Consider the following 225,258-nt stretch of genomic DNA (forward strand, 5'->3'; position numbering starts at 1 on the left):
CAGCACGAACACCCCGGCGGCCCGCGCCTCGCGCACCAGCTCCGCGTACGCGCCCACCGGCAGCCCCGGCGGCAGGCTGCCGCACAGCGCCACGGCCGTCGCGCGGCCGTCGGCGAGCAGCGCGCGGTAGCGCTCCAGGAACCCGCCCCACTCGCGCGGGGTGACCGTGGGCCCCGGTTCGTTGAACATCGTCGTGTCGCCGGTCGTGTCGTCCACGACGCCCACCGTGCGGCGGGTGGTGCCCGCGATGGGCACCAGCGCGTCGGTCAGCAGCCCGTCGTCGTACTCGGCGGCCCGCTCGGCGAGCCGTTCGCGCAGCTCGGCGCCGACCGGGCCGCCGACGAAGCCGGTGACGACGGCGGGGCGGCCGAGCGCGGCCAGCACGCGGGCGACGTTGAGTCCCTTGCCGCCGGGGCGTTCCGCGGTGTGGGTGACCCGGTGGGTGGAGTGCGGTCGGAGCGACGGGACCCGGTAGGTCACATCGAGGGCGGCGTTCAGCGTGACGGTGATGATCACCTGACGATGATGACAAAAGTACGGCGGTCGGCCCAGTGCGCGCCGACCGCCGTTACGCAGCTTTTAGCGAGAATCCGCGAAAATCGGGTGAACTCACCGCCCGGACGCCCCCGAACACGCCTGCCGGGCGCCCCCGCACACGCCTGCCGGACGCCCCCGAACGCGCCTGCCGGGCGCACCCTCCGGCGACGGCTAGTCGGGCCGGACGACCCACTCGCCCTTGCGCATGACGCCCACCAGGTCGTACGCCGCGTCCAGCACCACCAGGTCCGCGTCCTTGCCGGGCTCCAGCGTGCCGATGCGGTCGTCCAGGCCGAGCAGCCGCGCCGGGTTGGTGGAGATGGCGCGTACGGCGTCGGTCAGCGACAGCCCGTCCAGCGTGACGGCCCGCTTGAAGGCGGTGTCCAGGGTGAGCGTCGACCCGGCGATCGAGCCGCCCTCGACCAGCCGTGCGACCCCGTCGAGCACCTCGACCTTCATCGGGCCCAGGTCGTAGTGGCCGTCGCCGAAACCGGCCGCGTCCATCGCGTCGGTGATGAAGGCGACCCGCCCGGCGCCCGCGCTCCCGAAGGCCAGCTCCAGGACGGCCGGGTGCAGATGCGTACCGTCGTTGATCAGCTCGACGGTCACCCGCTCGTCCTCCAGCAGCGCCGCGATCGGGCCGGGCGCGCGGTGCTGGAGCGGCGGCATCGCGTTGAACAGGTGGGTGGCCACGGTCGCGCCCGCGTCGATGGCCTCCAGCGTCTGCTCGTACGTGGCGTCGGTGTGGCCGATCGCCGCGATCACGCCGAGGTCGGCCAGCAGCCGTACGGAATCGATTCCGCCGGGCAGTTCGGCCGCCAGGGTGACCATCCGGACGGCCCCGCGGCCCGCCTCGACCAGCTTGCGCACATCGGCCGGGTCGGGGTCGCGCAGCAGCGCCTCGTCGTGCGCGCCCTTGCGGCACGGCGAGATGAACGGGCCCTCGTAGTGGATTCCGGCGAGGTCGCCCTGCTCCACCAGCTCGGACAGCAGCCCGGCCTGCTTGGCCAGGACGTCCAGCGCGTTGGTGACGGTCGAGGCGACCACCGTGGTCGTGCCGTGCGCGCGGTGGGTGCGCACACCGGTGAGGATGTCGTCGGCGGTGCCCGAGGTGAAGGACGCGCCGCCGCCGCCGTGGTTGTGGATGTCCACGAAGCCGGGCACGACGGTGTGGCCCGCGAGGTCCACGGTGGCCGTCGAGACGTGCTCGTCGGCCTCGTTCGCCGCGATCCGGGTGCCCTCGACGGTCAGCCGGCCGCCTTCCACCACACCTGACGGCAGGACCACACGGGCACCCGCCAGCACCGTGCGCTGCGTTGTCGTTACGGGGGCCATCAGGCGGTTACCTCCACGGAGAGTAGATCCCAGGCGAGCAGGCCGGCGCCCAGGCATCCAGCGGTGTCCCCCAGCGCGGCGGGGACGATGAGGGGGAGTTTCTGGAAGGTGATACGTGCCTCCACGGCCGCGCGCAGCGGCCCGAAGAGGGTGTCCCCGGCCTCCGCGAGCCCGCCGCCGATGATCAGCACACGCGGGTCCAGAAGGGTGAGCCCGGTGACCAGGCCGTCGGCCAGCGCGCCGATCGCCTCGCCCCACACCGCGAGCGCCCGCGGGTCGCCGGTCTCGACGGCGCGCGCGCAGTCCGCGGCGTCCGCGTCCGGGTCGCCGCTCGCCTCGGCCCAGGCGCGCGAGACCGCGCCCGCCGAGGCCAGCGCCTCGAGACAGCCGCGCTGCCCGCAGCCGCACTCCGGGCCGCCGGGGCGGACCACGATGTGCCCGATCTCGCCCGCGTAGCCGTGCGCGCCCGCCTCGATCCGGCCCTCGATGCCGATGGCGCCCGCGATTCCGGTGCCCAGCGGGAGGAAGAGGAAGCGGTCGGCGCCGTTGCCCGCGCCGATCCGGCCCTCGGCGAGGCCGCCGGTGCGGACGTCGTGGCCGAGCGCGACCGGTACGCCGTCCAGCCGCTCGGACATCAACGCCCGCAGCGGGACGTCCTTCCAGCGCAGGTTCGCGGCGTAGACGGCGATCCCGTTGACGTCGTCGACGATGCCGGGCACCGCGACCCCGGCCGCGGCGGCGGGTTCGCCGTACTCGCGCACGCCGTGGTCGCGCAGTTCGGCCGCGAAGTCGAGGATCGCGGCGACCACGGCGTCGGGGCCGCGTTCTCTGCCGGTCGGACGGCGCGCCTGGTGCAGGAGCGTTCCGTCCGCGCCGACCAGCGCGGCCTTCATTCCGGTGCCGCCCACATCGAGAGCGATGACATGTCTCACGGGGACAGTGTCGCGGCTAACACCTAAAAAGGTCTAGTCCACTCGGCGAGGAAAGATCACGCGTCAGGCGGCGTTTGCGGAGCAACGGGACACTCGGGCGCGCCGCGACGGGACATCCGGGGGACACACGACGGACGCCCGCCGGACGTACGCCGGTTCCGTGCCGCTTTCCGTGCCGCTTTCCGGGCTGGTCCCGCGCAGGTCGCGTGCCGCTCGCGTGCCGCTCTCCCGCCGGTCCCGGAGCGCGCCCGTCGCCGGTCCGCGCGCGGACCCGTTGCGCAAGCGATACCACTCATGGTGTAGACCTTGGGCAAAGGTGTGGGGAAGACTCGACGCTTCCGTAGCGGTACGCGAGCAAGTGTGCAAGAAGGCGGTAGGAACGGTGCAGCGGCGACGACTTCACGGCTTGGCGGCGATCGGCATCACGTCGGCCCTGGCGATCACCACTCTTACGGCGTGCGGCAACAGTTCACCGCTGAACAGCGACGTCACCCTGCACTTCGTCGCCGCCGACTACGGCGACCCGAAGACGAACAACAGCTCCAAGACGTACTGGGACGACCTCGCGCGCTCCTTCGAGGCGCGCAACCCGCACATCAAGATCAACGTCGAGATCATCGACTGGGACCACGTGGACGACAAGGTCGCCCAGATGGTCAAGGCGAACAAGGCCCCCGACGTCGCGCAGATCGGTTCCTACGCGGCCTACGCCGCCGGCAAGCAGCTCTACAGCGCCGACGAGCTGTTCCCGATCAGCATGCAGTCGGACTTCATCCCCTCGATGGTCAACGCCGGTTCCGTGGACCGCACCCAGTACGGCATACCCTTCGTCTCCAGCTCGCGCATGTTCTTCTACAACAAGAAGCTCTTCAAGAGCGCGGGCATCAAGCACGCCCCCGAGACCTGGGACGAGCTCAAGGCCGACGCGGTCAAGCTCAAGGCCGACGGCGTGAAGGTGCCCTACGGACTGCCGCTGGCCCCCGAGGAGGCGCAGGCCGAGTCCCTGATGTGGATGCTCGGCGCGCAGGGCGGCTACACCGACACCGTCGGCAGCTACACCTTCGACTCCGCGCCCAACGTCGAGGCGTTCGCCTGGGTCAAGAAGAACCTCGTCCAGACCGGCCTGGTCGGCCCGACCGACCCCGCCAAGACCAACCGCCGCGACACCTTCGCCGCCTTCCTGGCCGGCAAGGCGGGCATGGTCATGGGCCACCCCACCCTGCTCACCCAGGCCAAGGCCGCCGGTATCGACGTCGGCGTCGTCCCGCTGCCCGGCCAGAGCGGCCCCAGCAGCGACACCCTCGGCGTCGCCGACTGGATGATGGCGTTCAAGCAGAACGGCAACCGGGACGCGGACGGCAAATTCCTCCAGTTCGTCTTCAACGAGCAGAATTCGCTGAAGTTCCTCAACCAGTACGGGCTGCTGCCGGTGACCATCACCGCGTCCCAGGCGATGCGGAAAAACCCGGCCAACAAGGACCTGGTCCAGTTCCTGAACCTGCTGCCCGACGCCGTGTTCTACCCGGTCAACAAGACCTCGTGGGGCCCGGTCAGCGACGAGGTCAAGAAGAACATCGGCCAGGCCGTGCACGGCGACCCGAAGACGGTCCTGTCCGACCTCCAGCGCTTCGCGCTCACGACGGACTCCGGCAAGTAGCGGCCCGCGGCGGTACGGTGACGGCCGTCGGGTACGCCGACGGCCCGACCGCACCGACAGGGGAGAGGGGCGCCATGACACGGGAAGAACCGCTCTCCGCGCGCGACATCGCCGTCCTGGCCATCGCCGCCCGCACCTGGACCGGACCGGGACCGCGCGAACGGGCCATACGCGAACGCCTCGGCATGTCCCCGACCGCGTACTTCCAGCTCCTCAACGCCCTGCTGGACGACCCCCGGGCCGTCGCCCACGACCCGGTGACGGTCAACCGGCTGCGCAAGGAGCGCGACGCCCGCCGCGACCTGCGCTGACGGCCCGCGCGGGGCGCGCGTGCCACCGTACGCCGGGCATGCGCCCGGGGGACGCGGGTAGGGTCGGCTGCATGGCCTCCGCCGACATCCCCGCCCCCACCACGCCCGAGGGAAAGGAAGGTCTCGCGGCGCTGCTCGCGCGGCCGGAACGCGCCGTCGTCGCCCTTGACTTCGACGGCACCCTCGCCCCGATCGTGCCCGACCCCGAGCAGGCCCGCGCCCACCCCGGCGCCGTCCCCGCCCTCGTCAGGCTCGCCCCGCACCTCGCCGCCGTCGCCGTCGTCACCGGCCGCCCGGCGGGCGTCGCCGTACGCTACGGCGGCTTCGCCGGGGTCGCGGGACTCGAACACCTCGTCGTGCTCGGCCACTACGGCGCCGAGCGCTGGGACGCGCCCACCGGCTCCGTCCACACCCCCGGCGACCACCCCGGCGTCACCTCGGTCCGCGCCGAGCTGCCCGGCTTCCTCGACCGCAACGGCGCCTGGCGCGGCACCTGGGTGGAGGACAAGGGCCGCGCGGTCGCCGTCCACACCCGCCGCGCCGAGGACCCCGACGCCGCCTTCGAGGCGCTGCGCGGTCCGCTGGCCGAACTCGCCGCCCGGCACGGCCTCATGGTCGAGCCCGGCCGCTTCGTCCTCGAACTGCGCCCGCCCGGCGTGGACAAGGGCGTCGCCCTGGCCGCCTACCTCCGCGAGGTCGGCGCCGGCTCGGTGCTCTACGCGGGCGACGACCTCGGCGACCTCGCCGCCTTCGCCGCCGTCCAGGCCCTGCGCGAGGACGGCCTGCCCGGCCTGCTCGTCGCCAGCGCCGCGCCCGAGACGCCCGAGGAAGTCCTCCGCGCCGCCGACCTCGCCGTCCCCGGCCCCGAGGGCGTCGTCTCCCTCCTCGACGCCCTCGCGGACGCCCTGGACTGAGCCCGGACCCGGTGCTCAGCCGTCCAGGGCGTGCAGCTGGTCCAGGAACCAGCGGGACGGGGGGAGCGCGGTGGCCGCGTCGGCGAGGCGCTTGGTGCGCTCGGCGCGGTCCGCCTCCGGGAGGGTGAGGGCCGTGTGCAGGGCGGCGGCGGTCTCGCGGATGTCGTACGGGTTGACGACGATCGCGTCGTCGCCCAGCTCGGCGAAGGCGCCCGCCTCGCGGGACAGCACCAGGGCCACCCCGTTGTCGGAGACGACGGGGACCTCCTTGGCGACGAGGTTCATGCCGTCCCTGATCGGGTTGACCAGGGCCACGTCGGCGAGCCGGTAGGCGGCCAGGGAGCGGGCGAAGTCGTCGTCGACCTTGAGCAGCACCGGCTGCCAGTCGGGCGTGCCGAATTCGGCGTTGATCTCCTCGGCCAGCCGGGCGACCCCCTCGGTGTACTCGCGGTAGACCGCGAGATCCTGCCGGGAGGGGTAGGCGAAGGCGACGTGGACGACCCGGCTGAGCCATTCGGGGTGCTCCTGGAGGAGCTGCCGGTAGGCGAGCAGGCCGCGCACGATGTTCTTGGACAGTTCCGTACGGTCCACGCGCACGATCAGCTTGCGGTCGGCACCCGTCTCCGACCGCAGCCGCGTGATGCGCTCGGCGACGTCCGGGCGGTGCGAGCGCTCGCGCAGGAAGTCGCCGTCGGCACCGAGGCCGTGCACGCCGAGCCGGGTCGTACGGCCGCGGTGGGTGACCGCCCGGCCGTCGTCGCCGAGCGTGGCGCCCAGCACGCTGACGCAGCACGCGGCGAAGGCGTCGGCCCAGCGGCGGGTCAGGAACGCGGCGCGGTCCGCGCCGAGGATGCCTTCGAGCAGTTCTGCGGCGATGTCGTCGGGCAGCAGCCGGAAGTAGTCCGGCGGCGCCCACGGGGTGTGCGTGAAGTGGCCGATCCGCAGGTCGGGGCGGCGGGCCCGGAGCAGCGCCGGGACCAGCGACAGGTGGTAGTCCTGCACCAGGACGTGCGCGCCGTCCGCCGCCTCCTCCGCCAGCGCCTCGGCGAACGCCTCGTTGTACGCCTGGTACGCCGCCCACTGGCCGCGGAAGTCCTCGTCGAAGAGCGGCTCGAACGGCGTCTGGTAGAGCAGGTGGTGGACGAACCACAGCACCGAGTTGGCGATGTCGTTGTACGCGGCCTCGAAGACGCTCTCCTCGACGGCGATCATCCGGGCGCCCGGCTCGCCGACCCCGCGCCGTACCGCCTCACGGTCGCCCTCGCCCAGGGCCGCGCACACCCACACCGCGTCCGCCTCGGGTCCGATCGCGCTCAGGCCCGACACCAGGCCGCCGCCGCCGCGTCTGCTGCTCAGCTCCCCGTCGTCCCCCAGCGCATACGAAACCGGCCCCCGATTCGAAGCGACCAGAATCCGTGCCGCACGCGTTTCGACCATGCCGCCAGCCTAGCCGCGCGGGCTCCGCCCCAAACGTCGTGGACCCTCCTGCTCCGTAGGAGACCGCGCCGGTCAGCCCCGCGGCCCCGGCGGCGCGGGAGCCTGGCGGGGGAGCCGTCAGGCGGCGCGGCGGGCGAGGTATTCGGGGAGGTGAGCCATGGGCGGGCGTTCGTCGACGTCGACGGGGTGGGTGAGCGGGGTGAACCCCCCGGAGGGGTCCCGGTGGAACTGGGTGAGGCGGGGGCGGACCAGGGGCGCCCGGGACAGCCGCAGGCTCGCCGTGCGATAGATGGCGGCCGACATCCGCCCGAGCGCCTGCCCGTCCTGATGCCGGTGGTGCCGGACGCCCACGTCCACCTGCCCGAGCGCGTCGAGCCCCGCCAGGGACAGGGCGTCGATGAGCATGCCCAGCTCCACGCCGTACCCGACGGGGAACGGCAGCCGCTCCAGCAGCGAGCGCCGCGCCGCGTACTCCCCGCCCAGCGGCTGGACGAAGCCCGCCAGCCGCGGCCAGTGCAGATTGAGCAGCGGCCGGGCGACCAGCTCGGTGACCCGCCCGCCGCCCGCCGGCACCACCGCGCCGCCGGTCTCCAGCGGCCGGTCGTACATCGCCTTGACCAGCTCCACGTCCGGCTCGGTGAGCAGCGGCCCGACGATCCCCGACACGAAGCGCGAGTCGAACGAGCGCAGGTCCGCGTCCACGAAACAGACGATCTCGCCGCGGGTGACCAGCAGCGACCGCCACAGCACCTCGCCCTTGCCGGGCAGCGCGGGCAGCCGCGGCAGGATCGCGTCGCGCTGCACCACCCGCGCCCCGGCCCGCGCCGCGACCTGCGCCGTACGGTCGCGGGAGCCGGAGTCGACCACGACCAGCTCGTCGACCAGCGGCACCTCGTCGGTCATCAGGTCGCGGCGGATCGCCGCGACGATCTCGCCGACCGTCGCCTCCTCGTCGAGCGCGGGCAGCACCACGCTGACCGTGCCCTGCCGCCCCGCGGCCCGCTTCGCGGCGAGCAGCAGGTCGAGCGGCCGGTCGGCGGCGGACCAGGACCGCCGCTCCAGCCACCGCTCCACCTCATCGAGCACGGTCCCGTCCCCTTTTCGTACGGTGGGAGCCCTCAGAAACCAGCCGGACGGCCGCCCCAGCGGCCATCTCGCCGTTCGGACGACTATCTCAACTGTCACGCTTGTCGGTTACAGTCTTGAACAACGCGTATGACCGCCGCATGCCGGGGGTCGTAGCGCGGGACAAACGCGTCGCCGCCGCACAGAAGGCGGGCAGGCGCCATACCGCTCATCCAGAGGGGCAGAGGGAACGGCCCGTTGAAGCCCCGGCAACCCTCCCGCCGACCGCGAGGTCACACGGTGGGGAAGGTGCCAATTCCGTCTTGTGGCGACGTACGTCACAAGGAAGATGAGGAGAAAGGGCCTCGCCATCATGGCTGTGCAGACCGTCGCCAGCACCCACGACAGCACCAGCACTCCCCCCTTCGGACCGGCCTCCGCGCTGTCCTGCCGGGAGTGCGGCACCCGCTTCCCGCTGAGCCCGATCTTCGCCTGCGAGGAGTGTTTCGGGCCCCTCGAAGTCGCGTACGACCTGCCGCTCGGCGACCCCGAGTCGCTGCGCAAGCGGATCGAGGCGGGACCCACCAGCATCTGGCGGTACGCGCCGCTGCTGCCGGTCCCCGCCGACGTCACCGACAAGCCCAACCTCCACCCGGGCTGGACCAAGCTCGTCAAGGCCGACAACCTCGCCCGTGAACTGGGCATCACCGGCGGCCTGCACATCAAGGACGACTCCGGCAATCCGACGCACTCCTTCAAGGACCGCGTCGTCGCCATCGCCCTGGAGGCCGCTCGCACCTTCGGCCTCACCACGCTCTCCTGCTCCTCCACCGGCAACCTCGCGGGCGCCGTCGGCGCCGCCGCCGCGCGCGCCGGTTTCCGCTCCTGCGTGTTCATCCCGCACGACCTGGAGGCGGGCAAGGTCGTCATGGCCGCGGTCTACGGCGGCGAACTGGTCGGCATCGAGGGCTCGTACGACGACGTGAACCGCTTCTGCTCCGAGCTGATCGGCGACCCGATCGGCGAGGGCTGGGGCTTCGTCAACGTCAATCTGCGGCCCTACTACGGCGAGGGCTCCAAGACCCTGGCGTACGAGATCTGCGAACAGCTCGGCTGGCGCATCCCCGACAACCTGGTGATCCCGATCGCGTCCGGCTCCCAGCTCACCAAGATCGACAAGGGCCTGCGCGAGCTGATCGCGCTCGGCCTGGTCGAGGACAAGCCGTACAAGATCTACGGCGCCCAGGCCGAGGGCTGCTCGCCGGTCTCGGCGGCGTTCAAGGCGGGGCACGACGTGGTGCGGCCGGTGAAGCCGGACACCATCGCCAAGTCGCTGGCGATCGGCAACCCGGCGGACGGCCCGTACGTGCTGGACATCGCCCGGCGGACCGGCGGCGCGGTCGACGACGTGAACGACGAGCAGGTCGTGGACGCGATCAAGCTGCTCGCGCGCACCGAGGGGATCTTCGCGGAGACCGCGGGCGGGGTGACCGTGGGGGTGCTGAAGAAGCTGATCGAGACCGGGCAGCTCGACCCGGCCGCCGAGACCGTCGTCCTCAACACCGGCGACGGACTGAAGACTTTGGACGCGGTGGCACCGACCACCGGCCCGACCGCCACCATCCGCCCGACCCTTGACGCGTTCCGAGAGGCTGGCCTCGCATGAGTGCTTCTGTTCGTATCCCCACCATTCTCCGCACCTACACCGGCGGCCAGGCCGAGGTTCCGGCCGAGGGCGGCACGCTGGCCGAGGTGATCGACTCGCTGGAGAAGAATCACGCGGGCATTTCGGCGCGCGTTCTCGACGACACCGGAAAACTCCGTCGTTTCGTGAACGTCTATGTCAACGACGACGATGTTCGCTTTTCCGACGGTCTCGCCACCGCTGTCCCCGACGGCGCGAGCGTTTCGATCATTCCGGCGGTAGCGGGCGGCTGATCAACTTCCCGTAACGGCCCGGCTACACCTGCTGTTTTGTGCCCCATTCACCCTTTTGCGGTGGATGGGGCACAGTGCTGTAGGGGGGCCGGACCGGGCCGAACGGCCGTGTCCGGGGCGGTAGTTGAAAGGTTGTACTGTTGCCACGGGCAAGTTGCCGCCGCGAACGGTCAGTGCGGCGATTTATCGCCAAATTCACGTGTGGATTGTCGCATAGGCGACGTATGTCCGGTCCGAGATGCCCCGCCATAGCGCCCTATTCTGGTGTATTTCCGATCGGTCGCTCCCCGAATTCTCGTCCGATTGACCTGTTGCAGAGGGCATCCGTGCAGATACATTCAGCCGCGGTCGACGCGTTCCGGCGCACACCACCAGGGATCCCCTGTCGCTCAGACAACGGCTTCCCCGGCGGTGAGGTCTGACCCGGACCCGCGGAGTGCGGGGCCGCGATAGGGCCAGTAATAGGGGAGTTAGGAATGGCTCAGGGCACCGTCAAGTGGTTCAACGCGGAGAAGGGCTACGGCTTCATCGCGGTCGACGGTGGTGCGGATGTCTTCGTCCACTACAGCGCGATTCAGATGGACGGTTACCGCACCCTCGAAGAAGGCCAGCGGGTCGAGTTCGAGATCTCGCAGGGTCAGAAGGGGCCGCAGGCGGACATGGTCCGGCTGGCCACCGCCTGACGGCCCGGCGCGCTCGGCGACCGACACGACGCACTCACGCACCAAGGGTCCGTACCTCTTAGGGGGGACGGGCCCTTCGTGCGTGGCCCGGAGTTGTCCACAGGCGCTTGCACTCGATGGGGTCGAGTGCTAATCATTGGCGTTAGCACTCTCCTAGTGAGAGTGCTGAAGGACCGGGTCGGTGAGGCCCGCCCGGCCGCCGGGAAGGAACCGGCGACCAGGTCGGCCGTCCGTCGCGGGCACCACACGGTCCGAGCCGTCGCCCCCTGCTCCGGTGGGGGAACCCCAGTCCGCGGAGGACACTTCACATGGCAAAGATCATCGCGTTCGACGAGGAGGCACGGCGCGGTCTCGAGCGCGGGATGAACCAGCTCGCCGACGCCGTCAAGGTCACCCTCGGCCCGAAGGGCCGCAACGTCGTCCTCGAGAAGAAGTGGGGCGCCCCCACGATCACCAACGATGGTGTGTCCATCGCCAAGGAGATCGAGCTCGAGGACCCGTACGAGAAGATCGGCGCCGAGCTGGTCAAGGAGGTCGCGAAGAAGACCGACGACGTCGCGGGTGACGGCACCACCACCGCGACCGTCCTGGCCCAGGCCCTGGTCAAGGAAGGTCTGCGCAACGTCGCGGCAGGCGCCAACCCGATGGCCCTCAAGCGCGGCATCGAGAAGGCCGTCGAGGCCGTCTCCGCCGCTCTGCTGGAGCAGGCCAAGGACGTGGAGACCAAGGAGCAGATCGCTTCGACCGCCTCCATCTCCGCCGCTGACACCCAGATCGGCGAGCTGATCGCCGAGGCCATGGACAAGGTCGGCAAGGAAGGCGTCATCACCGTCGAGGAGTCGCAGACCTTCGGGCTCGAGCTCGAGCTCACCGAGGGCATGCGCTTCGACAAGGGCTTCATCTCCGCCTACTTCGCGACCGACCTGGAGCGTATGGAGGCGTCGCTCGACGACCCGTACATCCTGATCGTCAACTCCAAGATCTCCTCGGTGAAGGACCTGCTCCCGCTGCTGGAGAAGGTCATGCAGTCCGGCAAGCCGCTGCTGATCATCGCCGAGGACGTCGAGGGCGAGGCCCTGTCGACCCTGGTGGTCAACAAGATCCGCGGCACCTTCAAGTCCGTCGCCGTCAAGGCGCCCGGCTTCGGTGACCGTCGCAAGGCCATGCTCGGCGACATCGCCATCCTCACCGGTGGCACCGTCATCTCCGAAGAGGTCGGCCTCAAGCTGGAGAACGCGGGCCTGGACCTGCTCGGCCGCGCCCGTACCGTCGTCATCACCAAGGACGAGACCACCATCGTCGACGGTGCCGGTGACAGCGACCAGGTCGCCGGGCGGGTCAACCAGATCCGCGCCGAGATCGACAACAGCGACTCGGACTACGACCGCGAGAAGCTCCAGGAGCGCCTGGCGAAGCTGGCCGGCGGCGTGGCCGTCATCAAGGCCGGTGCCGCCACCGAGGTCGAGCTCAAGGAGCGCAAGCACCGCATCGAGGACGCGGTGCGCAACGCGAAGGCCGCCGTGGAAGAGGGCATCGTCGCCGGTGGCGGCGTGGCCCTGCTCCAGGCGACCGCGGTCTTCGAGAAGCTGGAGCTCGAGGGCGACGAGGCGACCGGTGCCAACGCCGTGAAGCTCGCGCTGGAGGCCCCGCTGAAGCAGATCGCCGTCAACGGTGGTCTCGAAGGCGGCGTCATCGTCGAGAAGGTGCGCAACCTGCCCGTCGGCCACGGCCTCAACGCCGCGACCGGTGAGTACGTCGACATGATCGCCGAGGGCATCATCGACCCGGCGAAGGTCACGCGCTCCGCGCTCCAGAACGCGGCCTCCATCGCCGCGCTGTTCCTCACCACCGAGGCCGTCATCGCCGACAAGCCGGAGAAGGCCGCCCCCGGCGGCGCTCCGGGCGGCATGCCCGGCGGTGACATGGACTTCTGATCCACGGGGCGCGAGCCCGGATCAGCAGGACCGCACGACGGCACCCCCCGGTCACCCGGGGGGTGCCGTCTTTGTGTCCGGCGCATTGTTCGGAACAATTCACCAAGACTGTCCCAAAACGGGGCAATTTTGAATTACCGTCAGATGCCGGTAGCAGGACAAGTACGGGGGGTACCGGGGTCAAACCTGCTGCTAGGCTCTCATTGCTTGGCAAGTGTCATGCGCAAGTGTTCCGCATTTTTGTTCGGATTTGAAAGAGATTCCGCAAATGGCGGCCCCTCGCCTGAAGAGAGCCTCATGACGTCCTACTTACATGATCCAGCACTTTGGGGCCTGATCGCAGGTACTCCTGTCGCCGCGACCGCGATTGCGCTCAGCCGGAAAACTAATGCGAAGCTCCGTGCCGCGCTCGCCGAGCAGTCGGCGCGCCGCGCCTCCCTGGAAGTCGGCCGCGAGCAGATCGTGGATGAGGCCAGACGCCGGGCCGAGGAGGGCACCAAGAGCGTGCTCAAGGCCGCCATGCGCACCCTCCAGGGTCTGGCGGGCGAGCAGCAGGTCGCCATCGCGAAGCTCCAGCGGGAGAACGGCGAGCACGCGGCGCTCCAGGGCCTGTTGGACGTGGACCACGGCAACGCGCAGTTCACCCGGCGCGCCCAGTCCATAGCCGTGCTCTGCGACGGCTGGCTCGGCCGCCGCAAGAACGCGGCGTCGGTCTACGACGTGGTCCGCAGCGCCAAGGGCCGCATCCGGCATTTCACGCGCGTGGAAATCCGTTCGCAGAGCAATTTCGCGGTGGTGAGCCGCGCGGTCGAACCGGTCGCACTCGCCCTTTCCGAACTGCTCGACAACGCCACGAGTTATTCGGCCCCTGAAACGTCCATCGAAATCAATATCCAGCCCGTGCCCAAGGGCGTCTGCATCGTCGTCGACGACGCGGGTGTCGGCATGAGCGACGAAGAGAAGACGCTGGCGGGAGAACTCCTCACCGGCCAGCGCACTCCGGGTGTCTCCGGCCTCGGAAATCCGCCGCAATTCGGTTTCGCGGTGATCGGCGTACTCGCCAACCGTTACGGATTCAGCGTCTCGGTGGATTCCACCTCGCCGTACGGCGGAGTGCGCGCCGTGCTGCTGCTCCCCGACGAACTCCTCACCACCACCATCGAGCCCGAGGAGACTCCCGTCGTGGGTGAAGCGTCCGAGCCGGTGGAGCAGAGCGCGCCCGAGCCGGTGGTGCCCGCCACCACCTTCGGCGGCCTGCCCAAGCGGCGGCGCTTCCGGCACCCGATCTCGATAGTGCCCACGGCCGAGGAGCGCTCCGACGACAGAACCGGTGACAGAGCCGGGGACAGAGTCGAGCGGGCGCCCGAGCCGGTGCGCGACAGCCACGAAGTCGCCTCCCGCATGGGCGCGTTCCAGCGGGGCACTCAGTCCGGCCGCCGTTCCATCGGCGCGAGCAGCGAAGGGCAGGACGCCCAATGAGCCCAATGATCGGAAGAGATCTGTCGTGGATGCTCGACAGCGCCCTTGAGGTGCCCGAGGCCCGGCACGCGATCCTGGTGTCGGCCGACGGCCTGCTGATGGCCCGCTCCAACGAGGTCGGCAGGGACCACGCCGACACCGTCGCGGCGGCGATGAGCGGCATGCAGTCGCTGAGCCGTACGGTGTCCGACTTCGTCGGCGGCGACGACCGCCGCCAGGAGTGGCGGCAGACCCTGGTGGAGTTCGACCACGGCTGGGTCTTCCTCATCTCGGCAGGTGAAGGCGCCTATCTCGCGGTCTCCGCGTCCCCGGACGCGGACCTCGCGGAGATCACCTTCCGGATGCAGCAGCTCGTCGGCCAACTCGGCAAGGTGCTGACCACACCTCCTCGCGAGAACGCTGACGTCAATTGACGGGCGAACCGGAGCTGGAGTTAGAAGCCACAGAATTAGTACGCCCGTATGTGATCACCAACGGTCGCGAGCTTCCGGTCGACGGCGGCTTCACGATGATCACACTGGTCGCCGTATCCGAAAACGCGCCCCGGACAAGGGTTCTTGATCCCGAGAAGCTGCGGGTGATGGAACTGTGCTCGGGCGGTTATCTCGCGGTCGCGGAGATCGCCGCGCACACCGGGCTGCCGATGGGCGTGGTCAAGATCCTTCTGTCGGATCTGGTGGAGGACGGGTATCTGCTCGCGCGGGCACCCGTTCCCCGCGCGCAGTTGGTCGAGAGGGAACTGCTGGAGGAGGTGCTGCATGGGCTCCGGGCTCGCTTCGGATAGGGACAGTGCTCCCCAGACGCCGCGCGAGAACGTCTATCTGCCCAGTTCGGTACGGACGGTCGCCAAGATCCTCGTGGTCGGGCACTTCGCCGTGGGCAAGACGACGTTCATCGGCACCATGTCGGAGATCCCGCCGCTGCGCACCGAGGAAGTGATGACGCAGGCCAGCGCGGACATCGACGACCTCAGGGGCGCGCCCAACAAGACCACCACCACGGTCGCGATGGACTTCGGCCGGCTGACCCTCAGCGACGAACTGGTGCTGTACATGTTCGGTACGCCGGGCCAGCAGCGGTTCGTGCGGCTGTGGGAGGACCTGTCGCGCGGCGCGCTCGGCGCGCTCGTGCTGGTCGACCCGCTGCGGCTCCAGGAGTCCTTCCCCGTGATGGACCTCGTGGAGCGGCACGGTCTGCCGTACGCCATCGCCGTGAACCGCTTCGACGGTGCGCCCCCGCACTCGCTCGAAGAGGTGCGCGAGGCGCTGGATCTGCTTCCCGAGACCCCGGTGGTCTCGTGCGACGCACGCGACGAGCGGTCATCGGCGGGTTCACTGATCGCTCTGGTGCAGTATTTGCAGTCTCGCCTCAACTAGTAGGTCACCGCAGGTAGTTCAGGTAGCTCAGGTATTTCAACGAGGAGCACAGGCATGCAGACCCCTCCGGACTTCCAGGCCCCGCCGCCCGGCTGCCCCGCGCACGACAGCGGCCAGAGTGTGCCGCTGTACGGCCCGGAGTTCGCCGCCGCTCCGGAGGCGTTCTACTCCTACATGCGGCAGTTCGGCCCGAGCGCTCCGGTGGAGCTGGCGCCGGGTGTGGAGGCCGAACTCGTCACGGACTACACCGAGGCGCTGCGGGTCCTCCAGAACCCGGGCACCTTCGCCCGCGACTCGCGCCGCTGGCGCGCGATGAACGAGGGTCAGATACCGGCGGACAGCCCGGTGATGGGGATGATGGCCTACCGGCCGAATCTGCTGTTCTCCGACGGCGCCGAGCACATGCGGCTGCGGCAGGCGGCGACCGACAGCCTGGCCATGGTCGACTCGCACCGGCTGAGCCGGCACGTCGACCAGGTCGCCTCGTATCTGATCAGCCAGTTCAGCGCCAAGGGGCGGGCCGACCTGGTCGCCGACTACGCGCAGCAGGTGCCGCTGCTGGTCTTCAACGACCTCTTCGGCTGCACCGAGGACATCGGCAACCGGCTGGTGTTCGGGATCTCCGGCATCTTCGATGGCATCGATGTCGAGAAGTCGCTGGAGGTGCTGACCGGGGCGCTGGTCGAACTGGTCGAGCTGAAGCGGACCACGCCGGGCGAGGACATCACCTCCTGGATGATGCAGCACCGCTCCGCGCTGACCACCGAGGAGATGATCCACCAGCTCTTCCCGATGATCGCCGCGGGTACCGAGCCGGTGCAGAACATGATCTCCAGCGCGCTGCGGCTGCTGCTGTCCGACGACAAGTACGCCGACAGCCAGCACATGGCGGGCCTGCTGGTCGAGGACGCGCTCAACGACGTGCTGTGGAACTACCCGCCGATGGCCAACTACGGCGTGCACTACCCGGTGCACGACGTGGACCTCGCCGGGATCACGCTGCGCGCGGGCGACCCCGTGGTGATCAGTTACGCGGCGGCCAACACCGACCCGAGCCTGGGCGGCGGCGGCCAGACGATGAGCAAGCGGGCGCACCTGGGCTGGGGCGCGGGTCCCCATGTCTGCCCGGCCAAGGACCCGGCCACGCTGATCTCGCTGCGGGCCATCGAGAAGCTGCTCAACACGCTGCCGGACATCGACCTGGCGGTGCCGGTGGAGAGCCTGACCTGGCGTCCGGGCCCCTTCCACCGCGCGCTCACCTCGCTGCCCGCCCGGTTCACCCCGGCGCGGCAGCCGGTCCGCTCGCAGGAGAGCCAGTCGGCTCAGGCTCCGGCCGACCACACGCAGGGCAAGCCGAAGGCGGCCAGCCGCTGGAGCTCGTTCCTCAACTGGCTCAAGGCGTAACACGCGGCGACGCACAAGTCGAAAACCGGCCGACCGCGGCTTCGCGGTCGGCCGGTTTCGATAAAGAACGGACCTGGCCGGAAATCATCGCCGACGGTGTGACGCTTGCCACAATTACGAGCAGTGTCCGATCGGATACGCATCTCGCGCCCGGGGTATGCAGGACAGGTCAATCCGGCCTGGCATTGAGGACCAAGGAGAAATGCCGCCATGGTCACACCGTATTCGGTCGCCCCCACCGACCGGCGAAGAGTTGTATCACTTTTTTCCCGACTCCGTAAGCCCGGCGGACAGGAAAGTCCGCTGCCTCTTTACGACGAGCTTCGCTCGATGGGGGATGTCGTCCCAGCGCCCTGGGGCGGCCACCTGATCACGTCGTTCGGCCTCAGTGACCAGGTGCTGAGGGACCGGGCCTGGCGTGTGACCGACAACGAATGGGCCGCCAGGCAAGGCCAGGGAACGCGCTGGAGCGCGCCTTCCTCACGGCAGATCGGTCAGACTCTGGTCCGGCTCAATCCACCGCATCACACATTGATGCGCCGCTCGGTCGGAAATATGTTCGACCGGAGGGCGCTCGGTGACATTCGGATATCGGTGGAAAAGACAACGGACCGCCTGGTCGGCCGGCTCGCGGAACGCCTGCGCGACGGAGTGGCCGATTTTGTCTCACTGGTGAGCGAGGAGCTGCCGGTGCGCGCGATAGGGGAGTGGATGGGTTTGCCCTCCGCTGACTTCCCCCTTTTGCGGGACTTGACCCACGCCCAGGTGTTCACCCAGGAGCTGCTGCCCACCCCGAGCCAGCTCGCGATCTCCGACGAAGCCACCGTGACACTGCACCAGTACTTCGCCGCGCTGGTGCGCGAAAGGCGCAGGTCACCGGGGGACGACCCGGTCTCGCAGTGGCTGCGCACCTGGGACGGGCTGGAGCCGGACCGCGACCGCGCCGACGAGGCCGTCTACTACCTCGCGCTGCTGGTGGTGCTCGCCGCCCTGGAGACCACCTCCAATCTGCTGTCCACCATGACGTGGCTGATCGCCGAGCACCCCCGCCAGATGGGCTGGCTGCGCGCCCACCCGCAGGACATCCCCGGCGCCGTCGAGGAGGTGCTGCGCTACGACCCGCCGATACACGTCGTGACGCGGGTCGCGGGCGACGACATGACGCTCGCGGGCATCGAGGTGCCCAAGGACGAGACCGTCCACCTGATGCTCGCCGCCGCCAACCACGACCCCGCGCAGTACGCCGACCCGCACATCTTCGACATCCGCCGCAAGGTCAGCCACCTCAGCTTCGGCGGCGGCATCCACTACTGCGTCGGCGCCCCGCTGGCCAGGATGGAGGCCACCGCGCTGCTGACCGCGCTGCTCAGGAAGCTGCCGGGACTGAGCGTCCACCGCGACCCCGAGTGGGCGCCGCGGGTCGCCTTCCGGCGGATGACGACACTGACGGTGTCCGACTCCGCGTCCGCCCGCGTCCCCGAACAGGCGGGCCCCAGAGACCTGTAGGCCGCACACGGCACGACCGTACGAGAGAACCGGTGGCGAACGACAGCATGATGAACTACTTCAAGGTCCTGCGCGTCAGCCAGGAAGGAGCGCTGCTGCGCGTACGGCTGAACACCCCGGAGACCGGGAACGCCGTCACCGGCCCGGTCCTGGACGAACTGCTGGCCGTACTGCGCTCGGTGCAGGACCACCCCGGCATACGGGTGCTCGAACTCTCCGGCGCCGGCGAGCACTTCTGCCTCGGCGGCGACCGCAGGGAATTCGCCGAGTCGCTGGCCGCCGACCCCACGGGGTCCGGCCTGCGGACCATGGGCAACAAGGCGCGGCAGGTGTGCGAGGCGCTCGCCACGCTCGGCGCCGTCACCGTCGCGCGGGTGCACGGCGACGTGATCGGCGCGGGCGTGGCGCTCGCGATGTTCTGCGACCTGCGGGTCGGCGCCGACACCAGCCGGTTCCGGCTGCCCGAGCTGGCGTTGGGCCTGCCGCCCGCCTGGGGCGGCATCCTGCCCCGGCTGCTCAACGAGGTGGGAGCCGCCCGCATCCGCGAACTCGTCCTCACCGGCGAGGCGTTCGACGCGGCCAGGGCCGTCGAGCTGTCCGTCCTGCACAAGGCCGTGCCGGAGGCCGGGCTGGACGCCGCCGTCGACCAGTGGGCGCGGCCGATGCTCCGCCGCTCCCCGGCCGCGCTGCGCGCCGCCAAGACGATGCTCAACGCGTACGGCGGCGCCCACCGCCTGGCGGACGCCACCCTCTTCGACGGCGAATGGCTGGCCTCGGTGCTGATGGCGGCCGAGTCCGCCAAGCGCCAGTGAACTCCCGCTCCCGCGCGGCTACTTCGGCGCGGCCTCCAGCGCCTGCCGCAGGTGGCCGCCCGACTCCGTCAGCAGCCGGGCCGCCGTGGCCGCGTCCACATGGGCGAGCAGCGTCAAGATCGCGTGCTTGACCTCGCCGTCGGTGGCGGTCAGCGCGTCCTCGATCGCCTCCTCGTCCGCGCCGGTGGCCAGCGCGACGATCCGCCGCGAGCGCGCCCGCAGCTTCTCGTTGGAGGCCCGCACGTCGACCATGAGGTTCCCGTAGGTCTTGCCGAGCCGGATCATCGTGATGGTCGAGAGCATGTTGAGCACGAGCTTCTGCGCGGTGCCGGACTTCAACCGGGTGGAACCGGCGATCAGTTCGGGCCCGACGACGACCTCGATGCCGTGGTCGGCCGCCGCCGCGAGCGGCGAGTCCGCGTTGCAGGACAGGCCCACGGTGAGCGCCCCCGTGGCGCGCGCGTACTCCACCGCGCCGACCGCGTAGGGAGTGCGCCCGGAGGCGGAGACGCCGACGACGCTGTCGGCCGGGGTCAGTCCGAGCGCGGCGAGGTCGGCGGCGGCCAGCTCCTTGCTGTCCTCCGCGCCCTCGATGGAGGTGATCATCGCGGACGGGCCGCCCGCGATCAGTCCGAGCACCTCGCGTCCCGGCGTGGTGTTGAAGGTCGGCGGGCACTCGCTCGCGTCGAGCACGCCGAGCCTGCCCGCCGTACCGGCGCCCGCGTAGATCAGCCGTCCGCCGCGTTCCATCCGGGCGGCGATCCCGTCGATGGCGGCGGCGATCACGGGCAACTGCCCGGCGACCGCGGCCGGAACGGTGGCGTCCTCACCGTTCATGGTCCGCGCGATCTCCAGGGTGGGCATCCGGTCGATCTCGGCGAGCTCGGGCCGGAACGCCTCGGTGGTGAGGGTCTCCAGCTCGCGGCGCAGCTCGGTGTAGTGCGACATATGCGGCTCGTTCATCCTTCTGCTGTGGGGGTCGTGGAGTGGTGCGGACCGGCCGTCAGGCGCGGCCCGAGCGGGGACTGTGCCGGTGCGCGAGCGCTTCGTACGAGGCGGACAGCGCCGGGGCCGCGGTCTCGTAGGTGCGCTGCGCGACGCCGATGAACAGACAGTCGACGACGAGGAGCTGACTCGTACGACTGGACATCGCGGCGGGCCGCAGCTCGCTCTCGCGGGAGGTGGACGTGGTCAGCACCAGATCGGCGTACTGCGTGACCGCGCCGTCCGCCCGGCCGGTGATGGCGATGGTCGTCGCCCCCCGGTCGAACGCGGCCCGCAGCGGCTCGATGACGTCGTGCGTACTGCCCGAGTGCGTGATGGCCAGGGCCACGTCGCCCGGCTTGAGCTGTACGGCGTTGGTGACCGCCAGGTGCGGGTCGGCGTGCGCGTGCGCGATCAGGCCGATCCGCAGCAGCTTCTGCGCCAGGTCCTGGCCGACCAGCGCGGACGCGGCTATCCCGTAGATGTCGGTCCGCCGCGCGGCGGCCAACGCGGCGACGGCGGCCTCCAGTTGGCCCATGTCGAGCTGGGCGGCGGTGTCGGCGAGGGTCTGCTGCTCCTCCATGGCCAGCTTGGTGACCACGTCGGCGAGCGGGTCGTCGACGGCGATGTCGGCGGTGACGGCGGGCGGCGCCCCGGTGGCCTGCTGGGCGGCGAGCGCGGCCAGCGCCAGCCGCAGATCGCGGTAGCCGGGGTAGCCCAGCAGCCGGGCGGTGCGGACGACGGTCGCCTCGCTGGTGCCGGTACGCACCGCGAGCGCCGTGACGGTCAGATGGGCACAGCCCGCCGGATCACCCGCGACGGCTTCCGCGACCCGGTGCATGGACCGGGTCATCGACGGCGCGAGGGTGCGGACCTTGGCGGCGAGGGCCCCCGGGTCGGGGGGCGTGACGGGGAGGACGGGCGCGCCGGACACGCCGCGGAGGGCGCGGACGCTCGGGGAGAAAGTTTCCTTCACGCTATAGGTCACCTTCTGAAAGGTATTTTCAGAGACGGCCGTACGTCAAGGCACCCGACGATCACGGCGTCCGCGTCCGCCGGGCTTGCGACAATGGAGGGATGGAAGGTGAAACCGTGCTGCATGGTGCCCGCGCTCTCGTGCTGTCCGACCTCAGCGCCCGCGGTGTCGCGGAGGCCGATATCGTCTCGCTGGTCGAGGACGCCGTCAGCAAGCGCCGCTGGTGGCTGGAGCAGTGGCCGGACGGCGCGGAGTACATCCCCGGGCTGCTCGCCCAGGACGTCCAGGACGCCCTGCTCGAACGCTACGGGCGCTGGCCGCTGTGCCCCGACTGCGACGACCCGCACGCCCTGGCCGTCGAACCCGAACTCGGCCCCGACCCGCACTGGGTCTGCGAGGCCCGCGGCGCCGTCGTCGCCCCTGTCGGCGCCCTGACCCCGGTGAACCCGGTATGACCCACGACACCGAGTCGGACCCCTCATGACCCTCTACATCGACCCGCCGACCTGGCCCGGCCACGGCCGCCACTGGTCCCACCTGGTCAGCGACGTCTCCTACGCCGAACTGCACGCCTTCGCCGCCCGCCTCGGCGCCCCGTCCCGCGCCTTCGAACGCGACCACTACGACATCCCCTCCGAGCGGTACGCCGACGCGGTCGCCCTCGGCGCGGTCGAGACCGGCAGCAAGGAGATCGTCCGCCTGCTGACCGCCGCGGGCCTGCGGCGGCGCAAATACGTCAGGCCGTGAGCAGGTCCGGCTCCGTCAGGCCGTGAGCAGCTCCAGCTCCGTCGTCAGATTGCGGCGCGCCGTGCGCTCCCACTGGTCCTTGCCGTAAGGGGTGCGGAACAGGGCGGGGAGGGCGAGGAGTTGGCGCAGGACGGCGGCGCGGCCGGCGCGGAAGGCGTCGTCGGGGACGAAGCCGTACTCGGAGCGGACGGCGGCGGCGTAGGCCGCGTAGGCGGCGGGGTCGCCGGCCAGGACGGCGAGGTCGGCGTCGCAGAGGACCGCGCCGTTGTGGTCGCCCTCGGCCGGGTCGTGGGTGACCGTCAGACGCACCAGGCGGGCGACCTCGGCGGTGCGGTCGGCGGCCACGCCCGCCTCGGGCAGGGCGCGTTCGGCGAGGTGGGCGCTGCGCTCCTCGTTCTCCGAGCGGTCGGGGCGGTAGACCGCGTCGTGGAACCAGGCGGCGAGGGCCACCGCGTCCGGATCGGCGGCGTACGCGGTCAGTTCGGTGGCGTGGTCCAGGACCGCCTGGAGATGGTCCAGCGTGTGGTAACGCCGCTGCGGTTCGGCCCAGCGGCCGAGCAGATCGGCGCCGTACGGCGCGGGGTCGGGGGCGGGCGCGTCGTCCGCTGTCGGCTCCTGGCAGCGGCGCAGCAGGTCGCACCACTCGGCGAGCAGGGCGTCGTAGCGGGGGTGAGGGGCGGCGGGCGTGAAGGACATGCCGGTAATTGTGCGCTACACGTCTCGCGCGGGAGTGACGCATGTGGCACCCTTGCTCATATGTCTAGACCAATCTTCGAGGTGATCGCCCTCGGCGCGGACGATGCCGTAGCGGCCCGGGACGGCGGCGCGGACCGCCTCGAACTGGTCACCGACATGGCCGCGGACGGGCTCACCCCCTCCCGCGCCACCTTCGGGGCGATCAGGGCGGCCGTCGACATCCCGCTGCGCGTCATGCTGCGGCTGTCCGACGGATTCAGCGCCGGTGACGCGCGCGACCTCGACGCCCTGTGCGCCGCCGCGCAGTCCCTGCGGTCCGAGGGCGCCGACGAGTTCGTCCTCGGCTTCCTCGACGACGGCGGGCGCGCCGACCTCGACGCCGTGCACGCGCTGGTCGACGTCATCGACGGCTGCCGCTGGACCTTCCACCGGGCCATCGACCGCGCCGCCGACCGCGACGCGCTCCGCCTCCAGCTCGCCGGGCTGCCGGGCCTCGACACGTACCTCACCGCGGGCGCCGCGGACGGCGTGCCCGCCGGGCTCCCGGTGCTCTGCGACGAGGCCGCGCGCACCGGCGAGCCGGGGTACGAACCCCAGCTCCTCGTCGGCGGCGGCCTGCTCCTGGAGCATGTGCCGCACCTGCGCGGCGCCGGGCTCGACGGCTTCCACGTCGGCGGCGCCGTGCGCCCCGCGGGCTGGGCCTCCCCGGTCGACGTCCGCGCGGTCGCCCGCTGGCGCGCCGCCCTGGACACCCCGGTCCCGGTCTCCTGAGGCCGGGCGGTACGGCCGTCGCGCCGCCCCGGACGGTCCCGCCGGGCCGGGGCGCGTACCGGCGGTTGTCGTACCCCCGCGCCACAATGGAGCCATGAGCGTCATGGACCTGGACGAGCTGCGGCTCCTTCGGCGTGCCCGCGACCGTATGGACCGCGAGTACGCCCAGCCGCTCGACGTCCCGGCCCTGGCCCGGACCGCGCTGATGTCGACCGGCCACTTCAGCCGCCAGTTCCGCGCGGCGTACGGCGAGACCCCGTACTCCTACCTCATGACCCGCCGCATCGAGCGCGCCACCGCCCTCCTGCGGCGCGGCGACGTCAGCGTCACCGACGCCTGCTTCGCCGTCGGCTGCACCAGCCTCGGCTCCTTCTCCGCCCGCTTCACCCAGATCGTCGGCGAGACCCCCAGCGCCTACCGCGCCCGCGACCACAGCGACTTGGAGGTCGTCCCCGGCTGCCAGGTCATGCTGGTGACCCGCCCCCGCAAGACGGGAGGCGCCGCCGCGCGTTCGCCGCTGTGAGCCCGCGCCCGTCGCCTCCGATATCGGCCGGACAGCCCCTAGCATCGGCCGTATGACCGTTTCCATCAGTGCCGTGCACGTCTTCGTCGACGACCCCGACGCCGCCCTCGTCTTCTACCGGGACACCCTCGGTCTCACCGTGCGCAATGAGGTCGAGCACGACGGCTTCCGGTGGATCACGCTGACGACCAAGAGCCAGCCGGAGATCCAGATCGTGCTGTCGCAGCCGCACGCGGGGCGGTCGAAGGAGGACGGGGACACGCTGGCGGCGCTGCTGGCCAAGGGGGAACTGCGGCCGCTGCACTTCCGCAGCGACGACCTCGACGCGACGTTCGAGGCCGTCGCGGGGGCGGCGGGGGCCGAGGTGCTCCAGGAGCCCGCCAGCCAGCCGTGGGGGGTGCGGGACGGCGCCGTACGGGATCCGGCGGGCAACTTCTTCCGCATCGAGCAGGCGTAGCGCGCAGCGGCGCGCCCGCCAGACGAGACCTTGCGGACGCGGCCTAGGCCGGGGCCAGGGCCTCGGGGAGCGGCGCGGTGTGCAGCACCGCGAGGCCGGAGACGGCGCGGGTGAGGCAGACGTACAGGCGTCGCAGGCCGGTGCGGACGTCGGGCTCGGCGGCCACGATGTCCGCGGGCTCGTCGAGCACGACGTAGTCGTACTCCAGGCCCTTGGCCAGGGACGCGGGCACCAGCGTGACGCGGGCCTCGGCGGAGGTCTCCTCACCGGGCGAGACGTACTGGATTCCGGCGGCCTCAAGTGCCGTGGCCAGTACGGGAATCCGCGGGTCGGCGGCGATCAGGCCGACGGACCCCTCGTGCCGGAGCGCCGTGTCGCAGGCCGCGAGCACGGCCGCGTCCAGCGCGCCGGCGGCGACGGCCCGTACCGACATCGTGCCGGCCGCCTCACGGACGGACGTGGCGGGCGCGAGGCCCGGCGCGATCTGCGGCAGCAGCCGCGTGGCGTACGCGATCACTTCGCGCGGCACACGGAAACCGGCCGTCAACTCCTCGACGCGGGCGTCCGGCTTGCCGAGATGGCCCAGCGCCTCGGCCCACGAGCCGGTGGCCCAGGGCGTGGTGCCCTGCGCGAGGTCGCCGAGCACGGTCGCGGACCCGGTCGAGCAGCGCCGCCCCACCGCGCGGTACTGCATCGGCGACAGGTCCTGCGCCTCGTCCAGCACCACATGCCCGAGCGACGACGTCCGCTGCACGAGGTCGTACGCCTCGTCGATCAACACCGCGTCGGCGGCTGACCACTTGGCCGACGCGAGCCCCCGCGCGGGCTTCGCCCACAGGATCGTCCGCTGCTCCTCGGCGTCCAGCACCCCGTCCGCCGCCTCGGCCAGGAACTCCGGGTCCGACAGCAGCCGCAGCACCGTCTTGGCCGGATCGACCGCGGGCCAGCACGCCTTGACGGCCGCCTTCACGGCGGGAGTTCGCGCCACCGCGTCCTGCACGCGGTCGTCCGGCGCCTCGCCCGAGCGCTCCATCTGTACGAGGACGACGTGCGCGATCCGCTGCGGCAGCGCGTCGTGCGCGGCGCCGTACCGGATGTCGCGGGCCGCCAACTCCTTGACGATCTCTTCCAGTTCGTACGCCGGGACCCGCCAGCGCCGCGAGCCGCGCACCACCATCACCGGCTCGGTGGGCATCCGGATGCCGGACCGCACCGCCCGTCGCAGCACCTCCGCCATCCGCGCGTCGCCCTTGACCGTGGCCGCCGCCGCCGAGTCGGTGCCGCGCACCTCGACATGGGCCACCAGGTCGTCCACGGTGGCCTGCTTGACCTGCAACTCGCCCAGCGCGGGCAGCACTTGCTCGATGTACTGGAGGAAGGACCGGTTCGGCCCGATCACCAGCGTGCCGGTCCGCGCCAGCCGCTCGCGGTGCGCGTAGAGCAGATACGCGACCCGGTGCAGGCCGACGGCGGTCTTCCCGGTGCCGGGCGCGCCCTGCACGCAGACGCTCCCGGTGATGTCGGCGCGGACGATCTCGTCCTGCTCGGGCTGGATGGTGGCGACGATGTCGCGCATGGGGCCGACGCGGGGCCGTTCGATCTCGCTCTGGAGCAGCTTGCTCGACGTCCCCGGATCCGCCGCGCCCTCCGGCGGGTCGGTGAGGTACTCGTCCTCGTACGCGGTCAGGTCCCCGCCGGTGTAGCCGAACCTGCGGCGCAGCCGTACGTCCATCGGCTTGCGGCGCGACGCCTGGTAGAAGGGCTGCGAGACCGGCGCGCGCCAGTCGATCACCATCGGGTCGCCGTCCGCGTCGTGCACATGGCGGCGGCCGATGTAGAACTGCTCGCCGGTCGCGCCCTCGGCCAGTTCCGTGCCGGGCGCGTGCAGGTAGTCCAGGCGGCCGAAGAAGAGCGGGGTGTCGGCGAGGTCGGAGAGCGCCTTGATGCGGTCGTCGATCTCGGCGGCGAGGATCTTGGCGTTGACCCAGTTTCCCGTCACGTCCGCGATGTCGAGCGACTCCACGTCGTGCCGCATGGCGCGCAGCGCGGTACGGGACGAGGCGAGGTGGGAGCGTTCCCTGCCGAGCGGGTCGGGGGAGTGGTCGGTGCGGTCCTGCGGGCTGGGGCTGCTGCCCTGGGTCGGGACGTGCGAGGGCACGGCTTTGCCTCCGGCTGATACGAGTGCGTACGCGAGGGGTCGTCGGCGAGGCGACGAGCCGACCGGTTTCCGTCCGGCCGGCGGCACTCCCGTGGGGAGGCGGCAAGACCGGCGATCATACGCGTCCGCGCGGGGAGCCGCGAATGAATTTCACCCCCCGTTCGACCTGCGGTCGGACGGGGCGGGGGCGCGGCCCGGGCCGGGCGGGGACGCGGCGCGGGCGGGGCCTGGCGAGGTGCGGTCGGGGTGGGGACATGGCGCGGGCGGGTCCTGGTAGGGGCGCGGGCGGGGCTTTGGCGGGGCTCGGGCGGCGCGGCGGCGTGGGGGATCGGGGCCCGGGGGAGCCGCAGGTCGTAGGGCCTCAGGGGTGACCCTGATACCCGGGTCAGGGTCCGGTGTCAGACCAGAGCCGGACACGGAGCGTGCGAGTTAAGCCCTGAGCCCGACGTAGGCCGTATGCCTGATTTCGTACGGTGGATTCATGACCACCACCACCGTTGCCCCAGGTCCCACCGTCCACGGCGGCACCGCTCTCGGTGCCCGCCCCGATCACCCCCGCCACCTGCTGGGAAGCACGCTGCGCGCGGTCCGTGTCTTCGCCGTCACGGCCGTCGAAGTGGTGCTGCTCGGCAACGAGGGCAAGCGTCACTGAGCGGCGGCCCCGCGCCGCGTTGACGATCACCGGCGGGCAGGTCCACTACTGTCGCCGCGGTGACCGCTCCCGCGCTCGGCCCGGCGCCCCCCGCCGACCGTCCCGCCGACCGTCCCGCCGACCCTCGCCGTCCCCGTAGCGCCCGCTGTCCCGGCACCACCGCGCTGGCGCTCGCCGCGCTCGCGCTCTCCCTCGCCCTCTTCGCTGCCTGGTGGCTCCGCCGCCCGGTCCCGATGGCCGACCTTCAGGTCTACCGCGCCGAAGGCGCCGCCGTCCTGGGCGGCCGGGACCTGTACGGATTCCGCGTCACACGCTGGCGGCTGCCCGCCACGTACCCGCCCTTCGCGGCCCTGCTCTTCACCCCGGTCGCCCGGCTCCCGCTGTCGGCCGCCCGCGCGGCCTGCGTCGCCGCCAATCTGGCCCTGCTGGCCGCCCTCGTCCGCCTCTCCCTGCGGCTGGCCGCGGACACCGGGACCGCCGCCGCCGACGCCGTACGGTCCCGGCGGTACGCGGCGCCCGTCCTGCTCGGCACCGCGGGCGCGCTCTGGCTCGAACCCGTCTTCCAGACGGTGGTCTTCGGGCAGATCAACCTCGCCGTCGCCGTCCTCGTCCTGTGGGACCTCACCCGCCCCGAGGGCGCGCGCGGCAAGGGGTTCGCGCTGGGCCTCGCGGCGGGCGTCAAGATCACGCCCGCGCTGCTGGCCGTGCACCTCGCGCTCACCGGCCGCCGCCGGGAGGCGGCCCGCGCCGCCGCCGGATTCGCCGCGAGCGCGGCGCTCGGGCTCGCCGTCCTGCCCGGCGCCTCGCTGGACTTCTGGACCGCCCGGCTCTACGAGACCGACCGGGTCGGCGAGGTCTGGATCGTCGACAACCAGTCCCTCCAGGGTCTGCTCGCCCGCGTCCTGCACACCCCGGCCCCCGGCCTGCTCTGGGCCGCGTCCGCCCTGGTCACCGCCGCCGCGGGACTCGCCGTCGCCGCCCGCGCCCACCGCGGCGGCCGGCCCGCGCTCGGCCTGCTCTGCGCCGCCGTCACCGCGCTGCTGGTCTCGCCGGTGAGCTGGTCCCACCACTGGGTCTGGTGCGTGCCCCTCCTGGCGTTCCTGGCCACGCGCCTGTCCGCGGAGGACCCAGGCCCAGGTCCAGGCCCGGACAGCGGCCCCGGCCCCGGCTCCCGTACGGCACGGTCGCGCGGCCCGCGCGCCGCCGACCTGCTCGGCCGCCGCGCCGCGCTCCTCGGGTGCGCCGCCGTCTTCTACGGCCGCAGCATGTGGCTCGTGCCGCACCAGGGCGACCGCGACCTGCGCTTCTCCTGGTGGGAACAGCCCCTCGCCGCCCCCTACCCCCTGCTCGGCCTCGCCCTGCTGGCCGGCACCGCCCTGAGTACCCGCCCACGCCGACCTGAGTACGACGCCGGATCCGGCCCGGCCGCCCGGTCCGTTGAATGGATGACATGACCAACAGCCGCCCGTACGTCCCGCAGGACCCGTACGGCCCGCCGCAGCCGCACGAGTGGCAGCACGGCGCGGGCGCCCGTCCGCAGGTCCGGCAGAGCCCCGCCTACGGCCCCGCCCCCGTCATGCCTCCCTTCGTGCCCCGCTTCAGGCCGCCGGACCACGACAGCCACGCCTACGTCGCCCCGCTGATCGCCACCGTCCTCGGCGGCCCGGTCATCGCCTTCTGCGGCCTGATCGCGATGTTCTCCCCGATGGCGACGAACTCCTGCACGCCGAACGGCTGCCAGGCGCTGACCACCATGCTCCTGGTCGCCCCCGCCGTCCTCCTGCTCGCCGTCGTCGCGCTCGTCGTGTCCTGGGCCCTCCCCTGGCGCCTGCGCCACCGCACGACCCGCGCCGTCGCCTCCCTCGCCGCCCCGCTCCTCGCCGTCACCACCCTCCTGATCTACTTCCACCTCCCCGCCGCCGGCTGAGCCCCGTCGTCATGACGCCGGGCCCGCACGGCAGCGGTCAGCGGCGGCAGTCGCTGCCGCGGACTCCCGCCTCCGCCTGGATCTACGGCGGCGGCCACTGGACTCCGCTTGCCGCCAAGCGGTTCCGGTGCCGCGCGAGTCTGAGCCGCGCGATGCCGAGCCCGATCAGGTACACGGCGAAGAAAGCCAGCCATACGCCCGCGCCGACGAGGACGTGACGCACGGTGTATCCGGGAAAGAAGAGGACGACCGCTATGACGACGAGCAGCACCAGGATGTTCTTCAGTACCCGTCGGCCGTAGCGCAGGCACGCGTCGACGACCATCCGCGAATGGATCAGGCGCACGTCACCCGCCGCCGACCTCGCGGGCCGCAGTCCGCGTCCCTCGACCATCCCCGGCAGCGGACCGCCCCCGGCCGGGTCGGGATACCGGGCCGCGGTCCGCGCGGCGAGATCCCCCGACTCCGGGCTCCGCCGGAAGGTCATCAGCGGCTGGTTCATCGAGCGGCTGCCGGGCGCCGGGCCCGCGTACCGGTAGCCGAACTGCTCGGCCACATAGGCGTAGGCGGCGAGTTTCCTCAAGCCCGGAGAGGTGAGCCGCACCTCGTACTGGTCGCGTCCGGTGGCGACGGCGTCCCTCAGCGCGGTGAGCGCAGTCCCGTGTGGCATGAAGCGCTGCTCACCGCCCTCTCCCCGGCCGTCGGACGCCGTGCCCGCGTATTCGGAGATCCCCTTCGTGGCCTTGGAGATCGGAAACGGCCCAGGAGATCGGAAACGGTCTAGGCCGTCTCGCCTTCCAGGAGGCCGTCGGCGTCGATGATGCGATAGGCGTAGCCCTGTTCGGCGAGGAAGCGCTGGCGGTGGGCGGCGAAGTCCTGGTCGATGGTGTCGCGGGCGACGACGGAGTAGAAGCGGGCCTCGTGGCCGTCGGCCTTGGGGCGCAGGACGCGGCCGAGGCGCTGGGCCTCCTCCTGGCGGGAGCCGAAGGTGCCGGAGACCTGGATGGCGACGGTGGCCTCGGGGAGGTCGATGGAGAAGTTGGCGACCTTGGAGACGACCAGGACGGAGATCTCGCCGTTGCGGAAGGCGCCGAAGAGCTTCTCGCGCTGGGCGTTGGTGGTCTCGCCCTTGATGACGGGGGCGTTGAGGTGCTCGCCCAACTCGTCGAGCTGGTCGATGTACTGGCCGATGACGAGGGTCTGCTGCCCCTTGTGCTGGGCGACCAGGGCCTCGGTGACGCGCCGCTTGGTGGCGGTCGTGGCGCAGTAGCGGTACTTCTCCTCGGGCTCGGCGGTCGCGTAGGCGAGCCGCTCGGAGTCGGTGAGGTTGACGCGGACCTCGACGCAGTCGGCGGGCGCGATGTAGCCCTGCGCCTCGATCTCCTTCCAGGGCGCGTCGAACCGCTTCGGGCCGATGAGGGAGAAGACGTCGGACTCGCGGCCGTCCTCGCGCACCAGCGTCGCGGTCAGGCCGAGCCGCCGCCGGGCCTGGAGGTCGGCGGTGAACTTGAAGACCGGCGCGGGCAGCAGGTGCACCTCGTCGTAGAGGATCAGGCCCCAGTCGCGGGAGTCGAACAGCTCCAGGTGCGCGTAGACGCCCTTCCGCTTGGTCGTCAGCACCTGGTACGTGGCGATGGTGACCGGCCGGATCTCCTTGCGGGTGCCGCTGTACTCGCCGATCTCCTCCTCGGTCAGCGACGTCCGCTTGATCAGCTCGCTCTTCCACTGCCGCGCCGAGACGGTGTTCGTCACCAGGATCAGCGTGGTCGCCTTGGCCTCGGCCATCGCGCCCGCGCCGACCAGCGTCTTGCCCGCGCCGCAGGGCAGCACGACGACACCGGAGCCGCCGTGCCAGAAGTTCTCCACGGCCTGCCGCTGGTACGGCCGCAGCGCCCAGCCGGTCTCGTCCAGCTCGATCGGGTGCGCCTCGCCGTCCACGTAACCGGCGAAGTCCTCGGCGGGCCAGCCGAGCTTGAGCAGCACCTGCTTGATCTGGCCGCGCTCGGAGGGGTGCACCAGCACCGTGTCCGGGTCGATCCGGGCGCCCACCAGCGGCTGGATCTTCTTCGAGCGCAGGATCTCCTCGAGGACCGGGCGGTCGGTGCTGGTCAGCACCAGGCCGTGGGTGGGGTGCTTGCTCAGCCGCAGCCGCCCGTAGCGGTCCATCGTCTCGGCCACGTCGACCAGCAGCGCGTGCGGCACCGGATAGCGCGAGTACTCGACCAGCGCGTCCACCACCTGCTCGGCGTCGTGGCCCGCCGCCCGCGCGTTCCACAGGCCGAGCGGGGTCAGCCGGTAGGTGTGGATGTGCTCGGGGGCGCGCTCCAGCTCCGCGAAGGGCGCGATGGCCCGGCGGCAGGCGTCCGCCTGCTCGTGATCGACCTCCAGGAGGAGCGTTTTGTCGCTCTGCACGATGAGACAGGACACGCATTACCTCCGCTGACGGGACCGAACAGAGAATTGTACTGCGAATGGCGGTCAAGACCGCGTGTCGCGGTTCACCCCGATGGCGGCCAACCCTGCGCGCAACCGTTCGCCATCCGAGCGAAGCTGCGCCGATCGCGTACGTGGCGACCGGCGCGTCGCACCCGACCTGCTGTTATCTGCCCGCTATGGACAACCCACTGTCTCCTCCCCCCGCGCTTCCCCCCGCAGACCCGCGTGAGCGGGGGAAGCTGCGGGCCGTAGCGGCCTCCACAGCCGTCGTCGGCGCCGCGGTCATGGCCGCGGCCGGGCTGCTGCTCCCCGGTTCGGCGGCCGGCGCGGCCCCGAGCCCGGCGGACGGGCCCTCGTACAGCGATACGGGATGGTCGTCCGCCCCCGACACCGGGTGGCCGTCGCCCAGCGAGAGCACGTCGTGCCCGCCGACGACCCCGCCGTACTCGTCACCGCCCACGACGCCTCCCACGACGCCTCCGACCTCGCCTCCCACGTCCCCGCCCACCACGCCGCCGACGACGGGCTGGACGCCGCCGCCGACCACGCCGCCGACCACGCCGCCCACCTCGCCTCCGACCTCGCCTCCCACGTCCCCGCCCACCACGCCGCCGACGACGGGCTGGACGACGCCTCCGACGACGCCGCCGACCTCCCCGCCGACCACGCCCCCCACCTCACCTCCGACGACACCCCCCACGACGCCCCCCACCACGCCGCCGACGACGGGCTGGACGACGCCCCCGACCTCCCCGCCCACGTCCCCTCCGACCTCGCCCCCCGGACACCTCCCGCACACCGGTGCGGAGACCGAGTGGCTGGCCGTCGCAGCGGCCGGAGCGCTGGGAGCGGGCGGGCTGCTCGTCGCGGCGACGCGACGCAGGGGCCGCCACGGCTGAAGTCCCCTGCCGCCCAAGGAGATCGGCCGTCCGAGTCGTCGTGTGCGGACGGCGTACGGCGGCCGGTCGCGGGTATGCGCCGCCATGACGGTGCCTATCCGAGGGGGGCAAGGGTTCATGGCGGTGAGGATGGCGCTGTTCCGCACGGCGCCGAAGGAACCGAAGGACGGGCCGAAGGCGAAGGCGCCGAAGGCCACGGCGGACCCGGCCCCCACGGCGAGGTCCGCGGCCAAGCCCGCACGCACCCCCGTACGCAAGGCCGCTCAGCCGCGTACCAGCGCCCAGGCCAGGACCCGTCAGAAGGCACCGGCGAAAGCACCCGCGAAGACGGCAGCGACGGCACGGACGACGGCTCGGGACACGGCGCCCGCCCGGACCTGGCCCTGGACGAAGGCCGCGCCCCCGGCCGCCGAGGCCGGTCCGAAGGCGACCCCGCAGCCCGAGCCGAGGCCCACGCTGAAGTCCAGGTTCGGGCCGAAGCCCAAGGCCGCGCCCGTCGTCGAGCCCGAGCCGGTCGAGGAGCCGTACGTCCCCCTGCTGCAACGCCGTTCGTGGGGCGCGACGCTCGCCCGCGTGGTGGTGCTCGCGGCGGCGATCGTCGGGATGGTGGCCTTCGCGGTGGCGCTGGCGAAGGTCACGCTGGTGCCGTCACCGGCGTCCGTCTCACTGATCCACTCCAATCTGCATCCGGGCCACTCGATCAGGGCCTACCTCAACGGGCCGAGCACGCGCGACGCGGTGAAGCAGATCGGCGGGAACATCCTGCTCGGCGTGCCCTTCGGAATCCTGCTGCCGATGCTGTTCCCGAAGGCGCGCGGCCTGCTCAGGGTGGGCGTGCTGACCGGTCTGGTGATGCTGACGGTGGAGACCACCCAGGGCGTCATCATCGTGGGCCGGTCCTTCGACATCGACGACGTCATCCTCAACACCGCGGGCGCCCTCATCGGCTACCTGCTGCTGGGCCTGCGCCTCGGCCGCGCCCTCTACCCGCGCCGCCACCACTGGTGGCAGCGCAGGCGCCCGGACAGCGGACCGCGCCAGGACGGGCGCCGGGACGTCCGGCGGGGCCTGCGGCAGGAAGGGATCGCGCGGCCGGAAGGGACCGTGCGGCAGGAAGGGACCGTGCGGCCGGAAGGGACCGTGCGGGCGCGCGTCAGGCCGGGTCGTCGGCCAGCTCCGAAACGCCCGTGACCCGGTGCAGCGCGAAGGTGCGCACCTCGTCCACGGTGTGGTCGTACGCCGTCACATAGCCGCCCTCGACCCGTACCGGCGCGATCACCCGCTGACTCGCCGCGCCGTCCGCGTTGACGTAACCGATCCACAGCGACTCGCCGCTCAGCACCGCCGCCTGCATGGTGGCGAGCGTGTCGGCCGCTGGCGTACGGGGCAGGCCGCCGTCCGCGCTCCCGGCGGCGGCCGAGGACACCGCGGAGTCCGGCGAGCGGCGCACGGCGGTCGAGGCGCGGTCGCCCGCGCGGACCGCCTTCACCGCGGCCCCCAGCAGCGCCCCCGCGGGCACCGGCGGCCCGTCCGTGACGGGCGTGGGCGGCGTACGCGGCGGGGTGCGGCGGGCATCGGCGCGGGTGATCAGCACATCGCCGTCCGCGGACTCGGCGGCGGGCGCCAGGCCCATCGCGCGCAATTTGTCGAGCAGCACGGCCGGTTCGGACTGGGCCGCGAGCACCGTCGGCGCCAGGCGGCGCAGCCCGAGGCCCGACGCGCGCCGGTCGGCGAGCAGTTCGGTCAGCAGCGCGTCGTCGTCGCAGCGCAGATACGCCGACGCGGCCCCCACCCGCAGCGTGCCGTGCCTGCGCGCCACGTCGTCGATCAGGTAACTCAGCGGCTGCGGCACCGGCGTGCGCGAGTGCGAGGTCAGGAAGTCCTGGAGCTCCGCCGCCGTGCGCCCGGCGTCCAGGGCGCGCCGTACCGACTCCGGTGTGAAGCGGTAGACCGTCGCGCCGCCCTTGGACTCGATGTCGGCCAGCACCCCGAGCGTCTCGGCGAGCGGCGCCATCAGCGGCCCCGGCGCGACCGCCGTCAGGTCGGCCTGGAGCAGTACGTGGTCCAGCGGCTCGGGCAGCAGCGGCGCGAGCAGCCCGGCCGCGGCACCGGCCGCCGCGGCGGACTCCGCCGCCGTGCGGGTCCCCGCGCCGCCCAGCAGCGGCCTGGCGTGCGCGGCGAGCGCCCCGCGCCCGGTCAGGCCCAGATTCTCGGCGTCCTGGAGCGTCCAGCGCAGCAGGTCGGCGCGGAGCGCGTCCGCGCCGGGCCGCAGCGGCCGTTCCCAGCGCAGCCGGGCCAGCAATTCGTCGGGGGCCGCCGCCGAGCCCGGCGGCAGATCGGCGAGGACGCGCAGCGCGCGGCGGCGCACCCGGGGCGCGAGCGACCGGTCGAGGTCGGGGCCGAGCGCCGACAGCGCGCGGCCCTTGGCGTCCTTGCTGCCGACCACGCCCGGCGTCCGCGTCGCCGTCAGCCAGGCGGCGGCCAGCGTCGCCCACCGCTCCTGCGCGGGCAGCAGCAGCCACTCGTCGGCCGCGGGCGTCGGCGCGTACGCCTCGTCCAGCTCGCCGTCCGTCGCGATCAGCCCGGCCGCGTAGGCCAGCTCCAGCCAGAAGGCGGCCTGCGCCTCGGTCAGGTCGAGCGCGGTCGCGGTCCGCTTGAGGTCGCGGACGCTGATGCCGCCCGCGCGCAGGACCGAAGGACCGCCGGTCTGCCACTCCTTCAGCAGCTCGCCGACCGTGCTGACGGCCGTGAACGCCTGCCCCGCCGCCGTCATGTCCACGGTCCGCTCGGTACGCGGCACCGGCGCGACGGCGGGCGGCAGCGGCTCCGGGGTACGGTGCGCCCGGCCGCCGCGCAGGCTCAGCGCGGCCTCGCGCGGCAGCAGCACATTGTGCTGGCCCGCGGGCAGCAGCAGGCCGCGGGCGAGCAGCCACTGCACGGGCGTCACCGCGTCCGCGGCCCGCACCGGCACGGTCGCGTCCCGTACCTCGCCGTACGGCGGCCCCCACACCAGCCGGTCGAGCACCTTGCGCGCGTCCCCGTCCGGCGCGGTGTCCAGCAGCGCCGCCGTGCGGTCGCGGTCCGCGAAGAGTCCGGCCAGCGCGGTGACCGCGCTCATCGGGTCGTGCGTCGGATCGAGCCCGGCGTCCGCCAGGATCTCCTGGAGCCGGGAGGGCGACATGCCCGAGGTCGCCTCGCTCACCGAGGGCCCGAGGCCGGTCGCGGACGGCACGGTGGCGGCGGGCGCCAGCACGTCCCGCGCGGTGCGCACCAGCCGCAGCCGGTCGTCGGGGCCCCACAGCAGCGCCCGCGCCCGCAGGACGTCCACGGCGCGCGGCAGCGCGGCGGTCACCGCGGCCACCAGCTCCGCGTCCAGCGGCTCCGCGTGGCCGGTGCCCTCGGGGCCGCCCGTCATCAGCGTGAGCAGCGTCCCGTACGAGCACGGGTCCCGCGTCACCGACAGGGCCTCGGCGACCTGCTGCGTGAAGCGGTCCAGGTGCTCCAGCGCGCGGACCACCGATGTACGGGTGGAGGCGCGGGTCGCGAGCTGCGTCAGGTCGTTCGGTACGGGGCTCAGCAGGTCCGGCCGGGCGCGCAGCAGCCGCCCCAGCGCCTCGTCGTCACGTGCGCGCAGGTCCTCCGCGAGCGTGCGCGGGACAGATCCTTGCCCTCCGGTCGTCATCCGTTCCACATTAGCCCCCCTTGTCGCGGCGGCCATGGATGGCGGCCGCGGATGAGGACAGCGGTGACGGCGGGCGGGTACGGTCGGTGCAGGGTCGGACACGGGCGCGGACAAAGGGGCTTGGCGGTGGGTGTCGAGAGCGACCAGATGGTGTTCGACTACCTCAGCCGGATCGGCGACCTCGCGCAGACCGCGCTGCCCGCCTCCCAGCGCATGCGGCTGGTCGCGCAGCTCCGCACCGACATCGACCGGGAGCGCAAGGACAGCGACAACCCGGCGACCGTCCGCCGCATCCTGGGCCGGATCGGCAGCCCGGACGCCGTCGTGGAGGCCGCGGCAGGCGGCTCCGGCGACGCCTCGTCCGGCGCCGCCGCCCCCGAGGTCCCGGCCCCGCCCTCGTCCCCGTCCGCGCCCGCCGGGGGCCCCTACGGCCCGTACGGCGTGCCGTCGATGCGGAAGACGGCGGGCAGGGACGGTACGGAGAAGGCCGACGGCGGCAAGGGCGGCGGCGGCAGGGGCGGCGGCGGGGGCGCGGGAAAGAAGGACGACTGGTGGGACCGGGACGAGCGCCGCGACGGTCACCTCAGGGCCGGTGACGAACTCACGGGCCTGCCCGGTATGACCGGCGGCGTCTTCATCCCCTTCGACGACGAGGATCTGGACGACGACGGTGACACCCGGGCCAGGGTCAGGCCCGGGGCGCCGCGTGCGCCGGTCGAGGAAGAGGCCGAGGAGGAGGCCGCGTACGAGGAGGAGGTCGCCGCCCGGTCGCGCCGCCGCTGGCTGCCGCGCCGCCGCGCCGCCCGTACCGTCACCTGGGGCAGCCCGCTGCTCCTGCTCGCCGCCGCCCTTCTCGTCGCGGGCGCCGTCATCGGCTCCTGGATTCCCCTCGGCCTCGGCTGGCTCGCCGGCTACCTCTCCCGCCAACTCACCCGCCGCCAGGCCAAATTCGGCATCCTCGGGATTCCCGGGGCCGCCGCCCTCGGGCTCGTCGTCTGGGTCTGGGGGCGCGACACCGGCAAATGGGGCGATCCCATCGCCCAGGGGCAGATGGGCCACGCCTTCCAGGACGCCTATCCCTTCGCGGTCCGCGTCGCCGCCGTTGGCTCCGCCCTCTACCTGATCCTCCGCGCCCGCCGCCGCGCCTAGGGCTCCGCCCCGGTACGCCCCCCTCACGAAGGCGGGTTCTCCCCGGGGCGCGGCCCCGATCGGCCCCTTTGCGCCGGGCGGCGGGCCGATCTTTTAGGGGCGCGGGGAACTGCGCGCTCAGCCACGATGCTCCCGCAGGTCACCACCGGCCCCAGAGGGGCAATTCGGTGGTGTCCCGACCACCGGCCGGTGGGGGCGGGCCGCGCAGTTCCCCGCGCCCCCTACGGGGACGAAAATCGGGTTGACCCGGCAGGGGAGAATGGAGGGCGTGACCAGCGACCTCAGCCCCGTACCGCCCCGGCCCACCCTCACGGTGGGCTTCGACCTCGACATGACCCTCATCGACTCCCGCCCGGGGATCAAGGCCGTGTACGACCGGCTCTCGGCGGAAACCGGCGTGTGGATCGACTCGGAGCTGGCGGTCACGCGGCTGGGCCCGCCGCTGGACGACGAGCTGGCGAACTGGTTCCCCGCGGAGCGCGTGGCCGAGATCGGCGATCTGTACCGGGCGCTGTATCCGGACCACGCCATCGCGCCGACGCCCGCGATGCGCGGTGCGGCGGAGGCGGTCGCGGCGGTGCGGGCGGGGGGCGGGCGGCCGGTGGTGGTGACGGCGAAGTACGGGCCCAACGCGGAACTGCACCTGGCGCACGTCGGGATCGAGGCCGAGGTGCGCGGCTGGCTGTGGGCGGAGCAGAAGGCGCAGGCGCTGATCGAATACGGCGCGAGCGTGTACGTCGGCGACCACGTCGGGGACGTGCGCGGCGCGCGGAAGGCGGGCGCGCTGTCGGTGGCGGTGGCCACGGGCCCGTGCGACGCGGCGGAACTGCGGGCGGCCGGAGCCGATGTCGTCCTGGACGATCTCACCGAATTTCCGGCCTGGTTCGCGGCCCACACGTCCGCGGCTGCCTGAGCGCGCCGGGGACGGCGCAAGCCGCCGCCGGCTTCGGCGGGAGAGCCCGGCGGCCGGTTCAGGAACCGGCCGCGCCCCGCTCCCGTGAGGTCTGCCGCTGCGCGAGGGCGGACCGCAGCAGCCCGCACAGCGCCACCGCCATACCCACGCCCATCAGCATGGACACGAAATACGCGGGCGTCGGCAGCGTATGCGTGCCCAGCAACAGCGGCGCGACGGTGACGAGAGTGCCGACCGCGCCCACGAGGAAGACGATCGCGCCGACACGGACCAGGAGGTCACCGGCGCCCATGGTTTGTTTGCTCACCGGACAAGGGTAGATCCGTTCAGGGGGCGGTCGAACGGCCGGGGAACGGGACCTTGGCGTCTTGTCACACAGCACCAGGCCATTAGCCTTGGTGCCAGCGGGTCTCCGATGGACCCGCTGAAGTCTTATTCAGAGTCGTTTCGAGCAATGAGGACGAGGTCGGACGTGCCTACCGGCAAAGTCAAGTGGTTCAACAGCGAGAAGGGCTTCGGCTTTCTCTCCCGCGATGACGGCGGCGACGTCTTCGTGCACTCGTCGGTGCTGCCTGACGGAGTCGCTGCGCTCAAGCCCGGCCAGCGCGTGGAATTCGGCGTCGTCGCAGGACAGCGCGGTGATCAGGCGCTTTCGGTGACACTTCTGGATCCCGCTCCCTCGGTGGCGGCGGCACAGCGCCGTAAACCCGATGAGCTGCTGCCGATCGTCCAGGACCTCACCACGCTGCTCGAAGACGTCGCGCGTTCCCTCCAGCGCGGCCGGTATCCCGACAAGGCGCACGGACACAAGATCGCTTCCGTACTGCGCGTTGTCGCCGATCAGCTCGACGTATGAGTCCGCTATGACGTAGGGAAGTCGACCGTTTTTAGCGCCGCTTTGCCGGAAGCCCGCCTTCCGGTAAAGCGGCGAAGTGCCGAAGTACGCAAGTGCCGAAGTGCGCAAGTGCGCAACGGGCACGGTGAATTCCGGCCACCCGACGAAAATCTCGGTCAGAATGCGAGCGCGTCGGGGGCGAGCGGCGGCACCAGTCCCTCGGCGGCGGCCCGCGTCAACAGTCCGCGTACGGCGGCGTATCCGTCCTCGCCGAGATCGGCGGTGAACTCGTTGACGTACAGCCCGATGTGCTGGTCCGCGACCGCGGGGTCCATCTCCTGCGAGTTCTCCAGCACGTAGTCGCGTGACGGCTCCGGGTCGTCCCACGCCATCCGCACCGACGTACGGGCCGACTCGGCGAGCGCGTGCAGCCGCTCCTTGCCGAGCGAGCGCTTGGCGATGATCGCGCCCAGCGGGATCGGCAGCCCGGTCGTCGCCTCCCAGTGCTCGCCCATGTCCGCGAGCTTGTGCAGGCCGTAGTTCCGGTACGTGAAGCGCGCCTCGTGGATCACCAGACCGGCGTCCACCCGGCCGTCCCGTACCGCGGGCATGATCTCGTGGAACGGCAGCACCACGATCGCCCCGACCCCGCCCGGCACCTCGGTCGCCGCCCAGAGCCGGAACAGCAGATACGCCGTCGACCGCTCGCTGGGCACCGCGACCGTCTTGCCCGCCAGGTCCGCGCCAGGCTCCCGGGTCAGCACCAGCGGCCCGCAGCCGCGCCCCAGCGCCCCGCCGCACGGCAGCAGCGCGTACTCGTCCAGCACCCACGGCAGCACCGCGTACGACACCTTCAGCACGTCGAACTCGCCGCGCTCGGCCATCCCGTTGGTGATGTCGATGTCCGCGAAGGTCACGTCGAGCGGCGGCGCCTGCGGCACCAGGCCGTGCGCCCACGCGTGGAAGACGAAGGTGTCGTTGGGACAGGGGGAGTACGCGATCCGCAGCGCGGCGTCGTGCGGCGCCCCGGCCGGGCCCGTGTTCGCGGTGTCAGTCGTCATGTGTGGCTTCAACCTCCAAGGCGGCCGGGAGCTTCCCGAACGCCACCGTCAGGGCCGCCAGCGCGTCGCCGATCCGCCACGCCTCGCGGTCACGGGGGCCGACGGCGTTCGACACCGCGCGGATCTCCAGCATCGGCACGTCGTGCGCCGCGGCGGCCTCCGCCACCCCGAAGCCCTCCATCGCCTCCGCGACGGCGCCCGGGTGACGGCCGCTCAGCTCCGCGGCCCGCTCCCCGCTGCCGGTGACCGTGCTCACGGTCAGCAGCGGGCCGTACGCTGCGCCCAGCGCCCGCGCCACGCCCCGGCTCAGCCGCGCGGGCGGCCGGTGCTCAGAGGTGCCGAAACCCAGCTCCACGACCGGTACGAAGCCCTCGTCGGTCTGCGCGCCCAGGTCCGCCGCCACGACCGTCTCCGCGACCGTCACATGGCCCACGGGCGCGACCGGCGCGAAACCGCCCGCGATCCCGGCGCAGACCACCAGGCCGTACGGAGCGCCCGCCGCCTCGGCCAGCGCCAGCGCGGTGGCGGTGCCCGCCGCCGCTGCCGCCGGACCCACACCAGCGGCGATCACGTCCGCCGTCACGGCGGTGGGCGGTGGCGCCGCGCTCAGCCCGGCCTCGACGGCCGCGCGTTCGGCGTCCACCGCGGTCACGACGAGGAGCCTGCCATAAGGCGCGGGCGCGGGACCGGGTTCCGGGCCCGGCGCGGGACCGGCGGCGCGGTCGGGTGTCACTTGCCGCGGACGAGCTTGATCTTCCAGATGCCGTACGTCTTGCGGCCCGTCAGGTCGCCGGACTCCACGATGTTCAAGGTGACTTCCTTGACCTGCGTGGACTGGCCGGTCTGCTGGTCCTGCACGGTGAACAGGGTGCCGCTGTCGAGCGTCCAGTACGTCTGGTTCTTGAGCAGTTCCTGCGTGACGAGCTGGGTGCCGTTGGCGAGCAGCCAGCCCTTCTTCGCCAGCTTCGGGTCGACGCCGATGCGTACCTGGTCGCCCAGGCCGACCGTGAGGTGGTGCTTGGGGGCGGCCGTCAGACACGCCTCGAAGATCGCCTGGGGGAGCAGCTTGCCGTGGGCGTAGCACTTGTCCACGGCTTCCGCGGTCACGGACCGGGTGCCCACGGTCACGGTTGCCAGGGGGGTCGGCTTGTCGCAGGCGGTCAGGGCGACGAGCCCGAGGGAGACGGCACCGATGGTGGTGGCAGCGCGGCGAATGCTCATGGCAGGAGGCTACCGGGCTGTTGCCCCCAGGCTGCGCGGGGGTGGGACGTGTCCCGCGACGGCCCGGCGATCACCGCCGCCGTACACCCGTACCGGTTACGGCCGGACCCCCGCCGCGTACGCCAGGGCCCCTACCGCGTACGGCCGGTGTCCTTACGCCACCCGTGCCGACGCCGTGTTTCCGCCGCGCCGCGCCGAGCCGAACAGGCCGCGTACCGACACCACGAACGCCACCAGCACCAGACAGGCCGCGACCGACATGCCGAGCTGGCCGTTGAGCGGGAGCACTATGCCCAGGCCGCCGCCGACCACCCAGGAGAGCTGGAGGGCGGTCTCGGAGCGGGCGAAGGCGGAGGTGCGCACCAACTCCGGCACGTCGCGCTGGATCAGCGCGTCCAGGGACAGCTTCGCCAGGGCCTGCGAGATGCCCGCGACGGCCGCCGCGGCGGCGACGGTGACCAGCCCGTACCAGGTGGCCGCGGCGATCGTCGCCGTCAGCGAGCAGATCAGGACGCTGCCGATGATGATCTCGGGGCCGCGCGCCTTCAGCCACGCGCCGAGCGCCGTGCCCAGCGCGTTGCCCGCGCCGGCGGAGACGACCACGACGCCCAGGGAGGTCGCCGCGGTGAGGCCGCCCAGCGGATGCTCGCGCAGCATGAACGCCAGGAACATCGTCAGGAAGCCGGACAGCGAGCGCAGCCCCGCGTTGCCCTGGAGGGCGTGCAGCACCGAGGAGCCGACGCCCAGCAGGCTCGGCCGCTTGCCCGGAATCCCCGACGGCTCCGGCGGCGCCTCCTCGTCGGCCGACAGCCGGACCTTGCCCTCGCCGCGCGAGGAGTCGACCTTCGAGGGCAGCGACATCGACAGCAGCGCGCCGACGATGAAGATCACGAAGGCGCCGTAGAGCGGCCACTGCGGGCCGAAGGCGTGCAGCCCCGCGCCGACCGGCGCGGCGATGGCCGTCGCGAGCAGACCCGCCAGCGTCACCCGTGAATTGGCCTTCACGAGTGTCGTTCTGTCCGGCAGAAGCCGTGGCACCACCGCGCTTCGCACCACGCCGTACGCCTTCGACGCCACCAGGACGCCCAGCGCCATCGGATACAGGCCGAGGCCCGCGGTGCTGATCACCCCGGCCATCGTCCAGGCCAGCACGCCGCGCGCCATCATCGCCATCGCTATGGCCGCCCGGCGGCCGTGCTGGAGCCGGTCGAGCAGCGGACCGATCACCGGGGCCAGGAGCGCGAACGGCGCCATCGTCACGAGCAGGTAGAGCGCGACCCGGCCGCGGGCCTGTCCGGTCGGGACCGAGAAGAACACCGAACTCGCGAGCGCGATCGTGATCAACATGTCGCCCGCCGAGTTCACGGCGTGCAGTTCGATCAGCTTCGCCAGCCCCGACTCGCCCGCGCCGCCCGCGTGTGTCGTACGCCTGATACGACGGCGCAAGGCACCGCCGGACCGCCCCACGCCGTTAGCGAGGGCGCGTCCGGCCCTGCGCACGGGCCCTGGGCCCGCAGTCACCGTTCGTGCCACGACAGCAATCCTGCCCCAATCGGAAGACCACGCACCCCCTCCTTTGCGCACGTGGTGCGCACAGGTAGCGTGCGATCGCGCAGAATGGGTGACAACAGGTGCGCCCGAAGACGCTCGGGCAGGGCCACGAAGGCAGAAAACCAAGGCGTCGAAGCGGTCCGCAGGTCCGCTCCGCCCCGGTTTTCCGCGTCGGGTCCGTCGCGTCGCGGCGCACACGTGAGACGGCGTAGAGAGAGAAACGATTTCTGTGAGTGCTGCGATGCGAAGCCGTACCCCTGACCGCCTGTGCGCCGAGGCGGTCGATGTCGCGCTGGCTGTGACGGAGGAGGCGGCGGGGCCGCAGTCCGTCGGCGAGCACCTCGGCGTCGTCGCCGAGGGGGACCGCGTCGTCACCCACTACTTCGCCTGTAAAGAGCCCGCCTACCGCGGCTGGCGCTGGGCCACCACCCTCACGCGGGCCTCCCGCGCCAAGGTCGTGACCATCGACGAGACGGTGCTGCTGCCGGGCGACGACGCGATTCTCGCGCCCGAATGGGTGCCGTGGAGCGAGCGGCTGCGGCCCGGCGACATGGGCCCCGGTGACCTGCTGCCCACCGAGGCCGACGACCTGCGCCTGGAGCCGGGGTGGACCGGCGAGGACGACGAGCGCTTCCCGGGCTTCCCCGACGGGTCGGCCGACGCCCCGGACGGCTCCGCGGGTCCCGAGAGCGCCGCGGACTCCTCCGACGCCGACTTCGTGGTGCCCACGCCCGCGACGATCACCGCGGTCGCCGCCGAGATCGGCATGGGACGGCCGCGGGTGCTCTCCCGCTACGGTCTGCACGCCGCCGCCGACCGCTGGGAGGAGCAGTTCGGCGCCAAGACGCCCATGGCCCAGGCCGCGCCCGCCAACTGCGTGAGCTGCGGCTTCCTCGTCGCGATCAAGGGCTCCCTCAGCCAGGCGTTCGGGATCTGCGCCAACGAGTTCTCGCCCGCCGACGGCCGCCTGGTCTCCCTGTCCTACGGCTGCGGCGGCCACTCCGAGGCCGCCGTGATGCCCAAGACCCCCACCCCGCCGCCGATGGTCCTGGACGACATGGAGGAGACCGAGCAGGTCTCCCTGCACCCCGGCCGCGTGTCCCCGGCGGACGACGACGCCGCCGCGGCGGACGGGCCGGGCCGCTCGTAGCCGCGGTACCCCCGGCCGGTGGGCCGGGGGCGGCGGTGGACCCCGTGCGGGCGACCGCGCCGCGCGGGCGCGGCGCCATTGGCGGTACGGTCGCCCCGACAGGGGCCCGGCCGCGGGCCGCAGCAACAACCGGAGGGCCACGTGAGCCGCGCAGGGACCCGACCGACGGTCGTCACGGAAGCCACCAGCGACCCCTTCGGCACCGCCGCGCTCCGCGCGGGCGTGACCACCGCCTGGTCCGCGTCGGCCGCCCGCTTCCGTGAGGACGCGAACGCCGAGGAGGACCTGGCCCTCGGCGGCTACCGCGACCGCCTCGTCGTGGAACTGGCCCAGAACGCCGCCGACGCGGCGGTACGGGCCGGCGTCCCCGGCCGCCTGCGGCTGACCCTCCACGGGGCCGGTGAGGGCGATGACGACCCCGCCCTGCTGGCCGCCGCCAACACCGGCGCGCCGCTCGACGCCGCCGCCGTCGAGTCGCTGTCCACGCTCCGCGCCTCCGCCAAGCGCGACGACGGCCCGGCCGCAGTCGGCCGCTTCGGCGTCGGCTTCGCGGCGGTGCTGGCCGTCAGCGACGAACCGGCCGTGGTGGGCCGCACCGGCGGCGTCCGCTGGTCGCTGGCCGAGGCCCGCGCGCTGGCCGCCGAAGTCCCCGGCCTGACCGATGAGTTGCGACGCCGCGACGGCCATGTCCCGCTGCTGCGCCTGCCGTTCCCCGCGGAGGGCCGCGCGCCCGACACGTACGACACCGTCGTGCTGCTGCCGCTGCGCGACGGCGCCGCGGGCGACCTCGCGGCCCGGCTGCTGGCGGCCGTGGACGACGCGCTGCTGCTCGCGCTGCCGGGCCTGTCCGAGGTCGTGGTGGAAACCCCGGACGGGGTACGGACCCTGACCCGCCGTCAGACCGACGACGGCGACGTGGTCATCGAGGACAGCGACCGCGAAGGCGCCGCCCGCTGGCGGGTGTCGTCCGCCTCCGGCGCCCTCACCCCCGACCTGCTGGCCGACCGCCCCGTCGAGGAACGGCTGCGCCCCGTCTGGTCGGTGACCTGGGCGGTCCCCGTGGACGAGGAGGGCGCCCCGGCCGCGCCCCGCACCGCGCCCGTCGTCCACGCGCCCACGCCCACCGACGAACCGCTCGGCCTGCCCGCGCTGCTGCTCGCCTCCTTCCCGCTCGACCCGACCCGCCGCCACGCCGCCCTCGGCCCGCTCACCGACTTCCTGCTGGCCCGCGCCGCCGAGTCGTACGTGGCGCTGCTGGCCGGCTGGCGGCCGGTCGGCACCGGCGTGGTCGACCTGGTGCCGGGACCGCTGGGCAAGGGCGAACTCGACGCCGAGCTGCGCCGCAGAATCCTCGCCGAGCTGCCCCGTACCGCCTTCCTGCCGCGCGCCGCCGAGCCGCGCCCCGACGACGGCCCCGACGGCCCCGAGGCGGCGGAGAAGGCCGCGGACGACGGCTCCTGGGACGGCGGCGGCCCGCTGGCCGGTGAGGCGCCCGCGCTGCGCCCGGTCGAGGCCGAGGTCGTGGAGGGCGCCACCGCGCAAGCCGTACGCGTCCTGGCCGAGGTGCTGCCGACGCTGGTCCCCTCCACGCTCGAACGGCGGCCCGCGCTGCGCCAGTTGGGCGTCGCCCGGCTGACCCTCGCCGACGCCGTGGACCGCCTCGCGGGCACCGAACGCCCCGCGGGCTGGTGGTGGCGCCTGTACGACGCGCTGGCCGGAACCGACGCCGACGTCCTCAGCGGCCTCCCGGTGCCGCTCGCCGACGGCCGTACGGTCGTCGGCCCGCGCCAGGTGCTGCTGCCGGTGCCGGGGGAGGGGGACGACGGCGACACGGGCGCGGTGGACCCCGCCGCGCTGGCCCGCCTCGGCCTGCGCGTCGCCCACGCCGACGCCGTGCACCCGCTGCTCGAAAAGCTCGGCGCGTCCCCCGCCACCCCGCGCGCCGTCCTGACCACCCCTCAGGTCAGGGCCGCCGTGGCCGCCTCGCTGGACGACGAGGGCGCCGCCTGGGACGACGAGAACGCCCTGGACACCGAGGAGTTGGCCGACACCGTCCTCGCTCTGGCCCGCGCGGCGGGGCTCGCGCCCGGCGAGGAGCCGTGGCTCGCCGCCCTCGCGCTGCCCGACGAGGAGGGCGAACTCGCCCCGGCCGGCGAGCTGGTCTTCCCCGGCAGCGCCCTGGAATCCGTCCTGCGCGAGGGCGAACTGGCCGCCGTGGAAGCCGAGTTGGCCGAGCGCTGGGGCGAACAGCCGCTCGCCGCGGTCGGGGTGCTCGCCACCTTCGCGCTGGTCCGCGCCGCCGACGTCGTCCTCGACCCCGACGACCTCGAACCGCGCGACAGCGACTGGGCCGAGCCCGACGACATCGGCCTTCTCGACGCCGTCGACGTGTGGTGCGAGGACGTCCTGGACCGCCTCCCCGAGACCGACGTGCCGCCGGTCGCCACCGAGGTGATCGGCGTCCGCGACCTCGACCTGGTGGACGACGACGCCTGGCCGCAGGCGCTGGCGCTGCTCTCCCGCCCCCCGCTGCGCGACGCGATCACCGCGCCCGTACGCGTCCTGCTCCCCGACGGCACCACCGACTCCGTACGCCCCTACGCCGCCTGGTGGCTCCGCGACCACCCCGTGCTCGACGGCCGCCGCCCGGTCGGCCTGCGCGCGGCGGGCGGCGACCCGCTGCTCGCCGGGCTCTACGACGAGGCCGCCACCGGCACGGCCGTCGACGAGCAGGTGCTGCGGGCGCTGGGCGTCCGCACCTCCGTACGCGCGCTGCTGGACGAACCGGGCGGGGCCGCCGAACTCCTCGCGCGGCTGGCCGACCCCGAGCGGCGGGTCACCCCCGCCCAGCTCCACCACCTCTACGCGGCGCTGGCCGAACTCGACCCCGAGCAGGTCACGCTCCCCGACGACCTGCGGGCCGTCGTGGACGGCGTGCCCCGCGTGGTCGACGCCGCCGACGCGTTGGTCGCCGACGCCCCCGACCTGCTGCCGCTCGCCGCGGGCCGCGCCCTGCTGCCCGTGCCGCCGCGGCTGGCCGCGGACCTCGCCGACCTCTTCCAGGTCCGCCGCCTCAGCGACGCCGTCGAGGCCCGTGTCGTCTCCGAGGGCGAGATCCACGACGTGCTGCCCGCCGTCCACGACCTGCTCCCCGGCGCCCCCGCCACGTACATCGAGCACGAGGAACTGCTCGTCACCGGGGACGTCGAACTCTCCTGGCGCTACGTCGACGGCACCCTGCACGCCTCCACGGTCGAGGGCGTGGCCGCGGGCCTGGCGTGGGCCACGGCCCACTGGCACCGCCGCTTCGAACTGGCCGCACTCCTCGAAGACCCCACCCGTACCGAGGAGTTGGCCATGGACCGCTGGTTCGACTGACGGACCCTCAGGCGTGGGGGCTCACGCCGTGTCGCGCCTGCGCACCCACCCCCACACCACTTCGAGCACCAGTCCGCCCGCCACCGCGATACCGACGGCCGTCCACGGCATCTGCGCGCCCACCAGCTTCAGCGCGAAGAAGGACTGGAGCCACGGGACGACCAGCACGATCAGGAAGCCGACGCCCATCGCCAGCACCAGCGCGATCCGCCACCAGGTGTAGGGCCTGGCCACGATCGCCAGCACCCACACCTCCAGCAGGAACAGCGTGAGTGTGGCCGCGCTGGTCTCGGCGTCCAGCGCCCCGCTGCCGGAGTAGTGGTGCCGGGCCAGCAGGTACGACAGCATCGCCGCGAGCCCGCAGATGATCCCCGCGGGGGTCGAGTACCGCATGACCCGCCGGACGAAATGCGGCTTGGCCCGCTCCTTGTTGGGCGCGAGCGCCAGGAAGAAGGCGGGCACGCCGATGGTGAGCGTGGACAGCAGCGTGAGGTGCCGCGGCAGGAAGGGGTACGGCACCTGCCAGCACACCACGAGCACCGCGAGCAGCACGGAGTAGACCGTCTTGGTGAGGAACAGCGTGGCGACCCGGGTGATGTTGCCGATCACCCGCCGGCCCTCGGCGACCACCGAAGGCAGCGTCGCGAAGCTGTTGTTGAGCAGCACGATCTGCGCGACCGCGCGGGTGGCCTCGGAACCCGACCCCATGGACACGCCGATGTCGGCGTCCTTGAGGGCGAGTACGTCGTTGACGCCGTCGCCGGTCATCGCCACGTTGTGCCCGCGGGACTGGAGGGCGCCGACCATGTCCCGCTTCTGCTGCGGCGTGACCCGCCCGAAGACGGCGCCGTCCTCCAGCACTTGCGCCATCTCGTCCTGGTCGGTGGGCAGTTGGCGGGCGTCCACCGGGGCGTCCGCGCCCGGCAGCCCGAGCTTGCCGGCGACCGCGCCGACCGACACCGCGTTGTCGCCGGAGATGACCTTGGTCTGCACATTCTGCTCGGCGAAGTACCGCAGCGTGTCCCCGGCGTCGGGCCGCAGCCGCTGTTCGAGGACGACCAGCGCGTACGGGGTGACGGTCTCGGCCACCCGCGGGTCGTCGAGCGGGCGGTCGGTGCGGGCCAGCAGCAGCACCCGCAGGCCCTCGTTGTTGAGCTGGTCGATCTCGGCGAGCGAGCCGTGCCCGGTGGGCAGCAGCACGTCGGGCGCGCCGAGCAGCCACGTACTGCTGGTGCCGTCGGGCTCGTTGAAGGCGGCGCCGCTGTACTTGCGGGCCGAGCTGAAGGGCAGCGCCTCGGTGCAGCGCCAACCGCCGTCCGCGGCGGTGTCCTTGGCGGCGCTGTCGTCCTGGTGGCCGCCCTGGTCGCCGACCTGGGCGCCGTCCTGGTCGCTGTCCTCGGAGCCGCCGTTGGAGCCGTCCTTCGAAGCGCTGCCGCCCGGCCGGGGGTAGGCGTCGATGATGGCCTGGAGGCTGGCGTTGGGGCGCGGGTCGGAGGCGCCGAGCGCGGACAGGACGCGGGCGACGTAGTCGCGGTCAGCGCCGTCCAGCGGGCGCAGGTCCGAGACGTCCATGCCGCCCTCGGTGAGGGTGCCGGTCTTGTCCAGGCAGACGATGTCCACCCGGGCCAGGCCCTCGATCGCGGGCAGTTCCTGGACCAGGCACTGCTTGCGGCCCAGCCGGATCACGCCGATCGCGAAGGCCACCGAGGTCAGCAGCACCAGGCCCTCCGGCACCATCGGCACGATGCCGCCGACCGTACGGCGGACGGCCTCGCTGCCGTCGTGGCTCTCCACCGTGAACTGGCTGATGATCAGGCCGACCGCGGTCGGCACCATCATCCACATCACGTACTTGAGGATCTGGCTGATGCCGTTGCGCAGCTCGGAGTTGACCAGCGTGAAGCGGGACGCCTCGTCGGCGAGCTGCGCCGCGTACGCCTCCCGGCCGACCTTGGTGGCGGTGAAGGCGCCGCCGCCCGCCACCACGAAGCTGCCCGACATCGCCTGGTCCCCGGCGTGCTTGAGCACGGGGTCGGCCTCACCGGTCAGCAGCGACTCGTCGATCTCCAGGCCGTCGGCCTCCTCGATGACGCCGTCCACGACGACCTTGTCACCGGGGCCCAACTCGATGAGGTCGCCGAGGACGATCTCCGAGGTGTGGATCTCGGCCGACGCACCGTCACGGCGCACCGAGGGCTTGGACTCGCCGATCACGGCGAGGCTGTCCAGGGTCCGCTTGGCGCGCAGCTCCTGGATGATGCCGATCGCGGTGTTGGCGACGATCACGAAGCCGAAGAGGCCGTCCTGGATCGGACCGACCACCAAAATGATCAGAAAAAGGAAGCCGATGATCGCGTTGAACCGGGTGAAGACATTCGCCCGGACGATCTCGGAAGTTGAGCGGGAGGAGCGTACCGGTACGTCATTGACCTCGCCGCGCGCGACGCGTTCCGCGACCTCGCCGCCGGTCAGTCCCGGTTTCCGGGTGACGACCTCCGTGTCCGTGCGTTCCGTCATGGGTCCGACGGTACGTGGCGCCCGGCGCTTCTACCCGGCGGAGGTCCCTTCCTGACCGCGCGCCGCGGCGGCGCGACGGATCGCGGCCCGCCGCGCGGTGACGTATTTCAGGCCGATCAGCCCGAGCCCCGCACCCGCCAGACAGGTCCAGATCAGCCACGTATGGCCGTGATCCGCGTACCAGCCGTAGAAGGGGAGCTGCACGACGAACAGCACGGCCCAGATGATCGTGCCGACTGTGACAGTGGCCACATCGTTGGCCTCCAGCGGCTCTGGGGCCTCGCGCAGGGGGGTCCGGTTGCTGCTCATGCGCCCATCGTAAGGGGGCCGGTCGCGGTGCCCGCGAGGTGGTGGCGGCCCTGCGGTTCAAGGATCTACGCGCGCAGATGGCGTTTGACAAGTTGTTTATTCATACTGAAGCAGCCACGCGCTGGCCGAATTTGTTCGTATGATCATCCAAGCTGAGCACCTTGAGGACCCGTATGCCGCCCGCCGCCCCCGGCCTTGACCGCTATTTCCGGATCTCCGAGCGCGGGTCCAGCGTCCCGAGGGAGATTCGCGGCGGTCTCGCCACGTTCTTCGCGATGGCGTACATCATCGTGCTCAACCCGATCATCCTCGGCTCCGCCGTGGACAAGTACGGCCACCACCTGGTCGGCGGCCAGCTCGTCACCGCGACCGTGATCACCGCCGCCTTCACCACCCTGCTGATGGGCGTGGTCGGCAATGTGCCGATCGCGCTCGCCGCCGGGCTCGGCGTGAACACCGTCGTCGCCCTCCAGCTCGCGCCCAAGATGAGCTGGCCGGACGCGATGGGCATGGTCGTGCTCGCCGGTTTCGCGATCATGATCATGGTCGCCACCGGGCTGCGGGAGCGTGTGATGAGCGCGGTGCCGCTCGGCCTGCGCAAGGGCATCGCGATCGGCATCGGCCTGTTCATCATGCTGATCGGCCTGGTCGACTCCGGCTTCGTCACCCGTATCCCGGACGCCGCTCACACCACCGTGCCGCTCCAGCTCGGCTCCGACGGCCACCTCAACGGCTGGCCCGTGCTGATCTTCATCCTCGGCACGCTGCTCACCCTGGCGCTGATCATCCGCAAGGTCGCGGGCGCGATCCTGATCTCCATCGTCGCCATGACGGTCCTCGCGGTGATCGTGGACGCCGTCGCCGACATCCCCGCCGCCAACTGGGGCCTCACCGTTCCCAAGTGGCCCGGCAACCCGGTCGCCAGCCCCGACTTCGGCCTCATCGGCAAGGTCAGCCTCTTCGGCGGCTTCCACCAGGTCGGCATCCTGACCGGCGTGCTCTTCGTCTTCACCGTGCTGCTGTCCTGCTTCTTCGACGCGATGGGCACCATCCTCGGCGTCAGCGACGAGGCGGACCTGCTCGACGAGAAGGGCGACCTGCCCGGCATCAACAAGGTGCTGATGATCGACGGCATCGCCACCGCCGTCGGCGGCGCCTCCTCCTCGTCCGCCAACACCTGCTTCGTGGAGTCCACGGCGGGCGTCGGCGAGGGCGCCAGGACCGGTCTCTCCAGCATCGTGACCGGCCTGATGTTCGTGCTCGCGCTGTTCTTCACACCGCTGGCCACCATGGTCCCGGCCCAGGCGGCCACGCCCGCCCTGGTCGCGGTCGGCTTCCTGATCCTGGCGGGCTCGGTCCGGGAGATCGACTGGAGCGACTTCACCATCGCGGTGCCGGCGTTCCTGACCATGGTGATGATGCCGTTCACGTACTCGATCACCAACGGCATCGGCATCGGCTTCCTGAGCTTCTGCCTGCTGCGGCTGGCCGCCGGCCGCTGGCGCGAGGTGCCGGTCGCGCTCTACGCCGTGGCCGCGGTCTTCGCCTTCTACTACCTGATGCCCGCGCTCGGCCTGCTCTGAGCCGGTGCCTGAGGGGTGGGGGCGGGTCCGCTCAGCGGCCCGTCCTGCCCGTAGAACCGCTCCGTCTCGTCGACGGCCGTCTTGAACCGTTCGTCGAAGTCGTCACGGATGAGCGCCTGGACCACATAGTCCTGGGCGCTCATTCCGCGTTTGGCGGCATGGTCGCGGATCCGGTCCCACAGGTCTGCGTCTATGCGGAGGCTGAGCACTCTCGATGCCATACGCCCAAAGGTCCCCGGACGGGGGGCCGCCGCGGGGGGCTTTCGGCGGCCATCTCACCCGTATGGGTGAGATAAGGGCACATGAGGGTTGAGTGGGGTCCCGCTTGGCCAAGTTTTACTTAGATTAGCTAATGAGCTAACCTAATGAACGTGACCGAACTGTCCGAGGACGACCGCGCCGCGGTGAATTCGCTGCGCTCCGCGGTGATGCGCCTGTCCCGCCGACTGCGCCACCAGCGCGTCGACGAGACGCTCAGCCCGACCGAGATGGCGGTGCTGGGCACCCTGGCCCGCTGCGGGTCCGCCACCCCTGGCGAACTGGCCCGCAGGGAACACGTGCAGCCGCCGTCGATGACCCGCATCGTGGCGATGCTCGAGGCCAAGGGGCTGGTCCGCCGGGAACCCCACCCCGACGACCGGCGCCAGGTCGTGGTGAGCCAGACCGAGCAGGCCGAGGCGATCCTCGCCGACGCCCGCGACACGCGGAACGCCTGGCTGGCCCGGCTCACCGAGGGGCTGACCGACGAGGAGCGCGCGGTGCTCCGCGAGGCGGCTCCCGTCCTGGAGAAGCTCGCTCACCTGTGACCGGTACGACGTCGTACGACGCGCGTGAACCGCATGACCCGCATGACCCGCACGAACCGTATGACCGTATGACCTGCGCGAACCGTATGACCTGCACGACCAGCACAACCAGCACGAACCGCACGACCGTATGCACCGCACGAGCTGTATGACCCGTACGACACCTGTGCCGCGCGAGCCATCGGACAGCATGACCGACCACCTGTTGAAGGGGAGGCGAGACCCGATTGAGTTCGGCAGCCGGACCAGGCACCGCAACCGAACCTGACCGACCCGCGGACGGCAGGACGAGCACCTTCAGCTCGCTCAAGGTCCGCAACTACCGGCTTTTCGCGACCGGCGCCGTGGTGTCCAACACCGGCACCTGGATGTCGCGGATCGCCCAGGACTGGCTGGTGCTCAGCATCACCGGCTCGTCCTTCGCGGTGGGCATCACCACCGCGCTGCAATTCCTGCCGATGCTGCTCTTCGGCCTCTGGGGCGGCGTCATCGCCGACCGCTACCCCAAGCGGCAGATTCTGATCCTCACCCAGGCCGTACTCGGCCTCCTGGGACTCCTGCTGGCCGTCCTCACCCTCAGCGGTGTCGTCCAGGTCTGGCACGTCTACACGATCGCCTTCCTGCTCGGCATGGTCACCGTGATCGACAACCCCGCGCGGCAGACCTTCGTCATGGAGATGGTCGGCCCGAGCCATGTGCGCAACGCGGTCTCGCTCAACTCCGCGAACTTCCAGTCCGCGCGCCTGATCGGCCCCGCCGTCGCCGGTGTGATGATCACGGCCGTCGGCAGCGGCTGGGCCTTCCTCTTCAACGGCCTGTCCTTCATGGCCCCGCTCGTCGGCCTGCTGCTGATGCGCACCTCCGAGCTGCACCGGGTCGACCGCGTGCCCCGCGGCAAGGGCCAGCTCCGCGAGGGCCTGCGCTACGTGGCGGGCAAGCCGGACCTCATCTGGCCGATCGTCCTGGTCGGCTTCATCGGCACCTTCGGCTTCAACTTCCCGATCTGGCTCTCCGCCTTCGTCAACCAGGTCTTCCACAGCGGCGCCAGCACCTACGGCCTGCTCAACACCCTGATGGCGGCCGGTTCCCTGCTCGGCGCGCTGCTCGCCGCCCGCCGCACCCGCACGCGGCTGCGCATGCTGGTCGCCGCGGCCTGCGTCTTCGGGCTGCTGGAGGCCGCCGCGGCCGTGGCGCCCGCCTTCTGGATCTTCGCCGTCCTGCTGGTCCCGATCGGCATCTTCGGCCTGACCTTCAACACGACGGCCAACGCCACCGTCCAGCTCGCCACCGAACCCGTCATGCGCGGCCGGGTGATGAGCCTGTACATGATGGTCTTCGTCGGCGGCACCCCGATCGGCGGTCCGGTGATGGGCTGGGTGACCGACACCTACGGCGCCCGCGTCGGCTTCCTGTCCGGCGGCCTGATCTCCGCGGCGGCCGCGGTGGCCGTCGCCATCGTCCTGGCGCGGATCGGGGGCCTCCGGCCCCGTCTGAACCTGCGCCGCGGCAGGACCAAGGACCGGCCCCTGCTCTCCTTCGTGCCCCGCGAGCCGGTCACCGGCGACGTGGACGCCGAGGACGCGCCGGTGGCGGCGGGGGAGGGCGCTCCGGCGCCCGGCCCGGACGCGAAGACGCCGGCGCCTCAGGGCCAGGCGCGGGACCGGTCCCAGGCGCGGGACCGGTCTCAGTCCCAGGCGCGGCCTCAGACCCAGCCTCAGGGCGACGAGTCGGCACCCCGGCTCACCCCGGCCGTATGACCGCGCGGGTTCACGGAGCCGGTGCGGGCGGCTGCCCAGGCGCGGGACCGGTCCCAGGCTCAGTCCCGGACCCGGTCCCAGGCGCGGCCCGTATGAGCCCGCGCGGGTTCACGGAGCCGGTGCGGGTGGCGGCCCAGGCGCGGGACCGGTCCCAGGCTCAGTCCCGGACCCGGTCCCAGGCGCGGCCCGTATGAGCCCGCGCGGGCTCACGGGACCGGTGCAGGCGGCGGCCCCCGCCGGGTCGGTTCCGGCACGGTCAGTTCCGTCCCGGTCGGTTCGGGCACGTCTGCCTACGGCATGCCTCGCTCCGGCCCGGTCGGTTCGGGCACGGCTGGTTACGGCACGTCTGCTTGTGGCACGCCTCGCTCCGGCCCGGCGTGTTCCGGGCCGCCGCCCGGTCACGGCTCGCTGGGCCACGGCTCGCCCGGTCCCGGTACGGCCGGTGCCGTGAGGCTCTTCGTCGCGCTGCTGCCGCCACCGTCCGTCGCCGACGAACTGGCCGACGCGGTCGGCCCGTTGAGGCGTCTGCCCGACGCCTCGGCGCTGCGCTGGACCGCCCGGGAGAGCTGGCACTTCACCCTCGCCTTCCTCGGCGAGGTGGCCGACCCCGTCAGACCCGAGCTGGCGGAACGCCTCGGCCGGGCCGCCGCCCGTCACGAGCCCTGCGCACTGCGGCTGTCCGGCGGCGGCCGGTTCGGCGACCGCGCGCTGTGGGCGGGCGTCGACGGCGACCTGACCGGTCTCGCCGCGCTGGCCGGCTCCGTACGGGCCGCGGCCCGGCGGGCGGGCGCGCCACCCGACGCGGAGCACGCCTTCCGGCCCCACCTCACGCTGGCCCGCACCCAGCGCGGCCACGCGGTGAGCCTGCGGCCCTTCGCCGACGCCCTCGCCGCCCTCCACGGGGCGGCCTGGAACGCCGACACCCTCCACCTGGTCAGCAGCGCCCTGCCGCGCTCCGGGGTCCCCGGCGAGCAGCCCCGCTACACGACGCAGGAATCCTGGCCGCTGGGCCGCCCGGCGGCCCACCGGCCGGAGGGGTGACCGGGGCCGGTTAACCTCGGGGTGTGGACCCCAAGACCCGTACTCGTGTGATGACCGCCGCCTTCGTCCTGATGCTCGTGGTGGTGGTCGTCGCCGCCGCGCTGGGCTGACCCGCGGCGGCACCCCGGACCGTCCGTCCACACCACCCGGCTGCGCGGGCCGCACAGCCGCCTGGCCATCCGGCCATCCGGCCGTCCGGGCCGGATCACGGCTCGGCGGGCACGGCCGCCGCGGCTGTTCCGAGCGCCGCGCCCGCCGTACCCGCCGTGTTCCTCCGGGCTCCGCCGTGTTCCTCAGGGTTCCCTCGGTGCCGGGACCTACCAGGCGAAGGCTTCCGGGGACGGCCCAGGACCGGGGAAGATCTCGTCGAGCGCCGCCAGGAACTCCTCCGACAGCTCCAGCTCCAGCGCGCGCAGCGCCGAGTCGAGCTGGTCCTGGGTGCGCGGGCCGACGATCGGACCGGTCACACCCGGACGGGTGAGGAGCCAGGCGAGACCGACATCACCGGGCTGGAGGCCGTGCTTGTCGCACAGGTCCTCGTACGCCTGGACCTGGTCGCGCAGCTTGCCGTCCTGGAGCGCCTTCGCGGTGTGCCCGCTGGTGGAACGCGCGCCGCCGCCCTCGCGCTGCTTGCGCAGCGCGCCGCCGAGCAGACCGCCGTTCAGCGGCGACCAGGGGATCACGCCGAGGCCGTAGTGCCGAGCCGCCGGGATGACCTCCATCTCCGCCCGCCGCTCCGCCAGGTTGTACAGGCACTGCTCGGTGATCAGACCGAGCGAACCGCGCCGCGCCGCCGCCTCGTTGGCCTGCGCGATGTGCCAGCCCGCGAAGTTGCTCGACCCGGCGTAGAGGATCTTGCCCTGCTGGATCAGGACGTCGATCGCCTGCCAGATCTCCTCCCACGGAGTGTCCCGGTCGACGTGGTGGAACTGGTAGACGTCGATGTAGTCGGTGTTCAGCCGCTTGAGGCTGGCCTCGACGGCGCGCCGGATGTTGAGCGCGCTGAGCTTGTCGTGGTTCGGCCAGGGTTCGTCCGCGGTGCCCATGTAGCCGTTCACCTTGGTGGCCAGCACCGTCTTGTCGCGGCGGTCGCCGCCCTTGGCGAACCAGGTGCCGATGATCTTCTCGGTGCGGCCCTTGTTCTCACCCCAGCCGTAGACGTTGGCGGTATCGAAGTAGTTGACGCCCGCCGCGAGGGCCGCGTCCATGATCGAGTGGCTGTCCGCCTCATCCGTCTCCGGGCCGAAGTTCATCGTGCCGAGAACCAGACGGCTGACCTTGAGGCCGGTACGTCCGAGCTGTGTGTACTCCATGGCGTTCAGCCAAGCTCTTGGAGTGCGCTCGAATCAAGGGGCAATCCGGGGGGCACCCGCGGCGTCGTCCGCCGTTCGGCCCGCGGTCCTGGCGCCGTTCGGCTCAGTACTCGTTGTAGGGCGCCCCGATGTCCCACGCCTGGTACATCGCGTCCGCGAAAGCCGCCGCCAATTTGTGCTCGCCCGCCGCGTTGGGATGGGTGCCGTCGTAGGTGTGGAGCAGGATGTCGTACCCCTCGGGGCGGGAGGCCAGCAGCAGCGGCGAGGCGGGCGAGTCGTGCTCGGCGACCGCCTTCGCCATGCGGGTGTTCAGCTCCGCGCACTGGTCCGCGAAGCCCGGATCCAGATCGGCCCTGGTGTTGGGGATGACCGGCAGCAGCACCATCCGCAGCGCGGGGCCCGCCGCGCGGGCCGCCGCGATGAACCGCTCCACATTGCGCGCGGTCTGCTCGGCGTCGGTGTAGAAGCCGAGGTCGATCAGGCCGAGCGATATCAGCAGCACGTCCGGGCGGTGCTCCCGTACGACGTCGCCGATCATCGGCACCATGTGGTGCCAGCCCTCGCCCCAGCCCGCCAGATGCCGCCTGGCCCGCTCCGGGAACAACGGGTCGGCGTAGTCGGAGGAGACGGCCGCGCCGGCCGCCGTGTCGTACAGCGTGGTGCGCGGCCCCACCACCGTGAACGGCTCGCCCAGCTCGTTCAGGTGCTGCCACATGCGGTAGCGCCACGTGTAGTCGCCCGCGGCGCCCACGGTCATGGAGTCGCCGACGAATAGGTAACGCATGCCGGGCATCATCCCCGACCGCCCGCCGACCAGGGACACTGGGGTGCATGCGTGCGTATCTCCTGACGGCCGCCGCGTGCGCCGCCGTGGCCCTGGCCTGCGGCACCGCCGTACCCGCCGTCGCCGACAGCGGCCCCTCGGTCGCCTTCTCCCTCAGCGACCCGCGGATCACCGAGTCCAGCGGCCTGGCCGCCAGCCGCCTCCACCCCGGCGTGTACTGGACGCACAACGACAGCGACGACGGCCCGTACGTCTACGCCGTCGACTCGGCCACCGGCAAGACCGTGGCCAGGGTGACCATGCGCGGCATCCACGCGCGGGACGTGGAGGCGATCTCCCTGGGCCCCGACGGCGACCTCTACGTGGGCGACATCGGCGACAATCTGGGCGGCACCTGGCCCGAGGTCTGGATCTACCGCTTCCCCGAGCCGAAGCAGCTCGGCGACCGCACCGTCGACGTCACCCGCTACACCGTCCGTTACGACGCGGGACCCCGTAACGCCGAGGCCCTGATGGTGCATCCGAAGACGGGCCGGGTGTACATCGCCAGCAAGAATCAGGACGGCGGGGCGCTTTACGCCGGTCCGGCCGAGCTCAGCGCGGGCGGCGTCAACACCTTCCACCGCATAGCCGACGTCCCCTGGGTGACCGACGGCGCCTTCTCGCCCGACGGCACCCGCCTGGTGCTGCGCGGCTACCTCGGGGCGACCGGCTACCGCTGGGCCGACGGGGCCCCGCACAAGATCGGCAGCCTCGACGTCCCCATGCAACGGCAGGGCGAGTCCGTCACCTTCACCACCGACGGCCGGAATCTGATGTTCGGCAGCGAGGGCAAGAACAGCGACGTGTGGCGCGCGCCGCTCAGCGGCGACGAACTGCCCGACAGCGTGGCCGCCTCGGCGAGCGCGTCGGCGGACGACCACAAGGGCTCTCAAGCCTCTTCCGGGGCCTCTCCCGGGGCCTCACCGGGCACGGCCAAGGACACCGGCACCACGAGCACCGGCAGCAGGGTCGTGGGCATCGGGGTGCTCGCCGTGATCGGCGCCATCGGCGTGGGCGCCCGCAAGCTGCTGCGCCGCAACCGGGAACGCCACCGCGACTGACGCCGACTGGGCGCGGCGGTACGGGCGCACGGGCGTACGGGCGGTACGAGCGGGATGGGCGGGCCGACAATACGACGGTATGCCGCGACCCCGGCCGTCCTGCCTGGCCGGGGTCGCGGTTGCCGTGTGTGCGGCAGCGGTCAGAGCTGACCGATGACGTAGTCGATGCAGGCGGTCAGCGCCTCGACGTCGGCCGGGTCGACGGCCGTGAACATCGCGACCCGGAGCTGGTTGCGGCCCAGCTTGCGGTACGGCTCGGTGTCCACGATCCCGTTGGCCCGCAGCACCTTCGCGACGGCCGCCGCGTCGACGCCGTCCTCGAAGTCGATGGTGCCGATGACCTGCGAGCGCTGCGCGGGGTCCGCCACGAACGGCGTCGCGAAGGAGGACTTCTCCGCCCAGCCGTACAGCCGCGACGCGGAGTCGGCGGTGCGCTTGACCGCCCACTCCAGACCGCCCTGGCCGTTGATCCACTCGAGCTGCTCCTTGAGCAGGAAGAGCGTCGACAGCGCCGGGGTGTTGTACGTCTGGTTCTTCACCGAGTTGTCGATCGCCGTCGGCAGGTCGAAGAACGCCGGGATGTGCCGCCCGGACGCGGCGACCGAGGCCGCCCGCTCCAGCGCGGCGGGGGAGAAGGCGGCGACCCACAGCCCGCCGTCGGCCGCGAAGTTCTTCTGCGGCGCGAAGTAGTAGACGTCCGTCTCGGTGATGTCGACGGGCAGACCGCCCGCGCCCGAGGTGGCGTCCACCAGGACCAGGGCCCCGGCGTCCGCGCCCGCGACCCGGCGCAGCGGCGCCGCGACACCCGTGGACGTCTCATTGTGCGTGAAGGCGTATACGTCGACGCCCGCCTCGGCGACCGGCTCCGGGTGCGTACCCGGCTCCGACTTCACGATCGTCGGCTCCTGGAGCCACGGCGCGAGCTGCGCCGCCTTCGCGAACTTCGACGAGAACTCGCCGAAGGACAGGTGCTGCGACTTGCTGTCGATCAGCCCGTGCGTGGCGATGTCCCAGAACGCGGTCGAGCCGCCGTTCCCGAGCACCACCTCGTAGCCGTCGGGCAGCGAGAAGAGCTCCTTGACTCCCTGGCGGACCTGGCCCACCAGGTTCTTCACCGGCGCCTGCCGGTGGGAGGTACCGAGCAGGGACGTCCCGGTCGCGGCCAGCGCTTCGAGCGCTTCCGTCCGCACCTTGGAGGGGCCCGCCCCGAATCGTCCGTCGGCGGGCTTGATGTCAGCGGGAATCTCGATATCGGCCACGGTCGCAGCGTAGTCCGTCACGGGCGTGTTTCCGGGAGCGTTCCATCGGGTGAGACGGTGTCACACAGGGTGTGCGCCCCGGCCGGCCGGGCACCTGGCCCCGCGTCGCGCACCGGCGCGCGAAACGGCGAAGGGGCGCGCGAGGACCGGCCCGACGGCCCTCCCGCGCCCTGCGCCGAAATGCGCCGCGGTTCAGTGCGCGATGCTCGCGAAACCCTCGATGTCCTGCGGTCCGCGAACACCGGGCCCCACGTAGCGCGCCGAGGGCCTGACGAGGCGGCCGGTACGTTTCTGCTCCAGGATGTGCGCGGACCAGCCGGCCGTACGGGCGCAGGTGAACATCGAGGTGAACATGTGCGCCGGGACCTCCGCGAAGTCCAGCATGATCGCCGCCCAGAACTCGACGTTCGTGGCGAGCACCCGGTCGGGGCGGCGGGCGTGCAGCTCGGCGAGCGCCGCCTTCTCCAGCGCCTCCGCGACCTCGTAGCGCGGCGCGCCCAGCTCCCGCGCCGTACGCCGCAGCACGCGCGCCCGCGGGTCCTCCGCGCGGTAGACGCGGTGGCCGAAGCCCATCAGGCGCTCACCCTTGTCGAGGGCGGCCTTCACGTACGCCTCCGCGTCCCCGGTCCGCTCGATCTCCTCGATCATGCCGAGGACGCGGGACGGCGCGCCGCCGTGCAGCGGGCCCGACATGGCGCCGACCGCGCCGGACAGCGCGGCGGCGACGTCCGCGCCGGTCGAGGCGATGACCCGGGCGGTGAAGGTGGAGGCGTTCATGCCGTGCTCGGCCGCCGACGTCCAGTACGCGTCCACCGCCGCGACGTGCTTGGGGTCGGGCTCGCCGCGCCAGCGGATCATGAACCGCTCGGCGATGGAGTGCGCCTTGTCGATCTCCTTCTGCGGCACCATGGGCAGCCCCTGGCCGCGCGCGGACTGGGCGACGTACGACAGCGCCATCACCGCGGCGCGCGCGAGGTCGTCGCGCGCCTCCGCCTCGTCGATGTCCAGCAGCGGCCTGAGACCCCACACCGGGGCGAGCATGGCGAGCGCGGACTGCACATCCACCCGGATGTCGCCGGAGTGCACCGGGATGGGGAAGGGCTCGGCGGGCGGCAGACCGGGGTTGAACTTCCCGTCGACCAGCAGGCCCCACACGTTCCCGAAGGACACGTGGCCGACCAGGTCCTCGATGTCGACACCGCGATAACGCAGCGAACCGCCTTCCTTGTCGGGCTCGGCGATCTCCGTTTCGAACGCGATGACTCCCTCGAGTCCGGGTACGAAGTCGGACATGAGGCGGCTCCTCTTGATGATCACGACAGTGCGGTGGTGCGGCAGTGCCTGATGAATGAGACGACGACGGTGCCCGGGGGGGGCGGGCGGGAGTGTGCCGGACGGGCCGACCCCACGGTCATGCCCCGCCCGAGGGGCTGTCACCCTGCTCCATCCGGATCAGCCTGGACCGTCCCACGATCCGCCGGACAGGACCTGGCCCCGGCCGGTCATTCTCCTTGCTGCCGGACGCGCCGGACAGCGTGAGTTCCGGCACATTCGCGGACGTCGGCGCCGGGACCCGCCGTCCTGCAAGATGTGCCCGTGCGACAACCACATGAAGAGCGCCAGGTGCAGCCCCTCCCGGCCGCGGACCCGGCGGCGATGCGCGAGCAGTACCGGGCCGCGGGACTGACCGAGCCGGAGCTGGCGGCCGACCCCTACGAGCAGTTCGCCCGCTGGTTCGCCGACGCCGTACGGGCACGGGACGAGGGCGCGCTCGCCGAACCCAACGCCATGGTGGTGTCCACGGCCGACGCCGACGGCGTGCCCAGCTCCCGTACGGTCCTGCTCAAGGGCTACGACCAGCGCGGATTCGTTTTCTTCAGCAATTACGCGTCGCGCAAGGGCCGCGAGCTGGCCGCCAACCCGCACTTGGCGCTGCTCTTCCCCTGGCATCCGATCGCCCGCCAGGTGATCGTCGGGGGCTCGGCGGCGCGCGTGCCGCGAGACGAGACGGCGGCGTATTTCCGCAGCCGCCCGTACGGTTCGCGGATCGGCGCCTGGGCGAGCGAGCAGTCGGCCGTGGTGGCCTCGCGCGAGGTGCTGGAGGCGCGCTACGCGGAGCTGTGCGCGCGCTGGCCGGAAGGGACGGACGTGCCCGTACCGCCGTTCTGGGGCGGCTTCAGGGTCGAGCCGCGCACCGTCGAATTCTGGCAGGGCCGGGAGAACCGGCTGCACGATCGGCTGCGCTATACGCGCGGTGCGGACGGCGGATGGGGAATCGAGCGCCTGGCGCCGTAAAACGCGGGTGCCGGAGCGCGGGTCCCGGAAGGCCGGTGCCGGAGCGGGGGTCCCGGAAGGCCGGTCCTTGAGGGCCGGTCCTGGAGCGCTGGTCCTGCCGGAACGCGAACGACCCGCGGGCTGCTCCCCGGAGCCAGGAGGCTCCGGGCACCGGCCGGACAAGTCCGACGAGCCCGCGGGTCGGGTGAACTGCGTGGGATTGGCGCGCTTCGCGCACGCCCAGTGCGCGGAGCTAGCCCGCAGCCACCTCACGTGTCCGAGTGCACTTCATGCGTCAGACCACCTCCCTTCGTGTGTCCCGCAACAGTAAGAAGCCGGCCGGAACCGCACAACCTATTTATGGAAATCTCGTGTGACGCAGCCCACACCAGAGTTCAATGTTGCGACGTGCAGCCTTTCGACGCGCAATCAAAGCCGCTCGATGACGGCGGCAGTGGCGACAACAGCGGTGGCGAAGTCCACGGGAGCCAGGGGGGTGGCGACGGCATTGCCCCGGACGGGGCCCATGACGGGCACGAGGGCGACGAGCACTTGCTCGCCGCGCTCCTCGACGGCATGGAAGCGGGCCTGTGCGCCTTCGACCGCCATGGCGTGATCACCCACTGGAACTCCGAAGCCGTCCGCATCCTGGGCTGGACCGCGCAGGACGCGATCGGGCGGCACGGATTCGCCGGCTGGGCGGCGCGTACGGCCGACGCCCGCGAGACCGAGGAACGCCTGCTCGGCGCCATGGACGGCCCCGGCCGCCAGGTGCACGAATTCGCGCTCGTCACCAAGGACGGCCGCCGGGTGCTCGTCCGCACCCAGTCGGCGGCCGTGCAGGGCGCCGACGGGCAGCCGAGCGGCGTCTATTGCGCCTTCTCCGAGGTGCACGCGCAGATCGACCTGGAACGGTCGATCGCTCTCAGCGAAGTGCTCTTCACCGACGCCTCATGGGGTGTGGTACTGATCGACGCCGATCTGCGCCCCGCCGTGGTCAACGCGCACGCCGCCCGCCTGCTGCGCACCGGCCGCGACTCGCTGCTCGGCAGGCCGCTGGGCGACCTGCTGGCCCAGGGCGTCGAGGAACTGGAGAACGTACTCCAGCACGTGCTCTCCGAGGGCGCGCCGCCCGCCACCACCGACTTGTGGGTGACCGTGCGCGGCGACGAGACCGGCGGGCGCTACTGCTGGCGCAGCGGATTCGTCCGCCTCGGTTCGCCGCTGGGCGAGGAACCCGTACCGCTGGGCGTGGGCTGGCTCTTCCTGGACATCACCCGGCAGAAGGCGCTGGAGAAGGACGGGGCCCAGGTGCGGTTCCGCTACCAGCAGCTCCACCGCGCCGACCGCGCCGCCGCCGAGTGCGAGAGCGCCCTTGAGGCCGCGACCTTGCAGCTCGACTTCGCACTGGCCGGATTCGCCGACCACGCCCTGGTCGACATCACCGACGACGCGGGCCGCCTGATCCGGATCGCGGCGACCCCGGCGGGCGAGCCCGGTCCCGCCGACGCCACCGAGGACAACTCCATCCCGGTCGGCTACGACGTCGCCCACCCCGTCCTCCAGGCGCTGGAGCGGATCGGCACCGTACGCGCCAGCTTCGGCGCGCTGACGGCGGACGAACCGGCGACCGGTGAACGGATCGACGAGTGGGCGGCGGCCAGGCGCTGGCCCTCCGGGACCGTGCACGGGCTGGCCACGGTGCTGCGCAGCAGGGGCCGTACGGTCGGCGCGCTCACCTTCCTGCGCGGCTCGGGCCGCAGGCTCTTCGACCGGGCGGACGCGGCGTACGCGGAGGACGTCGCGGCGCGGGTCGCCATGGCGCTGGACCTGGCGGGGCTGACGGGGGACCGCTGAGCGCCGACGCCCTTCGCGGGGCGTCGGCGGGCAGCGGACGAAGGCCGGTGCGGGCGGGCCTGCGGCCGGTCGGTGCCGGAGCGCCGGTGCGGGCGGCCTGCCGTCGGTCGGTGATGTGGGAAGGCCGGTGCGGGTGGCCCGTCGCCGGTCAGTGCCGGAAGAAGATCCGCTCCCGGTACTCCTCGAAGATCCGGCCGTTCCAGTCGTGGCCGCCGTCCACGTTGCCCGAGCGCAGCATGGGCGGGGTGACGCCGCGGGCGGCGAGCCCGGTGGCGGCGGTCGCGACGACGGCCTGCATCAGGGCGCTGATGACGACCGTGGAGGCGGGGGCGAAGGGCGCGGGGATGGCGTCGTCGGTCAGCTCCGCGTCGCCGACCGCGATCTTGGAGTCGAGGACGATGTCGCAGTGGTCCTTGAGGAAGGTGCCCGAGGCGTGCCGGGAACGCGTCTCCTTGGCGTACGCGACCGAGGTGACGCCGATCACGGTGAGGCCCAGGGCGCGGGCGTTCTGCGCCATCTCGACCGGCAGCGCGTTGCGCCCGGACAGGGAGATCACGAACAGGACGTCGCCCGGCCGTACGGGGCTGGTGTCCAGGACGGCGCCCGCGAGGCCGTCGACCCGCTCCAGGGCGCTGCCCAAGGTGGCGGGCATCACGTCCACGCCGACGACGCCGGGAACAGCCAGTAGATTGATGAGGGCGAGGCCGCCCGCCCGGTAGACCACGTCCTGGGCGGGCAGCGAGGAGTGGCCGGCACCGAAGACGAAGACCCGCCCGTCCGCGGCGATGGCGTCGGCGACGGCGTCCGCGGCGGCCTGGATGCCGGCGGCCTCCTCGTCCCTGATCCGGTGCAGAAGGGTGATCGCGGCGTCGAAGTATCGGTCGGCCAGGGACTCGCGAGGCTCACTCATGCGGATCACCGTGCGGCCCCCGCGAGCCGGTGTCAAGAAAGGGCGACGACCGGATCGGGGACCGTTGTCGGCGCTATGGGTCAGAATTGGTTGAGGGCCACGCACGAACAAACGAGGGGCGCGCATGTCCGGATTGATCGACACGACGGAGATGTATCTCCGCACCATCCTGGAGCTGGAGGAGGAGGGTGTGGTCCCCATGCGCGCCCGAATCGCCGAGCGGCTCGACCAGAGCGGCCCGACGGTCTCCCAGACGGTGGCGCGGATGGAGCGCGACGGGCTGCTGCACGTCGCCAACGACCGGCATCTGGAGCTGACCGACGAGGGGCGCCGCACCGCCACCCGCGTGATGCGCAAGCACCGCATCGCCGAGTGCCTGCTGGTCGATGTGATCGGCCTGGAGTGGGAGCAGGTGCACGCGGAGGCGTGCCGCTGGGAGCACGTGATGAGCGAGGCGGTGGAGCGGCGCGTGCTCGAACTGCTGCGCCACCCGACCGAGTCGCCGTACGGGAACCCGATTCCCGGACTCGAGGAGCTGGGCGAGAAGGGCGAGGCCGATCCGTTCCTGGAGGACGGCATGGTCAGTCTCAACGAGTTGCAGCCGGGCGCCGCCGGGGCGAGCGTCGTGGTGCGCAGGATCGGTGAGCCGATCCAGACCGACGCGCAGGTGATGTACACGCTGCGGCGGGCCGGTGTGCAGCCGGGCGCCGTGGTCAGCGTCACGTCGTCGGCGGGCGGAGTGCTCGTCGGCAGCGGCGGCGAGGCGGCCGAACTGGACGCCGAGATCGCCTCGCACGTCTTCGTGGCCAAGCGGTAGCCCCACGGCTTCGTGCCTTCCTGAAGGGTGAGGGCCCCGGCGCCGTCGAACGGCGTCGGGGCCCCTCCTCCCCTTGTCCCTCCCCTTGGGACCCCCTCGAAGGACCCGGGACCCCGAGCCTCCCGAGTGCCTCCCGCGGCCCGCTTCCCCTGCGTGCCGCGCCCCGCAGAAGTCCTCCCCTCGGCCTGAGCCGCCAATCCTTGAGCGTTGTCACTCGAAAGAGCGGTGTTGGGCGCGGGACGAGCTTGTTCGAATAAAAGTTCGATAGCGTGGGGGTCCTGGACGAGCCGGCCGCGAGCGTGCGGCCGGACGGACGAGATCGACGGAAGGGGGTGGGGCACATGGCCGGCCACGCGACGCGGCAGGCGGCTCGGCACACGACGCGGCATACGACCCGGCGCACCGAGGTGATCGGGGCCGACGGGGCCCGGCTCGCAGCCTGGGATTACGCGGCCGAGGTGGATTCCGGTGCCGGTTCCGCTTCCCGTTCCGCTGGTGACTCCCCTTCCCCTTCCGGAGCCGGTCCCGGGCCCGGTCCCGAATCCGGTGCCCGGCGTCCCGGCGTGCTCCTCCTGCACGGCCTGCTCGGCCGCGCCTCGCACTGGGCGCCGACCGCCCGCCGTCTCTCCTCGCGCTACCGGGCCGTCGCCCTCGACCAGCGCGGCCACGGACGCAGCGCGAAGCCGGAGGGCCCGTACACCCCGGAGGCGTACGTGGCGGACGCCGTCGCCGCCGTCGAACAGCTCGACCTCGGCCCGGTCACCCTGGTCGGCCACTCCATGGGGGCGCTCACCGCCTGGCAGGTCGCCGCGAGCCGTCCCGACCTCGTGGCCGCGGTGGTCATCTGCGACATGCGCGCGGCGGCGCTCGGCGAGGCCGGGCAGCGCGAGTGGGAGGACTGGACGCGGTCCTGGCCGCTGCCCTTCGACACGCTCGCCGACGCGCGCCGGTGGTTCGGCGTGGAGGACCCGTGGGCCGATCCGCCGAATCCGGCCAGGGGCGACTTCTTCGCCGAGGTCATGGAGGAGCGGGGCGACGGCTGGCGCCCGCTCTATGCGCCCCGCCATCTGCTGCGCTCCCGCGACCCCTGGATACGTGACGCCCACTGGGACGAGCTGGCGCGGGTCGGCTGCCCCGCCCTCGTCGTCCGCGGTCTCGACGGCGAGCTGGGCCGCGCGGAGGCCCAGGAGATGGTCCGGGTGCTGCCCCGGGGCAGTTACGCGGAGATCCCGGACGCCGGTCACCTCGTCCCGTGGGACCAGCCCGACGCGTGGTGCGAGGCGGTCGAGGGCTTCCTGCGGGGCGCGCTGGCGGAGCCGCAGACTGCGGAGAGCCGCTGAGGCCGGGGCGTACGGGGGGCGTTCGTCCGGCGGCGGGTCGCGGGTGCCGGTCGGGAGGCGGTGGTGGCCGCGGTGCCGCCCGGCCTCCCAGCCGGTGGGGCAGGCGTCGGCGGTCGGTCAGGCGGAGGCGCGGGAGCCGTAGTCGGGGGAGGCCAGCCGACGCGGGTAGTAGCCGGGGTTCGGGCCCTCGGCGGGGCTGGCGGCGCCGGTCAGCCGGTAGCGCTCACCGACGGCGGTGGCGCGCACGATCGTGAGGACGAGCAGGAGGAAGGCGCCGCCGACGAAGCCGGAGAGGACCGGCGAGCCGTCCGTGCGGTCGCCGAACGCGGGGGCGGCGATGCCGGAGGGGTCCTGCGTCACGGTGACGTGCTTGCCGACCGACGCCCGGTCGCAGCGGATCTCCCGGTCCACCATGGCGCCGCTGTCCAGCCGGACCCGGCACGACTCCCAGGACGTACGCAGCGTCGTGCGGTTCGTGTACTCGGTGATCACACCGGTGGACACCTCACCGCGCGCCGCGAACAGCGCGCTGGAGACGGCGTAACCACCGACGAACATGCAGAAGAGCAGAAGGAGGAAACCGCACATGACCTGACCGATGGAGCCGTGCAGCCAGTACAGCGTCAGCACCATGGTGACCGAGGCGGTCACCACGATCAGGGCGACGCCCGCCACGGCGAAGGAGCCCGCGTAGGTGGCGTGCGACCAGCCGATCGCGACCGCGACGGTGGCGAGCACGGTGAACAGCAGGGTGACGGCGCAGCGTGCCCAGGCGGCGCCGCGGGTCGGGGAGCCGATCCGGCCCGCTTCCCACACGCGGGCGAATCCGGTGGGGGGTCCGGTGGGGAGTCCGGTGGGGGGTCCGGCCGCTTCCGGGTCCTGGGGCGTGCCGGGAAGCGGCGCCGTCATCGGTCGGCCTGCGGTGAGGTCGTGCCGGTGGCTGTGCCAGTGCCGGTGCCGGGGCCCGTGCCCGTGTCGGCGCCCGTGCTTGCGCCGGGGCCGGTCGGCGTCACGGTCTGGCCGTTCCCGTTCCCGTTCCCGCTTGCGGGTCCGTCCTCGGCCGCGGATGCCGTTGCGGTGCCGTCGCCGACGGTGCCGTCGTCGTCCGCGAAGCTGACGCTGCGCAGGATGGCCATCGTCAGCTCGCTGAACTCGCCCCAGTAGTTGACGGCCGCGGTGTCCAGGGTGAAGACCGCGGTGTAGGGGCCGGTGGGGAAGGGCACGTACACCTGCACCTGGCCCATCTGGAGCTTGACCTCTTCGCCGCTGGCGGTGAGTTCGGCGCCGATGACGTATTCGCGCAGGGTCACGCAGGAGACGGCGGGGCCGCAGGGCAGGTCGAGCCAGCGGGCGTCGTTGGTCTCCTCGCGGACCAGGATCTCCCGGATGCCGAGCGCGGCGACCTCGGGGGAGGGGTGGTCGGAGGCGATCGCGGCGACAGTGAAGGAGCAGTGGGCTATGCCCTCGTCGATGGAGAACAGGCCCATCGCGGAGTACGCGAGTCCCCGGTCGCCCATCGCCTCGCCGAGCGCCGCGTAGTACGGGGCGGCGGGCGTCCACAGGTCGTCGTTGCCCTCCGGGTACATCTCCCGTACGAACTCCTCGGCGAGCGCGGCGCGCTCCTCGGGGGTGGCCGCGATCGGCAGTCCGTGGAAGGACTCGGGGACGACGAAGGACAGCGGGGGGACGTCCGACATCTCGACGGCCTGGAGTTCGAGGCCGGTGTCGTCCGCCGCGGCTGTCGGGCCCGCCGCGGCGGGGGTTTCCGGGGTGGTGGCGTCCGGAGGGGGAGTCGTCATGGTGGTCTCGCCTAGAGGTTCTGGACGGCAGAGGTCGTCAAGGGGAGTCGGGGCGTCGGGTGTCGGGGCCTTGGACAGCGGGGCGTTGGACGGCTGGGCGTTGGGCGGTTGGGCTTCGGGCGGTGGGGCTTCGGACGGCGGCCGAGGACCGTCGGGGTCAGAGGTCGCCAGGCTGCGGGCGGGCCGGTTCGCCGGACTCGCCCATGATGACGGAGTGGGTCTCGAACAGCCCCTTGCCGACCTTCGCCGGGACCTGGGACTCGACGAGGACGGTGCCGCTGGCCAGCCGGAAGGCGCGCGGCGGCTGCGCCGCAGCGGGCAGTTCGCCGACGAAACGGGCCAGCCGCTCGCGCTGTCCCGCGGTCAGTTCGGACTCGGGCAGCGGCTTGCGCCGCTCGGCCAGCACCCCGGCGAATTTGTCGGCCGCTCCGGTGGACAGCCGTACCCACGACCCGTCGGTGAAGGTGACGCGCACATCGTGCCCGCCCTCGCTGAACGCCAACTGCTCGGCGCCGCCCACCGACTCGCGGGGCGTCTCCCACAGGACGGTGGCGGACGCCGTGAGGTCGGGCCCGACGCCCAGCAGCAGGAAGCGGCGTTCGGTGACGACCGCGTCCACGCGGGTGCGCTCCGGGCTGCGCGCGGGGTCCAACTGCCACGGCACGGTACGCGCGACGGTCCCCGGCGCGGCCCACATCACCGGGAAGTCCTCGGACTCGTTCGCCGGGTCCTGCGGCGCCGACCGCGACGCCCCGCCGACCTGCACCGAGTTGCCGCCGGTCACCGCCTCGACGGCGACATGCAGCGCGGTCACGATGCCGCCGAGCAGCCCGCCGCCGACCCGGTCGACCTTCTGCGTCGTCTTGGAGTGCAGGGTGTACTCCGGCCCGGCGGGCCAGCCCGGCAGCTCCGCCTGGATGTCGCGCCGCTCGGTGTCCCGGAACCACCGCGAGCCCGCCACCGGATGCGCGTAACCGGTGGCGAAACGGATCGGCGTACGTACCAGCGTGGATTCGTCCTGATCCGGGAACCAGTCCATCGTCGTGCGCCTTTCGGTCGGCTCTGAGCGGAGTCGCTGTGCGGGGTCGCTGTGCTGAGTCGCTGTCGACGTCGCCGTGGAGTCCTCGTGCGGCGGCCGTGCGGATACGACCGTACGCGGTCGCCGGTCGGCGCCGGTCGTCAGTTGGCGGTGGCCGCCCGGTCGAAGCGGTCGCCGAGGTGGACGGCCTCGCCGATGTGCTGCGGGATCGAGTAGAGCTTCGGCGCGAGCTTGAGCCCCACGTCGATGGAGCGGCCCACGTTGCCCATCGCGTCGATCGCCACCCGGCCGCCGGTGACCATCTTGATGCCCTTCGTACCGATCAACTGGCCACCGTGGTAAAGCTGCTCGGAAACCGTCTGCATACGATTGATGATCTTGCCGTCGGAGATGACCTGCCCGGCGGTCTTGAGGCCGCCGAACTCCAGCGTGACGTTCTTGAACAGCTTTATCTGCTTGCCGCCGGCGATGAAATCGCCCGCTTTGCCGACGAAGTTCCGGCTGATGGTGGTGACTCCGCGGAATCCCTCGCCGAGTTCGGCGGCGCGGGTGGCGGCGATGGCTCCGTCGGCGACCTTGGCGCCCTTGGCGAAGGCGCCGATTCCGGGTATCGCGCCCAGCGCGTCGAAGCCGATGCTGATCCAGCTCACGTCGGCGCCCGCGGCCATGGCGATCAGGTGGGTGATCAGCGCGGCGGCGCTGGTGACGACGGCCGCGGCGGCGAAGATCGCGCCCAGCGGCTCGAAGGGCGCGGTGATGATGGCCAGTACGCCGAGGAGGCCGCTGAGGTCGCTGAGCAGGTCGCCGATGAGTTTGATCATGTCGGCGTGGTCCTTGACCCACTGGATCGTGTCGTTCCAGGCGTCCTCGATGCCGTGCACCATGCGGCTGAACAGGCCCGGCTTGTCCGGGGCGATGTCACCGGCCTTGTCCAGGTCGTGGCTGATCGCGTTGGCGGCGCTGGTGAAACGGTTGTGCAGCTCTTCCGCGCGGTGGCGCACGCCGTCCAGCGCGTTGTTCGCGTCGGTGACGGCCTGCTGCTTCTTCTTCGCGTCGGCGGCGGCAGCCGGGTCCGGGTCGGGGGACGCCTGAGGCTGCGGGTGCGGAACGCTGTTGTCCGTGGGGATGCCCGCCGCGGTCTTCGCGTGGTCGAGCGTGCCCTGCTTGGTGGCGGCCTCCCGCTCCAGCGTGTCGGCCTCCGCCTGGAAGCCGTGGAGCTGCTCGGCCCAGCGGCCCAGCGCGCTGGACGCGCGGCCGAAGGAGTCGTGCGCCTTCTTGATCAACGGGGTGACATCGCTGTCGATGTGAGAAATGAAGGCCCTGGCGGCCTCGCCCTTCCAGTAACCGCAGTCGAGCCGGCCCAGTTCGGAGACCGTGGTGCTCAACTCGGTGTGCACATCACCGATCTGCCGGGCCAGTGAGCGGGTGCGCTCGACGTCCCCGGGCGTGGGGTCGAAGCCCAGATGCGGAAAGCTGCGCGTCACGCCCGTCACTTCCCGCCGGTCTTGAGGGAGTTGGCGAGTTGCAGGTCGGCGTCGTCGAAGGTCTTGCCGATCTGGTCGATCATGTGGACCGCGGTGTCGGCGTGCTGGCCGATCTGCTTGATGCCGTAGTGCCAGTCGTCGGCGAAGTCGTGGACGTCGTCTATCAGCTTGGGCGCGCCGACCGACTCGCCGTTGGCATTGCCCATCGCCCGGCTCACCGTGTCCATTCGGTCCGCAATGGTGGAGAACGTCTTTCGCAAGTCCCCCATCACCGTCCCGTTGATCTGCAAGTCCCCCATGGAAAATCAACCCTTTCTCGGCATTACGTAAGATTCCGCGGGCCGCGTGCGGATCTCAGGGCCCCTACTCTATTAGGCGTATGCGGGCCGTCGATGGCCCACTGGTCACGGTCCTGTGGCAGTCGCGTGTGTGCGCCGATTCACCCACGCCTGCTTCGGGGACCTGCTGGTAGCTTGCCGACGCCGGGTCCAGACAGCGACATGGGGGAGTTCAGGTGCTTCGTCGTACGTCCACGGGAGCGGGAATCGCCGCGGTGGCGGTCGTCACCGCACTCGCTGTGAGCGGGTGCGGCAGTGGCGGCGGGAACGAGGCGAAGAAGGCGCCGCCCGCGAGCGCGAGCGCGTCCGCGACCGGCACTCCGGGCACGGCGGCGAGCATGTCGGCCGAGCCGGGCGCGTCGGGCAGTCCCACCGCCTCCTCCGTCGTCGGCGGCGACTCGACGCAGGGCGTCGAGGGCGTCTGGCTGGCGACGCAGGGCTCGACGAAGGTCCAACTCGTCCTCGGCAAGGGCAAGGCCGGGCTGACCAGCAGTCATCTGTGCGGCGGCACCTACACCGACCGCGACGGCCTCGGCCTGACGCTGACCTGCATGGACGGCGACAAGGAACGCACCTCCGGCCGCGGCGAACTGACCGGTGACGGCAAGACCCTCACCGTGCGCTGGACCGGTGGCCCGACCGACACCTTCTCCCGCACGGGACTGCCGAGCAGCTGACCGGCGGCCCGTCAGGCCGCCGGTCTCCACGGCGGTCGCTCAGGTGGTCAGCGGCACCGTCACCGTCAGCGGCTCACCGTCGCCGAGGTGGAGCAGAGCCCGGCCCGGCGTGACCTGCCCGCCGACGCTGCTGCGGCTCAGCCGAGTACCGATCAGTTCACCGCTCATGGTCTGCTGCGGCGAGAGCAGCACACCGCGGCGCGCCTTCTTGGCGTCGACCTGCCAGCCGGAGAAGCCCGAGCAGATATCCTCCTCGCCGCCCGCGATGACCACGGCCCGGCCGTGGTCGGAACCGCGGGCGATGATCTCCTTCAGCACATCCTTGGCGTCACAGTCGCGCAGCAGCTCCGCGTCGTCGGCCATGACGACCACCGGGCCGCCCTCGGCCTCCTCCAGCGCCTTGCCCAGGTCGTCGGCGGGTATGTCGCTGTCGGTGTACATCCGCAACACCCCTTCGGCGCCCGCCAGTTCACGCAGCGGCGACGGACGGGGAGCCGCGACGACCAGCTTCACGCCCTGCTGCTGATAGCTGCGCGCGAGGGTGAGCAGCAGCGTCGAGCGGCCCGACTTGCCGGGGCCGCCGATGACGAACGCGGGCAGGCCGTCGGACAGGTTCGGCCCGTAGCCGGTGAGTTCGTCGCCGCCGACGCCGACGAGCGCCCACAGCGGATTGCGCGCCGCGTCGGTGTCGCGCATCTCCCACGCGTCGGCGAACGACAGCCGCGAGGGCAGCACGTCCACCCGGAACGGCCGCCGCGCCCTGGGCAGTGCCGCGTCCCGCTCGGTGGCGGCGGCGCCGATCGCGGCCAGCGCCGCGGCCTGGCCCTGACCGGTGGAGTCGTCGGTGAGCAGCGCGACCTGCGTCTCGATACCGGACTCCGCCCGGTACGCGCGGCCCGGCTGGATCTCGTCCGGCACCTTGCGCGGATTGACCGAGATCAGCGAGAAGTCCGAGCGGTCCGCGAGCCGGAAGGCGATCTTGTCCTCGGTGAGCGTGGAGATCCGGCCCGCCATCAGCGTGCGGTCACCGGTGATGATCAGGTGGATGCCGACCGAGGCGCCCTCCCGCAGGAACATGAACAGCTCGTCGCTGAGCGCTCCGTGGTCCAGCTCGCCGAGCGAGGGCGTCCAGCCCTCCCAGCGGTCGAGCAGGATCACGATGTGCGGCAGCCGCTCCTCCTCGGTGGTCACCGCCGCGCGCTGCTCGCCGATGTCCGCGAACCCGTCACCGGCCAGCAGCTCCTGACGGCGCGTCATCTCCGCCTTGAGCCGCCCGATCAGCCGGATCGCCCGCTCCGACTGCGCACGGCCCACGACCGCGCCGCAGTGCGGAAGCTTCGTCAGCGCGTTCAGCGCGCCGTTGCCGCAGTCGATGCCGTACAGGTGCAGATCCGCGGTGGAGTGCGTACGGGCTAGCGAGCCCGCGATCGTCCGCAGGAGTTGGGAGCGGCCGGAGCGCGGGGCGCCCGCCGCCAACAGGTGGCCGAAGGTGTGGAAGTCGATGGCCACCGGGCGCCGGGCCTGGAGCGCGGGCAGGTCCTCGATGCCGTACGCGGCGGGCGGCAGCGCCCCCGCGGCGACCGGCGTCGGCAGCTCGTCAAGCAGCAGACTGTCGGGCAGCGCGGGCAGCCACGGGCTGTGCTGCGGCGGGATCGCCATCCGCTCGTTGGCCTCGCAGATCGCCTCGACGAGCACCTTCAGGTCGGTGATCTCGTCCTCCTCGCCCTTGGCGCCCGCGGGGCGGCGGGGGGCCGAACGGCCGAGCTGCGACCAGTCGACGATGCCCACCCAGGGCGCCACCGTCACGTTCTCGACCGCGCCCGGCCGCCGTCCGCCGACCCGGCCGGACTGGAAGGGGACCAGCGAGGTCGCGCCGAGCCGCACATAGGCGCGGCCCGGAGTGGACTTGGAGATGTTGCCCGCGTCCGGGGCGTCGATGACGTCGGAGGACTCGCTGCCGTCGGTGACGCGCAGCGCTATCCGCAGGTTGGTGTTGGCCCGGATCTCCGGCGAGACGACACCGCTCGGCCGCTGCGTGGCGAGGATGAGGTGGATGCCCAGCGAACGGCCTCGCTGGGCGATGTTGACCAGACCGGTGACGAAGTCGGGCAGCTCACGGACCATCGAGGCGAACTCGTCGATCACGATCAGCAGCCGCGGCATCGGCTTCAGCTCGGGCTGGCGCCGCATCAGGTCGGTGTAGTCCTCGATGTCCTTGGCCCCGGCCTCGGCCAGGATGTGCTCGCGCCGCTTCAGCTCCGCGCCCAGCGACTCCAGCGCGCGCTCCACCAGGTGGGCGTCGAGGTCGGTCACCATGCCGACGGTGTGCGGGAGTTGCACACAGTCCTTGAACGCCGAGCCGCCCTTGTAGTCGATGAGCACGAACGTCATCGCCTCGGGGGTGTTCGCCACCGCGAGCGAGGCCACGATGGTCTGCAACAGCTCCGACTTACCCGAACCGGTCGTACCCGCGATCAGGCCGTGCGGCCCGTCCTTGCGGATGTCGATCGCGAACGGACCGTCGTAGGACTCGCCGACCACCGCCTGGGTGGAGATCGGACTCAGCCGCCAGCGCGAGGCGATGGCGTCGGCCGTCGGCGGCTCGATCTCCAGGACGTCCAACAGGCGGCTGGCGGACGGGATCGCGGAGTCCTCGGCGTCGCCGCTGATGTCCCGGATCGGCGACAGGCAGCGGGCCAGCCGGGAGCACCAGGCGGGCGAGACGAGGTCGGGCCGCACCTTGCGGATGCGTGCCACCCCCGCCTGCTCGACGCGCAACCGGAAGGCGCCGGAGGCCGGTTCCGCCGTCACCGCCTGGGCCTGCTGCGCGCCCGCGTACCAGGCGTTCACCGAGGGAAAGCCGCCCTGCCGGGGCGCGGCCGCCGCGGCGGTCTCCGGAACGGAAGCGACGGTCGCGTCCACGGCGGGCGCCTCGAACTCCGCAATCACCACGGCCTGGCACTCGCCGGGCAGGAAGCGCTCCTCGGAGTCCAGACAGATGGCGAACATCCCGACACCTGGGCCCTCGCGCAGCAGTTGCACCACGCCGGGCAGCGACCGCATCCGCCGCGACCCGTCGAGGATCACCACGATGTCCGGGTCCTTGAAGAAGGCCGCGTGATTGGCCGCGCTGCCCGCCTTCTGCTTCGCCTTCTGCCGTCCGTCCAGAATGGAGGTCAGCTCCGCGACCCGCGCCGCGACCGTCTCGGCGTCCGTGCCCAGCAGCGCGCTGGCGTCCTGCCCGTCGGTCGGCCGCGAGTGCGGCAGCCACCGCACCCAGTCCCAACTCTGCTGCCCCGACTGCTCGGTGAGCACATAGAACTGCACATCCATCGGGCTGCTCAGCGTCGCCATCTGCGCCACCGCCCAACGGCCCATCGCCCGCGCGTCGTCGCCGGGCGCCGCGAAACCGATCACGCCGAGCCTGCGCAACTCCACCGCGACCGGGGCGTCGTCGATCTCCCAGTTGACCTTGCGGCGGTGCTCCTCCTGCTCCGGGTCGTCCAGGATCACCTCGGACGGCAGCTTCGCCGTGCCGACCCTGATCAGCAGGTGGTCGGCGTCGCCGCGCCGCCGCTCCCACAGCCGGGTGCGCGGCCCCGTCGCGGTGTTGAGCACGGTCGCCGGGTCGGGCGAGGCCGCGGCCCGGTCCTTGCGTTCGAGGTCGAGCGCCTTGTTGGCGTCCTGCTCGATGCGTTCCTTGCGCTCGCGGAACTCGGTGACCGTCTTCGCGTACGACTTGCGGCCGTTCTTCTTGTCCATGAAGTGGTTGCCGACCATGACCATCGGGCTGACGACCGCCATGAACAGGTACATCATGCGGTGCATCATGAAGGCCATCATCACGGCCATGAGCAGCGGCATGACCGCCATCAGCCACGGCAGCGGCCGTCCGGCCGGCTCTTTCGGCGGGGTCGGCAGCCGGAAGACGGTGGTCCGCTCGGGCGGTGACAGCCGCGGCGGACGGTTGTAGTCGTAGGTCGCCCCGTCCTCGCCGGGATGCAGCGCCGCGTTCGGCGGGATATAGGGGCCAAGCTCCAGAAGGCTGTTGCCGAGGGAGAGCTGGTCGCCGAGCGGCCATTCCTTCGTGTCGCCGCCGACCGTGACTTGGCACGTGCCGCCCATGCCCACGGTCAGCACCGCGGCGCGCTCCGCCAACTCCGAGTCGTCGATGCGGATCCGGGACGAGGCACCGCGCCCGATCTCCACCTTGCCGATGCCCAGACGGTGGACCGCGCCCGCGTCCGGGCCGCCCGCGACCCGCAGTTCGACCACACCGGCGGGCTCGCCCGGCAGGCAGCCCGCCGGGTCGTAGAGGCTGACCACCGCGCCCTCGCGCAGCGGTGACTGGGCCACCGACCAACTCGGGTCCACCGCGTACCCGTCCACGTACACCGCGGGCGAGCCGGGCGCGCGCGAGGGGCCGCCGGAGATCGAGATGATCTCCGCGCCGCCTGCGCCGACTTTCCGTCCGAGCTCGCGCGCGACATCCGCGACGGTCGACGCGGACTCGGTCTCCACCACAACATCGGCGCGGTCCCCGCCGAGCGGGTCGACCACGGTCAACGACAGACGCACGACGTTCCTCGTTCCCCCGGATGCGACTTGGTTTCTCAGGACGATATCCGCTGGAGGCCGGTCGTGGGGCCTCAGGTGCCGGGCCTGTGGATAACCTGCACCGGTTTATCCACAGGCCGGGAACAGGGCTGGACACGGCCCCCGTCGCGGGTGGGACAGTGGTCCTCAGGCCGGAGGGAAGAGGGGTGGACGGGGCGGGTGGGGTAGCGTGCGGCCCGAGCGTGGGCATGTCACGGAAGCCGTTCCGTTCTGTTGCAAGGCTGTGAGTCGCTTGTCACGGGATGCGCCTTGAGGGTGTTTGTAAGGCGCTGATAGCGTGCGGTGACTTGACATCGGCCTGCGGGCTGTCGCCGGACAGGAGCGCGGCAGTCTCTCCCCACGCAACCGATTTCGAAGAAGCACGCCGGCTCGACGGGGGCAGTGACGTGAGGACCAGGGAACGTTCCGCTGCGGGCGGCGGCAGTAACAGCCGTCAGTCCGGATCCGCGCCCATGCATGGGACGCCGATGGGCGGAGAGCGGCTGCCGACAGTGTCGCGGGAACGCAAACCCGCGTTGGCCGCACTGGCCGTGCTGCTCATTCTCGTCGGCGCGCTCGGCGCCACCGTGATGGTCATGCGCGCGGGGAACAAGATCTCGGTCGTGAAGATCGACCAGGACATCCCGGTCGGGGACCGGATTCCCGCCTCCGCGCTCCGCGAGGTCATGGTCTCCGACGACTCCGGGGTCAACTTCGTGCTGTGGAAGCAGCGCGGCGACCTGGAGAAGAACTACCGGGCGTCCACGAACATCGTCAAAGGCTCCGTCCTGGTCAAGGAGATGGTGACGAACAGCAGCGCCCTCCCGGCCGGGAAGTCGCTGGTCGGACTCTCCCTCAAGCAGGGCGTGTTCCCCGACGGTCTCGCCAACGGCCACACCGTCGCCGCGTATCTGGTGGGGAACGACGCGGCCAAGGGGCAGAACGGCTCCTCGGGCGACAGCGGCGGAGCGAGCGCCAACACGCTGATCAGCGACAGCCTGATCATCAAGTCCGTGAAGTCCGACTCCTCCGGGCTCGGTGGCGGCGACACCCTGGTCACCGTGATCGCGGACTCCTCCGTCGCGGGCAAACTCACCCTCGCCGCCGCGGCGAACGAAGTGGCGCTCGTGCTCATGCCCGACAGCAAGAACTGAGCGAGCGGGCGAATACGTCATGGCACTGATCGCAATCGCCGCGGACAAGGGCTCACCAGGCGTCACCACCAGCGCCGTCGCGCTCGCCGCCGTCTGGCCGCGCCGTGTCCTGCTGGCGGAGGCCGACCCGGCGGGCGGCGACCTCGTCTACCGCTCACCCGCCGCGCACGGCGGCATGCTCGACCCCAACACCGGCCTGCTCTCGCTGGCCGCCACCGCCCGACGCGGCCTGGCCGCCGAGCAGTTGTGGGACCACGCCCAGCCGCTGGCCGGCGGACTCGACGTCCTCGTCGGCATCGGCAGCGCCGAACAGGCCGCCGGTCTGTCCGGACTGTGGCCGATGCTCGGCCAGGCGTTCGCCACGCTCGCCGAGTCGCCCAACGGCGCCGCCGACGTGATCGCCGACTGCGGCCGGATCGGCGCCGACTCGCCCACCCTCGACCTCTTCTCGCACGCCGCCCTCGTCCTCCTGGTGGCCCGCACCGAACCCGAACACCTCGCGCGGGTACGGGACAGGGCCGGTGCGCTGTCGGCCAAACTGCACGGCTCGCAGCGCGGCGCCGCCGCCGCGCTCGGCCACCCGCCGATCGGCATCGTGCTCATCACCGACCCCAGCCACAGCGCCCGACAGGCCAGCCAGGTCAACGAGATGCTGGTGGCCTCGCAGATCTCCGCACGGGTCGTCGGCACCCTCGCGCACGACACGGCGGGCGCCGACACCCTCAACGGCCGCCGCCGGGGCCGCCTGGACAAGTCCCTGCTGATCCGCTCGGCCCGGCAGATCACCGCCGACGTACCGCACCGGTACGGAGTGCTCCGATGAGCACCGTCGACCACCAGTTGGTCAAGCGGTTCCGGCAGGAGGCGGGCGACCGCATCTCGGAACAGCGCCGACTGGACCAGGTGACCGGCGAACCCGCCATGTCACCCGAGGACGAGCGGCAGTTCGCGCGGGCGATCATCGCGCAGATCCTGGAGGACTACGCCCGCGCCGAGATCAACCTCGGCCGCACCCCGCCCGACGCGCAGGCCGAGGAGGCGTACGCGGCAGCCGTGCACGCCGCGCTCTTCGGTGTCGGCAGGCTTCAGCCGCTGCTCGACGACACCGAGGTCGAGAACATCGACATCAACGGCTGCGACCAGGTCTTCGTCGGCTACTCCGACGGCCGCGAGCTCCAGGTCGAGCCGGTCGCCGAGTCCGACGAGGAACTCATCGAGCTGATCCAGGTGCTCGGCGCGTACTCCGGCCTGTCCTCGCGCCCCTTCGACTCCGCGAACCCGCAACTCGACCTGCGGCTCCCGGACGGCTCCCGGCTCTCCGCCGTCATGGACGTCACGCGCCGCCCCGCGCTGTCCATCCGCCGCGCCCGCCTCGGCAAGGTCTTCCTCTCCGACCTGGTCGGCAACTACACGCTCACCCCGGAGTTGGGCTCCTTCCTGTCGGCCGCCGTCCTCGCCCGTAAGAACGTGATGATCGCCGGCGCCACCAACGCCGGAAAGACGACGCTGCTGCGCGCGCTGGCCAACGTCATCCCGCCGCACGAGCGCCTGATCACCGTCGAGCGCGCGCTGGAACTCGGCCTCGACCAGTTCCCCGAGATCCATCCCAACGTCGTGGCGTTCGAGGAGCGGCTGCCCAACTCCGAAGGACAGGGCGCCATTTCGATGGCCGAGCTGGTCCGCCGCTCGCTGCGCATGAACCCCTCGCGCGTCATCGTCGGTGAGGTGCTCGGCGACGAGATCGTCACCATGCTCAACGCGATGTCACAGGGCAACGACGGCTCCCTGTCCACCATTCACGCCAACAGCTCCGCCGAGGTCTTCAACCGCATCTCCACCTACGCACTCCAGGCGCGCGAGCGGCTGCCGGTCGAGGCGTCGCAGATGCTGGTGGCGGGCGCCATCGACTTCGTCGTCTTCGTGCAGCGACGCAACGACTTCCAGCGCGGCGGCACCCTGCGCCGTGTGGTCACCTCCGTCCGTGAGGTGAACGGCGTGGACGGCCGCGTACTGTCCAGCGAGGTGTTCGCCGAGGGGCGGGAGGGCGTGGCACTGCCGCACGCCCCGATCTCCTGCCTCGAGGAACTCCTCGCCAACGGCTACCAGCCCACGGGGGTGTGGCGGTAATGACCGGGATCTTCTCCCTGTCCGTGCTCTACGGACTGCTCGCCGGAGCCGCCGTCGGCGGCGGTATCGCGCTGTTCGTCCTCGCGATGCGCGGCTGGGCGCCCAAGCCCGGTGCGACAGCGCCGGGTGAGTCGTCCGGCGACAAAGCGGCGGAGTTCATGCGCTTCCTGTCGCAGCGCGGCTCGCTCGCCATCGTCGCGGGACTCGTCGTCCTCGGCCTGACCCGCTGGGCCGTCCTCGGTGTCTCCACCGCCGTGCTGGTCTTCACCTGGGACAAGCTCTTCGGCGGCGCGGCGGAGGAACGCGCCGCGATGAAGCGCGTCGAAGCGCTGGCGGCCTGGACCGAGTCGCTGCGCGACACCATCGCGGGCGCCGTCGGCCTCGAACAGGCCATACCCGCCTCGGCCCGCGCCGCCGCACCCGCACTGCGCGGCCACCTGTCGTCGCTCGTCGACCGCCTCAGGTCGCGCACCCCGCTGCCGGAGGCGCTCCAGCACCTCGCCGACGAGATCAACGACGCGTCGGCCGACATCATCATCGCCGCGCTCATCCTCAACGCCCGCCTGCGCGGACCCGGTCTGCGCGAAGTGCTCGGCGCGCTCGCCAAGTCGGCCCGCGAGGAAGTGGACATGCGGCAGCGCGTGATGGCGCAGCGCGCGAGCACCCGGCGCAGTGTGCAGATCGTCGTCGTGGTGTCCGTGGCCTTCGTGCTGGGTCTGGCCATCTTCAACCGCAGCTTCGTCGAGCCGTACGGCACGGCGATCGGCCAGGCCGTACTCACCTTGGTGTGCGCGCTGTTCGCGGCCGGATTCTGGTGGCTGCGGAAGCTGTCGAACATCGAGACGCCGGACCGGTTCCTGGTCCATGAGCCGGAGCGCGTTTCGGCCGCCGACCGCATCGGAGTGCCGCCCGGCCACGGCGCCCACGCACAGGCGACCCCCGGCCAGCCGCTGCCGGGTCACGGAGCGCCGGGGCACGCCGCACCCGGCCACGCGGCGGCACCGGGCCGCGGCGGTGTGCCCGGCCACGGCGGCGTACCGGGCCAGGCCATCCCGGGTCAGGGGGCGGCACGATGAACAACATCCTCTTCACCTGCCTGGTCGGCGCGGCAGTCGGCCTCGGCGTCTTCGTCCTCATCCGGGCGCTCATGCCCGGCAAGCGCAGCGCCGTGCACACGGTGGCGCAGATCGACGCGATGCGCGCCGCGGGCCCGGTCAGCAGCGGACCGGCGCACTCCGCACCGACCGACTTCAAGGGCCGCGTCGGCCAGCGGGTCGCCACCTTCTACCTCCAACAGGGCTGGGAGCAGCGCTCGCTCCGCGCCGACCTCGCCGTGCTCGACCGGAGCTGGGAGAACTTCCTGGCCACGAAGATCATCCTGGCCGCGGCCGGTGTGATCTTCGGGCCGTTCCTCTTCGCCGTGATCTGGCAGCTCGGCATGGGCAGCAACCCCGTGATCCCGGTCTGGATGGCCCTGATCTGCGGCGGCGTCTTCTTCCTCCTGCCGGACTTCGAAGTGCGCCGCGACGCCGCCGACAAGCGCAAGGACCTGCGCCGGGTCATCGGCGCCTACCTCGACCTGGTGTCGATGAACCTCGCGGGCGGCCGCGGTCTGCCCGAGGCCCTGATGGCCGCCGCCGAGATCAGCGACGGCTGGGCCCTGACCCGTATCCGCAACTGCCTGGCCGATGCCCGGATCACCGGCACCAGCCAGTGGGTGGCCCTCGGCAGACTCGGCGACGAGCTGGGCGTCGAGGAGTTGAGGGACCTGTCCGTCACACTCGGCCTGGTGGCCGACGACGGCGCGAAGGTCCGCGAGTCGCTCGCCTCGCGCGCCGAGACGATGCGGCACCGGGAACTCGCCGAGATCGAGGGATCCGCGGGCGAGAAGTCCCAGTCCATGCTCGTCGCGCAACTCCTGCTGTGCGCGGGCTTCCTGGTCTTCCTGATCTTTCCCGCCGCGATGCGCGTGTTCCAGGTCTGACCGCCAACGTCTCTGAGCACCACTGTCTCCGATCGTCACCGTCCCTCCTGAGCACCACTGTCATCGAAACGCCGAGCGTCGAGTCGAGAGGACTTGAACCATGAACCGCTTGTCCAAGGTCAGCCATCCGGCTGTCGACTTCCTTCTCACCTTCCTCAAGGGGCGCGTCGAGCGCGCCCGTTCCGAGGGCCTGTCCCGCGGTGCCTCCGCCGTCGAGTGGGTGATCATCTCCGCGGTGGTCGTCACCGTCGTCGGCGTGGTCGCCGTCATCATCAACGGCGCCCTCAAGGGCAAGGCATCGGACGTCGGCAACTGCATCTCGAACACCACGGACAGCAAGACCTGCTGAGGCCGGGACCGATATCCGTGATGGAACGACGAATCGACGCGCTGCACCACGCCGTACGCCGCAGGCTGGACGCCGCCCGCGGCGACAGCGGCGTGGGCAGCCGTACGAGCACGAGAGCGGTAAGCGGCGCGGGGGCGCCTACCGGCGATGACCGCGGGATGACCGCGATCGAGTTCGTCTTCCTCACCCCGGTCCTGTTCTTCATGATCTTCGCGACGGTGCAGTTCGGTCTGTACTCCTTCGCCGACCATGTCGCGCAGGCGGCCGCGCACGCCGGTGCCCGCAAGGCGCGGGCGGAGGCCGACGCCGATCCCGGCGGCTGGTCGGGCAAGGCGACCAGCGCGGCCGAGGACCGTATCGACCAGCTCGGACCGAATCTGCTGGACGGCCGCAAGGTGACGTCCTTGCAGCCGGACGCGGCCACGGTCGGCGTGCGCGTCACGGCCGACGTACCGACCATCTTCCCCGGCTTCCACTTCAAGGTGAACGAAAGTTCCCAGGGGCCGGTGGAGCGCTTCGTACCGGACAACGGGGGCTGATCCGATGCGTACCCGACTGCGAACCGCACTGCGCACCAGACGGGTGGGGGAGCGGGCCGACGGAGGGCTGTCCACCATCGAGGTGGTGATCCTCGCCCCGATCATGATCCTGTTCATCCTGATCCTGGTCGCCTTCGGCCAACTCGTCGACGGCCGGGGCGCGGTGGACGGCGCCGCCAGGGACGCCGCCCGTGCGGGGTCGATCCAGCGCAGTCAGGGCGTCGCCATGTCCGAGGCGATCGCGGCGGCCCGGGCGGACCTCGGCGACACCTGCGTGGCCGGCACCTTGTCGGTGAAGAAGACCAGCGAGGGCTTCGAGGCCGACACCCTCTTCAGGGTCGAGGTGAGCTGCACCATCCGCGGCCTCGCCTCGCTCGGCCTCAAGATCAACAAGACGATCACGTCGACGGCGGCCTCACCGCTCGACCCGTACCGACGGGCGGAGTGACCGATGCACGCGACACGGCACGTCGTACGGCGCCTCGTAGGAAGGGTGGCGCGGAGGGTGGTACGCCGCCCCGACCGCGGCTCCGGCACCGCCGCGATGCTTATCTTCGCCGTGGTGTTCATGGCGCTCGCCGCCTTCGTCGTCGACGGCGGACTGTCGATCTCCAAGCGCGAGCGCGCCGCCGACATAGCCGAGCAGGCGGCCCGTTACGCGGCCCAGGACATCGACGTCGAGGCGCTGCGCAACGCTCCCGCGGGCACCCAGCCCGTGATCAACACCGGGGCCTGCACCGGCAGGGTCAGGAATTTCGCCGAGCAGTCGGGGCTGAGCCCGGCCGACGTCATGGCCTCCTACTGCACCTCCGCCCTGCCCAACCGGGTGGAGGTGACCGTCCAGCTCACGTATGAGCCGATGCTCACCGGTTTCTTCTACGACCACAACATCGTCGTCCACGGTACGGCGGCGGCCGAGTCCGTCACGGGACCGGCCAACTAGTCCGTGACAAGCAGCCCTTAGCAGCAGTCGTACAGCACCAGTCGTATAGCACCAGTCGTTCCGCAGCAGTCGTACAGCACCAGTCGTACAGCACCAGCCGTTCAGCCGAAGCACCAGCCGCTCCAACCGAAGGCAGAGGAAGCAGCCATGGCACGCGCGACCGCCACGGGACGTAACCGTACGCAGCAGGGTGGGGCGGCGGCGCGCCCGCCGCGCAGGCACCGTACGTTCGGCGACGTCGTGCGCGCGCTCGGCGCGTTCCTGGCGCTCGCCGTGCTCGTGGTGGGCGTGCCGGGCGCGCTCCTGTACTTCATCGGGTCGCCGTTCCCGCACCACTTCGACTCCGACCTGGTGCAACAGCCCATCACCAGCGAGACGTTCGTCAACACGCTGGCCGTGATCGTATGGCTGGCCTGGGCGCAGTTCACGGCGTGCGTGCTGGTCGAGACCAAGGCGGCGGTCTCCGGCGTGGGCATGCCGAGCCGGGTGCCGGGCGCGGGCCCGAGCCAGTTGCTGGCACGGCAGTTGATCGCGGCGCTGCTGCTCGTCGGCGTGAGCACCGCGGGCCTCGTCCCCGGTCTGTCCCAGCTCGGCCAGGGCAACCAGCACGAGAGCCAGGCGCGGCCGGGCGTGGCCGCCACCGCGCAGCAGACCCCCGGCCAGCAGCACCAGGCACGTACCGTCAGCGCCGCCGTACCGCATCAGCAGGCCGCCCAGCACGCGGCGGGATCGCACCAGAGCGCGGGTCAGTCGGCGCACAAGGACACCAAGTTCTACCGGATCCAGCCGCCCGAGGGCAGGCACCACGACTCGCTGTGGGAGATCGCGCAGCGCCACCTCGGCGACGGCCGCAGGTACAACGAGATCTACCAGCTCAACAAGGACCGCGTGCAGCCGGACGGCTCCAAGCTGTCGCAGGCCAGCCTCATCCGGCCCGGCTGGGTGATGGAGATGCCCTCCGACGCGCACGGCGGCGATCTCGTGGAGATGCCCGTCGCGGCCACGCACGTCGCGCCCGACGTGCAGCATTACGCCGAGCACGGCGGCGCCAAGGACACCACGGCCGAGGGCGCGCACGCCTCCGCCCAGCACGCGGCGGCCGAGCAGGGCGGCGGCGGGACCGGCGCCCAGGGCGGCGGATCGGGCGGTTCCGGCTCCACCGACAGCGCGTCCGCCGAGACCGGCCCCGACGGTACGGGCACGGGCGGTACGGGCACGGGCGGGTCCGGCGGTCGCCACGCGGCCGTCACCACCCCGGCCCACGCCGAGACGGCACCCGAGCATGGGCCCACCGCCGCCTTCACCGCGAACTCCTCCTCCCACTCGCACGGCTTCGACCTGTCCGAAGCGCTGATCGCCGCCCCGCTGCTGGCCGCGGGCCTGCTCGCCGCGCTCGGCCGCCGCCGTCGTACGGCCCTGTGGCAGTCGGTCACCGCGGGCGGCCTGCGCACGCCGCGCACCCCCACCGGGCCGCAGGCCGACGCCGCCGACGCCCTGCGCGTGGGCGCCGACCAGGACACCGTCGCCTTCCTCGACCGCGCGCTGCGCGCGCTGTCCGGCCGCCTCGACGCCGAGGGCCTCAAGCTCCCGACCGTCTACGCCGCGTGGCTCACCGACGAGGCCCTGCACCTGCAACTGGCCTGGCCCGAGGGCCAGCCGCCGGCCCCCTGGCAGCTCGGCCAGGACCAGACCTTCTGGCGGCTCGACCGCGCCGACCTCACCGAGGACGCGGACGTGTCGGCGGCGGCCCCGTACCCCGGCCTGGTCGCGCTCGGCACGCTCGACGGAGCGCGGCTGCTGCTCAACCTCGAAGCGGTGCCCGGCATCGTCTCGCTGTCCGGAGCCGCCGCCGACCGCGAGGCCGTACTGGCCTCCGTCGCCTCGGAGTTGGCCACCAACGGCTGGTCGGACCGGATGACCGTCACCCTTGTCGGCTTCGCCGAGGACCTCACGGCCCTCGCCCCCGCCCGCGTCCGGCACCTCGCCGACGTGCCCGAGGTCATCGAGACGATGTCCGCGGAGACCGCGCAGCGGGCGGGCGCCCTGCGTACAGCGGGCCAGGACAGCGTCCTCACCGGGCGCACCGGCCGCGCCCAGCACACCCAATGGGCACCGCACCTCGTCCTGCTCGCCGCCGAGCCCACCGAGGAGGAGGCGAACCGGCTGGCCGAACTCGCCTCCGACGCGGGCCGGCTCGGCATCGGCTACCTCGTCGCCTCCAGCCGTCCCGACATGCCGGGCGCCGCCTGGGAGCTGGAGATCACCTCCGCGGGACGGCTGCTCGCCCCGCTGCTCGGCCTCGACCTCGAAGCGCAGGTGCTGCCCGCCGATCAGTACCAGGCCGTGCTGCGGCTGTTCGCCGAGGCGGGCGGCGAGGACGGCCCCGGATCGGGCCCCGACGCCCCGCCGTTCATGGTGGACCTCTCCGACCAGGGACGGCCCGGCGTGTACGCGCGCCTGCTCGGCTCCTTCGAACTCGTCGGCGTCGACGAACCGTCCGCCGAGCGCAGCCAGCTCCTCCACGAGGCCCTGGCCCTGCTCCTCCTGCACCGCGAAGGCGTCCACCCCCGCGTCCTGGCCTCCGCGCTCTGGCCGCGCGGTGTCACCGAGGACGTACGCGACGCCCTCGTCGAGCGCCTCCGCGACTGGCTCGGCACCGACCCCGGCGGCATCGCCCGGCTCACCATCGACGACACCGGCCGGATCGTCCTCGCGTCCTCCGTCGTCTCCGACTGGGACGTCCTCCAGACCCTCCACCACGAGGCCACCGAGGGCAGCGCCGCCTCCGACCCCACCGCCCGCCGCCGCCTGCTCACCCAGGCCCTCTCGCTGGCCCGCGGCCCGCTCCTCCAGGACCGCACCGCGGGCCGCTACGGCTGGCTCTCCCACGAGATAGTCGACGCCCAACACCCCGTCCTCGTCGCCGAGATCGCCCTCGCGCTCTCCGCCCTCCACCTCGACGCGGCCAAGCCGAAGGCGGCCGTCGCGGCCATCGAGGCGGCCCTGGTCGTCTCCCCCAACGACGAGCGCCTCTGGCTCGAACTCCTCCGCGCCACCCAGGCCACCGGCGACCCCGCCCGCCTCCAGGCCGCCGCCAACTCCCTCATCGCCCGCAGCGACTCCCTCGGCGGCCCCAGCCGCGGCCTCCCGCCCCGCGTCGAAGCCCTCCTGGACGAACTGCTCCCCGATTGGCGCGGCAGCATCGCCAACTGACCCTCACGAACTGACCATCATGGCGGGGGAGTATCACCAACCGACCCTCTCCCCACGGACTCTCACGGAGCTTCGATGAACAAGTCCCTCGCCGCCGCGGTCTCGACCGTCACCCTCACGGTGACGGCCCTCGTCACCCTCACGGCCTGCGGTGGCTCGGACGACTCCGCGAGCGACAAGATCACCGACACTCCGTCGTCCCAGTCCGCCCCGTCGCCGACCGCGTCCGCCACGGCGTCGCCGGTCACCTCCGCGACGGCGGAGCCCATGGACTTCCACCTGCCGTCCGACATCAAGGTCGTCATCGACGCCGATGCGACCGGCGACGCCGCCAAGGACGCGGTACTGCACGGCCAGGCCGACACATTGACGGCACGTCAGAAGCTTTACGTGGACCTGGATCCGGCCTCGAACGTACTGAAAGCGTACTTCTCCGGACAGGCCCGGTCGTTCTACGCTGAGCAGATCGCGAAGCGGAAGAAAGAGGGCCGTACGGTGACGGGGACCTACCGCTACTACGACCGCAAGGTGACGGCGGTGACGGCCGACACCGCGGTCGTGACCTATTGCGAAGACCAGTCCAAGGCGTACTCGAAGGACATCAAGACCGGTGAGGTCCTGCACACCGCGCCGACCGCCGACGACTACCGCCTCTATACGGCCACTTTGCTGAGGAACGCGGCGGGCGTCTGGCAACTCGACTCCTTCCAGGGCAAAGCGGCCGCCCCGGCCTGCCAATGAGGGCCCCTCGGCGGGCCGTCGTCGGCGCGAGCGTCCTCAATATCCTCGGCGTCGCGTTACTGGGAGCGGCGAGTCCCGCCGTCGCGGGAGACGGCGACCCCATCTCCCCGCCGTCCAAGCCTCCTACGCGTCAGGCGACCTCCGACAACGGCTCCATCAGCGCGGGCGTCCAACTGGACACACGCCACAACGGCAGCGGACGCTCGGTACCGGTGTCGGCGGTGGACCGCAACTGGACGCCGCCGCTGTGCTGGAGTCAGCCGAAGTACGACGCGGAGCAGTACAAGGACTGGGCGCTCGGCCCTGAGAACGTCGGAATCGGTCCCAACGCCGCCCAGATCGCCGAGACCGTCAAGAAGCGCACCGACTTCCACGAAGACGCCAAGGGCGCATGGTGGTTCCGGACCTACGACGTCGACCAGATGACGTCCGGTTCCACGACGCCCGGCCGGGTGGCCGCGTGCACGTCGATCCCCGGCCAACAGTGGGTCGACGCCGTCGCCCCCAAGCCGATGCTCGCTCTCTCACCCCAGGTGCTGTCGGGCCTGGCCTACAAGGCCCTGCTGCTGCCCACACCCCCCGTCCGATTGAGCCCGGTCGCCGACAACCAAATCGTCAACGTCCCCACCTTCGCGTCGTTCACCGGGGCCCTCCCCGACCGTGTCTGGGTGACCGCCAGCTTCGACGCACTCGGCCTCACCATCGCTGCCACAACTGTCGCTGTTCCCAGCGCCCTTCGCATCGACGCGGGTACTCCTTACGCCGAGCCGCAGACGTGTGAATACGACCTCACACCTGCCGCGGGCGGCGGGTACCAGGTGGACTCGTCGAAGGACGCCTGCAACGTCACGTACCGCAAAGCGGGCCCGTACACCCTGCACGCCGAGATCACGTGGAAGGTGACGTGGACGGCGTCGGCGAATCCGAACGGACCGGTGGCGGAGCCGGGCTTGCCGGACGGACTGTCGGGCAATGATGTCGCGGTGGTGGCGAAGGAGGTCCAGACGGTGGTGCGCTGAGCGTGTGAGCGGTGCCGCGTCAAATCCGATTCACCCGTAACCCCGAGGCGGATCGGGGTCGTTGTCAGTCCGTAGGTAACGGCATATGACGGCGACAACGAGGGTGGTCGGGGTACGAGGATGGCGGACCTCAAGGTGACGGATCAGGTGCTCGCCGATTCGGAGCGGCTGTTGACGAAGCTGCACTTCGAGTTCAAATGCATCAAGGCCCATCGGGACGACCTGCACCACATCTGGGGGTCGGGCGCGGTAGCGGGCGCGATGGACGCGTTCGTCAACAACTGGGCGTGGTACCGCAAGAAGCTCATCGGCGGCATCGAGTCCGTCGGCGGACTCGTCGGCGCGGCCCGCGAGACGTTCAAGCAGACCGACGAACACCTCGCCAAGAGCGGCTGACCCCCGTGGCGACGACCACCAGGCCGCGCCCGCGCGACTGGCACCCTCTCACCGACACCGATCCCACCCCCGGTGACCCCGAGTCCATCCGCGACGAGGTCGCCCACATGAAGCACCTCGCGGGCATGCTCAGAGCCGAGGCCGCCGACCTCAAGGTCATCGGCACCGGCGACGGCCTCAAGGGCCGCTACGCCACCAAACTGCGCGACGAAGCCCGCGAACTGGAAGTCCACCTCCGCGAGACCGCCGGCCGCTACGAACGCGTCCACGGCCATCTCACCGCCTGGGCCGGCGAATTGGAGGCCATCCAGTCCGACGCCGACCGCATCCTGCGAGGCGCACGCGCCGACGCCGAGACGGCTCCCCCTGAGGACACCGAATCTGCCTCGGGCGACGACCCGCTCGCCAAGTACCGCCGCTCCCTGACCAGGGTCGAGGCCCATCGTGACGAGCGGGCCTCGCACTACGCGGCGCGTATCCGGCACGAGATCAACGACAAGATCAAGGACAGTTGGTGGGAGCGGCGCAAGAACGAGATTGACGGGGTGAAGGGGGCGATTTCGCTTGTCGCGGACGTGATGAGCTGGGTCGCCACCGCTATCGCCCTGGTTGCGATCGTGATGACTCCAGCGGGCTGGGTCGCGGCACTCGCGATGTGGCTCGCGATCGGCGTTTTCGCCGCGCACCTGCTGCTCGCCTCCGCCGGTGACTGTTCCTGGCTGGACGTCGGCATGGACATCTTCGGCCTCCTTACCATGGGCGTTGGCACGATCGCCCTCAACAATCTCCGAGGCGTCCAGATCGCCACGAAGCTCGCCGCCGAGGCCGCAGCCGAGGAGCGGGCCGCCGCCACTGCCACCCGCGCCTCCCGGTCGGTCCTCGACCGGACCTCCGCCACCGTCAATCGTCGCGGTACCACCAGCGCAGCCCGGGCCACGGCCCGCCACGAGCGCAACATCGCCAAGGCGGCGGCCAAGCGCGCGGGCCGCGCCGCCGCTGCGGGCGAGGCCGCCACCCCCGTGGCCGAGGCCACCCAGCGCGAAGCGGTGCTTCTGGGCGGCGACCGCGAGACGGCGAATCTTTACAAGGACGTGGTCCGGATGCGGGCCGCGTATCCGGAGAGTGGCGCTGTGCAGCGGGCGAGCCAGGGTGCCGAGCGGCACCGACGGCTGTTTCAAGGAGCTTGGGGAGCTGCCACCGTGGCCGACGGCGTCGACAAGATCGTGGGCGATAGCGATGCGATTCCGCAGAAACCTGCGTATGGGCCCTACGGAGACTTCAAGGACCGGTACACGCGGGAGGTCGGAACCACGTGGTAAGCGCACGGCAGCAGACGGCGGCTCACGACTTGCTCCGGGAACAGGGGTGTTCTCTGTGAGCGACGTGACGAATGCTTCCTTGCTCGCGCGCAGCGACAAGTTGGTCCGGTGGAGCGCGGTGGTGCCGTTCGGTGGGCTCTGCCTGATTTCCGTCACAGCTCGCCTGACCGATCCGAGCCGGACCGTCTTCGTCGCGGAGATGCTGAGCTTGTCCTGCGCAGGACAGCTCCTGGTGTGGCTAGGTATGCACGGTCTGCGGCGTAGTCGAGGCTGGGATTCCGGGGTGCTCTTCTACGTGGGGCTCGGCGGATTGATGAACGCCTTGGCGGTCGCGTCGACCGGCATCGTCTACCTCGCGCCCATCCCCTTGCTGGCTCCAGCCACCGCCTGGCTCGCCAAAGTGCGGCTGCGCCGCAAACCCCCGGCGGAGGCGGCCCGGTGACGGCCGCGACCACCCCCGTCGGGTACACCCTCGTGCTGCCCCCGGGCTGGGCCCGGATCCCTCTGCGCGCGGGCACCGCGACGGCGTTGGACGAGAAGGTGTTTCGGGGGATCGAGCGGATTCCGGCGGGGGTGCCGAGGGATGAGGGGATGGCGTTTCGGGCGGAGGTGCGCCGGAGGGTGGAGGGGATGGCGCGGGAGGCGAGGGCGGGGGGTGGGCTGGATCTGTATGTGCCGGTGAAGGCGCGGGCGGGGCTGGTGGTGGGGGCGTCGTTCGTGGTCGCCGAGGTGGCGGGGGAGTGGGCGGGGGAGGAGACGGGGGCGGAGGCCGTGTTGGGGCGGCTGGTGGGGGAGGAGCGGGGCGGGGCGCCAGGGGAAGTGCGGGAGGTCGCGGGGACGTTGGGCGTGCGGTGGGAGTACGTGGAGCCGCCGGCCCTCCGCGAGAGCGAACCGGTGGAGACGTATGCGCGGCATGTCGACTACGTCGTCCCCGTGCCGAGGCAGGGCGCGGGGCGGTGGCTCGCGGTGGCGTTCTCGACGGTGGGGGACGGGGATCCGGGCAGCGAATTCACCAGGGCGCTGGCCGAGTTGTTCGACGCGCTGATGACGACGTTCCGTTGGAGCTACGCGTGAGCGGGAGCCGGCTGGACGCCCGGCGGGTGGACGGTTCGCGGTGGGTGTGGGTGCCGACGCGGTGGCCGGTGCCGGGGAGCGAGGGGGAGTTCCCGGACGCCGCCGCGTACGCGCGGGTGATGGCCGAGGCGCACTGGGAGGACAGCGCCTTGACGCCGGGCCCCGGCGAGGTACGGGAGTTGGCCGAGGCGCTGACGTACGGGATGGAGCGGTATCCGCGCGTCTATCCGGGGTACGGGCTGCACTTCCACCTGGACGGCCCGCGCGGGAATCCGCTGGCCGTGTACTGGGCGGAGTTCGACATCGAGGGCGAACTGCCCGGCGAATTGCGGGAGCTCACCCACGCGGACGCGGAGTACGCCGTGGAGCCGCCGATCGTCGAGGACTTCGGCAGTGAGCACTTGGGCACCGGCATCCGCGTGATGCGCTACTTCGTCGACCCGGACGACAACGGCATCACCATCGGCCTCCGTTACGCGTGGCGCGTGCCCGAGCACGGTGCGGACGTGCTCGTGATGACGGCGGCGCCCGATCCGGGGCGGGTGCTCCGGGCGATGGACGACATCGACGCCTTCGCGCGGGCCCTGCACTTCGGCCCCTGACGTCACCGGCTACGCGCTCCGCGCCCGTAGCGCCGTCTTCTTGGCCTGGTTGCCGCACACGTCCATGGAGCACCAGCGCCGCGTCCCCGGACGGGACTGGTCGAGGAAGACGGCGCCGCAGGTCGGGGAGGCGCAGGGACGCAGGCGCGGCAGCAGTTCGGGGGTGGCGGCGAGGTCGAGGGCGTCGCGGGCGATCATGGCGAGGGTCGCGGCGAGGGGGTCGTCCGCATGCCACTGGAGGTCGCCGGAGGGGGCGAGGCGGGGGGCGGGGACGGCGTGGGCGGCGGCGCGGTTGAGCCGGGCGCGGGCGGTGTCGCCGAGGCCGGAGCCGGGGGCCGCGCCGGGTTCCCTGCCGGGGGCCATGGCGGCGCTGACCAGCGCGTGGACCGCCTCGCGCAAGGCGCGGGCCTCGCGCAGCCGGGCGGGTGTGGGCGGGGTGGCGGGTACGTCGGAGCAGGGGCCGCACTGCCGTACCCAGGCGATCAGCGCCTCCGGATCGGCCAGCTCCTCGGTGACCGCGGGCGTGCCCCGGTAGCGCAGTGTCCGCAGGTAGTCGAGGCACAGCCGCCCGGCGCCCTCGCGGAAACGCGGCTGAGCACGGCCGCCGTCCAGGGCCGGGGCGTAGGCGTCGATGCCGTTCGCGGTCATACGGGCCACTCTACCGGGGAACCGGTTTAACTGGTACCTTCGGAACTGGTTAAACCGGTTTCCACTTCGACGAGGTATCGATGTCCCAGCCGTCGTCCGACGCACCGTCCCCAGGGCCCGAACCCGTGCACATACCCGCGTCCGGACCCGCCGCCGCAGGGCCCGGACACGCAGTCGGCGCCACACCGGTCCCCGTGCCGGGCCCGCCCCGCCGCCTCATCGTCCTGCTCGCCGTGGCCTGCGGCCTGACCGTCGCCAACCTCTACTACGCGCAGCCGCTGCTCAGCGAGTTGCGCCAGGCGTTCGGGATCGGCGCGGTCGCCGCGGGCAGCCTCGTCACCGTCTCCCAACTCGGTTACGCCGCCGGCCTGCTGCTCATCGTCCCGCTCGGCGACGTCATCGAGAAGCGCCGCCTCGCCACCGTCCTGCTCGCTCTCACCATCGCCGGTCTGGTGCTGGCCGGTCTCGCACCGGGCTTCGCCGTCCTGCTCGCCGCGCTGCTGATCGTCGGCACGACGCTCGTCGTCGCCCAGATCCTCGTGCCCTTCGCCGCCGACCTCGCGCCGGACGAGAGCCGCGGCAAGGTCGTCGGGCAGGTGATGAGCGGCCTGCTGACCGGCATCCTGCTGTCCCGTACCTTCGGCAGCCTGCTGGCGGACGCGACCAGCTGGCGGGTCGTCTACCTGACCTCGGCCGGGCTGATGACCGTACTGACCCTGGTACTGCGCAGGTCCCTGCCGCGCCGCGCTCCCGGAGCCGACGCTGCCACGCTGTCGTACGGGCTCCTGCTGCGCTCCACCGCCCGCCTGCTGCGCGTCCATCCGGCGCTGCGGCGCAGGGCGCTGTACCAGGCCGCGATGTTCGGCGCCTTCAGCGTCTTCTGGACCACCATCTCCTTCGTTCTGACCAGCGATCCCTTCAACTACAGCCAGTGGCAGGTCGGCCTCTTCGCGCTCGCGGGCGCGGGCGGCGCACTGGTGGCACCGCTCGCCGGACGCTGGGCCGACCGCGGCCTGGTCCGGCCGATGACGGCCGTCGCCTTCGTCACCGCGGCCCTGGCCTTCGGTCTCGCCGGGGTGGGACGGCACAGCGTCATCGCGCTCGGCGCCGCCGCGGTGCTTCTCGACATGGCCGTGCAGACCACCCTGATCCTCGGCCAGCAGGTGATCTACCGGCTCGACGGCCAGGCCAGGTCCCGGCTCAACAGCGCCTTCATGGCCACCTTCTTCGTCGGCGGCGCGGTCGGATCACAGGCCGGTTCCTACGCCTACCACGCCGGTGGCTGGACCTCGGTGGCCCTGCTCGGCGCCGCCCTGCCCGCCCTCGCGCTGCTCTACTGGATCGCGGAATGGCGCGGCCCGCGGCGCCGCGCCGACCGAGCGGACGGCATCGACACGGCCGGCACCGCCGACAGGAAAAGCAGCACAGGCCGGACAGGAAAGGACGGCAGCACAGGCCGGGCAGGCAAGGACGGCACCGCCCTCAACGACCACCTGCCACCGGCCCCGTCCGTCACGCCTTCGCCACCACCCCCAGGATCTCCGGAAGACGATCGAGCAGCCGCGGAGCGGTGAACCGCAGCGAGACCGCCGCGACCGCGAGCCCGTACAGCGCGCCCACCGGGAGCACCAGCCACAGCAGCGAATGGAGATCGTTGAAGTGGAGGGCGAGGGTCAGCGCGATCACCGGTAGCGACAGCGCCGCGCCGCTGAAGGTGCCGCCGACGACGTTCAGCGCGACGAGACCGCCCTGGCCGGGCGCCGCGTTGGCGAACGGGTTGTCCTGCGGGAGCGCGTACGGGTAGCGGACGCTCGCGTAACTGCCGGTCGCGATGAGCGCGCCCAGGAAGGCGAAGGACAGCCCCAGCGTCTCGGGCAGCGCCGACACCCGGTGGAGCAGCAGCGCCGCGCCGGTGGTGACGACGGTGACGTACGGCACGGCGATGGCGGCCAACGTCAGCGCCCGGCCGCGCAGTTCGAGCGCCGCGTCCCTGCGGGTGGTGATCGTCGCCGACACCGTCCAGAAAGCGGAGCCGTCCATGCCGAACTGGTTGTACATCTGCATGCCGAGCAGCCCCGCCGCCCACAGGCACTGGTAGACGGTGCCGTGCTGCACCACCGCGACCAGCGGCAGCAGCAGCCCGACGGCCAGCCCGGTCGCCCACGCCGCCTTCGACCTCGGGTCGCGCCACAGGTACCGGAACTGCCGCTCCATCACCGTGGCCGTCCGGCCGCCCACCAGCCGTCCGGGCAGCAGCCGGGCCGGCAGCGAAGGGCCCGCCGCCGCCCCGCCCCGCGCCCTCGACCCCTCGCGCTCCGGCGCCGCCTGGAGCGTGGACGCGTCGGGCGAGACCATCAGCCGGTGCAGGCTGGCGTGCCACCAGCGCAGGACCAGCGCCAGCACGGCGACGGTGAGGGCCAGTTGCACGACGGCCAGGCCGTACGACCCGCGCGCCGTCGAACGCACCGCGTCCACGGCGGGCGCGGGCGGAATCCAGCGCAGTACGGACGCCACCGAGGTCGCCCGGTGCAGACCGCCGTCGGACGACAGCGAGTTGACGCCGAGGTTGACGAGCTGGGCACCCACCGCCACGAACAGACCGCTGAGCAGGGCCAGGTCGCGGCCCTTCCGGCTGGTCAGCAGCCGGGTGTTGGCGGCGGCCACCGCCCGCGACAGCGCCACGCACAGCAGCAGCGTCAGGGCCACGGCCACGACCGCGACGACCCACGCGGCCCCGCCGTGCGCGACCGCGACGACCGCACCGGTCGACACCAGCAGTGTGAAGAGCGGACCGACGCCGATCAGCGACGACACCAACAGCGCCGTTATCAGCGGGCGCGGCCGTAGCGGCAGCATCGCCAGCCGGGTCGGGTCGAGCGTGTCGTCGCCGCCGAAGAAGAACAGCGGCATGATCGCCCAGCCCACGACCAGGACGACGGTCACCGTGACGGCGGCGGACGGTGCGTAGTGGTTGTTCCGCAGCGCGACCATTCCGGCGCCCATGCCGAGCGCGTACAGCATCGCGAAGGCGACGCCGAGGGACCAGCCGACCGTACGGCCGGTGGACCGGCGCAGGCCGTTGCGGAAGAGGGTGAGCTTGAGCCGTACGAAGACCGGCGTGAGCGAGGAACCGCGACCGAGCGCGGTCGGCGGCGCGGGAGCGGCGAGCGGGGTGGTGGCCGAGGTGGTCATCACTTGCCGCCGCTCAGCCAGTCGAGCGCCTGCCCGTCGCGCCGGTCGGCGCCCACCAGCGACAAGAAGGCGTCCTGGAGCGAGGGAGCGGTGCCGCGCACCTCGGCGAGCGGGCCGCGCGCCACGATCTTGCCCGCGGCCATGACCGCGACCCAGTCGCACAGGCTCTCCACCAGCTCCATCACGTGCGAGGAGAAGACGACCGTGCCGCCCGACTCCGTATAACGCTCCAGCACACCGCGGATGACCTGTGCGGACACCGGGTCGACGCCCTCGAACGGCTCGTCGAGGAAGAGGACTTCGGGATTGTGCAGCAGGGCGGCGGCCAGGCCGATCTTCTTCCGCATACCGGTGGAGTAGTCGACGACCAGCTTGTTCTGCGCGGCCGACAGGTCCAGGACGTCGAGGAGCTGACCGGCGCGTTTGTCGACCTCGGCGCCCGGCAGACCGCGCAACCGGCCCGTGTAACCGAGCAGTTCACGCCCCGACAGCCGCTCGAACAGCCGCAGACCCTCCGGCAGCACGCCGATCCTGGACTTCACGCCGACCGGGTCCGTCCACACGTCGTGGCCCACGATCCGCACACTGCCGTCGTCCGGCCGCAGCAGGCCGGTGATCATGGAGAGCGAGGTCGTCTTCCCCGCCCCGTTCGGCCCCACCAGGCCGATGAAGCGGCCCGCGGGCAGCTCCAGATCGATCCCGGCCACGGCCACTTGCTCACCGAACCGCTTCCACAGCCCGCGCACACGCACCGCGACCGGATCGGTGTCTCCGGCCGCCTCGGACACCTCCTCGGCGGTCCTCCCGTACGGCACCGGCCGGTACGGCGTCAGCTTCCGCTGCGACTCCTGCTCCCCCTGCGACCTCTGCGGCTCCGACATGGCGGCACCTCTCCCCGTCTCGCGCCCCTGCCCCCGGCGCGCCGCTGGTCGGACGACGCGCGAAGGTCTACGTCCGACAACCCTAGACGCGACCACTGACAGTGACCGAAGGACTCGGGAGCGTGAGCCCCGCGCGCAGGGGTCAGCGGCCCCTCGCCGCCGCCAACTCCCGCCCGCACGCGTACGCCAGCGGGCTCAGCAGCTCCTCGACGTCCGGCAGCCACCGGTTCAGGGCGGTCGGCTGCCGCGCCCACTGCACCGAGGCGCCCGGCCCCGTCCGCGTCGGCGGCGCGGCGATCCAGTCGCCCTCGCCGCGCACCCGCAGGTCGAGCGAGCCGGGCGCCCAGCCCAACTTCCGCAGCAGATCGGGCACCTTGACGGTGGCGCCGGGCAGGACGAAGAAGACCAGCCTGCGGTCGGGCGTGCAGATCACCGGGCCCAGCGGCAGATCCATCCGCTCCATCCTGGCCAGCGCCAGGCACCCCGCCACCTCCGGCACGTCGACCGCGTCGAACGTACGGCCCGTCGGCAACAGGACCGAGGCGCGCGGCTGCTTGCCCCACATGCGCCGTACCGCGTCGGCGCTGCCGCTGGCGTGCGCCGCCCAGTCGGGCCGGGTCGGGTGGGCGCCGGGAGCAGGGCAGGTGGGAGACGCGCAGGAGCACAGCGCGGGGCCGCCCGTGTCGTCCTCGATCCAGGAGCCGGGGAGCACGTCCCAGTGCCGCTCCTGCGCGTATCGGACGGCCGTGTCGAGAAGTTGGGCGGTGAGCTGCCGCGGTGCTCCGATGGTGTCTTCCACGCGCTGCACAACTTCCCTCATCAGCGTGAGTTACGGGGGCCGGCCCCTCGGCTCATGGCGGGCGCACTGGTGCACGCCCGGGGGCGCGTGCGCGATCCGGGCCCGTATTCGGGTAGTCACTTGGGGTCCGCGTGTCGTTCCGCTCGTTCCGCTAAAGGCGAAAACGACATGAAATGCCGCTCTAACAGGGCATTTTTCGGTGATGAGATGGGCACCTGTCACCAGGACGAGGTACGCATCGTCGAAGTGGGGGAATTGATGGCCGCACGACCGCTCGTGGCTCGGCAACCGAACGAACGGCTTCAGGCACTTATCCAGGAGGCCGGCTGCTCCAACGCCGGGCTCGCCCGCAGGGTCAACATGTGCGGCGCCGAACACGGCCTCGACCTGCGGTACGACAAGACGTCCGTGGCCCGCTGGCTGCGGGGTCAGCAGCCGCGCGGCCGGGCCCCGGCCATCATCGCCGAGGCGATCGGCCGCAAGCTGGGACGCGCCGTGTCCATCGACGAGATCGGCATGGCCAACGGCAAGAACCTGGCCACCGGCATAGGTCTGCACTTCGCGCCGACCGTCCTCGGCGCGATCGAGCAGGTCTGCGAGCTGTGGCGCAGCGACGTCGGCCGCCGCGACTTCCTCACCGGCTCCACGGTCGCCGCCTCCGCCCTCGTCGAGCCCAGCCGCGACTGGCTGATCACCCGCCCCGACCAGGGCGTCGCCCGCAACGGCGGTGCCAGGGTGGGCATGTCGGACGTCGAGGCCGTCAAGGCGACGACGCAGGCGCTCACCGACCTGGACCACCGCTTCGGCAGCGGACACGTCCGCCCGGTCGTCGTCCACTACCTCAACAGCGTGGTGTCCGGGTTACTCGCGGGCACCTACCGCGACCAGGTCGGCAGGGAACTCTTCGGCGCCGTCGCGCGGTTGACCGAACTGGCGGGCTACATGGCCGTCGACACCGGACAGCCCGGACTCGCCCAGCGCTACTACATCCAGGCGCTGCGCCTGGCCCAGGCGGCGGGCGACCGCGGCTACGGCGGCTACATCCTCGCGGCCAGCATGAGCCACCTCGCCGCCTCGCTCGGCAACCCGCGCGAGATCGCCCAACTCGCCCGCGCGGCACAGGAAGGCGCCCGCGGCCAGGTGACACCCACGGCGGAGGCGATGTTCTACGCCGCGGAGGCCCGCGGCCACGCGCTGCTCGGCGACGCCCGCACCTTCGCGACCGTGGCCAACCTCGCGGTCGAGTCCATGGAACACTCCCGGCCCGACGACGACCCGCCCTGGATCGCCCACTTCGACCACGCCTACCTCGCCGACGAACTGGCGCACTGTCACCGCGACCTCGGCCAGGCCGCGCCCGCCGCGCGCCGCGCGGAGGAAGCGCTCGCCGCGCACCCCGAATCGCGCACCAGGCGGCGTGCCATCGACATGCTGCTGCTCGCCGACGCCCAGGTGCAGCAGCGCGAACTGGAAGAGGCCTGCAACACGGGCACCCGCGCCGTCACCCTTCTGTCCGGTCTGCGCTCTAACCGCGGCGCGGAGTACCTGGACGACTTCCGCCGCCGCCTGGAGCCCTACGCGGCGGAGCCCGTGGTCCGCGAGTTCGGCGCCCGTCTGGAGGAACAGGACGCCGCATAGCGGACCATCACCGAATCGTTACGCGACCGACACCGCGTCCCCGCGCGGTGGCCAAAGCGCTGGAGAGACCTTGCGGGAACGGGCCCGGTACGCCCGGTACTTCCGCCCTCTCGGTGTGTCATGACGTTCACTCGTTCGGGTACGTGGTTGATGGTCCGGTTAACCCGGTAGCGTTGGCGGATGGTTCGGAAGGATCCGGCAACGGACGACAGGGCATAGGCGGGAGTCAGCGGCGATGCACACCGACGGACGCGGCGAGGAGACGCCTGAGGCGTACCGGGGCGTCGTGGTGCCCGCGGGGCGGCAGCAGCCGCCCTACGGGGAACATGTGCAGCCGGCCGGCGGCTCCCCCTGGGGCGAGCCCGCCCCGCTGCCCGAGCCCGCCGACGCCACCCAGATGCTGCCGCCGTATCCCGGGAGCATGCCGCCGCCCGCCGTCCCGGTGGCCGACGCCACGCAAATGCTGCCCCCGTACCCCGGCGGCGACCCCGGCATGCCGATGGCCGCCGCGAGCCAGGGGCCGGGCCCGGTACCGCCGCTGCCGCCCGTACCGCCGCAGGCACCGCCCACGGCCCCGCAGCAGCAGGCCGCCGACGCCACCCAGGCGCTGCCGCTGTCGATCTTCCAGGACCACGACCAGCAGGAACAGCAGCCGCAGTACGGCGGCCCGCAGTCCCCGCCCCCGCAGCAGTCGTACGAGCAGTCCTATGAGCAGCCTTACGACGGCTACGGGCAGCAGGGGTACGACCAGCAGCAGTCGTACGGCGGCCAGCAGCAGTACGGCCAGCAGTCGTACGACCAAGGTCAGGGCCAGGGTCAGGGCCAAGGTCAGGGTCAGGGCCAGGGCGGCGGGTACGAGGAGCAACCCCAGACGGGGCCGCAGCACGACAGCGACTACGACCACCTGTTCCGCAGCGACGTGCCCGGCCCGGAACCGCTGCGCCAGCGGATCATCCAGCCGCCGTCCCAGCAACAGCAACAGCAACAGAAGCAGTACGGGCAGCAGCAGGGCGGCATGGGCCAGCCCCCGCAGCAGCCGTACGACCCCGGTTACGGCTACGACGGCGGGCACGGTCAGGACGACGGTCCGCGCCGCAGGCTGTCGCCCCTCATGGTGATCGGCATCGTCGTCGCCGGGTGCGTGGTCGCGGGCCTCGTGGTCGGCGGGCTGTTGAACAAGGGCGGCGACACCAAGACGGACAACACCGCGTCGAAGAGCGGCACCCCGGCGACCTCCGCGCCGAGCACGTCCGCGAGCGGCAGCACCGACTCCGCGGCCGACGACGCCGTCAAGCAGCAGGCGCAGGGCCTCGACGCGCTGCTGAAGACCAGCGGCAACAGCCGCAGCTCCGTGGTGAGCGCGGTCGAGTCGATCAAGAACTGCAAGAATCTCGGCCCCGCCGCCGCCGACCTGCGGTCCGCCGCCACCCAGCGCACCGGCCTGGTCACCCAGCTCGGCGGCCTGTCGGTGGACAAGCTGCCCAACCACGCCGACCTGACCGAAGCCCTCACCAAGGCGTGGCAGGCGTCGGCCGCCGCGGACGGCCACTACGCGAACTGGGCCGACCAGGCCGCGCACAACCACAGCGTCTGCAAGGGCGGCCACGCCCGCAGCACCGGCGAGGCCCAGGACGGCAACCGCGAGAGCGGCACCGCCACCGAGCAGAAGAAGCGCGCGGTCCGGCTGTGGAACGCCATAGCGAAGCAGTACGGGCTCACCGAGCGGCAGTACAGCCAGCTCTGAGCCGGGGCCGTTGGTGGACGGGGCCACGGGCGTATACGCGTCACCGCGCGTTTCCTTGCGCGCCTGTGCGCTCCCGTGCGCTTATATGCGTGCGTACGCGGACGGACGGTGACGGAGCCGACACGTCCGCGCCCGACCGATGAATCCGCGCCGACGCGGCAGTCTTCCTCTCGACCGCACCACGCGAGAGGTGGACCGATGACGCATCCCACGAACAGTTCCACGACCGATCCGGCGGCGGGCCTGCGCGGCGTCCTGGAGCCGTACATCGACAACGGCACGATTCCGGGTGCGGTGGGTCTGGTGGCACGCGGCGACCGGGTGGAGGTCGCAGCGGTCGGTTCCGCGCACCTTGAGGGCGCCGTGCCGATGGCCAGGGACGCGATCTTCCGGATCGCCTCCGTCAGCAAACCGATCACCGCCGCCGCCGTGATGATGCTCGTCGACGACGGCCGGATCGCGCTGGACGACCCCATCGCGACCTGGCTGCCGGAACTGGCCGCGCCGGTCGTCGTCCGCACCCCGGACGCCCCGGTCGACGACGTGGTCCCGGCCGCCCGGCCGGTCACCGTGGCCGACGTGCTCACCTTCAGGGCCGGGTACGGCATGCCCAGCGACTTCTCACTCCCCGCCCTGCAACCGCTGTTCACCGAGCTGAAGCAGGGCCCCGCGCGGCTGTCGGGCTTCGCGGGCCCCGACGACTGGCTGGCGGCGCTGGCCCGTATCCCGATGCTCCACCAGCCGGGAGACGCCTGGCTGTACAACACCGGCTCGGACATCCAGGGCGCGCTGATCGCCCGGGTCTCGGGCCGCTCCTTCGCCGAGTTCCTCGCCGAGCGGATCTTCGAACCGCTCGGCATGGCCGACACCGGCTTCACCGTGGCCGCGACCGCGCTCGACCGGCTGACCAGCGCCTACGGGACGGGCGCGGACGGCGGTATCGAACTGTCGGACCCGCCGGGCGAGGAGTGGACCAAGGCGCCCGGTTTCACCTCGGGCGCGGGCGGCCTCGTCTCGACCGTCGACGACTGGTTCGCCTTCGCCCGCATGCTGCTCGCCGAGGGGACTGTGGACGGCCGCAGGCTGCTGTCCGCGCGGTCGGTACGGATGATGGCCACCGACCACCTGACGCGGTCCCAGCGCGACGCGAGCGAGCTGTTCCTCGAAGGCCAAGGATGGGGCTTCGGCGGCTCGGTGGACGTCGCGGAGACCGACCCCTGGAACGTCCTCGGCCGCTACGGCTGGGTCGGCGGCAGCGGCACCACGGCGCATGTCACGCCCTCGACCGGCGCTGTCAGCATCCTCTTCACGCAGCGCGCGATGACCGGCCCGACGCCGCCCCAGGTGATGCGGGACTTCTGGCGGTACGCGGCGGGGGTGTGAGGGCGCGCGCGTCCTGGACGGGGCGCTAGGGGTCGTACGGGCCGCTCGTGGGTGGTCAGTTCTGCGCGGACGAGTTCTGCCGGAGCGTCTTCGTCAGGTCCACGAAGCCCGGCCGCGCCAGCACGAGCCGCCCGTCGCGTACCACCTGATAAGTGACCTTGGAGTTCACCATCCGGGAGTGGCTCGGGATGCCCAGCAGATCGGCCTGCGTCCAGCCGAGATCCGGGGTGAGGCCGCCGGTCGACAGGTGGGTCGTGGTGTCCATCGCGCGGTGCAGATTGTCCGCGTTCACGCTGACCTTCTCGTCCATCGCCCGCACCACCTTGGCGAAGACGGTGTACGCGACCCAGGTGGTCTGCACCCCGGGGTCGGCGACGTCGATCCGGTCGTCGCCGAACGCGTACTTCTTCACCACCGACTTCATCTCGGCCCACTTGGCGTCGGACGCGGGCGGGTACCAGCCGGTCACGTACGCGTTCTCCAGCGGGCTGCCCGCGCCGCCGGTCGAGTCCACCACCGACTGCTGCACGCTGCCGAGCACCGAGGACAGCCGCACTTTCGGCTGCTCCTCGCCGACTCGGCGCAGGGAGTCGAAGAAGGTGCTGGTGCGGTCGCCGAGCACCGCGGAGACGCAGGTGGACGGCTTGTTGTTGCCGACCGCGGCGGTGGCGATGTCGGTGTAGTCGTTGGAGTCGTCGGCCGTGAGCATGTCGCGCGCGGGCGGCCGGCCGCCGCTCTTGAGCCCCTGGTCGAGGAAGATCGGGAACTGGTCACCGGTGATCGTGTCCGGCCGTACCAGATTGACCTTCTTGCACAGGTCCGCCAACTGCCGTCCGCTGCCCGCCAGCAGCGCGGGCAGACCGCCGTTGACCGGGTACGACAGCAGGCTCTGGAACTCGTCGGCGGTGATGCCGTAGCCGCCGATGTACGGGATGCCGTTCGACTCCAGGGCGGTGGTGAAACTGCCGCCCTCTTCGCTGTAGGAACCGACAACCGCGACCGCGCCCGCCTTCGCCGCCTGCTGCGCGCAGTCCGTGACGGCGACCGCGTCATGGCGTTCGTTGCAGGTCAGCACCTTCAATTTGCGGCCGTTGAGACCGCCCTGCTCGTTGGTGTACTTCTCGAATGCCTGCGCCATGGCAAGCATTCCCGGCATATTGGTTGATTTCGTGTCGACCGGCGCCCACGTCATCACGACGAGCGGTTCCGTGGAGCCGCCCGAACCTCTGGGAAGCACACCGCACCCGCTGAGCAGCGCACTTGTGGCCAGCAGCGCGACGGCAGCCGTGCGGACCCTGCGGATACGCCGTTCCCTCATGTCATGCGAAGATTCCGGCCCGCGCCCAACGCCGGGGTGACCACAAGCGAACGGACGGTCACTATCAGGTGAATTACGGGTGGCGTCGGTGGAGAACGTACGATGCGCCATTGTGCAAGGTTCGGAGAAGTCTTCCCGTCGCGGCCGTCACTCCTCCACGATGGGGGGCATGCCGCTCAACGACATGCCCTGGTGGCGCTGGCGCAGCAATGTGCGCTCCGCGCTGCACATGATCAGCGACCCGGTGTTCCAGCGGGAGGTCTGGCAGACCGGCCGCGAGGGATACGGGGACGTCACGGACGCCGTGTACCGGCTCGTCGAGGACACCTGGCTCGACAACTGGTCCGCCGAGAAGTACGTGGGCACGATCTTCCGCGACTCGCAGGAGGCCGCGCTCGTCGACGTCGCCGTGCTGCGCGTCCTCAAAATCCTGCACCAGGTGGGCGCCGACGCACCTGTCGCCGCCTATCTCGACCACCACGCCTGGCCGGAGGCGGTCCGCGCCGCCCGCGACGCCCACGTACGGATGTCCGCCGCCGACGGCGACGACCCGGACACGCCGCCGCGCTCGCTGGAGGTGCTGGCGATCTACATACGGTCGGCGTGACCGTTGGATGTTCGTACGTCCCCGGGCCGCACCTGGTGCGTGTTTTCCGGTGGCACCTGCTTTTCCCCGCGCCACCTGGCGCGCGATATCCGTGGGTTCCGCTTGACGGACAGTCCGACCTGAGGGGGTCGGTTTGTGCGAGGCTGACGGCGTGACCGAACAGCAGCCGCCGCAGCCAGACCCGCAGTACGTCCTCACCCTGTCCTGCCCGGACAAACAGGGCATCGTGCACGCGGTCTCCAGCTATCTCTTCATGACCGGTTGCAACATCGTCGACAGTCAGCAGTTCGGCGACCAGGACACCGGCCTGTTCTTCATGCGGGTGCACTTCTCGGCCGAGCAGGCGGTGACCGTGGACAAGCTGCGCGCCAGCTTCGCGGCGATCGCCGAGGCGTACCACATGGACTGGCGGATCCACCCGTCCGACGAGCGCATGCGGGTCGTGCTCATGGTCAGCAAGTTCGGGCACTGCCTCAACGACCTGCTCTTCCGCACCAGCATCGGCGCGCTGCCGGTCGAGATCGCCGCCGTGGTCTCCAACCACACCGACTTCCAGGAACTTGTGGGTTCCTACGGCGTTCCCTTCCACCATGTGCCGGTCACCAGGGACACCAAGGCCGAGGCCGAGGCGCGGCTGCTGGAGATCGTGCGCAAGGAGGGCGTCGAACTCGTCGTGCTCGCGCGCTACATGCAGGTGATCTCCGACAACCTGTGCCGTGAGCTGTCCGGTCAGATCATCAACATCCACCACTCCTTCCTGCCGAGCTTCAAGGGCGCCAAGCCCTACCACCAGGCGCACGCCCGCGGTGTGAAGCTCATCGGCGCCACCGCGCACTATGTGACGGCCGACCTCGACGAGGGGCCGATCATCGAGCAGGAGGTCGAGCGGGTCGGCCACGAGGTCACGCCGGAACAGCTCGTCGCCATCGGGCGCGATGTGGAGTGCCAGGCGCTGGCCCGCGCGGTGAAGTGGCACAGCGAGCACCGGGTGCTGCTCAACGGCCACCGCACGGTCGTCTTCGCCTGAGCGGGCTCTTTGCTTGAGTCTTCTGTCCGAGCTCTTCGCCTGAGTCTTCTGTCCGGGCTCTTCGCTTGAGCTCTCTGTCCGAGCGGGCTCGTCGGCCGGCCCTCGTCAGGGCAGAGGCGTCCGTCTCAGAGGCGGGACAGGGACGCCGTGGCGAAGAGCACGTCACGGATGACGTCGCGGTCGCCGATCTGGCCGACCGCGATCCGCTCCGGCTCGATGTGACCCGCCGCCAACTGGCAGAACTCGACGCAGTCCATCGCCACATGGGCGACCATCTCCTCCGGCGACGCGACGGCGCCGGGCGAGTCCAGCGGCAGATACCACTGGCCGCCGCCCTTGCCCTCGACTTCGAGCAGCAGCGAACGGCCCGGCGTACCGGCCGTCACCAGATGCGTCGGCGAGGTGGTCAGACCGGCCCTGCGCCGGTCCGCCAGCGCCTCGGGCAGCAGCCGCGCGGCGAGGTCGATGATGCGGTTGAGATTGCGCGGCGCCGGGGGATCGTACGGATAGTCCACGGCCTCGGCGATGTCCGACGCGTGGATCCAGCACTCGAAGGCCCGGTCCAGGAAGGCGTCTTCCAGCGGCAGCGCGAACGAGCCGTAGTCGACATCGAGCCCGCCCGCGCCGCCGCCCGCGAAGGAGACCGTACGCACCAGGCTGTGGCTCTGCTCGCGCCACAGGGAGCGCACGGTCGCTCCGGGCAGCATGCTGTGCGTCGCCCAGTGCGCGGCGGTGCGCTCGACCGGGGTGAGCGGGAAGTCGCCCATAGTGCGGGCGTTGCGCAGCCGGGCGCGGGAGGCGATGCCCATTCCGATGCCCAGGCCCAGCCCGCCGAGCCCGGAACGCGGCGGGTCCGCCGACGGGTCGCCGCCGTCCGGCGGCAGCCCGAGCGACCTGGCGATCAGGCTGTCCACGGCGGTGAGATGACCGATGACCTGCGCGACCGTGAACTCCGTCGACCGCTGCTCGCCGTCGTGCCACTTCAGCTCGACCGGTGCCTTCCAGTAGCCGTCGCCGAGGTCGCGCAGCAGCGCGTCCAGCCGGGCGGCCTCCGCGTCGAACGGTCCGGCCCACTCGGGCACCGGGATACGCGCCGGCCGACGGCCGAGGCAGCCTTCCAACACCCGTGCCCGCAGCAGCGGATCGAGGTCGAGCGAATCCTCCTGGTGCAGCAGACCCACCGCGTCCCGCAGTCGCAGCGCCTCATCCGCACAGGTGGCGCAGTCCGTCAGATGCACTTCGACCGCCAGCGCCTCGTCCTGCGAGCACACCGACAACGCCCACGCGCCGAGCAGCGACTTGAGGGTGCGGTGGTCGTAGTGCGGCAGTTGGGGCATCGGCTGGTGCGACTCCGCGGGCGGCTGCCGGTGCGCGGTCTCCCGCGTCTCGGGCTGCTCGCGCTGGTACGGGACGCGCGGCTCGCCGTCGTCCCCGCCGTGCGGGCCGTCGCCGTTGTGGAACGCGGGACCGCTCATCGTCGCCCTCGCTGTCCCCGGGGATCCAGCGGGTGGTCGTCGCCCTGCTCGCCCGGTTCCATGGCCGTGGACAGCAGTTGCAGCCCGAGCCGGAGCCGACGGCGCGCCTCGTCCTCGCTCACCCCGAGCCCGGCCGCCGCGGTGCGGTAGTCGACCCTTTCCCGGTAGGCCAGTTCGAGGGCGGCGCGCAGCGGGGCGGGCATCGAGGTGACGATGAAGTCGGCGCGGGCCGCCGTGTTGGCCTCGCGTACCCGGGCCTCCACTTCGTCCGGCGTGGAACGGCCCCGGTTCGACTGCTGTCGCAGCCGGTGCACGGCCTGCCGCTGGGTGAGTGTCGCGATCCACGACCGCAGCGAGCCGTGCTTCGGGTCGTAGGCGTCCGGATTTTCCCAGATGTAGCCGAACACCTCGCGGGTGATGAGGTCGGCCGCGTCGTCGTCGTCCATCACGCGATAGGCCAGGCCGTGCACAAGTGAGGCGTACCGGTCGTACAGCTCGCCGAGTGCGGCTTCCTCACCGCGCGCCAGCCGCTGCTGCATCTTGCGGTCCCAGCGCGGTGGTGCGGGTGTCGCCATCTGCCGCCCCCTTGCCTCGTCGCCTGCCCTGTCGCCCCTTGCCCGGCCACCGACCGTAGCCGAGTGTGTTCAGCGTGCCCGAATGCGCTCAGGTCGAATGTAACGGGCACCTCCTGCGACGTGCGTCGCTTTGCACCAACCTGCTGCTGACTGTGATCGATTTTGGCGGTCTGTTATCCGGGTGTGACCGGAACATTGCAGAGTTACGACGGAGAACGGGCATAGGGTCATGGTGATGATGTTCCTGAAGTCGACGGCGAGGCGAGGTGGGAACCGGTGCTGGTGACCCAGGCCGAGCGAGACGGCTGGGTGGTGGTGACGGTCGCGGGTGAGATGGACCTGATCTCGTCTCCCGCGGTCCGGCAGAAGGTTCACGACGCGGTCGCCGCAGGGCGGCGCCGGGTGGTACTCGACCTCGTTGACGTGCGCTTCTGCGATTCCAGCGGAGTCGGTGTCCTGATCGGTGCCCGGCGGCTGATGCGCTCCTGTGCGGGCCGCCTGCGCATCGTGCTGCCCGAGGACGTTCCCACGGTGACGGTGCCCACCGAGGGCTACGGCGGCGGCGCGCACGTCAACCGGGTGCTGGCCGCCCTCGGCGTACGACGGCTCTTCGAGGTCTATCCGGATCTGGAAGCCGCGACGGACGACACCGCCAGGCCCCTCTCGGCCTGAATCGGCCTCTGCCGGCGGCCCCTTTCGGCCAATCTCGCTCGACTTCGCTCGCCTTCACCATTCCTCTCCTTTCCTCTTTCCTTCCCGTCCGTCTTCACTCGTGCGGGGACTCCCGCACCGCGTACGCGCCCAATGACGGCTCCAGTCGCGTGAACGCCTCCCGCGCAATCCGCCCCAGCGCGTCGAACAACTCCCTTTCGGTCGTGCCCTGTCGCACCCGGCGCTGCGCCTCACCGAACAACAGCCTCAGCACCGTGCTGAGTTGGGCGGCGGCATGCCGCGGCTCAAAGGCGTCCGGCTCGTCGCCCACGGCCTCGGCGAGCGTGACGGACAGTGCCTGCTCCTGGTGGTCGTACATCTCGCGGAGGCGGGCGCGCAGCACCGGACTCTCGTCGATCAGCCGCGTGAATCCGGGCTGGGTCCAGCCGAGCAGCGCGTCGTGCCGCTCGACCGCTTCGAGGTAGTCCCGGCGCACCGCGTCCAGTGCGGACTCGCCGACGGGGCGGGCGGCGAAGGCGCGGGCGGGGCCGGTGATCACCTCTTCGTGCATGTCGAAGAACAGGTCCTCCTTGCGCGGGAAGTAGTTCGTGACGGTCATCTTCGAGACCCCGGCCGCCTCGGCGACGTCGGCGATCGTCGTCCCCTCGAAGCCCCGCTCGACGAAGAGGGCGGTGGCGGCGTGGGTGATGGTCTGCCGGGTCTGTTGCTTCTTGAACTCGCGGAGTTGGGCCATGGTTCCCACTTTAGTAGGTCGGACCTAAAAAAAGTCTTGACGAGTTGAGTGGGTCCGTCCTAATTTTAGGTCCAACACAAGAAATAGAGGAAGAGGAGACCGCGATGACACTCCGACTGATGGCCGTCCACGCCCACCCCGACGACGAGTCCAGCAAGGGCGCCGCCACGCTCGCGCACTACGCGGCCCATGGGGTCGATGTCCTGGTCGTGACCTGCACGGGCGGGGAGCGCGGTGACGTGCTCAACCCGCTGCTGGACACACCGGAGGTCAGGGCCCGGCTGCCGGAGGTGCGACGACGGGAGATGGCCGCCGCGGCGGCCGTCCTCGGGGTGCGCCAACGGTTCCTCGGTTTCTCCGACTCGGGACTGCCCGGGCAGGGCGAGGCGCTGCCGGAGGGCTGCTTCGCCCGCGAGGATCCGCCGGTCGCGGCCGAGCGGCTGGTCGCGGTGGTCCGGGAGTTCCGGCCCATGTCCTCGTCACCTACGACGAATCCGGCGGCTATCCGCATCCGGACCATGTCCAGACCCATCGCGTCGCCGCCGAGGCGTTCGACGCGGCGGGGGACTCGGCACGCTTCCCGCTGGCGGGTCCGGTCTGGCAACCGCTGAAGCTGTACTACCAAGTGGCCTTCTCGCGCGCCTGGTTCGAGACCCTGCACCACGGCATGACGGCCCGAGGGCTCTCCTCCTCGATGGGCCAGGTGCTGGACGAATGGCCCGACTGGGCGGTCGAGCTGCACCCGACGACCCGGATCCGCTGCGAGGACCACTTCGCCACCCGCGACCGCGCCTTTCGCGCGCACGCCAGCCAGGCCGCTCCGGACAACCCCTTCTTCTCCCACCCTCGGGACCTCGAACGGGCCCTGTGGCCCACCGAGGACTACGTTCTCGCCCGCTCCTACATCCCGGCCAAGCTTCCGGAGACCGATCTCTTCGCCGGAATCAAGGAGTGACGGGCGGTGCGGGGAGGAGGGAGCGCGGGACGCGCGCCGCCGGTCGGGGCCTGGCCGGCCGGTCCGCTCAGTTCGGCCGCTCGTGAGTGTCGGCGAAGCGCTCGCGGAGCTTGAACTTGAGGACCTTGCGCAGGGTCTCGTTGCGGGGCAGGGCGTCCACGATCTCCAGTTGCTCGGGGAGTTTGTGGACGGCGAGCCCCGAGCGGCGCAGGTGGTCGGTAATGGTGGCCAGGGTGAGGGGATCGGCGCCCGGCGGCTGTTCGACCACGGCGCAGACGCGTTCACCACGGTCGGGATCCGGCAGGCCGATGACGGCGACATCGCCCACCGCCGGGTGCTGGTAGAGGAGTTCCTCGATCTCCTTGGCGGATATGTTCTCGCCCTTGCGGATGATGACGTCCTTCAGGCGTCCGGTCAGGACGAGATGACCGGTCTCGGTGAGGCGGCCGAGGTCACCGGTGTGGAAGTAGCCCTGGGTGTCGAAGGCTTCGGCGGTCAAGGCGGGATCGGTGTAGCCGAGGCACACGGCCTCACCACGCAGCAGCACCTCGCCGTCGTCGGCGATCCGGATCTCCATCGCGGCGGGCGGGCGGCCCTCGGTGGTGGCCCTTTGGTCGACGGTGTCACGGGGGGAGCCCATGGTGATCATCGGTGCCTCGGTCATGCCGTAGCCGTGGGCGAGATCGCAGCCGAGTTCCCGGACGATCTCGTGGTAGAGCTCCGGCGGCTTGGGGGCGCCGCCTCCGGAGAGCAACCGCAGGGTGGGGATGAGTGTGCGGCCGGGCCGCTTGCGCTGCTCGGTGAGGAAGAGCGAGTAGAAGGCGGTGGAGCCGCCGGCCATGGTGACGCCGTGGGACCGGTAGGCGTCCAGAGAGGCGGGGAGGGCGAACTGTTCGAGGAGCAGGGCCGGAAAGCCGTACAGCAGCAGCATCACCAGATAGTCGGGTCCACCGATGTGAGCGAAGGGGAAGGCGATGGAACCGATGTCCTCGGCTCGCATCTCCAGTGCGTGGGCGAGACAGGAACCGCCCGCGATCAGACCGCGGTCGCAGTGCAGCACACCCTTGGGGTCCGAGGTGGTGCCCGAGGTCCAGTAGATCCAGCGGACGGTGGTCCCGTCGGACGGCGGCGGGGGCAGGGTGCCGGAATCACCTTCGGGAAGGGAGTCGTAGACGACCAGGACGGACGGGCGGTCGGCGAGATCGAGGCGGTCTGCCATGGCGGTGTAGTCGAAGCCGCGCCAGGTGCCGGGTACGGCGAAGAACTCGGCCCGTGTGCGGCTGAGGGCGTAACCGACCTCGCGGTCACGGTAGATGGGGATGACCGGGATCTGCACCGCCCCGAGCCGGGCCAGGGCCAGGGAGAGGACGACGGTCTCGACGCGGGTGGGCAGTTGCCAGGCGAAGCGGCTGCCGGGCCGCACCCCGAGTCCGTACAGGCCGGCGGCCACGCGCAGCGCCCGTGCGCGCAGTTCGCCGAAGGTGACGCGGCGGTCCTCGGTGTCGAACAGCACGGGGGCGTCGGGGCTGAGGGCGGCGCGGCGGTCCAGTAGCTCCCACAGGGTCCGGGAGTCGCTGAGTGTCGCGATGGTCGGATCCATGCCGATCGCCTCCCGGCACCGTAGCTGACGAAGCGTCAGATTTCTCAGAAGGGTAAGTCGCCGCCGCTTGTCGGTCCAGAGGCGGGTCGATACGGTAGATCTGACGGTCCATCAGATCGGATGCCTCGTCAGATCGGCGATCGGAAGCGTCATCCGGATGCAGTGAGGGAGTGGCCGATGGAACTGCCCAGGATCATCAGCGTCGACGACCATGTCATCGAGCCCGCGCATCTCTTCTCGACCTGGCTGCCGGAGAGGTTCCGCGAGCGGGGACCGCAGCCGCTGACGGCGGGGATCGGCGAACTGGCCTACATCGGCGGGAAGTACCGGATCACGATGGATCCGGATGGACCGCCCGCCGACTGGTGGATCTACGAGGACCTGAAGTTCCCGTACAAGCGGAACATCGCGGCGGTGGGTTTCTCGCGGGACGAGATGACGCTCGACGGGATCACGCGGGAGGAGATGCGGCGCGGGTGCTGGGACCCGGTCGAGCGGCTGAAGGACATGGATCTCAACCATGTGGAGGGGTCGCTGTGCTTCCCGACGTTCCCGCGCTTTTGCGGGCAGACGTTCGCGGAGGCCCACGACAAGGAGGTGGCCCTGGCGTGTGTGCGGGCCTACAACGACTGGATGGTGGAGGAGTGGTGCGGTGACAGCGGGGGCCGGCTGATCCCGTTGTGCCTGATCCCTTTGTGGGACGTGGAGTTGGCGGTCGCGGAGATCCGCCGGAACGCCGCGCGGGGGGTGCGGGCGGTCACCTTCAGCGAGATCCCGACGTATCTGGGGCTGCCGTCGATCCACTCGGGCTACTGGGACCCGTTCTTCGCTGCCTGCGAGGAGACCGGCACGGTGGTGAACATGCACATCGGGTCGTCGTCGCAGATGCCCGCCGCGTCACCGGACGCGCCTCCGGCGGTCCAGGCGAGTCTGAGCTTCAACAACGCGATGGCGTCGATGATGGACTTCCTGTTCTCCGGGGTGCTGGTGAAGTTCCCGCGCCTGACGCTGGCCTACAGCGAGGGGCAGATGGGGTGGGTGCCCTACGCGCTGGAGCGGGCGGACGACGTGTGGCGCGAGCACCGGGCCTGGGGCGGGGTCAAGGACCTGATACCGGAGCCGCCGTCCACGTACTACCGCAGGCAGATCTACTGCTGCTTTTTCCGCGACATGCACGGGGTCGCCTCGCTGGACACCATCGGTGAGGACAACGCGATGTTCGAGACCGACTACCCGCACGTCGACTCGACCTGGCCCCATACCAAGCAGGTAGCCGCCGACCACATGGCGGGGCTGTCCGACGAGGTCACGTACAAGCTCCTGCGCGGCAACGCCATCCGGATGCTGGGCCTCGACCTTGACCGGTGAGGCAGTTGGCGAAGCCGCCGGCGGTGCCGGGTTCGCCCACGGCTTGGTGGTCGCCGTCACCGGGGCCGCGCGCGGGATCGGCAGGGAGCACGCGCTGGCCTTCGCCGCCGAGGGCGCCCGGGTCGTCGTCAACGACGTGGAGTCGGCAGCCGAGGTGGTGGCCGAAATCCGGGCGGCGGGCGGTGAGGCGGTCGCGCACGAGCGGTCGGTCGGGGAGTGGGCGGGCGCGCGGTCGCTGGTGGGCGCGGCGGTGGAGCATTGGGGCCGGCTGGACGTGCTGGTCAACAACGCGGGGGTGCTGCGGGACCGGATGCTGGTCTCGATGACGGAGGAGGAGTGGGACACGGTCGTACAGGTCCATCTCAAGGGGCACTTCGCGACGTTGCGGCACGCGGCGGCGCACTGGCGGGAGCGGAGCAAGGCGGGTGAGAAAGTGAACGCGAGCGTGATCAACACGACCTCGGGCGCGGGGCTGCTCGGCAGCGTCGGCCAGGCCAACTACGCCGCCGCCAAAGCCGCGATCACCGCGCTCACCCAGGTCGCGGCGGTGGAGCTGGCGCGCTACGGCGTCACCGTCAACGCCATCGCGCCCGCCGCCAGGACGCGGATGACCGAGCAGGCGATGCCGGACTTGGTCGCCCGGCCCGCCACCGGCTTCGACGTCTACCACCCGGCCAACGTCTCCCCGCTGGTCGTCTGGCTCGCGGGACCCGAGGCACGCGAGGTCACCGGGCGGGTCTTCGAGGTCGAGGGCGGCGCCGTATCGGTCGCCGACGGCTGGCGGCACGGCCCGCGGACCGACGTGGGACGCCGTTGGCGGCCGGTCGAGCTCGGTCCCGTGGTCGGCGCGTTGCTCGCCGAGGCGACCCCGCCGGAACCCGTCTACGGAACGGGGTGAGCGGACCGTGGACCTCGCATACACCGACGAGGAAGAGGAGTTCCGCGCCCGACTGCGCGCCTGGCTCGGCAAAGCGCTGCCCACCCTGCCTTCACCGCCCGACCCCCGCGACTGGCCGGGACGGCGCGCGTACGACACGGGCTGGCAGCGGCTGCTGTACGACGCCGGATACGCGGGACTGCACTGGCCCGAGGACGCCGGGGGCCGCGGCGCCACCCCCACCCAGCACCTGATCTACCTGGAGGAGACCGAGCGGGCCGGAGCGCCGTACGTGGGCGCGAATTTCGTCGGGCTGCTGCACGCCGGGCCCACCATCGCGGCCGAGGGCACCGAGCGGCAGCGCCGCCGCTGGCTGCCGCCGATCCTGCGGGGCGAGGAGGTGTGGTGCCAGGGGTTCAGCGAGCCGGACGCCGGTTCCGACCTCGCGTCCCTGCGCACCCGCGCGGTCCGCGACGGCGACGCGTACGTCGTCACCGGCTCCAAGATCTGGACCTCGCACGCCGAAGTCGCCGACTGGTGCGAGCTGTTGGTGCGCACCACCCCGCGCGCCGACGGCACGCCCAAGCACCACGGCATCAGCTGGCTGGCGATGCCGATGGACGCGCCGGGAGTACGGGTACGGCCGCTGCGGACACTCGCCGGATCGACGGAATTCGCGGAGATGTTCCTGGACGAGGTCCGGGTGCCGGTCGGCAACCGATTGGGGGCGCAGAACGACGGCTGGCGGGTCACCATGGTGACGCTGTCCTTCGAGCGCGGCACCGCGTTCGTCGGCGAAGTCGTCGCCTGTCGCCGCACTCTCGGCGAGGTCGCCCGCGCGGCCCGCGCCAACGGCACATGGGACGACCCCGCCGTCCGCCGCGCGCTCGGCCGGCTCGCCGCCGAATTCTCCGTCCTGTGGCGCCTCACCCAGTGGAACGTCAGCGCCTCCCAGCACGCCCTGCGCACCGGCGGAAGCGCCGTCCCCGGCACCGGCGCCTCCGTCTTCAAGCTCCGCTACTCGCAGGCGAGGCAACTCCTCTACGACACCGCCGCCACCGTCCTCGGCCCCCTCGCCCCCGACGCCGACCACCCGTGGACTGCCGAACGCCTCAGCTCGCTGTCCTACACGATCGCCGCGGGCACCTCGCAGATCCAGCGCAACATCGTCGCCGAACGCGTCCTCGGCCTGCCCAAGGAGCCGAGAGGGTTACCGGAGAGGAGCGCACCGCCATGGACTTCCGGCTGACCGACGACCAGCGCGCCCTGGTCGGCGCGTTGCGGGACCTGCTGGCCGCCCGCTTCGACCGGACCGCCCTGCGCGCCGCCGTGGACGCGGCCGAGGCGGAAGGCGGTACCGCCACCCCGCCACGGGACATCTGGCGAGCCCTCGGCGAGACCGGCTTCTTCGGGCTGCGCCTGCCCGAGGCGGACGGCGGCGTCGGGCTCGGGCTGCCGGAGGCCGCGCTGCTCTTCGAGGAGGCGGGCGGCGCGCTGGTGCCCGGCCCGCTGACCGCCACCCACCTCGCGGCGGGAGTGGTACCGGGGGCCGCGACCGGCGAGGCCGTGGTCACCCTGCTCGACGCGAGGGGAGCGGGTCCGCACTCCGTCGCCCACCTCGACGCCGCAGACGCCGTCCTCGTCCTCACCGACACCGGCACCGGCAGCGCTACAGCCCAAGCCGAGGCCGCGGTCGCCGAGGCGTCCGCCGTACGGCGGCACGCCGAGCCGCTGCGGTCGGTGGACCCGCTGACCCCGCTGCATCTGCTCGCCATGGCGGACATATCGGAAATAACGGTGAGCGGGACCGTGCCCGCGCGAGCCGTCGCGTTACGGCGCGAGGCGGCCGTGCTGGAGGCCGCGCAACGGGTGGGGAGCGCGGGGCGGATGGTGCGTATGGCAGTGCAACACGCCCGGGAGCGGGAGCAGTTCGGACGACCGATCGGCTCCTTCCAGGCGGTCAAGCACCTCTGCGCCGAGATGCTGGTCCGCGCCGAACTGGCCCGTACCGCGCTCTACGCGGCGGCCGTCACCGCCGACCCGTACGAGACCGCCGCCGCGCGCCTGCTCGCCGACGAGGCGGCGACCCGTAACGCACGCGACTGCCTGCAGGTCTTCGGCGGCATGGGCTTCACCTGGGAGGCGGATGTACAGCTGCACATCAAGCGCTCCTGGATACCCTCCGTGTGCGGCCAGGAGTCAGCGGCTGACGAGGACATGCTCGCCGAATGGCTGCTGTGATGACGCTGCGCACACACCGTGGCCGTTCGCTGACCCTCCGATTACGGAGTGTCCGCACGGTGTTGTGTCCGATGCGTGACTTGCCACGCAGTGGAGTCGGCGAACACCTCGGGTACGCTCCATCGGGTGCGTGTTGGTTCCAGGCTGCCCAGAGGCGCCGTCCGGCTGAGTCGGACGGGCGTCACGGCTGGGCGTTCGAATCCCCGTCGGAAGTGCCGCACAGTATGCAGCACACGTACTCCGTTGCGCTGGAATATGCCCGAAGCGCTTGTTGGCGTGACTGTAGGTCAATCATGCTGTGTTGTGCTGGGGTCACGCACGGTGATCTCGGGCAGAAGCGAGGCGTTGTGTCCGCCGGTTCGGATGGTGTGAGCGGTGCAGGTGCTTCAGGTGCAGCTTGAGGTCGGTGTGGACCCCGCGGAGGTGGGACGGGCGCGTCGCTGGGCGCGGTCCCGGCTCGTGGGTTCGGGTATAGGAGCCGACGAGCCGGTCGCGGAGACGCTGATCCTGCTCATCTCCGAGCTGGTGACGAACGCGGTGGTGCACACCGGCTGCCCCGCCGTCCTGCGGATGCTGTTCCCCTCGGCGCCCGCCTCTCCGGTGCGGGTCGAGGTGTCCGACAGCAGCGAGGCCCCGCCCGCCCCCCGGCACGCGCACCGCGACGAGACCGGCGGTCGCGGCCTGGAGCTGGTCGACGGCCTCGCCGACCGCTGGGGCTGGCAGCCGGAAGGCGCGGGCAAGCAGATCTGGTGTGAGGTCGACCGCCGTCAGGCCACGGTCCTCACCTAGGACGCGGGGGCGTCGGACCGCACGCCCCGCCGTACAAACGCCGCACCGCGCGCCTGACTCGTAGGACCAGCACCAGCGTCAGCACCCCCGTCTGCCCCGTGCCATCCCAGGGGCCAGGGCCAGGGTCAGGGCCACCGCACCGCTCACAGCACCGCCACCGGAGCCACCGGCGCGCCCGTCCCGCCCACGAAGGGCTCCGGCGTGGCATCGAGCCAGAACGCGTAACGCCCCTCCTCGGCGCAGGCCGCCGAGAGGCCCTCCAGATTCCAGTTCTGGCCCTGGAGCATGCCCATCTCGACCAGGTCGAGCCCGTGCACCGCCAGCCACAGATTCTCGACCTCCGGCGGGAAGATCTCGAAGGTCAGCGTGTCGTTGGCGACCGCCGCCACATCCCGCGCGTGGAACCACTCCGGTGTGCGGATCGACAGGCCGGGCGACGGATACGCGTACGCCTCCTTGTCGCCGCCGAGATACGCCCGCATCTGGCCGGTCCGCACCAGCACCACATCCCCGGCCCGTACCGCCGTGCCCGCCAACTCCTCCGCCGCGCAGAGGTCTTCCGGGGTCACGGCGTGGTCGCCGGGCAGCCGGTCGACGCCGAGCGCGCGGGCCACGTCCAGCAGCACGCCGCGCGACACCACGGAGGTCACCTTCTCGATGCCGCTGAAGGCGGCGCCCGCGTGCGCGGTCACCGAGTCGGCCGGGCGCCCGTTGTAGATCAGGCCCGAGTGCGAGACGTGGGGGAGGCCGTCCCAGTGCGTCCCGGCCTGAAGGCCGAGGGTCACCACGTCGTCGCTGGTCGCGATGGTGCCGGGCCCGAAGATCTCCTGGTTGAGCGCGACCATCGTGCGCAGCGGATTGACCCGGCCGGGGATCAGCCCGGTCTGTACGCCGTCCTGCCGCAGCGGCAGCGCGAGCGGCACGCGGCGGCCACCGCGTACGGTCGCGGCGGCGGCGCGCACCACCTCGTCGGTGATCAGGTTGAGGGTGCCGATCTCGTCGTCGGCGCCCCAGCGGCCCCAGTTGTTGACCCGGCGGGCGATGTCGAGGAACGCGTCGGGGAGGGCCACCGGAATCTCCAGATCGTGTGAGGGGTCGCGTACGCGGTCGTGTACGGGTCTTGTGCTGGACGGGGTCCGCACTCGTAATATCTAACGACCCGTCAAATCTAACGGTCCGTCAGAAACGATGAGAAGGGGCGGGACGTGGGCAACTTCCTGGCCGGAAAAGTCGTGGCCGTCACCGGCGCCGGGCGCGGCATCGGACGCGCGGTCGCCATCGCCTGCGCCGCGCAGGGATCGAAAGTCGTCGTCAACGACTACGGCGTCGCCATGGACGGCGCGGGCCAACCGGCAGGCGAGGTCGCCGAGTCGGTGGTGAAGGAGATCGAGGCGGCGGGCGGCGAGGCGGTCGCCGTGGCCGACGACGTGTCCACGATGGCGGCGGGCGAAAGGATCGTGTCGGCCGCGACGGACCGCTGGGGACGGCTCGACGGCGTCGTCTGCGTCGCCGGCATCCTGCGCGAACGCATGCTCTTCAACATGGCGGAGGACGAGTGGGACCCCGTCATCGCCACCCACCTCAAGGGCACCTTCACCGTCTTCAGGGCCGCCAGCGCGGTCATGCGCCGCCAGGGCCACGGCACGCTGATCGGCTTCACCAGCGGCAACCACCAGGGCAGCGTCTCGCAGGCCAACTACTCCGCCGCCAAGGGCGGCATCATCTCGCTCGTCCGCAGCGCCGCCCTCGGCCTGAACAAATACGGCGTCACCGCCAACTGCGTGGCCCCCGTGGCCCGTACCCGGATGTCGGCGGGCGTGCCCATGGAGCTGAAGGAGATCGGTGAGCCGGAGGACGTCGCCGCGCTCGTCGTCTACCTGCTCTCCGACCGTGCCGCCGACACCACCGGGCAGGTCTACACGGTCGCGGGCCCCAAGATCGCGCTGTGGGCGCAGCCCAGGGAGATACGTTCCGCCTGGTCGCAGGACGGGCCCTGGACGCCGGAACGGCTGGCCGACGTCATCCCGGCCACCATCGGCACCGACCCCATGCCCATGCTGGAACAGCTCGACGCCATGCGCAGGGCCGCCGCGGCCAAGGACCGCCCCAACGCCTAGGGAGCGCCATGGACTTCACCTTCGGACCCGAGGTCGACGCCTTCCGCGCGGAGGCCCGCCAGTGGCTCGCCGCCAACGCCCCCGCCGACGCCCTCGCCGACACCCCGGCCGCCACCGACATGCGCGCCGCGCCCGACCGCCGGGCCTGGGAACGTACCCTCGGCGCGGCGGGCTGGATCGGCCTCGGCTGGTCCGGAACGTACGGCGGCAACCGGCGCGCGACGCTCGCCCAACAGGTCGCGTGGGGCGAGGAGTACGCCCGCGCGGGCGCCCCGGTACGCACAGGACACATCGGCGAGAAGCTGCTCGCGCCCACCCTGGAGGCGCACGGCACACCCGAGCAGTGCGAGCGCTTCCTGCCGCCGATCGCGCGCGGCGAGGAGCTGTGGTGCCAGGGGTACAGCGAGCCGGGCGCGGGCTCCGACCTGGCGGGCGTGCGGACGGCGGCGGTACGCGATCCGGCGGACGGCTCGTACCGGGTGTCGGGGCAGAAGATCTGGACGTCACTGGCGCGTGACGCCGACTGGTGCTTTCTGCTCGCGCGCACCGAGCCCGGCTCGCGCCGCCATCACGGCCTGAGCTTCCTGCTGCTGCCGATGGACCAGCCGGGGATCGACGTGCGCCCGATCCGGCAGATGTCCGGCGCGGCCGACTTCAACGAGGTGTTCTTCGACGGCGCCCGCGCCGTCGGGGTCGTCGGCGCGGAAGGCGGCGGCTGGCAGGTCGCCATGGCGCTCCTCGGCCACGAGCGCGGCGTGTCCACCCTGGTCCAGCAGATCGGCTTCGGGCGGGAGTTGGCGGAGGTCACGGAGGCGGCGCGGCGCACAGGGGCCGACACCGATCCGATGATCAGGCAGCGGCTGATACGGCTGTGGGCGGAGTTGCGGACGATGCGCTGGAACGCGCTGCGCACCCTCGGCACCGCCGACCTCGCCGCGCCCAGCGCGGCCAAACTCCTCTGGTCGGCCTGGCACCAGCGGCTCGGCGAGCTGGCGATGACCGTACGCGGCTCGTCCGCCGCCACCGGCCCGCGCGACTGGACACCGGCCGCGCCGTACGAACTCGACGCCGCCCAGCACCTGTTCCTCTTCTCCCGCGCCGACACCATCTACGGCGGCTCGGACGAGGTGCAGCGCACGATCATCGCGGAGCGGGCGCTGGGGCTGCCGAGGGAGCCGAAAGGGTGAGCGCGTCCGAGGAGGAAGAGGCCATCAGGGTGAGCGCGTCTCCCCAGCACGCCCAGCACGCCCAGGACGCCCCGCACGCCCCGCACCCCCAGCACACCCCGCATCCCCCGCACGGCCCTGGGCGCGAGCCGCCCTACGAGCCCGCGCACGGCCTCCTGCGCGGCCGTACGGTCCTGATCACGGCCGCCGCGGGCAGCGGCATCGGCTTCGCGACCGCGCGGCGCTGCGCCGAGGAGGGCGCGGTCGTGGCGATCAGCGACCGGCACGAGCGGCGGCTGGCCGAGGCGGCCGCGGAGTTGGAGAAGCTGACCGGCCAGGCGCCGCTGGCCGTGCCGTGCGACGTCACCGTCGAGGACGATGTGCGGCGGCTCTTCGCGGCCGTCACCGAGCGGTTCGGCGGCCTGGACGTCCTGGTCAACAACGCGGGCCTCGGCGGCACCGCCGCGCTCGTCGACATGACGGACGCGCAGTGGTCGACCGTCCTCGACGTCACCTTGAACGGCACCTTCCGCTGCACCCGCGCCGCCCTGCGCCACATGCGGGAACGCGGCACAGGGGTGATCGTCAACAACGCGTCCGTGCTGGGCTGGCGCGCCCAGGCCGGACAGGCGCACTACGCGGCGGCCAAGGCGGGCGTGATGGCGCTGACCAGGTGCGCGGCCGTGGAGGCGGCCGAGTTCGGCGTACGGGTCAACGCGGTCGCGCCGTCGCTGGCGATGCACGCCAACCTCGCGAAGGTCACCAGTGACGAATTGCTGGCGGAACTGACCGCGCGCGAGGCGTTCGGGCGGGCCGCGCGGCCCTGGGAGGTCGCCAACGCGATCGTCTTCCTGGCCAGCGGCTACAGCTCCTATCTGACGGGCGAGGTGGTCTCCGTCTCGTCCCAACACCCTTGACACCCTTGAGGGGGCGCACATGAGCGTGCACGGTGGCACGGTAGGCAGCACTAATGGTGACGCGCACGCGGACGGCACCAAGGGGGGCGCCGCGCTGGACGGCACTTATGGTGACGTCCGGGGACGTGTGCGGGGCGTCGTCTTCGACGGCAAGCAGGCACAGGTCGTGGACGACCTGGAGGTCCGCGCGCCGGGGCCCGGTGAGGTGCGGGTACGGATCGCGGCGGCCGGGCTGTGCCACAGCGACCTGTCGGTGATCGACGGGACGATCCCGTTCCCGGTGCCGGTCGTGCTCGGCCACGAGGGCGCGGGAGCGGTCGAGGCGGTCGGCGCGGGGGTGACCCACGTGGTGGTCGGCGACCATGTGTCGCTCTCGACGCTCGCCAACTGCGGGACGTGCCCCGAGTGCGACCGTGGCCGCCCCACGATGTGCCGTCAGGCCATCGGCCGCCCGGGAAAGCCCTTCACGCGGCAGGGGAAGCCGCTCTTCAACTTCGCCTCGAATTCCGCCTTCGCGGAGCTGACCGTGGTCAAGGCCGTCCAGGCGGTGAAAATCGCACCGGAGATCCCGCTCACCTCGGCCGCCCTGATCGGCTGCGGCGTGCTGACCGGCGTCGGCGCCGTCCTGAACCGGGCGCGCGTCGGCCTCGGTGAGAGCGTCGTCGTCATCGGCACCGGCGGCATCGGCCTCAACGTCCTCCAGGGCGCGCGGATCGCGGGCGCCTCCCGCATCGTCGCCGTCGACAACAACCCGGCCAAGGAAGTGCCGGCCCGGCGGTTCGGCGCCACGGACTTCGTCGCCGACACCGCTTCCGTACGCGACCTGCTGCCGCACGGCGCCGACCACGTCTTCGAGTGCGTGGGCCGCACCGCCCTGATCCGGCAGGCGATCGACCTGCTCGACCGGCACGGCCAGGCGCTGCTGCTCGGAGTGCCGCCCGCCGACGCCGAGGCGTCGTTCCGCGTCTCCTCGATGTTCCTGGACAAGGCGATCCTCGGCTGCCGATACGGTTCCTCGCGCCCGCAGCGCGACATCGCCCTCTACACCGACCTCTACCGGCAGGGGCGGCTGCTGCTGGACGAACTCGTCACCGAGACCTACCCGGTGGAGGACTTCGCCAAGGCGGTGGACGACGCCGCGCACGGGCGGGTGGCGCGCGGCGTGCTCACCTTCTGAGCCCTCTCTCCCGGCCGTCCGAGTCCTACGGGCCCTCCCCGCCTTCCGCACCCTCGGGGCCTACCGTCCGGCCGCGCTGTGGAACGTGCGGCGGTACGCCGTCGGTGACACGCCGAGCGCGGCCTGGAGGTGCTGACGCATCGACGCCGACGTGCCGAAACCCGCCTGCCCGGCGATCTGGTCGACCCCGAGATCGGTGGACTCCAGCAGGTGGCGGGCGTGTTCGACGCGCTGCTGCGTCAGCCACTGTCCCGGGCTCATCCCCACCTCCTCGCGGAACCGCCGGGTGAAGGTGCGTACGCTCATCGACTCGCGCTCGGCGAGCTGCCGCAGTGTGAGCGGCGCGTGCAGCCGGTCCAGCGCCCAGGAGCGCGCCCGCTCCGTACTGGCCAACTGCGGCTCCGGCAGCGGCCTGCGGATGTACTGCGCCTGGCCGCCCTCCCGGTGCGGCGGGACGACGGTGCGGCGCGCGACCCCGTTCGCCACCGCCGTACCGAAGTCGCGGCGCACGATGTGCAGGCACAAGTCGATGCCCGCGGCGACCCCGGCCGAGGTCAGGACGTCGCCGTCGTCCACGTAGAGGACGTCGGGGTCCACCTTGACCTGCGGGAAGAGCCGCTGGAAGTGGTCCGCGCTGCTCCAGTGGGTGGTCGCGGGGCGGCCGTCGAGCAGGCCCGCGGCGGCGAGCAGGAAGGAGCCGGTGCAGATCGAGACCGTACGGGTGCCGGTCCGCATCCGGCGGAAGGCGGCGGCCAGTGCGGGCGTCAGCACCCCCTCGGTGTAGACGGTCCCCAACTCGTGCGAGGCGGGCACGACCACCGTGTCCGCCTCGGCCAGCGCTTCGAGCCCGTGCTCGACGACGACGCTGAAATCGGCGTCGGTACGGACGCTGCCGGGGGCGACGCTGCACGTCACGACCTCGTACAGCTTCCTGCCGTCCTCGACGCCCTGTGCGGCGCCGAAGATCCGCAGCGGGATGCCCAGTTCGAACGGGATCACGCCGTCGAGCGCGAAGACGGCGACCTTGTGCCGGTCGGGGTGCTGGAAAACGGCCATGGCCCGATCCTTTCATATCATGGCCATCGGGCCACTCGTCCGGTGGTACCGATCTCCGGAGACTGTTCGAGTGACGCAGACATCGCACTCCGCCGGTCAGGTCCCTGACACTGTGACCGCCGCACCAGGGCCGGCCGCCACGCCTGGCGAGGCCGCCGCGCCCGGTGTCGTGCCGGGTGCCGTACCCGGTGTCATGCCCGGTGTCGGTGTCGGTGTCGGTGTCGCGCCTGGTGCCGTATCCGGCGTTGTTCCTGACCTCGGTCCCCGCCCCGGCGCCCGCGTACGACCGCACCGCGCCTGGGCCGTCGCCGTCGTCACCTTCGTGACCCTCGTCGGCGCCGCCGCCTTCGCCTCGCTCCCCGGACTGCTGATCGACCCGCTGCACACCGAATTCGGCTGGTCGCGCGGCATGATCGGCTTCGCGGTCTCGGTGAACCTCGCGCTGTACGGGCTCACCGCGCCCTTCGCCGCCGCGCTGATGGACCGCTTCGGCATCCGGCGCGTGGTGGCGTGCGCGCTGGTCACCATCGCGCTCGGCGCGGGACTGACCGTCTACATGACGCAGGTGTGGCAACTCGTGCTGTGCTGGGGCGTGCTCGTCGGCCTCGGCAGCGGCTCGATGGCGCTGGCCTTCGCCGCCACCGTCACCAACCGGTGGTTCGTCGCCCGCCGCGGCCTGGTCACCGGCATCCTCACCGCGGGCGGCGCGGCCGGACAACTGGTCTTCCTGCCCGTGCTGTCCTGGATCACCGAACACCACGGCTGGCGCCCGGCCGCCGCGGTGGTGGCCTGCGCCGCGCTCGCCGTCGTCCCCTTCGTCTGGTTCCTGCTGCGCGATCACCCCGCCGACGTGGGCCTCGCGGCCTACGGCGCCGCCGAGTTCACCCCCAAGCCCGCACCGGTCGCGGGCGCCGCGGGCCGGGCGCTGCGGGCCCTGCGCGACGCGGCGCGTACCGGACCGTTCTGGCTGCTCGCGGGCACCTTCGCGATCTGCGGCGCGTCCACCAACGGCCTGGTCAAGACCCACTTCGTGCCCGCTGCCCACGACCACGGCATGCCCGTCACCGCCGCCGCCTCCCTGCTGGCCGTGATCGGCGTCTTCGACATCGCGGGCACGGTGGCCTCCGGCTGGTTCACCGACCGCGTATCACCGCGCCGCCTGCTCGCGATCTACTACGGCCTGCGCGGACTCTCCCTGATGTTCCTCCCCATCCTGCTCGCGGACAGCGTCCATCCGCCGATGGTGCTGTTCATCGTCTTCTACGGCCTCGACTGGGTCGCCACGGTCCCGCCGACCATCGCCCTGTGCCGCGAGCACTACGGCGAGAACAGCGCGATCGTCTTCGGCTGGGTCCTCGCCTCCCACCAGATCGGAGCCGCCCTCGTCGCCTATCTGGGAGGTGTCGCGCGTGACGCGTTCGGCTCGTACGACGTCGTCTGGTACTCCTCCGGTGCCCTGTGCGCGGTGGCCGCGCTGATGTCCCTCGTCATCCGCCGCCGACCGGTCGCCGCGGTAACGGCGTTGGCGGTTACGGGGTGAACGGGCCGAAAGGAGCGAAAGTTCCGAATCCGCCCCGGTAGAACAGCAAAGGTCCGGAAGGATCCTCGGGGCCGGCCGGGGCGTCCGGGCCGTTGGCGCCGTCCGTCGCGCCCAGCGCGACCACCCGGCCCACCACTACGAGGTGGTCGCCCCCGGTGTGCACCGCGTGGATCGCGCAGTCGATCCACGCGGACGCGCCGCCGATCCGGGGCGACCCCGAAACGGGCGCGGGCGTCCAGTCCACGCCCGCGAACTTGTCCGAGCCACTCACCGCGAACTGCCTGCACAGCGGGGCCTGCCCCGCCGTCAGTACGTTGGCGCAGAAAACCCCCGCACGGGCGATGCGCGGCCAGGTCGTTGACGTACGCCCGACCATGAACGCCACCAGCGGCGGATCCAGCGACAGCGACACGAACGACTGGCAGGCGAAGCCGGCCGGCCCGTCGGGGCAGGCCGCCGTCACCAGTGTCACGCCGGTCGCGAAACGGCCGAGCACCCCGCGGAATTCACCCTGGTCCACCGGTGCCCGCTCGTCCGGGCCCACCGCCCGCAGCGCGGCACGCGCCCCGACCAGTGGTGCGGCGCCCGGCAGCACCGTGGGCGCTGCCGCCGGACCTCCGGCGCCCGGCGCCGCGGCCGTCGCCGCCCCGACCGACCTCAGGTACCGCACGGCGGTCTCCGCCATTCCCGCGTGTCCCATCACCCCTCCATTGAATCTGACGGACCGTCAGATAGGAAGAGCGAGGTGAGGTCGGGGTGAGGTCGGGGCGCTGTCGATCGGCGGGAACCGGGTTTCTCGGCGGGGGCGTGCTCGTCGGCCGGTGGCCGGTGGCCGGTGGCCGGTGGCCGGTGGCCGGTGGCGGGTGGCGAGTGGCAAATGGCGGGAATCGGGTCACCGGCCCCGGAAGTGCGGCTGCCGCCGCTCGGTGAAGCTGCGGACGCCCTCCAGTGCGTCGGCGGTGGTCATGACGATCTCCTGCGCCGCCGCCTCGGCGGCGAACGCGGTGGCGCGGTCGGTGTCGAGGGAGGCGTTGACGAGCTGTTTGGCCAGCGCCGTCGCCCGCGTGGGCCCGGCGGCCAGGCGGTCCGCCCAGGCGCGCGCGGTCTTGTCCAAGTCGGCGGCGGGCACGACGCGGTTGACCAGCCCGAGGCGTTCCGCCTCGGCGGCGGGCAGCGCGTCGCCGAAGAAGAGCAGTTCCTTCGCGCGCTGCGGGCCGACCAGCCGCGGCAGCAGATACGCGCCCCCGCCGTCGGGGGCCAGGCCGCGCCGGACGAACACCTCGATGAACGTGGCCCGTTCCGAGGCGAGGACGAGGTCGCACGCGAGGGCGAGGTGGGCGCCGATCCCGGCGGCGGTGCCGTTGACCGCCGCGACGACCGGCTTCTCGCAGTCGAGCACGGCCGCGATCAGCCGCTGCGCGCCGCGCCTGATCGTCCGCGCCACATCGCCCGGCACCCGCTCGGCCGGTGCGCTCGCGCCTCCGCTCAGATCCGCGCCCGCGCAGAACGCCCGGCCGGTCGCGGTCAGTACGACGGCCCGCACGTCCGGTTCCGCCGAGGCCGCTTCGAGCAGGCCGATCAGGCGTTCGCGCTGGTCCCAGGTCAGGGCGTTCATGGCGTGCGGGCGGTCGAGCGTGATCCACGAGACCCCGTTGTCAGTGGCGTGACGTACAACTGACTCAGCGGAATCGTCCGGTGACTCAGCGGAGTCGGCGGCGGTGTTGTCGGAGTCGGTGGAGGGGGAGTCGGCCATGGGAATCCTCGGTCGGAGCGGGAAGAGCGGGCACGGGGTATGCGGGCACGGGGCACGCGGGCACGGGGTGTTCGAGGGCTGGGCATGGGGGTGCGCGGCGTCCGGGCGCGGGACGTGTCGGCGTGCGCCCTTCCGGCGCGGACCGTTCCGGCACGGACCCGGGAGGGGCGAATCGTCGGCGTACGGGTCGGCGCGGTCAGTAGCAGACGGCCAGTGCGTCGAGCGCGACCGCGCCCTGCCCGCGCGGCAGCACCATCAGCGGGTTGATGTCGAGTTCGGCGAGCGAGTCGCCCAGTTCCATCGCCATCCGCTGCACGCGCATGACCACGTCGACGAGCGCGTCGGTATCGGCGGGCGGCGCCCCCCTGACCCCGTCGAGGATCCTGCGGCCCCGCAGGTCGTCCAGCATGCCGCGCGCGGTGTCCGGCCCGAAGGGCGGCACGCGTACGGCGGTGTCGGCGAGGACCTCGACCAGGATTCCGCCGAGTCCCACGGTGACGGTCGGGCCGAAGAGCGGGTCGGGCGAGACGCCGACCACCATCTCCACGCCGCGCTCGACGAGTTGGCAGACGAGGATGCCGTCCAGGTCGATGTCGGCGGCGCGGGCGGTGTCGGTGAGTTCGCGGTAGGCGTCCCTGACCTGGCTGGCCGAGGTGAGGCCGAGCCTGACCAGGCCCAGCTCCGTCTTGTGCCCGAGCTGCGCCGCGGAAGCCTTCATCACCACCGGGTAGCCGACCAGGCCCGCGGCCCGGACGGCGCCCGCCGCGCTGGTCACCAACTGCTCGCGCGGCACCCGGATCCCGTACGCCCGCAGCAGTTGCTTGGCCGCGTGCTCGCTGAGCTGGTGGCCCGCGCGCAGCAGGCCGCGCGCCTTGCGCGCCGAGGACGACGGTGTGCGCGGCGCTTCGTCGAAGGGCGAGCGGTAGGCGGCGGTGAAACGGTGGTGGTCGAGGTAGGACTTCACGGCGGTGACGCAGTTGCCGAAGGTGCGGAAGGTCGCCAGCCGGGAGGAGCCGAGCAGGGTGGTGCGGTAGGCGTCCTCGGTGCCGACCGGGGAGCCCCATACCACGCAGATCAGCTTGTCCGTCTCCTCGGCCGCGTCCGCCAGGTCGCGGGCCAGCTTGTCGCTCATCGGCGGGAAGGGGCCGGTGATGGGACAGATCAGTACGCCGACGGCCGGATCGGCCAGGATCGCGTCGATGATCTTCCGGCCGCGCCAGTCGCCCACCGGGTGGCCGCCGTTGTCGACCGGGTTGGCGACGTTCAGGTAGTCCGGGATCCACTGGTGGAGTTCGGTGCGCTTGGCCTCCGACAGCGCGGGCAGCCGCAGCCCGGCCGAGGTGGCCAGGTCGGCGAAGTGCGCGCCGGTGCCGCCGGATATGGAGTAGACGACGACCCCGTCCGCGGCGGGCGGCCGGGCGCGGGCCAGCAGGGCCGCGGTGTCCTGGAGTTCGTCGAGCCCGTCGACGCGGATCACGCCGAACTGCCGCAGGGCGGCGTCGATCACGGAATCGGTCCCGGTGAGCTTGCCGGTGTGCGAGGCGGCGGTCCTGGCCCCGGCGTCGGTGCGGCCCACCTTGACCATCACCACCGGCACCTTGCGCCGGGCGGCGCGGTCGGCGGCGAGGCAGAACGACCTGCCGTCCTTGAGCCCTTCCACATATGCCGCGATGGCGCCGACCTCGGGCTGCCCGGCGAAGTAGGAGATGAAGTCGGCGGTCTCCAGGTCCGCTTCGTTGCCGGTGGGCGCCCAGTGGCTGAGCCGGATGCCGAGTTGCTGGAGGGAGTGCAGGGGGCGGCCCTGGTGGCCGGACTGGGTGATCAGCGCGATGGCGGGTCCCGTGAGGTCCTCGCGGAACTCCTCGAAGGCGTTGAGGTTGGTGTTCGGTCCGAGCAGCCGCATGCCGGAGCGGGCGACGACCTCGGCCAGCCGGGTCTGGGCCGCCGCGCCCTCGGCGCCGGTCTCGGCGAAGCCGGAGGCGAAGGCCACGGCGAAGGAGACCTTCGCCTCGCCCAGTTGCTCGATCACCGGCAGCGGGTCGGCGACCAGCAGCACCGCCAGGTCCACGTCCTCGGGGAGATCGGCCACCGAGGCGTGGCAGGGCAGGCCGAAGACGGTCTCCCGGCCGGGGTTGACCGGCAGCAACTGGGCGCCGACCCGCTGCGACCAGGTCAGGAGCTGTCGCGTGATGCCGGTGTTGGGCCGCCCCTCGGTGTCGGACGCGCCGACCACCGCCACCGTCCGTGGCCGGAAGAACCTGTCGAGGTCGGGTACGGGGGCGTGCAGCGGACGGCCGCCGACATCGGTGTCCGACCCGCCGCGCGCGACGGGCCCCGGGCCGGGACTGCGGGTGCTGAACGTGGATCCGAGCATCGGTCTCGCCCCCTCCTGCTGCTGGGTCTACAGAACTGACGCATAGTCAGATTACTGAACTGACGACCTGTCAGGAACAGTCGGGTCACGGAAAAGAAATGTGCGGCCCTGTGCGGGGTGCGGACGCGCGGCGTCCGGTTCGCTCGCGGGGACGCGGGAACGCGGGGACGCGGGGTTCCGGCGTCCCGAGCGGGTCGGCGGCCTGCGTATGGAGAGAGGGGGATGTGGGAGCGGGGGTGTGGGAGCGGGCGTGCGGCAGCGCGCGCACGCCCGGGTGCCGCGGCGGTACGTACGAAGCGGGCGCGTACGGGTCAGCGGGTGTGGGACACCTTCCGGGCGATCCGGCGGGCGTCGATGGCCATTTCGCGGAACATGCCGCTGATGGGGTTGGTGAAGCCGGTGAAGTACAGGCCGGGGGCGCCCTTGGGCGATCGGGCGCCGTGCACGACCGGGCGCCCGCGCCCGTCGAGTACGCCGAGGTGGCCGACGAGCGGTTCGAGGCCGCGCCGGTACCCGGTGGCGGCGATGACGACCTCGGGGCTGATCTGCGAGCCGTCGGCCAGGTGCACCTTGTCCCCGTCGAAGCGCTCGACGGCGGCGACGGGTTCGACCCGCCGGGCGCGTACGGCCTCGATCAGGCCCACGTCCTGGACGGGGATGGAGCCGTCGAGCACGCGCGCGTACAGGCCCGTCTCCGGGCGGGGCAGGCCGTACGCCGACAGGTCGGGCACGCTGGCCCGCTCGATGTACGGGGCGACGCGGTCGACGACGCGGGTCGGCAGCCGTCGGCACAGGATGCCGCTGGCCTGCGCGGGCCAGCCCGCCGTGGACCGGCGCATGATGTGCGGCGGGGTGCGGACGGCGAGCCGTACCCGGGCGGCGCCGCCTTCGACGAGGTCGACGGCGATCTCGGCGCCGCTGTTGCCGACGCCGACGACGAGCACGTCGCGCCCGGCGTAGGGCGCGGCGTTGCGGTAGGCGGCGGAGTGCAGGAGTTCGCCGGGGAAGGTGTCGCGGCCCTCCCAGTCCGGTATGTGCGGCGCGTGGTTGTGGCCGGTGGCGACGACGACCACGGGGGAGGTGAGCACCCGGCCGCCGTTGGCGGGCAGCTCCCAGCCCGCGCCCGACGCCGCGCGGTCGACGCGCTCCACCGCTATGCCGGTGGTGATGTCCAGGTCGTGGTGCTCGGCGTACTGCTCCAGGTAGCGCACCACGTCGTCGCGGGCGACCCAACGGCCGTACGCGCGCGGGATCTGCAGGCCGGGCAGCGCGGACAGCCGGCGCGTGGTGTGCAGGCGGAGCCGGTCGTAGTGGGCGCGCCAGGAGGCGCCGAGGTGCTCCGAGCGCTCCAGTACCAGGGGGCGCACCCCTCGCGCTCTGAGCGCGGCAGCGGCGGCCAGGCCGCCGGGTCCCGCGCCGATGACGATGGCGTCCGGCTCGGCGGTCGCGCTGCTCGCGGGTGTGCCCGAACCGGCGTTGCTGGGGTGGGACATGGAGAACTCCCGGGGCCTGAAAGTCGTACGAGAAACGAGTTGCGGCGGTACCGGAAGGTAACTGCTCGCGCGCGTGTGAGCGTAGCCCGGAACGGATCGGTCGGCGAGGTTCGGTCCGGCCTCTTGCGCATACCGCCCGCCATCCGCTGAACTGACGTACCGTCAGATTCGGAGGAGGTCCGGCATGCGCGCGATCTGGCTCAGCGGCCCGGAATGGCTGGCCGTACTGCGCATAGGGCTGGGGCTGTGGTGGCTGGAGAGTTGGCGGCACAAGGACAAGAAGGCGTGGTTCGCGCGAGGTACGGGCATCGCCTGGGCCGCCGACGTGGCCGAGCGGCACCGCTGGCCCTTCGTGCGCACCGGCTTCGCGGCGGTCGTCACCCCGCGACCCCGCCTGATGGCGTACGTCGTCGTCTACGCCGAACTCGCCCTCGGGCTCGGGCTGATCACCGGCCTGCTCACCCCCATCGCCCTCGTCGGCGGTCTGCTGCTGAACCTGCTCTACCTCGTCCTGATGATCCACGACTGGGCCGAGCAGGGACAGAACGCGATGATGGCGCTGATCTCGGTCGTCGCGTTCTTCGCCGTGAGCTGGCAGACATGGTCGCTGGACGACGCCTTCGGGCTGTTCCGGTGAGCGGCGCGGCGCGGTTCGACCTGCCGCGAACCGACGCCTTCACCCGGACCTATTGGGACGCGGCGGCCGAGGGGCGGCTGCTCATCCGGCGCTGCCGGGCCGAGGGATGCGGCGCCGCGCACCACTACCCGCGCGAATTCTGCCCGCACTGCTGGAGCGAGGACGTGGTCTGGGAGACCGCCTCCGGCCTCGCCACCCTCTACACCTGGTCGGTCGTCCACCTCAACGACCTGCCGCCGTTCCGCGACCGGCTCCCCTACGCGGCGGCCGTCGTCGATCTCGCCGAAGGGCCGCGCATGATGACGGAAGTCATCGACTGCGCGGCGCAGGGATTACGGATCGGGATGCCGCTGAGGGTGGATTTCCGCCGTGGCGCGGACGCGGGAACCCCGCCCGAGGACGAGCCCTCGATCCCCGTCTTCCGCCCGGCCTGAGCCCCTGCCGCCCGCGTGAGACGGGCGTCAGCGCTTGGCCGTCCCATGTGCGGCGTATGCGACCGGGCCCGTACCGCCTTCCGGTACAGCGCCTGGATCGCGTCGTCGAAGAACGGGCTGTACGAGATCCGGTCGGACAGCCCGCCCTCGTCCTCGCCGCCGATCAGACCGATGACGCTGCCGCTCTTGGTGCGGGTGTTGTAGTCGAGCAGCCACGGGCTGCCGGAGGTGCCGGCGAAGTAACCCGCGCACACCAGCTGCAATTGGCGCAGCCCTTCGAGCCGCGAGGTGGTCGTCGTGCAGGTGATCGCCTCGTCGGACGGGTCGTCGGAGGTGCGCGGGTAGCCGATGACGGTGACGCGATTGTGGAAGCCGGGCGTACGGATCAGGCGGTTGCCGCCCGTCACCTCCTCGATCCGCCGCCCGTCCGCGTCCGGCGCGACCCGGGCGAAGGCGAAGTCGTAGGCGGACTCGGCGTCGTCCGCGGGTGCCCAGCGCGCGTCGGTGAAGACCTGCGAGACGGCCCAGATCCCGTACGGCTGCCGGGCCGCACCCGCGCGGAACTGCGGTACGAAGCCGATGTTCGCGCCCGGCCGGCAGTGCGCGGCGGTCAGGATCAGGTCGCGGCCGGGGCTGTGCACGACGCTCGCGGTGCAGAAGTGCGCGGTCATGTCGCCGTCGACCGAGAAGAGCATGCCGACGGTCGGGACGCCCCCGAAGTGCGTCGCGGTCTCGGAGCGGGTGAACGGTCCCGGCACGGTGCCCGGTTCCGCCGCCGGGCCGAGCTGCCGGACCGACGACGGCATGGAGTCGGCCATCCGCTCGGGGGTCCAGAAGCGCGCGGCGGCCCTGTTCGTCCAGTGCGGCGCCGTACGCGGGCGTCCGGCACCGGGCAGCAGCACCGACACCAGGACCAGCGCGGCGGTGCACACGGCGGGCAGCAGGAGGCGTCGCAGCACGCGGGAAGGGTATCGGGCGCACCCGGCCGCGTACGGCCGGGACACCGGCGCTGACCGCTGCGGATCGCCCGGCCTCAGCCCCGGCCGAGCACCATCGTGCCGGAGGAGCAGAACCAGCCGCCCGTCCCCGAGGCGACGGCCAGCTCCGGCAGCCGCCCGCCCGCCTTGCGCACCTGCCGCTCACCCGCCTCGCCGCGCAACTGCCGTACGGCCTCGACCAGCAGGAAAAGACCGCGCATACCGGGGTGGCAGGCGGACAGGCCGCCGCCGTCGGTGTTCACCGGCAGCGCGCCGTCCACCGTCAGCCGCCCGTCCGCCACAAAGGCGCCGCCCTCGCCCTTGGCGCAGAACCCCAGATCCTCCAGCGTTACCAGCGTCATATAGGTGAAGGCGTCGTAGATCTCCGCCAGGTCGATCTCCGCGGGCGTCACCCCCGCGCGCTCGAAGGCCAGCCGTCCCGAGGCCGCGGCGGGGGAGACGGTGAAATCCGGCCACTGGGCCATCGACGTGTGCGACACCGACGTGCCGCTGCCCAGCACCCATACCGGCGGCTTGGCGCAACCCGTCACATATTCCTCGGCCGCCAGCAATACGGCGCCGCCGCCGTCGGAGCGCAGGCAGCAGTGCAGCTTGGTGAACGGGTCCGCGATCATCGGCCCCGACAGCACCTCGTCCACGGTGATGGGCGCGCGGTACATGGCGTCGGGATTGCGGGCCGCGTTCGACCGCGCCTGGACGGCGACTTCGGCGAGCTGCTCCAAGGTGGTGCCGTACTCGTGCATATGGCGCCGCGCGGCCATCGCGTACTTGGAGATCAGCGTGTGGCCGTACGGGACCTCGAACTGGAGCGGGCCGCCCGCGCCGAAGGACAGATTGGCGGTACGGCGGCCCGCCTTGAGATCGGCGCGGGCGGTGGAGCCGTAGACGAGCAGCACGGCGTTGGCGTGGCCCGCGGCTATGGCGTCCGCCGCGTGCGCGGCCATCACCTCCCACGTCGAGCCGCCCACGGCCGTGGAGTCCACCCAGGTCGGCCGCAGCCCCAGATACTCGGCCACCTCGACCGGCGCCAGCGTGCCGAGCCCGGCGGAGGCCAGGCCGTCCACTACGGCCCGGTCGAGACCGGAGTCGGCGAGCGCGCGCCTGGCCGCCTGCGCGTGCAGCGCGTACGCGGTGGCGTCGTCCACCCGTCCGCAGTCCGACAGGGCGACACCGACGACCGCCACAGCACGTTGTCCACGGGGGCGTTGAGCCATGAATCTGACGGTACATCAGATTCGGGTGGCGGCGATACGGTCCCGGTGCGGGTTCAGCGCCGCCTGTCCGACCGCTTGCTCAGCAGTGCGAGCGCGCTCAGCGCCTGCGTGATCGAGACCAGCGACAGCAGGATGTACAGCGCCCTGCGCAACCCGTCCGGATGCGCCCAGAACTGCGCGCTGATCCACACCACCAGCAAGATCGCCCACGTCCACGCGTATGCCCTGAGCTGGGTCGTCGAGGAGTCGGGGCCGGGCGAGAGGAAGCGGCGGAGGGCGCTGCGCCGCGGCGCCCCAGGCGGCTGGCTGCTGCTGGTCATGCGGGACATGATGCCCCGCCGGGGCGCGCGCGTCGGTGCGCGGGGTCCGGGGTGGGTCGGTTTCACGGTCCCAGGCGGGCGCTCTTGTGGGGCCGCGCACGGGTGGCGGCCGTGGGGTGCCGCGGGTTGGCGTATCCGCCCGGGCGCTGGTGTGGCGCCCGCCACCAGGTGCGGCCTTGGCGCCGGCTCGCGTATCGGCGGTGCACGGGCCTGGGCATCGTGGCGGGGGGCACCTAAGATGACGGCCCGTCAGATCGCAGTCGCGGCAGGGAGGAGCGGCCGATGGACGCCGCGTTCACCGACGAGCAGGCCGAAATCCGGCGCACATTGCGGGACCTGCTGCACAAACGCTGTGGTCCCGACGATGTGCGGGCCGCCGTCGCCACGGCGGCGGGGCACGACGAGGCACTGTGGCGCCATCTCGCGCAGACGCTCGGCCTGCCGGGGCTCGCGCTGCCCGCAGCGGTCGGCGGAGTCGGCTGCGGCCCCACCGAACTGGTCCTCGCCAGCGAGGAGACCGGCCGGGCGCTGCTGCCGTCCCCGCTGCTCGGCACCTCCGTCCTGGCCGCGCCCCTGATCGCGGCCCTCGGCAATCAGGAGCAGCGGGCTCGCCTGCTGCCGCGGATCGCCGACGGCACCCTGACCGCCGCGCTGGTCACCGCTGGCCCGCCGGCCACCGCGCTGGCCCTCACCGGGCCCAATGACGGCGACTGGGCGGGTGGCGGCCGGGCGGGCGGCGTCCAGGCCCGCGCGGCGGCCGACGGGCCGCCAGGACGGCACCTGCTCTACGGGCAGGCGGACCGCGCGCTCGGCGCGCACAGCGCGGACCTGCTGATCGTGGCGGCCCACACCGGCGGATACGCGGCCACCCGTACCCGGCTCTTCCTCGTCGAATCCACCGCACCGGGGCTCGTACGCACCCGCCTGACCGCGCTCGACGAGACCCGGCCCCTGGCCCGCGTCGAGCTGCGCGACACTCCCGCCGAAGCGCTCGGCGGCGCCCCCGCCGCCGCCCTGGCCGACGCCGGCCGCCTCGCCGCCGCCGCGCTCGCCGCGGAAGCCGTGGGCGCCGCCGATCACGCGCTCACCTCGACGGTGGAGTACGTGAAGGTCAGGGAGCAGTTCGGGCGCCCGATCGGCTCCTTCCAGGCGGTCAAGCACCGGCTCGCCGACCTGTACGTACAGCTTCAGGCGGCGCGGTCCGCCGCCTATTACGCCGCCTGGGCGGCCGGGGCCTCCTCCAGGGCGGACGACACCGAGGCGAGCGCCGAATTCGAGCTGGCCGCGCCCGTAGCCCTCGCCCAGGCGCTGGAAACGCTGCGCATGGTGGCGGGCGCGGCGATCCAGTTGCACGGCGGCCTCGGCTTCACCTGGGAGCACCACGCGCATCTGTACTTCAAGCGGGCCACCGCCGACGAACTGCTCTTCGGACCGGTCGACGCCCTGCGCGCGCACGCCGCCGACCGGGCAGGGCTCTTCGCGCCCTCGGCGGTCAGGAGCGCGGCGTGAGCGGCGCGGCCGACGCCGACGTGAAGGGCGCCGTCAGCGGGCGCGGTGTGGTCAGCAGGACCGGCGTCCTCGGCAGGTCCGTGCAGAAGGTGTCGGCCACCCGGGCCTTCGCCAAGATCGCGCCGCATGTCGTGCCGGTCATGGACAGCGCGGTCCACCGGCTGACCGGCGGAAGGTTCCTGGTCAGCGCGAGCCTGCTGCCCGGCGTCGTCCTCACCGCGACCGGCGCCCGCAGCGGACTGCCGCGGCGTACGCCGCTGGCGTGCATGCCGGAGGACGGCGGCACCCTCGTTCTCGTGGGCAGCAACTTCGGCCGTCCGGGGCATCCGGCCTGGTCGGCCAATCTGCTGGCGCATCCCGACGCCGTGGTCAGCGGCCGGGGCCGCGACCTCCAGGTCACCGCGAGCCTGCTGACCGGCGACGACCGCGCCGCCGCCTGGAAGGCGCTGGTCGCCTTCTGGCCGCCCTACGCGGTCTACGCCTCCCGCGTGACGCGCGAGATCCGGGTGTTCCGGCTGACGCCGCGCGAGTGAGGCGGGGGTGAAGGGTCACCCACACGAAGACGCGGATAGGGGGCGTCACCCACACGAAGACGCGGGCAGAAGTCGCGCGCACGGGAGCGTGAACACGGAGGCGTGCGCGCGGGAGCGTGTACACGAAGCCGGGGATCCGTGCCGTCACCCACACGAAGACGCGGGCGCCGCGTACCTCCCCCGAGGACTGTGCGGCGCCCGCGTCAGGGCGTGACTTTCTGGCAGGACGGCGAAACGTCAACGCGAAAAGCGGTGCGTGCCGCGTCCGCTACTTGGCGGGCTTCTTTCCGGTCACACCGAGGTGGACCAGCAGCGCGAGATTCGGCTTCAGCTCGGCCTGCTTGACGCCCCAGCTCGTGAAGCCCTTCTGGTGAGCGGCGACAGCGGCCAGCATGGCGACCAGCGATCCGGCGACGGCCGCCGGGCTGACCTCCTTGTCGACCTTGCCCTTGCTCTGAAGGTCCTTGATGGAGTCGGTCAGGGAATTGGTGACGGCGTTGAGGATCTTCATGCGGATCTTGTAGAACCGCTTGTCCCCTTCCGCTGCTCCGAGGTCGACGACGCGCAAAATGGCGTCGTGCTTCCGCCAGAAGGAGAGGAAACCGTCGACGAGTTCCTCGGCCGCCTGGGCGCCTGATTTGCCGACCCAGGAGCGGCCCGCGACCAATTCGGTCAGGCCCGCCCCCTCCTTGGCCATCTCGTCGGCGAGTTCGAGAACGGCGCCCTCGACGTCGGGGAAGTACTGGTAGAACGTTGCGGGGGAGGTGCCCGCCATCCGGGCGACGTCGATGACCTTGACGTCCCGGTACGGCGACGTGCTGAGCATCTCGCCCAGGCAGTCGAGCAGCTTCTGCCGCGTCGCCTGCCCGCGGCGACCGGCAACACGGCCGTCGACGGTGCGAACTTGTCCTGTCATGCCGTCAGTTTACCGACGGGTGATCAGCGCGCGATTCGGCCGCCTGCAAATGGGGAGGCAGCTCACCGCCACCATGAACATGCAGCTCAGCGCCGGTTACATAGCGTGCTGACGGGGAGGCCAGAAAGAGGACGGGACCGGCGATGTCGGCCGGTTCCGCGAATCTCCCCAGCGGTATGGTGGCGGCCACCGCGCGCTGTACGGCGGGGTCGCCCTCCCCGTAGTGCGCCGCCGAGCGGTCCGTCAGCACCAGGCCCACGACCAGGCAGTTCACCCGGATCGCGGGGCCCCACTCGGCGGCCAGCGAGCGGGTGAGGGAGGCCAGGCCCGCTTTGGCGGCGCCATATGCGGCGGTTCCCGGCGAGGGGCGGCTGCCGCTGACGCTGCCGATGTTGACGATGGAGCCGCCGTCCGGCTGGCGGGCCATCAGGGCGTACGCGGCCTGTGCGCAGTACAGCGGCGCCAGCAGATTCAGCTCGACGACCGCCCGCGAGAAGCGCGGCGAGGCGGTGGCGGCGTCGGCGGCGGGGGAGCCGCCCGCGTTGTTCACCAGCAGGTCGAGCCGCCCGTACACCTCGGCGACGTGCGCGAAGAGCGCCCGCACCGCCTCGGGGTCGCGGACGTCCGCGGCCCGGAAGGCGACACCGGGCGGCAGGTCCGCGGGCGGTGTGCGCCCGCACACCAGCACCCGGGCGCCGGCCGCCGCCAGCGCCTCGGCGATGCCCCGGCCGATGCCGCGCGTGCCGCCGGTCACGACCGCCACTCGCCCTTCCAGGTCGTCCGTCACGTGGGCTATCGTGCCAGAGGAACTGACGATCCGTCAGATCTGTGCCGGGCATCGGTCGGGATCCGGATCCGTACATCCGTAAAAGTCCAACGAGCGGGCGGAGGACGGCGCATGGCGATACAGGTGGCACGCCCCGGGACCGGCGTCGCGGAAGTGGTGATCGACGCGCCGCCGGTCAACGCGATCGACGTGAAGGGCTGGTTCGCACTCGCCGACGCGCTCACCGCGCAGGGCGCGGACCCCGAGGTGCGGGCGGTGGTCCTGCGCGCGGAGGGCCGCGGATTCTGCGCGGGGGTCGACCTCAAGGAGATGCAGAGCACCGCCGGATTCGACGCGCTGCTCGGCGCCAACGCCGGATGCGCCGCCGCCTTCTCCGCCGTCTACGACTGTCCGGTCCCCGTGATCGCCGCCGTGCACGGCTTCTGCCTCGGCGGCGGCGTCGGCCTGGCCGGGAACGCCGATCTGGTCATCGCCTCCCATGACGCGTACTTCGGCCTGCCCGAGGTCGACAGGGGCGCACTCGGCGCCGCCACGCACCTGGCCAGGCTCGTACCGCAGCAGCGCATGCGGCACATGGTCTACACGTCGCAGAACGCCACGGCCGCCGAGCTGCACGGCTACGGCACGGTCCTCGCGCTCACCCCCAGGGATCGTCTGCGCGACGCAGCCGTCGAGATCGCCACCGCGGTCGCCGCCAAGGACCCGCAGGTGGTCAGGGCCGCGAAACAGTCGCTCAACGGCATCGACCCGGTCGACGTCAAGCGCTCCTACCGCTACGAACAGGGCTTCACCTTCGAACTCAACCTGGCGGGCGTCGGCGACCGGCTGCGCGACGCCTTCACCGAGGGAGGCGCCGGATGACGGACAAGCGCATGACCGCCGACGAGGCGATAGCGCACCTCGCCGACGGCATGACCGTCGGCATCGGCGGCTGGGGCTCGCGCCGCAAACCGATGGCCCTGGTGCGCGCGATCCTCCGCTCCCCGCTCACCGACCTCACCCTGGTCTCCTACGGCGGCCCCGACGTCGGCCTGCTGTGCGCGGCGGGCAAGGTCCGCAAGGTCGTCTACGGCTTCGTCACCCTCGATTCCGTCCCCCTGGAGCCGCATTTCCGTGCCGCCCGCGAGAACGGCACCGTCAAGGCGCTCGAAATGGACGAGGGCATGTTCCTGGCGGGGCTGCGCGCCGCAGCCCTCCGGCTGCCCTTCATGCCGGTACGCGCCGGGCTCGGCGCCGACGTGCTGCGGTACGCGCCCGAGCTGCGGGTGCTCCCCGACCCCTACGGCACCGGGGACGAGGTGGTCGCCGTACCGCCGCTGCGGCTGGACGCCGCCCTGGTGCACGCCAACCTCGCCGACCCCGCGGGCAGCGCCGCACTCACCGGGCCCGACCAGTTCTTCGACGACCTGTTCTGCCAGGCCGCGGACGCCGCCTATGTGTCGGCCGAACGCGTCGTGCCCACCGCCGACCTGCTCAAGGAGGCGGGGTGCGTGCACGCCCTCGTCCTGCACCGCTACCTCACCCATGGCGTGATCGAGGCGCCGCGCGGCGCGCACTTCACCGAGTGCCCACCCGAATACGGCCGCGACGAGCCGTTCCAGCGCGCCTACGCGACCGCCGCGGCCGACCCGGCGGCCTGGGCCGCCTTCGCCGAACGCTTCCTCACCCATACGGATGAATCGTCTTATCAACAGGCTGTGGATAACTTCCGCGAGGAGGCGACCCGATGACCGCGCCCCCGAACGGCCCGACCGCGCCCCCGAACGACTCGACCGCCGCGGCGACCGCCCCCGCCACCAGGGCCGAGATCTGCGTCACCGCCTGCGCCGACGCCTGGCGCGGCGACGGCGAGATCCTGGCCAGCCCCATGGGCGTCGTGCCCACCCTCGGCGCCCGCCTCGCCCGCGCCACCTTCGCCCCCGACCTGGTGCTCAGCGACGGGCTGGCCTATCTGCTGGCCGGCGACATCCCCCTCGGGGCAGCACCCGACGCGCTCACCGTCGAGGGCTGGCTGCCCTACCGCGCGGTCCTCGACCTGGCCGCGCGCGGGCGGCGCCACGTCATGATGGGCCCCAGCCAGATCGACGCGTACGGCAACGCCAACATCTCCTGCATCGGCCCCTGGGCCCGCCCCACCCGGCAGCTCCTCGGCGCGCGCGGCGCCCCCGGCAACACCGTCAACCACACCACCAGCTACTGGGTGCCCCGGCACGCCCCGCGCGCCTTCGTCGAGCGCGTCGACGTCGTCTGCGGCATCGGCTACGACCGCGCCGCCGCCGTCGGCCGCGCCGCGCGCTTCCACGGTCTGCGCACGGTCGTCACCAATCTGTGCGTCCTGGACTTCGGCGGACCCGGCCACCACATGCGGCTCGCCTCGCTGCACCCCGGCGTCACCCTGGAGCAGGTCGTAGCGGCGACCGGCTTCCGCCTCACCGTCCCGGCCCGCGTCCCCACCACCCGACAGCCCACCGACGCCGAACTGCGCGTCCTGCGCGACGTCCTCGACCCGCGCTCCGCCCGCGACCGCGAGGTCCCCGCATGACCGCCGACGGTCCGCTGAGCACCCGCCTCACCGACCTCACCGGCATCCGCCACCCCATCGTGCAGACCGGTATGGGATACGTCGCCCGCCCCCGCCTCGTCGCCGCCGCGGCCAACGCCGGGGCCCTCGGCGTACTGGCCGCCGCCACCTTGTCGTACGACGAACTGACCGCGGCCGTCGCCGAGGTCAAGGCGGCGGCCCCCGGACGGCCCTTCGGGGTCAACCTCAGGGCCGACGCACCGGACGCGGCACGGCGGATCGCGCTGATGGGCCGCGAGGGCGTACGGGTGGCGTCCTTCGCCCAGGCGCCGACCAGGGAGCTGATCCGCGCCGCGCACGACGAGGGGATGGTCGCCGTGCCGTCGGTCGGGGCGCGGCGGCACGCGGAGAAGGTCGCCGAGTGGGGCGCGGACGCGGTGATCGTGCAGGGCGGCGAGGGCGGCGGGCACACCGGCCGGGTGCCGACCACGCTGCTGCTGCCGCAGGTGGTGGACGCGCTGCGGGGCAGCGGGGTGGCCGTGGTCGGCGCGGGCGGCTTCTTCGACGGGCGCGGCCTCGTCGCGGCCCTCGCCTACGGCGCGGACGGCATCGCGATGGGCACCCGCTTCCTGCTGACCTCCGACGCGCCCGTGCCGCGCGCCGTCCAGGACCGCTACCTGGCCGCCGACGTCACCGGCACCCTCGTCACCACCGAGGTCGACGGGGTGCCGCACCGCGTCCTCGCCACCGACTTCGTCCGCTCGCTGGAACGCGGCGGCCCCCTCGTCCGCTACCCGCGCGCGCTGCGCAACGCCGTCCGCTTCTCCCGGCTGTCCGGGACGCCGCTGCGCGCGATGCTCCGGGAGGGACGGGCGATGCGCGGCGCCCGCGAGCTGAGCTGGCCGCAGGTCCTGATGGCCGCGAACACCCCGGTGCTGCTCCGCGCCGCGATGGTCGAAGGGCGCGCTGACCTGGGCGTCATGGCCTCGGGGCAGGTGGCGGGAGTGATCGCCGACCTGCCCTCGTGCGCGGAGCTGGTGGACCGGATCATGGCCGAAACCGAGGAAGTCCTGGGCCGTCTCAAGAATTGACCATATGTTCGAATTCTCTCTCGTGCGGGCGGGAAGATCACTGGTTACGGTGGCATTCCAGACATTCGCGAGAGGAACCAGCTCATGTCCGCATTCGGTGAAGGCGCTCCCTGTTGGGCCGACGTCTCGCTTCCCGACCTCGCGGCCGGGCGGCGTTTCTACGGCGAGCTGTTCGGCTGGACGTTCGAGGACCAGGGCGAGCAGTTCGGGCACTACACGCTGGCCAAGCTCGACGGGAAGAACGCGGCGGCCCTGATGGGCAAGATGGACGAGTCGATGCCCACGGCCTGGGGCATACACCTGGCCACCGCGGACGCCGCGAAGACCGCGGCCAAGATCACCGAGGCGGGCGGGCACGTCGTCTTCGGCCCCGACGAGATCGGCGACACCGGTGTGCTGGTCGGCGCCGTCGACCCGGGCGGCTCCTTCTTCGGCGCCTTCCAGCTCCGCGGCCACCCCGGATTCGACGTGGTCAACGTGCCCGGTGCCTACTGCTGGACCGAGAACCACACGCGGGACGCGGCGGCGGTCGACGCCTTCTACGAGACGGTGTTCGGCTACGACGGCGTACAGGTCGGTGACGGCGTCCACTTCGACTACAAGGTGTGGTCCCGCCCCGGCGACCCCGAGGGCCAGCTCGCCGGCCGGATGAACAGCGCGTCCGGGGGCGGCGACGAGCCGCCCGCCTTCCAGGTCTACTTCGTGGTCGCGGACTGCGACGCCGCCGCCGACACCGTGGGCCGGCTCGGCGGACGGGTCGTCATGGGGCCGGAGGACTCGCCGTTCGGACGGATGGCCGTCGTCGCCGACGACCAGGGCGCGAGGTTCGCGATCATCGACGTGACGCGGAGGAGCGGCTCGATACCCGGCGCGTGAGCCGGATCAGAGCCGTTCGATGACGGTGACATTGGCCTGGCCGCCGCCCTCGCACATGGTCTGGAGGCCGTAGCGGCCACCGGTGCGCTCCAGGTGGTGCAGCAGGGTGGTCATCAGCCGGGCGCCGGTCGCGCCCAGCGGGTGGCCGAGGGCGATGGCGCCGCCGCACGGGTTGACCACGTCGGGGTCGGCGCCGGTCTCCTTCAGCCAGGCCAGCACCACGGAGGCGAACGCCTCGTTGATCTCCACCGCGTCGAAGTCGCCGATGGACATGCCCGTCCTGGCCAGGGCGTGTTCGGTCGCGGGGATCGGCCCGGTCAGCATGCGGATCGGGTCGGAGCCGCGGGCGGACAGATGGTGGATCCGCGCGCGGGGGGTCAGGCCGTGGTCGCGCACCGCCTGTTCGCTCGCGACGAGCAGCGCGGCGGCGCCGTCGGAGATCTGCGAGGACAGGGCCGCGGTGAGCCGGCCGCCGGGCACGATCGACGGCAGGGCGGCCATCCGCTCCGCCGAGGTGTCGCGGCGGGGGCCCTCGTCGGTGGCGAGTTCGGGGAGGGCGGCCGTTTCGCGGGCGAACCAGCCGCTGTCGAGCGCGTGCAGGGCGCGACGGTGGCTCTCCAGGGCGAAGCGCTCCATGTCCTCGCGGCTGATGTCCCAGTCGCGGGCGATGAGTTCGGCCCCGCCGAACTGGCTGACGGGCTGGTCGCCGTAGCGGGCGCGCCAGCCGGCGGACCCGGAGAACGGATCGGTGAAGCCGTACTCGCGGCCCACCACCATGGCCGCGCCGATCGGTATCCGGGACATGCTCTGGACGCCGCCCGCCACGACCAGGTCGCTGGTGCCGGACAGCACGGCCTGCGCCGCGAAGTGCACGGCCTGCTGGGAGGAGCCGCACTGCCGGTCGACGGTCACGCCCGGTACGTGCTCGGGCAGTCCGGCCGCCAGCCAGCAGGTGCGGGCGATGTCACCGGCCTGGCCGCCGATGGCGTCCACGCAGCCGAAGACGACGTCCTCGACGGCGCCGGGGTCGAAGCCGCCGCGTTCGACCAGGGCGGTCAGCACATGGGCGCCGAGGTCGGCGGGATGGACGGGGGCGAGCGCGCCGTTCTTGCGGCCGACGGGGGTGCGTACCGCTTCGACGATGTAGGCCTCGGGCATCGGGGGCTCCGTTCTCGCAGGGCTGGGAGGTGATGAGAGGTGACGTGAGGGTGATGAGAGAGGTGAGGCGATGTGAGGTGACGTGCCTTGAGGTGAGGGCGCGGTGGCGTGCGATGAGGTGCGTCCTGGCCGTACCGAGATCTGACGATCCGTCAGATAGTCGGTTATCCTAGCGCGGTGACGGACCTTTCCTTCAGTGCTCAACAGGACGCGTTCCGGCGGGAGATACGGGACTGGCTCGCCCGTCGGGTGCCGCGTGAGCCGCTGCCGTCGATGGACACGGCGGACGGTTTCCGCGCGCACCAGGAGTGGGAGCGGACGCTGTACGAGGCCGGGTGGGCGGTCGTCGGATGGCCGGAGGAGTACGGGGGAAGGGGCCTCGGCCTGGACGAGTGGCTGATCTTCGAGGAGGAGTACTGGCGGGCGGGCGCGCCGGGGCGCGTCGGGCAGAACGGCATCTTCCTGTTCGCGCCCACCGTCTTCGCCTTCGGTACGGAGGAGCAGCGGGCGCGGGTGCTGCCGCCGATGGCCAGCGGGGAGGAGGTGTGGGCGCAGGGCTGGTCGGAGCCGGAGGCGGGTTCCGACCTGGCGAATCTGCGGGCGCGGGCGGTACGGGACGAGGCGCGCGGCGGGTGGCGGCTGAGCGGGCAGAAGACGTGGAGTTCGCGGGCGGCCTACGCGCACCGGCTCTTCGGCCTCTTCCGGAGCGACCCCGACTCGCGGCGGCACCACGGCCTGACGTACTTCATGGTCGACCTGGCGGCGCCGGGGGTGACGGTACGGCCGATCCGGCAGCTCGACGGGGAGGCCGGATTCGCTGAGGTGTTCCTGGACGACGTGTTCGTGGCCGACCGGGACGTCCTGGGGGAGGCGGGGGAGGGGTGGCGGATCGCGATGTCCACCACCGGGAGCGAGCGGGGGCTGAGTCTGCGGAGCCCCGGACGGTTCCTGGCGGCGGCCGACCGGTTGCTCGACCTGTGCCGTCTGCGCCCGGAACAGGCGGCGCCGCACCGGGACGCGGTGGCGGACGTGTGGATGCGGGCGGAGGCGTACCGGCTGTACACCTACCGGACGGTGACGCGGATGCGGGAGGGCAAGGAGAGCGGGCCGGAGTCCTCGCTGAACAAGGTCTTCTGGTCGGAACTGGACCTCGACCTGCACGACATCGCGCTGCGCGTGCTCGGCGCGGAGGCGGAGCGGTGCGGGCCGTGGCTGGACGGCTACCTCTTCGCGCTCGCCGGACCCATCTACGCGGGCACCAACGAGATCCAGCGCAATGTGATCGCCGAGCGGCTGCTCGGCCTCCCCCGGGAGCCCCGCCGATGAGACTCGCGCCCACGCCCGACGAACAGCTCTTCGCCCGCACCGCCCGCGAGCTGCTGGCGGCGCGCTGCACACCGGCCGGCGTGCGCGCCGGGTTCTCGCGGGACCGCTGGCGGGCGCTCGCCGGGATCGGGGCGACCGGGCTGCTGGTCCCCGAGGAGTACGGCGGCCTCGGTCTCGGTTCCGGTCCCGGTGCCGACGACTACGGTCCCGGCGGCCACGGTTCCGGCAGCTATGGTCCCGGCGGCCGCGGTTCCGGCAGGCAGCACCTCGGAGGGCAGCACCTCGACGAGCCGCCCCTGGGCGCGCAGGCGCTCGTCGCGCTCACCGAGGAGGCGGGCCGTGCCTGCCTGCCCGAGCCCTTGCTGGAGGCGGCGGTCGCGGCGGAACTGCTCGGGGGGCTGCCGGAAGGGGCGGATGTGCTGCGCGGGCTGGCGGAGGGCGCGGCGACCGTCGCCGTGTCCCTTCCCGCCCGGGACCCGGCGCCGGGACCCGTACCCACGTCCGCATCCGCATCCGTATCCGAACCAGCAGGTCAACCCGTTGTCGCGCACGCCGCCCACGCTGATCACGTGCTGGTGGTCACGGAAGACGGTGAGCTGCGGGAGGCGGGGGCCGGGCCGCGTACGCCCGTTGCTGGGGTCGACCCGAATCGGGGGCTGGCGCGTGTGGCGGAAGGTGGCGGGCGGGTGCTCGCGCGGGAGTGGGGGGAGGCGGCCGGGAAGGCGGCGCGGCTTGGGGCGATCGGGGCGGCGGCCGACCTGGTGGGCGCGGCGGCGGCGATGCTGGAGCGGACGGTGGATTACGCCAAGGGCCGCGTGCAGTTCGGGTCGCCGATCGGCGAGCGGCAGGCGGTGAAGCACCGGCTGGCGGACGTCCTGCTGGCCGTGGAATTCGCGCGGCCTGTGGTGGCGCGGGCGGCGTACGCGTACGACCACGGGCTGCCCAGTGCGGCGCGGGACGCGGCCATGGCGAAGGTCTTCGCGAACGAGGCGGCGGGGAAAGCGGCGCGCGGGTGCCTCCAGGTGCACGGTGCGATCGGTTATACCGACGAGTACGACCTCTCGCTCTGGCTGCGCCGGGTGTGGGCGCTCTCCGCCGCGTGGGGCGATTCCACCCGGCATCGCGCCGCCGTGGCGGCCGACCTCTTCGCGCCGGGCGGCCCGTCCCGGTCCTGCCCGCCGCGCTGAACCCGCCGCCCCAGGACCAAGCCGCGACCGACCCGGGACCGTCCTGGCACCAAGCCGCGACCGCCCCGCGCGGCCCCCGTCCACGGGCGCCTGCCCCGACTCGCCCGCCCCGTAAGGCACTTGGACGCCGCCGGTGCGCCACGTGCGTCCCATGCCTCCCTCCCGGACGCCTCGTTCGGCGCGCCGCGCGCCGGAGACGGTGCGAATGGCGGATGATAACGAGTTCGCTCTCCGGGCGTGTCGCGGCGGCCCCGGGTTCGCAACCGGCGCCCATCCCAGGAAGAATCAGGCCCGTACCCTGGCGCTTGGGCCGGTCGAACGGGGTACGGAGCGCGCAGAGCGGGCAAAGCAGTACAGGCGGGCGCAAGCGCTCGATCACGACAGCACGGCACGAGCACGGCGACAACGGCAGAGCGACCACAGCACGACAGCACGACAGCACCACAGCGCAACAGCACGACGGCAGAGCGACAACGGAACGACGGTACGGCGCGCAGCACGGGGTAAGGCCGCGACAGCGCGGGCAACGCGGGCACGGGGAGGTGGCAGGGCAGTGGTGGAGCAGCTTACGCAGCACGACCCGAGACGGATCGGCCCTTTCGAGGTGCTGGCGCGGCTCGGCGCCGGCGGCATGGGGCTGGTCTATCTCGCCCGCTCGGCTTCCGGCCGCCGCGTGGCGATCAAAACCGTGCGCGCCGAACTGGCCGAGGACCAGCTCTTCCGGGTCCGCTTCACGCGTGAGGTGGAGGCCGCCCGCGCGGTCTCCGGCTTCTACACCGCGGCCGTTGTCGACGCCGACCCCCGCGCCGCCGTCCCGTGGCTCGCCACCGCCTACGTCCCGGCCCCGTCGCTGGAGGAGATCGTCAACGAGGCGGGCCCGATGCCCGCACAGGCCGTACGGTGGCTGGCCGCCGGAATCGCGGAGGCGTTGCAGTCGATCCACGCCGCCGGTCTCGTGCACCGCGACATGAAGCCGTCGAACGTACTCGTCGTGGAGGACGGGCCGCGCGTCATCGACTTCGGCATCGCGTCCGGCGTCTCCAACACCCGCCTGACCATGACGAACGTGGCCGTCGGCACGCCCGCCTACATGTCGCCCGAGCAGGCCCGCGACTCCCGCAGCGTGCGCGGCGCGAGCGACATCTTCTCGCTCGGCTCCACCCTGGTCTTCGCCGCGACCGGCCACGCGCCCTTCCACGGCGCCAACCCCGTCGAGACCGTCTTCATGCTGCTGCGCGAGGGCCCCAATCTCCACGGCCTGCCGCCCGAGCTGCGCCCGCTCATCGAGTCCTGCATGCGGATGGAGGCGGACCGGCGGCCCACCCCCGCCGACCTCCAGGCGCAGCTCGCACCGCATCTGTACTCCACCGGCGGCGACGACACGGGTACGGCGTCGGCCTGGCTGCCGCCCGGCGCGGTCGCGTTGATAGAGCAGCGCCGCAGCGGACGGCCCGCCGTCGCCGCGGGCGGCAGCCGGGGCGCGCACGCCGCGGGCCCGCAACTGCCCGGCAACGCGCCGCCGCTCCCGCCGAACTCCCCGCCCCGGCCGCAGCAGCCGCCGAACAACGCACCGGCGCACGCGGGCGCGCCCGACGGCCGCGGCAACCACCGCGCGCCCGTACCCGTATCCGGCCCCGCGGCCGGACCCGCGGCGGGCCCCGGCTCCGGTCCCACATCCGGTCCCGCCTCCGCCGTTCCCGTACAGCTCGCCGGTTCCGCGCCGATCGGTCCCGGGATGCGGGTCGCGGACGCCGCGGACCACAAGGCGGGGGCCGCGCCCGGTACGGACTGGGTACGCCGCCGCGCGGGCGCGCACCGCGCGAACGCCAACGCGGGCGCCAACGCCGGTGCCGTGGCGAACGGCGGCGCGGCCCAGGCCCCCGCCGCCCTCCCGGCGCAGCAGGGCCAGCAAGCGCAGCAGGCTCCGCAGTCACAGCAGCAGTCACAACAGCAGCAGCAATCACAGCCGCAGTCGCAGCAGGCCCAGCACGGCGCCCAGTCGGGCCTCCAGTCCCAGGCCGCCGCTCCCGGCGAGTGGCGGCCGTGGCGTTTCCGCATGTCGAACGATGTGTGGGGCACCCCCGTCGTCTCCGGCGGACTCCTCTACGTCACCTCCTTCGAAGTGCACGCGCTCGATGTGGCCAGCGGGCGCCGCCAGTTCAAGACCCGCGACGTCGCCTGGACGATGGCCGTCGACGGCGGCCGTATCCACGCCTCCGACGGCCCCAGCCTCTTCGCGCTCGACGCGGTCGACGGCGGCGAGCGCTGGCGTACGGCGATCGACGGCTGGGTGTACGCGCTGCGCGCCGACTCCGGCACGGTCGTGACCGCCACCCGCGGCGGCGGCATCCAGGCATGGGACGCGGCGCGCGGCGGACTGCGCTGGGAGCGGTCGGGCGCCCAGACCGAATTCGAGTCCCCGGACTCCGGGCCCACCGTCCTCGGCCGCGCCGTCTACTACCAGGGCGGCGGCCACCTGCACGCCGTCGACTCCCTCACCGGCGCCGAGATGTGGTCGTACCCGGTCGGCGAACCCGGCGTCGCGGGCTCCGTGCCCACCCGGCCGGTCGTCGCGGACGGCATCGTGCACCTCACCGCCGGGACGCGGGTCGTCGCGCTCGACGCCCGCAGTGGCGCCGAGCGCTGGCATTTCGACGCCCCCGCCGTCATGTTCTCGCCGCCCGCGCACGTGCCGGGGCCCGGCGTCTCGGGCGGCGGCGTGTACGTCGCCGACCACCTCGGCACCGTCTACGCCCTCGATCCCGCCGACGGGCACGCGCGCTGGCGCGTCGCCACCGAGCCGCGGCAGTCGCTGGAACCCGTCATCGTCGCCAATGGTGCGCTGCACCTCGGCGCGGGGAGCGCGCTCTACACGCTGGACGCCGTCAGTGGCGCGCCGCGGTGGCGCTTCGCGGCGCAGAACGAGATCGTCGGCTCGCCCGCCGTGGCGGCCGGGCGGGTGCACTTCGGGTCCAAGGACCACTGTCTGTACACGGTCGACGCGGCCGGGGGGCAGTTGCGGTGGCGGCTTGAGACCGGCGGGGAGATCACCGGGTCGCCGGTGACGTCGGAGGGGGTGGTGTACGCGTGCTCGAAGGACCGGTGCGTGTACGCGCTCGACGCGACGAAGGGGACCGGGGCGACTTCGCGTCGGGCGTGAGCCCGTGGGCCCTCAAACGCCGGGCGGGCTGATGCCCTCAGGCGCCGGGCGGGCTGGTGGGCGGGGGTTGCGCGCCGCTGGGCAGGTCGTCGGTGCCGGGCCGGGGCACCTCCTCGAACTGCGTCTGCCTGGTCGTGTCGTAGGCGTCGTCCACTTGTCGACGCAGTTCTGCGGGGGCACCCCGCCCCGTCTCCTCCTCCTCGTAGCGGGGTTCGTCATACCGGCCGTACGTCGGCTCGTCGTACCGGGGCTCCTCGAATACCGGCGTTGCGCGGCGCGGCCGGTGGCGGCCGGGGAGGACGGCGGCGGCGAGGAGGAGCAGGAGGCCGGAGGCGAAGGCGGTGGCGACGCCGTAGTCGAGGCCGTTGCCGCCGGCGGTGAGGGAGCCGGAGGCTTGGCCCTGGCGGACCATCCAGAGGATGGTGATGCCGAGGACGAGGAGGGCGGCGAGGGCGAGGGTGAGGCGGGAGCGGAGGAGGACGCCCAGGAGGGTGAGGAGGGCGGCGAAGGCCATGGGGAGGAAGAGGGAGCCGAGGAGGGCCGCCTTGTCAGGCGTCACGCCGACCCCGGTGAAGAGGTCGTCGACCCGGATGCCGGAGCCATGGCGGCCGCCGTACCAGGCACGGAAGGGGCTCCAGACGGCGCCCGCCGCTCCGATGAGGGCGAGAAGCGACCCGACGACGGTGCGGAACATCTCGTGGTCGCCTCGCTTCGCTCGCTCAGCCCCCTCGGGGCCGACGCTACGCCGCGACCGTCGCACCCGCCACGTGAGCCGCGCTCACCTCAACCGGAAGGCGGCGGGCCCCCGGGCGCGCCCGGTGAACAGCTCCGCCTGCCGCTCCGGCGGCAGATTGCCGAGTGCGATGAGGTGCGGCGCGAGCGCGGTGGCGTGCGCGCGGGCCGCCTCCCGGGCCGACCACACGGCGCGCACGGTGCCCTGGACGGCCTCGGTCGGGTAGGAGGAGAGGACGGCGGCGGCGCGCAGGGCGGTGGCGAGGAGGTCGGGGCCGGGCACGACCTCGGAGACGAGACCGGTCTCGTAGGCCCGTCGGGCGCTCACCCGTTCGGCGGTGCCCATGAGGGACATGCGCATGGCCTCGCCGTAGGGCATGCGCTGCGCCATGAGGACGGACTCGTAGGCGCTGACCATGCCGTAGGCGGTGTGCGGGTCGAAGAAGGTGGCGTCTTCGGCGGCGATGAGGAATTCGGCCTCGCCCAGGAGGTAGAAGGCGCCGCCGCAGGCCATGCCGTTGACGGCGGCGACGACCGGCTTCCACAGGTCGTTGGCCTTGGGGCCCGCGGTGAGCAGGGGGTCGTCGACGCAGTACGGGGACGACGGCTGCGGTACGTCGAGGCCGCGGTCGACGCCGGTGCAGAACGCCCGGTCGCCCGCGCCGGTGAGGACCACCGTCCGTACCGCGTCGTCGAAGCGCAGGTCGCGCCACACCTCGCGCAGCCCGTCCACGCTCGCGCCGTCCAGGGCGTTGTGCCGCTCGGGCCGGTCGAGGGTGACGAGCGCGACCCCGTCACCGGCCTCCGTGCGCCGGACGCTCATGGCCGCTCCAGCAGCCAGCGCGGTACGACGACGCCGTCCGTGGCGGCCGGGTCGGGGAAGGCCACCTTCACGGCGGCGCCGATCCGCAGCCGCGCCGGGTCCACGGAGTCGAGGCGCGCGTCGGCGCGGGCGACGAGGTTGCCGACCAGCCGGATCCGGCCGCCCTCGGGGGTCGCCTCTTCGGCCAGCTCCACCACGATCACGTTGTACGGGGCCTGCTCGGCGTAGTCGGGCAGCAGCGGGGGGTGGGCGACGACGTACGACCAGATCCGGCCGCGTCCGCTCATCCGCTCCCAGCGGGACCCGAAGGACCGGCAGTACGGGCAGCAGGGGCGCGGCGGGAAGCGGAGCCGTCCGCAGTCGGCGCACGCCTGGACGCGCAACTCGCCCTGGCGCGCGTACTCCCAGAAGGGCGCGCCGTCCTCGTCGATGACCGGCAGCAGCATCGCGGCTGTCAACTCCTCAGCAGCAGAGCGGATGTGGGGACGCACTCTCCCGCCGTGACCAGGCAGGTGGCGGCGTCGGGGACTTGGGCGGTGGAGGTGCCGCGCAGTTGCCTGACGCCCTCGGTGATGAGGTTGAAGCCGTGGACGTACGCCTCGGACAGGCCGCCGCCACCGGTGTTGATCGGCAGCCGTCCGCCGGTCTCCAGGGCGCCGCCCTCGGTGAAGGCGGCGCCCTCGCCGCGTCCGCAGAAGCCGTAGCCCTCGAGGGAGAGCGGGATCAGCGGGGTGAAGGCGTCGTATATCTGGGCGACATCGACGTCCTGCGGCCCGAAGTCGGCCTGTTTCCACAGGTGTCGGGCGGCGGTCCAGGACGGTCCGGTGAGCGGGTCGTCGGTCCAGTAGTTGACCATGCCGTGGTGCTGGGCGGGCAGGCCCTGCGCGGCGGAGTGCACGTAGACGGGCTTGCGGCGGCAGTCGCGGGCGCGTTCGGCGGAGACCACGACGCAGGCCAGGGCCCCGTCGGTCTCCATGCAGTTGTCGAACAGGCAGAGCGGTTCGCTGATCCAGCGCGCGGTCATGTACATCTCGCGGGTCAGCGGGCGCTCGTACATCAGAGCGGCCGGATTCTGGTTGGCGCGGTTGCGGCAGGCGAGCGCCACATTGAACAAGTGGTCGCGGGTGGCGCCGTATTCGTGCATGTAGCGGCGGGCGAGCATGCCGATCTCGTCGGCCGGGCGGAGCAGACCGTACGGCCGGGACCACTGCGCCGGGATGGGGAGCTGGACGGTGGTGCTGCTCCACGGGCGCGGTCCCGAGCCGCGTTTGCGCGACCGCCAGGCGACGCCGACCGACGCCTGACCGGTGGCGACGGCCGCCGCGAGGTGCGCGACGGTCGCGCACGAACCGCCGCCGCCGTAACCGGACTTGGCGAAGAAGGTCACATCACCCGCGCCGATCGCCTTGGCCAGCTCGACCTCGTCGGTGTCCTCCATCGTGTACGAGGCGAAGCCGTCGACCTCGCCGGGGTCGATGCCCGCGTCGTCGAGCGCGGCGAGCACCGCCCGGCACGCGAGCGTCTTCTCCGACTCCGGGAGCGACTTGGCGAACGGTGTCTGGCCTATCCCGACGATGGCCGTCGCGTCTTTCAGGGCAGCGCCGCCCATGGGCACACACCTCCGCGGGTCCCCGGATGCACTGACGAACTGCTGACAGGTCGTCAGGCTACCGTTAATCTGACGGGTAGTCAGCTACGGGAGAGGACGTCATGGATGTGGACCTGCGGGACGACGATCCGCGCGACACCTCGTACGGCGACACCTCGTACGGCGACACCTCGTACGGCGACACCTCGCACGGCGACACCTCGTACGGCGACGCCTCATCCGAGGGCGGTGCCTTCAACGACGGTTCATCCACGGCCGGTTCACCCGCCGACGACCCCCGCGCCGACCTCCGCTGGGGCACCCTGCCCCGCCTGGTGCGCGCCGCCGCCCGCGCCCACGGCGAGCACGAGGCCGTCGTGGACGGCCGCACCCGCGTCAGCTACGCCGAACTCGGCGCCCGCGTCGAAAGTGCCGCCGCCGCGGCCGTCGCCTCGGGACTGCGCCCCGGCGACCGGGTCGCGATCTGGGCGCCCAACTCGCTGAACTGGATCGTCGCCGCGCTCGGCGCGGTCAGCGCGGGCGGCGTCCTCGTCCCGCTCAACACCCGCTTCAAAGGCGCCGAAGCGGCCTGGATACTCCAACGCACCCGCGCCAGGCTGCTGTTCGTCACCGGCACCTTCCTCGGCACGTCGTACGTGGCCGCGCTGCGCCGCGCTGCGGGAGAGGGCGACGGCGAGGGACCGCTGCCCGGCCTGCCGCACCTGCGTGACGTCGTCGTCCTCGGCGACGACGCGCCGCCCACCGGATTCCTGTCCTGGCACGGCTACGTGGCGGCCGGCGCAGACGTACCCGCCGCGACCGTACGCGCCCGCGCCGACGCCGTGGCGCCCGGCGACCCCTCCGACATCATCTTCACCTCGGGCACGACCGGACACCCCAAGGGCGCCGTCATCACGCACGCCCAGACGCTGCGCGTCTACGGCGTCTGGAGCGCGCTGGCCGGACTGACCGCGGGGGACCGCTACTTGGTGGTCAACCCCTTCTTCCACACCTTCGGCTACAAGGCGGGCGTCATCGCCTGCCTGATGCGCGGCGCCGTGATCGTGCCGCAGCCCGTCTTCGACGTGGACACCGTCCTCGCCAACATCGCCGCCGAGCGGATCTCCGTACTGCCGGGCCCGCCCACCCTGCACCAGTCGCTGCTCGACCATCCGGCGCGCGCCGCCCACGACCTGTCCGCGCTGCGGCTCGTCGTCACCGGGGCCGCGGTCATCCCGCTGGAACTCGTCGAACGGCTGCGCGCCGAACTGCGGATCGCCACCGTCCTGACCGCGTACGGACTCACCGAGGCGTCCGGCACCGTCACCATGTGCCGCAGGGGCGACCCCGCCGCGACCGTCGCCGTCACCTCGGGGCGCGCCATCCCCGACACGGAGGTACGGGTCGACGCCGCGCCCGGCGCGCCCGGCGAAGTCCTGGTCCGCGGCTACCACGTCATGTCCTGCTACTTCGAGGACCCCGAGGGCACCGCCCGCGCCGTCGACCCCGACGGCTGGCTGCACACCGGCGACATCGGCGTCCTGGACCCCGAGGGGAATCTGCGGATCACCGACCGCCTCAAGGACATGTACATCGTCGGCGGCTTCAACGCCTACCCGGCGGAGATCGAGCAACTGCTGCTGCGCCACCCCGACATCCGCGACGCCGCCGTCATCGGTGTCCCCGACCCCCGCCTCGGCGAGGTCGGCCGCGCCTACGTCGTCCGCCGCCCCGGCTCCACCCTCACCGCCGACGACCTCATCGCCTGGTCGCGCCGCGAAATGGCCAACTACAAGGTCCCGCGCGGCGTCCGCTTCGTCCCCGAACTCCCGCGCAACGCGGGCGGGAAGGTCAAGAAGAACGAGCTGCGTACGGCCGCGGACTGACCCGCGCGCGGCCCGGCCCCTGACGAGGCTTGATTTGCGAGGCCCCGGCCCGCGGAAGCGGACTGACCGCGGCGCCCCCTCCGCGCCGCGGTCAGTCTTTGGTGCGCCCCCGGGTGCGTGCTGTGGAACCCCCCGCAGTCACCCGGCCCCCCCTTGGGCGGCTTTCACCGGTCCCCCTCGGCCCCCACCGAGGTTCCCCGGTCCCCCGATCCCCCGTGTTCCCCTGTTGCCCCGTGCTGTTTTCCCCTGATCAACCCCGTGGGTCCCCCTGCGGTCCCCTTGGGGTCCTCCGCGGCCCCGCCCTCCCCAGAGCGGGGTACGGAAGCTACTTGGTGGTGCCGTCCGTGTGGAAGTTGTCCGGCTTGACGACGGGCTTCTTCGGCGTGAGGAGCCCGTCCGGAGCCGTCTGCTCGGTGCCGTCGGTGTGGAAGTTGTCCGGGTCGACCGGCGGGTCCGTCTTCGGAAGCTTCGGAACTTCGGTGCTCATGGTGCTCTCCCTGTGTGCTTGGGGACGTGCTGTCGTGAAAGCCCGCCCGGTGGCGACCCCCGTACACCACCGAGCGGGCAGCTCGTGCAGTGATGGAATCGTGGCATCCACCGATAATCAACTGATAAACGGGCGCGTTGAGCGAATCGACCTGGGCTTATACCGCGACAGAGGGGGATGATTCGTCCCCCAACAGGCGCCGTACATCGGCCGCTTCGGGCGAACCGAGCGCGGTGAAGACGGCCAGGGCGTCGTGCCAGCAGGCGTGGGCACGGACCGGCTGGCCCATGCCGTCGAGCGCGCTGCCGAGTACGGTCAGGGCGTTGGCGGTGCGCCACTCGCCGCCGACCTCGCGGAGGATGACGAGCGACTGCTCGGTGTGGGCGGCGGCCTGCCGCCAACTGCCGCCCGCGAGGTGAACCTTGGACAGCCGGAAGAGCGTCATGCCCTCCCAGAACTGCTGCCGCGCCTCCCGGAAGATGCCCAGTGCCTCGGTGAGGCAGCTCAACGCGTCGTCGAGGCGGCCCTCCGCGGTGAGCGCGATGCCCATCGCGTACAGGCCGTTGCCGAGCCGGAAGCCGGCGCCCAACTCGCGGTAGATCGCGACGACCCGTTCGGTCGCCGCCACCGCGGCGGCGATGTCGCCCAGTTCGATCTGCGCGCGGGAGAGATTGCTGAGCGCCGCCGCCTCGCCGTGCTTGTTGCCGTCGGCGCGGAAAGCCTCAAGGGCGGTGGTGTGGTACTCCGCGCACGCCTCGAAGCGCTGGCCCTGATGGGCGATGCTGCCGCGCAGATTGGGCGCGTAGCTCGACGTCATCGGGTCCTCGGCGGCCAGGCCGAGCACCAGGGCGCGCTTGGCCTCGGTCTCGGCCTCCTCGAACCGGCCCGACATCCGCAGGAGTTGGCCGAGCCAGATCCGCCCGCGCCCCTCCACCAGCGTGTCCCCGCAGTCGTGCGCCGTCGTCACCAGTGTCCGCGTCGCCTGCTCGTATTGCCGCGCGTAGACACCGGACTCCATCAGGTCCTGGGCGACCAGCAGCAGGTCGACGGCGCGGCGCATCGGGCCCTCGCAGCCGCCGTCCGCGGCCTGCTGGACGGCCGCCAGCAGATTCTGCGCCTCGGAGAAGAGCCATTCCAGGGCCTCGTCCGGGGCGCCGAAGGTCAGGCCGGAGTGCGCGGTGAGGGCGAGGTGGTCCAGGACGCGGTCGCCGGGGTTCTCCAACTCGTAGGCGCAGGAGGCCGAGGCGAGGTAGAAGTCCAGCACCCGCGACAGCGCCGCGCAGCGCTCCCGCGGTGTCTCGTCGCGCTCCGCGCACTCGCGGGCGTACAGGCGCAGCAGGTCGTGGAAGCGGTAACGGGCGGGCGCGGCGGACTCGATGAGGCTGATGTCGACCAGCGCCTCCAGCAGCTCCTCGGCCTCGTACGGGTCCAGGTCGAGGGTGGCCGCCGCCGCGTGCAGCGAGATGTCCGGGCCGTCGGCGAGCGAGAGCAGCCGGAAGGCGCGGGCCTGCGGCGCCGACAGGTGGCCGTAGCCGAGGGCGAAGGTGGCCTTCACCGCGAGGTCCCCGGCCCGCAGTTCGTCCAGCCTGCGCCGCTGGTCGGCCAGTTTGTGGGCGAGTACGGAGACGGTCCAGGTGCGGCGGGCGGCCAGCCGGGACGCGGCGATCCGGATGGCCAGCGGCAGGAAACCGCAGGCCGCGACGACGTCGAGGGCGGCCTGGCGTTCGCTGGTGACGCGCTCCTCGCCGACGATCCGGGTGAAGAGCTGGAGCGCCTCCTCCGGCGACATCACGTCGAGGTCGACCAGATGCGCGCCCGCCAGGTCGACCATCCGCACCCGGCTGGTGACCAGGGCGGCGCAGCCGGGGGTGCCCGGCAGCAACTGGCGGATCTGCGCGGCGTCGTAGGCGTTGTCGAGCAGCGCGAGCACGCGGCGGCCGTCGAGGGTGGAGCGGTAGAGCGCGGCGCGGTCGGCCAGCGACTCGGGGATCGCGGAGTCCGGGGTGCCGAGCGCGCGCAGGAACGAGCCGAGTACGGCCTCGGGTTCCGCCGGGCGCGGGTCGGTGCCCTGGAGGTCGACGTACAACTGCCCGTCGGGGAAGGAGTCGCGGGCCGCGTGGGCGACATGGACGGCGAGCGTGGTCTTGCCGACGCCACCGATGCCCGCGACGGCGGAGACCGCCATCACCCCGCTGCCCTGCGACGCCTGGGCCAGTTGCTCGCTCAGTTCCCTGACCACATTGCGGCGGCCGGTGAAGTCCGCGACGGTCGCGGGCAGTTGCGCGGGCCGTACGATCTCGGCCGGTCCGGCGGCGGAACCGGCCGGGGCGGCGAGCGAGGGGTCGGCCTCCAGGATCTTCTGGTGCAGGTCCTTCAGTTCGGCCGACGGGTCGATGCCCAGCTCTTCGGCGAGCAGACGGCGGGTGTCGGCGTAGACGCCGAGCGCCTCGGCCTGCCGGCCGCTGCGGTAGAGGGCCAGCATCAGCAGGGCGCGCAGCCGCTCGCGCAGCGGGTGTTCGGCCGAGACCGCGGTGAGTTCGGAGACGGCCTCGGCGTGCGCGCCCAGCTCCAGGTCCAGTTCGAGACGGGTCTCGATCAGGCCGAGGTGCCATTCGGCGAGCCGGTTGCGCTGCGTCTCGGCGTGCGGCCCCGGAAGCCCGGCCAGCGGCTCGCCGTGCCACATCTCCAGGGCGGTGCCCAGCAGTTCGCGGGCGCGGACCGGGTCGACGGCGCGCTGCTTGTCGGCCTCGGCGGCCAGCCGCTCCACGACGGCGCAGTCCAGCGCGTCGTCGGCGACCCGCAGCGAGTAGCCGCCGGAGTCGGTGACCAGGGCCTCGGGGCCGAGCGCCTTGCGCAGCCGGAAGGCGTACGAACGCAGCGCGGCGAGCGCGGTGTTGGGCGGTGACTCTCCCCAGACGGCGTCGAGCAGTTCCGACGCGGTCGCCGTGCGCCCGCCGCGCAGCAGCAGCGCGGCCAGCAAGGCGCGCTGCTGTGGTGCGCCGGTGACGATCGGCTCGTCGTCTCGCCAGGCGCGCACCGGACCGAGGACCGCGAACCGCAGGCTGTTGCCCGGTTCCGTCCTGCTTTCCATCTCTGCCCCCTGAACGTGGACCTGCTCATTGTGTACCCGCGCCTGGAGCGGCGCACTGCTTGTGCCAGCCTCCGGCGGTGGTCGGCCGCCGGGCGCTGATTGGTGCGTGACCCGATTATTCGCGAAGCCGGGCGCCCCCGCGGCCCGTCGCCCGCACGTATATCAATCGTTCATCGCCGGACGGAACAGTTGTCCGCATGGCGCACGGGACCGAGGGTTCGGCACCGTCCGTGCCAGTTTGCCGTGTCGGGCCGCCGGGGTCACCCCGTGCAAGGACCCGAACCGGACTTGCAGCAAAAGTTGGGCTGGAATTTGAGGTTCCGTCTGTGCGTGCGCGGAGGTTGTGCTGTGTGGGACTGGTCCATGCCGGTGTGTGTCCTGCGAAAGAACAGGTAGCGGGCGTTTCATGTGTGCTGAGTGCACGAGTCATGCGGCAGGTGCCGGTGAGCCGGACGGGCCGATCGGGTCACTGCCTGTCAGGCCGAGGCACCTGCCGTCGGCCGCCGGTTCCGAGCTGTTCCGGGCTCCGGTACGCGAGGTGCGCCCGGTGCGCCCGGCCGGATCCGTACGACGGATGCCGGCCCCGGCCGCGGGGCCCGCGATGAGCGGCGAGGGCCGCGAGCGGCCCGGCGGCGGGGGCGGCGGCAACGGCGGCACGCGGCGGCTCGGGGACGCCGGACGGCTGCCCGGCGAGTTGCTGCGCCGCCGCGCCGAGCGCGCCCCGCAGGCCGTGCCCGCGCTGCCGTATCCGCGGACGACCGTCAGCGGCACCGCGGGGTGCAGCTTCGCCGAACTCGACCGGCGGGCCCGCGCGGTGGCCGCCCGGCTCGGCAGCCTGCTGGCTCCCGGCGCGCGCGTGCTGCTCGCCTATCCGCAGGGCCCGGACCTCGCGGGCGCCTTCTTCGGCTGCCTGTACGCGGGGATGGCCGCGGTGCCGCTGGTGCTGCCGGGACCGGGCGCCAACGACGCGGTCTCCCGCGCGGTCCGCCGCTGCGACCCCGACCTGGTGCTGACCGGCTCCGACGGCTGGTCCGCGCTGGCCGTCGACCGCACCCGTACCCAGGTGATGGAGGCGGACGGCGTCCGCGTCGCGGGCGAGCCCGTGTGGCGGCTGGCGCAGAACTGGCGGCCGGTCGGCGTCCTGCGCAGCGCGCCCGCGTACCACCGCTACTACGACGACGGCGTGGTCGGCGGGCGGCTGGAGCCCGCGATGGCGCACGCCGATCTCACCGAGGTGATGGGGGAGTTGGCGCAGGCGGTACGGCTGGGCACCGACGAGGAGAACGTCGGCTGGATCGCGGCCGTGCACGGCGTGGAGGACGCGGTGTGGCGGATTCTGCTGCCGGTGCGGGTGACCGACTGACGTCCGCCGCAGCCGGGGAGCCCCGGAGGCCCGTAGTGCCAACGATGTGACGACACGTTAGCTGACGGATCGTCAGATCGGCGCTACCGTTGTGCCCATGGAGACCTTCCCGAAGATCATCTCGGTGGACGACCACACCGTGGAGCCCGGCAACGTCTGGCGGGACCGGCTCCCGTCGAAACACCACGACACCGCGCCGCGCATCGTGCGCGCGCCCCTGAAGGAAATGACCTTCCTCGGCGGCCGGTTCGCGCCCACGATGGGCGAGCCGGGGGACGAGGGACCGCTCGCCGACTGGTGGCTGTACGAGGGCCTGCGCCGCCCGCTGACCCGGCTCGACACCGCCGTCGGCTACTCGCGCGACGAGATCAGGCTCGAAGCGATCACGTACGAGCAGATGCGGCCGGGCTCGTACTCGGTGCCCGAGCGGCTGGCCGACATGGACGTCAACCATGTGCAGTCCGCGCTCTGCTTCCCCACCTTCCCGCGCTTTTGCGGCCAGACCTTCACCGAGGCCGAGGACCACGACCTCGGGCTGCTGTGCGTGCGCGCGTACAACGACTGGATGGTCGAGGAGTGGTGCGGCCCGCAGGCGGGCGGGCGGCTGATACCGCTGACCCTGATACCGCTGTGGGACGCCGAGTTGGCCGCCGCCGAGGTACGGCGCAACGCGGCGCGCGGCGTACGGGCGGTCTGCTTCTCCGAGATCCCGCCGCACCTCGGACTGCCGTCGGTGCACACCGACTACTGGGACCCCTTCTTCCGCGCCTGCGACGAGACCGGCACCGTCATCGCCATGCACATCGGCTCCTCCAGCCGGATGCCGTCCACCTCCGCCGACGCGCCGCCCGCGGTCGGCTCCACCATCACCTTCGCCAACTGCTGCTTCTCGATGGTCGACTGGCTGATGTCCGGCGCCCTCGAACGCTTCCCGAACCTCAAGATCATGTACGCCGAGGGGCAGATCGGCTGGATCCCGTACATCCTGGAGCGCGCCGACGTCGTCTGGGAGGAGAACCGCGGCTGGGGCGGGGTCGCCGACAAGGTGCGGCGCCCGCCGTCCGAGACCTTCGCCTCGCACGTCTACGGCTGCTTCTTCGACGACGCGGTCGGCCTGCGCAATCTCGACGCGGTCGGCGTCGGCAACGTCCTCTACGAGACGGACTACCCGCACTCCGACTCCACGTGGCCCACGTCGCGCGAGGTCGGCGAGGCGCAGATGGGCCACCTCTCCCAGGACGTGGTGGAGCGGATCGTGCGCGGCAACGCCATCGACCTGCTCGGCCTGACCCCCGACGGCCTGTGGCCCGGGCCCGGTTCGAGCGCCGGGCCGGTCCCGGGACCCGGCGCGGGGGCGTAGGCCATGGGCGTCCCGCGCGTGCTGCCGCCAGGGCGGCTCTCCTACGGCATGCAACTCCCCGTCCAGTCGCAGAGCACGATGTACGCCGAGGGCTGGGAGGCCGACGCGGGCCCGGCCGAACTCGCCGCCGTCGCCCGCGCCGCCGACCGGCACGGCTTCGCGTACGTGGCCGTCTGCGACCACATCGCGGTGCCGCGCAGGCTGGCCGCCGCGATGTCCACCACCTGGTACGACCCGGTGGCCACCCTCGGCTATCTCGCCGCCGTCACCGAACGCGTGCGGCTGCTCAGCCATGTCGCCGTCGTCGGACTGCGGCACCCGCTGGCCACCGCCAAGCAGTACGCGACGCTCGACCGGCTCTCCGGCGGGCGGCTGATCCTCGGCGTCGGGGCCGGGCACGTGGTCGAGGAATTCGACGCGGTCGGCGCGGACTTCGCCGGGCGCGGCGGCGTGCTCGACGAGACCATCGACGCGCTGAAGGCGGCGCTCGGCGAGGACGAGTTCCCCGAACACCACGGCGAGCGCTACGACTTCGCCGGACTCGGGCAGCGGCCACGCCCGGTGCAGACGCCCCGGCCGCCGGTCTGGGTCGGCGGCTCGTCACCGGCCGCCGTCCGCAGGGCCGCCCTCAGGGGTGACGGCTGGCTGCCGCAGGGCGACCCGCGCGACCGGCTGCCGGGCCAGATCGACCGCGTCCGGCGGCTGCGCGCCGAGGCCGGGATCGCCGACCCGATCGAGATCGGCGCGATCGCGGAACCGCTCTACGTCGGCGAGCCCGGCTGGCACGTCGGCCGGTACACCCTGCACGGCGAGCCGGACGCGCTCGCGGAGAGCCTGCGCGCCTACCGGGCCATGGGCGTCGACCAGATCCAGGTGCGCTTCCGCAGCCGGGGCGTGGCCGAACTCCTCGACCAGATGGCGGCGTTCGCCGCCGATGTGGCACCGCACCTCGACACGTGAGGCCCGTTGCCCCCCGTTGACCCCCCGTTGTCCCACCACCCCCGGAGGCCCGGATGGGCAAGCTCGACGGCCGTACCGTCCTGATCACCGGCGCCGCGCGCGGCCAGGGCGAGCAGGAGGCCCGGCTCTTCGCCGCGGAGGGCGCGCGCGTGCTGCTCGCGGACGTGCTGGACGACCAAGGCGCGGCGCTGGCCGAGGAGATCGGCGACGCGGCCCGCTACACCCGGCTCGACGTCGGCAGCGAGGACGACTGGACGGCGGCGCTGGCGTACGCCGACGAGCAGTTCGGCGGCCTCGACGGACTGGTCAACAACGCCGGGATCCTGCGCTTCAACGCGTTGGCGAACACCCCGCTGGAGGAGTACCTCCAGGTCGTCCGGGTCAACCAGGTGGGCGCCTTCCTCGGCATGCGGGCCTGCGCGCCCGCGCTGACCGCCGCGGGCGGCGGCACGATCGTCAACACCGCGTCGTACACGGCGCTCAGCGGCATGGCACTGCTCACCTCGTACGCGGCGACGAAGGCGGCGATCGTCGCCATGACGCGGGTGGCGGCGCTGGAGCTGGCGCCGCACGGGATCAGGGTGAACGCGATGTGCCCCGGCGCCGTGGACACCCCGATGGCCAATCCCGCGGTGCTCGACCCGGCCGCCGACCAGGAGGCGATGGCGGCGGCCACCGCCCGCTTCTACCGCAAGCTGCTGCCGCTGGGCCGGATGGGCCGGGCCGACGAGATCGCCAGGCTCGCGCTCTTCTTGACCAGTGAGGACTCCTCGTACGTCACCGGGCAGCCGTTCGTCATCGACGGCGGCTGGCTGGCGGGAGTCGCGGCGCTCTGAGTCCGCCGTCGAGCGTATCTGACGGTCCATCAGCTATTGACGCCCCACCGTGCCGGTGGAAGAGTCGGATCAGATCTGACGGAGCGTCAGAAACCGGAGGATGGTGACCCCTTGGAATTCGGGCTCTTTGTACAGGGATATGTGCCCGCCGCGCGGGCCAAGGCCGACCCCGAGGCCGAGCACCACGCGCTGATCGAGGAGACCGAGTACGTCATCCAGGCGGACCGCTCCGGCTTCAAGTACGCCTGGGCCTCCGAGCACCACTTCCTGGAGGAGTACTCGCACCTGTCGGCCAACGACGTCTTCCTCGGCTATCTCGCCCACGCCACCGAGCGCATCCACCTCGGCTCCGGCATCTTCAACCCGCTCGCGCCGGTCAACCACCCGGTGAAGGTCGCCGAGAAGGTCGCCATGCTCGACCATCTCTCCGGCGGACGCTTCGAGTTCGGCTCGGGGCGCGGCGCGGGCAGCCACGAGATCCTCGGGTTCATGCCGGGCATCACCGACATGAACCACACGAAGGAGATCTGGGAGGAGACCATCGCGGAGTTCCCCAAGATGTGGCTCCAGGACGAGTACCCCGGCTTCAGCGGCAAGCACTGGTCGCTGCCGCCGCGCAAGATCCTGCCCAAGCCGTACGGCCGCTCCCACCCGGCGATGTGGTATGCGGCCGGCTCGCCGCCCTCGTACGCGATGGCCGCCCGCAAGGGCCTGGGCGTGCTCGGCTTCAGCGTGCAGAAGGTCTCCGACATGGAGTGGGTCGTCGAGTCGTACAAGTCGGCGATCGGGCAGGCCGAGCCGGTCGGCGACTTCGTCAACGACAACGTGATGGTGACCTCGACCGCCATCTGCGCAGAGACCACCGAGAAGGCGCGGCAGATCGCCGTCGGCGGCGGCCTCAACTACCTCCAGTCGCTGCTCTTCCGCTACCACGACACCTTCCCGCGCCCCGACGGCATCCCCGTCTGGCCCGAGCTTCTCCCGGACTACACCGAGGAGTTGATCGATCTGCTCATCTCCGAGGAGCTGATGATCTGCGGCAACCCCGACGAGGTGCTGGCGCAGTGCAAGCGCTGGGAGCAGGCGGGCGCCGACCAGTTGACCTTCGGGCTGCCGATCGGCATCGGCTACGAGGACACGATGAACACGATCAAGCTGATCGGCGAGCACGTCATACCCGTCATCGACACCGACCCGGTGCACCGCACGACCCGGTTCCGGCAGGCGGCGGCGTAACGCGACCGGGCGGCACGCACCAGCGCGACGTACGAGAGGAGCACACCCGTGTTCGACCATGTGATCAAGGGCGCCACCGTGGTGGACGGCACGGGCGCGCCCTCCCGTACCGCCGACGTGGCGCTGCGCGGCGGCCGGATCGCGGCCGTCGCCGAACCCGGCGGCCTCGGCGAGAGCGGGCGCTCCCAGGAGGACGCCACCGGCCTCGTCCTGACCCCCGGCTTCGTCGACCCGCACACCCACTACGACGCCCAGCTCTTCTGGGACCCCTTCGCCACGCCCTCGATGAGCCACGGCGTGACCACCGTCGCGGGCGGCAACTGCGGCTTCACGCTCGCGCCGCTCCACCCCGACCGGCCCGAAGACGCCGACTACACCCGGCGGATGATGTCCAAGGTCGAGGGCATGTCGCTGGCGGCGCTCGAAGAGGGCGTCGACTGGACGTGGTCGTCCTTCGGCGACTACCTCGACGCCCTGGAGGGGCGGATCGCCGTCAACGCCGGTTTCATGGTGGGCCACTGCGCGCTGCGCCGCCATGTCATGGGCGCCGACGCGGTCGGCGGACAGCCCACGCGGGACCAACTCGACGCCATGCTGCGGCTCTTCCACGAATCCATGGAAGCCGGCGGCTGGGGCCTTTCCACCACGCAGTCCAGTACGCACTCCGACGGCGACGGACGGCCGGTCGCGTCCCGGCACGCCCGGCCGGACGAACTCCTGGCCCTGTCACGGGCGGTGGGCGAACACGAGGGCACCCAGATCGAGGCCATCGTGGCGGGCTGCCTCGACCAGTTCGCGGACGAGGAGATCGACCTGCTCGTGGAGATGAGCGCCGTCGCCGGGCGCCCGCTCAACTGGAACGTCCTCACCATCGACGCCGCCGTCCCCGAACGCGTCCCGCGCCAGCTCCTCGCCTCGGAGCGGGCCCGCAAGGCGGGCGGCCGGATCGTCGCCCTCACCATGCCGATCCTCACCCCCATGAACATGTCGCTCGGCACCTTCTGCGCCCTCAACCTCATCCCCGGCTGGGGCGACATCCTCGCCCTGCCCGTCCCCGAACGCATCGCGCGGCTGCGGCAGCCCGCCGTACGCGCCGAGATGCTGCGCCGCGCCACCAGCCCCGAGGCCGGGGTCTTCCGCCGCCTCGCCGACTTCGGCCGCTACGTGATCGGCGACACGTACAGCGACGCGAATCAGGGGGTGTCGGGGCGGGTCGTCCGCGACATCGCGGCCGAACGCGGGCAGGAACCCTTCGAGACGATCGTCGAGATCTGCGCCAACGACCGCATGCGCACGGTGCTCTGGCCGATGCCCACCGACAACGACCCCGACTCCTGGGCGCTGCGCCGCCGCACCTGGGACCACGAGGACGTCATGCTCGGCGGCTCCGACGCGGGCGCCCACCTCGACCGGATGTGCGGCGCCCCGTACACCACCCGCTTCCTCGGCGACTGCCTGCGCGGACGCCAACTCCTCCCGCTGGAACGCGCCGTCCGCATGCTCACCGCCGACCCCGCCCGCCTCTTCGGCCTGCGCGGCCGAGGCGTGATCACCCCGGGCAACGCCGCCGACCTCGTCCTCTTCGACCCCGAACGCATCGACGCGGGCCCCGCCACCCTCCTCCACGACCTCCCCGGCGACAGCCCCCGCCTCGACTCCCGCGCCACCGGCATCCTCAGCGTCCGCGTCAACGGCGTCGAGACGATCCGCGACGACACCGTCACCGGCGCCGTCCCCGGCACCGTCCTGAGATCCGGCCGCGACACGGCAACCGTCCGAACCACCCCCTGAGCGGCGGAGGACCGCGGGGCCGGTGCCGTGCTGGGCGCTGCCGTGCTGGGCGCTGCGCGGGCGGGGCGTCGCGCTCACCCCGCTGGAGGCGGACGATGAGGTACGGCCGCCGGTCCGCGTCGGTCGTCGCGTCGGTCGTCGCGTCGGTCGTCCCGTCGGTCTTCGCATCCGTCGTCGCGTCGGACTCCGGTCCTGGGCCCCGGGCCCGGGGGGACTGACAGACTGGCGCGTACGCGCGGCATTCGCGGCACCCCTGGCTCCAGCCCTCCTGCCCCCGTGCGCCGAGATCGGAGCGAAGTGATGAAGGCGGCCCGTTTCAGCCGGTTCGGGGGACCCGAGGTCCTGGAGATCGTGGACCTTCCCGATCCGCACCCGGGCCCCGGCCGGATCCGTATCGCGGTACGCGCGGCGGGACTCAACGCGAGCGACTGGAAGAAGCGGAAGGGCCTCATGGACGAGGAGCTTCCGCAGACCCTGGGGTACGAGGCGGCGGGCGTCGTCGACGAGGTCGGCGAAGGGGTCACCGATGTGGCCGTCGGCGACCGCGTGTTCGGCCTCTGCGCCGAGGGCGCCGCGCAGGCCGAGCTGGCGGTGCTCTCCTTCTACGCGCCGATCCCGGCGTCGCTCGACTTCGCCGGGGCCGCCGCGCTGCCGTCCGCCGTCGAGACGGCGGCGCGCGGCCTGGACCAGCTCGGCGTCCGCGGCGGCACCGTCCTGATCAACGGCGCCTCCGGGAGCGTCGGCGCCGCCGCCGTGCAGCTCGCCGTGGCGCGCGGCGCCCGCGTCATCGGCACCGCGAGCCCGGCCAACCACGACTTCCTCCGCTCGCTCGGCGCCGAACCCGTCTCGTACGGCGACGGTCTCTCCGACCGCGTCCGCGCGCTCGCCCCCGACGGCGTGGACACCGCCCTCGACGTCGCCGGGAGCGGCGCCCTCCCCGAACTCATCGCCCTCGCGGGCGGCCCCGGCCACGTCGTCACCCTCGCGGACTTCCTCGGCGCCCGCGAGCACGGCGTCACCTTCAGCCGCGGTGACAGCGGCCGGGCCCTCTACGTCCTCACCGAGATCGGCCCGCTGATCGAGGCGGGCCGCTTCTCGCTGCCCGTCGCCCGGACGTTCCCCCTCGCCGACATCGCACAGGCGCACCGCCTCAGCGAGGAGGGCCACGTACGGGGCAAGATCGTGCTGACGGTCAACGCCGCGTAGCCGCCCGCGCGGTTCACGCCGTGCCAAGTGCGTGCGACTCACGGTCAACTCCCGCTCGGCGGGGGCGCCTTAGCCTTCCCGTACGAGGTGTCACCCCGACGTGTCACGCACAGAAGCGGAGCTGCCGTGTTCGCCGCCTATCTGACGGTCACCATCCTCGGCGCCCTCTTCAACGGCGCCGCCGCCGTCACCTACCTCATCGGCCACGAATACCCCAAGACCCAGGCCGACATGAAGGGCCTGCCCCGCAAGTGGGTGCCCGTCCTCGGCGCGTTGCTCGCCGCCGGCACGGTCGGCCTGCTGGCCGGGCTCGCCGTCCCCGTCCTCGGCACCCTCGCCGCCTGCGGCCTCATCCTCTACTTCATCGGCGCCGTCACCGCCCACCTCCGCGTCGGCTCCCGCGACATCCTCGGCGGCATCGTCTTCCTCGCCACCGCGGCAGCCGCCCTGACCCTGGGCCTCGCCCACCACGGCGCCTGGTAGTCCTCCGAGCGTGACGGTGCCGTCGGGGTTTCGGGAGGCCGACGGCCAGTAAGGGCGTACCGCGTACCGGACGCGCTCAGTGATGCGCCGATAACGCTCTGGATTTGAGCCGTTCACTGAAGCTAGGCTGCCGGGAGGGGGAACTGCGACCGTTTGGCCGGGCAGTGCTCGGCCGGGGAGGGACGGGCCGACGCGATGGAACTCGACCGAATCTTCGATCAGCGGAGAACATCACCCGTTACCGTGGGTGACGTATTCGTCGATCGTGTCCGCTATGTGACGGCGTTCGAGGAGGCGTTGCGGGGGCTGCGAGACCATCCCGCCGCTGCCGGTTCGTCGGCGCCGCCTCGGCACAATGTCCTCGTCCTCTACGGGTTGGGCGGAATCGGGAAGTCGACGCTGTCCCGGCAGTTGGAACGGCGATTACGCGAAGGGGAATTGGACGGGGCGTCGGCGGACGGTCCTGAACGGCGCGTGACCTGCCGGATCGACCTGGAGGACAGCTCCCTGGCCGATCTGGAGACCGCGGTGATCGCCGTGCGGGGCACGCTCGGTGAGGTGATGCGTTCCTGCCCCGCATTCGACTTGGCCTTCGCCGTGTACTGGCGGCGCTGCCATCCGGGTGTCCCTCTCGAGGCCGCGATAGCGCGGAATTCCTCGCTCGGCAGGCTCGGTGAATCCCTGTCGCTGGCCGAACAGTTGGACGGCACACTGGATGCGCTGCTCGGCCCGATACCCCTCGCGGGTGTGGCCCGGCGGGCCGCGGGAATTCTGGTGGGCAGGATCCGCGAGCATCTGCGCAAAGACCGGCTGCTCGCAGAATGTCCCGGATTCGCCGAACTGCTGGATGTCGAGTCGCCTGCGGACATGCTGCCGTTCCTGCCGGCTCTCCTGTCCTGGGATCTGGCCGAGTACCGCCGTAGGAAATCCCTGGACGTCGTCATCTTCTTCGACACGTTCGAGCGGGTCGACGGGAGGCGCCGGGAAGCGGGTGGGCTCGAGGACCGGTTGGCCCGGCTGGTCTACCTGATGCCGAACGTACTGTTCCTCATCACGGGGCGGAACCGGCTGACCTGGGGCGACGGTCATCACCCGGCCATCCACTACTCGGGGCCCAACTACTGGCCGAGTCTGGTCACCGACCCCGGCACGCTTCCGGCCATGCAGCACCGGCTGTCGGGGCTCGAGGAGGACTACGCCGACACCTACCTGCGGCTTCGCCTGACCAGGGACGGGGAGCCCGCCATTCCGGCACCGTTGCGGCGTCGGATTGTCGACGCGGCAGGCGGGGTACCGCTGTATCTGGAATTGTCGGCCGAGTATTTCGACCAACTGAGCGCGGAAGGCCGCGTCCCCGCGGTGGAACAATTCGGAGGGACTTTCGCCGAGATGGTGATCCGTGTGATGCGTGATCTGTCCGCGCAAGAGCGCGCGCTTCTGCGGGCCGCCTCTCTCGCCGAGCGCTTCGACGCCGACGTGCTGAGGGCGGCGGTCCCGAGCGTGGCGGACGCCGTCGTACGGCGATTCCTCGAACGCCCCCTGGTGCAGAGCGATTCGTCGAGGTGGCTGACACACACCGTGGACGAGTACGTCCGCAACGCCGTCCGTCTCCACGACGGGAACACGGACGACGCCTGGTCGCAGGAGGAGTGGCGCGGCGCGGCCGAACGAGTCCTGGAACACCTCCGGGATCGGCTGCGCGGCGGGGTCAGAAATCCGACGTCGACCGACAGGAGCGAACTGGGCGAGGGCTTCACCACCGCCGGGCTCCTCACACTGAACACGAGCCGTGTCCCCGACTGGTTGTACGACCTTGCCTACGGTGTCGACCTGTGCGGCCTCGGGGCGGTGCTCACCGGGACCCGGAACTGGCCTGTGCAGTCCGGCAGTCACCCCGCCGGAGCGTTGGCGCTCACCTGCCAGGGGATGGCCGCGCGCAGCGCTGGCGACCGCACAGCGGCCCTGTCGCTGACCGAGGCGGCGCTGGCCCATCCGGGTCTCGGACCGTACCAACGCCTCTTCATCTCGCACCGGTTGGCCAAGACGCTGGAGGAGTTCGGCCGGTACGCCGAGGCGGAACGGCTGACCGCCGAGGTCGCCGCCGAGCCCGGACCCCTGCGGGAGAACGCGGAGAAGGACCTGGCCTGGATCCAATGGCTCCGGGGGGACGGACGGCGGCTCCAGACCTGGGCGCTGCCCCACTGCGACAGCCCTCTGGGCTTCCGCCGCGCGCAGTCCCAGGATCTCCTGGGCCAGTTCAGTTTTCTGCAGGGGGACTTCGCGGCGGCCGAGAGATATCTCCGCAAGGTGGCTGACGACGCCGAACTGGCCGCCGCGGGCATGTCCCGCGACACCAGCTACCGCCACCTGGGCATGGTGCTGTCGCTGGCCCGTCCGCTGGACGCCGAGACGGTGCTGGAGCACGCCCATGAGGTCAACCAGGACGTCGGAACGCCGGTCGGTGTGGCGCAGACGCTGATCTGGCGGGCGGCGGCACGCGTCGGGCGCGAACCGGCCGCGGAGGTATTGACACTTCTGACGAACGGTGAGGAGATGCTGGCGCGCAGCGGTGGCGGCGCCGACCGGTGGATGGTGCTGACCGTGAAGCTGTTCCTCGCCGCCGTCGAAGGCACGGACGCCGAGGTCCTCGCCGCGGGGCAGGAGCTGATCAGCCATGTGGAGGAACAGGACTGTCACCCCGGCCTCGGGGAGATCGCCCAGCGCTGGCTGGAGGTACGCGGCCTCGACGCCGCCGTTCCCCGGCGGGAGTTCTGGACGGACCGGGACCGGTCACTCGCGGCCTGGGAGAAAGTCCTCACCGACCGGCGCGGTCTCAGGGCCGCCACCTCGGACGGCTGAGATGTACGTTCACACCCGGTATCCGTCGACAATCCACCGGAGGTGCCCGTGCGGATCGCCGTCACGATCTTCCTGACCGATCAGACCATCGGGCCGGTGCGGCTCGCGCGGGAGTTGGAGCAGCGCGGGTTCGCCGGGCTCTATCTGCCGGAGCACACGCACATTCCGGTGTCGCGGGCGACGCCGTATCCGGCGGGGGAGCCGCTGCCGGAGGAGTACGGGCGGACGCTGGACCCGTTCGTGGCGCTCAGCGCGGTCGCGGCGGTCACCGAGCGGCTGGAGGTGGGGACGGCGATCACGCTGGTGGCGCAGCGCGACCCGGTGGTGCTGGCGAAGGAGATCGCGACGCTCGACCACCTGTCGGGCGGGCGGTTCACGCTGGGGGTGGGCTTCGGGTGGAATGTGGAGGAGGCCGCCGACCACGGGGTGGACTGGCGGCGCCGCCGCGAGCTGGTACGGGACCGGATGGCGGCGATGCGCGCGCTGTGGGCGGCCGAACCCGTCGCCTATGCGGGCGAATTCGCGTCCGTGCAGGCCAGCCAGGCGTATCCGAAACCGGCGGGCGGCCGGGTGCGCACCCTGGTGGGCGGCGCGGCGGGCCCGAAACTCTTCAGCCATGTGACGGATTACGCGGACGGGTGGATGCCGATCGGAGGCGGCGGTCTGGGTGAGTCGCTGCCCGGACTCCGGGCCGCGTGGCGGGAAGCGGGCCGCGGGGAGAAGGGCCCGGAGGTGGTGCCGACGGCCGTACGCCCGGACGCGGGCAAGCTCGCGTACTACCGCGACCTCGGCATCGAGGAGATCGTCGTCCAGCTCCCGCCGGCCGGGACCGACGAGGTGCTGCGGGCGCTCGACGACTACGCGCAGTATTTGTAGCCGGAGTATTCCTCGGACGGTCCGATCTCCGGGTGATATTGCCGACAGGGGGATCGGGCCGAAGACGGCCTGAGCCCCCAGCGAATTGTCGGCGGGGCCGCCTATCCTCGGAGAATGACTTCGCCGACGCCCACCGCCAATGCCATGCGCCGCGCCCTGCACCGCGCGGACGAAGGTGTCGCCCTGGACACGGGCGAGGCCGCCGTCCTGCTGCAAGCCCGTGGCCAGGACCTGGCCGGACTCGCGGGCACCGCGGCCCGGCTGCGGGACGCCGGCCTCGAAGCGGTGGGACGGCCGGGCGTCATCACGTATTCGCGGAAGGTCTTCATTCCGCTGACCCGGCTGTGCCGGGACAAATGTCATTACTGCACATTCGTGACCGTGCCCGGCAAGCTGCGCCGTGAAGGGCACGGCATGTACTTGTCGCCCGACGAGGTGCTGGACATCGCCAGGCGCGGCGCCGAAATGGGCTGCAAAGAAGCGCTGTTCACCCTCGGCGACCGCCCCGAGGAGCGCTGGCCCGAGGCGCGCGAGTGGCTGGACGCGCACGGCTACGACGACACGCTGGCGTACGTACGGGCCATGTCGGTGCGGGTGCTGGAGGAGACGGGCCTGCTGCCGCACCTCAACCCGGGCGTGCTGAGCTGGACCGACCTCCAGCGGCTCAAGCCGGTCGCGCCGTCCATGGGCATGATGCTGGAGACGACCGCCACCCGCCTGTGGTCGGAGCCGGGCGCCCCGCACTACGGTTCGCCGGACAAGGAGCCCGCCGTACGGCTGCGGGTCCTGGAGGACGCGGGCCGGTCCAACGTGCCGTTCACCACCGGCATCCTCATCGGCATCGGCGAGACGTACGAGGAGCGCGCCGAGTCGCTCTTCGCGATCCGCAGGACCGCCCGCCGCTACCACGGCATCCAGGAAGTGATCATCCAGAACTTCCGCGCCAAGCCGGACACCGCCATGCGCGGCATGCCGGACGCGGAGCTGGAGGAGCTGGCGGCGGCCATCGCGGTGGCCAGGATCGTGCTCGGCCCGTCCGCCCGCATCCAGGCGCCGCCGAATCTGGTGGACGGCGAGTACGCGCGCTTCATCGAGGCCGGCATCGACGACTGGGGCGGCGTCTCCCCGCTCACCCCCGACCACGTCAACCCCGAGCGCCCGTGGCCGCAGATCGACGAACTGGCCGCCCGTACGGCCGAGTCGGGCTTCGCGCTGCGCGAACGCCTCACCATCTACCCGGAGTTCGTCCAGCGCGGCGAGCCCTGGCTGGACCCGCGCCTGATCCCGCACGTCACGGCGCTCGCCGACCCCGCCACCGGTCTGGCGGACGAGGACGCGCCGGTCGTGGGCCGCCCGTGGCAGGAGCCGGACGAGGGCTTCACCTCGGCCGCCACGGGCCGCACCGACCTGCACCGCACGATCGACACCGAAGGACGTACGGCCGACCGCCGCGACGACTTCGACGAGGTGTACGGCGACTGGGCCGAACTGCGCGAGCAGGCCGCGCCCGGCATGGTCCCCGACCGGGTGGACGCCGACGTCAAGCAGGCCCTGTCGGTGGCCGCCGACGACCCGACCCGGCTCACCGACGCCGAGGCGCTGGCCCTGCTGCACGCGGACGGCCCCGCCCTGGACGCGCTGTGCCGGATCGCGGACGACCTGCGGCGCGCGGTCGTCGGCGACGAGGTGACGTACATCGTCACCCGCAACATCAACTTCACCAACGTCTGCTACACCGGCTGCCGTTTCTGCGCCTTCGCGCAGCGCCGCACCGACGCCGACGCGTACACCCTCTCCCTCGACCAGGTCGCCGACCGCGCCGAGCAGGCCTGGCAGGTCGGCGCCACCGAGGTGTGCATGCAGGGCGGCATCCACCCCGACCTGCCCGGCACCGCCTATTTCGACATCGCGCGCGCGGTCAAGGCCCGCGTCCCCGGCATGCACATGCACGCCTTCTCGCCGATGGAGGTCGTCAACGGCGCGACGCGCACCGGCCTGTCGATCAGCGACTGGCTGGCCGCCGCCAAGGAAGCGGGCCTGGACTCCATCCCCGGCACCGCCGCCGAGATCCTGGACGACGAGGTCCGCTGGGTCCTCACCAAGGGCAAGCTGCCCACCGCCACCTGGATCGAGGTCGTCAAGGCCGCCCACGCGCTGGGCATACGGTCCTCGTCCACCATGATGTACGGCCACGTCGACCAGCCCCACCACTGGCTCGGCCACCTCCGGCTGCTCGCGGAGATCCAGAAGGAGACCGGCGGCTTCACCGAATTCGTCACCCTCCCCTTCATCCACACCAACGCCCCGGTCTACCTCGCGGGCATCGCCCGCCCCGGCCCGACCGCCCGCGACAACCGGGCCGTCACCGCCATGGCCCGCCTGCTGCTCCACCCGCACATCACCAACATCCAGACCAGTTGGGTCAAGCTCGGCGCGGACGGCGCCGCCGAAATGCTCCGCTCCGGTGCCAACGACCTCGGCGGCACGCTGATGGAGGAGACCATCTCCCGTATGGCGGGATCCAGTTACGGCTCCTACCGCTCCATCCGCGACCTCGTCGCCATCGCCGAGGCCGCGGGCCGCCCCTCCCGCCAGCGCACCACCCTCTACGGTCAGGTCCCCGAAGAGCGCATCACCACCGGTCTCGCCTCCGACGGCCACCTCCCCGACCTCCTCCCGGTCCTGGGCGACTGACGCCCGCCGCGCACCTGAGGGGTGAATTCGCACCACCGTCATGGCCGCGTTTCACCGTGTTCCGGTGCGGGGAGTGCGGGGGTGGTGGAGTCCTGTGGGATACACGGGACCTGAGACACCCTTGGGGGAGCAGTGGCGTGGAGCGGGCGGGCGGGCGTGGCCCTGGCGGTCGCGGCGGGGGTGCTCGCCGGGGGACTGGCGGGGGCGTCGGCCGTCGCGGCGGACAGCGGCACCGGCGGCGGGCCGCCGTACGAGCGGGTGGAGCGGCTCGGGCCGGGCGTGGAGTACCGGGAGTTCTCGGCGGCGGCCTCGCGGGGGACCGTGCACGGGCATGTGCTGGCGGTGGATCTGCGCGAATCGCGTACGCGGCTCGACCTGTTGACGCCGGGGTCGGTGGCGGCGCGGCAGGCGGTGTCGGGGCTCGCCGACGACCGGCAGGCGGTGGGCGCGGTGAACGGCGACTTCTTCAATATCACCGAGGACCAGCACCCCGGCGTGGCGCCGACCGGCTCCTCGGTGGGCCCGGAGATCGGTTCCGGCCGGGACCTCAAGGCCGCCGTGCCCGACGGCCAGCGCTTCGGGCCCGCGATGCCGCCGGGGGAGACCACGCACGACGTGCTCGGCATGGGCAAGGACCGCAAGCTGCGGCTCGACCGGCTGGACCTGCGCGGGTCGGTGCGCACCCCGCGGGGGAGCATCCCGCTGGGCGGCTACAACCAGTACGCGCTGCCCGTCGGCGGCGTCGGCGCGTACACGGCGGACTGGGGGACGGTCTCCCGGCAGCGGGCGGTCTGCGGCACGGACACCTCGCGCGGGGCCGGATGCAGCACGGACACCTACGAGGTGACGGTACGTCAGGGGCGGGTCGCGGCGGTCGCGCAGGCGCCCGGCGCGGGAGCCATTCCCGCGGGCAGCACCGTACTGCTCGGCCGGGACGCGGGCGCCGACACACTGCGCGCCCTGCGCGTGGGCGACCGCGCGGAGGTCGACAGCCGCCTCACCCCGACGCTCTCGCGCGTGCCGTACGTCTTCGCGGTCGGCGGCTTCCCCGTCCTGCGCGGCGGACAGCCGCTCGCGGGCCTGGACACCGCGACGGCGGCCACGCGTACGGCCGCCGGTTTCGACGCGTCGGGCAGCACGCTGTACCTGCTGGCGCTGGACGGCTCCGCCGAGTCCGGCGCGGGCCTGACCATCGCGGAACTTGCGTCCGTCATGAGGGAATTGGGTGCAGATTCGGCGGTGAACCTCGACGGCGGCGGTTCCACGACGCTGGTCGCCCGCGACCCCGGCGCGGCGGCGGTGACCGTACGCAACCACCCGTCGGGCGGCGTCGAGCGCCCGGTCGCCAACGCCATCGGCGTCTTCTCGCGCACGTGAGCCGCGTATGTGTCCCTTACGCCCGAGTCGCGCGGCCCGACGCGCGGACCCGGCTCCCGCGCCCCAGTCCGACACCCTGAGTCGCGCGACAGAGCATTTCCGGCGTCCGGTCGTATCCGATCGGAACGGCACCGCTCGCGGACCGGCGTCACCAACCCCAGGGCCCCCTTCCGCTCCTGGTGACGTCGGCTATCGTGCTGGCGCAGAACGGGTTCGGATCGGGGTTGATCGAAGGGGACCGCTTTGACCGCTGTCTGGGGTCGCGCGCAGCAGCAGGACTTCCGCAGCCGCGTGCGGGGCTGCCTGCTGGGCGGGGCGATCGGGGACGCGCTGGGCGCGGGCGTCGAGTTCGAGTCGTTCGAGGCGATCCAGCGCAATCACGGCACGGACGGCGTCACCGACTACGTTCCGGCGTACGGCAGACGCGGCGCGGTCACCGACGACACGCAGATGACGATGTTCACGGTCGAGGGCCTGATCAGAGCCCAGGTGCGCCGGGACACCGGCGCCTGGCACCCGCCCACCGACATCCACCGCGCCTACCGCCGCTGGTCGGCCACCCAGACCGAGTGGGGGCCCGACGAGCGCCGCAAGGACACCGGCTGGCTGGCCCGCGAGGAGTGGCTCTACGCGCGGCGAGCGCCGGGCGAGGCGTGCCTGAGCGGCCTGTCCGACGACCGGATGGGCACCTTGGAGGAGCCGAAGAACCCCGGCTCCAAGGGGTGCGGCACCGTGATGCGCTCCGCGCCCTTCGGGCTGCTGGTCGGCTGGGAGCCGCAGCTCGTCTTCCAGCTCGCCGTGGAGTGCGCCGCCCAGACCCACGGCCACCCCACCGGGCAGCTCGCCGCCGGAGCCTTCGCCGTCATCGTGCACGGCCTGGCGCGCGGCGAGGCCCTCGACGGCTCCGTCCAGCACGCCCTCGCCCTGCTCGGCGCCCGCCCCGGCCACCAGGAGACGACCGACGCGCTCCAGGGCGCCCTGGGCGCCGTACGGCAGGGGATGCCGTCGCCGCAGCGCGTGGAGGCGCTGGGGGAGGGCTGGACGGCCGAGGAGGCGCTGGCGATCGGCGTCTACTGCGCCCTGGTCGCCGAGGACGTGCGCCACGGGCTGCTGCTCGCCGTCAACCACTCGGGCGACAGCGACTCCACCGGCTCCGTCTGCGGCAATCTGCTCGGCGTCCAGCACGGGGAGACGGCGCTGCCGCCCGCGTGGATCGCCGAGGTGGAAGGGCGCGCCACGCTGCTCCAGCTCGCCGACGACTTCGCCATGGAGATGACGCAGGCGCCGGCCCTGCACGGGCCTTCGGGCGCCAGCCCGGCGTGGCTCGACCGCTACCCGGCCGCCTAGGGCCTGTCCGGCGATCACCACCGCCCCCGCCGGGGCTCCCCCCGGGAAGGGGAGCCGCCGGACAGGACCTAGTCCGAGACCTTGGTGGGGGTCGGCTCGGAGGAGGGCTCGGGGAGGGAGACGGAGGCCGGTCCGGGGCCGCCCCCGTCATCGGAGTTGATCTTCGCGAGGAGCGCGTCCCGTTCCGGCGTGTCCTCCGGCTTGATCCAGCCGATGACGATGTAGAGGACGAGCGAGACGGCCAGCGGGAGCGAGATCTGGTATTCGAGGTTGACGCCGCCCGAGACGGCGTCGTTGACGGGGTAGTTGAGCAGGTAGAAGGCGAACAGGCCGAGCGCCCAGCTCGTGAGGGCGGCGGTCGGGCCGGACGTGCGGAAGCGCGGCAGCAGTCCGAGCATGAACGGGATCGCGATCGGCCCCATCAGACCGGCCACCCACTTGATGACGACGGTGATGATGTCCTTGAAGGTGGGGGAGTTGACCTGGGTGGCCACGGCCATGGACAGGCCGAGGAAGGTCAGCGTGGTCAACCGGGCGGCGATCAGGCCGACATGGGCCGACCATTCGCGGGCGGTCTTCGAGAAGGCCGGGGCGATGTCGCGGGTGACGACGGCGGCGATGGCGTTCGCGTCGGAGGAGCACATGGCCATGGTGTGCGAGAAGAAGCCGACCACGACCAGGCCCAGCAGCCCGTGCGGCAGGAGCTGTTCGACCATCAGACCGTACGAGTCCGAGCCGTCCGGCTTCTTGGCGTGCACCAGCAGCGGCGAGATCCACATCGGGAAGAAGAGGACGACCGGCCAGACGAACCACAGGGCCGACGACAGCCAGGCGCTGCGGGTGGCCTCGCGGGCGGAGCCGGTGGCCATGTAGCGCTGGGCCTGGTTCCACATGCCGCCGTTGTACTCGAAGGTCTTGATGAACAGGTACGCCAGCAGGAAGACGGTGGTGTACGGGCCCGCGACCGGGTCGGCGTGGTGCTTGAGCGCGGGCTCGTCCCACACGTTCCAGATGCCGCTGATCCCGCCGACCTTGTTGAGCGCGGCGACCAGCATCGCGAGCCCGGCAATCAACTGGATCACGAACTGGCCGAGTTCGGTGAGGGCGTCCGCCCACAGACCGCCGACCGTGCAGTAGACGGCGGTGATCGCGCCGGTGATGACGATGCCCTGGGTGATGGTGACCCCGGTGAAGACGGACAACAGGGTCGCGATGGCGGCCCACTTGGCGCCGACGTCCACGATCTTGAGCAGCACGCCGGACCAGGCGAGCGCCTGCTGGGTCGTCAGGTTGTAGCGGTTCTTGAGGTATTCGAGCGGCGAGGCCACGTGCAGCCGTGAGCGCAGCCGGTTGAGCCGGGGCGCGAAGAGCTTGGCGCCGATGGCGATGCCGAGCGCGATCGGGAAGGACCAGGTGACGTACGAGGTGATGCCGTAGGTGTAGGCGATGCCCGCGTAACCGGTGAACATCACCGCGCTGTAGCCCGACATGTGGTGCGAGATGCCGGACAGCCACCACGGCATCTTGCCGCCCGCGGTGAAGTAGTCGCCGACGTCGTCGACGCGCTTGTGGGACCAGAGTCCGATCGCGAGCATCACGCCGAAGTACGCGATCAGCACGGTCCAGTCGAGACTGTTCATGTCCCCTCCAGAGGGGTCCGCCTTGTGAACAGGAGCGCACTTCGCTGTGGCGCCGGTCCGGGCGGGTCGCCCCCGTGCGGGAGTGGGGACTTCCGGGATTGAACCCCTCGCGCGGGGGGCCGGTCAAGGGTCTCTGCGTTCAAGAGTCTGAACTCAGATCAGAAAGCCGAACGATTTTACTTGCTCTTTGCTTACCTTGGCATTGTCGTGACCCTGATCACCAACCCACGATGAGCGGACACTTCGCTGGACGTCGCACGAGGCCCGCGGGACGCGCGGGACACAGGAGGCAGCCGTCCGGGATACGGGATCCCGTGCGGACGCAGAGGGGAGCGGCCGATCGCCGACGTGAGCGTGACCGCCGCGGCCTTCCCTCCTGCGGGCGTCCGCCCTATTCTGACGCTCCGTCAGACAACGGTTGCGGAGGCCGACATGCTGCTGAAGGGGAAGACCGTGGTCGTGACCGGCGTCGGCGCCGGACTCGGGCAGCGCGTGGCGGCGGCCGTCGTACGCGACGGCGGACGGGCGGTGCTGGGCGCGCGGACCGCCGAGCGGCTGGCGAAGACGGCGGCCGAGATCGACCCCGCGGGCACCTCGACGGCCTGGCTGCCCACCGACATCGCCGACGGCGCGCAGTGCGAGGCGCTGGCGGCGCTGGCACAGGAGCGGTTCGGCGGGATCGACGCCGTCGTCCAGGTCGCCGCGCTCGACGACTACTTCGGCGGCCTGGAGGACGCGGACTTCGCCGTCTGGCAGCGGGTGCTCGACGTCAATCTGCTCGGGTCGCTCAGGCTCGCCCAGGCGTGCCTGCCCGCCCTCAAGCGCCAGGAGCGCGGCGGCTCCGTCGTGTTCATCGGCACCCAGTCCGCGGTCGCGGCGCCCAGCCAGGTCCGCCAGGCGGCGTACGCGGCCTCCAAGGGCGCCCTCACCTCCGCGATGTACTCACTCGCGCGCGAGCTGGGCCCGTACCGGATCCGGGTCAACACCGTGCTGCCCGGCTGGATGTGGGGGCCGCCCGTGCGGTCCTTCGTCGCGCTCACCGCACGCGCCGAGGGCGTCGGCGAGGACGAGGTGCTGGCCCGCCTCGCCCGCCGCATGGCACTGCCCGAGCTGGCCACCGACGGCGATGTGGCGGAGGCCGCCGTGTTCCTCGCCTCCGACCGCGCCCGCGCGATCACCGGACAGTCCCTGCTCGTCAACGCGGGCGAACTGATGCGCTGACGCGCGCCGTTGGACGCGTACGGCGCCGCGCCGTCCGTGCGTACGGTGTGCCGCGCCGTTCCTCGTGCGGGCCGCCGCGCTACCTGCTGTCAACGGCCTCAGGCGAAGACCTTCGCCAGCCGCCGCAGCCCTTCCCCGATCTCCTCCGGCGTGTGCGTCGTGAAGGACATCCGCAGCGCCCCCGCCTCCGGCGCCTGCGCGAAGAACGGCAACCCCGGTACGTACGCCACGTCGTGACCGACCGCGGTCGGCAGCAGCGCCGTCGCGTCGTACCCCGCGGGCAGCCGTACCCACACGAACATGCCGCCCTCGGGCCGGTTCCAGGTGCTGCCGGAGGGCAGCGCGGCCGGCAGCCCGGCGAGCAGCGCGTCGCGCCGGGCGCGGTAGGCGGTACGCACCCGGTCCAGATGGACGTCCAGGTCGTGGTCGGCGAGGTAGCGCGCGGCGGCGGCCTGGTCGACGGTCGAGGTGTGCAGGTCGGCGGCCTGCTTGGCGATCACGCAGGCGCGCAGCAGCGCCGCGGGCGCCCGCAGCCAGCCCAGCCGCATCCCCGGCGACATGATCTTGGAGAAGCTGCCGAGCAGGATCGTCCGGTCGGCGGCCTCGGGCAGCGCCGAGATCCACGGCACGCTCTCGCCCTCGAACCGCAGATCCCCGTACGGGTCGTCCTCCGCGATCCACAGCCCGTGCCGCTCCGCCACCTCGGCCACCGCGCGGCGGCGTTCGAGCGGGAGCGTACGCCCGGTCGGATTCTGGAAGTTGGGCACCAGGTAGAGCAGTTTCGGCCGTTCCCGGCGCGCCACCTCCTCCAGTGCATCCGGGATCACCCCGTACGCGTCGGTCGGCACCGGCACCACGTGGGCGCCCGCGAAGCCGAAGCACTGGAGCGCCGCCAGATACGTCGGGTTCTCCACCAGCACCACATCGCCGGGCTCGATCAGCGCGGTCGCGATCAGCGCGAGCCCCTGCTGCGAGCCGCCGGTCACCAGGATGTCGTCCATGCCCGTCGCCAGGCCGCGCCCGCTCAGCCGGGCCGCCACGGCCGCGCGCAGCGCGGGATCGCCCTCGGTCGTCGAGTACTGGAGCACCTTGTGCGGCTGCTCGGCCAGGACGCGGGCGTACGCCTCCGCGATGGCCGCCGCGTCGAACAGCTCGGGCGCGGGCAGCCCTCCGGCGAAGGAGATCACCTCCGGCCGCGCGGTCAGCGCCAGGATCTCCCGTACCGGCGAGGCGCCCACCGAGACGGCGCGTTGAGCGAGGGCGGGCACGGCGGCTCGGGTCGAGGTCATGTCCGGCAGCCTACGAAGAATCGTTGCCATGTCCAGGTACTTTCCAGCATCCGGGCACCTTCACTTCTCCCCGGAGCTGACGTAGCGTCAGATTCATGGCTGAGGACGTGAGAACGGGCCCGGACGGCGGAACGGACGTCGAGACGTACGGACGGCTCGCGGCCGTCGGACCGTACGGCGTCGACGTCGGGCACGCGCTGATCACCATGGTCGAGCCGCACGCCGGGCACGAATACGCGTACAACCGGTGGTACGAGGACGACCACTTCATCGCCGGTGCGATGGCGATGCCCTGGCTGTACGCCGGGCGCCGCTGGGTGGCCACGCGGCCGCTGCTGGACCTGCGGTACCCGGCGGACTCCGCGGTCGCGCGGCCGGTCACCGCGGGCTGCTACCTGTCGCTGTACTGGATCACCGCGGGCCGCTACGACGCGCACATGCGGTGGACGGTCGGCATCAACAAGCGGCTCAATCGCGACGCCCGCGTCTACCACGACCGCACCCACGTCTTCACCGCCTTCCAGGACCGCGCCGCGAGCGTCTACCGGGACGGCGCCGCCGGTCCGCGCGACATCCACGCGCTCGACCACCCGTACCGCGGACTCGTCCTCGAAGTGCTGGAAGCGGAATCCGCGGAAGGCCGGGACGAATTGCTGGAATGGCTGCGGGCCCGCCACCTGCCGAAGAAGCTCGCCGGATCACCGGCGGCGATGGTGGTGATCTTCACGCCCACTCCGCTGCCGCTCGACCGGATGTCTTATGTGAAACAGGTCGAAGGCGTCGAAACCCGGCTCACTCTCCTGTGGTTCCTGCAACAAGATCCACGCGAGGGGTGGGAAGAGCATTTCGCCGGTCACGCCGCCGAGATCGCGGGCCGGACCGACTCGGCGGGGCGCTCGGCGAAAGTGGAATTCATCGCTCCCTTCATTCCGACCATTCCCGGCACGGACACCTACGTCGATCAACTCCGTTGATCCGCTGACGTGATCACCCGGTCCGCTGGGTTGATCACCCCGTCCGCCGCGTGGATCACCCGGTCCGCCGCGTTGATCATCCGGCCCGGAACATCAGGACAGCAGTGAGCCCCCTCGGCTAGGACGGCGGCCAGACGAGAGGGCTCTTCTGCGGTACTGCTGAAGGTGCGCGCGCTGTACTAGTTGATCGTGAACGCGCCTCGGTCGACGTCCGTGACGAACGCGGTCCACGCCTCAGGGGAAAAGCTGAGGACCGGACCCTGCGGGTCCTTGGAGTCGCGGACCACGACCGACTCGACGGCCGGGGACTTCACTTCGACACAGGCGCCATTTCCGGTGGACCGCGAGGACTTCATCCACGCGGGAGTACTGCCCAGCTTGATTGCCATCTCTGCTCCGGTCTGTGCTGATGGCGGCGGCGAGGTACGCCATTGCCTGACTACGCGCTCGACGCTACTAGCCAACATCACGGACCGGTGAGCCACTTCACCCAAGTGGATGGCATATTCCCAGTAACTCTTCCAATGGGAGTGAGCGGGGGTGTACCGTATCGCCCGCACTTCAGCGGGTGTATCGTTCCGCCGCTTCGGTGATGAACTGCCGGGTCTGTTCGGCGCTGAGCGCCTGGGCCCGCAGATGCTCGTACATCACGCTGTACGCCTGCACATCGGTGTCCTTCTCCAAGTACAGGTCGCTGTTGACGCCTTCGAGATAGACCACCGTGGCATCGGTCGCGTCGGTGAACTCCAGTACCGCGAACTGCCCGCTCAGACCGGGGTGCGCGCCCGCCTCGAACGGCAGCACCTGCACGGTCACATGCGGCAGATGGCTCAATTCCACCAAATGCAGAAGCTGGTCACGCATCACGTGCTCGTCGCCGACCTTGCGGCACAGCGCCGCCTCGTCCACCACGGCCCACATCCGCAGCGGCCCGTCCCGGTCGGTGATCCGCTCCTGCCGGCGCATTCTCACGCTGACGCGCTTGTCGACCTGTTCGGGAGTGGCCTCCGGCAGATTGCCCGCGATCATCGCGGCGGCGTACTCCGGGGTCTGCAACAGGCCAGGCACCACCTGGGGTTCGAAGACGCGCAGACTGGCCGCCTCGGTCTCCAGGCCGATGTACACGCTGTACGGGATGTCGCCGAAGGCATGCCACCAGCCCTGCTGGCGCGACTCCTTGGCCATCTGCATCAGCGAGTCGACGATCCGCACGTCCTCGACGCCGTACACACCGCACAGGTCGCGCACATCGCGCTGGCTGATGCTCCGGCGCCCGTTCTCCAACCGGCTGATCTTCGACTGCGACACCAGGAGCCGGGCGGCGACCTCCTCGGCCGTCATGCCCTTCTGCTCCCGCAACTTGCGCAGTTCCGAACCCAGCCGGCGGCGCCTGACGGTGGGATTGACGTTGGCGACCACTGGAAGTGCACCTCCACGCTGAACCTACTGATGGTCAGCAGCCTGCCACTTGCGGTCATCGGCGCGCTGGCGAATGAGGGTAACCCGGCAGGGGCGTGTACGCGGTGGTACACGGGGGTGTATACGGCGACGCGCGGTGCGACGAATCCCGGAACGTGTTCCGAGTCCCGCCGCCCCGCGCGTCACAGCGGCTCCCGGAACGGGTCGCTGAGGACGGCGCGATGGTCGCGGATTGCGGTGCCCCGTCCCTGCCGACGGGCGCCGCAGCCGTCCCTGATGAGGGGGTTGCCGAGCGCTACGTGCTCACCTGCGCACGCGCTCTCACGTGCTGAACGTGCTGCCTGTGCTGAGCGTGCCGAACGTACTGAGCGTGCCGAACGTACTGACCGTGCTGCCTGTGCTGCCTGTGTCCACTCGCTGTCGCACGCCGACTCAACGGGCGCCGGCGCGGGCCATGGTGCTGTGCCCCGCCGCTCGCGGTGCCGGAGCGGCTGGCCGCTTCGGCTGCGCCGCCACGCCGTTCTGCACATCCATCACGGCATGCGCGACGAGGCCGCCCATCGGGTCGTACCTGATCAGGTCACGCAGGCGCGATCGCGACGACCGGCCCTCGTTGCCCGGGTAGAGGTGCTTGCCGAGTCCCACGGCGTGGGCGAGCGCGGCGAGCGCGGCGGTCCGCGGGTCCGGCGGCACGCCGGTACGGATCGCACTGTCCAGCCGGGTACGGATCTCCCGGCTGACCGCGCTGTCGGACGCCTGGTACCGCGTCGTCGGCAGCACCCCGCACATCTGGCCGGGCACGGCGTGCACCATGCCGCACCGCTCCAGGTGCGCGAGATACGTCTGGCGGAGCCCGAGGCGGGGTCCGCCGATCCAGTGGACGGCCCGCACCGGACTGCCGCGTCGCCGCAGCAGTTCGAGAGCGGAGTCCAGGGTCGGATCTCCAGTCGGCCGTGGGTGCACCACGGCTATACGATCCCCGTCAGGGGCTATCCGTCCGGCCAGGGCCAGCTCGACGAGCTGCGCCCCGGCGAGGCCGAGGTCGAGCGATTGAGGCTGCGCCGTGGTCCCGGTCGTCGGGTCCAGTGCGAGCAGCAACAGCTCTTCCGGAATTGTTCTGCGGCTCTTGCCCATCCATGCCTCCCCGCGTGGATGAATGACAGGGTGACGCCTCTCACACCGGCCTGTCGAGAGCGCCTTTGCCTTATCGACGGGAACCGGGTGGTATGTCGTTCTCGTCTACGGGGTGGGCGGTGGTGTCGCGGACGGGTCGCGGGCCTGTCGGCGGGACACTGCCAGTGTGAGCTTTGAAGGGGTATGGGTGCCATTCGGCATCCGCCCCCGCACGATGTGTGCGGCCATTTCGTGATGTGTGGAGGAGGTCTGCGTGGCGGGCGAGTCCCCCGGCAGGGAACAGCGGCAGAGCACGTCGGGGGAGGCGGTCGAGCGGTCGACCGCTGATCCGAGGCTGGTGGTGTTCCGGACGCCCACCGAGGGGCACGGGACACGCGTGGCGGAGGGCGTACGGGAGGAGCACGCGGGCGCCGCGGTCGGAGCCGTCCCCTCCGCGCCCCCCGAATCGGCGGACTCCGCGGGCTCCGGCGCACGCCCCCACCCGGCCGCCGCCTCCTCCGCCGCCTCCACGGCGAATACGCCGGACGGCGTAGCGGCCGTAGACGAATCCTCCGACGCGGCTACGTCCACGACGCCGCCCGCGCCCCGCACCCCGGAGGTCCTGCCTCCGGAAGCGGAACCGAATCGTGACCTCCCGGACCCGGATTCCGCCGCCGGGGAAGCCTCCGAGGACGGGCCGGACTCCGAAACGGGTCCGGAAGCGGAAGACTCCGCGCCGGCCGGGCCGCCCGCGGCGGAGCGCGACGAGCACACCGCCGTGCTGCGCGTCGGGGGGCGCGGGGGCCTGCTGGGCGCCGGCGCCACCGCCGGCGGCTCTGCGGCCGGTGACGGTACGGCTGAGGGCGCCGACGGGGACGGCGTGGACGACGCCGAGGGCGTGACCGAGGCCGACGCCGACGACGTACCGGGCGACGTATCGGACGCGGCCCCGGCCTCCGGTGACGGCCAGGAATCCGAGGACGCGGACCCCGCGGACCCCGAGGACGCCGCCCCGGCGACCTCGACCGACGCCGCCGACGACGTGGCGGACGCCGCGCCCTCTGCCGGTGACGCGGGGGACGCCGGTGACGCCGAGGACGCCGCTCCGGAGGGCTCCGACAGCTCCGCGCCCGAGGACGGCGACAGCTCCGCGTCCAGGAACACCTCCGAGAACACCTCCCAGGACGCCCCCGAGAGCGCCCCCGAGGACAACGCCCCCAAGGGCCCCGGCGCCCGGAGCGCCTCCGTCCTGCGCCCGCTTGTGTCCGATCTCCCCGCCGAGCGCCCGGCGGCCCAGGGCGCGGAAGGCGTCTCAGGAGCCCGTAGCGCGCCCTCTGGCGCCTCCGCGCCCTATGAGGCGCCCCAGCCGCCCCCGGCGTCCGCCAAGCCGCGTACGGGCCCCGTGAAGCCCTCGGAGAGTCCGGCCGCGGGCCCGATCGGGCAGCCGTCCGCCCCGCCGAAGCCCGCCGGGGGCGCGCCGCTGCCCCCGTACGCCGGGAGCCCGTCCGCGATCGGCACCCCCACAGCGGCCTCGCCGGACGGCGCGGCGGCCGGGCCCGACGGGACGCGGTCGATGCCCGTGCCGCCGGAGCCCGAGGCGCCGCTGAAGCTGCTCGCGGAGCTGACGAACACCCCGCCGCCGCGCCAGACGGTGCTGCGGACGGTCGCGCGCCGGTTCAAGATCTGGACCCCGCTGGTGGTGCTGCTGGCGATCGTGTTCGTCGTGGTGCAGGCGCTGCGCCCGCTGCCGGCGCCGTCGATGGCGCTGACCGCGGCCTCGTCGTACACCTTCGACGGCACGCCGCTGCCGCAGTCCATGCCGTGGCCGTCGCAGGGCCAGTCGGTGGCCGAGGTCGAGGGCCTGGGCTCGCTCGGCGTGCACGGCGCGCAGACCCCGGTGCCGATCGCGAGCGTCACCAAGGTGATGACCGCGTATCTGATCCTGCGCGACCACCCGCTGACGGGTAAGCAGACCGGTCCGACGATCCCCGTGGACGCGCAGGCGGCCGACGAGGCGAGTTCGAGCGACGAGTCGACCGCGCAGGTCAAGAAGGGCCAGCAGTTCACCGAGCGGCAGATGCTGCAACTGCTGCTGATCCCCTCGGGCAACAACATCGCCCGCCTGCTGGCGCGTTGGGACTCCGGCACCCAGGAGGCGTTCGTCACGAAGATGACGAAGGCCGCCGCCGACCTCGGCATGACCAACACCACGTACACCGGCGCGAGCGGCTTCGAGGAGACCACGCGGAGCACCGCCGTCGACCAGTTGAAGCTGGCCCGCGAGGTCATGAAGAACGACGTGTTCCGGTCGGTCGTCGCGCAGCCGAACATCGACATCCCCGGCGTCGGCACGATCTACAACAACAACAACGACCTGGTCAACGTGGGTGTGATCGGCATCAAGACCGGTTCGAGCACCCCCGCGGGGGGCGCCCTGATGTGGGCGGCGAACAAGAAGGTCGACGGCAAGGACCAGTTGATCCTCGGCGTCGTCCTCCAGCAGCGCGGCGGCACGACCGTCTACGACAGCCTCCAGGCGGCGCTGGTCAACTCGCAGAAGCTGATCAACTCCGTGCAGGGCGGCCTGACGTCGTCGACGATAGTGAAGAAGGGCGAGGTCGTCGGCTATGTGGACGACGGGCTCGGCGGTCACACGCCGGTCGTGGCGAGCAAGGACCTGAAGGCCGTCGGCTGGCCGGGCCTGAGGACGACGCTGTCGCTGACCCCCCTCAAGGACGGGCTGCCGCACACCGCGACGTCCGGCGCCGAGGTGGGCACGATCGGCTTCGGCACCGGCTCGGCCCGCACCACGGTGCCGGTCGTCCTCCAGTCCGACCTGAGCGAGCCGTCGTTCGGCACGAAGCTCACCCGGGTCGGCTGACCCCGAGCCGCCCGCGGGCGGCACCGCGCAGGCTCCGGTACGCGGCGGCCGGGTCGATCCGACCCGGCCGTCCGCGTGTCAGCGGGTAGCAGGCCAGGCCGAGCAGCACCGACGTGAAGTGCCCGACGTCGGTGAAGGTGCGGCCCTCGCCCAGCGCGAGCCCGTAGAAGAGCAGCACGCAGGCGCCGTACAGGTACCGCCAGGGCATCGTGACCGCCCAGGTCAGCACCGCCTCGACCGCCGCCAGCCCGTAACTGACGCCCACGTCGAGGGTCTCGGCGGCCGACTGCGGCGCGTGCCCGTGCCGGATCGCCCACAGCAGCACGCCCTCACTGATGTACGTCGCCGCGACGTGCCCGATCAGCACGACCGCGAGCCACCGCCAGGTGCCCAGCCAGCGCTCGGCGGTGGCGTGGAAGACCGTGTAGAGCAGCACGTACGGCAGCCATCCGCCGCCGTCGGTCCACAGCGCGCTGCGCACCAGGGCGCGGACCGGCTGGCTCGACAGATTGCGGATGTTCGTCGACCGCAGCCGCAGGAAGTCGTCCACCGTGGCGGGCGCCATCCGGTGGATCGCGACCGTGGTGAAGAACAGGATCGCCAGCCAGATGTACGTGCCGGGGGCGCTGCGGATGTACGCCCACACGGCGCGGGCCACAGCGCGGGTGACACGCGAGAGGCGTGAGGGGAGATGCACGCTCCGGATTCTGTCCGGAAAGCGAGGTTTATACGGCCGCGCCGCGCGTAAGCGCGGCCTACCGAGTCCAGCGGGTGCGCGGGTCCCGGCCGGGTGCGCGGGTCCCGGCCCGGTCACGCGGACAGTTCGCGCTCCAAAGGGGTGCGGAATCGCGGTGTGACCGTCACACCGCCGCCCGCGAGAAAAGCGGTGAGACGCTCCGCCGCCGCCTCGACCGCGTCCGCCGCCCGCGCGCCCCGGTCGGCCAGCAGCCGCCAGGCGACAGTGCCGTCCGCGCGGTGCGCCCAGCCTCCGATCACCTCGCCGCCCCACCACACGGTGGGCCCGACGTTGCCCGAGCGGTCGAAGAGGGACGTCCGGTGCTCGCGCGGCAGGAACCAGTCGCGCTCCTGCCACCCCATGGGCGTCGGGTCCAGCGCGGGCAGCAGCGTCGCGGCCGGCGGCGGCGCGTCCGCCGACGGCCCGGCGTCACCGGGCAGTACGTGGCCGACGGCGTCCCCGTCCAGCAGCACTTCCTCGGCGCCGACCGCCGCGAGCGCCGTGCGCACCTCCGTCAGCGACCAGCCCGTCCACCACTTCAGATCGGCCGCCGTCCCCGGCCCGTACGCCCCCAGCCACGCCTTCACCACCCCGGCGCGCGCCTCGGCCACCGGCACGTCGGGCAGCGGCTCGGCGTTCGCCCACCGGAACTGGCTGCTCGTCCACGACCCGGCCGGCCTGCGCCGCTCGATCCGGCCCTCGGCGGCCATCGTCCTGATGATCCGGCTCGCCACGTTCTGCCGCGCCTCGTACGGCTTGCCCGCCGCCACCAGCACCTGCTCGCGCAGCTCGGGCACCAGCTTCGACAGCCCCGCGCCGCTGGTCTCGCCGTGCGCGTCGAGCGCCGCGCGCACCCGTGCCTCGACGCCTTCCAGCCACGCCTCGTCCCAGCCGCCGCCCTCCGCCAGGAACGCCAGCAGCCCCTTGCGCTCCTTCGCCGCGATCTGCCGCCCGGCCGCCGCGTACACCCCCGGCGCCGCCGCCCGGCCCACGACGAACATCGTGCGCCGCATCGCCAGCATCCGCACCAGCGACCCGGTCTCCCCGTACAGCGCCTCCTCCAGCGCCCCGACGCCGTCGCCCGGCTCGCGCAGCCGCGCCGCCACCGTCAGGAACACCGTCGCCGGATCGGTCGCGTGCAGCGCCACGAGCGCGTCGGCGACCTCCTCGCAGGTGCCCACGGCCCGGAGCTGCCGCCGCACCAGCCGCCCCCGCCGCTCCTCGTTCCCGGCCTGTCGCCGCCGCGTTCCGCTCATGACCTCATGCTCACACGCCCCGCCGTCACTACCGGCTCAGCGGCCGGAAGCCGCGCAGGCGCAGGCTGTTGGCCACGACGAAGACGGAGGAGAAGGCCATGGCCGCGCCCGCGATCATCGGGTTGAGCAGCCCCGCCGCCGCCAGCGGCAGAGCGGCGACGTTGTAGCCGAAGGCCCAGAAGAGATTGGACTTGATGGTGCCGAGCGTGCGCCGCGCGAGACGGATGGCGTCGGCGGCCACGCGCAGGTCACCGCGGACCAGGGTGAGGTCCCCGGCCTCGATGGCGGCGTCGGTGCCGGTGCCCATGGCGAGCCCGAGGTCGGCCTGGGCGAGCGCGGCGGCGTCGTTCACACCGTCGCCGACCATGGCGACGCTGCGCCCCTCGGCCTGGAGGCGCCGGACGACGGCGACCTTGTCCTCCGGGAGGACATCCGCGAAGACATCGGCCGCGTCGATGCCGACCTCGGCGGCGACGGCCGCCGCGACGGCCGCGTTGTCCCCGGTGAGCAGCATCGGCCGCAGGCCGAGCGCCCGCAGCCGCCGGACGGCCTCCGCGCTCGTCGGCTTGACGGCGTCGGCGACGACGAGCACGGCCCGCGCCCGCCCGTCCCAGCCCACGATCACCGCGGTGCCGCCGTGCGCCTCGGCCGCCGCCTTGGCCTCGGCGAGGTCGGCGGGCAGGACGAGCCCGCGCCCGCTCAGCAGCCGCTCGCGGCCGACCAGCACCTCGTGGCCCTCGACGACACCGCGCACACCGAGGCCGGGGACGTTCTCGAAGTCCGTGACCGGCGGCAGTTCACCGGCCGCCTCGCGCGCCCCGGCGGCGACGGCCCGCGCGATCGGGTGCTCGGAGGCGTCCTCCAGCGCGCCCGCCAGCCGCAGGACGTCGGCCTCCTCGGCTCCCGACACACGCACCCCGGTCAGCGTCATCGACCCGGTCGTGACCGTCCCGGTCTTGTCCAGCACGACCGTGTCGACGGCCCGCGTCGACTCCAGCACCTCGGGTCCCTTGATGAGGATGCCGAGTTGCGCGCCGCGCCCGGTGCCGACCATGAGCGCGGTCGGCGTGGCGAGCCCGAGCGCGCATGGGCAGGCGATGATGAGGACGGAGACGGCCGCGGTGAAGGCGGCGGTCGCGCCCTCCCCGGTCAGCAGCCAGAAGGCGAGCGTGCCGAGCGCCAGCACGATCACCACGGGCACGAAGACGGCCGAGATCCGGTCGGCGAGCCGCTGCGCGGCGGCCTTGCCGTTCTGCGCGTCCTCCACCAGCCGTGCCATACGGGCGAGTTGGGTGTCGGCGCCGATCCGCTCGGCCTCGACGACGATGCGCCCGCCCGCGTTGACGGTGGCGCCGGTGACCCGCGAGCCGGGTCCGACCTCGACCGGTACGGACTCCCCGGTGAGCATCGACGCGTCGACGGCGGAGCCCCCGTCGCGGACGACGCCGTCGGTGGCGATCTTCTCGCCGGGGCGTACGACGAAGCGGTCGCCGACCGCCAACTCGCCGACGGGGATACGCACTTCCCGCCCGTCGCGGAGCACCGCGACGTCCCTGGCGCCCAGTTCGAGCAGCGCGCGCAGCGCCGCCCCCGCCTTCCGCTTGGCGCGGGCCTCGAAGTACCGCCCGGCCAGGATGAACGCGGTGACCCCGGCCGCCGCCTCCAGATAGATGTGGCCGCTGCCGCCGCCGCGCGAGACGGTGAGGTCGAAGGAGTCCTTCATGCCGGACATGCCCGCGTCGCCGAAGAACAGCGCCCACAGGGACCAGCCGTACGCGGCGAGGGTGCCGACCGACACCAGGGTGTCCATGGTGGCGGCGCCGTGCCGCAGATTCGTCCAGGCGGCGCGGTGGAAGGGCCAGCCCGCGTAGACCACGACCGGTGAGGCGAGCGTCAGCGCCAGCCACTGCCAGTTGTCGAACTGGAGCGCCGGGACCATCGACAGCGCCACGACCGGCACGGCGAGGACGACGGCGGTGATCAACCGCTCCCGCAGGGAGATCGATTCGGGGTCGCGCACCGGGCCGGCGGCGGTCCCGTCGGCGTCGGCCGGGGGCGCGAGCGGGGGCGGGGGGAGCGCGGCGGTGTACCCGGTGGCCTCGACGGTCGCGATGAGATCGCCGACCGCGACTCCCTCGGCGTACGCCACCTTGGCCTTCTCGGTCGCGTAGTTGACGGTGGCGCTGACGCCGTCCATCCGGTTGAGCTTCTTCTCGATCCGCGCGGCGCAGGACGCGCACGTCATGCCGCCGATCTCCAGCTCGACCGCCTGCTCGGCCGCCGCCGTCCCGCCGTCCTTCGCCGCCGTGGTCATGGCCACTCCCGCTCCCCTCGTGTCCCCGTCGTACCTTTCCTGCCGCCCGGCCCCTGCCCCCGGCCCCCGCCGTGGAGGCCGCGAAGCGCCGGTCAGGCGCGGCCGACCAGTTCGTAACCCGCCTCGTCCACGGCGGCGCGCACCGACTCGTCGTCCACCGGCTGCTCGGACACGACGGTCAGCAGACCGGTCGAGGCGACCGCCTTGACGGAGGTGACACCGGGAATCGCGGTGACCTCCTTGGTGATCGCGGACTCGCAGTGACCGCAGCTCATCCCGGACACGGAGTAGACGGCCTCGCTCATGGTGTTCTCCTCGATACGTGCGTGCGTGCCTGCTTGTGCGGACGTGCTTCTCCGTCCGCCGGGAACAACCATATACCCCCTAGGGGTATTCCACGAAGCTGAGATCTTCGGCACTCCGGGCGCCCCGCCGGTCCCGGCGCGCCGGGCGCTCGCCTAGGCTGGACGCGTCGGCGCGTACCCGTGGCAGGGACGCGACCAGCTCTTTCACCAGGAGGCGGCAGCGTGCTGCGCACCATGTTCAAGTCGAAGATCCACCGGGCCACCGTGACCCAGGCGGATCTGCACTATGTGGGCTCCGTGACCGTCGACGCCGATCTGATGGACGCCGCGGACCTGCTGCCCGGCGAACTCGTCCACATCGTCGACATCACCAACGGCGCCCGGCTGGAGACCTATGTCATCGAGGGCGAGCGCGGCTCCGGCGTCATCGGCATCAACGGCGCCGCCGCCCACCTCGTGCACCCCGGAGACCTGGTCATCCTGATCAGCTACGCGCAGGTCGAGGACGCCGAGGCCAGGGCGCTGCGCCCGGCCGTCGTCCATGTGGACGCCGACAACCGGATCATCACGGTCGGCGGCGACCCGTCGGAGCCCACCCCCGGCGCGGACACGCTCCGTCCCCCGCACGCCGTGGCGCGGGTCTGACGGCCGAAGCCGGATCACTGATGTGCCGGGGCCCGCTCGCTGATCGCGGGGTGTTCGCGGAATGTTCGCGGACCGCTCGTGGCGCGTCGCGCCCCGTGTGTCCGACGGTGAGCGTTACGCGGCGGTGACGACCGCCGCGCCGCTCACCGGGCCGACGGCCGGGCCCTGGACCGGGCGTATCGGCATCTGGGTACCCCGCGCGGCGGCGGTCCACTCGGCGCGCAGCCGCGCCAGCTCCGTGAGCTCTTCGGCCGTCCAAGGCCGGTCGCCGTGCTCCTGCACATAAGCGCGCAGGGCCGCGTTCGCTTGATCGAGACTTCCCCCGTACATGTGAACCACAGTAGACGGCGGCACTGACAATCCCGAATCCGTTAAACACCGCGCGTGACCGTGTCGATGCGGCACGGCGCCTTCCGTTTCACCCGCCAAGGCGGTGACCTGCGCACGAACGGCGATTGTCGGGACCGGCTGCCATGCTGGGTGTGAGAGAGGACACTGCGTCCCAATCGGACAAAAAGCCCGGCACCCGCCCGATCCGCCCGGCACCCCTGATCCGCCCGACGCCTCCGATCCGCCCGGACGGCTCCGATCCGCCCGGCCACCGCACGACAGCTCCGGGAGGAAGGCACCCATGCTCACCAACGACTACGTGCCCGGCGCGCCCGACTGGATCGACCTGGGCAGCCGCGACACCACGGCCGCCGCCGCGTACTACGGCTCGCTCTTCGGCTGGGAATTCGAACCGGGCGGCCCCGCGTCCGGCGGGTACGGCACCTTCGTGCGGGACGGCGCGACGGTCGCCGCGCTGGGCCCGCTCCAGGACACCGGCGCCCACCCGGCCTGGACGGTCTACTTCGAGACCGCCGACGCCGACGCCACCACGGCGGCCGTCGAGGAGAACGGCGGCACCGTACGGGTGCCGCCGATGGACGTCTTCGACCAGGGCCGCCTCGCCTCCTACACCGACCCGACCGGCGGCGAATTCGGCGTCTGGCAGCCCGGCACCAACAAGGGCCTGGACCACGTCGGCCCCTGGGGCCTGTGCTGGACCGAGCTGTACACACCGCGGGCCCAGCGCGCCAAGGACTTCTACGCCGCGGTCCTGGCCTGGGACTACGAGGACATGCCGCTGCCCGGCGACGCGTCCGCCGACGTCTACACCGTGGTGTCCCGCTCCGGCGGCGGCCAGGACGGCTCGCACGGCGGCATCCTCCAGCTCGGCCCCGACCTGCTCCCCGCCGGTACGGCCTATTGGCAGCCCTACTTCGGCGTCGACGACTGCGACGCCGTCGTCGCCAGGGCCACCGAGGGCGGCGGCACGGCCCTCCTGCCCCCCACCGACATGGCGGGCGTCGGCCGCCTCGCCCTGCTGACCGACCCCGAGGGCGCGTTCTTCGCCGTGCTCACCCCGGCGGCCTCGATGACGTCCTGAGCCCGTAAAGCCTGTAGAGCCCGCACGGCCCGCAAAGCCGCCACAGAGCATGCCCGGCCCGCGCGGGTCTCAGGCCCGCGGGTCCTGGCCCGTGGAAGGGGCGGCCTGCTCGGCGGCGGACGGCTCCGCCGCACCGGCCCCGGTCGCGGGGAGCGCCGTCAGATGGGCGAGCGTGCCGGTGATCGTCAGCAGCCGCTCCAGCGCGGGGGACCGGTCGTCCAGGTGGAGCCGGACACCGGCCTCGTCGGTGCGGCGGCGGATCATCAGCAGCGCCGAGAGCCCGCTGGAGTCCGTGCTGCCGAGCCCGGCGCAGTGCAGGTGCAGGTCCGCCAGGCGCGGATTGTCGGCGATCTTGTCGCTCACGACGGCCAGCAGCCGGTCGGCGTTGTCGTAGTCGAGGTCGCCGTGCAGTTCGATCCGCACGGTCGTCTCGGTGTCGACGGCCGTCAGCCGCAGATGGCTCGGGGGAATCGTGGTCATGCGGTGGTCCTGGCGGTGGTGAGTGCGGACGAGGTCAGACAGTCGGTGCCGAGCCGGAGTATCCGGACCGCGCGCGGGAAGTCCTTCAGCTCGTCGGACAGGATCCGCAGCGCGGGCGGCAGGCTGTGCGCGGGAACGCCGCGGGCGGCGAGAATCCCGGCGGTCCAGGTGAGGAAGTCCGCGAAGAGGTCCTCGTCGCCCGTGTAGAGGGCGATGGTGAGGAAGTCCACGATGTGCGCGAGGTCTTGCGCGGTGTGCTCGCGCTGGAGCTCGCTGTACGCGCGCATCGCGGGGAAGGCGGCCTCCAGCCCGCCGAAGACGGTCCGCACCAGGGCCGTACGGGCGCGCGCGACCATCGTGTACTCCTGGTCGGCCAGGTGCGGCAGATCGTCTATCGGCTGGTGCTCGGGCTGCGGGCGCGGCAGCGGGCCGCGCGCGAGGCGCTCCGCGGCCGTACGCGCGTCGGGGGCCCAGGCGTCGGCGCCCAGCAGCCGCGCGTGCCGGCCGTCCGGGCCGAAGGCGGCGCCGCCGACGAGGACCGGCACCCCGACGGCCTGGCACGCGGTGATCGCGGCGTGCGCGGTCGGCAGCCGGGTGGCCAGCGAACTGGAGAGCGCCACCGCGTCGCACGCGGTGCGGTGCAGATGGGTGATGAGGTGCGGGGTGGGCACCTGGGCGCCGAGGAAGTCGACGCGCCAGCCGCGCAGCTTCAGCACCTCGGCGAGGATCCGGGCGGGCAGCGCGTGCCACTCGCCCTCGACGCAGGCCACCGTGATCCTGCCCCGCCAGGGTTCGGTACGGGCGGCCGGGTGCAGGGACAGCGCCGCCACCGCCCGGTCGTTGATCGCGGTGGCGGCGTGCTCCTCGGCGACGCTCAGCCGGTTGGCCGCCCACTCCTCGCCCACCTTGCCCTGCACGGGCGCGATGACGTCGAGCAGCACGCTCTCCGCGTCCACCCCCGTGTCCAGCGCGCCGAGCACCACACCGGCCGCCGCGTGCTCGTCGCCGTGCGCGACGGCCTCCCACAGCTCCGTCACGCGCCGCCCGAGCCCCTGATCAGGTCCGGAGCGGGCTCCGGACGGCGGGGCGGGCGGCGAGGACGCGGAGTGCGACGAGGGTGCGGTCGGCTCGGTGTCGGTGCTCACGCTGTGTACCTGCCCCGAGTACGGCCGTTCACCGCACTCAGGTGGTGCGTCCGGGGCGCGGAGATCACGACGACGGCCATGTCGTCGTGACGCCCCGTGCCGACCCATTCGGCGGCGAGCATCTGGACCCGCTCCACGATTCCTTCCGCGGGCATGCCCGCGCACTCCGACAGCACGCGGCGCAGCCGCTTCTCGCCGAACAGCGCGCCGCCCAGGGGGCCGCCGCGCGCCTCGGTGATCCCGTCCGTGTACAGCACGCAGGTCTCGCCGGGCGCCAGGGACAGCGTGACGGTACGGGAGACGGCGTCGGGGATCGCGCCGACCAGGGTGCCCTTGGTGTCGGCCTGCTCCACCTCGCCGTCGGCCCGCACGATCAGCGGCGCGAGGTGTCCCGCGCTGGTCAGCCGCAGCCGCACCTGGTGCCCGTCGCGGAGCGCGGAGGCCAGGATCAGCGTCGCGAAGCGGGTGTGGTGGGAGTTCAGCAGCGCCGTGTTCAGCAGGCTGAGCATCCGCTGGTGGTCGTCGGCCATGGGCAGCAGCGCGTGCAGGGTGTTGCGGATCTTGCCGGTCAGCACGGCCGCCTCGAGGCCCTTGCCGCACACATCGCCCAGCACCGCCAGCGACGCCTCGCCCTCGGTCACCGACGGGTGCACGTCGTAGAAGTCCCCGCCGATCCGCTCGTGGTCCTGCGAGGGCCGGTAGCCGCCGGCGAAGTCCACCCCGCCGACCTGGTGCAGCGACGGCGGCAGCAGTTCCCGCATCAGGACCTCGGTGATCGCCGACTGCTCCGCGTACAGCCGGGCCGCCGACATGGCGGCGCCCGCGCGCGCGGCGAACAGCCGGGCGAAGACCTCTTCGCGTTCGGTGAAGGCGTCGGTCTCCGAGCGCCGCAGCAGGACGAGGGCGCCCGCCGACACCCCGTGCCCCGGCAGCGGGGTGATCACTATCGAACCGACCGGCCCGAAGCCCTCGGGCACCAGCCAGGAGGGGGCCGTCGCCGGGTCGAGCCAGCGCGAGGGCACCGGCGGGAAGCCGCGCAACGCCTCGCCAAGCCCCGGCACTTCGTCCGGATCGACGCCCAGGTGCGACTGCGAGGGGCTGCCGCCGCGCACACAGGAGACCACCGGCAGCCGGTTCGCCCGCGACGGGGCGATGACCATGGCGGCGTCGGCCAGGTGCTCGGCGGCCATCTGCGCGGTGACGTCCATGCACCGGTCCAGGTTGAGCGAGGAGAGCAGCAGGTTGGACGAACGGCTGAGGAATTCGGTGCGCTCGCGTTCCATGCGCAACGCCTCGCGCGCCAGCCGCCGGTCGGTGTCCTCGACCAGCCACCACACGGCGCTTCCGTCGGCCAGCACCGTCGGATGCGCCTCGAAGGTGCGCCCGCCGACCGCACCCCAGGCCACGTCGACGTCAGCGGTCGCGGCAACGTCCACGTCAGCGGTGGCGGCCACGTCCGTGCCCGGGGATTCCTCCGTCGGCGCGTGCAGCGTTTCGTGTGCCCGCGACAGCCACGGTGGCGCCACGTCCGCGAGCGCCACCCCTTTCCCGGCCCCCGGCAGCAGAACCCCCGCCGCCTCGTTCGCGAGTATCAGCCTGCCGTCGGCCTCGACCACGAGCACCGGGTAGGGCGCCAGCAGGGGGTACGGAGTGTCGCTCCTCGAAACGCTCACCGGTGCGTCCGCACCGGCTGCCGTCGTGACGGAACCAACCACACATTCAGGATCCGCTGAGCGAATCCCTCACCTCATCGACTAGGGGACAGTTGCGTACGGCGACCAGAAGACCGTTGCCGTCCAGCAACCATCCCGTACTTCCCCGCGGCCCCGCAACCAGCCCACCGGAGCGTGGCCGACCGGTCACAGGGCCTCGCGCCACGCCGCCAGCTCCCGCGCGCTGTCGAACCGCAGCGCCCGTCCGGTCACCGGATCGGTGAATTCCAGCGCCCGCGCGAGCAGTTGCAGCGGCCGGGTGAAGTCCTCCCGGCCGCCCTCCGATTCGGGCTCCGGCAGCACCCGCGGATACACCGGGTCGTACAGCAGCGGCAGGCCGAGCGCGCTCATGTGCAGCCGCAACTGGTGGGTACGGCCCGTCGCGGGCAGCAGCCGGTAGCGGCCCCGCGCACCGCGCCGCTCCAGCAGTTCGACCCGGCTCTCCGCGTTCGGCGGCCCCGGCTCCTCCCACGCCGCGATCCGCCCGCGCTCCTTCACGATCCGGCTCCGTACCGTCCTCGGCAGCTCGACCCGCGGGTCGTACGCGGCGACCGCCTCGTACTCCTTGCGCACCCGCCGGTCCCGGAAGAGCGTCTGGTACGCGCCCCGGTCCCCGGGGCGGACCACGAACAGCACCAGGCCCGCCGTCAGCCGGTCGAGCCGGTGCGCGGGCGACAGTTCGGGCAGCCCGCAGTCGCGCCGCAGCCGCGCCAGGGCGGTGTCCGTCACGTGCCGCCCGCGCGGGGTCGTCGCCAGGAAGTGCGGCTTGTCCGCCACCACGATCCGCTCGTCGCGGTACACCACCCTCACCTCGAACGGCACGGCCGTCTCCGGTGCCACATCGCGGTGGAACCATACGTACGCGCCCGCCTCGTACGCCGTCCCCGCCGTCACCGGACCGCCGTCCGCGGTCACGAAACGCCCCTCGGCCAGCATCGCCCCGACGCGCTCCGCGCCCACCGCCCCCGCGTACCGCTCCAGCAGATACGCCGCCACCGTCGGCGGCTCCCCGCCCCCGCCGGGCAGCCGCAGCCGCACCGGGTCCACGCCGTCCCGCTGCGCCAACGGCGACGGCGGCGCCTTGCGCCCGCCCCTGCGTGCCATGTCCCCGCCCCCCGTCAGCGCGCGACCGGGTAGCCGATCCGCTCCAGCTCCCCCCGGCCGTCCCCCTGAATCTCCCCCGCCCCCGGATACCGCACGATCTCCAACGCGGCCGACGCCCGGCACACATCCCGCAGCCCCGCGATCGACGGCAGCCCTCGAGCGACGTCATGGATCGTCACACGCTCAGTCATGCCCCATCCCTATCAAGATCCCTATCAAGCCGCACTGACATTCCCCCGCACACTTCGCACACCCGCACCGTCCCTCGGGTGTCACAGGCGCCCGCGCTGTCCCGTCCCGTGAGGGAGAGCCCCGCGATGAGCCGGGGACGACCGGAACGCGAGGACGGTGGCGGTCATGCGGGTGTTCGTGGCGGGCGGGAGCGGGGTACTGGGGCGGCGGCTGGTGCCGCTGCTCGTGGACGGGGGCCACCAGGTGACGGCCACCACGACGAGCGCGGCCAAACTGGACTCGCTGAAGGCGCTGGGCGCCGACGGCGTCGTGATGGACGGCCTGGACGCGGCGTCGGTCGGCGAGGCGGTGGCCACGGCGCGGCCGGACGTCATCGTGCACCAGATGACGGCGATCGCCACCGCGCACGCGGGCAAGCCCGACCTCAAGCACATGGACCGCTGGTTCGCCCCCACCATCCGGCTCCGCACCGAAGGCACCGACCACCTGCTGGCGGCGGCCCAGGCGACCGGCGTGCGCCACGTCGTCGCCCAGGGCTACGCCTCCTGGAACGGCGTCCGCGAGGGCGGCTGGGTCAAGACGGAACAGGACCCGCTCGACCTGATGGAGGGGACGGCGGCGCAGGCGGGGATGCGGGCGATCCGGCACGTCGAGGACGTGGTGGCGGACTTCGGCGGCGCGGTCATGCGCTACGGCAGTTTCTACGGCCCCGGCGTCACCGACGACATGGTCGAACTCCTGCGCAAGCGGCAGCTCCCGCTCGTCGGCGCCGGCGCGGGCCACACCTCGTGGATCCACCTGGACGACGCGGCGAGCGCCACCGCCCTGGCCGTCGAGCGGCGCGCGACCGGCCTGTTCAACGTCGTCGACGACGAACCGGCGCCGGCCGCCGAGTGGCTGCCGTATCTGGCCCGGTGCGCGGGCGCGAAACGGCCGATGCGGGTGCCCGCGTGGCTGGCCCGTTTGCTGGCCGGGGAGGTGGCGGTGACGATGATGACCGAGGGCCGCGGCTTCTCCAATGCCAAGGCCCGGCGGGAACTGGGCTGGGAGCCGCGCTACTCGTCGTGGCGCGAGGGGTTCGAGAAGGGGCTGAAGTGACGCGGGCGGATGCGCGGCAGGGGCAGGGTTCGGCACGGTCTGACGGGGCACGGTCCGGTGCGGCGCGGGCGGGGGAGTTCGAGGACCTGCGGCCGCTGCTGTTCTCGATCGCGTACCGGATCCTGGGCAGCGTGAGCGAGGCGGAGGACGCGGTCCAGGACACCTGGCTGCGCTACGAGGCCGCCGGGACCTCGCCCGCCTCGCCCAAGGCGTACCTGTCGGCCGCCGTCACCCGCGTCTCCATCGACGTGCTGCGCTCCGCCCGCTTCCGGCGCGAGGAGTACGTGGGGGAGTGGCTGCCGGAGCCGCTGCTCGCCGACCCCTACGACGACCCGGCGCGCTCGGCGGAACTGGCCGACTCCGTCTCGACGGCCGCCCTGTTGCTGCTGGAGCGGCTCAGCCCGCTGGAGCGCGCCGTCTTCGTGCTGCGCGAGGTCTTCGGTTTCGGCTTCCCCGAGGTCGCCTCCGCCGTCGGCCGCTCCGAGGCCGCCTGCCGTCAGCTCGCGGTACGCGCCAGGCGGCACATGGACGAGGGCCGCCCGCGCTTCGAGGCCGACCGGCGGGAGCGGGAGAGGCTGGCGGGACGGTTCTTCGACGCGCTGCGCGAGGGCGACGTCGAGGCCCTGCGCGACGTGCTCGCCGCGGACGTCCAGGTCGTCGGCGACGGCGGCGGCAAGACCCCGCAGTTCGCCCGCGCCATCAGCGGCGTCGAGAACGTGACGCGCCTGCTCGCCACCACCTTCCCCTGGTTCTTCCGCATCGACGTGACCGTCGAGTCCCACGAGATCAACGGCCAGCCCGGCATGATCTTCCGCGACCGCGACCGCAAGGTGCTCAACGTGTGGACGCTGGACGTGCTCGACGGCCGGATCCAGATGATCAACTCCGTCAGCAACCCCGACAAACTCGGGCACCTGGGCCCGGTCGGGGACGCGTGGGCGGTCTACCGCGAGTGGAACGCGGCGCGCCGCCCGTAACGCCCCTCCGCCCTCGCCGTCCCGTGTCCGTCGTACCGTCTCCGTCGTCCCGTCTCCGCCGTCCCGCCCCCGCCGTCCCGCCCCCGTCGTCCCGTCTCCGTCGTCCCGTGTCCGTCGTCCCGCGCCGTCACTTGCGGTCCAGGTCGAGGTTCAGATCCAGGTTCAGGTTCAGATCCAGGTCGAGGCCGAGGTCGCGGCGCAGACGCGTCAGGGCGCTGCGGACACGGGACTTGGCCGTGCCCAGCGGGATGCCGAGCGTCTCCGCGACCTCCTGGTGGCTGCGCTCGGCGTAGAACGCCAGGTGGATCGCCTCCCGTTGCAGATCGGTCAGCACGCTCACCCCGCGCCGCACCGCCGCCTGCCTCATGCGCCGCTCGACGATGTCCAGGACGTTGTCGCCGGCCGGCAGCCGCGTCCTGCGGGCCGCGAGGTCCTCACTGCGCAGCAGTACGGCGTTGCGCCGGATCCAGTCGACGGCACGGCGGTGCGCGATGGTGACGACCCAGCCGCGTACGCTCCCCTGCTCCGGCCGGTACAGCGACGCCTTCGCCCACACCTCGGCCATGACGTCCTGGGCGATGTCCTCGGCTTCGGCACGCAGCCGCACCCGCCGCTGGACCAGCGACCTGACCATGGGAAAGAGCAGCGTGTACAGCGCGGTGAACGCCTCCTGGTCGCCGCGTCCCGCCGCCAGCATGTGCTGTTCGAGGCCGTCGCTCTCCCAGCACTCCGCCTCCGGCGGCGACGGGAGACGCGTCGGACCTGCGTCCGGCATTCGGCTCACCTCCTCAGCGCCCGGTGCTGAACCGGGTGCCGTGCGGACCAAGGGGAGTTCGTGGCCCCGGTCCTCAGGTATGGCCGCTCCGCCCGATGGCCACCTGGAAAGGGGGTACGGACGTACGGATGTGCGGGCGCCCTGACGTGGCGCCCGTCGGCCGTCCGCCGGGGTCATGGGCGGAGTCGCAGGCCGGTGGCGCGCTCAGCGCCGGGTGAGGTCGCCGTAGAGGGTGTCCCAGGCGTCGTCCTGACGGCTGGCCGGTTTTCCGTCGCAATAGGGCAGCGCGTGCTGGGCCTTGTAGTAGCGGAGCATCGACAGTACGGCCATCGGGTCGCTGTTCTTGCCCGCCGTGTAGTCGCGGTCGGGCAGCGTCGCCTGGTGGACGCGGCAGGTCGGACGCGGGCTCGCGGGGCCGGTGACCAGCGCTCCCGTGTGCCGGTCGGCGGCGCAGGAGGTGAGCGCGAGCGCGAGGACGGCGGCGGTCAGGGCGGCGCCGAGGAGGGCGGCCGGGCGGGAGGCCGTACGCGGTGACGTAGGCGGTGTCATACGTGTGGCCGCGCGGGTCGTGCCGGTCATATCAGTCGTGCGGGTCGTCGTACGCGAGGGTGTGCGCATGGTTCTGTCCTTGTGGCGTCCGTGGGACAACGGGTGCGGGTGTTGTGGATCCGTCAGAGGGGCATCGCACGCAGGGCGGTTCCCACGCCCACGGCGAGAATGAGCAGCGCGGTGCCCAGAGGGGTGAGGCGACCGCTCCACGCGCCGACGGCGTGCCATCTCCCGCCGCTCAGCGCGGGGAAGCGGTCCCTGAGCGTCAGCAGGAGCAGGCCCGCGGCGGCGAGGGTGGCGGCCATGCCGAGGCCGTAGCAGACGACGAGCAGCACGCCGAACGCCGTACGGCCGAGGGCGATCGAGCCCAGCAGGACGACCAGCGCCGAGGGGCTGGGGACCAGGCCGCCCGCGATGCCGATGCCGATGAGACCGCCGCGCTTGCGGGTGCCGCCCGCGGAGTGGGAGTGGTGATGGTGGCCGTGGCCGAAGAGGCCGTGGCGGTGCGGGTGTTCGTGGGCGGTGTGATCGTCGGTGTGGTGCGAGTGGTGACCGTCGTGGCCGTGGTCGTGCTCAAGGCCGTGCTCAAGGCCGTGCTCGTGGTCGTGTTCGTGTTCGGGGGCCTCCCGTTCGTCCAGGACCGCGACCCGCGTGGTGGCGACGGTCGTGGCCGCGCTCTGCTGGGTGATGCCCTCGGCGCCCTCGGGGACCTCGACGAGCGGGCCGGACGACGGGTGCGGGTGCTGGTGCTCAGCCCCGTGTCCGTGCGCGTGTCCGTGCGCGTGTCCGTGTCCCGGTCCGTGCTCGTGGCCGTGGCCGTGGCCGTGCGAACCGTGAGCCGCGCCCCCCGCGTGCCCGTGCTCCGCCTGCCGCGCCCGGAAGACCCGGACGGCCGACGGCAGCAGCCACAGACCGGCCGCGGTGATGACGATGCCGCTGACCGTACCCAGCCAGGCCAGGACGTCCTCGCCGACGAGCGCGGAGGACACGCTGAGCGCGATGCCGAGGACGAGGACGGAGGCGGTGTGGGTCAGCGTCACCGTGCCCGCGACCGTGACGGCGTCGCGCGGACGCCCCTGACGGCCCGCCAGATACGCGGCCATGATGGTCTTGCCGTGACCGGGCAGCGCCGCGTGCCCCGCGCCCAGCACCATGGCCATCAGCACGGCGAGCAGCCCGACGGGGAGGGTGAGCCGGTCGTGGTCGGTGAGCGCGCCCAGCCGCCGGTCCAGGGCGGCGTACCAGGAGGAGGGCCAGCCGGTGCCGGGCGCGACGGCCGCGACGGCCCCGGGACCCGAGCCCAGGACGAGCCGCGTACGGCGCTGGTCCAGCGGGTCGGCGAGCAGGTCCGCGGGATACGCGCGCAGCTCGCGCGAGACCGAGACGGCAGGGACGTCCGAGGAGCCGATGCGTACGCCGTCCCCGTGCGCGGTGATCTCGTGCCAGCCGATCCGGCTGCTGTCCACGCCCGTGGCCAGCGCGATCGTGTCGCCGCGGCCGGGGGAGGCGGGCGCGGACAGCCGGCACTCCAGCCGTCCGGTGTCGAGCCCGGCCTGCCCGGGCACCAGCCGGAAGGACGCGTCCGTCAGCCCGAACCGCAGGGCCTCGGCCCGCCGCGCGCCCCCGGCGCCGCCCGCGGTCCCCGAACCGCCGGCCGCGCCCGTGTCGCCGCCGAGCGTCGCGTCGATACCGCGCGCCAGGTCGGTGCAGGCGGTGTGCGCGTGGGCCGCGGCCTCCGCCGGGCTCAGGGCCCCGTCGTGGTCGGTGTCCATGGCGGCCTTGGCCTGGAGCGTGGGGATCTCGGCGGTGTCCACGACGGCGAGGTCGTCGATCCGGTCGGGGCGTACGGTCAGACCGTCGTACCGGTTGACGGTGAAGTTGCCCAGCGGGTGGGCGGAGACGGCCGGGGCGGCCAGCCACAGCAGCGAGGGCACCGCCACCAGCAGCAGGGCCGCGCCGCGCCGGGCACGGATCGGGGTCGTCATCGCTGTCCTCGCCGTCCTTGCGGTGGTTGTGCCGCCGGTTCCTTCTGATCCTTCTGAAGGGCGGTCAGCCGGGCGCGCGCGTCCGGCGCGTACAGCGGCGAGAAGGCCGGATTGGCGGCCAGGGCCCCGGCCAGGTCCGTACGCGCCGCCTCGTCGTCGCCGAGCGACTGCTCGATCACGCCCCGGTGGTAGCGCAGCAGCGCGTCGCGCCAGCCGAGCCGGTTCGCCTGCTCGGCCAGCGGCAGCGCGTCGCCGTCACGGCCCGCCCGGTGCAGCGCCCAGCTCAGCGCGTCCGCGACCAGCACACTGTGCCGCCGGTCCCACTCGGCGCTCAGCAGCTTCACCGCGAGGTCCGCGTCGCCGTGATCGGCCTGATATTGGCCGAGGTTGAGGTCGTCCACCACGCCGTTGGCCGCGAACAGCCTCTGCTCCGCCTCCAGCACCCCGTACTGCGCCCTGGCTTCCGGCGCCCGGCCCAGCGACTCCAGCAATTCGCCGAATTCCAGCACATATTGCGGCTGCGGCACCCGGTCGATCGCCGTCCGGTAGTCCGCGACCGCCTGGTCCGTCCGCCCGAGCGCCGCCTCCGCCCTGGCCGCGCCCGCCAGCGACGCGGTGTACGTCGGATCCAGCGCGAGCGCCGTCCGGTACTCCCGCAGCGCCTCGCGCGTCTTGCCGGTGTTGAAGGCCAGCTCGCCCAAGTAGTGGTGGCAGAACGCCTGGTCGGCCGCCGTCGTCGCGTCCTGGAGCGCCCGCCGCAGCGCCTGCTCCGCGTCCGCGGTGCGCCCGTGCAGCTCGAAGGTGTACGACGCCCGGGTGAACGACGCCGTCGACGGGTGCAGATCGAGCATCCGCTGCACGGCGTCCTGCGCGGCGCTGTCCTCACCCAACTGGGTGAGCGCGTCGTTGAGCGCGCCGTAGGGCGCCCAGGCGTACGGGTCGTCGCTGATCGCCTTGTCCGCCCACGTCCTGGCCTGCGCGAACTGGTGCCGCGCGTTGGCCAGTCCGGCCATTCCGGTGAGCGCGGCGGTGTTGTGCCGCGGCTGGAGCGCGAGCGACTTGCGCAGCGCCGCCTCCGACTTCGGGTACAGCGTCGGATCGACGTCGAGCCGGGCCTGTTCGACGTATTCCGAGCCGAGCTGGGCCCAGGAGGGGGCGTCGTTCGGCTGTGTGCGCAGCGTGCTCTGGAGCTTGGCGACGATGGCGTCCACGCTCAACGGCGCCGCCTGCGGGCCGGAGACCGGGCCGGAGTCCGGGCCGGGACCCGTACCGGAACCTGTACCGGAACCCGTATCGGAACTCTGGCCAGGGACCGCGTCGGACGGCGGCGGGGACGAGGCGCCGCCCGAGCGCTCCAGCGCTGCGAAACCGGTCAGGCCCGCACAGAGCACGGCGGTGGTGGCGATCAGGGCGAGGCGGCGCATGGGGGTCTGTTTTCTCCGCTCGGGGCGAACAGGGGCTCCGGCCGGTCGGACGGGTGGGGCGGTCGGACCGGAGGAGAGGGACCCGGCGTGGGCCTGTCAGGTGCCCACGCCGGGTGGCTTGCTCAGCCGGCCTGGTTGACCGAGCCGGTGTAGGGCAGCGCGACGTACGGGAAGGTGCCGGCGAAGGGGACGCCGGGTCCGTTCACGCCGTCACCCGCGGCGAGCGCCTGGATCAGGTGGCCGGGGGTCGCGCCCTCCAGCGCCTGGATCGCGATGTCCACGACGTCGTCACCGAGGCGGCGGCCGTTGGGGTAGCCCTGGAAGTCGCCGTTCAGCACGCCGAGACGGTCCGGCTTCGCGGTGACGGGGGTGGACATGTTCAGCCGCAGCTCCTCGGCGGGGACGAACCGCTTCTTGTCGGCGTCCTGGTTCATGAGCTGCGAGTTGAGGTCCACGGCCAGCGGGCCGTTCGCCGCCTTCGCGATACCGGTCAGGAAGATCTCCTGAAGGTCCTTGCGCGGCGTCGCGGGCGCCGGGATCCCGTAGATCGACTGGATCAGCATCGGCAGCTCGGGGTTGAGCACCTTCGCCACGACCTTGGGCTGGTTGTGGTCCTGCGACGGCGGCAGCGCGTTGAACGCGTTCTTCAGACCCGCGGGCACCACCGCCTCGTTCACCAGCGGGTTGCCCAGCCGCGAGACCTGCACGTACGGGCCGCTGGCCGTCTGCTTGCCCGGGGAGAGGTTCATGGTGCGGCGCGAGGTGGTGCTCCACACGCCGATCACCGGGTTGCGCTTGGGGTTGCAGTTGAGCGCCAGCGCCGACTTCGGGACCTGGATCGCCAGCGTGTTGACGTTGTAGCCCTTGAGCGTGTTGTGCCCGGTCTCCGACAGATTCCCGCCGTAGAGCAGGTCGAAGACGCGCAGGTCGAGGAAGAACGGGTCGGCGGCCTGCGAGGCCACCGTCTGACCGCCGCCGGGCAGCTTCCGCGTCGCCTGGCCGCGCAGCCGCCCGTAGTTCGGCATCGACGCCTTGCCGACGTTCGACGGCGTCGCGATGCCGTCCTTCACCAGCGTGACCGGGCGCTTGCCCGCGCGCAGTTCCTGGAGCGTGTAGTGCTGGCGGAACAGCAGCGTCTTGTCGTTGAGGTTGTTCACCACGCCGTTGTTGTACAGGAATGTCTTGTCTCCGCGCCGATCCTCGTTGCGGAAGGTCCAGCGGTACGTGAGGTCCGCCTTGCCGGTGCCCTGGCTGTCGATATTGATGTCGTACTGGGCGTCGGTGGCGAACGGGTAGAAGTTCGGCCCCCCGTTGGGCTCCTGGAACGGGTACCAGTTCGCGACCAGCGTCACCGTGTCCGACTTGTCAGGACTGGAGAACGCGTAGAGGTCGGTGTTGTCGACCTGTGGGTCCGCCGCGATCAGCGGCGCCTCGCGGTGGCTGGACGCCTGGCCGACGCCCGTACCGGGACCGGCGAGCGCCGCTCCCGCGATCGCCGTGCCGAGCGTCAGCAGCAGCGCTGCCGACTTCCACCGGCCGACGATGCCCGGTGTTCTGCGTGAACTCATGGGTGGTCTTTCTGTGGGGGTGAAGAGTCCGGCCTCGGGACCGGTCCCTGCACCCCGTTCGTCTCCAGGGGAGGTGCCGGATTGCCCGAAAGAGGTTTTTGTCCCCGATCGGGCGAATATGCGGATACGGATGCCAGGGGTGCGCCGTCCGGCTTGGCGGTGGTGCCGATGTTGACGGCGCGTCATGTCGTGCGCGGCGCAAGGCGCTCCGGCTCTCCCCGGGCATACGGACATACGTATGCGATATGTCCGTATGCCCGGACGCGGAGGTACCGCCGTAAAGAGGTCATGGGCACACCCGTACCAATCCGCGCCCCCCACCGCTCCGAATGCCAGTGCGGAGGCACCCGCCTCCGGTCGCGGAGCCGACGCCATGCCGACTCCGCGGATCCGCGAGTGAAGGGCAGCACCACCATGCGATCCACCAGCGCACGTGTCGTGACCGCGATAGCAGTCGCCGCGGTCCCGTTGGCCTTCCCGGCAGCGGCGTGGGCGGCACCGACGGACACCGACGTCCCCTGGACCACGTACCAGGCGTCGCTGGACCCGATCACCGCCAACCACGTCACGGGCAGCGGGACGGCGATGATCCAGCTCTCCGGCAACACCGCGAAGATCACCGTCACCGCGTCGGACCTGGTCGGCGGCGGCTCCCCGCACGCCATGCACATCCACGTCGACGGCGCCGGTGTGTGTCCCAAGCCGTCCGAGGCCAAGGACCACAACGGCCACAGTTCGATCAACGTCGCCGACGCCATGAAGGACTACGGCATGATCGGCACCTCGCTCACCACCAGCGGCGACAGCACCCCCAAGAGCGCCCTGGCCGTCGACCGCTTCCCGGCCGGTTCGAGCGTCAAGTACAGCCGCACCCTCGAAGTCACCGACAACGTCGCCGCGAACCTCAAGTCCGGCAAGGCCGTCCTGGTCGTGCACGGCATCGACTACAACGGCAACGGCAAGTACGACAACGTGCTCGGCGCGAGCGAACTCGACAAGACCCTGCCCGCCGAGGCCACCGACCCCGCCCTCTGCGGCGCCTTCAACGTCTCCCAGATGACCTCGATGCCCGGCGGCGGCGCGGACACCGGTGACGGCGCCACGCAGACCGGAAGCGGCATCCACACCGGCATGGTCGCGGGCGGCAGCGCCGCCGCCCTGGTCGGCCTCGGCATCGGCGGATTCGCCCTGCGCCGCAGGGGCGTCACGACCCGATGAGTGACGACGCCGCCGCCGCGCACGAGGACGGCCGGGACGACGAGACCGGCCGTACGGACGACACCGTACGTACGACCGGCGACGGCCGCACCGGCCGCACCGGCCGCGTGGGCCGCACGCGACGTACGGCGGTCATGCTCGTCGTCCTCGCGGTGGCCTGCGTCGCCGCGGGGGTCACCGCCGTACTCGCCGGGACCACCGGGGGCGGCGGCAACCCGCCGCCGCAGCCGGGCCCGGCCGTCGCGGGAAGCACACCGCGCGACGACATGTCGGGTCACGAGATGTCCGGCCACGACATGGCCGCGATGCCCGCCCCGCCGAGCGGCGCCGCCTCGGCCGAAGCGGCCGGTCCGACGCCCACCCGGCCCGGCACCCTGCCCGCGTCCAAGCCGGTCGCCCTCGACATCCCGGCCATAGGCGTCCACTCCGACCTGCTGGACCTGGGCCTCAACAAGGACGGCAGCCTGGAGGTCCCCTCCAAGCCGCTGCGCGCCGGCTGGTACCGCAACTCGCCCGCCCCGGGCCAGACCGGACCCTCCGTCATCCTCGGCCACGTCGACTCCAAGGAGACCGGCCCCGCCGTCTTCTACCGGCTCGGCGCGATGAAGCCCGAGCAGCAGATCCGCGTCACCCGCGCCGACCACAAAGTCGCCGTCTTCACCGTCGACGCCGTCCGCTCCTACGAGAAGGCCCGGTTCCCGACCCTCGACGTCTACGGCAACACCGCGGACGCCGAACTCCGCCTCATCACCTGCTCCGACTGGAACGCGCGCACTCACTCCTACGAGGGAAACACCGTGGTCTTCGCCCACCTCGCGACCTGAGAACGGCCGAAGGAGACCGGGGTGTCCCCAACTTCACCCGTACGACGCCGTATTGACTTCCTCTGATCATCTGACCGCAGAGCACAACCAACCCGACGGGTCGGCTGTCGGACGGGGTGGGACACCAAGGGCGGTGTCCCACCCCGTTTCGCACAGGAGGAACGTTCCTTGGTCTCCCTGCTCTCCCTCCGCACCGGGCGCCGCCGTCTCGTCGCCGCGACCGCCACCGTCCTGGCCGTCACTCTGGGCGCGGTTTCGCTGACCACCACGGCCACCGCCACCACCTCCGCCTCCGCGGGTGCGACGCGGGCGTCCGCCGCGACGTCCGGGGTGAGCGGCCTGCTCCCGATGACGCCCGGCGCCACGCTGGCGTCCGCGGGCACCCAGGGCTTCTGGACGTACGTCCCGCACGACGGCGACGACGGCAAGCTCCGCTGGACCCCGTACGGGGCCGGCCCGGTCCGCGACCTGCGCTTCGACACCGCCAACGGGATCGCCGAGATCTCGGGGGACACCGTCACCACCACGAGCGACACGTCCGGGAGCCGCGTGCTGGACATGCCCACCGGCACCTCCTTCGCGCTGCGGACGGTCGACGACGGGCTGGACAGCCTCTACGGGGGCGTCGCGGGCCGGGCGCTGTTCGTCCGGGGCGCCACGAAGCTGTGGGTCGAGACCGCGGACGGGGCGAACCGCGCCGTACAGGGCCTGCCCGAGGGAACCGACTACGGGCGGGTGCGGCCGGGCGACGCGACCCACGGCCTGGTCCCCACCGGGACCGGGGAGAGCGACCGGCGCTTCGGCCTGATCGACCTGACCACCGCCACCCTCACCTTCCCCTACCCGCGGCAGGCGCGGAATCCGGTGATCTCCGGCAACCGCCTCGCCTGGATCGAGGACGACACCGCCGCGAACACGCTCCGGGTGGTCGTCCGCAACCGGACCACCGGCGCGGACACCGCGGTGCCCGTGCCGGGCGTGAAAGCCGGTACGGACCTGACCATCGGCCTGCTCGGCGACTGGGTGACGTACGGGACGACGGCCCTGCGTGTCGGGACCGGCGAGAAGGTCACCTTCCTCGACCGCGCCGACGCCTCGTACGCCGTCCCCGACGGCACCGCGCGGATCGTCCAGGGCAGCGACTCCGCCCAGGGCGCGGGCGTCTTCCGCGTCGCCCTCGACCCGAACGGCCGGCCGTTCGCGCGGCTCCTCGCGCACGCGGGCACCCCGACCTCCGCCCTGCACGACTTCGACAACGACGGCCTGCCCGACCTGCTGGGCCGCGACGCCTCGGGCGGGTTGTGGCGGGACAGCGCCGCCGACGGGCGCCAGCGGGCGCGGATCGGCGGCGGCTGGCAGATCTACGACAAGCTCGAGACCGTCGGCGACATCGCGGGGACGAACAGCCCCGACTACCTTCCCGAACTCGTCGCCCGCGACAAGGACGGGGTCCTGTGGCTCTACTCGGGCCGCGAGGACGGCGGTCTCACCCCGCGCGTCCGCGTCGGCGGCGGCTGGCAGACGTACACCCATCTCACCGGCGGCAGCGACCTCACCGGTGACGGCCGCCCGGATCTCGTCGCGGTCGACACGACCGGTGCCCTCTGGCTCTACCGCAGCACCGGCAGCACGGCCCGACCCTTCGAGCCCCGTGTGCGCGTCGGCACCGGCTGGACCGGCTACGACCAGCTCACCGCCGTCGGCGACCTCGCGGGCGGACCCGCGGGCGACCTCGTCGCCCGCGACAAGGACGGCGTGCTGTGGCTCTACCTCGGCAAATCCGACGGCACCTTCGAGCGCCGCACCCGGATCGGCTCCGGCTGGCAGACGTACTCCCAGCTCACCGGCGCCGGCGACGTCGACCACGACGGCAAGGCCGACCTCTTCGCCTACCAGGCCGCCACCAAGACCGTCTACCTCTACTCCGGCACCGGCGACCCCGCCCGCCCCTTCGCCCCCCGCGCGATCTCCGACGCCCACACGGGCAACGCGTATAACAACATGAGCTGACCGGCCGGGTCTCCTCGGGGGCGTGCGGTCTCCGGGGGCTCGTGCGGCCCCCGTGCCGACTTTCACGGCCAAAGAGGCCCTCCCGTTCGACAACGGGAGGGCCTCTCATGGCTGTGACCTGCTACTTCCGGTGTGCCCCAGGCAGGATTCGAACCTGCGACACCAGCTTTAGGAGAGCTGTGCTCTATCCCCTGAGCTACTGGGGCGGGGACAGGCGCCAGTGTAGCGGGTCGGCGGTGGCCGGTCGGGGGCCCGGGGGCGGGGCGGAAGGCCGGTTCGTCAGCCGAGGGTCTTGAGGATCTCGGCGGCCAGGGGACCGGCGGAGGCCGGGTTCTGACCGGTGTGCAGATTGCGGTCGGTGACGGTGTGCGGCGCCCAGGGCGCGCCTTCCTGGAAGTCGGCGCCGAGCTGCACGAGCCGGTCCTGGAGGAGCCAGCGGGCCTTGTCGGCGAAGCCCGCCTGGGTCTCCTCGACGTTGGTGAAGCCGGTCAGCCGGTAACCGGCGAAGGGGGAGGCGCCGCCGGGTCCCGTGGCGGTGGCGAGCAGCGCGGCGGGCGCGTGGCAGACGATGCCGAGCGGCTTGTCCGAGGCGAGGGCCGCGTTGAGCAGGGCGCCGGACACGGCGTCGGCCGACAGGTCCTCCATCGGGCCGTGGCCGCCGGGGTAGAAGACCGCGTCGTAGTCGTCGAGCGAGACGTCGGACAGCTTCACGGGGTGCTGGAAGGCGGCGATCCCGGCCAGCTCGGCCGCCATCGCCGCCGCGCCCTCCTCGCCGCCGTTGAATTCGGGCGCGAGGCTTCCCCGGTCCACCGTCGGCACGACCCCGCCCGGCGTCGCGGCGACGACCTCGTGGCCCGCCTCGGTGAAGACCCGGTACGGGACCACGGCCTCCTCGGCCCAGAAGCCGGTCGGGTGCGCGCTGCCGTCGGCGAGCGTCCAGTGGGTGGCTCCGGTCAGGACGAACAGGATCCTTGCCATGGAGGTGGCTCTCTCTTCCGTGTCGCTGGGGGCGGGTGGGGCGGGCGTTTCCAACGTACGCCGAGGCGGGGGCTCGCGCCGGGTGCGGCGGGGGGCCGGGTGAGGCCGGGGGGCCGGGTGCGGCGGGGTCAGGGTGCGGCGGGGGGCCGGGTGCGGCGGGGTCAGGGTGCGGCGGGGTCAGGGTGCGGCGGGGTCAGGGGAATAGGTAGGGCGGCCGGAATGTTCGGGATGTTGAATGCTCAACCAAACAGGGTGAGTGCGACAGGACGGTGGGTGTGATGCAGTTCGGGATCTTCACGGTCGGCGACGTCACGACGGACCCGACCAACGGACGGACGCCGAGCGAGCACGAGCGGATCAAGGCGATGGTCACCATCGCGCGGAAGGCCGAGGAAGTCGGCCTGGACGTCTTCGCGACCGGCGAGCACCACAATCCGCCCTTCGTGCCGTCCTCGCCCACCACCATGCTCGGCTACATCGCGGCCCGCACCGAGCGCATCGTGCTGTCCACCTCCACCACGCTGATCACCACGAACGACCCGGTGAAGATCGCCGAGGACTACGCGATGCTCCAGCACCTGGCGGACGGCCGCGTCGATCTGATGATGGGCCGCGGCAACACCGGGCCGGTCTACCCGTGGTTCGGCAAGGACATCCGGCAGGGCATCCCGCTCGCTGTCGAGAACTACGCGCTGCTGCACAAGCTGTGGCGCGAGGACGTCGTCGACTGGGCGGGCAAGTTCCGTACGCCGCTCCAGTCGTTCACCTCGACGCCCCGCCCGCTGGACGGCGTGCCCCCGTTCGTCTGGCACGGCTCCATCCGCAGCCCGGAGATCGCCGAGCAGGCCGCGTACTACGGCGACGGCTTCTTCCACAACAACATCTTCTGGCCCATGGAACACACCAAGAAGATGGTCGACCTCTACCGTCGCCGCTTCGCGCACTACGGCCACGGCACCGAGCAGCAGGCCATCGTCGGCCTCGGCGGCCAGGTGTTCATGCGCCGCGACTCGCAGGCCGCGGTACGGGAATTCCGGCCGTACTTCGACAACGCCCCGGTCTACGGGCACGGGCCGTCGCTGGAGGACTTCGCCGAGCAGACGCCGCTGACCGTCGGCTCCCCGCAGCAGGTCATCGAACGCACCCTGACCTTCCGCGACGCCGTCGGCGACTACCAGCGCCAGCTCTTCCTCATGGACCACGCCGGTCTGCCCCTCAAGACCGTCCTCGAACAGCTCGACCTGCTCGGCGAGGAGGTCGTCCCCGTCCTGCGCGCCGAATTCGCCAAGGGCCGCCCGGCCGAGGTGCCCGACGCCCCCACCCACGCCTCGCTGCTCGCCCGCCGCGACGCCGACACCGCCGACGAAGTCCTGGAGGCCCGGGCATGACGCACCACCCGATCGAGCGACGCCGGCTCGCCGTCGTCACCGCCGGTCTCAGCCAGCCGTCGTCCACCCGGCTGCTGGCCGACCGGCTGACGGAGGCAGTACGCCGCCACATCGACGGTGACGTGGACGTGGACGTACGGGTCATCGAGCTGCGGGGCCTGGCCAACGACATCGCGCACAACATGCTCACTGGCTTCCCGGCGCATCATCTGCGCGACGCAATCGATTCGGTGACCGGCGCCGACGGCCTGATCGCCGTGACCCCGGTGTTCACCGGCTCGTACAGCGGCCTGTTCAAGTCGTTCTTCGACATTGTCGACAAAGACGCACTGGCGGGTACCCCGGTGCTGGCCGCCGCCACCGGCGGCACCGCCCGCCACTCCCTGGTCCTCGAACACGCCATGCGCCCGCTGTTCGCCTACCTGCGCGCGATCGTCGTACCGACCGCCGTATACGCGGCCTCCGAGGACTGGGGCACGGCAGGCAGCGGCAGTGGCGACGGCAACGGCAACGGGAGCAGCGCTGTCGACGGCACCCTCGCCGCCCGCATCGACCGCGCGGGAGCCGAACTCGCCGCCCTGATGACCTCCCGACCGTCCCGCCCGGCGCCGGGCGGGGGTGCGACGACGGACGCCGGTATGGGCGCCGGTGCCGACGACGAGGTCGTGCCGTTCGCCGAGCAGTTGGCGGCGCTCGGCGCGCGAGGGTGACGGCGCCACAAGAGTGACCGTGCGACGGAGCCGGGGCGAGGGACCCGACGACGGCGTCAACTACGACGTCAACGCCCCGGATCCGCGCTCACCCCCGCCGGTCGTATCAACGGCCGGACGCTCGTCCAGGAACTCGATGACCGCGAGCCCCGCCACCGACACCAACGCGATCCAGAAGATCACCATGCCGGTCGGATACGGCCACAGCGCCAGGACCACCGAGGCGACCGCGACGACGACCCACCGCAGCCAGACGCGGAAACGGTCCACCCACGGCCCCACCGGCCCGGTCGACCGCACCCCCGCCGCCTCCCGCACCGCCGCGATCCCCGACTCCCACATCGACCGCACCCGTACCGCCCACTGCCCCGAACCGCTCAGCCACGCCCCCAGCGCCACCACGACCCCCAGGGTGATCACCATCCGAACGCTCGCCCGCAGAAACCGCACCACCTGGTCGTAGATCGCCGCGGCGGCCGCATGGTGCACATCGGGGGACAAGTGGTCGAGGTAGAAGGTGCGGAAGAGAGCGAGCGCGACGCCGAGCACGGCCACCCCCGCCGCGACACCCAGCGCGGCGGCGACCAGCGCGCGGCGACGCCGTACGGCCAGCAGCACCCCGGCGCCCGCGATGACGACGGTGACCACCGGCAGCCAGTCCCCGGCCAGTTGCAGCGCCCGGAAACCGGTCTTCACCCGCCCGATCTCGTCCGACTTCAGCAACGTGAAGTCGGTGTGCACGTCGGGCAGCCGCCCGGCGACCTTCAGCCCGCGGTCCACCAGCTGCTGCTTCACCCCGGCCACCACGGGTGCGAGATCGAGCGTCACCGTGTTGTGCTCGACCTGCACCGCCGAATCGTTACTGCCGGTCAGCGCGTCGACGACCGTCGCGTGCGCCCTCCGGTTCAGCTCCTCCCAGATCGTCGAGAAGGCACTGCTCGATACGAACGTCGCCACCGTGCCGTGCACGAAATCCGTCACCCCCGACGTGATCGGGCCGCTGATCCCGCCCAGCGCCGCCTTCACCCCCGGCAGATCCGAGGGCGCCACGCTCGACAGCAGCGAGTCGAGGTCGATCCGGTCCATGACGGCCGCCGTCACCTGATCGGTGACGGCCCTCCGCACCTGCGGGTTGTCGGCGAGCGGCGCCATCGTCGCCACATAGCGGTCGGTGTTGCCGACGATGTCGGCGGCCCACACCGCCACCGCGCCGAGCGGAGCCAGTACCGCGGCCAGTGTGATGAGCAACGCGGAGAAGAACGACCGCACCCGGTGCCGCGACCGCGTCACCGCCAACCGCGCCCGCAGCGCCGTCAACTCCGCGCGCTCGTCGTCACCCAACGGTCCCGACCCTGACGCGCCGTCCCCGGCAGCGGGTCCGTCGGCGGTCGCCGCCATCCACGTACCCCCTGCCTGTGCGAGTGCCGCCCGACCGGGCCCGTTCCTCTCAGGGAACGTGCTGCCGGGCGGGTGCGCGCGCGGAGTTGGTACGTCAGGGTTGTCGCCAAATCGCCTTTCGCACGGTGTGTGACGGTGTGCGGCGCTACCTCAGCGCACGCGGTCGCGCTCATTGGGTCGCGCCATTCGGGTGACGACGCGTTAGTCCTATGGGATGGGCGGTTACTGATCGTTGTGTCGGTGCCGCAGACCCGGTGAAGCGCGGGTCGCGCGGCGGTCAGGTTCGTGAAGGGCGCACCGCGTGATCACCACCCGTCTGCTGCTGGACAGGACAGGCATGGCCACCGCCGTGCGGTTCCCGGCCGCGCGGACGACGCCCGCCCACGCCGCCACCGCGGACCGCGGAGCGGCCGACCACTCCGTGACCGTCATCGCCACCCGGGACGGTCGTCCGATGGCGGTCGCGGTGGACTCCAGGGCCTTGCGGGCGACCACCGCCGCGGACGCGACGACCGACACCGAAGACGGAGGAGCCGCCGCGGTTCCGGTACGGGGACCGGACCGCGGCGGCTCCTCGGCACTGTCCAGGGCCCTTGCGCCGTCCGGGCGACGGCTTCCCGCGTGGCGAGGCCGCTGAGCTGCGCCTAGCGTGGAGTCCCCGGGGGGTGGTCGCGCCAAGGGAGAACTCCGTCATGGCCCGTAGCAGCCCGGACACCTCCGCTTCCGCCGCCGGCCTCGGCGGCGGCCCACAGCCCGACGGGAAGCCGGGCCGCAGCAGTGTCGTCGGCACCCCCTCCCACCGCTGGTGGGTGCTCGGCGTGATCGGCCTGGCGCAGCTCATGGTGGTCCTCGACGCCACCATCGTGAACATCGCGCTGCCCTCCGCCCAGACGGCCCTCGGCTTCACCGACGGCAACCGTCAGTGGATCGTGACGGCGTACGCCCTCGCCTTCGGCTCGCTGCTGCTGCTCGGCGGCCGTCTCGCCGACCTGGTCGGCCGCAAGAGGGTCTTCCTGATCGGCCTGACCGGCTTCGCGCTCGCCTCCGCGATCGGCGGCGCCGCCCCCAACTTCGGCGTACTGGTCACCGCCCGCGCCCTCCAGGGCATGTTCGGCGCCCTGCTCGCCCCCGCCGCCCTCTCCTTGCTCACCACGACCTTCACCATCCCCAAGGAGCGCGCCAAGGCGTTCGGCATCTACGGCGCCATCGCGGGCGCGGGCGGCGCCGTCGGTCTGCTGCTCGGCGGTGTGCTGACCGAATACCTCGACTGGCGCTGGTGCCTGTACGTCAATCTGATCTTCGCCACGATCGCGTTCATCGGCGGCGTACGACTGCTGCAAGGCGGCACCCTGCCCGACCGTCCCAAGCTGGACATCCCCGGCACCGCCCTGGTGTCGGCCGGCCTGTTCTGCATCGTCTACGGCTTCTCCAACGCCGAGAAGCACCCTTGGAGCTCGCCGCAGACCTGGGGCTTCCTGGTGGCGAGCGTCGTCCTGCTGCTCGCCTTCGTCACCTGGCAGCGCCGTGCGGCGCATCCCCTGCTGCCGCTTCGGGTGGTGACCGACCGGGACCGGGGCGCGTCGTTCCTGGCGATGTTCATCTCCGGCGGCGGGATGTTCGGCGTCTTCCTGTTCCTGACGTACTACCTCCAGCAGAGCCTGCACTACTCGCCGGTCTCCACTGGACTCGCCTTTCTTCCGATGATCGCCGTGATGGTGGTGACGTCGGTGACCACCACCAATGTGCTGGTGCCGCGCTTCGGCGCCAAGCCGATCGTGCCGACCGGCATGGCCCTGGCCGGCGTCGCCATGGCGTGGCTGACCGCGCTCGACCTGCACAGCACCTATCCCGCGCACGTACTGCCGCCGCTGCTGATCCTCGGCCTCGGCCTCGGCTCAATCTTCGCCACGGCGATGAACCTCGCCACCGCGGGCGTACAAGCGCGTGACGCCGGTGTCGCGTCCGCCATGGTGAACACCTCACAGCAGGTCGGCGGCTCCGTCGGCACCTCGCTGCTGAACACCCTCGCCACCAGCGCCGCCGCCAGCTACGTGGTCGGCAGGCAGAACACTCCCGCCGTCGCCGCACAGGCCCAGTTGCACAGCTATTCGACCGCCTATTGGTGGGCGGCGGGCTTCTTCGCCGTCGGCACCGTGGTGACGGCCTTCCTCTACCGGCGCGGCAAGCCGCGTGCCCTGGCGCAGCCCAGCACACTGCCCGACGATTCGCCCGCATCAGGTGACGCCGAACCCGACGCCCCGCCCGCCGCACATATGTGACGCCTCCCTCCCACGCACGGCCGCTCACATCGTGGAATCCCGGGGCGTGAAGGTGGCGGATACAGCTACCGTGCCGTCATGACAGCCAACACCGTCGTGGCCGCTCTCGACGCCGTCAGCGTCCGCCGCTTCACCACCGGCCAGGTCATCCTCGACGACGTCAACTGGACCGTACGGTCCGGCGAGCACTGGGCGCTGCTCGGCGCCAACGGCGCGGGCAAGACGACGATGCTGCGCCTCATCGGCGCCCTCATGCATCCCACCTCCGGCACGGTGGACGTGCTCGGCCACCGCCTCGGCCGTGTCGACATGCGCGAATTGCGCGCGCACATCGGCCTGGTGTCGTCCTCACAGAAGGTGCCGCTCGACGCCACCGCCCACACCGTCGTCCTGACCGGCCACACGGGCACGGTGCAGCCGCTGTGGCGCAAGTACGACGACGAGGTCCGCGAGCGCGCGCACGAGCTGCTGGCGGAGCTGGAGATCAAGGATCTGGCGGACCGGGCGTACGGGGTCTGCTCCGGCGGTCAGCGGGCCCGCGTTCTGGTGGCGCGGGCATTGATGGCCGACCCGGCACTGATGCTCCTCGACGAGCCCTTCAACGCGCTCGACCTGCCCTCCCGCGAGGACCTGATCGACGCCATGCACCGCCTCGCGCTCACCCGTACGGGTCTGGCGACCATCACCGTCACCCACCACCTGGAAGAGCTGTCGCCCGCGATCGGGCACGTACTGCTGCTCAAGGAGGGACGGGTGCTGACCTCGGGGACCGCGCGGCAGGTGCTCACGGCCGAGTCGATGACCCAATGCTTCGGGCGGCCGATCGAGGTCAGCAGGCACGAGGGACGGTGGCTCGCCCGCTCCGGGCGGCGCTGACCGTATGGGGTGACTTCACGGGCGCGAGGTTGACGCTCCCGCGGTCGGTGACCGACCTTTTCAGCGCAGCCAGGGCAGGTCCGCGCGGTCCGGCTGGTGCAGGCCCTCGGCGATGACGCGGGAGATCTCCCCGAGCTGCGCCGTCTGCTCGGGAGTGAGCCGGTCGAAGATCGCGGAGCGGACGGCGGCGACGTGACCGGGCGCCGTACGCACCACCTCGTCGTAACCGGCGTCGGTGAGGACCGCGATCTGCCCGCGGCGGTCGGAGGGGCAGTTCTCGCGGCGCAGCCAGCCGTTCCCCTCCAGGCGGGCGACAGCGTGCGACAGCCGGGAACGGGTGATCTTGGCGCGCTCGGCGAGCTCCGTCATGCGCATACTGCGGCCGGGCGTCTCGGAGAGCGTGCTGAGCAACGCGTAGTACATGTGCGGCATGCCCGCGTCGCGCTGGAGCTGACGGTCGAGGTGGTCTTCCAGCAACGTCGTGGCGTGCAGGAACGCCCGCCAGGTCGCCTGCTCGTCTTCGGTCAGCCATGTCATGGCGTTCATGGTACGTGCACTTCTTGAAGCTTCAATAAAATGGCGTGTCCCGCCGTCGGTCCGCGACCGGGCGCGTCCGGCCCGTACGACCGGACGCCTCTTTGGTGAAGCCTCCCGCCAACCCCGCCAATCGAGTGACGCAGGTCACAAGCGTGACGGGAAATATCCGGGGACGCGGTCCCCGTTTAGACCAGGTGACCGCGAAACGGGGAGTGCCTGTCCGTTTCAACGACGGGGCCCGTACCCCCGTGAACGACCGCTGGATCGATCGGAAGGAGCCGCCCGCCGTGAGCCTCGACACTGTTGGTACGACCAGCGCCACCGCAACCACCAGCAGCACCAGGCCGCGCGCCGTGCGGCTGCGCGCGGACGCCACACGCAACCGCGAGCGCATCGTCGCCGCCGCCCGCGAGGCCATCGTGGAGTTCGGCCCGGACGTGCCGCTCGACGACGTGGCGCGCCGCGCGGGAGTGGGGAACGCGACGCTCTACCGGCACTTCACCGACCGCGCCGAACTGATCCGCCAGGTCACGCTCACCGTCATGGCCACGACCGCCGAGCGGGCCGAAGACGCCCTCGCTCAGGAGCCCGACGCCTTCGCCGCGCTGCGCCGCTTCGTCTTCGAGGCGGCCGAAGAGCGGATCGGGGCGCTGTGCCCGATGCTGTCGGACGCCTTCGACCGCCAGGACCCCGCCGTCACCCAGCAGATGGAACGGCTGGAGCGGTCGGTCAACGCCATCATGGAACGCGCCCAGAGCGCGGGCCTGCTCCGTACCGACATCGCCGTCGGTGACCTGATGGTCGCCCTGACGCAGCTCACCCGGCCGCTGCCGGGCACGGGCTGCATGGGCTTCGACCGCTTCGTCCACCGCCACCTGCAGCTCTTCCTCGACGGGCTGCGCGCCCCCGCCGGATCCGTACTCGTCGGGACGGCGGCCACCCTGGAGGACCTCAAAGCCGGAAACAAATAGTTCGCAACGCCCATGAACCGGGCGATAACGTAGGGAAGTTCGCCGACTTACCGAAGCGCAGTTCTCGGCCGCTCGACCGATGAACACCGCGACCGGATCCCGGACCACGATCCGCATCGTCCGGCGCCAGCTCGATGACACACGTCCCCACGTCCTGTCACTCCGCATCCATTAGTGAGATCAGTTATGCCTGAAACACGCTTGCCCGATCCGAAGCGCTGGACAGCGCTGATATTTATCGCCATCGCTCAGCTCATGGTCGTGCTCGACGCGACCGTGGTGAACATCGCACTTCCCTCCGCCCAGGCCGACCTCGGCATCTCGGACGGCAACCGCCAGTGGGTCGTCACGGCCTACACCCTCGCCTTCGGTGGCCTGCTGCTCTTCGGCGGCCGGATCGCGGACCTGTGGGGACGCAGGAACACCTTCATCGTCGGTCTGCTCGGCTTCGCCGCGGCCTCCGCGCTCGGCGGCGCCGCCGTCAACACGGCGATGCTGCTCGGCGCCCGCGCCCTCCAGGGTGTCTTCGGCGCCCTGCTCGCGCCCGCCGCGCTGTCCCTGATCTCGGTGATGTTCACCGACGCCAAGGAGCGCGCCAAGGCGTTCGGCATCTACGGTGCCATCGCCGGCGCCGGCGCCGCGGTCGGCCTCATCCTCGGCGGTGTCCTCACCGAGTACCTGAACTGGCGCTGGGCGCTGTTCGTCAACATCTTCTTCGCCGTCGCCGCCGTCCTCGGCGCCATCGCCTTCATCCGCGAACCCGCCGAAGGCCGCAACCGCAACCGCCTGGACATCCCCGGCGTGGTCCTCGCCAGCACCGGTCTGGTCGCGCTCGTCTACGGCTTCAGCCGCGCCGAGTCCGACGGCTGGTCGTCCGGTGTGACCATCAGCCTGTTCGTCGCCTCCGTGGTGCTGCTCGCCTCGTTCGTGGCCGTGGAAAGCCGCGTCAAGGCCCCGCTGCTGCCGCTGCGCGTCATCACCGAGCGGAACCGGGGCGGCGTCTACCTGTCGCTGGGCCTCGCCATCATCGGCATGTTCGGCCTGTTCCTGTTCCTGACCTACTACCTCCAGCAGGTCATGGGCTACTCGGCGCTCAAGTCGGGCTTCGCGTTCCTGCCCATGGTCGGCGGTATGGTCATCGGCTCCACGCAGATCGGCACCCGGCTGATGCTGCGGGTCCGGCCGCGCTTCCTGATGGCGCCCGGCTTCCTGGTCGCCGCCGTCGGCATGGGCATCCTCGCCCAGATCAAGGTCGACTCCAACTACGCCGAAATCCTGCTGCCCGGCCTGGTCCTGATGGGCCTCGGCATGGGTACGGCGTTCATGCCCGCCATGAGCCTGTCCGCGCACGGTGTGCGCCCCGAGGACGCGGGCGTCGCGTCAGCCATGGTCAACACCTCGCAGCAGGTCGGCGGCTCCATCGGCACCGCCCTGCTGAACACCCTCGCGGCCAGCGCCACCACCACGTGGATCGGCTCGCACGCCAAGAGCCCGGCCGACCTGAAGAACCAGTTGTTCGTCAACCAGGCCGCCGTCCACGGCTACTCGGTCGCCATCTACTGGGCCACCGCCATCCTGGTGCTCTCCGCCGTCCTGGCCTTCGTCCTGGTCGACGCGGGCGTCCAGAACACCGGAGAGAGGGTCGCCGAAGGCGACTTCGAGGACATCCCGATCCCGGTCATCGCACACTGACCCGGCACGGCACTCACCCGATGGGGTGAGCGCGTGAAAACGGCAGGGCCCCGCCTCGTGCAGCACGAGGCGGGGCCCTGCCGTTGGTCATTCGTCATTCCATACGCAGCCCCGCGCGGCGACCGTCAGAGCCCCTCGGGCCACTTGTACGAGCTGGGCACCGTCACCTTGTCCGAAGGCGCGCCGTACACGAGCGCGATCTCCTCGTGCGCGCCCAGCTTGATCGCCGCCGGGTCACCGGTCTGCTCCTTGCCGTTCACATACACGTGCAGCTCCTTGCCGCCGCCGGTCTTGAGCGAACCGAGCGTGTCCTTCGTGAGCGGCACGTTCCACTCGGTCATGAACTCGCCGAGCGTGAAGTCGGCCTGCACCGGCGACTCGATGTGCACGACGCCACTGGTGTCGTGCGTGTGCAGCGGGCTGATCGACTGCTTGGCCTCGTCGATGCCGATCAGGGCGGGCACGACGACGGCCTTGCCGTCCACGAACACATCCAGGTGACTGTGGATGTGCAGCACCTGCCCCTCCTGCCCGAGCATCGGCAGTCCCGCCGCCTTGACCTGCGCGGAGGCGTCGGCGGGCGCGGGCCACGAGACGGAACTGGCCGCGGGCTTGCTGTCACCGCCGCCCGCGGTAGTCGTCGCCGTGTCGCTCGCTCCCTTGCCGCTGGCGGAGCTGGAGCCGGAGCCGCAGGCGGCCAGCGTCACGGCGCTGACCACTACGGCCACGCCGATCCCGATGCGTCGTTTCTGCATGAGCGTGGGGTCTCCCTGTTCAGCCGAACTGGACGGAACGCTTGGCGAGCCCCATCCAGAAACCGTCGATGATGCTGCGCTGGCTGCCGAGCTCGGACTCGGCGGCGCCGAGCGTAACGAACAGCGGGGCGAAGTGCTCGGTCCGCGGGTGCGCCAACCGCCCGGCGGGCGAGGTGTGTTCAAAGTCCAGCAGCGCGTCCACGTCCTGGGCTTCCAACGCCCGGTGACCCCAGTCGTCGAACTCCGCCGACCAGCTCGGCGGCCGCGGACCCGCGTTGCGCAGCGCCGCCAGATTGTGCGTGAAGAATCCGCTGCCCACGATCAGCACGCCCTCGTCGCGCAACGGCGCCAACTTGCGTCCGATGTCCAGTAGCTTCTCCGGGTCGAGCGTCGGCATCGACACCTGGAGCACCGGAATGTCGGCGGCGGGGAACATCTCCACCAGCGGTACGTACGCGCCGTGGTCGAGACCGCGGTCGGGCACGTCCTGCACGGGATTACCTGCGCCGCGCAGCAGTTTCCGCACGGAGTCGGCGAGCGCGGGCGCGCCGGGCGCCGCGTACCGCACCTGGTAGTAGTGCTCGGGGAAGCCCCAGAAGTCGTACACCAGGGGGACGGTGGTGGTCGCGCCGATCGCCAGCGGGGCCTCCTCCCAGTGCGCCGAGACCATCAGGATCACCTTGGGCCGCGGCAGGTCGGCCGACCAGGCCGCCAGCTCTGCGGGCCACACCGGGTCGTCGGCGAGCGGCGGGGCGCCGTGCGAGAGGTAGAGCGCGGGCATGCGCTCCGGGGTTGCCGTGGTCATCGCGCACCCTCCTTGAAGTTTCAAGCGTACGGGAGCACCACCGTAACCCCATATGCTTGAACCTTCAAATAAGCCGCACGTGTCCGCACGTGTCCGCACGTGTCCGCACGTCTCGCGCTGTCCACGCGTATCAGCGTGCGAGGCCGGCGTCAGCCCAGGCGCTTCTCGAACCACGCCACATCGTGGTACGCGCCGAATTTGTGGCCGACCTCCTCGTACACCCCGACCGGCCGGAAGCCGAAACGCTCATGCAGCCGCAGCGACGCCGCGTTCGGCAGCGTGACGCCCGCGTACGCGCGATGCAGGTTCTCCTCCGCCAGGGCCTCGAAGAGCGCCGTGTAGAGCAGCGTGCCGATGCCGCGCCCGCCCGCGTCGTGCGCGAGATAGATCGTCGTCTCCACCGACGTCGCGTACGCGGCCTTCGGTCGGAAGGGGCTGCTGGTCGCATAACCCAGGATTCGTCCCGACGGGCCGGGAAAGTGAGCAACCAAGAGCCGGTGCGGGCCGTCTTTCGGGTGGGAGAGCAACCACGGACGACGTTGTTCGACGGTGAAGGGAACTACGTCGAACGTGATCGACGTTTCACGGATGTAGTGGTTGTAGATGTCGGTAAGAGCGGCCAGATCGCCCTCGCTACCTGGTCTGACCTGGACTTCTGGACGTTCCGGCACCCTTTGGCCTCCCTGTGTGGCGAGACAGGGTACTGCATGATCACAAAATTCAGGTCACGAGATGGGAATTGTGTCCGGATTCCAATCGTTATCCCGATCAGGACGGGGCAACCGCAAGGCAAGAGCCGCACCTGACGGAACCATCCGGCAAGCGGCCCGACCGCCCGGTCCGACCGAGACCCGACCGCACCTTCGTAAGGGAGCACGCATGGCAACCCGTGCCGTCGCCCGTCGTCACGCTGGCGGGACCAGTAGCGTTCGCGCCGCAGGCGGGGAAGTCGCCGACCGCGACCTCGTCGGCATGTACCTGGACGAGATCGCGCGCACCCCGCTGCTCGACGCCGCCAGGGAAGTGGAACTGTCCCGCGACATCGAAGCGGGCGTCTACGCAGAACGCATACTCGCAGCCGATCCCGGACTGCCCGCAAAGGCCGGTGGTGACGCCCGCCGCGAGGAGCTCGAGGCCATCGTCGCCGCGGGCGAGCAGGCCAAGGACGTCTTCATCCGTTCCAACCTCCGGCTCGTCGTGGCCGTGGCCCGCCGCTACCCGCGCAGCGGACTGCCGCTCCTCGACCTGATCCAGGAGGGGAACGCCGGCCTGGTACGCGCCGTCGAGAAGTTCGACTACGCCAAGGGCTTCAAGTTCTCCACCTACGCGACCTGGTGGATCCGCCAGGCCATCACCCGCTCCATCGCCGACCAGTCCCGCACGATCCGGCTGCCCGTCCACCTCGTCGAGGAACTGGGCCGCATCCGCCGCGTGCAGCGCGAGTTCAACCGCGAGCACGGCCGCGACGCGGAGCCCGCCGAGATCGCCACCGAACTGGCCTCGACCCCCGAGCGCGTCACCGACGTCCTCGACTGGGCCCGCGACCCGGTGTCGCTCAACATGTCCGTCGACGCCGAGGGCGAGACCGAATTCGGTGACCTGGTGGAAGACGGCGCCGCGCCGTCACCCGAGGACTCCGTGCTCGTGATGCTCCGCCGCGAGGAACTGGACGGGCTGATCGACCGCCTCGACGACCGCACCGCCTCCATCATCCGGGCCCGCTACGGCATCGTCGACGGCCGCGAGCGCACCCTCACCGAGGTCGGCAAGCAGCACGGACTGACGCGCGAGCGCATCCGGCAGATCGAGAAGCACGCGCTGGCCGACCTCAAGCGGATGGCCCGCGCGACCGGCCTCGACCAATACGAAGCCGCCTGACCGGCGCGCTTCCCCACAGACCCGAACCCCGGTGCATTCCCCCCCGCACCGGGGTTCGGCCTGTCCGCGACACCCACAACCACCTGATCGGGCACGACCGCCCCAGGTGAGACGCTTCCGCCTATGGACGACCAGACCGACGCCCAAGCCGGGCCCCACAAGAACGAGCCCCACCACGACGGACTCGGCACCCGGCTCAACTGGCTGCGCGCCGCCGTACTCGGCGCCAACGACGGCATCGTGTCCACCGCGGGCCTGGTCGTCGGCGTCGCGGGAGCCACCGACTCCCGCTCCACACTCCTGACCGCGGGCATGGCCGGACTCCTCGCGGGCTCCCTGTCGATGGCGGCGGGCGAATACGTCTCCGTCAGCACACAAC

201 protein-coding genes, 1 tRNA gene, 3 pseudogenes and 1 riboswitch (2 of these 206 only partly in view) are annotated in these 225,258 nt (G+C 72.1%); of the genes and pseudogenes, 119 read left to right on the plus strand and 86 right to left on the minus strand.

Annotated features, from left to right (window positions below; translation table 11 throughout):
• The 3 genes from ACZ4EF_RS01950 to ACZ4EF_RS01960 form a co-directional block, all read right to left on the minus strand.
• On the minus strand, positions 1–516 hold the 5' portion of the coding sequence (locus tag ACZ4EF_RS01950; RefSeq protein WP_355337319.1) for a 1-phosphofructokinase family hexose kinase. It extends 444 nt beyond the left edge of the window; 516 of the gene's 960 nt are visible here — the first part of the coding sequence; its start codon is at positions 514–516; the stop codon falls past the left edge of the window.
• A gap of 192 nt (positions 517–708) precedes the next feature.
• Positions 709–1,872, minus strand: a complete 1,164-nt coding sequence (gene nagA, locus ACZ4EF_RS01955) for an N-acetylglucosamine-6-phosphate deacetylase (protein ID WP_391043049.1) — start codon at positions 1,870–1,872, stop codon at positions 709–711.
• Positions 1,872–2,804: an ROK family protein gene (locus ACZ4EF_RS01960; RefSeq protein WP_355337325.1), complete on the minus strand. Its 933-nt coding sequence runs from the start codon at positions 2,802–2,804 to the stop codon at positions 1,872–1,874. Before ACZ4EF_RS01960 ends, nagA begins: the two co-directional genes overlap by 1 nt.
• A 406-nt stretch (positions 2,805–3,210) precedes the next feature.
• Here ACZ4EF_RS01960 and ACZ4EF_RS01965 point away from each other — a divergent pair, with 406 nt between their 5' ends.
• From ACZ4EF_RS01965 to otsB, 3 genes are all read left to right on the plus strand, one after another.
• Complete coding sequence (locus ACZ4EF_RS01965; protein ID WP_355337328.1) at positions 3,211–4,461, plus strand: extracellular solute-binding protein; 1,251 nt, start codon at positions 3,211–3,213, stop codon at positions 4,459–4,461.
• Between the two features lie 74 nt (positions 4,462–4,535).
• The gene (locus ACZ4EF_RS01970) at positions 4,536–4,772 is read left to right on the plus strand and encodes a DUF3263 domain-containing protein (RefSeq protein ID WP_188285385.1); all 237 of its coding nucleotides are present in this window, start codon (positions 4,536–4,538) and stop codon (positions 4,770–4,772) included.
• Between the two features lie 71 nt (positions 4,773–4,843).
• Positions 4,844–5,686: a trehalose-phosphatase gene (gene otsB / locus ACZ4EF_RS01975; RefSeq protein ID WP_391043051.1), complete on the plus strand. Its 843-nt coding sequence runs from the start codon at positions 4,844–4,846 to the stop codon at positions 5,684–5,686.
• Between the two features lie 15 nt (positions 5,687–5,701).
• On the opposite strand, the gene ACZ4EF_RS01980 is transcribed toward otsB, so the two are convergent.
• Both ACZ4EF_RS01980 and ACZ4EF_RS01985 read right to left on the minus strand, forming a co-directional pair.
• The gene (locus ACZ4EF_RS01980; RefSeq protein ID WP_355337335.1) at positions 5,702–7,123 is read right to left on the minus strand and encodes an alpha,alpha-trehalose-phosphate synthase (UDP-forming); all 1,422 of its coding nucleotides are present in this window, start codon (positions 7,121–7,123) and stop codon (positions 5,702–5,704) included.
• 117 nt (positions 7,124–7,240) lie between these two features.
• Positions 7,241–8,209 carry a glucosyl-3-phosphoglycerate synthase gene (locus ACZ4EF_RS01985; protein ID WP_467502273.1) on the minus strand — a complete coding sequence of 323 codons (969 nt, stop codon included), beginning with the start codon at positions 8,207–8,209 and terminating at the stop codon, positions 7,241–7,243.
• Positions 8,210–8,414: 205 nt separating this feature from the next.
• Positions 8,415–8,544: riboswitch (SAM riboswitch) on the plus strand.
• A 17-nt stretch (positions 8,545–8,561) separates the two neighbouring features.
• Here ACZ4EF_RS01985 and thrC point away from each other — a divergent pair.
• The 11 genes from thrC to ACZ4EF_RS02040 all read left to right on the plus strand — a co-directional run bounded on the left by thrC (position 8,562) and on the right by ACZ4EF_RS02040 (position 19,320).
• Positions 8,562–9,854, plus strand: a complete 1,293-nt coding sequence (gene thrC / locus ACZ4EF_RS01990) for a threonine synthase (protein ID WP_355337341.1) — start codon at positions 8,562–8,564, stop codon at positions 9,852–9,854.
• Positions 9,851–10,126: a MoaD/ThiS family protein gene (locus tag ACZ4EF_RS01995; RefSeq protein ID WP_188285379.1), complete on the plus strand. Its 276-nt coding sequence runs from the start codon at positions 9,851–9,853 to the stop codon at positions 10,124–10,126. Before thrC ends, ACZ4EF_RS01995 begins: the two co-directional genes overlap by 4 nt.
• Before the next feature lie 476 nt (positions 10,127–10,602).
• Positions 10,603–10,809 (plus strand): cold-shock protein, encoded by a 207-nt coding sequence (locus ACZ4EF_RS02000; RefSeq protein WP_093715500.1) that lies wholly within the window; start codon positions 10,603–10,605, stop codon positions 10,807–10,809.
• Between the two features lie 308 nt (positions 10,810–11,117).
• Positions 11,118–12,743, plus strand: coding sequence for a chaperonin GroEL (groL, locus tag ACZ4EF_RS02005; protein WP_188285378.1), 1,626 nt, complete (start codon positions 11,118–11,120; stop codon positions 12,741–12,743).
• 297 nt (positions 12,744–13,040) lie between these two features.
• Positions 13,041–14,222: an ATP-binding protein gene (locus ACZ4EF_RS02010; protein WP_355337346.1), complete on the plus strand. Its 1,182-nt coding sequence runs from the start codon at positions 13,041–13,043 to the stop codon at positions 14,220–14,222.
• A gap of 8 nt (positions 14,223–14,230) precedes the next feature.
• A complete protein-coding gene (locus ACZ4EF_RS02015) occupies positions 14,231–14,635 on the plus strand; it encodes a roadblock/LC7 domain-containing protein (protein ID WP_355338031.1) in 405 nt (134 codons plus the stop codon).
• Entirely contained in the window at positions 14,632–15,006 is a 375-nt protein-coding gene (locus ACZ4EF_RS02020; protein WP_355337348.1) for a DUF742 domain-containing protein, read from the plus strand. The genes ACZ4EF_RS02015 and ACZ4EF_RS02020 overlap by 4 nt, the downstream gene beginning before the upstream one ends.
• On the plus strand, positions 14,981–15,598 hold the full coding sequence (locus tag ACZ4EF_RS02025) for a GTP-binding protein (RefSeq protein ID WP_355337351.1): 618 nt from the start codon (positions 14,981–14,983) through the stop codon (positions 15,596–15,598). The genes ACZ4EF_RS02020 and ACZ4EF_RS02025 overlap by 26 nt, the downstream gene beginning before the upstream one ends.
• 54 nt (positions 15,599–15,652) lie before the next feature.
• Complete coding sequence (locus ACZ4EF_RS02030) at positions 15,653–17,002, plus strand: cytochrome P450 (RefSeq protein WP_355337354.1); 1,350 nt, start codon at positions 15,653–15,655, stop codon at positions 17,000–17,002.
• A 594-nt stretch (positions 17,003–17,596) separates the two neighbouring features.
• On the plus strand, positions 17,597–18,508 hold the full coding sequence (locus ACZ4EF_RS02035) for a cytochrome P450 (RefSeq protein WP_355337357.1): 912 nt from the start codon (positions 17,597–17,599) through the stop codon (positions 18,506–18,508).
• Positions 18,509–18,555: 47 nt separating this feature from the next.
• The gene (locus ACZ4EF_RS02040; RefSeq protein WP_355338034.1) at positions 18,556–19,320 is read left to right on the plus strand and encodes an enoyl-CoA hydratase/isomerase family protein; all 765 of its coding nucleotides are present in this window, start codon (positions 18,556–18,558) and stop codon (positions 19,318–19,320) included.
• 18 nt (positions 19,321–19,338) lie between these two features.
• Here ACZ4EF_RS02040 and murQ read toward each other — a convergent pair whose 3' ends face one another.
• Both murQ and ACZ4EF_RS02050 read right to left on the minus strand, forming a co-directional pair.
• Complete coding sequence (gene murQ, locus ACZ4EF_RS02045; protein WP_355337360.1) at positions 19,339–20,283, minus strand: N-acetylmuramic acid 6-phosphate etherase; 945 nt, start codon at positions 20,281–20,283, stop codon at positions 19,339–19,341.
• Between the two features lie 40 nt (positions 20,284–20,323).
• A complete protein-coding gene (locus ACZ4EF_RS02050; protein ID WP_391043062.1) occupies positions 20,324–21,292 on the minus strand; it encodes a MurR/RpiR family transcriptional regulator in 969 nt (322 codons plus the stop codon).
• An 89-nt stretch (positions 21,293–21,381) separates the two neighbouring features.
• On the opposite strand from ACZ4EF_RS02050, the gene ACZ4EF_RS02055 reads away from it, so the two are divergent.
• Positions 21,382–21,735: a hypothetical protein gene (locus tag ACZ4EF_RS02055; protein ID WP_391043064.1), complete on the plus strand. Its 354-nt coding sequence runs from the start codon at positions 21,382–21,384 to the stop codon at positions 21,733–21,735.
• Between the two features lie 25 nt (positions 21,736–21,760).
• Positions 21,761–22,027 carry a DUF4031 domain-containing protein gene (locus tag ACZ4EF_RS02060; RefSeq protein WP_355337366.1) on the plus strand — a complete coding sequence of 89 codons (267 nt, stop codon included), beginning with the start codon at positions 21,761–21,763 and terminating at the stop codon, positions 22,025–22,027.
• 15 nt (positions 22,028–22,042) lie between these two features.
• Here ACZ4EF_RS02060 and ACZ4EF_RS02065 read toward each other — a convergent pair whose 3' ends face one another.
• On the minus strand, positions 22,043–22,723 hold the full coding sequence (locus ACZ4EF_RS02065) for an HD domain-containing protein (RefSeq protein ID WP_401309983.1): 681 nt from the start codon (positions 22,721–22,723) through the stop codon (positions 22,043–22,045).
• Between the two features lie 60 nt (positions 22,724–22,783).
• Between ACZ4EF_RS02065 and ACZ4EF_RS02070 the strand changes: the two genes are divergently transcribed.
• The 3 genes from ACZ4EF_RS02070 (at position 22,784) to ACZ4EF_RS02080 (ending at position 24,474) form a co-directional block, all read left to right on the plus strand.
• Positions 22,784–23,494, plus strand: a complete 711-nt coding sequence (locus tag ACZ4EF_RS02070; protein WP_391043066.1) for a copper homeostasis protein CutC — start codon at positions 22,784–22,786, stop codon at positions 23,492–23,494.
• A 103-nt stretch (positions 23,495–23,597) separates the two neighbouring features.
• Positions 23,598–24,017, plus strand: a complete 420-nt coding sequence (locus ACZ4EF_RS02075) for a helix-turn-helix transcriptional regulator (protein ID WP_391043567.1) — start codon at positions 23,598–23,600, stop codon at positions 24,015–24,017.
• Between the two features lie 52 nt (positions 24,018–24,069).
• The gene (locus tag ACZ4EF_RS02080; protein WP_188285367.1) at positions 24,070–24,474 is read left to right on the plus strand and encodes a VOC family protein; all 405 of its coding nucleotides are present in this window, start codon (positions 24,070–24,072) and stop codon (positions 24,472–24,474) included.
• Between the two features lie 43 nt (positions 24,475–24,517).
• Here the strand turns inward: ACZ4EF_RS02080 and ACZ4EF_RS02085 are convergent, their stop codons facing one another.
• Positions 24,518–26,632, minus strand: coding sequence for a HelD family protein (locus ACZ4EF_RS02085; protein ID WP_401309987.1), 2,115 nt, complete (start codon positions 26,630–26,632; stop codon positions 24,518–24,520).
• A 481-nt stretch (positions 26,633–27,113) separates the two neighbouring features.
• Between ACZ4EF_RS02085 and ACZ4EF_RS02090 the strand changes: the two genes are divergently transcribed.
• Genes ACZ4EF_RS02090 through ACZ4EF_RS02100 form a run of 3 tightly spaced genes read left to right on the plus strand, consistent with a single transcriptional unit; the run spans position 27,114 to position 29,211 of the window.
• Positions 27,114–27,284, plus strand: a complete 171-nt coding sequence (locus tag ACZ4EF_RS02090; protein ID WP_391162493.1) for a hypothetical protein — start codon at positions 27,114–27,116, stop codon at positions 27,282–27,284.
• A 59-nt stretch (positions 27,285–27,343) separates the two neighbouring features.
• Positions 27,344–28,738 (plus strand): glycosyltransferase 87 family protein, encoded by a 1,395-nt coding sequence (locus ACZ4EF_RS02095; protein WP_467502280.1) that lies wholly within the window; start codon positions 27,344–27,346, stop codon positions 28,736–28,738.
• Entirely contained in the window at positions 28,735–29,211 is a 477-nt protein-coding gene (locus ACZ4EF_RS02100; protein ID WP_467502282.1) for a hypothetical protein, read from the plus strand. Before ACZ4EF_RS02095 ends, ACZ4EF_RS02100 begins: the two co-directional genes overlap by 4 nt.
• A gap of 82 nt (positions 29,212–29,293) precedes the next feature.
• Here ACZ4EF_RS02100 and ACZ4EF_RS02105 read toward each other — a convergent pair whose 3' ends face one another.
• The 3 genes from ACZ4EF_RS02105 to ACZ4EF_RS02115 all read right to left on the minus strand — a co-directional run bounded on the left by ACZ4EF_RS02105 (position 29,294) and on the right by ACZ4EF_RS02115 (position 32,407).
• Positions 29,294–29,881 (minus strand): hypothetical protein, encoded by a 588-nt coding sequence (locus ACZ4EF_RS02105; RefSeq protein WP_467502284.1) that lies wholly within the window; start codon positions 29,879–29,881, stop codon positions 29,294–29,296.
• Positions 29,882–29,991: 110 nt separating this feature from the next.
• Positions 29,992–31,638: a DNA repair helicase XPB gene (locus ACZ4EF_RS02110; RefSeq protein ID WP_355337392.1), complete on the minus strand. Its 1,647-nt coding sequence runs from the start codon at positions 31,636–31,638 to the stop codon at positions 29,992–29,994.
• A 172-nt stretch (positions 31,639–31,810) separates the two neighbouring features.
• Positions 31,811–32,407, minus strand: a complete 597-nt coding sequence (locus ACZ4EF_RS02115; RefSeq protein WP_467502654.1) for a hypothetical protein — start codon at positions 32,405–32,407, stop codon at positions 31,811–31,813.
• 19 nt (positions 32,408–32,426) lie between these two features.
• Between ACZ4EF_RS02115 and ACZ4EF_RS02120 the strand changes: the two are divergent.
• Together ACZ4EF_RS02120 and ACZ4EF_RS02125 are read left to right on the plus strand one after the other, a co-directional pair.
• Positions 32,427–32,546, plus strand: a pseudogene (locus tag ACZ4EF_RS02120) (LPXTG cell wall anchor domain-containing protein); the annotation flags it as partial.
• A gap of 117 nt (positions 32,547–32,663) precedes the next feature.
• The gene (locus tag ACZ4EF_RS02125; RefSeq protein WP_467502286.1) at positions 32,664–33,737 is read left to right on the plus strand and encodes a VanZ family protein; all 1,074 of its coding nucleotides are present in this window, start codon (positions 32,664–32,666) and stop codon (positions 33,735–33,737) included.
• Here the strand turns inward: ACZ4EF_RS02125 and ACZ4EF_RS02130 are convergent.
• Complete coding sequence (locus tag ACZ4EF_RS02130; RefSeq protein ID WP_467502287.1) at positions 33,700–36,228, minus strand: helicase-associated domain-containing protein; 2,529 nt, start codon at positions 36,226–36,228, stop codon at positions 33,700–33,702. The two genes, ACZ4EF_RS02125 and ACZ4EF_RS02130, sit on opposite strands and share 38 nt — an antisense overlap.
• Before the next feature lie 126 nt (positions 36,229–36,354).
• Here ACZ4EF_RS02130 and ACZ4EF_RS02135 point away from each other — a divergent pair, with 126 nt between their 5' ends.
• A complete protein-coding gene (locus ACZ4EF_RS02135; RefSeq protein WP_467502289.1) occupies positions 36,355–37,377 on the plus strand; it encodes a hypothetical protein in 1,023 nt (340 codons plus the stop codon).
• A gap of 259 nt (positions 37,378–37,636) precedes the next feature.
• Positions 37,637–38,290: an HAD family hydrolase gene (locus ACZ4EF_RS02140; RefSeq protein ID WP_391043085.1), complete on the plus strand. Its 654-nt coding sequence runs from the start codon at positions 37,637–37,639 to the stop codon at positions 38,288–38,290.
• A 58-nt stretch (positions 38,291–38,348) separates the two neighbouring features.
• Here ACZ4EF_RS02140 and ACZ4EF_RS02145 read toward each other — a convergent pair whose 3' ends face one another.
• Positions 38,349–38,597, minus strand: a complete 249-nt coding sequence (locus ACZ4EF_RS02145; RefSeq protein ID WP_355337403.1) for a hypothetical protein — start codon at positions 38,595–38,597, stop codon at positions 38,349–38,351.
• Between the two features lie 165 nt (positions 38,598–38,762).
• On the opposite strand from ACZ4EF_RS02145, the gene ACZ4EF_RS02150 reads away from it, so the two are divergent.
• Entirely contained in the window at positions 38,763–39,146 is a 384-nt protein-coding gene (locus ACZ4EF_RS02150) for a cold-shock protein (protein ID WP_033173507.1), read from the plus strand.
• Positions 39,147–39,301: 155 nt separating this feature from the next.
• Here ACZ4EF_RS02150 and ACZ4EF_RS02155 read toward each other — a convergent pair whose 3' ends face one another.
• The 4 genes from ACZ4EF_RS02155 to ACZ4EF_RS02170 form a co-directional block, all read right to left on the minus strand.
• Complete coding sequence (locus tag ACZ4EF_RS02155; protein ID WP_355337408.1) at positions 39,302–40,186, minus strand: 1,4-dihydroxy-6-naphthoate synthase; 885 nt, start codon at positions 40,184–40,186, stop codon at positions 39,302–39,304.
• Positions 40,176–40,838, minus strand: coding sequence for a futalosine hydrolase (locus tag ACZ4EF_RS02160; protein ID WP_355337411.1), 663 nt, complete (start codon positions 40,836–40,838; stop codon positions 40,176–40,178). Before ACZ4EF_RS02160 ends, ACZ4EF_RS02155 begins: the two co-directional genes overlap by 11 nt.
• A gap of 77 nt (positions 40,839–40,915) precedes the next feature.
• Complete coding sequence (locus ACZ4EF_RS02165; protein WP_355337414.1) at positions 40,916–41,407, minus strand: hypothetical protein; 492 nt, start codon at positions 41,405–41,407, stop codon at positions 40,916–40,918.
• Positions 41,408–41,560: 153 nt separating this feature from the next.
• Positions 41,561–42,940 (minus strand): MFS transporter, encoded by a 1,380-nt coding sequence (locus ACZ4EF_RS02170; protein WP_391043088.1) that lies wholly within the window; start codon positions 42,938–42,940, stop codon positions 41,561–41,563.
• A gap of 259 nt (positions 42,941–43,199) precedes the next feature.
• On the opposite strand from ACZ4EF_RS02170, the gene ACZ4EF_RS02175 reads away from it, so the two are divergent.
• Positions 43,200–44,108: a DUF3027 domain-containing protein gene (locus ACZ4EF_RS02175; protein WP_355337417.1), complete on the plus strand. Its 909-nt coding sequence runs from the start codon at positions 43,200–43,202 to the stop codon at positions 44,106–44,108.
• A 141-nt stretch (positions 44,109–44,249) separates the two neighbouring features.
• Positions 44,250–47,486, plus strand: a complete 3,237-nt coding sequence (locus ACZ4EF_RS02180) for a sacsin N-terminal ATP-binding-like domain-containing protein (RefSeq protein WP_467502293.1) — start codon at positions 44,250–44,252, stop codon at positions 47,484–47,486.
• A 21-nt stretch (positions 47,487–47,507) separates the two neighbouring features.
• Here the strand turns inward: ACZ4EF_RS02180 and ACZ4EF_RS02185 are convergent, their stop codons facing one another.
• On the minus strand, positions 47,508–50,003 hold the full coding sequence (locus tag ACZ4EF_RS02185) for an HAD-IC family P-type ATPase (protein ID WP_467502295.1): 2,496 nt from the start codon (positions 50,001–50,003) through the stop codon (positions 47,508–47,510).
• Between the two features lie 30 nt (positions 50,004–50,033).
• Entirely contained in the window at positions 50,034–50,312 is a 279-nt protein-coding gene (locus ACZ4EF_RS02190) for a DUF2530 domain-containing protein (RefSeq protein WP_355337425.1), read from the minus strand.
• Between the two features lie 173 nt (positions 50,313–50,485).
• Here ACZ4EF_RS02190 and ACZ4EF_RS02195 point away from each other — a divergent pair, with 173 nt between their 5' ends.
• The gene (locus tag ACZ4EF_RS02195; protein ID WP_467502627.1) at positions 50,486–51,895 is read left to right on the plus strand and encodes an NCS2 family permease; all 1,410 of its coding nucleotides are present in this window, start codon (positions 50,486–50,488) and stop codon (positions 51,893–51,895) included.
• Here ACZ4EF_RS02195 and ACZ4EF_RS02200 read toward each other — a convergent pair.
• The gene (locus ACZ4EF_RS02200) at positions 51,865–52,116 is read right to left on the minus strand and encodes a ribbon-helix-helix protein, CopG family (RefSeq protein WP_355337428.1); all 252 of its coding nucleotides are present in this window, start codon (positions 52,114–52,116) and stop codon (positions 51,865–51,867) included. The two genes, ACZ4EF_RS02195 and ACZ4EF_RS02200, sit on opposite strands and share 31 nt — an antisense overlap.
• Before the next feature lie 144 nt (positions 52,117–52,260).
• Here ACZ4EF_RS02200 and ACZ4EF_RS02205 point away from each other — a divergent pair, with 144 nt between their 5' ends.
• From ACZ4EF_RS02205 to thpR, 3 genes are all read left to right on the plus strand, one after another.
• Positions 52,261–52,701, plus strand: coding sequence for a MarR family winged helix-turn-helix transcriptional regulator (locus ACZ4EF_RS02205; protein ID WP_355337431.1), 441 nt, complete (start codon positions 52,261–52,263; stop codon positions 52,699–52,701).
• A 227-nt stretch (positions 52,702–52,928) separates the two neighbouring features.
• Positions 52,929–54,458, plus strand: coding sequence for an MFS transporter (locus tag ACZ4EF_RS02210; RefSeq protein WP_467502298.1), 1,530 nt, complete (start codon positions 52,929–52,931; stop codon positions 54,456–54,458).
• A gap of 447 nt (positions 54,459–54,905) precedes the next feature.
• Positions 54,906–55,499, plus strand: coding sequence for an RNA 2',3'-cyclic phosphodiesterase (gene thpR, locus ACZ4EF_RS02215; RefSeq protein ID WP_401716551.1), 594 nt, complete (start codon positions 54,906–54,908; stop codon positions 55,497–55,499).
• A 317-nt stretch (positions 55,500–55,816) separates the two neighbouring features.
• Here the strand turns inward: thpR and ACZ4EF_RS02220 are convergent, their stop codons facing one another.
• Positions 55,817–56,812, minus strand: coding sequence for an aldo/keto reductase (locus ACZ4EF_RS02220; RefSeq protein ID WP_391043100.1), 996 nt, complete (start codon positions 56,810–56,812; stop codon positions 55,817–55,819).
• 103 nt (positions 56,813–56,915) lie between these two features.
• Positions 56,916–57,596, minus strand: a complete 681-nt coding sequence (locus ACZ4EF_RS02225) for a GDSL-type esterase/lipase family protein (RefSeq protein WP_391043103.1) — start codon at positions 57,594–57,596, stop codon at positions 56,916–56,918.
• A 47-nt stretch (positions 57,597–57,643) separates the two neighbouring features.
• Here ACZ4EF_RS02225 and ACZ4EF_RS02230 point away from each other — a divergent pair, with 47 nt between their 5' ends.
• Positions 57,644–58,699 carry an SdiA-regulated/phytase-like domain-containing protein gene (locus tag ACZ4EF_RS02230; RefSeq protein ID WP_467502301.1) on the plus strand — a complete coding sequence of 352 codons (1,056 nt, stop codon included), beginning with the start codon at positions 57,644–57,646 and terminating at the stop codon, positions 58,697–58,699.
• A 140-nt stretch (positions 58,700–58,839) separates the two neighbouring features.
• On the opposite strand, the gene serC is transcribed toward ACZ4EF_RS02230, so the two are convergent.
• Together serC and ACZ4EF_RS02240 are read right to left on the minus strand one after the other, a co-directional pair.
• Positions 58,840–59,958: a phosphoserine transaminase gene (serC, locus tag ACZ4EF_RS02235; RefSeq protein ID WP_355337449.1), complete on the minus strand. Its 1,119-nt coding sequence runs from the start codon at positions 59,956–59,958 to the stop codon at positions 58,840–58,842.
• A gap of 192 nt (positions 59,959–60,150) precedes the next feature.
• Positions 60,151–61,251, minus strand: a complete 1,101-nt coding sequence (locus ACZ4EF_RS02240) for a citrate synthase 2 (RefSeq protein ID WP_401310041.1) — start codon at positions 61,249–61,251, stop codon at positions 60,151–60,153.
• A 363-nt stretch (positions 61,252–61,614) separates the two neighbouring features.
• Between ACZ4EF_RS02240 and pdxH the strand changes: the two genes are divergently transcribed.
• Together pdxH and ACZ4EF_RS02250 are read left to right on the plus strand one after the other, a co-directional pair.
• A complete protein-coding gene (pdxH, locus tag ACZ4EF_RS02245; RefSeq protein ID WP_467502629.1) occupies positions 61,615–62,253 on the plus strand; it encodes a pyridoxamine 5'-phosphate oxidase in 639 nt (212 codons plus the stop codon).
• A 339-nt stretch (positions 62,254–62,592) separates the two neighbouring features.
• Complete coding sequence (locus ACZ4EF_RS02250; protein ID WP_391043110.1) at positions 62,593–64,089, plus strand: PAS domain-containing protein; 1,497 nt, start codon at positions 62,593–62,595, stop codon at positions 64,087–64,089.
• Between the two features lie 148 nt (positions 64,090–64,237).
• Here ACZ4EF_RS02250 and ACZ4EF_RS02255 read toward each other — a convergent pair whose 3' ends face one another.
• On the minus strand, positions 64,238–64,999 hold the full coding sequence (locus ACZ4EF_RS02255) for an SIS domain-containing protein (RefSeq protein WP_355337455.1): 762 nt from the start codon (positions 64,997–64,999) through the stop codon (positions 64,238–64,240).
• A gap of 124 nt (positions 65,000–65,123) precedes the next feature.
• On the opposite strand from ACZ4EF_RS02255, the gene ACZ4EF_RS02260 reads away from it, so the two are divergent.
• Together ACZ4EF_RS02260 and ACZ4EF_RS02265 are read left to right on the plus strand one after the other, a co-directional pair.
• Positions 65,124–65,816: a metal-dependent transcriptional regulator gene (locus tag ACZ4EF_RS02260; protein ID WP_188279958.1), complete on the plus strand. Its 693-nt coding sequence runs from the start codon at positions 65,124–65,126 to the stop codon at positions 65,814–65,816.
• Between the two features lie 341 nt (positions 65,817–66,157).
• Positions 66,158–67,156 (plus strand): alpha/beta fold hydrolase, encoded by a 999-nt coding sequence (locus ACZ4EF_RS02265; protein ID WP_467502305.1) that lies wholly within the window; start codon positions 66,158–66,160, stop codon positions 67,154–67,156.
• A gap of 117 nt (positions 67,157–67,273) precedes the next feature.
• Here the strand turns inward: ACZ4EF_RS02265 and ACZ4EF_RS02270 are convergent, their stop codons facing one another.
• The 5 genes from ACZ4EF_RS02270 to ACZ4EF_RS02290 all read right to left on the minus strand — a co-directional run bounded on the left by ACZ4EF_RS02270 (position 67,274) and on the right by ACZ4EF_RS02290 (position 71,705).
• Entirely contained in the window at positions 67,274–68,065 is a 792-nt protein-coding gene (locus ACZ4EF_RS02270) for a hypothetical protein (protein ID WP_467502306.1), read from the minus strand.
• Entirely contained in the window at positions 68,062–68,955 is an 894-nt protein-coding gene (locus tag ACZ4EF_RS02275) for a hypothetical protein (RefSeq protein WP_467502308.1), read from the minus strand. Before ACZ4EF_RS02275 ends, ACZ4EF_RS02270 begins: the two co-directional genes overlap by 4 nt.
• A 157-nt stretch (positions 68,956–69,112) precedes the next feature.
• Positions 69,113–69,994, minus strand: coding sequence for a hypothetical protein (locus ACZ4EF_RS02280; protein ID WP_467502310.1), 882 nt, complete (start codon positions 69,992–69,994; stop codon positions 69,113–69,115).
• A 140-nt stretch (positions 69,995–70,134) separates the two neighbouring features.
• A complete protein-coding gene (locus ACZ4EF_RS02285) occupies positions 70,135–71,478 on the minus strand; it encodes a putative T7SS-secreted protein (RefSeq protein ID WP_355337470.1) in 1,344 nt (447 codons plus the stop codon).
• Positions 71,479–71,483: 5 nt separating this feature from the next.
• The gene (locus ACZ4EF_RS02290) at positions 71,484–71,705 is read right to left on the minus strand and encodes a hypothetical protein (RefSeq protein WP_317452509.1); all 222 of its coding nucleotides are present in this window, start codon (positions 71,703–71,705) and stop codon (positions 71,484–71,486) included.
• Positions 71,706–71,992: 287 nt separating this feature from the next.
• Between ACZ4EF_RS02290 and ACZ4EF_RS02295 the strand changes: the two genes are divergently transcribed.
• Positions 71,993–72,493, plus strand: a complete 501-nt coding sequence (locus ACZ4EF_RS02295) for a hypothetical protein (RefSeq protein WP_391043120.1) — start codon at positions 71,993–71,995, stop codon at positions 72,491–72,493.
• 39 nt (positions 72,494–72,532) lie between these two features.
• Here ACZ4EF_RS02295 and ACZ4EF_RS02300 read toward each other — a convergent pair whose 3' ends face one another.
• Positions 72,533–77,071: an FtsK/SpoIIIE domain-containing protein gene (locus ACZ4EF_RS02300; RefSeq protein WP_467502312.1), complete on the minus strand. Its 4,539-nt coding sequence runs from the start codon at positions 77,069–77,071 to the stop codon at positions 72,533–72,535.
• 491 nt (positions 77,072–77,562) lie between these two features.
• Between ACZ4EF_RS02300 and ACZ4EF_RS02305 the strand changes: the two genes are divergently transcribed.
• From ACZ4EF_RS02305 to ACZ4EF_RS02385, 17 genes are all read left to right on the plus strand, one after another.
• On the plus strand, positions 77,563–78,243 hold the full coding sequence (locus ACZ4EF_RS02305) for a hypothetical protein (protein WP_467502314.1): 681 nt from the start codon (positions 77,563–77,565) through the stop codon (positions 78,241–78,243).
• 19 nt (positions 78,244–78,262) lie between these two features.
• A complete protein-coding gene (locus ACZ4EF_RS02310; RefSeq protein ID WP_391162466.1) occupies positions 78,263–79,066 on the plus strand; it encodes a hypothetical protein in 804 nt (267 codons plus the stop codon).
• Positions 79,063–80,370, plus strand: coding sequence for a CpaF family protein (locus ACZ4EF_RS02315; protein WP_391162465.1), 1,308 nt, complete (start codon positions 79,063–79,065; stop codon positions 80,368–80,370). The genes ACZ4EF_RS02310 and ACZ4EF_RS02315 overlap by 4 nt, the downstream gene beginning before the upstream one ends.
• Positions 80,370–81,446, plus strand: coding sequence for a type II secretion system F family protein (locus ACZ4EF_RS02320; protein ID WP_355337489.1), 1,077 nt, complete (start codon positions 80,370–80,372; stop codon positions 81,444–81,446). Before ACZ4EF_RS02315 ends, ACZ4EF_RS02320 begins: the two co-directional genes overlap by 1 nt.
• A complete protein-coding gene (locus ACZ4EF_RS02325) occupies positions 81,443–82,354 on the plus strand; it encodes a type II secretion system F family protein (protein ID WP_391162464.1) in 912 nt (303 codons plus the stop codon). Before ACZ4EF_RS02320 ends, ACZ4EF_RS02325 begins: the two co-directional genes overlap by 4 nt.
• 100 nt (positions 82,355–82,454) lie before the next feature.
• Positions 82,455–82,703, plus strand: coding sequence for a hypothetical protein (locus ACZ4EF_RS02330; RefSeq protein ID WP_391043127.1), 249 nt, complete (start codon positions 82,455–82,457; stop codon positions 82,701–82,703).
• Positions 82,704–82,723: 20 nt separating this feature from the next.
• Positions 82,724–83,242 carry a TadE family protein gene (locus tag ACZ4EF_RS02335; RefSeq protein WP_355337498.1) on the plus strand — a complete coding sequence of 173 codons (519 nt, stop codon included), beginning with the start codon at positions 82,724–82,726 and terminating at the stop codon, positions 83,240–83,242.
• A 4-nt stretch (positions 83,243–83,246) separates the two neighbouring features.
• Positions 83,247–83,690 carry a TadE/TadG family type IV pilus assembly protein gene (locus ACZ4EF_RS02340; RefSeq protein ID WP_355337501.1) on the plus strand — a complete coding sequence of 148 codons (444 nt, stop codon included), beginning with the start codon at positions 83,247–83,249 and terminating at the stop codon, positions 83,688–83,690.
• Between the two features lie 3 nt (positions 83,691–83,693).
• Entirely contained in the window at positions 83,694–84,185 is a 492-nt protein-coding gene (locus tag ACZ4EF_RS02345; RefSeq protein ID WP_391043130.1) for a Tad domain-containing protein, read from the plus strand.
• 147 nt (positions 84,186–84,332) lie between these two features.
• Positions 84,333–87,398 (plus strand): LysM peptidoglycan-binding domain-containing protein, encoded by a 3,066-nt coding sequence (locus tag ACZ4EF_RS02350; RefSeq protein ID WP_467502319.1) that lies wholly within the window; start codon positions 84,333–84,335, stop codon positions 87,396–87,398.
• Positions 87,399–87,473: 75 nt separating this feature from the next.
• A complete protein-coding gene (locus tag ACZ4EF_RS02355; RefSeq protein ID WP_467502321.1) occupies positions 87,474–88,139 on the plus strand; it encodes a hypothetical protein in 666 nt (221 codons plus the stop codon).
• A complete protein-coding gene (locus tag ACZ4EF_RS02360) occupies positions 88,136–89,158 on the plus strand; it encodes a hypothetical protein (RefSeq protein ID WP_467502322.1) in 1,023 nt (340 codons plus the stop codon). The genes ACZ4EF_RS02355 and ACZ4EF_RS02360 overlap by 4 nt, the downstream gene beginning before the upstream one ends.
• 120 nt (positions 89,159–89,278) lie before the next feature.
• On the plus strand, positions 89,279–89,554 hold the full coding sequence (locus tag ACZ4EF_RS02365; RefSeq protein WP_467502324.1) for a hypothetical protein: 276 nt from the start codon (positions 89,279–89,281) through the stop codon (positions 89,552–89,554).
• A gap of 5 nt (positions 89,555–89,559) precedes the next feature.
• The gene (locus tag ACZ4EF_RS02370; protein ID WP_467502326.1) at positions 89,560–90,873 is read left to right on the plus strand and encodes a hypothetical protein; all 1,314 of its coding nucleotides are present in this window, start codon (positions 89,560–89,562) and stop codon (positions 90,871–90,873) included.
• Positions 90,874–90,928: 55 nt separating this feature from the next.
• Entirely contained in the window at positions 90,929–91,315 is a 387-nt protein-coding gene (locus ACZ4EF_RS02375; protein WP_467502328.1) for a hypothetical protein, read from the plus strand.
• An 86-nt stretch (positions 91,316–91,401) separates the two neighbouring features.
• Positions 91,402–91,947 carry a hypothetical protein gene (locus ACZ4EF_RS02380; RefSeq protein ID WP_401310087.1) on the plus strand — a complete coding sequence of 182 codons (546 nt, stop codon included), beginning with the start codon at positions 91,402–91,404 and terminating at the stop codon, positions 91,945–91,947.
• A complete protein-coding gene (locus ACZ4EF_RS02385) occupies positions 91,944–92,549 on the plus strand; it encodes a hypothetical protein (RefSeq protein WP_467344903.1) in 606 nt (201 codons plus the stop codon). The genes ACZ4EF_RS02380 and ACZ4EF_RS02385 overlap by 4 nt, the downstream gene beginning before the upstream one ends.
• A 9-nt stretch (positions 92,550–92,558) precedes the next feature.
• Here ACZ4EF_RS02385 and ACZ4EF_RS02390 read toward each other — a convergent pair whose 3' ends face one another.
• A complete protein-coding gene (locus ACZ4EF_RS02390) occupies positions 92,559–93,197 on the minus strand; it encodes a CGNR zinc finger domain-containing protein (protein WP_467502330.1) in 639 nt (212 codons plus the stop codon).
• A 194-nt stretch (positions 93,198–93,391) separates the two neighbouring features.
• Between ACZ4EF_RS02390 and ACZ4EF_RS02395 the strand changes: the two genes are divergently transcribed.
• Complete coding sequence (locus tag ACZ4EF_RS02395) at positions 93,392–94,771, plus strand: MFS transporter (RefSeq protein ID WP_467502332.1); 1,380 nt, start codon at positions 93,392–93,394, stop codon at positions 94,769–94,771.
• Here the strand turns inward: ACZ4EF_RS02395 and ACZ4EF_RS02400 are convergent.
• The 3 genes from ACZ4EF_RS02400 to ACZ4EF_RS02410 form a co-directional block, all read right to left on the minus strand.
• The gene (locus tag ACZ4EF_RS02400) at positions 94,710–96,389 is read right to left on the minus strand and encodes a transporter (RefSeq protein ID WP_467502334.1); all 1,680 of its coding nucleotides are present in this window, start codon (positions 96,387–96,389) and stop codon (positions 94,710–94,712) included. The genes ACZ4EF_RS02395 and ACZ4EF_RS02400 overlap by 62 nt on opposite strands.
• Complete coding sequence (locus tag ACZ4EF_RS02405) at positions 96,389–97,270, minus strand: ABC transporter ATP-binding protein (protein ID WP_391043145.1); 882 nt, start codon at positions 97,268–97,270, stop codon at positions 96,389–96,391. Before ACZ4EF_RS02405 ends, ACZ4EF_RS02400 begins: the two co-directional genes overlap by 1 nt.
• Before the next feature lie 142 nt (positions 97,271–97,412).
• The gene (locus ACZ4EF_RS02410; RefSeq protein WP_401310104.1) at positions 97,413–98,090 is read right to left on the minus strand and encodes a bifunctional DNA primase/polymerase; all 678 of its coding nucleotides are present in this window, start codon (positions 98,088–98,090) and stop codon (positions 97,413–97,415) included.
• Positions 98,091–98,327: 237 nt separating this feature from the next.
• On the opposite strand from ACZ4EF_RS02410, the gene ACZ4EF_RS02415 reads away from it, so the two are divergent.
• The 3 genes from ACZ4EF_RS02415 (at position 98,328) to ACZ4EF_RS02425 (ending at position 102,834) form a co-directional block, all read left to right on the plus strand.
• Positions 98,328–99,707, plus strand: a complete 1,380-nt coding sequence (locus ACZ4EF_RS02415; RefSeq protein WP_188279929.1) for a transcriptional regulator — start codon at positions 98,328–98,330, stop codon at positions 99,705–99,707.
• Between the two features lie 235 nt (positions 99,708–99,942).
• Complete coding sequence (locus tag ACZ4EF_RS02420; protein ID WP_467502336.1) at positions 99,943–101,451, plus strand: hypothetical protein; 1,509 nt, start codon at positions 99,943–99,945, stop codon at positions 101,449–101,451.
• Positions 101,452–101,649: 198 nt separating this feature from the next.
• Entirely contained in the window at positions 101,650–102,834 is a 1,185-nt protein-coding gene (locus ACZ4EF_RS02425) for a serine hydrolase domain-containing protein (RefSeq protein ID WP_467502338.1), read from the plus strand.
• A 55-nt stretch (positions 102,835–102,889) separates the two neighbouring features.
• Here ACZ4EF_RS02425 and ACZ4EF_RS02430 read toward each other — a convergent pair whose 3' ends face one another.
• Positions 102,890–104,152 (minus strand): ABC transporter substrate-binding protein, encoded by a 1,263-nt coding sequence (locus ACZ4EF_RS02430; RefSeq protein WP_467502339.1) that lies wholly within the window; start codon positions 104,150–104,152, stop codon positions 102,890–102,892.
• Between the two features lie 160 nt (positions 104,153–104,312).
• Between ACZ4EF_RS02430 and ACZ4EF_RS02435 the strand changes: the two genes are divergently transcribed.
• Complete coding sequence (locus ACZ4EF_RS02435) at positions 104,313–104,759, plus strand: SCO4402 family protein (RefSeq protein ID WP_355337548.1); 447 nt, start codon at positions 104,313–104,315, stop codon at positions 104,757–104,759.
• A gap of 151 nt (positions 104,760–104,910) precedes the next feature.
• Positions 104,911–105,786 carry a formyltetrahydrofolate deformylase gene (purU, locus tag ACZ4EF_RS02440; RefSeq protein WP_188279924.1) on the plus strand — a complete coding sequence of 292 codons (876 nt, stop codon included), beginning with the start codon at positions 104,911–104,913 and terminating at the stop codon, positions 105,784–105,786.
• A gap of 125 nt (positions 105,787–105,911) precedes the next feature.
• Here purU and ACZ4EF_RS02445 read toward each other — a convergent pair whose 3' ends face one another.
• Both ACZ4EF_RS02445 and ACZ4EF_RS02450 read right to left on the minus strand, forming a co-directional pair.
• Positions 105,912–107,261 carry a maleylpyruvate isomerase N-terminal domain-containing protein gene (locus tag ACZ4EF_RS02445; protein WP_355337552.1) on the minus strand — a complete coding sequence of 450 codons (1,350 nt, stop codon included), beginning with the start codon at positions 107,259–107,261 and terminating at the stop codon, positions 105,912–105,914.
• The gene (locus ACZ4EF_RS02450; RefSeq protein WP_355337555.1) at positions 107,258–107,836 is read right to left on the minus strand and encodes a sigma-70 family RNA polymerase sigma factor; all 579 of its coding nucleotides are present in this window, start codon (positions 107,834–107,836) and stop codon (positions 107,258–107,260) included. The genes ACZ4EF_RS02445 and ACZ4EF_RS02450 overlap by 4 nt, the downstream gene beginning before the upstream one ends.
• 282 nt (positions 107,837–108,118) lie before the next feature.
• On the opposite strand from ACZ4EF_RS02450, the gene ACZ4EF_RS02455 reads away from it, so the two are divergent.
• Entirely contained in the window at positions 108,119–108,508 is a 390-nt protein-coding gene (locus ACZ4EF_RS02455; RefSeq protein WP_355338056.1) for an STAS domain-containing protein, read from the plus strand.
• A 94-nt stretch (positions 108,509–108,602) separates the two neighbouring features.
• Here the strand turns inward: ACZ4EF_RS02455 and ACZ4EF_RS02460 are convergent, their stop codons facing one another.
• A complete protein-coding gene (locus ACZ4EF_RS02460) occupies positions 108,603–109,241 on the minus strand; it encodes a TetR/AcrR family transcriptional regulator (protein ID WP_355337558.1) in 639 nt (212 codons plus the stop codon).
• A 119-nt stretch (positions 109,242–109,360) separates the two neighbouring features.
• Between ACZ4EF_RS02460 and mca the strand changes: the two are divergent.
• Positions 109,361–110,196: pseudogene (gene mca / locus ACZ4EF_RS02465) on the plus strand (mycothiol conjugate amidase Mca).
• A gap of 67 nt (positions 110,197–110,263) precedes the next feature.
• Here the strand turns inward: mca and ACZ4EF_RS02470 are convergent.
• Complete coding sequence (locus ACZ4EF_RS02470) at positions 110,264–111,796, minus strand: class I adenylate-forming enzyme family protein (protein ID WP_467502343.1); 1,533 nt, start codon at positions 111,794–111,796, stop codon at positions 110,264–110,266.
• Positions 111,797–111,973: 177 nt separating this feature from the next.
• Here ACZ4EF_RS02470 and ACZ4EF_RS02475 point away from each other — a divergent pair, with 177 nt between their 5' ends.
• The 5 genes from ACZ4EF_RS02475 to ACZ4EF_RS02495 all read left to right on the plus strand — a co-directional run bounded on the left by ACZ4EF_RS02475 (position 111,974) and on the right by ACZ4EF_RS02495 (position 117,071).
• Positions 111,974–113,164, plus strand: a complete 1,191-nt coding sequence (locus tag ACZ4EF_RS02475; protein WP_467502345.1) for an amidohydrolase family protein — start codon at positions 111,974–111,976, stop codon at positions 113,162–113,164.
• A 43-nt stretch (positions 113,165–113,207) separates the two neighbouring features.
• On the plus strand, positions 113,208–114,062 hold the full coding sequence (locus ACZ4EF_RS02480) for an SDR family oxidoreductase (protein WP_467502347.1): 855 nt from the start codon (positions 113,208–113,210) through the stop codon (positions 114,060–114,062).
• A gap of 7 nt (positions 114,063–114,069) precedes the next feature.
• Complete coding sequence (locus tag ACZ4EF_RS02485) at positions 114,070–115,290, plus strand: acyl-CoA dehydrogenase family protein (protein ID WP_467502349.1); 1,221 nt, start codon at positions 114,070–114,072, stop codon at positions 115,288–115,290.
• Positions 115,275–116,282, plus strand: a complete 1,008-nt coding sequence (locus ACZ4EF_RS02490) for an acyl-CoA dehydrogenase family protein (RefSeq protein WP_467502351.1) — start codon at positions 115,275–115,277, stop codon at positions 116,280–116,282. Before ACZ4EF_RS02485 ends, ACZ4EF_RS02490 begins: the two co-directional genes overlap by 16 nt.
• A gap of 375 nt (positions 116,283–116,657) precedes the next feature.
• Entirely contained in the window at positions 116,658–117,071 is a 414-nt protein-coding gene (locus tag ACZ4EF_RS02495; RefSeq protein WP_355337579.1) for an ATP-binding protein, read from the plus strand.
• Between the two features lie 143 nt (positions 117,072–117,214).
• Here ACZ4EF_RS02495 and ACZ4EF_RS02500 read toward each other — a convergent pair whose 3' ends face one another.
• A complete protein-coding gene (locus ACZ4EF_RS02500; RefSeq protein ID WP_401856212.1) occupies positions 117,215–118,141 on the minus strand; it encodes a cyclase family protein in 927 nt (308 codons plus the stop codon).
• 135 nt (positions 118,142–118,276) lie between these two features.
• Here ACZ4EF_RS02500 and ACZ4EF_RS02505 point away from each other — a divergent pair, with 135 nt between their 5' ends.
• The 4 genes from ACZ4EF_RS02505 (at position 118,277) to ACZ4EF_RS02520 (ending at position 122,448) form a co-directional block, all read left to right on the plus strand.
• On the plus strand, positions 118,277–119,188 hold the full coding sequence (locus tag ACZ4EF_RS02505) for an SDR family oxidoreductase (RefSeq protein WP_401310651.1): 912 nt from the start codon (positions 118,277–118,279) through the stop codon (positions 119,186–119,188).
• 8 nt (positions 119,189–119,196) lie between these two features.
• The gene (locus tag ACZ4EF_RS02510; RefSeq protein ID WP_467502354.1) at positions 119,197–120,375 is read left to right on the plus strand and encodes an acyl-CoA dehydrogenase family protein; all 1,179 of its coding nucleotides are present in this window, start codon (positions 119,197–119,199) and stop codon (positions 120,373–120,375) included.
• On the plus strand, positions 120,372–121,271 hold the full coding sequence (locus ACZ4EF_RS02515; protein WP_467502356.1) for an SDR family oxidoreductase: 900 nt from the start codon (positions 120,372–120,374) through the stop codon (positions 121,269–121,271). The genes ACZ4EF_RS02510 and ACZ4EF_RS02515 overlap by 4 nt, the downstream gene beginning before the upstream one ends.
• Positions 121,272–121,398: 127 nt before the next feature.
• Positions 121,399–122,448 (plus strand): Zn-dependent alcohol dehydrogenase, encoded by a 1,050-nt coding sequence (locus ACZ4EF_RS02520; RefSeq protein ID WP_467502632.1) that lies wholly within the window; start codon positions 121,399–121,401, stop codon positions 122,446–122,448.
• Positions 122,449–122,508: 60 nt separating this feature from the next.
• On the opposite strand, the gene ACZ4EF_RS02525 is transcribed toward ACZ4EF_RS02520, so the two are convergent.
• Positions 122,509–123,504, minus strand: coding sequence for a GlxA family transcriptional regulator (locus ACZ4EF_RS02525; RefSeq protein WP_391162438.1), 996 nt, complete (start codon positions 123,502–123,504; stop codon positions 122,509–122,511).
• 193 nt (positions 123,505–123,697) lie between these two features.
• Here ACZ4EF_RS02525 and ACZ4EF_RS02530 point away from each other — a divergent pair, with 193 nt between their 5' ends.
• Complete coding sequence (locus ACZ4EF_RS02530) at positions 123,698–125,044, plus strand: MFS transporter (protein ID WP_467502634.1); 1,347 nt, start codon at positions 123,698–123,700, stop codon at positions 125,042–125,044.
• On the opposite strand, the gene ACZ4EF_RS02535 is transcribed toward ACZ4EF_RS02530, so the two are convergent.
• The 4 genes from ACZ4EF_RS02535 to ACZ4EF_RS02550 all read right to left on the minus strand — a co-directional run bounded on the left by ACZ4EF_RS02535 (position 125,034) and on the right by ACZ4EF_RS02550 (position 130,664).
• Positions 125,034–125,744, minus strand: a complete 711-nt coding sequence (locus ACZ4EF_RS02535) for a flavin reductase family protein (protein WP_467502358.1) — start codon at positions 125,742–125,744, stop codon at positions 125,034–125,036. The two genes, ACZ4EF_RS02530 and ACZ4EF_RS02535, sit on opposite strands and share 11 nt — an antisense overlap.
• Positions 125,745–125,936: 192 nt before the next feature.
• The gene (locus tag ACZ4EF_RS02540; RefSeq protein ID WP_467502360.1) at positions 125,937–126,797 is read right to left on the minus strand and encodes an enoyl-CoA hydratase/isomerase family protein; all 861 of its coding nucleotides are present in this window, start codon (positions 126,795–126,797) and stop codon (positions 125,937–125,939) included.
• A gap of 196 nt (positions 126,798–126,993) precedes the next feature.
• Positions 126,994–129,171, minus strand: coding sequence for an acetate--CoA ligase family protein (locus tag ACZ4EF_RS02545; protein WP_402710683.1), 2,178 nt, complete (start codon positions 129,169–129,171; stop codon positions 126,994–126,996).
• A gap of 311 nt (positions 129,172–129,482) precedes the next feature.
• A complete protein-coding gene (locus ACZ4EF_RS02550) occupies positions 129,483–130,664 on the minus strand; it encodes a flavin-containing monooxygenase (RefSeq protein WP_355337603.1) in 1,182 nt (393 codons plus the stop codon).
• A 184-nt stretch (positions 130,665–130,848) separates the two neighbouring features.
• Here ACZ4EF_RS02550 and ACZ4EF_RS02555 point away from each other — a divergent pair, with 184 nt between their 5' ends.
• Positions 130,849–131,301 carry a DoxX family protein gene (locus ACZ4EF_RS02555; RefSeq protein WP_467502363.1) on the plus strand — a complete coding sequence of 151 codons (453 nt, stop codon included), beginning with the start codon at positions 130,849–130,851 and terminating at the stop codon, positions 131,299–131,301.
• Positions 131,265–131,735: a Zn-ribbon domain-containing OB-fold protein gene (locus tag ACZ4EF_RS02560; protein WP_467502365.1), complete on the plus strand. Its 471-nt coding sequence runs from the start codon at positions 131,265–131,267 to the stop codon at positions 131,733–131,735. Before ACZ4EF_RS02555 ends, ACZ4EF_RS02560 begins: the two co-directional genes overlap by 37 nt.
• A 176-nt stretch (positions 131,736–131,911) precedes the next feature.
• Here ACZ4EF_RS02560 and ACZ4EF_RS02565 read toward each other — a convergent pair.
• The 3 genes and pseudogenes from ACZ4EF_RS02565 to ACZ4EF_RS02575 form a co-directional block, all read right to left on the minus strand.
• Positions 131,912–132,553, minus strand: a pseudogene (locus ACZ4EF_RS02565) (trypsin-like serine peptidase); the annotation flags it as partial.
• Positions 132,554–132,768: 215 nt separating this feature from the next.
• Entirely contained in the window at positions 132,769–133,947 is a 1,179-nt protein-coding gene (locus tag ACZ4EF_RS02570; protein WP_467502367.1) for a thiolase C-terminal domain-containing protein, read from the minus strand.
• A 53-nt stretch (positions 133,948–134,000) separates the two neighbouring features.
• On the minus strand, positions 134,001–134,267 hold the full coding sequence (locus ACZ4EF_RS02575; RefSeq protein WP_355337618.1) for a hypothetical protein: 267 nt from the start codon (positions 134,265–134,267) through the stop codon (positions 134,001–134,003).
• A gap of 282 nt (positions 134,268–134,549) precedes the next feature.
• Between ACZ4EF_RS02575 and ACZ4EF_RS02580 the strand changes: the two genes are divergently transcribed.
• Positions 134,550–135,776, plus strand: coding sequence for an acyl-CoA dehydrogenase family protein (locus ACZ4EF_RS02580; protein ID WP_467502369.1), 1,227 nt, complete (start codon positions 134,550–134,552; stop codon positions 135,774–135,776).
• A 47-nt stretch (positions 135,777–135,823) separates the two neighbouring features.
• Positions 135,824–136,309, plus strand: coding sequence for a nitroreductase family deazaflavin-dependent oxidoreductase (locus ACZ4EF_RS02585; protein ID WP_355338068.1), 486 nt, complete (start codon positions 135,824–135,826; stop codon positions 136,307–136,309).
• A 268-nt stretch (positions 136,310–136,577) separates the two neighbouring features.
• Here the strand turns inward: ACZ4EF_RS02585 and ACZ4EF_RS02590 are convergent, their stop codons facing one another.
• Positions 136,578–137,225 carry a TetR/AcrR family transcriptional regulator gene (locus ACZ4EF_RS02590; protein WP_355337624.1) on the minus strand — a complete coding sequence of 216 codons (648 nt, stop codon included), beginning with the start codon at positions 137,223–137,225 and terminating at the stop codon, positions 136,578–136,580.
• Between the two features lie 4 nt (positions 137,226–137,229).
• Positions 137,230–138,012 (minus strand): SDR family oxidoreductase, encoded by a 783-nt coding sequence (locus tag ACZ4EF_RS02595; protein ID WP_467502371.1) that lies wholly within the window; start codon positions 138,010–138,012, stop codon positions 137,230–137,232.
• A gap of 111 nt (positions 138,013–138,123) precedes the next feature.
• On the opposite strand from ACZ4EF_RS02595, the gene ACZ4EF_RS02600 reads away from it, so the two are divergent.
• The 5 genes from ACZ4EF_RS02600 (at position 138,124) to ACZ4EF_RS02620 (ending at position 142,500) form a co-directional block, all read left to right on the plus strand.
• Positions 138,124–138,873, plus strand: a complete 750-nt coding sequence (locus ACZ4EF_RS02600) for an enoyl-CoA hydratase family protein (protein ID WP_391043208.1) — start codon at positions 138,124–138,126, stop codon at positions 138,871–138,873.
• Entirely contained in the window at positions 138,870–139,742 is an 873-nt protein-coding gene (locus ACZ4EF_RS02605) for a CoA transferase subunit A (RefSeq protein WP_467502373.1), read from the plus strand. The genes ACZ4EF_RS02600 and ACZ4EF_RS02605 overlap by 4 nt, the downstream gene beginning before the upstream one ends.
• Positions 139,739–140,554 carry a CoA-transferase subunit beta gene (locus tag ACZ4EF_RS02610; RefSeq protein WP_355337636.1) on the plus strand — a complete coding sequence of 272 codons (816 nt, stop codon included), beginning with the start codon at positions 139,739–139,741 and terminating at the stop codon, positions 140,552–140,554. Before ACZ4EF_RS02605 ends, ACZ4EF_RS02610 begins: the two co-directional genes overlap by 4 nt.
• A complete protein-coding gene (locus tag ACZ4EF_RS02615; protein WP_467502375.1) occupies positions 140,551–141,624 on the plus strand; it encodes an NAD(P)H-dependent flavin oxidoreductase in 1,074 nt (357 codons plus the stop codon). The genes ACZ4EF_RS02610 and ACZ4EF_RS02615 overlap by 4 nt, the downstream gene beginning before the upstream one ends.
• 84 nt (positions 141,625–141,708) lie before the next feature.
• The gene (locus ACZ4EF_RS02620) at positions 141,709–142,500 is read left to right on the plus strand and encodes a VOC family protein (protein WP_355337642.1); all 792 of its coding nucleotides are present in this window, start codon (positions 141,709–141,711) and stop codon (positions 142,498–142,500) included.
• A 6-nt stretch (positions 142,501–142,506) separates the two neighbouring features.
• On the opposite strand, the gene ACZ4EF_RS02625 is transcribed toward ACZ4EF_RS02620, so the two are convergent.
• A complete protein-coding gene (locus ACZ4EF_RS02625; protein ID WP_467502378.1) occupies positions 142,507–143,658 on the minus strand; it encodes an acetyl-CoA C-acetyltransferase in 1,152 nt (383 codons plus the stop codon).
• A 177-nt stretch (positions 143,659–143,835) separates the two neighbouring features.
• On the opposite strand from ACZ4EF_RS02625, the gene ACZ4EF_RS02630 reads away from it, so the two are divergent.
• The 3 genes from ACZ4EF_RS02630 to ACZ4EF_RS02640 all read left to right on the plus strand — a co-directional run bounded on the left by ACZ4EF_RS02630 (position 143,836) and on the right by ACZ4EF_RS02640 (position 149,331).
• The gene (locus ACZ4EF_RS02630; RefSeq protein ID WP_355337648.1) at positions 143,836–144,984 is read left to right on the plus strand and encodes an acyl-CoA dehydrogenase family protein; all 1,149 of its coding nucleotides are present in this window, start codon (positions 143,836–143,838) and stop codon (positions 144,982–144,984) included.
• Positions 144,981–146,171 carry an acyl-CoA dehydrogenase family protein gene (locus ACZ4EF_RS02635; protein WP_467502380.1) on the plus strand — a complete coding sequence of 397 codons (1,191 nt, stop codon included), beginning with the start codon at positions 144,981–144,983 and terminating at the stop codon, positions 146,169–146,171. The genes ACZ4EF_RS02630 and ACZ4EF_RS02635 overlap by 4 nt, the downstream gene beginning before the upstream one ends.
• A gap of 553 nt (positions 146,172–146,724) precedes the next feature.
• Positions 146,725–149,331 carry a serine/threonine-protein kinase gene (locus ACZ4EF_RS02640; RefSeq protein ID WP_391162420.1) on the plus strand — a complete coding sequence of 869 codons (2,607 nt, stop codon included), beginning with the start codon at positions 146,725–146,727 and terminating at the stop codon, positions 149,329–149,331.
• Between the two features lie 37 nt (positions 149,332–149,368).
• Here the strand turns inward: ACZ4EF_RS02640 and ACZ4EF_RS02645 are convergent, their stop codons facing one another.
• From ACZ4EF_RS02645 to ACZ4EF_RS02660, 4 genes are all read right to left on the minus strand, one after another.
• The gene (locus tag ACZ4EF_RS02645) at positions 149,369–150,025 is read right to left on the minus strand and encodes a hypothetical protein (protein WP_355337657.1); all 657 of its coding nucleotides are present in this window, start codon (positions 150,023–150,025) and stop codon (positions 149,369–149,371) included.
• A gap of 84 nt (positions 150,026–150,109) precedes the next feature.
• Positions 150,110–150,886 (minus strand): enoyl-CoA hydratase/isomerase family protein, encoded by a 777-nt coding sequence (locus tag ACZ4EF_RS02650; protein WP_467502383.1) that lies wholly within the window; start codon positions 150,884–150,886, stop codon positions 150,110–150,112.
• A complete protein-coding gene (locus tag ACZ4EF_RS02655; RefSeq protein WP_401310583.1) occupies positions 150,883–151,332 on the minus strand; it encodes a Zn-ribbon domain-containing OB-fold protein in 450 nt (149 codons plus the stop codon). Before ACZ4EF_RS02655 ends, ACZ4EF_RS02650 begins: the two co-directional genes overlap by 4 nt.
• Positions 151,333–151,340: 8 nt before the next feature.
• On the minus strand, positions 151,341–152,495 hold the full coding sequence (locus tag ACZ4EF_RS02660) for a lipid-transfer protein (protein ID WP_391043232.1): 1,155 nt from the start codon (positions 152,493–152,495) through the stop codon (positions 151,341–151,343).
• 101 nt (positions 152,496–152,596) lie between these two features.
• On the opposite strand from ACZ4EF_RS02660, the gene ACZ4EF_RS02665 reads away from it, so the two are divergent.
• Positions 152,597–154,360 carry a FadD3 family acyl-CoA ligase gene (locus ACZ4EF_RS02665; protein ID WP_467502385.1) on the plus strand — a complete coding sequence of 588 codons (1,764 nt, stop codon included), beginning with the start codon at positions 152,597–152,599 and terminating at the stop codon, positions 154,358–154,360.
• Positions 154,361–154,685: 325 nt separating this feature from the next.
• Here ACZ4EF_RS02665 and ACZ4EF_RS02670 read toward each other — a convergent pair whose 3' ends face one another.
• Together ACZ4EF_RS02670 and afsR are read right to left on the minus strand one after the other, a co-directional pair.
• Positions 154,686–154,847, minus strand: a complete 162-nt coding sequence (locus ACZ4EF_RS02670) for a hypothetical protein (RefSeq protein WP_355337672.1) — start codon at positions 154,845–154,847, stop codon at positions 154,686–154,688.
• 157 nt (positions 154,848–155,004) lie between these two features.
• Positions 155,005–157,938 (minus strand): SARP-family global regulator AfsR, encoded by a 2,934-nt coding sequence (afsR, locus tag ACZ4EF_RS02675; RefSeq protein ID WP_355337675.1) that lies wholly within the window; start codon positions 157,936–157,938, stop codon positions 155,005–155,007.
• Between the two features lie 601 nt (positions 157,939–158,539).
• Here afsR and ACZ4EF_RS02680 point away from each other — a divergent pair.
• From ACZ4EF_RS02680 to ACZ4EF_RS02740, 13 genes are all read left to right on the plus strand, one after another.
• The gene (locus tag ACZ4EF_RS02680) at positions 158,540–159,301 is read left to right on the plus strand and encodes an AMP-binding protein (protein ID WP_355337678.1); all 762 of its coding nucleotides are present in this window, start codon (positions 158,540–158,542) and stop codon (positions 159,299–159,301) included.
• Positions 159,302–159,398: 97 nt separating this feature from the next.
• Entirely contained in the window at positions 159,399–160,661 is a 1,263-nt protein-coding gene (locus ACZ4EF_RS02685; protein WP_355337681.1) for an amidohydrolase family protein, read from the plus strand.
• Between the two features lie 3 nt (positions 160,662–160,664).
• Positions 160,665–161,621, plus strand: coding sequence for an LLM class F420-dependent oxidoreductase (locus tag ACZ4EF_RS02690; protein WP_467502388.1), 957 nt, complete (start codon positions 160,665–160,667; stop codon positions 161,619–161,621).
• Between the two features lie 53 nt (positions 161,622–161,674).
• Entirely contained in the window at positions 161,675–162,457 is a 783-nt protein-coding gene (locus ACZ4EF_RS02695; protein ID WP_391162415.1) for an SDR family NAD(P)-dependent oxidoreductase, read from the plus strand.
• Positions 162,458–162,568: 111 nt separating this feature from the next.
• The gene (locus ACZ4EF_RS02700; protein ID WP_391043245.1) at positions 162,569–163,693 is read left to right on the plus strand and encodes an LLM class flavin-dependent oxidoreductase; all 1,125 of its coding nucleotides are present in this window, start codon (positions 162,569–162,571) and stop codon (positions 163,691–163,693) included.
• A gap of 48 nt (positions 163,694–163,741) precedes the next feature.
• A complete protein-coding gene (locus ACZ4EF_RS02705) occupies positions 163,742–165,484 on the plus strand; it encodes an N-acyl-D-amino-acid deacylase family protein (RefSeq protein WP_467502390.1) in 1,743 nt (580 codons plus the stop codon).
• Positions 165,485–165,784: 300 nt separating this feature from the next.
• Complete coding sequence (locus ACZ4EF_RS02710; protein ID WP_355337695.1) at positions 165,785–166,690, plus strand: NADP-dependent oxidoreductase; 906 nt, start codon at positions 165,785–165,787, stop codon at positions 166,688–166,690.
• Positions 166,691–166,816: 126 nt separating this feature from the next.
• A complete protein-coding gene (locus ACZ4EF_RS02715; protein ID WP_391043251.1) occupies positions 166,817–167,173 on the plus strand; it encodes a DoxX family protein in 357 nt (118 codons plus the stop codon).
• Positions 167,174–167,416: 243 nt separating this feature from the next.
• On the plus strand, positions 167,417–170,032 hold the full coding sequence (locus ACZ4EF_RS02720; RefSeq protein WP_467502392.1) for a hypothetical protein: 2,616 nt from the start codon (positions 167,417–167,419) through the stop codon (positions 170,030–170,032).
• A 48-nt stretch (positions 170,033–170,080) separates the two neighbouring features.
• Positions 170,081–170,908 carry a TIGR03619 family F420-dependent LLM class oxidoreductase gene (locus ACZ4EF_RS02725; RefSeq protein WP_355337704.1) on the plus strand — a complete coding sequence of 276 codons (828 nt, stop codon included), beginning with the start codon at positions 170,081–170,083 and terminating at the stop codon, positions 170,906–170,908.
• A gap of 114 nt (positions 170,909–171,022) precedes the next feature.
• On the plus strand, positions 171,023–173,602 hold the full coding sequence (locus tag ACZ4EF_RS02730) for a bifunctional FO biosynthesis protein CofGH (protein WP_391043257.1): 2,580 nt from the start codon (positions 171,023–171,025) through the stop codon (positions 173,600–173,602).
• 156 nt (positions 173,603–173,758) lie between these two features.
• Positions 173,759–174,979, plus strand: coding sequence for a phosphodiester glycosidase family protein (locus tag ACZ4EF_RS02735; RefSeq protein WP_467502394.1), 1,221 nt, complete (start codon positions 173,759–173,761; stop codon positions 174,977–174,979).
• Positions 174,980–175,222: 243 nt separating this feature from the next.
• Complete coding sequence (locus ACZ4EF_RS02740) at positions 175,223–176,326, plus strand: ADP-ribosylglycohydrolase family protein (RefSeq protein ID WP_355337713.1); 1,104 nt, start codon at positions 175,223–175,225, stop codon at positions 176,324–176,326.
• 68 nt (positions 176,327–176,394) lie between these two features.
• Here ACZ4EF_RS02740 and ACZ4EF_RS02745 read toward each other — a convergent pair whose 3' ends face one another.
• Entirely contained in the window at positions 176,395–177,966 is a 1,572-nt protein-coding gene (locus tag ACZ4EF_RS02745; protein WP_401716380.1) for a sodium:solute symporter family protein, read from the minus strand.
• A 432-nt stretch (positions 177,967–178,398) separates the two neighbouring features.
• Between ACZ4EF_RS02745 and ACZ4EF_RS02750 the strand changes: the two genes are divergently transcribed.
• The gene (locus ACZ4EF_RS02750) at positions 178,399–179,187 is read left to right on the plus strand and encodes an SDR family oxidoreductase (RefSeq protein WP_355337718.1); all 789 of its coding nucleotides are present in this window, start codon (positions 178,399–178,401) and stop codon (positions 179,185–179,187) included.
• Positions 179,188–179,285: 98 nt separating this feature from the next.
• Here ACZ4EF_RS02750 and ACZ4EF_RS02755 read toward each other — a convergent pair whose 3' ends face one another.
• Complete coding sequence (locus ACZ4EF_RS02755) at positions 179,286–180,476, minus strand: aminotransferase-like domain-containing protein (RefSeq protein ID WP_467502396.1); 1,191 nt, start codon at positions 180,474–180,476, stop codon at positions 179,286–179,288.
• 95 nt (positions 180,477–180,571) lie between these two features.
• Between ACZ4EF_RS02755 and ACZ4EF_RS02760 the strand changes: the two genes are divergently transcribed.
• The gene (locus ACZ4EF_RS02760) at positions 180,572–181,450 is read left to right on the plus strand and encodes a hypothetical protein (protein ID WP_391162405.1); all 879 of its coding nucleotides are present in this window, start codon (positions 180,572–180,574) and stop codon (positions 181,448–181,450) included.
• 179 nt (positions 181,451–181,629) lie between these two features.
• On the opposite strand, the gene ACZ4EF_RS02765 is transcribed toward ACZ4EF_RS02760, so the two are convergent.
• The 3 genes from ACZ4EF_RS02765 to ACZ4EF_RS02775 all read right to left on the minus strand — a co-directional run bounded on the left by ACZ4EF_RS02765 (position 181,630) and on the right by ACZ4EF_RS02775 (position 184,003).
• A complete protein-coding gene (locus tag ACZ4EF_RS02765) occupies positions 181,630–181,839 on the minus strand; it encodes a DUF397 domain-containing protein (RefSeq protein ID WP_355337727.1) in 210 nt (69 codons plus the stop codon).
• Positions 181,840–182,011: 172 nt separating this feature from the next.
• On the minus strand, positions 182,012–182,869 hold the full coding sequence (locus ACZ4EF_RS02770; protein WP_355337730.1) for a helix-turn-helix domain-containing protein: 858 nt from the start codon (positions 182,867–182,869) through the stop codon (positions 182,012–182,014).
• Positions 182,870–183,301: 432 nt separating this feature from the next.
• A complete protein-coding gene (locus ACZ4EF_RS02775; RefSeq protein ID WP_355337733.1) occupies positions 183,302–184,003 on the minus strand; it encodes a GOLPH3/VPS74 family protein in 702 nt (233 codons plus the stop codon).
• Positions 184,004–184,256: 253 nt separating this feature from the next.
• On the opposite strand from ACZ4EF_RS02775, the gene ACZ4EF_RS02780 reads away from it, so the two are divergent.
• Positions 184,257–186,863, plus strand: coding sequence for a D-alanyl-D-alanine carboxypeptidase family protein (locus ACZ4EF_RS02780; RefSeq protein ID WP_467502399.1), 2,607 nt, complete (start codon positions 184,257–184,259; stop codon positions 186,861–186,863).
• Here the strand turns inward: ACZ4EF_RS02780 and ACZ4EF_RS02785 are convergent.
• From ACZ4EF_RS02785 to ACZ4EF_RS02800, 4 genes are all read right to left on the minus strand, one after another.
• Positions 186,847–187,560 (minus strand): rhomboid-like protein, encoded by a 714-nt coding sequence (locus ACZ4EF_RS02785; RefSeq protein WP_355337739.1) that lies wholly within the window; start codon positions 187,558–187,560, stop codon positions 186,847–186,849. The two genes, ACZ4EF_RS02780 and ACZ4EF_RS02785, sit on opposite strands and share 17 nt — an antisense overlap.
• A gap of 113 nt (positions 187,561–187,673) precedes the next feature.
• Positions 187,674–188,855 (minus strand): winged helix DNA-binding domain-containing protein, encoded by a 1,182-nt coding sequence (locus ACZ4EF_RS02790; RefSeq protein ID WP_467502401.1) that lies wholly within the window; start codon positions 188,853–188,855, stop codon positions 187,674–187,676.
• 28 nt (positions 188,856–188,883) lie between these two features.
• On the minus strand, positions 188,884–191,169 hold the full coding sequence (locus ACZ4EF_RS02795; RefSeq protein ID WP_467502403.1) for a heavy metal translocating P-type ATPase: 2,286 nt from the start codon (positions 191,167–191,169) through the stop codon (positions 188,884–188,886).
• Positions 191,170–191,261: 92 nt separating this feature from the next.
• Positions 191,262–191,474, minus strand: coding sequence for a heavy-metal-associated domain-containing protein (locus tag ACZ4EF_RS02800; protein ID WP_467502405.1), 213 nt, complete (start codon positions 191,472–191,474; stop codon positions 191,262–191,264).
• 222 nt (positions 191,475–191,696) lie between these two features.
• On the opposite strand from ACZ4EF_RS02800, the gene panD reads away from it, so the two are divergent.
• Complete coding sequence (gene panD / locus ACZ4EF_RS02805; protein WP_355337748.1) at positions 191,697–192,119, plus strand: aspartate 1-decarboxylase; 423 nt, start codon at positions 191,697–191,699, stop codon at positions 192,117–192,119.
• 114 nt (positions 192,120–192,233) lie between these two features.
• Here panD and ACZ4EF_RS02810 read toward each other — a convergent pair whose 3' ends face one another.
• Positions 192,234–192,449 carry a hypothetical protein gene (locus ACZ4EF_RS02810; protein ID WP_188279703.1) on the minus strand — a complete coding sequence of 72 codons (216 nt, stop codon included), beginning with the start codon at positions 192,447–192,449 and terminating at the stop codon, positions 192,234–192,236.
• A 301-nt stretch (positions 192,450–192,750) separates the two neighbouring features.
• Here ACZ4EF_RS02810 and ACZ4EF_RS02815 point away from each other — a divergent pair, with 301 nt between their 5' ends.
• Positions 192,751–193,551 carry a VOC family protein gene (locus ACZ4EF_RS02815; RefSeq protein ID WP_355337751.1) on the plus strand — a complete coding sequence of 267 codons (801 nt, stop codon included), beginning with the start codon at positions 192,751–192,753 and terminating at the stop codon, positions 193,549–193,551.
• Between the two features lie 69 nt (positions 193,552–193,620).
• Here the strand turns inward: ACZ4EF_RS02815 and ACZ4EF_RS02820 are convergent, their stop codons facing one another.
• The 5 genes from ACZ4EF_RS02820 to ACZ4EF_RS02840 all read right to left on the minus strand — a co-directional run bounded on the left by ACZ4EF_RS02820 (position 193,621) and on the right by ACZ4EF_RS02840 (position 198,183).
• Entirely contained in the window at positions 193,621–194,031 is a 411-nt protein-coding gene (locus tag ACZ4EF_RS02820; protein WP_355337754.1) for an STAS domain-containing protein, read from the minus strand.
• Entirely contained in the window at positions 194,028–195,176 is a 1,149-nt protein-coding gene (locus ACZ4EF_RS02825; RefSeq protein ID WP_401310527.1) for a cobalamin B12-binding domain-containing protein, read from the minus strand. Before ACZ4EF_RS02825 ends, ACZ4EF_RS02820 begins: the two co-directional genes overlap by 4 nt.
• Positions 195,173–196,849 carry a PP2C family protein-serine/threonine phosphatase gene (locus ACZ4EF_RS02830; protein WP_467502408.1) on the minus strand — a complete coding sequence of 559 codons (1,677 nt, stop codon included), beginning with the start codon at positions 196,847–196,849 and terminating at the stop codon, positions 195,173–195,175. The genes ACZ4EF_RS02825 and ACZ4EF_RS02830 overlap by 4 nt, the downstream gene beginning before the upstream one ends.
• 186 nt (positions 196,850–197,035) lie before the next feature.
• Positions 197,036–197,992 (minus strand): pseudouridine synthase, encoded by a 957-nt coding sequence (locus ACZ4EF_RS02835; RefSeq protein WP_391162397.1) that lies wholly within the window; start codon positions 197,990–197,992, stop codon positions 197,036–197,038.
• 14 nt (positions 197,993–198,006) lie between these two features.
• Positions 198,007–198,183 carry a hypothetical protein gene (locus tag ACZ4EF_RS02840; RefSeq protein ID WP_355337760.1) on the minus strand — a complete coding sequence of 59 codons (177 nt, stop codon included), beginning with the start codon at positions 198,181–198,183 and terminating at the stop codon, positions 198,007–198,009.
• 166 nt (positions 198,184–198,349) lie between these two features.
• On the opposite strand from ACZ4EF_RS02840, the gene ACZ4EF_RS02845 reads away from it, so the two are divergent.
• Together ACZ4EF_RS02845 and ACZ4EF_RS02850 are read left to right on the plus strand one after the other, a co-directional pair.
• Positions 198,350–199,282 carry an NAD-dependent epimerase/dehydratase family protein gene (locus ACZ4EF_RS02845; RefSeq protein ID WP_355337763.1) on the plus strand — a complete coding sequence of 311 codons (933 nt, stop codon included), beginning with the start codon at positions 198,350–198,352 and terminating at the stop codon, positions 199,280–199,282.
• Entirely contained in the window at positions 199,279–200,259 is a 981-nt protein-coding gene (locus ACZ4EF_RS02850; protein WP_355337766.1) for an RNA polymerase sigma-70 factor, read from the plus strand. The genes ACZ4EF_RS02845 and ACZ4EF_RS02850 overlap by 4 nt, the downstream gene beginning before the upstream one ends.
• A gap of 127 nt (positions 200,260–200,386) precedes the next feature.
• Here ACZ4EF_RS02850 and ACZ4EF_RS02855 read toward each other — a convergent pair whose 3' ends face one another.
• From ACZ4EF_RS02855 to ACZ4EF_RS02875, 5 genes are all read right to left on the minus strand, one after another.
• Positions 200,387–201,034: a sigma-70 family RNA polymerase sigma factor gene (locus ACZ4EF_RS02855; RefSeq protein ID WP_355337769.1), complete on the minus strand. Its 648-nt coding sequence runs from the start codon at positions 201,032–201,034 to the stop codon at positions 200,387–200,389.
• Positions 201,035–201,238: 204 nt separating this feature from the next.
• Positions 201,239–201,652 carry a hypothetical protein gene (locus ACZ4EF_RS02860; RefSeq protein WP_467502411.1) on the minus strand — a complete coding sequence of 138 codons (414 nt, stop codon included), beginning with the start codon at positions 201,650–201,652 and terminating at the stop codon, positions 201,239–201,241.
• 53 nt (positions 201,653–201,705) lie between these two features.
• Positions 201,706–203,568, minus strand: a complete 1,863-nt coding sequence (locus ACZ4EF_RS02865; RefSeq protein ID WP_467502412.1) for a nickel/cobalt transporter — start codon at positions 203,566–203,568, stop codon at positions 201,706–201,708.
• Positions 203,565–204,992: a tetratricopeptide repeat protein gene (locus ACZ4EF_RS02870; protein ID WP_467502414.1), complete on the minus strand. Its 1,428-nt coding sequence runs from the start codon at positions 204,990–204,992 to the stop codon at positions 203,565–203,567. The genes ACZ4EF_RS02865 and ACZ4EF_RS02870 overlap by 4 nt, the downstream gene beginning before the upstream one ends.
• A gap of 122 nt (positions 204,993–205,114) precedes the next feature.
• The gene (locus tag ACZ4EF_RS02875) at positions 205,115–206,560 is read right to left on the minus strand and encodes a DUF4331 domain-containing protein (RefSeq protein ID WP_355337781.1); all 1,446 of its coding nucleotides are present in this window, start codon (positions 206,558–206,560) and stop codon (positions 205,115–205,117) included.
• A gap of 438 nt (positions 206,561–206,998) precedes the next feature.
• Here ACZ4EF_RS02875 and ACZ4EF_RS02880 point away from each other — a divergent pair, with 438 nt between their 5' ends.
• The 3 genes from ACZ4EF_RS02880 (at position 206,999) to ACZ4EF_RS02890 (ending at position 210,612) form a co-directional block, all read left to right on the plus strand.
• Positions 206,999–207,778: a hypothetical protein gene (locus ACZ4EF_RS02880; RefSeq protein WP_467502416.1), complete on the plus strand. Its 780-nt coding sequence runs from the start codon at positions 206,999–207,001 to the stop codon at positions 207,776–207,778.
• A complete protein-coding gene (locus ACZ4EF_RS02885) occupies positions 207,775–208,602 on the plus strand; it encodes a class F sortase (protein WP_467344822.1) in 828 nt (275 codons plus the stop codon). The genes ACZ4EF_RS02880 and ACZ4EF_RS02885 overlap by 4 nt, the downstream gene beginning before the upstream one ends.
• Positions 208,603–208,770: 168 nt before the next feature.
• Positions 208,771–210,612, plus strand: a complete 1,842-nt coding sequence (locus ACZ4EF_RS02890) for an FG-GAP repeat domain-containing protein (RefSeq protein ID WP_467502418.1) — start codon at positions 208,771–208,773, stop codon at positions 210,610–210,612.
• Between the two features lie 133 nt (positions 210,613–210,745).
• On the opposite strand, the gene ACZ4EF_RS02895 is transcribed toward ACZ4EF_RS02890, so the two are convergent.
• Positions 210,746–210,818 (minus strand) — tRNA-Arg (locus ACZ4EF_RS02895).
• A 73-nt stretch (positions 210,819–210,891) separates the two neighbouring features.
• A complete protein-coding gene (locus ACZ4EF_RS02900; protein WP_467502420.1) occupies positions 210,892–211,590 on the minus strand; it encodes a type 1 glutamine amidotransferase domain-containing protein in 699 nt (232 codons plus the stop codon).
• 278 nt (positions 211,591–211,868) lie between these two features.
• Here ACZ4EF_RS02900 and ACZ4EF_RS02905 point away from each other — a divergent pair, with 278 nt between their 5' ends.
• On the plus strand, positions 211,869–212,978 hold the full coding sequence (locus tag ACZ4EF_RS02905; protein WP_355337796.1) for an LLM class flavin-dependent oxidoreductase: 1,110 nt from the start codon (positions 211,869–211,871) through the stop codon (positions 212,976–212,978).
• Entirely contained in the window at positions 212,975–213,688 is a 714-nt protein-coding gene (locus ACZ4EF_RS02910) for an FMN reductase (RefSeq protein WP_467502422.1), read from the plus strand. Before ACZ4EF_RS02905 ends, ACZ4EF_RS02910 begins: the two co-directional genes overlap by 4 nt.
• Positions 213,689–213,748: 60 nt before the next feature.
• Here the strand turns inward: ACZ4EF_RS02910 and ACZ4EF_RS02915 are convergent, their stop codons facing one another.
• Positions 213,749–215,086, minus strand: a complete 1,338-nt coding sequence (locus ACZ4EF_RS02915; RefSeq protein ID WP_467502424.1) for a hypothetical protein — start codon at positions 215,084–215,086, stop codon at positions 213,749–213,751.
• 301 nt (positions 215,087–215,387) lie between these two features.
• Here ACZ4EF_RS02915 and ACZ4EF_RS02920 point away from each other — a divergent pair, with 301 nt between their 5' ends.
• From ACZ4EF_RS02920 to ACZ4EF_RS02930, 3 genes are all read left to right on the plus strand, one after another.
• Positions 215,388–215,723 carry a hypothetical protein gene (locus tag ACZ4EF_RS02920; protein WP_391162385.1) on the plus strand — a complete coding sequence of 112 codons (336 nt, stop codon included), beginning with the start codon at positions 215,388–215,390 and terminating at the stop codon, positions 215,721–215,723.
• Between the two features lie 55 nt (positions 215,724–215,778).
• A complete protein-coding gene (locus ACZ4EF_RS02925; protein WP_401857430.1) occupies positions 215,779–217,365 on the plus strand; it encodes a DHA2 family efflux MFS transporter permease subunit in 1,587 nt (528 codons plus the stop codon).
• Positions 217,366–217,443: 78 nt separating this feature from the next.
• Positions 217,444–218,241: an ABC transporter ATP-binding protein gene (locus ACZ4EF_RS02930; protein WP_355337811.1), complete on the plus strand. Its 798-nt coding sequence runs from the start codon at positions 217,444–217,446 to the stop codon at positions 218,239–218,241.
• Positions 218,242–218,301: 60 nt separating this feature from the next.
• Here the strand turns inward: ACZ4EF_RS02930 and ACZ4EF_RS02935 are convergent, their stop codons facing one another.
• Positions 218,302–218,787 carry a MarR family winged helix-turn-helix transcriptional regulator gene (locus tag ACZ4EF_RS02935; protein ID WP_391043331.1) on the minus strand — a complete coding sequence of 162 codons (486 nt, stop codon included), beginning with the start codon at positions 218,785–218,787 and terminating at the stop codon, positions 218,302–218,304.
• Positions 218,788–219,065: 278 nt separating this feature from the next.
• On the opposite strand from ACZ4EF_RS02935, the gene ACZ4EF_RS02940 reads away from it, so the two are divergent.
• Complete coding sequence (locus ACZ4EF_RS02940; protein ID WP_391043333.1) at positions 219,066–219,749, plus strand: TetR/AcrR family transcriptional regulator; 684 nt, start codon at positions 219,066–219,068, stop codon at positions 219,747–219,749.
• Between the two features lie 186 nt (positions 219,750–219,935).
• Entirely contained in the window at positions 219,936–221,441 is a 1,506-nt protein-coding gene (locus ACZ4EF_RS02945; protein WP_355337814.1) for an MFS transporter, read from the plus strand.
• Between the two features lie 125 nt (positions 221,442–221,566).
• Here the strand turns inward: ACZ4EF_RS02945 and ACZ4EF_RS02950 are convergent, their stop codons facing one another.
• The 3 genes from ACZ4EF_RS02950 to ACZ4EF_RS02960 all read right to left on the minus strand — a co-directional run bounded on the left by ACZ4EF_RS02950 (position 221,567) and on the right by ACZ4EF_RS02960 (position 223,672).
• On the minus strand, positions 221,567–222,196 hold the full coding sequence (locus ACZ4EF_RS02950) for a hypothetical protein (protein ID WP_355337816.1): 630 nt from the start codon (positions 222,194–222,196) through the stop codon (positions 221,567–221,569).
• A 19-nt stretch (positions 222,197–222,215) separates the two neighbouring features.
• Positions 222,216–223,001 carry a dioxygenase family protein gene (locus tag ACZ4EF_RS02955; protein ID WP_467502428.1) on the minus strand — a complete coding sequence of 262 codons (786 nt, stop codon included), beginning with the start codon at positions 222,999–223,001 and terminating at the stop codon, positions 222,216–222,218.
• 149 nt (positions 223,002–223,150) lie between these two features.
• Positions 223,151–223,672, minus strand: coding sequence for a GNAT family N-acetyltransferase (locus tag ACZ4EF_RS02960; RefSeq protein ID WP_401716308.1), 522 nt, complete (start codon positions 223,670–223,672; stop codon positions 223,151–223,153).
• Positions 223,673–223,880: 208 nt separating this feature from the next.
• Between ACZ4EF_RS02960 and ACZ4EF_RS02965 the strand changes: the two genes are divergently transcribed.
• Together ACZ4EF_RS02965 and ACZ4EF_RS02970 are read left to right on the plus strand one after the other, a co-directional pair.
• Positions 223,881–224,879 (plus strand): sigma-70 family RNA polymerase sigma factor, encoded by a 999-nt coding sequence (locus tag ACZ4EF_RS02965; RefSeq protein ID WP_355337827.1) that lies wholly within the window; start codon positions 223,881–223,883, stop codon positions 224,877–224,879.
• 123 nt (positions 224,880–225,002) lie between these two features.
• Positions 225,003–225,258, plus strand: the 5' end (the start) of a protein-coding gene (locus ACZ4EF_RS02970; protein ID WP_355337831.1) for a VIT1/CCC1 transporter family protein. 479 nt of this gene lie beyond the right edge of the window; 256 of the gene's 735 nt are visible here — the first part of the coding sequence; it begins with the start codon at positions 225,003–225,005; the stop codon falls past the right edge of the window.

This window comes from Streptomyces sp. NPDC025721, assembly GCF_055558595.1.

Excerpts from the sequence above, each read along its gene's own strand:
- ACZ4EF_RS02745 (WP_401716380.1), bottom strand. The coding sequence starts at position 177,966 with ATGAACAGTCTCGACTGGACCGTGCTGATCGCGTACTTCGGCGTGATG.
- ACZ4EF_RS01970 (WP_188285385.1), top strand. The coding sequence starts at position 4,536 with ATGACACGGGAAGAACCGCTCTCCGCGCGCGACATCGCCGTCCTGGCC.
- ACZ4EF_RS02775 (WP_355337733.1), bottom strand. The coding sequence starts at position 184,003 with ATGGGCAAGAGCCGCAGAACAATTCCGGAAGAGCTGTTGCTGCTCGCA.
- ACZ4EF_RS02400 (WP_467502334.1), bottom strand. The coding sequence starts at position 96,389 with ATGACCACCTCGGCCACCACCCCGCTCGCCGCTCCCGCGCCGCCGACC.
- ACZ4EF_RS02875 (WP_355337781.1), bottom strand. The coding sequence starts at position 206,560 with ATGAGTTCACGCAGAACACCGGGCATCGTCGGCCGGTGGAAGTCGGCA.
- ACZ4EF_RS02870 (WP_467502414.1), bottom strand. The coding sequence starts at position 204,992 with ATGCGCCGCCTCGCCCTGATCGCCACCACCGCCGTGCTCTGTGCGGGC.
- ACZ4EF_RS02860 (WP_467502411.1), bottom strand. The coding sequence starts at position 201,652 with ATGCGCACACCCTCGCGTACGACGACCCGCACGACTGATATGACCGGC.
- ACZ4EF_RS02340 (WP_355337501.1), top strand. The coding sequence starts at position 83,247 with ATGCGTACCCGACTGCGAACCGCACTGCGCACCAGACGGGTGGGGGAG.
- ACZ4EF_RS02090 (WP_391162493.1), top strand. The coding sequence starts at position 27,114 with ATGACCACCACCACCGTTGCCCCAGGTCCCACCGTCCACGGCGGCACC.
- ACZ4EF_RS02555 (WP_467502363.1), top strand. The coding sequence starts at position 130,849 with ATGCGCGCGATCTGGCTCAGCGGCCCGGAATGGCTGGCCGTACTGCGC.
- ACZ4EF_RS02670 (WP_355337672.1), bottom strand. The coding sequence starts at position 154,847 with ATGAGCACCGAAGTTCCGAAGCTTCCGAAGACGGACCCGCCGGTCGAC.
- ACZ4EF_RS02855 (WP_355337769.1), bottom strand. The coding sequence starts at position 201,034 with ATGCCGGACGCAGGTCCGACGCGTCTCCCGTCGCCGCCGGAGGCGGAG.
- ACZ4EF_RS02265 (WP_467502305.1), top strand. The coding sequence starts at position 66,158 with ATGGCCGGCCACGCGACGCGGCAGGCGGCTCGGCACACGACGCGGCAT.
- ACZ4EF_RS02935 (WP_391043331.1), bottom strand. The coding sequence starts at position 218,787 with ATGAACGCCATGACATGGCTGACCGAAGACGAGCAGGCGACCTGGCGG.
- ACZ4EF_RS02355 (WP_467502321.1), top strand. The coding sequence starts at position 87,474 with ATGAACAAGTCCCTCGCCGCCGCGGTCTCGACCGTCACCCTCACGGTG.
- ACZ4EF_RS02125 (WP_467502286.1), top strand. The coding sequence starts at position 32,664 with ATGGCGGTGAGGATGGCGCTGTTCCGCACGGCGCCGAAGGAACCGAAG.
- ACZ4EF_RS02240 (WP_401310041.1), bottom strand. The coding sequence starts at position 61,251 with ATGTCCGACTTCGTACCCGGACTCGAGGGAGTCATCGCGTTCGAAACG.
- ACZ4EF_RS02250 (WP_391043110.1), top strand. The coding sequence starts at position 62,593 with ATGGAAATCTCGTGTGACGCAGCCCACACCAGAGTTCAATGTTGCGAC.
- ACZ4EF_RS02290 (WP_317452509.1), bottom strand. The coding sequence starts at position 71,705 with ATGGACACGGTGAGCCGGGCGATGGGCAATGCCAACGGCGAGTCGGTC.
- ACZ4EF_RS02760 (WP_391162405.1), top strand. The coding sequence starts at position 180,572 with ATGGCTGAGGACGTGAGAACGGGCCCGGACGGCGGAACGGACGTCGAG.
- ACZ4EF_RS02030 (WP_355337354.1), top strand. The coding sequence starts at position 15,653 with ATGCAGACCCCTCCGGACTTCCAGGCCCCGCCGCCCGGCTGCCCCGCG.
- ACZ4EF_RS02820 (WP_355337754.1), bottom strand. The coding sequence starts at position 194,031 with ATGACCACGATTCCCCCGAGCCATCTGCGGCTGACGGCCGTCGACACC.
- ACZ4EF_RS02900 (WP_467502420.1), bottom strand. The coding sequence starts at position 211,590 with ATGGCAAGGATCCTGTTCGTCCTGACCGGAGCCACCCACTGGACGCTC.
- ACZ4EF_RS02165 (WP_355337414.1), bottom strand. The coding sequence starts at position 41,407 with ATGAGCATTCGCCGCGCTGCCACCACCATCGGTGCCGTCTCCCTCGGG.
- ACZ4EF_RS02230 (WP_467502301.1), top strand. The coding sequence starts at position 57,644 with ATGCGTGCGTATCTCCTGACGGCCGCCGCGTGCGCCGCCGTGGCCCTG.
- ACZ4EF_RS02755 (WP_467502396.1), bottom strand. The coding sequence starts at position 180,476 with ATGACCTCGACCCGAGCCGCCGTGCCCGCCCTCGCTCAACGCGCCGTC.
- pdxH (WP_467502629.1), top strand. The coding sequence starts at position 61,615 with ATGCGCGAGCAGTACCGGGCCGCGGGACTGACCGAGCCGGAGCTGGCG.
- ACZ4EF_RS02840 (WP_355337760.1), bottom strand. The coding sequence starts at position 198,183 with ATGACTGAGCGTGTGACGATCCATGACGTCGCTCGAGGGCTGCCGTCG.
- ACZ4EF_RS01995 (WP_188285379.1), top strand. The coding sequence starts at position 9,851 with ATGAGTGCTTCTGTTCGTATCCCCACCATTCTCCGCACCTACACCGGC.
- ACZ4EF_RS02590 (WP_355337624.1), bottom strand. The coding sequence starts at position 137,225 with ATGACAGGACAAGTTCGCACCGTCGACGGCCGTGTTGCCGGTCGCCGC.
- ACZ4EF_RS02040 (WP_355338034.1), top strand. The coding sequence starts at position 18,556 with ATGATGAACTACTTCAAGGTCCTGCGCGTCAGCCAGGAAGGAGCGCTG.
- ACZ4EF_RS02560 (WP_467502365.1), top strand. The coding sequence starts at position 131,265 with ATGGTCGCTGGACGACGCCTTCGGGCTGTTCCGGTGAGCGGCGCGGCG.
- ACZ4EF_RS02635 (WP_467502380.1), top strand. The coding sequence starts at position 144,981 with ATGAGACTCGCGCCCACGCCCGACGAACAGCTCTTCGCCCGCACCGCC.
- ACZ4EF_RS02345 (WP_391043130.1), top strand. The coding sequence starts at position 83,694 with ATGCACGCGACACGGCACGTCGTACGGCGCCTCGTAGGAAGGGTGGCG.
- ACZ4EF_RS02510 (WP_467502354.1), top strand. The coding sequence starts at position 119,197 with ATGGACTTCACCTTCGGACCCGAGGTCGACGCCTTCCGCGCGGAGGCC.
- ACZ4EF_RS02650 (WP_467502383.1), bottom strand. The coding sequence starts at position 150,886 with ATGAGCGTCCGGCGCACGGAGGCCGGTGACGGGGTCGCGCTCGTCACC.
- ACZ4EF_RS02550 (WP_355337603.1), bottom strand. The coding sequence starts at position 130,664 with ATGTCCCACCCCAGCAACGCCGGTTCGGGCACACCCGCGAGCAGCGCG.
- ACZ4EF_RS02065 (WP_401309983.1), bottom strand. The coding sequence starts at position 22,723 with ATGTCCTTCACGCCCGCCGCCCCTCACCCCCGCTACGACGCCCTGCTC.
- ACZ4EF_RS02330 (WP_391043127.1), top strand. The coding sequence starts at position 82,455 with ATGAACCGCTTGTCCAAGGTCAGCCATCCGGCTGTCGACTTCCTTCTC.
- ACZ4EF_RS02420 (WP_467502336.1), top strand. The coding sequence starts at position 99,943 with ATGCACACCGACGGACGCGGCGAGGAGACGCCTGAGGCGTACCGGGGC.
- ACZ4EF_RS02610 (WP_355337636.1), top strand. The coding sequence starts at position 139,739 with ATGACCGCGCCCCCGAACGGCCCGACCGCGCCCCCGAACGACTCGACC.
- ACZ4EF_RS02545 (WP_402710683.1), bottom strand. The coding sequence starts at position 129,171 with ATGCTCGGATCCACGTTCAGCACCCGCAGTCCCGGCCCGGGGCCCGTC.
- ACZ4EF_RS02845 (WP_355337763.1), top strand. The coding sequence starts at position 198,350 with ATGCGGGTGTTCGTGGCGGGCGGGAGCGGGGTACTGGGGCGGCGGCTG.
- ACZ4EF_RS02275 (WP_467502308.1), bottom strand. The coding sequence starts at position 68,955 with ATGACGACTCCCCCTCCGGACGCCACCACCCCGGAAACCCCCGCCGCG.
- murQ (WP_355337360.1), bottom strand. The coding sequence starts at position 20,283 with ATGAACGAGCCGCATATGTCGCACTACACCGAGCTGCGCCGCGAGCTG.
- ACZ4EF_RS02410 (WP_401310104.1), bottom strand. The coding sequence starts at position 98,090 with ATGAGGGAAGTTGTGCAGCGCGTGGAAGACACCATCGGAGCACCGCGG.
- ACZ4EF_RS02055 (WP_391043064.1), top strand. The coding sequence starts at position 21,382 with ATGGAAGGTGAAACCGTGCTGCATGGTGCCCGCGCTCTCGTGCTGTCC.
- ACZ4EF_RS02645 (WP_355337657.1), bottom strand. The coding sequence starts at position 150,025 with ATGTTCCGCACCGTCGTCGGGTCGCTTCTCGCCCTCATCGGAGCGGCG.
- ACZ4EF_RS02335 (WP_355337498.1), top strand. The coding sequence starts at position 82,724 with ATGGAACGACGAATCGACGCGCTGCACCACGCCGTACGCCGCAGGCTG.
- groL (WP_188285378.1), top strand. The coding sequence starts at position 11,118 with ATGGCAAAGATCATCGCGTTCGACGAGGAGGCACGGCGCGGTCTCGAG.
- ACZ4EF_RS02865 (WP_467502412.1), bottom strand. The coding sequence starts at position 203,568 with ATGACGACCCCGATCCGTGCCCGGCGCGGCGCGGCCCTGCTGCTGGTG.
- ACZ4EF_RS02910 (WP_467502422.1), top strand. The coding sequence starts at position 212,975 with ATGACGCACCACCCGATCGAGCGACGCCGGCTCGCCGTCGTCACCGCC.
- ACZ4EF_RS02750 (WP_355337718.1), top strand. The coding sequence starts at position 178,399 with ATGCTGCTGAAGGGGAAGACCGTGGTCGTGACCGGCGTCGGCGCCGGA.
- ACZ4EF_RS02690 (WP_467502388.1), top strand. The coding sequence starts at position 160,665 with ATGGGCGTCCCGCGCGTGCTGCCGCCAGGGCGGCTCTCCTACGGCATG.
- ACZ4EF_RS02305 (WP_467502314.1), top strand. The coding sequence starts at position 77,563 with ATGCATGGGACGCCGATGGGCGGAGAGCGGCTGCCGACAGTGTCGCGG.
- ACZ4EF_RS02415 (WP_188279929.1), top strand. The coding sequence starts at position 98,328 with ATGGCCGCACGACCGCTCGTGGCTCGGCAACCGAACGAACGGCTTCAG.
- ACZ4EF_RS02540 (WP_467502360.1), bottom strand. The coding sequence starts at position 126,797 with ATGGCCGACTCCCCCTCCACCGACTCCGACAACACCGCCGCCGACTCC.
- ACZ4EF_RS02360 (WP_467502322.1), top strand. The coding sequence starts at position 88,136 with ATGAGGGCCCCTCGGCGGGCCGTCGTCGGCGCGAGCGTCCTCAATATC.
- ACZ4EF_RS02075 (WP_391043567.1), top strand. The coding sequence starts at position 23,598 with ATGGACCTGGACGAGCTGCGGCTCCTTCGGCGTGCCCGCGACCGTATG.
- ACZ4EF_RS02080 (WP_188285367.1), top strand. The coding sequence starts at position 24,070 with ATGACCGTTTCCATCAGTGCCGTGCACGTCTTCGTCGACGACCCCGAC.
- ACZ4EF_RS02280 (WP_467502310.1), bottom strand. The coding sequence starts at position 69,994 with ATGGACTGGTTCCCGGATCAGGACGAATCCACGCTGGTACGTACGCCG.
- ACZ4EF_RS02470 (WP_467502343.1), bottom strand. The coding sequence starts at position 111,796 with ATGGATCCGACCATCGCGACACTCAGCGACTCCCGGACCCTGTGGGAG.
- ACZ4EF_RS02200 (WP_355337428.1), bottom strand. The coding sequence starts at position 52,116 with ATGGCATCGAGAGTGCTCAGCCTCCGCATAGACGCAGACCTGTGGGAC.
- ACZ4EF_RS02620 (WP_355337642.1), top strand. The coding sequence starts at position 141,709 with ATGTCCGCATTCGGTGAAGGCGCTCCCTGTTGGGCCGACGTCTCGCTT.
- ACZ4EF_RS02930 (WP_355337811.1), top strand. The coding sequence starts at position 217,444 with ATGACAGCCAACACCGTCGTGGCCGCTCTCGACGCCGTCAGCGTCCGC.
- ACZ4EF_RS02810 (WP_188279703.1), bottom strand. The coding sequence starts at position 192,449 with ATGTACGGGGGAAGTCTCGATCAAGCGAACGCGGCCCTGCGCGCTTAT.
- ACZ4EF_RS02535 (WP_467502358.1), bottom strand. The coding sequence starts at position 125,744 with ATGGGACACGCGGGAATGGCGGAGACCGCCGTGCGGTACCTGAGGTCG.
- ACZ4EF_RS02950 (WP_355337816.1), bottom strand. The coding sequence starts at position 222,196 with ATGCAGAAACGACGCATCGGGATCGGCGTGGCCGTAGTGGTCAGCGCC.
- ACZ4EF_RS02260 (WP_188279958.1), top strand. The coding sequence starts at position 65,124 with ATGTCCGGATTGATCGACACGACGGAGATGTATCTCCGCACCATCCTG.
- ACZ4EF_RS02530 (WP_467502634.1), top strand. The coding sequence starts at position 123,698 with ATGCCCGGTGTCGGTGTCGGTGTCGGTGTCGCGCCTGGTGCCGTATCC.
- ACZ4EF_RS02225 (WP_391043103.1), bottom strand. The coding sequence starts at position 57,596 with ATGCGTTACCTATTCGTCGGCGACTCCATGACCGTGGGCGCCGCGGGC.
- ACZ4EF_RS02680 (WP_355337678.1), top strand. The coding sequence starts at position 158,540 with ATGAGCGGCGAGGGCCGCGAGCGGCCCGGCGGCGGGGGCGGCGGCAAC.
- ACZ4EF_RS02405 (WP_391043145.1), bottom strand. The coding sequence starts at position 97,270 with ATGTCGGAGCCGCAGAGGTCGCAGGGGGAGCAGGAGTCGCAGCGGAAG.
- ACZ4EF_RS02130 (WP_467502287.1), bottom strand. The coding sequence starts at position 36,228 with ATGACGACCGGAGGGCAAGGATCTGTCCCGCGCACGCTCGCGGAGGAC.
- ACZ4EF_RS02580 (WP_467502369.1), top strand. The coding sequence starts at position 134,550 with ATGGACGCCGCGTTCACCGACGAGCAGGCCGAAATCCGGCGCACATTG.
- ACZ4EF_RS02255 (WP_355337455.1), bottom strand. The coding sequence starts at position 64,999 with ATGAGTGAGCCTCGCGAGTCCCTGGCCGACCGATACTTCGACGCCGCG.
- ACZ4EF_RS02885 (WP_467344822.1), top strand. The coding sequence starts at position 207,775 with ATGAGTGACGACGCCGCCGCCGCGCACGAGGACGGCCGGGACGACGAG.
- ACZ4EF_RS02665 (WP_467502385.1), top strand. The coding sequence starts at position 152,597 with ATGGATGTGGACCTGCGGGACGACGATCCGCGCGACACCTCGTACGGC.
- ACZ4EF_RS02660 (WP_391043232.1), bottom strand. The coding sequence starts at position 152,495 with ATGGGCGGCGCTGCCCTGAAAGACGCGACGGCCATCGTCGGGATAGGC.
- nagA (WP_391043049.1), bottom strand. The coding sequence starts at position 1,872 with ATGGCCCCCGTAACGACAACGCAGCGCACGGTGCTGGCGGGTGCCCGT.
- ACZ4EF_RS02945 (WP_355337814.1), top strand. The coding sequence starts at position 219,936 with ATGCCTGAAACACGCTTGCCCGATCCGAAGCGCTGGACAGCGCTGATA.
- ACZ4EF_RS02685 (WP_355337681.1), top strand. The coding sequence starts at position 159,399 with ATGGAGACCTTCCCGAAGATCATCTCGGTGGACGACCACACCGTGGAG.
- ACZ4EF_RS02955 (WP_467502428.1), bottom strand. The coding sequence starts at position 223,001 with ATGACCACGGCAACCCCGGAGCGCATGCCCGCGCTCTACCTCTCGCAC.
- ACZ4EF_RS02765 (WP_355337727.1), bottom strand. The coding sequence starts at position 181,839 with ATGGCAATCAAGCTGGGCAGTACTCCCGCGTGGATGAAGTCCTCGCGG.
- ACZ4EF_RS02060 (WP_355337366.1), top strand. The coding sequence starts at position 21,761 with ATGACCCTCTACATCGACCCGCCGACCTGGCCCGGCCACGGCCGCCAC.
- ACZ4EF_RS02790 (WP_467502401.1), bottom strand. The coding sequence starts at position 188,855 with ATGAGCGGAACGCGGCGGCGACAGGCCGGGAACGAGGAGCGGCGGGGG.
- ACZ4EF_RS02625 (WP_467502378.1), bottom strand. The coding sequence starts at position 143,658 with ATGCCCGAGGCCTACATCGTCGAAGCGGTACGCACCCCCGTCGGCCGC.
- ACZ4EF_RS02575 (WP_355337618.1), bottom strand. The coding sequence starts at position 134,267 with ATGACCAGCAGCAGCCAGCCGCCTGGGGCGCCGCGGCGCAGCGCCCTC.
- ACZ4EF_RS02615 (WP_467502375.1), top strand. The coding sequence starts at position 140,551 with ATGACCGCCGACGGTCCGCTGAGCACCCGCCTCACCGACCTCACCGGC.
- ACZ4EF_RS02310 (WP_391162466.1), top strand. The coding sequence starts at position 78,263 with ATGGCACTGATCGCAATCGCCGCGGACAAGGGCTCACCAGGCGTCACC.
- ACZ4EF_RS02185 (WP_467502295.1), bottom strand. The coding sequence starts at position 50,003 with ATGACGGAACGCACGGACACGGAGGTCGTCACCCGGAAACCGGGACTG.
- ACZ4EF_RS02710 (WP_355337695.1), top strand. The coding sequence starts at position 165,785 with ATGAAGGCGGCCCGTTTCAGCCGGTTCGGGGGACCCGAGGTCCTGGAG.
- ACZ4EF_RS02315 (WP_391162465.1), top strand. The coding sequence starts at position 79,063 with ATGAGCACCGTCGACCACCAGTTGGTCAAGCGGTTCCGGCAGGAGGCG.
- ACZ4EF_RS02570 (WP_467502367.1), bottom strand. The coding sequence starts at position 133,947 with ATGGCTCAACGCCCCCGTGGACAACGTGCTGTGGCGGTCGTCGGTGTC.
- ACZ4EF_RS02000 (WP_093715500.1), top strand. The coding sequence starts at position 10,603 with ATGGCTCAGGGCACCGTCAAGTGGTTCAACGCGGAGAAGGGCTACGGC.
- ACZ4EF_RS02195 (WP_467502627.1), top strand. The coding sequence starts at position 50,486 with ATGCCGCCCGCCGCCCCCGGCCTTGACCGCTATTTCCGGATCTCCGAG.
- ACZ4EF_RS02800 (WP_467502405.1), bottom strand. The coding sequence starts at position 191,474 with ATGAGCGAGGCCGTCTACTCCGTGTCCGGGATGAGCTGCGGTCACTGC.
- ACZ4EF_RS02490 (WP_467502351.1), top strand. The coding sequence starts at position 115,275 with ATGGACTTCCGGCTGACCGACGACCAGCGCGCCCTGGTCGGCGCGTTG.
- ACZ4EF_RS02025 (WP_355337351.1), top strand. The coding sequence starts at position 14,981 with ATGGGCTCCGGGCTCGCTTCGGATAGGGACAGTGCTCCCCAGACGCCG.
- otsB (WP_391043051.1), top strand. The coding sequence starts at position 4,844 with ATGGCCTCCGCCGACATCCCCGCCCCCACCACGCCCGAGGGAAAGGAA.
- ACZ4EF_RS02835 (WP_391162397.1), bottom strand. The coding sequence starts at position 197,992 with ATGGCACGCAGGGGCGGGCGCAAGGCGCCGCCGTCGCCGTTGGCGCAG.
- thrC (WP_355337341.1), top strand. The coding sequence starts at position 8,562 with ATGGCTGTGCAGACCGTCGCCAGCACCCACGACAGCACCAGCACTCCC.
- ACZ4EF_RS02695 (WP_391162415.1), top strand. The coding sequence starts at position 161,675 with ATGGGCAAGCTCGACGGCCGTACCGTCCTGATCACCGGCGCCGCGCGC.
- ACZ4EF_RS02795 (WP_467502403.1), bottom strand. The coding sequence starts at position 191,169 with ATGACCACGGCGGCGAAGGACGGCGGGACGGCGGCGGCCGAGCAGGCG.
- ACZ4EF_RS02430 (WP_467502339.1), bottom strand. The coding sequence starts at position 104,152 with ATGAGGGAACGGCGTATCCGCAGGGTCCGCACGGCTGCCGTCGCGCTG.
- ACZ4EF_RS02815 (WP_355337751.1), top strand. The coding sequence starts at position 192,751 with ATGCTCACCAACGACTACGTGCCCGGCGCGCCCGACTGGATCGACCTG.
- ACZ4EF_RS02010 (WP_355337346.1), top strand. The coding sequence starts at position 13,041 with ATGACGTCCTACTTACATGATCCAGCACTTTGGGGCCTGATCGCAGGT.
- ACZ4EF_RS02155 (WP_355337408.1), bottom strand. The coding sequence starts at position 40,186 with ATGACGACTGACACCGCGAACACGGGCCCGGCCGGGGCGCCGCACGAC.
- ACZ4EF_RS02105 (WP_467502284.1), bottom strand. The coding sequence starts at position 29,881 with ATGCCACACGGGACTGCGCTCACCGCGCTGAGGGACGCCGTCGCCACC.
- ACZ4EF_RS02365 (WP_467502324.1), top strand. The coding sequence starts at position 89,279 with ATGGCGGACCTCAAGGTGACGGATCAGGTGCTCGCCGATTCGGAGCGG.
- ACZ4EF_RS02205 (WP_355337431.1), top strand. The coding sequence starts at position 52,261 with ATGAACGTGACCGAACTGTCCGAGGACGACCGCGCCGCGGTGAATTCG.
- ACZ4EF_RS02525 (WP_391162438.1), bottom strand. The coding sequence starts at position 123,504 with ATGGCCGTTTTCCAGCACCCCGACCGGCACAAGGTCGCCGTCTTCGCG.
- ACZ4EF_RS02070 (WP_391043066.1), top strand. The coding sequence starts at position 22,784 with ATGTCTAGACCAATCTTCGAGGTGATCGCCCTCGGCGCGGACGATGCC.
- ACZ4EF_RS02445 (WP_355337552.1), bottom strand. The coding sequence starts at position 107,261 with ATGAGCGGTCCCGCGTTCCACAACGGCGACGGCCCGCACGGCGGGGAC.
- ACZ4EF_RS01980 (WP_355337335.1), bottom strand. The coding sequence starts at position 7,123 with ATGGTCGAAACGCGTGCGGCACGGATTCTGGTCGCTTCGAATCGGGGG.
- ACZ4EF_RS02905 (WP_355337796.1), top strand. The coding sequence starts at position 211,869 with ATGCAGTTCGGGATCTTCACGGTCGGCGACGTCACGACGGACCCGACC.
- ACZ4EF_RS02140 (WP_391043085.1), top strand. The coding sequence starts at position 37,637 with ATGGAGGGCGTGACCAGCGACCTCAGCCCCGTACCGCCCCGGCCCACC.
- ACZ4EF_RS02655 (WP_401310583.1), bottom strand. The coding sequence starts at position 151,332 with ATGCTGCTGCCGGTCATCGACGAGGACGGCGCGCCCTTCTGGGAGTAC.
- ACZ4EF_RS02175 (WP_355337417.1), top strand. The coding sequence starts at position 43,200 with ATGCGAAGCCGTACCCCTGACCGCCTGTGCGCCGAGGCGGTCGATGTC.
- afsR (WP_355337675.1), bottom strand. The coding sequence starts at position 157,938 with ATGGAAAGCAGGACGGAACCGGGCAACAGCCTGCGGTTCGCGGTCCTC.
- ACZ4EF_RS02350 (WP_467502319.1), top strand. The coding sequence starts at position 84,333 with ATGGCACGCGCGACCGCCACGGGACGTAACCGTACGCAGCAGGGTGGG.
- ACZ4EF_RS02605 (WP_467502373.1), top strand. The coding sequence starts at position 138,870 with ATGACGGACAAGCGCATGACCGCCGACGAGGCGATAGCGCACCTCGCC.
- ACZ4EF_RS02320 (WP_355337489.1), top strand. The coding sequence starts at position 80,370 with ATGACCGGGATCTTCTCCCTGTCCGTGCTCTACGGACTGCTCGCCGGA.
- ACZ4EF_RS02600 (WP_391043208.1), top strand. The coding sequence starts at position 138,124 with ATGGCGATACAGGTGGCACGCCCCGGGACCGGCGTCGCGGAAGTGGTG.
- ACZ4EF_RS02460 (WP_355337558.1), bottom strand. The coding sequence starts at position 109,241 with ATGGCCCAACTCCGCGAGTTCAAGAAGCAACAGACCCGGCAGACCATC.
- ACZ4EF_RS02190 (WP_355337425.1), bottom strand. The coding sequence starts at position 50,312 with ATGAGCAGCAACCGGACCCCCCTGCGCGAGGCCCCAGAGCCGCTGGAG.
- ACZ4EF_RS02965 (WP_355337827.1), top strand. The coding sequence starts at position 223,881 with ATGGCAACCCGTGCCGTCGCCCGTCGTCACGCTGGCGGGACCAGTAGC.
- ACZ4EF_RS02390 (WP_467502330.1), bottom strand. The coding sequence starts at position 93,197 with ATGACCGCGAACGGCATCGACGCCTACGCCCCGGCCCTGGACGGCGGC.
- ACZ4EF_RS02270 (WP_467502306.1), bottom strand. The coding sequence starts at position 68,065 with ATGACGGCGCCGCTTCCCGGCACGCCCCAGGACCCGGAAGCGGCCGGA.
- ACZ4EF_RS02915 (WP_467502424.1), bottom strand. The coding sequence starts at position 215,086 with ATGGCGGCGACCGCCGACGGACCCGCTGCCGGGGACGGCGCGTCAGGG.
- ACZ4EF_RS02100 (WP_467502282.1), top strand. The coding sequence starts at position 28,735 with ATGACCAACAGCCGCCCGTACGTCCCGCAGGACCCGTACGGCCCGCCG.
- ACZ4EF_RS02425 (WP_467502338.1), top strand. The coding sequence starts at position 101,650 with ATGACGCATCCCACGAACAGTTCCACGACCGATCCGGCGGCGGGCCTG.
- ACZ4EF_RS02220 (WP_391043100.1), bottom strand. The coding sequence starts at position 56,812 with ATGGAGTACACACAGCTCGGACGTACCGGCCTCAAGGTCAGCCGTCTG.
- ACZ4EF_RS02325 (WP_391162464.1), top strand. The coding sequence starts at position 81,443 with ATGAACAACATCCTCTTCACCTGCCTGGTCGGCGCGGCAGTCGGCCTC.
- ACZ4EF_RS02730 (WP_391043257.1), top strand. The coding sequence starts at position 171,023 with ATGACTTCGCCGACGCCCACCGCCAATGCCATGCGCCGCGCCCTGCAC.
- ACZ4EF_RS02475 (WP_467502345.1), top strand. The coding sequence starts at position 111,974 with ATGGAACTGCCCAGGATCATCAGCGTCGACGACCATGTCATCGAGCCC.
- ACZ4EF_RS02925 (WP_401857430.1), top strand. The coding sequence starts at position 215,779 with ATGGCCCGTAGCAGCCCGGACACCTCCGCTTCCGCCGCCGGCCTCGGC.
- ACZ4EF_RS02450 (WP_355337555.1), bottom strand. The coding sequence starts at position 107,836 with ATGGCGACACCCGCACCACCGCGCTGGGACCGCAAGATGCAGCAGCGG.
- ACZ4EF_RS02435 (WP_355337548.1), top strand. The coding sequence starts at position 104,313 with ATGGGGGGCATGCCGCTCAACGACATGCCCTGGTGGCGCTGGCGCAGC.